This is a genomic window from Hymenobacter sp. YC55 (assembly GCF_029433095.1).
Classification (GTDB): Bacteria; Bacteroidota; Bacteroidia; order Cytophagales; family Hymenobacteraceae; genus Hymenobacter.
On sequence record NZ_JARNTX010000004.1, the window covers coordinates 346,029 to 551,965 of the forward strand.

Below are 205,937 nucleotides of genomic sequence, written 5' to 3' on the forward strand. Positions count from 1 at the left end.
ACGGCTTCGCGCTCAACGTAAATACCGACCTTTCGTACTTCGGACACATTGTACCCTGTGGCATCTCCGACAAAGCGGTTACCTCACTTCAGTTGGAGCTAGGTCGGGCAGTGCCACTAGCTGAAGTGCAAAACCGTTTGCTACCTCATCTTGCGCGTCTGTTCGAGGCAGAACTTACGGAGAAGCTTATGAATACTCTGCCTTAGCTAAGCGGCATCCACCCAACGAAATTAAAAGCGGCATCTAGTACCCCATGAAGGAACATATCAATTTTGAACCGGTAGCAGGCGTTTCGGTGGCGGTAGTACCCGATGAGGCGGCGGCTACCGAACAAGGCAAAGCAGGCTGGCAAGTCTACTTGCTAAACGAAAACGCTTTTCCGATCCGCAACGTCATCGTCAATTCCAACGGCTACGGCTCCCGGCCCGATGGTGAAGCGGTTCGTACATCTACGCTGCGGCACGTCTTTGCTGAAGTAGAGCCGCATACCGCTGTGCCTATCGAGCCCATTGATCCAGATCTGTTTCACCTCAACAACCAATATTGGGTAAGCTATTACCGCGACACGCAGGTTTACGATAAGAAATTCATTTTCGTGCCCGACTCTATTGTTCCTGCTAACCTCACCACTATTCCCTTGCTCGGCCGAGAAGGCGTGTTGCACGGCTAGTACCTGTTCGCAGTAGCTACTCCGTTTATCGGGCATAGCTGCTGTTTCTATCTTAAGTCGTTGCGTGATGAATCCTCTCGGAATCCAGTTGAGTTTGTCGTTTTTATGGGCGTTTCTGGTGGCTCTTTTTGCCGTGCCGTCCATTATCTACATTGCCCACCTCAAAAACATGCTCGACACGCCCAACGTGCGCACCGTGCATGAGTCGCTAACGCCTCGGCTTGGGGGCGTGGCCATTTTTGCGGGCTTTATGTCGGCACTCACCATTTTCGCTGACCTTGCGAATGGCATTCAACAGCTTCTGGCAGGCTGCATCGTGTTGTTCTTCGTAGGGTTAAAAGATGACCTGGTGACTATTTCCGTAATGAAAAAGTTTATCGGTCAACTGCTGGCTACTGGCATTGTCATGATCATGGCCGATGTGCGCCTTACCAGTTTCCAAGGCATCTTAGGCGTGCACGAATTACCGATAGGCATCAGCTACGCATTCACTTTCGTCGTAATTGTCGGCATCACCAACGCCATAAACCTAATTGACGGTCTCGACGGCTTAGCGGGCAGTATTGTAATCATTATTGTTAGCACATTCGGTTATTACTTCGTGCGCTACGGTGGACCTAGCTACAGCAATTATGTATTTGTGTCCGTGTGCCTGATGGGGGGAATTATCGGCTTTTTGCGCTATAACTTTCACCGAGCTAGCATTTTCATGGGCGACACTGGCTCACTGGTGTGCGGCTTTATTGTTTCGGTGCTTACCATTCAATTCGTTGAAATGGGCCTCAAGGTAGGGCAGCCCTTTGCTTCGTCAGCCCCCTCGGTAGCAGCTGGTATTTTGTTTGTTCCGCTATTCGATACATTGCGCGTATTCATCTTGCGCATGATGGAAGGACGTTCGCCTTTCTCCCCCGATAAGAACCACCTACACCATCGAATTTTAGCCATGGGCTTTCAGCAAATCGGTACTGTAACTGTGCTCGGCTTGCTCAATCTGTTGGTGATTTTGTTTGTCATCAACTTCTCTTCTCTGGGCAACACCTGGATCATTGCCATACTGGTAGGATTTTCGTTGCTACTCAGTGTCTTTCTAGGTGTCTATCGCAGCCGCGCCGCCGAAAAGCAGCGAGTAGCATCCTAAGTTTGGTTGAGAAGCTAAACTGTATATGTGCCAGAAACACGAAAAAGGCGAAAGTTGCGCAGCTATTCGGCAGTTCTTGCTCGTGCTGTTTGTAAGCTTGTGGCCGTTGGTTTCTGTATGGGCAGCTGAGTATCGACCTCTACCACCCGCGCAACGCAGCGGCCTTTCCTCTGACTGGCTTATTCACGATGCTGACCGGAACCGCTTGGTTCTCTACCTGCCCGATTATCATACTCCGGCGCATGCGTATTATCAGTGGGTTGCACTACAGCCGATGCATCCACTCCTTATCAGCTTCACAGCTCGGGAAGGCCAGAGCTTGTTTCTAGATAACCGGCTTGTGTTCACGGCGGCTTCCACCGCTCCCTATACTCTAGACCTTAGCAAACTGCTGCCTGCAGGAAGTGTAGCAGGACCCCATTTGCTGTGTGTATGGCATCCGGAGGTAGCACCTAATCTGAGTTCATTCACGAACACGCAACCTACAGTTACGCTCGCAGCAAGTCCAAGCAAGACGACGTCCAATCAAGGATTGGCACAGCCAGTAGCCCGTAGTCATCCTGGCGAAAATGTATTCTTATGTTTCCTGCTACTGATTGGTTTGTTGTACGGTGGAATTCGAGCTACCTACCAACCAGGATTTGCCCGCATCTATCAAATCGAGGGATTATGGAGCCGATCAACAGCTCAACAGGAATTCCTGATTAAGCCCACGGTGACATGGCTGAATATTATGCTAGTCCTCGTTTTTTCTTTGTCATTTGCTTTATTATTGGTCGCTATTCATACCAACGTTCAAAACATCGTTATCCTACGGCGTCTATTCGATGTGCCAGAATCTGCACTTGTTGTGCGGGTATTGCTTTACACCGTACTCATAGCAGGCTTCGTGCTTGGCAAATATCTGTTCCTAGAATTGTTGAGCTACATATTTGATGTGAGTGAACTAGTGCTAGTACAGTACCGAGAATTTATCCGCACCATTCTATTCCTAGGCTTGTTTCTGCCATTAGTCATGTTACTGTATTTAGGGCTTAACCAAACTATTCCCAAGACGGTACTATGGGTTTCTAATGGTGTGGTTTCCTTATTGTTGGTCGGTACAGTTATCCGAGTGGCTCGAACGCTGCACCGCAAGAGTTCACTCTTTAATCTTCATTTGTTTTCTTACCTTTGCACCACTGAAGTAATTCCTTTGGTGATCTTGCTTAAATTAATCGTTTTCACATACTAAGCCTCTCCTTTCCACTGTTGAGGCAGGCCGCCGCCACCATTCTCCTATTGCGTTAGACTTACCCCTTTCCTTTACCCTATGGCCGAGAGCACAGACAAACCGGGGACGGGCCGTCATGCCAAGCGAATCTCCAGCATCCTTGTCACCCAGCCTAAGCCGACCAATGATGTTTCCCCCTATTTTGCTATTGCCGAAAAGTATGGCATCAAAGTAGATTTTCGGGAGTTTATTGAGGTACAGCCGGTTTCCTACAAGGACTTCCGGAAAGAGAAGGTCAATATATCCGAGCATACGGCCGTTATTTTCACTAGCCGGAATGCAGTGGATCACTTCTTTCGTATCTGTCAAGAGGCAAAGCTGGAAATGCCTGCCGAAATGAAGTATTTCTGCATTTCCGAGCAGACCGCTAACTATTTGCAGAAGTACATAGTATTGCGCAAACGCAAGCTATTTGTAGGGCAGCGCACTGCCGCTGATCTTTTTGATGTTATCAAAAAGCACAAGAGCGAGAAGTTTTTGTACCCGTGCTCTGATATCCGCAAGGATGATATACCGGAATTTATGCGGGCAAACAATTTTAGGTTTACTGAGGCCGTTATCTACCGCACAGTGGCCAGCGACCTGTCTGATCTATCAGATGTGAAGTACGATTGTATCGCCTTCTTCAGTCCTTCAGGTATCAGTTCACTGTTCGTCAACTTCCCTGATTTTCAGCAAAACGGCACAAGAATTGCTGCTTTTGGACCAACTACGGCCAAAGCAGTAACTGATGCTGGGCTGGAATTGGATATAGAAGCACCTCAACCTAACGCACCATCAATGACTGGTGCTATTGAAGCCTATATTCGGAACCATCACGGCCCTGATATAGGCAAGGAAAAGAACAAGAATGGAAAACAAAACGTATAAAAAACAAACGGGGGAGCAGACGATCTGCTCCCCCGTTTGTTTTTTACTTAGGGTTTGTTGCACAGGGTTTTTTAGAATACATTTGAAGACGTCTCTCAGCTTGCTGCCTTGGTCGTAAAACGCCATAAATCAGATATTTATATGAAAGTAACTGTACTTTTTGCCTGCCTCTTTACAACCTTTGCAGGCACTGCGTTGGCGCAGCAACAACCGCAGTTTACTCACTATGGCTTCAATGGCATGTACCTTAACCCAGCGTATGCTGGTATCAAAGGCCAAGGCGAAATAACTGCAATCGGGCGTTATCAATATTTTAACTACAGCGCTTCGTTCGACGAGGGGGGAGAGCCTAAAACATATATGCTAACAGGATCATTTCCTGTGCAGGTTCTAGGCGGCGGCATTGGGTTCCATGTATACAGAGATGAGATTGCGCAGTTTAAAATGACCAATGCGCAGTTGTCATACTCAAAGCATATTCAGTTAGGAGAGGGCAAATTAGGTATTGGTATACAAGGTGTATACAATTACCTGGCGAAGGGGGTGTACCGGTATATCGATGCAAATGATCCTAGCGTACCTCTCGACGGATCCGATAATAAATTTGATTTAGGAGCAGGTGTGTGGTACGAGTCGCCAACCCTGTATGCTGGTCTGAGCGTGAATAACTTGCTGCGTTCGGAGTATAAATTCCAAAGTGCTGTTACAGACGAACAGGGAAATATTATCAGCTATCAGAATACAGCAAGATATATCGGTGAGAATCATTCTTATCTCACCGCCGGATACAATATTGAAGCGTCTCCATCCGTTGTCGTAACTCCTTCGGTGCTGATGAAGATGGTACTACCAGGAAAGTTTGGTGATGATGGAAAGTTCACGTTCAAAAATAACTCCTACGAAGCGAACGTTCGTGCCACTTTCAATGATAAGTTCTGGGGTGGTGTAGGCTACCGCTATGATGAGTCGTTCACGGGTATGGCTGGGTTGGCATTGGCAAAAGACAATGCGCTGAGGATAGGGTACGCTTTTGATTTTATTGCATTTAACCAGGACGCTCGAGCTCTTAGCTCACATGAGATTATGCTCTCTTACCGACTGCCTAAGCCTGGTCCGGCTACACGCCCAGCGATTCGTACACCTCGTTATAGCTTCTAAGCTTGCTCAATTACAAGGCATCACCCCGATGCCTTGATTACGTGGACGAAGGATTTCTAGGAACTAGGCACTAATTCTTTGCGTTTCGTCGTTTAGCTGGCAGTTTTGTTAGTTCGCAGACAAATGCAAGGCATTGGGCGTTTGGTTTGCGCACGAACGTAAGTTTCGTTAGATTTGCCAACTCGAAAAATTGTAATCTTCTGGTATCGCCGCCTCAACAGTCATTTTACTTCCTCACATGAATAAGTTTTTCGGATTGCCTCTCTTTGCCATATCGGCATTAATTCTGGGGGGCTGTGGTTTTGGTAAAGGGCCACAAGGCGACCTAGTTGGGGCAGAGGACCGGCCCGAGTTTAACCCGCAAGAGGTGCCTTTCGGGATGGTACCCTGCCCAGGTGGTACGTTCCATATGGGCCAAACAGACCAAGACATTTCGGCTTCTATGGTCAACATGAACAAGCAAGTGACTATCGCTGGCTTCTACATGGATGAAACCGAAATCACCAATAACGAATACCGTCAATTTATGAACGCCATCCGGCAGGATTCGATTGACGTGCTAGGAGAAGAGTACGTAATGACGGAGCTCTATCCAGATACAACAGTATGGGTGCGCGACTTCACCTACCATATGGGTGACCCGCTGATGGAGTACTACTACACTCACCCTGCTTTTGATGATTATCCAGTGGTAGGGGTAGACTGGTTTGCGGCTAAGTATTTCTGCAACTGGCGCACCAAGCATAAAAACGTAGCCAACGAAGAAGTTGGCCTCGCAGCAACTCCTAATTTCCGTCTTCCTTCAGAAGCCGAATGGGAGTATGCAGCACGCGGCGGTCGGGATTTGGCAACCTATCCTTGGGGTGGTCCTTACTTGCGCAATTCAAAAGGCTGTATGCTAGCCAACTTCAAGCCTGGTCGCGGCGACTATGCTTCTGATGGTTATGCCTACACTTCGCCAGTTGGTGCCTTCTTCCCGAACGACTTCGGTTTGTACGACATGTCGGGTAACGTAGCCGAGTGGTGCGATGATGCTTACATGGAAGCTTCTGTGCCTGTAGTTTGGGACATGAACCCTACCAACCCAGATGACAATGAGCCTCGCAAAGTAGTACGTGGCGGCTCTTGGAAGGACATTGCTTACTTCCTGGAAACAGGCACTCGCAATTTCGAATACCAAGATTCTTCTCGTTCGTTCATTGGCTTCCGTACGGCCATGATCCAAATCGGAATGGGTACTAACGGCCGCTTGAATTAATTACGGCTTTCACTCGTTTCGGTCTTCATTTGCTTTTCCGTTTCAATTCAATCACCAACCTCTTCTTTCCAACAATCAAATCACATGGCAGCTAAAGGCGGTAGTTTTCTCTATGATGTGCTGATGCCCAAAGTCTATGGCATCGGGGCCGCAGTCGTAATCATTGGAGCTTTGTTTAAAATTCAGCACTGGAAAGGTGCTGACGTTATGCTAATCGTTGGTCTAGGTACTGAGGCCGTTATCTTCTTCTTAAGTGCTTTCCAGCCCGCAGCTAAAGAACACGACTGGTCACTGGTTTATCCAGAGCTTTCCGAAGGGTATGATCCTTCGACCAACAGCAACAAGTTCGTAGAAGACAGCAACAGCAAAGGCTTAACCCGTAAGCTGGATGATATGCTGAAGGATGCCAATGTAACACCCGAAGCTATTTCTTCTTTAGGTCAGGGTCTAAACCGCTTAAGCACTACCACGCAGCAACTCTCTACTCTCGGTGAAGCTACCAACGCTACCGACGAGTATACCGCCAAAGTACGTTCAGCTGCTACTTCGCTCGAGCGCATCAACGAAGCATATGCTAACACCGCTCAGGCAATGAGCGCTATGTCGGATGCTACCAAAGATGCTAAAGAGTATCATGTACAGGTTCAGACGGTAACCAAGAATCTCGGTGCCTTGAACGCAGTATACGAAATGGAGCTGCAGGATGCCAACACGCACCTCAAATCCATGAACCAGTTCTACGGTACGCTGAGCCAGGCTATGCAAAACATGACTGAGGCCGGCAAAGACACCGAGAAGTTCAAAGATGAAGTAGCCGCCTTAACTGGCAACCTCAACTCGTTGAACCGTGTGTACGGCAACATGCTAAATGCTATGCGGGCTACTAGCTAATAGCTAGACTAGCAGCAACCTTAATTTTCGAGCCCACTATATAATTAGGTAGACGAGATGGCGGGAGGAAAAGAAACTCCAAGGCAGAAGATGATAGGCATGATGTACTTGGTACTGACTGCACTTCTAGCCCTACAAGTGAACTCAGCAATCCTGCTGAAGTTCAAATTTCTAGACGATAGCCTTAGCAGTATCAACGATAAGGTTTCTAAGTCCAACGACGGCACAGTAAAGGGCATTCAAGCACAGGTTGAGAAAAACCGCAACCAGGCTTCTGACGTGGCTGTGCTGAAGCAAAGCGAAGAAATTCGCGAGCGTACCAAGCAGATGATCGAGTATCTGGCCGGTGTACGTGATAAACTCGTAACTGCCACGGAAAACACCAAAGGCAAGAGCGAGTACAAGAACATGAGCGCCGAAGACAAAGTGGCTATCACCATGCTCGGCGGTAAAAAGGATGGTGCTGCTTATGAGATGAAGAACAAGCTGAACGAGTACTCTTCGTACATCAAGACGTTTGTTCCTGGTGCGGCTCCTTTAGCTTTAGACGCCAAAGAAGATCCGATGGTTACGGATCCAGAGCAGCGTTCTAAAAATTTCGCTGAACTCAACTTCGAGAACACGCCACTTGTAGCGGCATTGGCAACTTTGTCGCAAAAAGAAGCAGAGGTTCTGAAATATGAGTCGGATGCTTTGGCAGCACAATCAGCCAAGGTTGGTGGCAACATCATTGTATTCGACAAAGTAGGTGCTTTCGCTAGCGCTGAGTCAAACACTGTGGCTGCAGGTACTAAGTATAAGGCTGAGTTGTTCTTGACTGCTTCAGCTACTGGCCTCAAGCCTACTATGACTTTGAATGGTTCGCCTCTAGCAGTTGATGCAGCTACTGGTAAAGGTAAAGTGGAATTCACCGCTCGTCCTGGTAACTTCGATGCATCTGGCAACGCGAAAGCTCAGTGGACGGGTACTATTCGCTTCAAGCAGAATGGTCGTGACACTACCTTCAAAGTAAACGTGCCTTACACGATTACTAAGCCAGTAATGCAGGTGCAGTCAGCCTCAGTACAGGCACTGTACTTTAAGTGCGGAAACAAGCTTAGTGTACAGGTACCTGCTTTGGGTGCTCAGTATGATCCTAGCTTCTCAGCTTCCGGTGCTTCTACCATCAAAGGTTCAGCTAAAGGCGAAGTAACACTGGTGCCAAATGCAAGAGAAGTAACCTTGAGCGTAAGCAGTGGTGGCAACCCTATCGGTTCGCAGACTTTCCAGGTGCGTCCAATTCCGAAGCCTGACATTCAGTGTGTAGTAGGTGGTCGCCAAGCCAACGAAAAGCAAGGCACTCCTATCGCTGCTGTACGTAACATGCAATTGCGTGCCGTACCAGATGCTGGTTTTGCTACTTTCCTTCCTGAAGATGCTCGCTACCGCGTGGCTCGCTATGAAGTAACACTGGTTCGCGGTAAGCGCCCAGCTATGGCCGCAATTCCTGTCAATGGTCCTACCGCTAACTTGAGTGCTGTAGTAGATGCTGCCCGTGAAGGCGACCGTCTTTATATCGAAGTGAAGCAGGTACAGCGCCAGAACTTCCAGAATCAAGTGGAAGAAGTGAACGTAGGCAACAAGTCGTTCAATATTCCGCTGCTGTAAGCGTTACTTATCTGAACTAACTGCAGCTCTTTTTTGATTACTCCGGTATGAACAAATTCTTTTCTTTATCTGCTTTAACGGCCGCTTTAACGCTCTCCATGACAGCTTCGGCTCAAGAGCAGGCCACTACAGCAAGTAGCAACGGCTCGTACCGTCCGATTCCAAACTCGGACATCATGTTCCGCAAAACTATCTTGCGTGCGATTGACTTGCGTGAGAAGCAGAACAAGCCTATGTTCTCGGAAGGCAAGGAAATAAGCCGGGTTATCATCGATGCTGTAAAGCGTGGTGAACTGCAGGCCTACAAAAATGATTCTCTGACTTCTACATACACTCCGGCTGAAGTTTCAGCTAACATGTCGTATGCAGAGTCTAGTGCTGGCTTGAGTGATGAAGAAAAGGCTGCCGGTTTCTCAGAAGAGGCTGTTGACGATTGGGGTGCTCCGGTGAAGAAAGGTGCAGCAAAGTCGAAAACGCCAGCTGTAGCACCTAGCTATGAGTATCGGCCTAAGGAACTCTATCAAATGGAATTGAAAGAGGATATGATCTTCGACAAGAAACGGTCGCGGATGTATCACGACATCAAAACCCTTACGCTAGTTGTTCCATCTACGCTGTCCTCTAACACATCGGGTATTGAAAAGCCGATTGGCACTTTCAAATACAGCGATTTGGTGAAGGTGTTCCGCAACAATCCGGATAAAGCTATCTGGTTCAACTCGCAGAACGACGCTCAGCACAAGAACTTGGCCGATGCATTCGAACTGTGGTTGTTCAACTCCTACATCGTGAAAGTTTCGAACCCAAGTGATTCTCGTCTCGACGAAATCTACGGTGGTCAGCAGCAAGGTATTCTTGCTTCGCAGCAGGCTGCAGCTGACCTAATCGAGTATGAGTATAACCTCTGGAGCTTCTAAAAGCATCATTAGGCAGATACGCTTGCTGTAGCTGATAGCTAAATGCAAAAGCCCCGACCATCAAATGGTCGGGGCTTTTCTTTTGCTTGCTATGTTCACTTAGTCAGTTGCCTCTTGCTCCTGCTGAGTGAAGTAGTTGAGCAGTACTCGGGCCTTAGCTTTTCCTACTTCTGCTACAAGCTCAGGTTCACTGAGTTCACGTATCTTCTTTACTGATTTGAACTTGCTTAAGAGCTTGTCAGCTGTGATGGGACCAAGGCCTTTTACATCCGTTAGTTCGGTTTTGAGAGTAGCTGCGTCGCGCTGGCTGCGGTGAAAGGTGATACCAAACCGGTGTACTTCGTCGCGCATACGCTGAAACAAGCGCAACGATTCGCTCTTCTTATCGATGTAAAGGGGAAGCGGGTCGTTAGGAACATAGATTTCCTCTAGTCGTTTGGCGATGCCTATAATTGCTATCTGGCCCCATAGGTTAAGATCCTTCAGGGCTTTAACGGCCATGCTGAGCTGTCCTTTACCACCATCGACAATCACCAACTGCGGCAAGGAGGCGCCTTCGTCCACGAGGCGCCGATAACGGCGCGAAACCACTTCATACATAGAGTCGAAGTCGTTGGGACCGATTACTGTCTTGATGTGGTAGTGGCGGTAATCCTTCTTACTTGGCTTCGCATTACGAAAGCAAACCATAGCTGCCACCGGATTGTCGCCTTGGAAGTTGGAGTTGTCGAAGCATTCAATGTGCTTCGGTAGCTCTGTGAGGCGAAGGTCCTTCTTGATGGTTTCCATGATGCGCACCTCGTTGAGGTCTTTGCTGCGCTCGTTCATACTTTCCTTTTCCTTGCGGAGGTAGAGCACATTTTTAATGCTCAGTTCCAAAAGCTTGCGCTTGTCGCCGATTTGTGGCTGGGTGATGGTGACGCCAGGTAAAGGCAAAGCAGGCAACGGCACATTCGTCAGAATTTCCTTCGACTGGCTTTCAAACTCAGTTCGCATTTGCATTACCATAGCAGCCAAGACTTCCTCGTCAGGCTCGTCTAGCTTCTTGTGAACCTCGATAGATTGCGTCAGAATAATAGAGCCATTCATCACTTTTAAGTAGCTGATGAATGCTAGTTTTTCATTCGATGCAATACCGAATACGTCAATGTTGGAGAGTGACGGATTGACAATCGTGCTCTTGGCTTGGAAGGCGTCGAGCCGGTCTAGCTTTTGCTTGTACTGGTGCGCTAGCTCATATTGCAATTCCTGTGCTGCTTGAGTCATCTTCTCGCGGAAGTATTGCTTTGGGATGCTCAGGTTGCCATTCAGGATCTGTCGGATCTGCTGCACATATTGATTGTATGTCTCCTCATCCTGCAAGCCTTCACAAGGGCCTTTGCAGTTACCTAAGTGGTATTCCAGACACACTTTGAACTTGTGGGCTTCTACATTCTGTGGCGACAGGTTATAGGTGCAAGTACGCAACGGGTACAAGGCACGAATAAGCTCTAATACTACATGAAGAGAAGAGCCGTTTGCATAAGGACCGAAGTAGTGACCTTCTCCCGGACGCTTGTTGCGGGTAGGAATAAGGCGTGGAAAACGCTCGTTGGTGAGCAGTAGATAAGGGTAGGTCTTCCCATCCTTCAACAGGATGTTGTACTTGGGCTGATGCTGCTTAATTAAATTATTCTCCAGCAAAAAAGCATCCGACTCGCTGTCCACAATGGTGAATTCGATGCGCTTGATGTTCTTGACCAGCTGCTGCGTTTTCTTATTGTGATCTTGCTTGGTAAAATAGCTGCTTACTCTTTTGCGCAAATCCACAGCCTTCCCCACGTAGATGATGCCCTCATCATCGAAGTATTTGTACACACCGGGGCGGTGCGGTAGCTGACGGATTTGGTCTTGCAGATGGGCTTGGGCGGCCATAGAGCGTGGAACTTAAGCGGATTGATCTAATGATTTACTCTGACGAGCTTATCGTGTTGTTAAAAGCACTAATCAGAGCAGATACGACGCTGAACAAACGTGCGCCATATTAACAACAAAAAACGTGGCTGGTAAATCCCAACCACGTTCTGCAATATGTGTTCGATTTAAAAGTAAGACAGCTTTACAGCTTAGATTTCCTCGTCGTCAAGGTCGTCGAGGTTGGCTTGATTGAGCTTCTGGTCGTAGGGAATAGTATCTCGCTGTGCGCCATTGTAGTAACGAGAGCAATCAATTTCTACACTCAGCGTATCTGGCTTGGGGAAAGGACCTCTCGAAATGTCGATGTTCTTATCGGCGTACATTTTCTTCATGAAAATGCCGTAGAGCGGTAAGGCTAAGCGGGAACCCTGTCCGTATGCGCCGGTACGGAAGTGAATGCTACGGTCTTCGCCGCCTATCCACATGCCGCACACCAAGTCGGGAGTCAGGCCCATAAACCAACCATCAGAGTAGTTGGAAGTAGTGCCGGTTTTGGCACCCATCTCATACGGAAATTTAAAGCCACCCTTCAGGATGATACTAGTGCCGCCTTGCTCTTCAGTAGCGCCCCGCAGCATATAAGTCATTAGGTAAGCGGTTTCCTCGCTAAGAGCTTCGCGGGTTTGGGGCACGAATTCACGAAGCACATTGCCATTCTTGTCTTCTATGCGCGTTACCATAATGGGCGAGGTCCAGACTCCTTTGTTAACGAACGTGCTATAAGCACCCGTTAGCTCATAAATACTAACATCAGATGAGCCGAAGCCAATAGCTGGTACAGGGTCAATGGGCGACGTAATACCTAAGCGCTTGGCATACGCCACTATATCGTTCGGTCCTATCTTCTGGACCAGCCATGCCGTGATAGAGTTCATGGAGCGAGCCAGGGCTTGGCGCAAAGTGAAAGTGCGGCCGGAATAACTACCCTCGAAGTTGCGGGGCGTGTAAGCTGGGCGGCCTCGTTCGGCGGGGAAAGTGGTGGGCACGTCGGGACGCTGATAGCAGGGCGAGTAGCCTTGGTCGATAGCAGCTACGTACACAAATGGCTTGAACGTAGAGCCTGGCTGCCGTTTGCCTTGCTTAACGTGGTCATATTTGATGTACTTATAGTTGATGCCTCCTACCCAAGCCTTGATATGGCCATTAAGTGGGTTCATGGCCATAAAGCCGGCGTGCAACAGCCGCTTGTAGTAAGCCAGCGAGTCCATGGGGGACATAGTCACTTCCTTCTCGCCACCGTTCCAGGTGAACACTTTCATCTTATACTTCTTGTTCAGATAGTACTTGATGGAATCTTGGTTGCCTTCGTAGCGGTTGCTGAGTGAGCGGTAGCGCTCCGTACGCTTGATGGAGGTGTTAAGAAAACCAGGAATCAAACGGCCGTTCTCGTCGCGCCAGGGCTGCTGACCTTTCCAGTGTTGGTCAAACCACCGTTGCTGGAGCTTCATATGCTCGGCCACAGAGGCTTCGGCATACTTCTGCATGCGCGAATCGATGGTTGTATAGATCTTCAGACCATCGGAATACAAATCGTGGTCGGTTTCCTTGGCCCACTCCCGCAACGATTTGCTGAGTTCGGTGCGGAAATAAGGTGCAATACCTTCGTTCTGGTTTTCAACCTTGTAATCAAGCTTGATGGGCTTGGCTACTGCGGCAGCGTAAACTGACTCGGTGATGTAGCCATTCTTGCGCATCTGGCCGAGCACCCAATCACGCCGGCGCTTGGAGCGCTCAGGGTTACGAACCGGGTTAAACCACGACGGCCCATTTACCAAACCCACTAGTAGGGCGGATTGCTCTAAAGTCAGGTTTTGTGGATGCTTATTAAAGAACGTTTTAGCGGCTACGTTGATGCCAAATGCATTTGAGCCAAACTCTGCCGTGTTGAGATACATGCGCAGAATTTCGCGCTTGGTGTAGTTGCGCTCCAGCCGGACAGCCAAAATCCATTCTTTGGTTTTGGTGATCAGCATGCGCAAACCCGGTACGTCGTTGAGACGGCCATTGTTGAGGTCTTCGCGGGTCCGGAACAGCATCTTGGCTAGCTGCTGGCTTAGCGTCGAGCCGCCACCTGTCTTACCGCCGCTGAAAAAGCCGGTTGCTACGCGCATCATAGCCTTCGGATCAATACCAGAATGACTTTCGAAGCGGGCATCTTCTGTAGCAATCAGAGCATCGATGGTCGTTTGCGGTATTTCTTTGTAGCTCACCGGAGTCCGGTTCTCACGGAAGTACTTCCCCATCAACTCCCCATCAGCCGAGTACACCTCCGAAGCCAACTCACTGCGCGGACTTTCCAAGGCCTTCAGATTAGGCATCTGACCGAACAGATTGAGAAAGTTGACGCTAACAGCCAGTATATACACAAGCGACGCCACCAAACCGCCCGCAAACAACAACCACATGGTGCGGGTGAGAGCGGCGAAACGGCTAGGTCGCTGCGGTTTGCGCGAGACAGGTCGAGTTTTGGAAACGGGCATTCTTATTAACTAAAAACTTGATTGCAGGAGTGAGAGAGGTCAAAACTTGATTTCGTGACTCTACCCAAACAGTTCAGAAATACAAAGCAAAGGAGAATTCTTGGCAGCTAGCCCAAAATTGTAGTTCACTCAGCGGTACGACTGCTGATAGAACCGTTGGTATTCTTCCACGTCGCGTCGCTGAAGGAGTAGCGGCAAATTATCAATACCAACAACGAGCGTTTGGTAACCCACGCCCCGCAAGCGGTTTAGCGGCGACTGAGGGCCCCGCAGCTTTAAGGCATACGCTTGAGCTATTTTCGCGCCAGTTAATCCTTGCACGACTACCATTTCCTGAGAATCACTGAGCGGCTGTTGTTGCACCCGGAGGTTGCTGGCCTTGAAGTAGCGGTTGTTATAAGCGCCTAGTTGGTCAGGCAGGGTTTGAAGTGCCGCCGCGCCCTTCGGGAAAACAAGCAATACTGCATGTACAGCCGCAGGATTAGCTGCGTACGGTGAAGCTGCGGCCGCAGGAGGAGCAGTCGGAGGTGTGGTAGCTGGACTTGGGCTCGGCGTAGTTGCCGGAGCAGAAGCTACGGCAGGGGGCGTAGCAGAGGGAGTTGTTGGGGCAGTAGTAGGCGGAGGCGTAGTTGCAGGAACCGCAGCCGAGGAACTAGTAGGCTCTGCGGGTGAAGAAGCAACAGGAGCAGGAGCCGGCGCAGCTTTAACAGGCTTCTTACCTCTTGCTCTTGCCTGAGCTGCTGCCATGCGAGCCGCTTTCACCGGGTCGATGGCAGGGGCTGCAGGCGTAGAAGCCGGGGCGGGAACTGCAGCTGAGTCAGTAGGAGTAACGGCCTTCTTGGTTTCAGCAGGAGCTTCAGGTTGTGCCTGCGCCGTAGGGGCAGAAGTAGGAGCAGCAGTCGGCGTTGATACGGCGGGTGCTGGCGTTACAGCAGGAGCCACTTTTGCCGGTGTTGCGGGGGTAGTATAGATAATACGTACTCGGTTGTTCACCTCTCCTGGCCGAAACATAGAGACAGTCGGTTTTTGCGTAGACGCTAAGGCCCCGACAATGCCTCCCGTTTCATACTTCTTATAAGAACCAAGCAACACCTTCGCTTGATCACCAAGTGGCGACTGTTCATAGTCCTTCAAAAACTTCTCAAGGGAAGCCTTGGCCACCAAAGGCGACTCTGTACGAACCGCAATCAGCGCATTAAGGAACGCTATGCGGTCATTCAAGTCGGTTTCTGGATACTTCTTCGTCGTGCTAGCCAGCAAAGCCGAAGCTTTCTTGAAGTCCTGCCTTTTATACATCGCAAAAGCAGTGTCCACCTGCACAGCTACTTCTTTGTTGACGAGAGAGGTGCGCCGCAAGTACTCGGGGTCAGCTGCAAGTCGGGCGTAGGTTGAGTTTGGAAACTCTTGCCGAAGACGCTGCGCATAGACCTCCGCTTTGGCTAGTTCGTTTTGCCCCTTATAAATTAGGTATAAGCTGTAGTAGGTTTCTGGCGAGTGTGTAGTCTTCGGAAAGCGAGTCAACAGCTTTTCATAGGTCTGCGCAGCTGGTACAGGTTCACGTAGCTGCTGATTGTAAATGCCGCCTAAGGCATACATTGCCTCTTCCACTTGCTTTTCCGACGCCGCCATTTGCGCGCCAGTAAGCGGAAGTGCCTGCCGGTATTGGGCTACCAACGCCTTGCGTTGCGTTTCAGGGTCATTGTTGACTACGGCTTGACCTGTGCCTGTGGTAGCACCGGCTGTTACACTGGTCTGGTTGGCGCCGGCAATACTGACGGGCACATTACCACCCCCCGGCGTAACCGGCGAAGCACTAGCCGTATTTACAGTGCGCCAATTGTCTTGCAGTGGCCGGTCACCCCACCGGCGTATAAAGTCGGCCCGGGCTGTGCTTACGGCAGTCGGGTTGTCGAAATACCACTTGGTGCCGGTGCTGCCGCTAATAAAATCATCAGGATTAATGTCGGTTTGCAGGTCGCGTGAGGTATTGATGCCCGTGGCAAGAGCTTGGCGGTTGTTATCACGTTCCTGCTTGGCAGCCAGCGCTTCCGCTTCTTTGCGCTTGGCTTCCAATTCGGCATCAGCGTACGCCGTGAGGCGAGTGCGCAGGGCCACTGTATCCAACCGAGCCAGTGCCTGTAGGCTGTCCTGCGTTTCGATGATGGTGACTTGCTGAGCAAAGTCTTTCAGAATGCCAGCTCGCTCGGAAATGGCAGCAAAATCGGGTGCCTCCTTAGGGAGGTTCTGCACCGTACTATCGTAGTAAGCGGCGGCCAAGCGGTATTTCTGCAGGTTCTCGTAGTAGATGCGACCTGCCAGCAAATAGGTGTAAGACTTCTGGCTTCTGTTGGTGCCGTTCGCTCTGGCCGACTTTTGCAAAAGCGTCAAGGCCTCGTTGTAATTCTTCTGCCGATAATTGAGCCGCGCCATCTCGTAATAGATTTTGTCGCGGTACTCCTTGTTCTTGTTGTCCTTCAACAACTTGGCGAAGTACTTGTCGAGACGAGCTTTGTCGTCGTTGTTGAGGTCCGATACTTGCCCGAGCATCAGCTTAGAAAAGAAGTCCAGCTCGTAAGGTGGGTTTCTCTTCAGAATCTTATTCAACTCGGCATACGCCTTCTTATCGTCTCCCTGGTTCTGGTAGAGCTGCGCCAGGATATAGCGCGTGCGCGACTGTTCATTCTTCTGCTTGATCAGCGGCACAGCCTTTTCCAGGTTCTCGATGGCTTTTGCCGGATTATCCGTCTTTAGATAATAGTCGGCCCGGGTAAGAAACAGGGCACGGGCGTTTGTTTCGCGGCCTTCCTCCTTATCTAATACGTCGGACACAGCTTTGGCGCTTTCTAGGTCCTTATCGGCCAAGAAAGTTCGCATCAACCAGATCAGCGCTTCGTGCTTGGCATTGGCGTCTTTACTGGTGCTATTAACGTACTTGAAAGTTTTAGCCGCGTCCGCATACTCCATCTTATAGTAGCGGCTCTTCCCAATAAGCAGGTACGCATCGTCGGTCCAGTCGGAGCCTGCGCGGTGCTGAATGGGCAATGAGGCCTTCTTCACCACATCCTCCAAGTCGGTTGCAACCGCAGCAACTGCAGCCTGGTCAAGAGTCGGGAAGAGGGGGAGTACGCGGTTGTAGTCGTTTTGGCGAGCTTGGTAGAGTTTGGCTTCCACACTCCACATTTTCTCTCGGGCCAAGAAGTAACCATTGTCGCGGGCTACTATGTTATCATACGCATGGCCAACTACTCCCCGGCGCTCAGAGGCGCAGCCCCCCACACCAGCAACAAATAACAACGTAACTAGGGGAGTGGCAAGCAGACGAAAAATCGAGTATCGAGTCAAAGCAGAAGGCAAGTCGGGAATACAGATTACCAATACGCCAACGTGCGGAGCTAGCTAGTTTGTTCAGCTCTCGCCGGTGCGTATAAAGTCACAACGTCACTTAGTCAGTAAAATTACGCTTTTTCCTAGCCCTCGACAGACCTTTACGTATCATATACTTGGTGTTTGTCCAAATTCGTCGCCATTTAACCCCATTCTGCCATGGCTGCCTCTCCCACGCCCAAACCCGACTCTTCCGGCCCGCGCGGTGGCAACTTTGCCAAGTATTCCGGGCTTGGCATTCAAATGCTAGCTATTATCGGGCTCGGCACTTGGCTTGGGGTTTGGCTTGATGGACGCTTCGGTATTGGCCCTTGGGGAACGGTGGTGCTGATGTTGCTCTCCGTTTTTATTGCCATGTACCAAGTCATTCGGTCTGTATCGAGCGATTAGGCAATCAAAAATTAAAAAGAAGAGCGAATCATAAGAAAACAGAGGATACTTCTATTTTTTGCATGGTACCTTTGCCTTCTCTTTTCTATTTCCTTTTCTAACAGACTCTTATAGATTTGGTCCGCTTCCTCAGTTATTTAGTTCTGCTTACGCTTCTGCTTTACGGTACATTGTACCTGCTGCATGCCCGTTTCGGCACTGCTGTTGTGCACCCGTTGGCAGCCTATACATTAGGCTATTTTGCTTTACTAACGGCCATCATCTACTGGGTAACCTCGCGCTTGGTGCGCGCCAACCCCGATAACTTCATGGGAGCCTACTTTGGCTCGATGGTCGTGCGCTTGTTGCTTTCGGTTGGATTGGTGCTTCTCTATCTATATAAAGGAGGAGCGCATGAAGGCAACGGCCGGTGGGCGTTTCTGGGGCTGTTCTTTCTGCTGTACTTTATTTACGCCGGGTTTGAAATATGGGCTATCCTGAGTAACTTGCGCCCGTTTTCAAAACCGAGTGTAATCACAGAATGAAGATTCTGTGAATTTTTTTCTAATCCCCACTGAATGAAGCGTTTACTGATAGCTCTCTTCTGCATCCTTTCGCTTCCCGTGTTCGCGCAAGAGCCTACACCCACCATCGAGGAAGCTACCGACAGTGAAGCCTTCAGCCCCGGTGAGATGATTCTGCACCACATCGGCGACGCCCACGAGTGGCACTTCGCTACCATCGGCGACGAAGCTGAGCACGGTACTCACATCACCATTCCACTGCCAATTATTGCGTACCAGCCCGGCAAAGGATTGAGCGTATTCTCGTCTTCTAACTTAGCAGAAGGTAAGGTATACAATGGCCTCAAACTAGAGCATGAGCACCTCGAAGCCGAGGACGGTGGCAAGGTATACGATTTTTCGATTACCAAAAACGTTGCCTCGCTCTTATTAAGTGCTGCTTTGCTGCTAGGGATATTCTTCACGGTGGCGAGTGGCTACAAGAAAAACCACGGTGGAGCACCTCGAGGTGTGCAGTCTTTCTTCGAAGTTCTCATCGTGTTCATTCGTGATGAAGTAGGCAAGAAAGCTATCGGCCCAAAGTATGAGCGGTACATGCCGTATCTGCTCACTATCTTCTTCTTTATCTGGTTCAACAACCTGCTCGGCTTGATGCCCGGCGCGGCCAACCTCACCGGCAACATTGCCGTGACCATGACGCTGGCTTTAATGACTCTGCTCATCACGCTGGCATCATCCAACAAAAACTACTGGGCGCACATCTTCGCTACGCCTGGCGTTCCGAAGGCACTGCTGCCCATCATGATTCCAGTTGAATTGATCGGTGTACTCGTAAAGCCGTTCTCTCTGATGGTTCGTTTGTTCGCCAACATCACGGCCGGACACATTGTAATCCTGAGCTTCATCAGCTTGATCTTCATTTTCAAGAGCGTTTTAATCAGCCCGGTTTCGTTGGCTTTCGGCTTGTTCATCAACGTGCTCGAACTGCTGGTTGCAATTCTGCAGGCTTACATCTTTACGCTGCTCACAGCCATGTACATCGGTGGCGCTGTGGAAGATCACCACGATGCTGATTTGCAGATAGGTGGTGGTCATCAGGCTGACGAAGCCCATGCCCACGGTCACTAGTTTTTCTTAACTCCCTTTTTCGTTTTTCACTTCCCCAAATTTCTGTTTTTATGCTTCTTTCTCTGTTGTTGCAGGTTGCCAATTCGGTTGGCTTGGCCGTAATGGGTGCTGGTATCGGTGCTGGTCTGGTTGCTCTTGGTGTTGGCTTGGGTATCGGCCGTATCGGTGGTAGCGCCATGGAGGCCATTGGCCGTCAGCCCGAAGCTGCTGGCAGAATCCAAACTGCTATGCTGATCGTAGCGGCTCTGATCGAAGGTCTGGGTCTGTTCGCAGTCGTAGTCTGCCTGCTGATTTCCTTCAATCTCTAAGAGGTAGAAGCAACTCCTTGACAGCCCGCTGCGCGTCGCTTCGGCGCACGACGCGGCGGGCTGACTTGGCTTAATTAGTAATGAGTAGTAAGTAGCCCGTAGGGAGACGAAATAGTCTTGGACTTGCTGCCCACTGGTTGATCTACTCAGTACCAAGTACTTTCTACTTACTACTTCTCTATGCCTCCATTAGTAACCCCCGAATTAGGCCTGATCTTCTGGCAGCTGGTGATTTTCCTCATCGTGCTGTTCCTGCTGGCTAAGTTTGCCTGGAAGCCTATTCTAACTTCTTTGAAGCAACGCGAAGACTCTATCGAAGGAGCTTTGCGCATGGCTGACCAAGCCAAGCTGGAAATGCAAGAGCTTCGTGCTGGCAACGAAAAGTTGCTTGCTGATGCTCGCTTGGAGCGTGACCGCATCATCAAGGAAGCCACAACCTTGGCTAATCAGCTCATCGAGCAAGCCAAGAACAAGGCAAACGAAGAAGGTGGCCGCATGATTGTGCAGGCTCGCGAAGCAATCCAGAACGAGAAAAACGCTGCCCTGGCCGAGGTGAAAAACACCGCTGCTCAGTTGTCTATCGATATAGCCGAGCGCATTCTGCGCCGCGAGCTGACTGATACCGACTCGCAAAAGGAGCTCGTCAACTCGTACCTGAAGGATGTGAAGCTTAACTAAGAAGCTAGGAGCTAGGAGTTAGGAATTGGAAGTCGCTTGCCGACAACTGGCTCCTAGCTCCTAACTCCGGCTCCTAACTCCTACAAGAATGTCTGAAATACGAGTTGCCTCCCGCTACGCCAAGTCCCTGCTTGATCTGGCCGAGGAGCGGGGCACGCTAGAGCAAGTGAAAGCCGATATGGACTTGTTTAGCAAGACGCTGAACGAGAACCGGGAGCTGCGCTTGTTGCTGCGCAACCCCATCGTCAAGCACGACAAGAAACTAACCATTCTGCGCGCTGTATTTGGTGGCAAAGTGTCGGAACTAACAGAAAAGTTCTTCACTATTATCACCGAAAAGAACCGCGAAAGTGCCCTGGAATTTATTGGGTCAGAGTTTCTTACCCAATACAATGCCCTGCGCGGCGTGCAGTTAGCTGAAGTTACAACGGCGACACCATTGAGCCCGTACCTACGTGCGGAGCTAACCCAGATGGTGCGCCAGCAAACTGGCCTTCAGCAAGTTACTCTCACTGAGAAAGTAGATGAATCGCTAATTGGAGGCTTTGTGCTCCGCATTGGCGACCGTCTGATTGACGACTCGGTGAGTTTCCGTTTGCGCAAGCTGCGCAACGAATTCTCGAAGAACCCCTACCAACCTTTAGTATAAGATCATGGCAGAAGTACGTCCGGATGAAGTATCCGCCATTCTGCGGGAGCAGTTGTCTAACTTCAAAACCGAAGCCGAACTCGAAGAGGTTGGTACGGTATTGCAGGTTGGCGACGGCGTAGCCCGCATCTACGGCCTGGGCAAAGCTCAGTCGGGGGAATTGCTCGAATTTGAAAGTGGCCTCCAAGCCCTGGTTCTGAACCTGGAAGAAGATAACGTAGGTGCCGTAATGCTCGGCGACTACTCTGACATCCGGGAAGGCGCCACGGTACGCCGTACCAATAAAATTGCGTCTATCAAAGTAGGTGAAGGCATCGTGGGCCGCGTGGTAAACACGCTGGGTCAACCCATTGATGGTCGCGGTCCTATTCAGGGTGAAACCTACGATATGCCTCTGGAGCGTAAGGCTCCTGGCGTTATCTACCGTCAGCCCGTAACCGAGCCCATGCAGACGGGTATCAAGGCTATTGACGCCATGATTCCAATCGGGCGCGGTCAACGTGAATTAATCATTGGCGACCGTCAGACCGGTAAGTCGGCGGTGGCTATTGATACCATCATCAACCAGCGCGAGTTCTATGACCGTGGCGAGCCGGTTTTCTGCATCTACGTAGCCGTAGGCCAGAAAGCATCTACGGTAGCGCAGGTGGTAAACTCCCTGACGAAGGGTGGTGCTATGGACTACACGGTAGTGGTTTCGGCTTCGGCCGCTGACCCAGCACCTATGCAGTTCTTTGCTCCCTTCACGGGTGCCGCTATCGGAGAGTTCTTCCGCGATACGGGTCGTCCAGCGTTGGTAGTGTACGATGACTTGTCAAAGCAGGCTGTGGCGTACCGCGAGGTGTCGCTGCTGTTGCGCCGTCCTCCCGGACGTGAGGCGTATCCTGGTGACGTGTTCTATCTGCACAGCCGCTTGCTGGAGCGCGCCGCGAAGATCAACTCTTCCGACGTTATTGCTCGCGACATGAATGACCTGCCCGACAGCATCAAGCACCTTGTAAAAGGTGGTGGCTCGCTGACGGCTCTGCCGCTCATCGAGACGCAAGCTGGTGACGTATCGGCTTATATTCCGACCAACGTAATTTCGATTACGGACGGGCAGATCTTCCTCGAAACTAACCTGTTCAACTCGGGTATCCGTCCGGCTATCAACGTTGGTATCTCGGTATCCCGCGTAGGTGGTAACGCGCAAATCAAGTCGATGAAAAAAGTGGCTGGTACGCTGAAGCTTGACCAGGCACAGTTCCGCGAGTTAGAGGCTTTCGCCAAGTTCGGCTCTGACCTTGACGCCTCGACCAAGCTTACCATTGAGCGTGGCCGTCGTAACCTCGAAATCCTGAAGCAGCCGCAGTTCTCGCCGCAAAAGGTAGAAGACCAAGTAGCTGTTATCTACGCCGCTACCAACGGTCTGCTCGACCAGGTGCCAGTAAGCCGCGTGCGCGAATTCGAGAAGGAGTTCACGCAAACGATGCAGTCACGTCACCCTGAAGTGCTCCAGAGCCTGAAAGCTGGCAAACTGGATGACACCATCACGGGTGCTATCCGTCAGGTAGCGAAAGACCTGTCGGCGAGTTACGCTTCCAAGTAATCGTTGATTGTTGGTTGTTGATTGTTGGATGGTTCGCCAACGCGCCAATCGTCCAGCAATCAACAATCAGCAACTAACAATCAACTGTCAATAAATGGCTAGCTTAAAAGAAGTCCGCAACCGCATTGTGTCGGTGCAAAGCACGCAGCAAATCACCAAAGCCATGAAAATGGTGGCGGCAGCCAAACTGCGTCGTGCCCAGGATAACATCCTGCGGATGCGCCCCTACGCGCAGCGGCTCAACAGCATCCTGACCAACCTCACGGGGCAATCCGATGGTGAGATGATAAGCGAGTATGCTGCACAGCGCGACGTTCGCCGTGTGCTCATCATTGCTGTTACTTCGGACCGTGGACTGGCTGGCGCTTTCAATAGCAACATCTTCAAAGGTGTCAACTCGTTGATCCGAGAGCGGTACAGCGCGCAAGCTGCTGCTGGCAACGTGACGATGATGGCTATTGGCAAGAAGGCACACGACTACTTCCAGCGGCGCGGCCCGTTGCTCGGCAACTACACGCACGTATTCGGCAAGCTGTCGTTTGATACGGTGCGTGAAGCAGCCGAAGAAGCCATGTTAGGCTTCCGCGAAGGCCGCTTCGATGAGGTGATAATGGTGTACAACGAGTTCAAGAACGTAGCGACGCAAATCGTACGGACCGAGCAATTGTTGCCGCTAGTACCCGCCGAGCCTACTGCCGCTACCGCCCAAGCTTCGAATGTGGAATACATATTCGAACCCTCGAAAGAGGAAATTGTGCAGACCCTGATTCCACAGTCCCTGAAAGTGCAGCTTTACAAGGCCGTACTGGAAAGCAACGCTTCGGAGCATGGTGCCCGCATGACGGCCATGGACAAAGCCACTGAAAACGCTGGTGAGCTGTTGAAGTCGCTGAAGCTAACGTACAACCGTACTCGTCAGGCTGCCATTACCACCGAGATTCTTGAAATCGTGGGTGGAGCTGAAGCTTTGGCTGCTAGTCGGTAACAACTCCTTTCTATTATTTGAAAAACCCGCTCCCTATCATTGGGAGCGGGTTTTTCTGTTATTATGTAGTAAACTTCCCTACACGTGCATGTATTGCCGCTTCGCCATTTCCTTGCTTGGCTTCGGGATAGTGGGGTTTTGCTTCATCAGTTCCAGCACCTTTTCTGGTGTCAGCTTAGTGAAGTCCTTGATAACAGCCATAGGAGATTGAAACTTATCAGGCTTAACGGAGGTGCTGAGACCTATGCAGCGCATCCCGGCTTTATAGGCCGCTTGCTCGCCCACTATGGCATCTTCAAAGACCACGCAGCGCTCGGGTGGTACACCTAGTTCGCGCGCCGTCAGCACATACGTATCAGCGTGAGGCTTGCCTTTGTCTACGTCGTCTTTGGTGATGACTACATCGAAATATTGGCGCAGTTGCAGGTGGTCGATGATGTAGCCGATAGTGTCCAAGCCGGAGCCGGTGCCAAGGCCAATCTTGAAACCAGCAGCGCGGGCAGCTTTCAAGAACTCAGTGAGCCCGTCTACTTCCTTCCGCTTATCCCAATAAATGGTGCGGTACAGAAACTCACGCTGGTCGGCGTAGGTGGAGAGCTTTTTCTTGGGAACGTCACTGGCGAAAACGGTTTCCAGAATTTTGGTGGCAGGCATCCCGTTTTGTCGTTCCAGGAGGCGCCGAGCATTGGTGGTTAAGCCTAAGTCGCGGAAAAGAAGTTGGAAGGCACGGGCCTGATAGGCAGTGTTATCGATGAGTACGCCGTCCATGTCGAAGATGAGGGCGTAAGGAGCTGCGTTCGGCATAATAGAGGTTGAAGCGCGAAAGAAGATTCTCGCGCAAGTGGTTTACGGCTATACTTGGATTTTGCTGCTGTGGAGTTGAATCCTAATGCCGTAACCTATCTTTGTGGCCGCTACTACTGGTTCTTCCTTCGTTGACTGTCTCAACTGATTTTGATTTTGAAAAAGAGCCTGTGTTTCCTGCTAGCCGCCGCACTGGCGGGGCCTGCCTTAGCGCAGAAAAAAGATAAAGCTCTGGCGCGACCCAAGCTTGTAGTTGGTATTGTAGTAGATCAGATGCGCTACGACTACCTCTACCGGTACTGGAATAAGTACGGCAAGGACGGCTTTCGGCGCTTGCTAGGAGAGGGATTTAGCTACGAAAACGCCCATTACAACTACGTGCCCACCTACACTGGGCCCGGGCACGCCAGCATCTACACGGGTACTACACCCTCCATGCACGGTATCGTGGGCAACAACTGGTTTGTGCGCGAGGAGGGAAAAGGCACCTACGTAACCGACGACAAGACCGTGCAGCCCGTAGGCGGCACGGCAGCGGCCGGCCAACAGTCGCCGCGCCATATGCTGACGAGTACCATCACCGACGAGCTGCGGCTGGCTACCAACTTCCAGAGCAAGGTTATTGGGGTGTGCATCAAAGACCGGGGCTCGATTCTGCCAGCCGGTCACGCCGCCAATGCCGCGTATTGGTACGATGGGACCAACGGCGCGTTTATTACGAGCACCTTCTACCAGAATGCGCTGCCCGAATGGGTAACGAAATTCAACGCGGAAAATCGTGCCGCTCAGTACCTAAGCAAGCCCTGGAAAACGCTGCTGCCGATTGCACAGTACACGGAAAGCACCGCCGATGACGTGGCGTGGGAAGGCACTTTCAAAGGTGAAACCAAGCCGGTTTTCCCGCATGATTTGCCAGCGTTGAGCGCAACGCCCATTGCAGCCGTACAAGGCAACCTAAAAGCAGAAAACGAGAAAGTGCCTGTGGCCACCAGCCGCAACCTCGACCTGATTCGGAGCACGCCATTTGGCAACTCACTCACCGCCGATTTTGCGCTGGAAACCATTCGGGCCGAGCAACTCGGGCAGCGTGGACAAACCGATTTTCTGGCTCTAAGCTTCAGCAGCACCGACTATGTGGGCCATCAGTTTGGGGTGAATGCCATTGAAACCGAAGACACGTACCTGCGCCTCGATAAAGACATTGCGCGCGTGCTCGACTACCTCGATAAGACCGTGGGCAAAGGCCAAGCATTAGTGTTTTTGAGTGCAGACCACGGCGCGGCGCACTCGCCCGATTTCTTGCGTAGCCAGCGCATTCCGGCCGGTTCGGTTGGGCCCCGCCTGATGCGCGATTCGTTGCAGCAGGCCTTAGTAAAGCGGCATGGCGCCGGCCAATGGGTACTGAGCTATGAAAACCAACAAGTGTACCTCAACCGTCCGCTTATCGCACAAAAAGGCTTGAACTTGCGCTTACTCCAAGACGAAGTAGCCGACATTATGATCGGGTTTTCGGGGGTTACGCGTGCTATTACGGCCGACGACTTGCAGAAGTCGCACTGGGAAAGTGGCATGTTGATGTATCTCGAGAACGGCTATTTCCCTAAGCGCAGCGGCGACGTGATGGTGGTATTGGAGCCCGGTTGGCTGGAGTCGTACCAGTATCCGGTGAACAAGGGTACTACCCATGGCTCGGCTGGCAACTACGATACGCACATCCCGATGGTGTTCTGGGGCTGGCACGTCAAACAAGGCAGTTCGGTAGTTTCAGCGCGTATTATCGATATTGCACCCACGCTGGCCCAATGGCTGCATATTCAGGAGCCCGATGGCTGTACGGGCACACCGCTACCGGAGGTACTAGGCAAATAAACGCTTAGTAGCCTCGCTGGGGTTGCTTGTTATGATTCTAACAATTTAATTGACTTAGCTTAGGAATCTTTAACCTATGCCGAGCCGTATGCAACCCCACTCCGTCGTGCAGCCCCACACCTTAACAATTTCAGTAACCAGTAACTAGAACCTCAACACAATGGCTCATTTTAATCCTTGGCACGATGTAGAGCGTGGCGAAAACGCCCCGCAAACCATAAACGGCATCATTGAAATTCCGAAAGGCTCGAAAGCCAAGTACGAGCTAGATAAAAGCAGCGGCCTACTCAAACTCGACCGGGTGCTTTTCTCAGCAGTACACTATCCTGCTGCCTACGGCTTTATTCCTAAAACCTACTGCGACGACAACGACCCCCTCGATATATTGGTGTTGTGCTCCGTTGACATTGTGCCCATGTGCTTGGTTGAAGCCAAGGTGATTGGGGTGATGCAGATGATAGACGGCGACGAGGAAGACGACAAAATTATTGCCGTAGCAGCCCATGATATTTCGGTGAATCACTTCAACGATATTTCCGACCTGCCGCCTCACACCCTCAACGAGATGCAGCGCTTCTTCGAAGACTACAAGGCCTTGGAGCATAAGCACGTGACCGTAGAGCGGTTCATGGGCCGCGAAGATGCCTACCGGATCATCGAAGACAGCATCAAGCTCTACGACGAAACTTTCCCGAATGGTGCTGATTCAGAGCCAGTAAAGAAAACCACTGACGTCGAGCTGTAAGCCAACCCCGATTCGGTGAAAAAGCCCTCTACAAACTTCGTGTTTGCAGAGGGCTTTTTCATGATAAAAGCGGCTAGGTATAGTTAACATTGCAGGCACCACCTTTTGTTACGCTCAGCGTATTCGGCACTATGCCAGACAAACCCTCTCCCTCTGCTTTTATTCGATTTTTGTATGAAAACAGCCTGCTGTTGGTAGGAACCACCTTGGTGCTAGCCACCTTGGTTGGACAGACCCTGATGGGCTGGCACGAGAACAACGCTGAGCTTGAGCAAATGAAGATGCTGCCCCTCACCTTGGGGCAGTATTTAGGATCAGGTCATTTCCTGGAAGCCACTTTCGAAAACTGGGAAAGCGAGTTTCTGCAAATGGGGGTCTATGTACTGCTTACTATCTGGCTGCGGCAAAAAGGGTCTTCTGAATCGAAAAAGCTATACGAGAAAGAGGATGTAGACCAAGAGCCCGATCCAAACAAGCCGGATGCTCCTGGACCGGTAAAGCACGGTGGGTGGCAGCTAACGCTCTACAAAAATTCGCTTTCCATTGCGTTCATCCTGCTGTTCTTTGGCTGTGTATGGCTGCACGCCAAAGGCGGGGCTGAGGTGTACAGCATCGAGCAGCGCCATGAAGGCAAGCCCACAGTAACGACGGTGGAGTACATGGGTACCTCACGGTTTTGGTTTGAATCGTTTCAGAACTGGCAGAGCGAGTTTCTAAGCATCATTTCTATTGTAGGCTTGTCTATTTACTTGCGGCAGAAAGGTTCTCCGCAGTCCAAGCCAATCAATGCCAGCAACGATGAAACGGGCAAGTGACCCAAGAAGGCAAATTGGCTGCCGCTACACGAGGCGCGTAAGAGAGGGAAAGGGGCGCGCCTCAACTTCTACTGCTACGCCCGATCTTGCTTCTTTCAGGCTCCTTGCCCATGCCTCTGTTTTCATTTAAACCGTCGGTAGTGCCGCCCGCCACGCCAGAAAATGCAGCCGGAGCTGGGGCGGCCACGCTGCGGCGCTGGACCGATGCTGTGCTCTACAGCAGCACCTGGCTGGCGCTGGCCGCTTTGGCGCTAACCTGGGCTACCTTTCTGTTCTGGCGGGTCGATATTCCGGTCCGGCTTGGGCTGATGATTTTCACGGCCACACTGTTCCTTTACAACATCGACAGCGTGTTACCCTACAAGCACGGGCAGCCCGTGGTACTGTCGGGCCGTAAGCGTTGGATGCTCGAACACCGACGCGAACTGCTAGCCTTGGCCGTAGCCTCGTTGGCAGTGGCAGGACTACTGTTCTTTCTGGATGGCTGGCAACACCTAATCTTGTTTCTGGGGCACCTGGCAGCTATTTCGCTGTTGTATTCGTTGCCCATAGCCAAAGTGCGGGGGCGGTGGCGTGCCCTGCGCGACTTGCCCTTGCTCAAGGTATTTCTGATTGCGTATGTATGGGCCGCCGTTACGGTTTGGGTGCCAGCGCTGTACCTGGCTAAACCTCTGTTCGGACCCGTTGTGCTGGTGCTTTTCGCCCGTCGCTTTTTCTTTATCCTGGCCCTGGCCTTCGTGTTCGATATTCGCGACTATACCAAAGACCGGCTTACCGGCACCCGCACTTTCCCGGGCGTATTTGGTGTGCGCTCCACCAAATGGGTAGCCCTTACCTCGCTGGCCCTAGCGTATCTGCTGTTCCCATTCGATATAGGATACGAGCATCTGCTGGTACTCTCATTGCCTACAGTGGCGGCTGCCGCTACCATCTGGTACGCCGAAGAAACCCGCTCCGACTATTACTTTGCCCTCCTCACCGACGGCATCATGATTTTACAGTTTCTGGCGGTGTATGTAGTGAGTTAGTCGCAAAGTGAGCTTGATCTTCGTCTCGCTTAATTGCCGCAAGCCGAACATCAGATTTTCTAACCCACCAACTGCTGTAATGCGGGTCCAATAAAGCGGACAATGTCGCTGGCTATGAGGCCAGCTTCTCCGGTTTGTTGAGCCGCTAAGTCGCCGGCCAGGCCGTGGGCGAAAACGCCTAGCAACGCAGCATCGAGCGGGGAGAGGCGCTGGTCGGCGCTCAAGGCCAGGAGCAAGCCGGTGAGTGCGTCGCCGCTGCCGCCAGTACCCATGCCGGGGTTGCCAGTGCTGTTGAAGTAAATAGGGCCTTCGGGAGTGCCAAGAGCAGTGTAGGCGCCTTTCAGTACACAGTAGCAGCGGTAGCGTTGGCAGAACGCTCGCAGCAGCTCTAGGCGGTGGTAATCGTCACGGGCAGATTCGGTGAGGCGCTCAAACTCCTTGGGATGTGGCGTAAGCAGCGTGCTAGCAGGTAGTTCGTCGAGTAGCTCGCGGTGCGTGCCTAGCAGATTCAGCGCATCGGCATCCACGACTAAGGGTATGGACGCCTGTTTAGCCTGGTGTAGTAGTTGGCCTAACACTTCTTTAGTGGCGGCTTCTTGTCCTAGACCCGGCCCAATGCCTACCGCAGCGTAGGGCTTCAAGTCAGGTAGCTCGGTAATGAAGTTGGGTTCCGGGTCGGTCAAGGCCATGGCTTCGGGCACGGCAGTTTGCAGAATGGTATACCCGACAGCAGGCGTCCGCACCGTAAGTAGCCCTATCCCACCATGCAGGCAAGCCCGCGCCGCCAGCACGGCCGCGCCTATTTTGCCGTAGCTGCCGGCCAGCAGCAGTGCGTGCCCAAAAGTGCCTTTATGCGCAAACTTCGGCCGCTTAGGTAACCGGCCAGCTAGAAGTTTTGCATCAACAAAGTAGTTATCCACAGTCGTATTGTGGATAAACTCCTGATTCAGCCCGATAGGTAATACCTGCCACACGCCAATAAACCGAGCGTTTTGCGGCAGCAGATACGCTAGCTTCGGTAATTCGAACCCTACCGTGTGGCGGGCTTGCACAATTGCACTGCCAGTAGGCTGTGGAGCATCAGCAAATAAGCCGGAGGGCAGATCAATGGCAAAAACGACTGCCTCTAATTGGTTGAGATAGTTTACCACTGCGGCAGCAATGCCTTCCAGTGGTCGGCTCAAACCCGTACCAAACAGGGCATCCACTATAGTGGCATTGGCTGGGAGCGGCGGTAGCTTTTCCGGGTTCAGTTCAGTGCAAGCTACTTCTGCAGGTAGCCGCTGGCAATTCACGGTGAAATCCGAAGAGTACTTAGTTGCCGGTAACAGCCATACGCGCACCGCGTAGCCCGACAGGTGCAACTGACGAGCTACCACCAGCCCGTCGCCCCCGTTATTGCCGGGGCCGCAAAAGATGTGCACTTCGCCTGCCGCTTCTTGGCCTACTCGGTCCATCAACCATTCACTGAAAGTGGTGGCAGCGCGCTCCATCAACTCGTCGGAGCGGATATTTGCCGCTTCAATAGTGGCTTGATCGGCGGCGTGGGTTTGAGCAGCAGAAAGAATTTTCATAAGACGGCTTGTCGTTTATGTTTTATACTTGAGCACAAGTAAGCGGTACGTGAAATGCACAAAATATTTGGGTTGCTGTTGTGTGGCCTGCATATAACGGCTGGTCAAGCGGTAGGGCAGGGGAAAGCTGCTTCAATCGTTGCGCCCAGCCAGGCTGCTGTTCGTTTCGACCAGACTACTGTGCGCTCTGTACTCAATCAAAAGATTCCGGCGGAAATACAGCTACCAGCAGGGAAGCTAGTAGAAGCCAAAAAGTGGACGGATGCCAACGGTCAGAATTTGCTGTTCGTAGTACGCACTCCTGAGCGGCCAGAGCCACTTTCGGCCGAAGGCATGGAGGCCGGACGGCGCGCAGAATTGTACGTTCGGCAATATACGAGCCGCAATAGCCGCTACCAGGAACTGTGGCGCCTTCAAGACGCCGTAGAAAACTGTATCGTAGACATCACGCTAGCTACTCTGCCAGGCTCCACTACCATTACCGACCTCGACAACGATGGGCATACCGAAACCACTATCCTGTACCGTCTGGCTTGCCGTGGTGATGTAAGTCCGGCGAATCTGAAGCTTATCATGCGCGAAGGCAAAGCCAAGTATGCTCTACGGGGTGAGATGATACAGTTGCTAAACCACGGTACCAAAGAAGAGCAAAAAAGAGCCGCCAACAAGCCACTGTGCTGCGCCGATGGTGTGAAACCAACAGATGATTATTCGCAGCTAGAGGGGCTGTACCAGAACGAAAAGGAATTTGCTACTGCGCCGCCTGCTTTCTTAGCGTACGCTCGGCAGCAGTGGCGTCGGTGGCGAGCCAGTGACCGGTTCGAGTGATACGCTGCCAATTTTTCAAGCCAAAGAGCCGTTATAAACTTCCTACTTGCCTAGCGCGTTTACCAGTAACTAATGTTCTGATTCAACTTCCAAAACCAACAATATGCAAACCTGGAATGACGTAATCCGCCTTGCCAACCATCCGCTGCCCTCGCCGCGCCGCGTCGAGAAAACTGATGCCGAGTGGAAAGCCCAGCTCACCCCCGAGCAATACCACGTCACGCGCCAGCACGGCACTGAGCGCGCTTTCACTGGTGAGTACTGCGAAGCGCACGAAGCTGGCCTCTACGCCTGCATCTGTTGCGGCACTCCACTCTATGATTCGCGCACCAAATTCGAGTCGGGTACTGGCTGGCCGAGCTTCACGCAGCCTGTCGATGAAAGTGCAATTCGGTACAAGAAAGATACCAGCTATGGCATGGTCCGCGTAGAGGTGCTCTGCAACGTTTGCGATGCTCACCAAGGGCACGTCTTCCCCGACGGGCCGGCGCCTAGCGGTCTGCGTTTATGCATCAATTCGGCCAGTATTAAGCTGGTGAGTGAGCCTAAAGAAGCTGCTGCGGCGAAATAGGATAATTGCTTTTCGCACTCTACTTTAGAGGCCACTGAATTGTCGGTAAAGACGCTCAGTGGCCTCTATCTTATTAGTGCATTATGACCCGTGAAGAATTTCTGGCTCGGTTGAGTCAACTGAGTCCCCTGGCAGAAGCTAATCCTGCATCTTACCGCCGGCAAGTGTGGTTTTGGGCCTTGTTGGGTTATGCATTTATTTTGCTCTTATTACTAGGTGCTGTCGGGCTTATAGGCCTTACCCTGGCCCTCGGTTTCTTTACTCGAGCTTTCGGGCTTATCTGGAAAGTGGTAATTGTATTAGGCATATTTGCCTGGAAGGTATTGCGCTCGTTATGGGTGAAGTTTGATCCGCCTCAAGGGTTACCGCTTACCTTTACCGAAGCGGCGCCGCTGCTAGCCTTGCTGCAGCAGCAAACACAAGCGTTGAAAGCGCCGCGGGTACACCAAGTGCTGCTCACTTCCGACTTCAATGCCGCTGCCGTACAAGTACCACGTTTAGGAATCTTTGGGTGGTCCCGCAACTATGTAGTGGTCGGTTTGCCTCTCTTGCAAGCGTTGTCGCCCACGCAGGCCGCCGCCGTTGTTGGACACGAACTTGGGCATTTGCGTGGAGGACATGGTCGTTTTGGGGCATGGGTTTACCGCGTTAGCCAAACGTGGACACAGCTAATAGCGCAGTTGGAGAGGCAAGCAGGTAGAACAATTTTTTCTCGCTTTACGTCGTGGTACGTGCCTCGTTTCAATGCTTGGTCGCATCCTGTGCGACGGACCGATGAATTTGCTGCCGATGCCGCCGCCGCACAGTTAACTAGTCCGCAAGCTATGGCTGAAGCACTGTGTGCCACTATCACGCGTGATGCAGCCCTTGATAAACTGCATTGGGATAAGCTTACTGCTTCCTTAGCCGAAGAGCCAGTACCTCCGGCCGATGTTATTAGTAGGTTGCTACCCCTGGCCAAACAAGGCCGTTTGCCCGAAACCGACGAGCAAAGCCAGCTCACAGCCGCTTTTGAAGCCGATCCTGACTTATTTAGCACACATCCTACTCTCGGTGAGCGGCTGAAAGCGCTAGGCCAAGCGCCCATGGTACCACCTCTCCCTGATACGTCGGCGGCCGAAGCCTGGCTTGGCGAGCACCTTCCTCATTTGGCTGCTTCACTCGATGCCGAGTGGATTGCTACCCATGAATCAGAGTGGCGGGAGCGCCACAAGGTGCTTCGCCAGCAACAGCAGCGTCTTCAGGAATTAGCTGCCCGCCAGGCAGCTTCCGAAACGCTAAGCTCTGATGAGGCTTGGGAGCTAGCTGATTTGACTGAAGACCACGTGGGTGGTCTCGAAGCACTGCCTCTGTTCCAGCAGCTAGTAGAGGATACCAAGTGGGGAACAGCTGCTCGTTTTTCAGTAGGCCGCGTCCTGACCAACCTTGATGACCCTGCTGGTTTGCCTATACTGGCTGAAGTAATGGCACAGGAGCCGAACTATGTGGGGCCTGCTCTTGCTATTCAGGAGGCGTATCACCTACGCCGGGGTAACCGCGAGGAAGTTCGCAAATTGGGAACCGTTCAGCTTCGTCATGCCGACGTGCTCGACGAAGCTGTACAAGAACGTGGAACTTTGCGGCCAACCGATCAAATGCTACCGCACGAGTTATCTGAGAAAGACCTGCAAGATCTTTTGCAAGAGGTAACTACTCCTGAATACGGAATCAGTCGCGCTTGGCTGCTACGCAAGCAAGTGCAGCATTTCGCTCACAAGCCGGTGTATGTGCTACTCGTGGCACCGCATATCAACAGGCGTCTACGGAATCAGGAGACTATTGGGGCGTGGGTACGAGAGTTGGCCGAGAAAATTACGCTTCCCGGTGAAGGATTTGTTGTTGCCACTGGTAATGAGTACGCTTGGTTGGAGCGGAAGGCAAAGCAGACAACTGGTGCAGCATTAATCGAGGCATAAACTGCTTGTGGGGTTTTGCGTAGGTTCGCGTGCTAGAAAGAATACCGCTGCACTTTGCCGCTCTCTTCTTTGTTGGTCTTACAGCAAGTTGCTTCCCTTTCTCTACTGCTCGCCTCTAACTCCACCCCACCATGTCCTTGCTCTTCACTGATTTCGCTTCCTGGCGTGCGCACTGTGCTGCCACCAACGAACCGCTATATCAACCGGTGCTGGCTTATGAAATCGAGCAGAAAGGCCGCACAGAGGAGGAGATATGGACGGGCTTGCAGCGGGCTTACGATGTAATGCGCGACGCCGTGCAAACTGGCCTCACGCAAGACATGACGTCTCGCTCGGGTATGATCAACAACGGCGCGAAGAAGATTGCCGCTTCGCCCGTAACGGTGTTGTCGCCTGAGTTCAAGAATCTGATTATGCGGGCTTTTGGAGCCAAAGAAGTGAATTCTTGTATGGGCCGGGTGGTAGCGGCACCCACAGCGGGTGCTTCCGGTATTTTGCCTGGTGTTCTCGTGACGCTTCAAGAGTTACATAAACTATCCGATCGGACAATTCTGGAGGGTTTGTTGGTAGCCGCAGGCATTGCGCTTATCATCGAGCAGAATGCATCATTGGCGGGCGCCGTGGGGGGCTGCCAAGCGGAAACGGGCTCGGCGGCGGCCATGGGCAGCGGAGCCATTGTGTACTGTTTGGGTGGCTCCGTCGATCAGGCATTTGCAGCGGTGGCCGTCACCATTCAGTGCATGCTCGGGCTGGTTTGCGACCCGGTGGCAGGGTTGGTAGAAGTGCCCTGCGTGGTGCGCAACGCTTCGGCGGCGGCTATAGCCTTCTCGTCGGCGCAGATTGCCATTGCCGGCATCGACCCCGTTATTCCCGTCGATCAGTGCGTAGCGGCGCTCGGCGAAGTGGGCCAGAGCATGGAAACCCGTTACAAGGAAACAGCCCTTGGTGGCCTGGCTAACACTACCCGTGGCCGCGAAATCGAGAAGATGGTGCTGGTGCAGGACGTGCAGATTCTGCCCGACCAAGAACAATAGCAGCAACTGGTGCAATAAGTGCTCAGTAGAAACGGCGTGTTATACCGATTTCACTTCCGGAGCCATCGTCAGCTTCCCCAAAAATTCTAGGGCAGTGGCATAGCGGCCACGCAACTCACGGTATTGTTTCCAGGCCTGGTCAGACGATGGATGCATGGCTAACCCTGCCTCTTGCAAATCTTGGTAGGCCTTGTTGAAGTCGTCGCGGGCGGGGTCTTCCACTGGGTCGTTGTCAGGAATGATGTCGGAAGGCTCGGCATCTAAACCCTCATCGAAAAAACGGTATACTCGGTTAACTGCCAAGCAGCCCGCTTTGAAAGTTATTTCAGCTTGGGGGTCACGCTTGTCGTCAACGGTACTGAACATTAGGGCCGCCGTGTCCAGAATCAGAGCTGCTGCTGTCACCCAGGAGCGGCCTGGCTGCGGCGAGCGGAAAAACGATAGGATGGGCAACGAGGTATGGCTTTCCTCGATTTCCACAAACCATTCTTCCCATTGCTCCCACTGGCTAGCATCGTCGTGAAGGGAGCCACTGCGGTTGAGCCACTGCAGCAACGCACAAGCCGAGGGGGGAGTGCCAGCCCGCAGCTCCAGGCGCGATACTACAATTTCGCGCCGCGAAAAAGCCTGGTAGATAGTGGGCAGGTAGGAGATGAGCAGCGTCATCAGCAACAAGCCCATGGTAGCTTCCGCAAAAGTGAATATCGTGATGATAGGGCCACGTGTCTTGTGTGTACCAAGCGTAAGCAGCGAGCTGCCACTAAGCTGGTAGCATTCCAGCCAAGAGCCTTCATACAGCCCCCAATAAATCAGGGTATAGCCTCCCGAAATAACTGCCAACCACACGATGGGTAACGCTACCAAGGCCACAGGGGCATAATGGGCCTGTACCCGGTCGCGCAAACCGAAAGTGGAACGGGTAGAAGCAGCCCAGTTAAAAATAAGGCGCAAGCCTTGAAACACGTAGCCGTTCAGCCGGACTACTTCGTTGCGGGGCAGTACAAACGAGCGAATCGCCGCAGATAGGGTGATAAGGATTAGGATGATGCCAACAGCGAAAGCCAGTATCCGCGGCGCAAGTTCTAGCATAAACAAACAAAAAGGCAGCCAATTGAAGCTGCCTTTTTACTGTAATTCAAGCTAATAAGTTGGAGTGCCCCGCGTTCTGAAAGCTATTTGCGGGCTTTCCAAAGCTGCTTAAACGACTTCGGGGCTACTTCCAGTGCGTCGCGGCGCTTGCTCCAGCCCACTTGGCTAAGCAAGCGCAACAGTACCCAGTTTTTGCCGCGCGCGGGCAACAGGTCTAGGAGGCGGCGGTTTTTCATGGCTATCAGCCACAACCGAATGGCTGTGCGCTCTTCTTTATCGGTGATGCCTTCCCGCACGGTTTGCTGCCGGTTTTGGAGCAGCAGGTTGTGAATCGGAATTTTTACCGGGCACACCGAAGTGCAGGCGCCGCAGAGCGACGAAGCGTAGCTGAGGTGCTTGTTTTCGGCCATGCCCGCCAAGTGGGGCGAAATAACCGAGCCAATGGGCCCCGAATACGTGGTTTCGTACGTGTGCCCACCGATGTTCTTATACACCGGGCAGATGTTGAGGCAGGCACCGCAACGAATGCAGTTCAACGCCTCGCGCTGCGCTGGTTGCGCCAGCAGATTGGTGCGGCCGTTGTCGAGCAGCACCACAATCATTTCATCGGGGCCGTCTTTTTCCAGGGGTTGGCGCGGACCGGTGTAGATGGTGTTGTACACCGTTACTTGTTGGCCGGTGCCGCTAGTGCTGAGCAGCGGCCAGAACAATGCCAAATCATCCAGCTTCGGAATTACTTTCTCAATGCCGACAATGGCAATGTGGGTGCGCGGAAAAGTAGCCGACAAACGAGCGTTGCCTTCGTTTTCCGTCACGGCCACGGCGCCAGTATCCGCAATCAGAAAGTTGCCGCCCGTAATGCCCACTTCAGCCGAGGTATACTTGCTACGCAACAGGTGGCGCGCCGTTAGCACCAGCTTCTGCGCGTCGTCAGTATACTCGATGCCCAGGTGCTTGACGAAGATGTTAGCAATGTCCAGCTTGCTTAGGTGCATGGCGGGCGTCACGATGTGGTAGGGCCGCTCCCCATTCAGCTGCACGATGAACTCGCCCAGGTCCGTTTCCACCGACTCGATGCCGTTTTTCTCTAGAAAGTGGTTGAGGTGGATTTCCTCGGTGGTCATGCTCTTAGCCTTCACCACCGTTTTGGCTTTGCGCCGGGCCATGATCTTCCCAATTTCGCGCAGGGCCTCGTCGGCATTCTGGGCCCAGATTACCTTGCCGCCCCGCGCCGTGAAGTTGCGCTCAAACTCCAGCAAGTACTCATGCAGGTTGTTGATAACCTTCGACTTCAAGTATGAAGCCCGCTCCCGCGCCAGTTCATGGTCTTGGTAGAAGGCGAGGCCCGTGCTTACCGCTGCATTGTATTTGCCAATATTGAAACGGATTTTACGACGGTGCTCTAAGTCAAACGCCTTCTTTTCGCTATCGAGTTGAAACTGGCTGGATTTCGTGGCTATCATGGCAATGCACTGAATTACTATTCTAATGTACTTACTCTAGTCCGATATGACGTATACCTGCATTCCGGAGTCGCTACCGCCCGAAGGCTTTACCGTCCCGGTAGACGCAATTACCAGTTCCTTTCGGTTATTCGGACTGCTGCCGGGGTATTCCAAAAACGACCTTGGCTGTCGTCTGGTGCTTTACCCGGCAGACTGGACTATAAAGATACTGACCGAGCGGCACTATGCCTATTCTGCCATCCTGCAAGTCGATTTTGTTGCTGAAAGTTTTTGGCGCCGCGAGCAAGTATTGCTGACCGTGGCAGAAGCAAGCACCTGCTACTACATAAAACCCTCGTCCGCGGCCGTCACCCTAGACTTGCTTGGGTTCTGCCACAAACGAGGGTTGGTATTGACGCCCGCTGCTCAACAACGAGTAGCAGCCGGATGAGCAAAGAAAAGGGAGAACGTCGGCCTGAGCAGAACGTTCTCCCTTTTGCTACTTCTTGTTGGAGTCTACTACTATGCGGGAATCACGGTTGGCTACTTCCCAGGCGGCGTAGAATACCAACTGAGCGCGCTTCTCCATTTTCGGAAACTCGATTTTTTCTACTTCGTCTCCGGGGCCGTGGTAGTCGTCGTGGACGCCGTTGAAGAAGAAGGCTACCGGGATTTTATGCTTGGCAAAGTTGTAGTGGTCGGAGCGGTAGTAGAAGCGGTTCGGGTCTTCGGGGTCGTTGAAGCGGAAGTCCAGATCCATCTTCGTGTATTGCGCGTTGGCGTTGAGCACGATTTCGTGTAGTTCCGAAGAAAGCTTGTCGGAGCCGATAACGTAGACGTAGTCGCCTTTGCCTTCGTGGTCTTTGTCGGTGCGGCCCACCATATCGGTGTTCAGGTCGGCTACGGTGGCGGTGAGCGGGAAAATGGGGTGGTCGGTGTAGTACTCCGAACCTAACAGGCCTTTTTCCTCGCCCGTAACGGCCAAAAACAGCAGACTCCGGCGTGGGCCGTGGCCTTCAGCTTTGGCTTTCGTGAAGGCTTGCGCCATTTCTAGCACCGTTACCGTACCCGAGCCGTCGTCGTCGGCACCGTTGTTTACCTCGCCGTTTATCACGCCGATGTGGTCGTAGTGCGCCGACAGAATTACTACTTCGTCTTTCTTGTCGGTGCCTTCCAAGTAGCCCATCACGTTTTCAGTGGTGAAGTCTTCCACCTTCTTCGACGCTTTTACCGCAAATTTTGCGGGCTTAAACGATCCGGCTACGGGTTTACCGGCCTGGCCTACGCTAGCCATGTACTTGGTTACGGCCGCGGCATTCGAGCCAAGCAGTTTGTAGCCTACCTCCGGCGACACGAAGAAAGCCGAGCGCCGAGTGCCTGGCTTGGCATCTTTGAACGCAATGCTCGGCCGGTTCACGTACTGCGACACGCGGCCCAACGACTTGCTGAAGTTGCTGTTGGGGTTGAAATCCACGAAAAACACCGAACGAGCGCCTTTTTCGGCGGCTAACGCAGCCTTGGCCCGGTAGTCGGTGCCCCACTTGCTGTTGGCGCCGTCTTTGCCAAGCAGCGGCTTGCCGTCGGCCGACTTCGGCTCGTCGAGCAAAATCAGCAGGTCTTTGCCTTGCACGTCTTTGCCGGCATAGTCGGAGTAGCCGTCTTGCTCGATGCCGTAGCCCACAAACAAGGGCTGCACCGTGGTTTCTTGCTGGAAGGGCGAGGCCCCGACGGCGTAGAAATCGACTAGCCACTTATAGGTCTGGCCGGCTACTTTCAAGGTACCGCCTTCAGCCCACGTGCTACGCTCCATGGTGAAGTGCTGCACATACGGGTTGTCGGAGCCCTGCACGGGGCCCGTCAGGCCTAGTTCCTTGAACTGCTGGGCAAGGTAGTCGGCCGCCATTTTCTGGCCTTTTTCACCAGTTTCGCGGCCCTCATACGCATCAGAAGCCAGCACCGAGAGGTGTTTGCGCAAATCTTCCTGCGTGATGGTTTGCCCGTATTGGCCAGCCAGATCGATCTGGGCGGCGGGCTGCGCAGCGGGTGCCGGCTCGGCTACGGGCGTGGCCGTTGCCTCGGTCTTGGCTCCGCGCTTTTTCTTGATTTTGATTTTTTCGGGCGCCTGCTGAGCTACGGCCGAAGCCGAAAGCCCCGCCACCAGCAGCCAGGTCAGGAAAGGTGATTTATGCATGTGTATGTGGAAAGTTGGGCACTTGTAAGGGTGTGAAACTCCGAGTTGACGGCCCGGGCAAGTAACCCGGCTGAGCGAAGCGTTGGTTCACAATTTCACAATCTCACAAGTTCACCCTTAAGGTTGCACGATAAGGACGGAAGCGTAGGCGGCTACCCCTTCGCGGCGGCCAACGAAACCTAATTTTTCGGTAGTGGTGGCCTTAATGCTCACGTCGTTTTGTTCGATGTGCATCACTTCGGCCAGCACGCGCTGCATCTCCGGGATGTGCGGATTCACCTTGGGCGCTTCCAGGCAAACAGTGGAGTCGATATTGGAAATGGTGTAGCCCCGCTCATCGAGTAGGCGCACCACTTCGGCCAGTAGCCGCTTGCTGTCAATGCCCTTGTACTGTGGATCGGTGTCGGGGAAGTGGAAACCGATGTCGCGCAGGTTGGCAGCGCCTAGTAGCGCGTCGCAGATAACATGGATGAGCACATCGGCATCGGAGTGGCCGAGGGCGCCATGGGTATGCGGAATCTGGATGCCACCAAGCCAGAAGGGTAGGCCCTCCCGAAGCTGGTGAACGTCGTAGCCGAAGCCGGTACGGATTTTCATTAGGAGCGAAAGTAGCAGGTGAAGCTGCGAAGGTACGCACCCGCCCCGAAGCTGCGCTCAGGTTGCTGCTGCTCGGCTCCGCGGTGGCGTATGGCTCTTCTTTCCGAGGGGTATAGCAGGCTCTTCAGCACTGAATTACTGTGGAGCAACAAAAAAAGATGGTCGCCAGCAAAGTAAAACTCGTGGTCAAACGTCAGTGGCATAAAGGGAACTATCTGACTCCAAGAATTGATAGTAAAAAATTAATGGAAACTTAGGAAACATCGAAAGTTTCCTTTGTACCTTTGGGGCCAGAAGCAACCATGGAAATAAAAGACCGCATCTTATTAGCAGCGCGTGAACTGTTCACCCACCGGGGCATAAAGAGTGTATCGATGGACGACATTGCGACTCACCTCAGCATGTCGAAGAAGACGCTCTACAAATGGTTTGAAAACAAAGACCAGATTGTAGAAGGCGTCATGCGCCATCATCTCGGCCAGACCCAGGGAGAATGTGAAGTGCTGATTGGAAATGCTGGATCGGCTATCGACGAGCTGTTTGGCATGATGGATTGGTTGAAAAGCCAGTTCACGGAAATGCACCCCAGCATCTTTCATGATCTGCAGAAATACTATCCCGCATCCTGGCAGCTCTGGATGGAGCACAAAAACAACTACATCCTTGAACAGATAACCGATAACCTCCGGCGGGGAGTGAACGAAGGCCTCTACCGCGCCGACCTCGATATAGACGTGCTGGCTCGCCTGCGCCTCGCAGAAATCGAAATGGCCTTCAACCCGCTGATCTTCCCGCCCCGCACCTTCGATTTGCAACGGGTTTCGCTTATCACGCTCGAGCACTTTATGCTGGGCGTAGCCACCCTTAAGGGGCACAAACTTATCAACCAATACCGTCAGGTGACGGAAGAAGAATAATGCCGCGCACCTTCTATTTCTCTCTTTACCCAATGAGAACACGCTTCCGCACTCTGCTCCTGGCAGCAGGGGCCGGCTTGCTTAGCCTGCACCCCGCGCTAGCCCAGACGCCTTCTACCGGCCAGCCTGTGGCCAGTAGCGCGCCCATGAACCTGACTTTGCAGCAAGCCATTGAGTACGCCCTGCAAAACAAGTCGACGCTGCAAAGCCAGCGCCTCAACGAGCAAGTGGCTAAGGCCCGCGTTGGCGAAATCAAAGCCACTGGCTTGCCGCAGATCAATGCCAATGCCGCACTAACCGACAACTTCAAGCTGCAGCGCTCACTGGTTGACTTTGGGGCGTTTGCTGGTGGTCCGGGTGCCCTTGAAGGTGCTACGCTCACGCCTCAGAAGCTTGCAACCGTAAATGCTGGACAAACCGTAGTACTGGACCCTAGCTACGTTGAGGTAGAATCGGTGGGACCGCAGCCCATTGCTTTCGGTTTGCGGAACGCGGGCAACGCTTCTGCTTCGCTTTCCCAACAGCTCTTCAACGGCTCGTACCTGTTGGGCTTGAAGGCAGCTAAGGTGTATGAGCAACTTTCAGTGAAGCAAACAACTCAGAGCGAGATTGATGTGGTAGAGCAGGTATCGAAAGCCTACTACAGCAGCCTAGTGGCCCGCGAGCGGCTCAACTTGCTCAACCGCAACGTGCAGCGCCTCGATACGCTCCTTTACCAAACGCAGCAAACCTTTAAGCAAGGCTTTGCCGAAAAGCTGGACGTCGACCGGTTGCAGGTGCAGGTAAACAACCTGCGGATAGAAGCACAGAACGCGCAACGCCTGATTGACTTGAGTGTGGCCCTCCTTAAGTTCCAGATGGGCCTCGACCAGCGCCAAGGCGTAACCTTGACCGATGCGCTGGATGCCGCTGTGCTCGACGCCGAGCGCGACAAGCTGAAGAGCGCTGGCAATGAGTTTGACTACAGCAAGCGCATCGAGTATTCGGTGCTCGAAACGCAGCGCGATTTGGCCGTACTCGATATCCGCAACCGCCGCGCTGGCTACTTGCCAACCCTCAACCTGACAGCTGCCTACGGTTTCTTGGGCTCCGCGCCTAAGCTGGGCGACCTGCTTGAGTTCCGCGGACCTAATTCCACGTACCTGTCGCCAAGCGGCCGGCCTATCCTCAACCAGAACTGGTTTGGGTTCGGCAACGTGGGCTTGGCTCTGAACATTCCCATCTTCGACGGCTTCCGGAAGAAGTATTCTATCCAGCAGGGCCGCTTAGCACTAGAGCAAGTCAATAAGGGCTTCACTACGCTGCAGCAAAGCATCGACCTGGAGCGTCGCCAAGGCGAAACCACCTTGCAAAACACCCTGGATGTGCTGGCCAACCAGAAAGCCAACCTGGATTTGGCTACCGATGTAGCTCGCGTTGCCAAAATCAAATTCCAGGAGGGCGTTGGTTCGAACCTGGAAGTGATTACGGCCGAAACCGACTTGCGCCAAGCGCAAACCAACTACTACTCGTCGCTCTACGACGCGCTGGTAGCCAAGGTCGACTTCAACAAGGCCGCCGGTACGCTCTACACCAAATAACAAGACGCTAGGAAGTAGGAGCTAAGCTGGAACCGACAAAACTCTCAGCTCTTTCTCTCCTACTTCTAGCCCCTGTATCCTCATTCCTAGCATCTACTTACTTCCATGAAATATCTCTCTTCTTCCGCTGTTCTTGCCTTGGCTCTGCTAGCTGCCTGCGGCGGGCAAAAGGAACCGGCTGCCGAACTCGCCGAATTGAAAAAGGAACAGGCTGCCACGCAAGCCAAAATTGCCGCCCTCGAATCGAAAGGTGGCGCCAAGGCCGGCACTGAAGGTGCTGAAGGCGGCGAAGCCGCTGGCGGCCCGGTACAGGCGGTGCCCGTATCGGTGTTGAAAGTGGCGCCCGAAAGCTTCAAGAGCTACCTTGAAGTACAGGGCCGGGCCGATTTCGACCAGAATGCTACCGTAGCCGCTCGCTCGGCCGGTACGCTCACCAACGTGCGGGTGCAGCGCGGCGACCGGGTAGGTAAAGGCCAGGTACTGGCTTCTATCGACGCTTCGGTACTCGATGCCAGCATTGCCGAACTGCGCACCCGGATGGACTTAGCCCGCGTGATTTACGAAAAGCAGGACCGCCTCTGGAAGCAGCAAATCGGTACCGAGATTCAGTATCTGCAAGCCAAGAACAACTACGAAGCTCTGCAGCGCAACCTGACTACCCTCAACCGCCAGCGCGAACTCTATAGCGTGGTAGCGCCCTTCAGCGGCACCGTAGACGATGTACTGCCTAAACTAGGTGAAACAGTGGCACCAGGTGCGCCCGTGGTACGCCTCGTAAGCGGCCAAGGTGCCAAAATCGTGGCCGACGTGTCGGAAGCTTATGCTTCCCGCATCAAGGCTGGCGACAAAGCTCTGGTAACCGTTCCTGATTTAGGTAGCGAAGAACTGCCTGCTACGGTGCGGGTTGTAAGCCAGACTATTAACCCCACCAGCCGCACCTTTATGGTGGAGCTGCGCCTAGCTGGCAACGGCGCTGCCCGCCTGAGCCCCAACATGGTGGCCACTGTGCGTATTCAGAACTACAACCGTCCGAATGCCACCGTTCTGCCCGTTGACTTGGTGCAGCGTGATGAGCAGAACAGCTACGTGCTGGTAGTGCAAGAGAAAAACGGGAAGAAGGTAGCGGCCAAGCGCGTCATCCAAACCGGCAACACCTACAACGGCAAAGTGGAAGTTACTAGCGGCCTGCAAACCAACGACCAAGTTATTTCGGCCGGCTATCAAAATCTCAATGAAGGTCAGGCCGTTAGCATCTAACAACTGGCAGTTCTCAGCTACAAGCTTTGCCTTGCCATCTGTTGCTCGTGACTTCGTGACTTATAGCCCTAAACAAGAAAGCCATTCGTCCATTCAAGCCGGAAGCTTAGCGCTTACCGCTTGTAGCTAAATTAAATATGCAAGACGTAGAAAAAGAATTTGGCCCTACCAGTTGGTCTATTGATAATAAGACCAGCATCTACATTATCACGCTCATCTTGTGCATTGCGGGCATTTTTGCCTACATCAAGTTGGGCAAGGAAAACTTCCCCGACATCGTGATTCCGCGTATCATCGTGGCCACGGTGTATCCGGGCACTTCGCCGGCCGACATCGAGAACTTGGTGACGCGCCAGTTGGAGAAGGAAATCAAGTCGGTAAACGGGGTGAAGAAAATCAACTCCACCTCCAACCAGGACTATTGCATCGTCGACATCGAGTTCAACTCCAACGTGGACGTGCAGTATGCCAAGCAGCTCATCAAGGACGCCGTAGATAAGGCCGCCGATGAGTTGCCCAACGACTTGCCTTCGCCGCCTACCGTGAACGAAGTAAACTTGTCGGAGCTGCCCATCATGCAAATCAACTTGGCCGGCAACTTGCCGAGCAGCCAGTTGAAGAAGTATGCCGACGACTTCCAGGATAAAATCGAAGCTCTGCCCGAAATCACCCGCGTCGATATTGTAGGTGCGCTCGATCAGCAGGTGAACGTGGACGTGGACCTCTACAAGCTTCAGGCTTCGCGCCTAAGCTTCGGCGACATCGAGCGGGCCATTGCCAGCGAAAACATTACCATCTCGGGGGGCTCTATTGATGTAGGCGACCAAACGCGCGCCGTGCGGGTAGCCGGCCAGTACGTGCGGGCTGCCGACATTGCCAACATTCAAGTGAAAAACCTGAATGGCTCGTCGGTACGCCTCGGTGATATTGCCACTGTAGAAGATGCCTTCAAAGACCGGGAAAGCTACGCCCGCCTCGACGGCAAAACGTCGATTAGCCTGAACGTAGTGAAGCGCCAGGGTGAGAACCTGATTGAAGCCTCCGATAAGATCAAGGAGATTATCAAAGACTCCAAGTCTTCGCTGCCTACCGAGCTGGACATCACCATCACCGGTGACACTTCCAATGACACCCGCGTAACCCTCAACGACCTGATCAACACCATCATCATCGGTTTCATCCTCGTAACCGTGATTCTGATGTTCTTCATGGGTACCACCAACGCCCTGTTCGTGGGCTTGTCGGTGCCGATTTCCATGTTCCTGGCTTTCCTGGTGCTGCCCGTCATGGACTTCTCACTGAACATGATTGTGCTCTTCGCCTTCCTGCTGGCCCTCGGTATTGTGGTCGACGACGCCATTGTGGTAATCGAAAACACGCACCGTCTGCTGCACGAGCACCCCAACCTGACGACGGCGCAGGCGGCTAAGTTTGCTGCTGGTGAAGTGTTCATCCCGGTGCTAGCTGGTACGCTCACCACCGTAGCGCCTTTCGTGCCGCTTATGTTCTGGCCGGGCATCGTGGGTAGCTTCATGTTCTACCTGCCCGTTACGCTCATCATCACGCTCATGTCGTCGCTGATTGTGGCCTTCATCATGAACCCGGTGTTTGCCGTGAGCTTCATGCAGCGCGAAGACCACGCTGGCGAACATAAGGTTGAAGGCAAGCCAAGACTGTCCCGCGGCTTCCTAATTGGATTGGGCGTACTGGCCCTGATTGCGCTTATCGGCTACGTGAGCGGCTCGACGTTCGTAGGCAACCTGTTTGTTACCATCCTAGTGCTGTGCTTGCTCAACGAGTTTGTGTTCGTGCACCTGATTGCTGGGTTCCAAACCAAGGTACTGCCCCGCATGCAGCACGGATATGGTCGTCTCGTGAACTGGGCTATCAATTGGCCAAAGCTCATTATGGCGAGCATGGTGGTCTTGTTCGTTGTCTCAATTTTTGCTGTGGCCGCCCGCAAGCCCAAGGTGGACTTCTTCCCCAAAGGTGATCCTAAGTTTATCTACTCCTACCTGAAAATGCCAGTTGGTACGCGGGTAGAAGTAACGGACTCCATAGCGCGGGTGATGGAGAAGCGCATCTACGGTGTAATTGGCCACAACAACCACGATGTGGAGTCGGTGATTACCAACGTGGCCATTGGTGCCGGCGACCCGGGTGAAGCCACGGCTACCGGCGTGTCGCAGTCCAACTTGGCGAAAGTAGCGGTGGCCTTCAAGGAAACCAGTGAGCGCACCGGCGTTCCGACCAGCACCTACATGGACAAGATTCGGGAAGTGGTGAAAGGTATTCCCGGCGCCGAAATTTCTGTTGATCAGGAGTCTAGCGGTCCGCCTACCGGTAAGCCTATTGCCATCGAAGTAGCCGGCGACGATTACCAGCAGCTGGCGGCTCTCTCGAAGAAGGTAGAGCGCTACATTGATTCGCTCCATATTGGCGGTATCGAAGACTTGCGCTCCAACCTGGAAGACCGGAACCCGGAAATTTCGGTCAACATCAACCGCGTACGGGCTAACCGCGAAGGCATCAGCACGGCGCAGATTGGGCAGGAAGTTCGCACGGCCATCTACGGCTTCGAGGCCAGCAAATTCAAAACCTCCGACGACGATTACCCAATTCAGGTGCGCTACGCCCAGCCGTACCGCGACAACGTAGACGCCATCCTGAATGCCCCGCTCTCGTTCCGCGACGCGACCGGCCAGATTCGTCAGGTACCGATTTCGGCAGTGGCTGATGTGAAGTACAGCACCACGTACGGCGGCATCAAGCGCAAAGACGTGAAGCGGGTTATCACTATCTCGTCGAACGTGCTCAACGGCTTCACCGGTCCTGATGTGGTAGCGCAAATCGAGCAGGCGCTTAAGTCGTACCCAACGCCGCCCGGCTATACTATTCGCATGGGTGGTGCGCAGGAAGACCAGCAGGAAACCAGCAACTTCCTCGGGGTTGCCGCCATCGGCGCTATCGGCCTCATCTTCCTGGTGCTCGTGACGCAGTTCAACTCGGTGAGCAAGCCGCTCATCATCCTGACCGAAATTATCTTCTCGGTAATCGGGGTACTGCTTGGTTTGGCCATCACGGGCATGAACGTTAGTATCGTAATGACCGGGGTAGGTATCATTGCCCTGGCAGGTATTGTGGTGAAGAACGGCATTCTGCTGGTTGAATTCACGGATATGCTCCGCTCGCAGGGCATGCCGCTGCGGGAGGCCATCGTATTGGCTGGCCGGACGCGTCTGAACCCTGTAATTCTGACGGCTACTGCGGCTACCCTCGGTCTGATTCCGCTGGCTATCGGCCTCAACATCGACTTCTACGAGCTGTTCAACAGCGGCCATCCGAACTTCTTTATCGGAGGTGAGTCGGTGGTTTTCTGGGGCCCTTTGGCTTGGACCATCATTTTTGGTCTGGTGTTTGCGACCGGTATTACACTGCTAGTAGTACCCGTTATGTACCTGATTACGGAGCGGATCAAAGAGAAGGTTAGCGGCCATTCAGCTGATAACCACCCGCTGCCACCTGCCGGAGCCGACAAAGTGCGGCCGACTACCTCACCGGCAATGGCAGAAGTCTAGATTCTTTTCGGAGCGGCTTGCAACTATTCTGGGAGGCAGTATCCTCTTCTAACCAAACGGTTGAAGAGGCGCTTCCTCCCAGGATGTCTGCCCCTCTTTTTCTATAATACCCCTTGTTCTTTGTCGTTTAACCTCATGATTTCATCAACGACTCCCGCCTCAAAATCCATTCAGCAGCAAGTGCTGCGTATTATCAGCAAGCGCAAGTCCATCAAGCCGCAGCGCCTGCGTATCGGTAGCAACCTCAGCCGCGAGCTGGGCTTCGACACGGTTGATGTCGTTGATATTATCATAGAGCTAGAGCGCAGCTTCCACATCACCATTCCCGACGAAGTGCCCTTGGCTACTGTTGGCGACTTGGTAAGCTACGTAGTCTCGCACGCCCGTGCTGCTTAGCTGAAAGGTAAGTTTTGCATACGAAAAAGGCCCATATCCTGCGATATGGGCCTTTTTCGTATGCGCGAGTTTTAATCAAAAGCTACGTAGCGCTATCTGTGTAGCCGATGGCGTGTGGCCTAACGGTCGTTGCCGCCTGGAACCCCGCCGGTGAAGCCGGTGTCGCTGCCGAAGCGGCTGCTGTCGGTGGTATTGGCAGATCGGTCGGCATGCGGTGTTGCATCAGTGCTAGCAGAGCCAGTGCTGATGGGCTCACTGGACGCTGGCTTGCTGCTTTCCGGCGATCCTAGACCAGAGTCGGTGTTGGAAGTTGTTGGCTGGGAGGTGGACGTTGCGGTGGTAGCCGCAGTGTAGTTGTCGTGCGAAGCGGTATCTCCCGTTACTTCAACTACGCTAGGGCGGGTTTTCTCCCACTCCACAAACTTGTCCATCTCTTCCTTGATAGTAGTGCCGAACCAGGCAACCAACGCCACGTCATCGAGCAAGCCGAGTACCGGAATAAAATCCGGAATCAGGTCGATAGGGCTCATGAAGTAGATGGTAACGGCTACGGCTGCTATTACGGTAGTGGTAGGCAAGCCCGTGTACTCTCCCGCAATGGATGCGCGAATCAGGCGGAAAAGGGTTTGCATCGTTTCCCAAGCTTCTTGGGCAATAGAGCCGATATCCTTCTTCTCGCTGGCCTTCTTATACGCGTCGTTTAGCAGTTGCTTGACGCGGGTAGGACGTTTGAGGTATTCTTCTGCGGTGCCCAAAAACTTCTTGAAGAGAGGCGACGAGGCTATCTGGTCGCCCTGGGGATTTTGCTTAGCCATGGTGCAAGAAAACTAAGAGTGAAAAGGTGAGGCGGTAAAACTAACTCCAACCCCAACCATTGTTGCCTGCCTATACTGTTTCAGAGCAAAATAGTTATTAGGAGCTTTTGCCGCCAGAAGCAAACGAAAAAGCCCCGCTCGTATACGAACAGGGCTTGCAAAGAGGGAGCGTTCGGTGGCCGATTAGTTGGCTTCAACGCGGCCCGCCGCGTAGAAGTTGCGGTGGTAGTACTGCTGATCGAGGGAACTTACCATGACGCCACCGTTGCAGGCAGAATGCGCAAACTTGCCGTCTTTCAGATAGATACCTACATGGTAGATAGGCTGGCCCGGACCCCGACGGAAGAACACTAAGTCGCCGGTTTCCATAGCGTCCTTATCGACGCGCTTCACGCTGCTGAACATGGAGTGCGAGCTACGCTGGAGCGTGATGCCATACACTTCTTTATAAACGCGGGTTACGAAGCCCGAGCAGTCAGTACCTTTTTTGGAATTGCTGCCGTAGCGGTAAGGAGTGCCAATCCAGTCGAGGACGGTGCGGAGCAGGTCCTTGTTTTCGGTGCGCTCGAGGTGGACACCAAGTGCCTGACCGTAATAGTCGTAGGCGGCAGAGTCGCTGGCGGCGGTGTCGCCAGGCTTTTTGTCTTCCTCATCACCGAGGAAGGAGGGGAGCAACGAGGCTTCGGCAACTACAAGGTTTGAAGCGGAAGAGCCGGAGGTGGTGGGTGTGTTTTCGAAGAAGAAGGAGAGGGCCATAGAGGCCGCGGCGAGGCAATACAGGGGGATGTGCTTCATTGTCCGTCGTGGGGTGGCAAAATAGGTGTTCGGGGTAGGCCGAAGGGACCGGGAAGTACTTCTTATTCGATAGAAGCAGGGTGAAAAAAAGGTGGTAACAAAACCAGAAACAAAGCCAAAAAACGGTAGGTCACTGTTTCGGCTTATGGTTAAAGCTAAACCAAAAAGGGATGACTATCCAAGTTTGGGACCTAAAATGGCATAATATTCTTGTTTAAAACCAACTTATTATTGGAAATGGCTTGCAACCAGGTGTAACCAACTCCTTGGTTTTCAACGTATAATCGGCCTTGTTTTTAGCTGCCTTATGAAGTCCCCGGTAATCGTCGAAAATTCCCCTATTGCTCGGCTTGCACGAGTCAAGCTTGGTACTCGGAGTGTAGCTATGGTGCTCGGCAGTAAAATCCACTTAAGCGGAGCAACGCGCGAGGAGTTTCTTAACGATCCGTACTGGGTAGCGCACGAGATGGAACACATTCGGCAGTTCCAGGAGCACGGCAAATTTGGCTTCCTGCGGCGCTACCTGCTCGACTGGCTGCGCCACGGCTATTACAACATCCCCTTCGAAGTAGCCGCCCGCGAAGCCGCTGTACTTAATGCCGCGCTTTACACCCGCGGCCAGCCCCTGCCCGACCCCGCCAAAATGCATCAAGGCGCACGGTGAGTAAGTAACGCTATATGGGCGGAAATTTGGCTTTCCAATGCTGCTCGTGCAGCTTAAACACCAACCTCGCCACTTCCCTAAATCTAAAGCGCCGCTAGCCGGCCGCCGTCCACCACCAAGGTGGTGCCATTGATGAAGTTGGCTTCGGGTGAGGCCATAAAGCAAATGGCCGCCGCTAGCTCGTTGGGAGTGCCTACTTGACCAGTAATTTTCTCTTTGCCGCTTTTTACATTCGGGTTGCTCCAGAGCATGGGCGTATCAACGGCACCGGGCGCTACGGCGTTGATGCGGGCATGGGTATGCGGTATTTCCAAGCTCAAGCCGCGCACGAAGGCCTCAATGGCACCTTTGCTAGCGGCGTAGGGCACTACGTTGGGCGTGGTTTGATGAGCGTGCACCGAGCTAACGGCTACAATAGCGCCGCGCTTCATGTGCGGTAAGCACAGCTGCGAGAGGCGAAAGAGGGCCCGCAGATTCACGTTCATCACTTGGTCCCAATCCTTCGGGTCGAGCTTAAGCAGTGGCTTATAGGTCATGAGGGCTGCATTGCTAACCAGCACATCAATCCGGCCCCAGGTGTCTAGTACTTTCCGCACGGCGGCTTGCAGCGGCGCATCCCGGCCAAGGTCAACGTTGATGAAGATGGCCTCACTACCGGCTGCTTTTATTTCGCGCACCACCTCGCGGCCATCAGCAGCATCCCGGCCTAGTATGGCTACGCAGCCGCCTTCCCGGCCCATCTGTACGGCCACGGCCCGCCCGATACCCGATGTGGCTCCCGTAACGAGGCAAATTTTGTTTTTGAAACGCTGCATAGTCTGTCTGATAGCCAAAAAAATTGCCGCTTCCCCGCGGCAAACGGAAAAGCGGCAACCTCAACAATAAGTTTTAACCTTTATTCGCTAGGTTCCTCAAATACCTTGCGCATACCAGCCGCTATTATACCATCTGGCGTGATGTTGGTCAGCATAGCCTGAATCTTGTTCGTAACGCCGGAAATAACCCGGGTTTCTCCTTTCATAAGGGCTTCGTAGCCATCCTTGGCCACGTCTTTCGGGTCGGCAAGGCCCATGACTCCATGAGCAGCACGAGTATCTTCGGCACCGGCCCGCTCGAAAAAGTCGGTGTCGGTGGCGCCGGGGCACAGGGCAGTTACGGTCACGCCGGTGTCCTTTAGCTCGTTCGATAACGCTTCCGAGAAGCTCAACACAAATGACTTGGTGGCCGAATACACCGCCATGTTGGGCGAGGGAGTGAAGGCCGCAGTGGAAGCCAGCTGTAGAATACGGCCTTTGCCGCGCTTCACCATGTTGTTCCCAAACAGGTACGTCAGCTCGGTCAGAGCAACAATATTGGTATGAATAACGGCGCGGTTACGAGCCACGTCCGATTCCAGATACGGGCCGAATTCCCCGAACCCAGCATCATTTACCAGGATGTCTACGGCTAGGCCTTGAGCCGTTACTTGGTCGTAGATGCGCTGGGCAGCTCCGTCGTGGCTGAGGTCCTGGGTGATAAGCGTGGGTTCGATATTGTGTACGGTGCGCAGGTGCTCGGCAAACTGGTTAAGGCCGCCTGTGTCTTGGTCAACCAGCACCAGCTGGTAGTGGTCTTTGGCAAACAGGTGGGCCAGTTCTTGGCCGATACCGTTGGCGGCACCTGTGATAAGTGCAACAGAAAGATTAGGGTCGTGTGACATGGCTGGCAGGGGTTAAGTGCTTACTGTGTTGTTAAGCTTACTGCCTCAACCATAGCAAGGTTGTAGGAAGCGTCCAGCCGGAAAATCATATTAACAAAACCGTAACCCGAACAGCTCTTTCAACGAATAATGACGCACCCAAACCGCTGACCAGCGGGCATTTTACTTTGTTTTACCTTTTCCCTTTGAATCATGGCTAAGCAAAATCAAGCAAATCTCGACGCTACTTCCCTTTCTGCCAACGATAACCTCACCGATACTGCTGCTTCGTTAGGAACAGCCAACGACGATTCGTTCGAAACCACCACCAGTCAGCCCGAAGCATCAGCTTCGACGGCAGAAAGCAGCCAGCCTGAGAGTGCACCACGCAAATCGTGGCTCAACCAAGAAGAGTTGCTGAAGAACGTAAACCAGCTGCCCCAGTCGTTGTTGGACCTAAGCAATAAAGCAGTAGCCCAACTCAATGGCCTCTCGACTACGCAAAAAGTAGCAGCGGGCGCCCTGCTCGCAGGTGGCATAGGCTGGCTGGCATTGCGCGGCAAGAAAAGCAAGGCTTCGTCTAGCATCTACGCGCCCTACAACCCAAAGAACAGCAAGAGTAAGGGTACCAAGTGGAATTCCAGCAGCGACTCGGTATACCGCGGTGCTACCAACGGCCTGCACGACACCGGTCATGGCGCTGAATATGGCACGTATAGCAGCGGCACCGAGAACGGCTTCTAAGCCAGCACCTACCGTGCAGTTGCTGTGAGGCAACAGGCACTGATACACTAGAAAAGCCCCATCAATCCTAGATTGGTGGGGCTTTTTTGTGGCCTTGCAAGATCTAGGGCGGCATAGCAAGACATCATAAAGAGCCTGATTATATTGTATTAACTAATTTTATTGACATATTACCAGTATAATTAGTAAAAGTTCGTTATTTGCAAGCATCAATCCTTGTAATATGTGCATCGTTGACATTCTTGACATTGCTCGTCACCCAGTTTGGCTCATTGAGTGCGATACGCCCGTGCCCGCCGGCTTTCCAAGCCCGGCCGACAACAACCCGAGCGGCCAGCGAATCGACCTGAACACGATTCTGCTGCCGCACCCCGACTGCACCTACCTGGCGCGCGTCAAAGGCAACAGCATGGACGGGCCACCATCTCACATTCACGATGGGCCCCTAATGGCCGTCGATTGCGCATTAAAGCCGCAACCAGGCAACGTAGTAGTAGCTGCCGTCGACGGCGAATTCACGGTAAAGCGCCTAGAAAAACGAGATGGTTTCTACTGGCTTGTGCCCGACAATCCTCAGTACGAGTCTTTGAAAATTGCCGTGCCGGATCAGGTACAAATCTGGGGGGTGGTTACGCACGTCGTTACCGAGCTCATCAATGGCAAGCTCCACGACCATGTTCGCTCTCGTCGACTGTAATAATTTTTATGTGAGTTGCGAGCGGGTTTTCCAACCTCGTTTGGCCAGCGCGCCCGTGGTCGTACTGTCGAACAACGATGGCTGCGTGGTCTCACGCTCCGCCGAAGCCAAGGCATTGGGAATACGGATGGGCGCACCCTTATTTCAAGTTCGCCCGCTTATTGAGGAGCACAAAGTGCAGGTACTCTCCTCCAACTATGCCCTGTACGGCGACATGAGCTACCGGGTGATGAATTACTTGGCGTCGGTGGTGCCCGAGGTGGAGATATATTCGATTGACGAAGCATTTCTGGGATTGCATGGCATGGAGCGTTATCTGATCCAGCCTGAGAGCTTTGCCCAAGAAGTGCGCAAACAGGTTAAGCGCCGCACGCACATACCTACGTGCGTAGGCATTGCGCCCACCAAAACGTTAGCCAAGCTCGCCAACTACCTAGCCAAGAAGACAGCTACATTCAACGGTGTGGTAGTTCTTGATTCGGTGGAGCGGCAATGGTGGGCCCTGCGGCAGGTACCAGTGGAAGAAGTATGGGGCGTTGGCCGGCAGTACGGCCAGAAGCTGCGCGCTATGGGTCTGGATACCGCCGCCGATTTGGCGGGCTGCTCAGAGGCCTGGGCCCGCAAGTACATGGGTGGAGTGGTAGGGGCGCGTGTGGTACAGGAACTGCAAGGCAAGCCCTGCCACCAACTGCACCCCACCGCCGACGGTGCGCAGGCGCGAAAAAGTATTGCCTGCACTCGCAGTTTCGGCCGCCCCCTATCCAAGTTCGACGATCTGCTTGGGGCAGTGGCCGCTTTCACGTCGCGGGCGGCCCAGAAGCTGCGCGCCCAAGGTTCAACAGCGTATATTATAACGGTATTCATCAGCCAAAACCGCTTTGGTCCGACGCCACCCCCGCACACCCATTCTGCCCAAATTACGCTTCCTGTAGATACTAATAGTACCCCTGATCTGGTGCGCGCTGCCCGTGCGTTGCTGGTCAAGCTCTGGCAACCGGGGGTGGTTTACAAAAAAGCCGGCGTGATTCTCGATGGGTTGGAAGGGCACGGCCAGCCGCAACTCAGTTTATTCGAGCAGTTGCCGGAGGTCCAGCGTCCGCAATCGGCCGCTCTTATGCGCAAGCTCGACCAGCTCAACAGCCGTTTCGGTCCCAACTGTGTGCAAGTAGCCACAGCTGTGGCGAGCGTCCCGAAAGGAGAGCCCGCGCCGTGGTTGGGGCAAAAGCGGCTGTGCAGCCTCGAACGCACTACTTCCTGGCGCGAGCTATGGGAAATAGGGTAGAGGCAAGTTACACTACGGTTGGCCCTCTCTCTGCTGCTATTAACAACATGAGTAACGGGTAGTTATACAAGTGCTTACGCGCATGGCTGCCTGTTTTGCTGTAGGGTTCGAGAGTGCCGTGTACTTTAGACTATAGCCTAGTTTGCATTTTCCACAAGTGCGGCTGTACCTTTGCACCATCAATTCTTTCAAATAAAGGATTGTTTTTATACAGAGGCGTGGAGAGACAGGCTCCGTGAAGCGCCGGCAACCCCCAGAACATCTGGAACGGTGCCAAGTCCTGACCATATAAAAACAAGTTGCTGTGAAACGCTTCATCAACACCGCCGCCATTTCTGCTACCTTCTCTGCTGTACAGCATGGATGTTGTTGCGGCATCTGTTGTTGAATCACTCGCACGTCGATAGCCAGTATGTTGCCTTGATAGCAAAGGAGCACTACTCTGCCTTTCGCTAGCCTCTCACCTCTGATTTGCGCCATGGCTGCGATGCGGCCACGGTCCGAAGAGTTTAGATGCTGCTTGTCTGTTCGCCGAATACTGGCAATGGGCTTTCCGTTGGCTCTGGCAGTACTGTAGACCTTGTTTCTGCACTTGATTCCGTACAAAGCGAAGGTACTTGTCCTGCCAGGTGCAACCCTCTTTCACTTAGTTCTGTTGTTTGCGCGGCTTTGGCTTTACAGCCTCGCGCCATTCCCTCGATTTTCCAATCTCTCATAACCCTCTCTTTCTCATGTCTGCCTCAACCAAGCCAATCGGCATCTACTACGAGCACCCCGAATGGTTCAAGCCGCTGTTTGCCGAGCTGGACCGCCGTGGTCTGCCCTACGAAAAGATTGACGCCGCTCATCACCTTTTCGACCCTTCCGAAACCGAAAGCCGCTACGCGCTGGTGGTAAACCGCATGAGCTCTTCGGCTTACTTGCGCGGCCATGGCCAAGGTATTTTCCACACCGCGGGCTTTGCCACGCACCTGGAGCGGATCGGTACCCGCATTATCAATGGCTCGGTGGCTACTAGCATCGAAACCAACAAGGCTCGTCAGCTCTCTCTGTTTGCTTCTCTAGGCCTGAAATACCCTAAGTCGTTTGTGGTGAACCACGCGTCGCGCATCGCCGATGCAGCACAGCAACTGCAATTCCCGATTGTGGTGAAGGTCAACATTGGCGGCAGCGGAGCCGGTATCATTCGCTTCGATACAATTGAAGGAGTAGAGGCCGCCGTGAAGGCCGGGCAGATTGACTTAGGCATCGACCAGACGGCGCTAGTACAGGAATACGTAACGCCCCGCGGTGGCAACATTCATCGGGTGGAAACGCTGAATGGCAAGTTTCTGTACGCCATGAAGGTGTACACCACCGGCGAAAGCTTCAACCTGTGCCCCGCCGAAATCTGCCAGATTCCGGAAGAGCAGTCAGCCGAGTTCTGCTTGACGGAAGCGCCCAAGAAAGGCATTCAGGTGGAAGCCTTCACGCCCCCAGCCGAGGTGATTGAAGCAGTAGAGCGCATTGTGGCCGCCGCAAAAATCGACGTGGGCGGTATCGAGTATCTCATCGATGACCGCACCGGCGACGTGCTGTTCTACGACATCAATGCGCTGTCCAACTTCGTGGCCGATGCCGTAAACGTAGTAGGTTTCGACCCGTATGCCCGCTTCGTTGACTACCTGGAAACGCAGCTGCCCGCCGGTTCTGTAGCTACTTCCGTTCACGCCGAAACTGCCGCTGCCGTATGAGATATGGATATTGGATGCCCGTTTTTGGCGGGTGGCTGCGCAACGTAGAAGACGAAAACATGCGCGCCGATTGGGACTACGTGAAAACGCTGGCCCAGCGCAGTGAAGACCTCGGCTACGACCTTTCCCTCATTGCCGAGCTAAACCTCAACGACATCAAAGGCGAGGAAGCCCCTTCGCTGGACGCTTGGAGTACGGCCGCCGCGTTGGCTGCCGTCACCAAAAAGATTGAGTTGATGGTGGCCGTGCGGCCTACGTTCCACTCACCGGCCTTGCTGGCCAAGCAAGCAGCCAACATCGACCACATCAGCGGCGGCCGTTTGTCGTTGAACGTAGTTTCGTCATGGTGGCAGGACGAGGCCAAGAAGTACGGCGTGCATTTCGAGCAGCACGACGACCGGTACGCCCGTACCGCCGAGTGGCTGCACGTGGTAGACAACCTCTGGAAGCAGGATCACTTCACCTTCGACGGCAAGTTCTACAAGGTAACCGACTCTATTTTGCAGCCCAAGCCGGTGTCGCGCCCGCGGCCGTTCATCTACGCCGGTGGCGAGTCGGAAGCGGCTAAAAACATGATTGCCGCCCAGTGCGACGGATACGTAATGCACGGCGACGAACCCGCGGCTATCGGCCGCCGCATTCAGGACCTGAGTGAGCGGCGCGAAAAGCTAGGCTTGCCGCGTATGAAGTTTGGCGTGGCCGCTTACTCCATCGTGCGCAACACCGAGCAGGAAGTGAAAAAGGAGCTAGACCGTATCACCAACGTGCAAGGCTCGGCCGCTGGCTACAAAAACTACCAGCAGTGGCTGGCCGGTACACAGCTCGAAAACCAGGTTTCCTTGCAGGATTACTCGGTATCGAACCGCGGCCTGCGCTCCGGCCTCACGGGCACACCCGACCAGGTAGCCGAACGCATTGCGGCCTTCGAAGCAGCAGGCGTAGACTTGTTCTTGCTGCAATGCAGCCCACAGCTCGAAGAAATGGAGCGTTTTTCGGAAGCCGTTATTCAAGTGCTGGCTTCGTAATGCATGAGAAAGGGCGAGGCGGGCGCTGGTCTGCCTCGCACTCTTTCTGAATTTCAAGTAAAAAATAAAACCCCGGAAGATCTGCTAGATGCAAGGACTTCCGGGGGTTTGTATGTGTGAGCCTCTTATTGGACTCGAACCAACGACCTGCTCATTACGAATGAGCTGCTCTACCAACTGAGCTAAAGAGGCATTTCCCGGCAGGCATTTCCGTTAGGGGAAGCAAAGATAGACAGGATTTGAAAAACGACTACGTCTTACAGCAAATTTTTCAGCGCCCTATTCATCGTGTGTTGCCTGCTTTGCCGACGCCAGTTGCCAGGTGTTATACAGCCAAACCACTGTTTTCAAGTCGCGGGCGTGGTACTGTTTGGTGCGGAGCTGAGCCGTTAAGGCAGGATACTCCTTGAAAAACGTAGCGGCATCTTTCGGGAAATTCCACCAATAGGTGTTGACGGGCAGGCCGCGGCCTTTGCGCAGGACGTATTGGCGCAAAGAAAAAGAACCACTCCGGCTGTCGTAGCGCTCATATAGCTGCACTGGGCCAGCCATAACTTGTTTCAGCAGCAGCCAAACAGTGTCATTTGCAGTTGTTTCGGTGAAGGCGCTGCTTTGACCTGCAACTCTGCTGCGGAACACAACCGGATAGCCTAGCTGTACCGGACAGGCAACGTAGCGGACCGTGTCTTCTCCGATTACATAGCCGTAGGCGCGTACTTTGGTTACGGGAAGCTTCAGTACCTGATTAGCTGCTAAGGGTATGAACCTCACTTCCAACTGCTGCTCTATAGGCGAGCTAAGGCGAATAGCTCCTTGCAGGCTTTCCCCGGAAGTTAGGACGACGTAGCCGGGAACCATCCGTTGGGCAATTGCCAAGCTTTCAAACCCTAAGCTAGCCAGTACAACGGTTAGCAAGCGAAACGTTGGGTTAGCGGCCATAACCTGGATTGCAGAAGTGGAAAGGCTACGCCTTACTAGCTACCCATAAGATACTAATAAGCAACGCTAAATGGATGCGTTGAGTTAATGCGAATAAGCGAGCGTAGCTACTTCCAGCCTTCTATAAAACAACTTGGCCCGATGGCAGCTATCGTAGCTGTCATCGGGCCAAGTGCCGTTGTAATACCAGATGCACTGGCTTTCCCCAGTGGTGGACGGAGGGAAAATTAAGCTCCTAGTTCAAGCAAGGCACCTGCCCTAAACAGTGGCCGAGCGGCGGCTACCGCGCAAGCCATACCACATTACGTACAGATAGCACACAATGGGGAGGAGCAAAGCAATGCGCAACCCACTGTTGTCGGCGATAAAGCCGAACAGCATAGGTACCAGCGCGCCACCGACAATGGCAGTACACAGCAAACCCGATGCTTCTTCGGTATGGCGACCCAAACCAGCCACGGCCAGCGTGAAGATGGTGGGATACATCAGCGAGTTCATTAAGCCCACCGCCAGCAAGCTCCACATAGCTACTGCCCCGGTGCTATTAATAGAAATCAGCACCAAAATGACTGCACCGATTGCATTAAATGCCAGTAGTTTGGTTGGAGAAAATTTATTGAGCAAATACGCTCCCGCAAACCGGCCTACCATGGCAGCGCCCCAGTAATAGGTTACCATGTCACCAGCTGCTTTGGGGTCGAGTCCGAGCACGTCGGGCAGCGCTACGTAGCTCACAATGTGCGAACCAATGGCTACTTCAGCGCCTACATAAGCGAAAATTCCTACCACGCCCAACATCAGGTGCCGGTACTGCCAAGCACTACTGTGCTGTTCCTCGGTAGCTTCCGCCTCGTTAGCGGCGTGCTCGATTACTGGCAAATTAATTCGGCTCAGAATCAGGCTAATCAGCAAGAGAGCACCCCCAATAACCAGATACGGAATCTGAACGGCGCTGATGTCGATGCTGGCGGCGGTAGTAGCATTGTCGAGAGCTGGTAGCCGGCTTAAGATGAGGGCGCTACCGAGCAAGGGTGCGAGAGTGGTACCCAAGGAGTTGAAGGCCTGGGTGAGCGTGAGGCGAGCCGAAGCCGACTCGGGCGGCCCCAGAATAGCCACGTACGGATTGGCTGCTACCTGCAAAATGGTAATGCCAGACGCTAACACAAACAGGGCCCCTAGAAACAGCCCATACACCCGCTGAGCCGCCGCCGGATAAAACAGAAACGCTCCTAGAGCTGCTACCGCAAACCCAATGAGCATGCCCCGCTTGTAGCCCACCCTAGAAACCAATTTTCCGGCCGGAATACTCATCAGGAAATAGGCTCCGAAAAAGCATAAGTTGATTAGGTTGGCCTTAGCGAACGAGAGCTGGAAAATAGCCTTCAGGTAAGGAATCAGGATGTCGTTGAGACACGTGATAAAGCCCCATAAAAAGAATAGGGTAGTGACAGCACTCAGCGCAGACGTGTAGCGCTGCGAAGTGGCCGAGGAGGTGCCGGCGGCTGGCCGGTTGCTAAGGGTTGGGGTAGGGGCTGCCATGAATTGAGAAGATGTGGGAATAGAAGCTTGTGCCGTCAGTAAGAAAAGCCACGTTCAGCGGGTGGAAAAAGGCTTTTAAGGTCTGCAGGCTTTGAAAGGTACGATTAGCGTCAAGGATTCTGTGTCAGGTTGATTTCAGTCATTTGTTGGCCAGTGTAATCACCAGCCGAGTTGACAATGAGGAGTATAGATCTACTTTCTCTCTTGGCATCATGTACTTGATCGGGCCTGCCTTATGTGGAGAAATTAGGCCAGGTTAAGCTAAAAGGTTTTAGCCAGATTTGAAAGGATAAATTTGGCTAGGGTAAATCATTGATAGTGGACAACAACCAAAGTAGTGGGAGCAGTAACGAGACTAAGGAGTTAGTCAGCTTCCGCAACCATGTCGGAAATAAGAACCTAAACAGCAGCTGAGAGCTGCGCTAAAATACCAAACGTTTGCGGAAAACGATGAGTATAGAAATTTAAGGTTAAGATTTTGTATTGCTCTAATGGTGATTTCCAAGTTTCCATACCGCGGCTGTTTCATTTAGTGTAACCTAGTGTTTCAGTAGCGTGGCATAACTATAAGGCGGGCTTCCACGAATAGTAAGGAAACTTCACTTGATACCTTATGAAACGCTCTAAATCATCCGTTGTGCCCCAAGCTCTGGTTAGTGGCTTGGCAGGCGCCGTTGTCTTGACGCTGCTTCACGAAACCGTTCGTCACTTACGCCCCCACGATGCACCCCGCATGGACGTACTTGGGATGCGAGCCTTGCGCAAACTTCTAGGCAAAGCCGATGCCCCACAGCCTGACGGCGACACGCTCTTCAACTTAACGATGGCCGGCGACATCATTTCCAACGGGTTATACTACAGCTTGGTAGGGCGGGGTAAAAAGGCGTGGCGGCGTGGTGCGGTCCTAGGACTAGCAGCCGGAGTAGGTGGCGTAGTACTGCCGGGGCCGCTTGGCTTAGGCGAGGCCCCGAGTAATCGAACTTCGGAAACTAAGCTAATGACGGTGGCCTGGTATACAGTGGGTGGCTTAGTGGCGGCTAGTACTTCGCGGCTGCTGAGCAAAGCGCGGAAGCGGTAGCTATAGGCGAATGTTCTGTAACAAGAAAGCTCAGTTGCTCGCGTTGCGTGGCCGCGAAGCAGTGCCGTTGGTAATCAGGTGGCGGCTGGCAGCCTGAATTTCCAGGCTTTCCGGCATCTTTGCGGCCATCATGGTGAAACAACTTCGCAAAATCCTGGTCCAGACGCTTGGCTTCGAGCGGTACATCCGTTTCGTGAGCGACGTGTACTTGCGGCTGGTAGGCGCCGGATGGGGCAAGCGGCAGTACCCGGAGCTGTTTTTCTTGGAAAAAATTATCAAGCCAGGCTATGTATGTCTTGATATTGGGGCCAACCTAGGCTATTACTCGGTAGCGTTGTCGCGCCTGGCGGGGCCGGAAGGGCAGGTGCTGGCCGTAGAGCCGATTCCTATGTTTCAGGCCATTTGGCAAGACAACGTCAAGCGCAGCGGCATCCGCAACCTTACGCTGCTGCCTTACGCCCTCGGTGGCCAGAACACTACCGTGCAGATGGGCACGCCCGAGCGTGACGGCCTGCTGCACCACGGCATGACCAAAGTAGCGGCCAGTAACCCCAATGAGCACTACGCCCGCACCTACGAGGTGCCCATGCGCGTCCCCGACGACCTGCTATCCAACCTGCCGCGCCTCGACTTTGTGAAGTGCGACGTGGAAGGATTCGAGTTCGAGGTGTTTCGGCATATGCAGGCCACGTTGCGCCGTTTTCAGCCCCTCATTCAAACTGAGTTGAACGGGCTGGAAAACCGCCGAGCAGTGGTAAACTTGCTGGCCGAACTCGGCTACAAACCATTTATACTTTCTGAGCGTTCTGAACTTGTACCCTGCATGGAGGCGCAGCTGCAAAGCGCCGTCACGGCTGATTTTTACTTTCAACCCCGTAATACGGCCGCTGGAGCGGCTTGCTGATGGTTAAGTTCCTGCTGATTTTCTTCGTTATTTCTCTGGTTCTCCGCTTTGTCTTACCGGTGCTAATGCGTTGGCTGGTGGTAGGATTCGTGAAAAAGCAAACCCGTCGCTACAGCCAACAGTTTGGCGCCAACCCCTTCGAGGCGCCTGCCGAGCCTCCGCGCAACCACTCTACTAGTGCCGGCCAAGTCCGCGTAGATTATGTGCCCCCGAAGCAACAAGCCAAAGCTGCCAAGCACTTTGAAGGCGGCGACTACGTAGATTTCGAGGAAGTGAAATAAACGCTGCCATTCTGAAGCGTAACGTGAGCTATTATGCAGTGCAAGCTGAAAACTATAGAACGTCATGCTGAGCTTGTCGAAGCATCTCGCTCCGTTGGAATGCTAAATAGACGAAGCGGGCGAGATGCTTCGACAAGCTCAGCATGACGTTCTTATTGGGTAGATTCTCAGAACCCAATGCCTACCCGTAGGCCCGTACCCACGCGGCGACCGGATTGTAGCCCGGTGTAGAAGTCGAGGCGGACGACTTTGAAGATGTGCTCTAAGCCGACCCCGATTTCCACATAATGCCCAACCTCCTTTGTCGTGAGGTAATTAAGTGAAGCCACTTCCTGCCACTTCAGCTTGCGCAACAGCGGGACTTTGTTGAGGAAGAAGCCGTTGAAATGGTGGTTGTAGTGCGCTTCCAAGAAGTTGTTGCGCGTGCTGTAGCGGTAATAGTCGAGGAGTTGGAACTGGCTGAAGTCGGCCGCTAAATAGGTGCGGTTGCCGCTGAAATGGCGGTAATCCATAAACGACAACTGCGGGTCGCCCACGAAGCCACCGCCCGCCACCTTGTAGGAGCTAGTGCCCAGCAGGCCCATTTCAATAGTCTGCCGGATACCTAATTCGAGCAGGGTGTAGCGCGTATCCGAGCCCAACACACCCCCGATGCCTTGCCGCCAGATACCAACAAACGTAGGGTACTTCGAGCCGAGATTGTACTTGCCATCAGGGCGGCTGATGTAGCGCTGGCCGGGACGAAAAGAAGCCACCAACTCGAAGGCTGCCGACTGGTTGCGGCCAAAGCTGGTGCCGGTAGGTGACTCGTCGTTTACGGGCTCGTTAGGCGTGAAGGCTCGGCCCGGCTTGTCTACCAATAAATCGATGGTGTTGTTGAATAGCTCGCGCCGGTCGTAGTAGCTCAGGGTTCCCTGTAGAGTGAGGCCATTGGTGGCTTCGGTCTGGTAGCTAAGCTGCGCCCCGTCGCGGCGGTAAAGTTTGGCGTAGTTGCGGTTCTCGAACAGCGTATAGTAGCTATTGATAAAGGGCGTAAGCTGCGTGTGCGGGTCGAAATTTTCGATGAAGCGGCCGACCCGGAAGCTCACCCTGGCTAGCTTAGCGGGCGCGTATTGCCAGGTAGCCGACAAGCTTGGGCTGACGAGTTCATTGCTGAAGCCGTAGCGCACAGCGGGCGTGATAGAGTAGAAGCGCCGGTCGTCGGTGCGCTGCGTGTAGGTGAATTCGGGATTGATAACCGTGCCCTCTACGGTGTTGTAGTTCAGGATATTGAACACCGGCGCCATGTACCACTGCCGCTTGCGAAAGGTATTGGAGTAGCTGTAACCGCCGAGTAGCAGCGAGGTCGGCTGGAGCTTATTGCGCACCCGGTCCAGCGAGTCCTGGTAGGGGCGCGAGTTGCGGACCACTTCGGTGCTATCCTTTACTTGGTAGTCTTTCTGCTCTTCCTCGGTGAGCGGAATCGGCCGGATACTGTCCCAGTAGCTGGAGTCTCGCTCGTTCACGCCTTTTTCTACCAGCATCACTTCGCCCCGCTTCAGCTTGCCAATGCTCAGGCCGGCGGTGTCGCGTTCGGCCTTCTTGGTTTGGCGGCGCACTTCTCGGTTGAGACCTGCCAGCTTGGGCTTCTGCTTGCGAATATCGGCGGCCGTTTCGCGGGTGACGGGGGCCTCGGCGGGCTCATTAGCGGCCACCGGTGGCGCCACCGTAGTAGGGGCGGGGCGGTTGGGGTACGTGGGCGTCACTTTGTAGTTGGACAGCACCGCAGTGAGGTAGCCATTGCCTTTAAACCCAAAGGCAGTAAAGCCCACTGTAATCTTCTGCGACTGTATCACCCACACATCGGAAGGGCCTGGCGCGGGCGCAAACAACTGCTCGATGTGGAAGCTCTCCACATAGTCGAGTTGCGCGTTTTTGTCGAGGTTGAGCGACACCGAGTGGATGCGCCAGGTACCATCGACGATGTAGATGTAGCCGCTGGAAAACACCGGGTCGGTGCGGCGGCGCGGTAGCACTCTGATTTTGTGCACCGTCACGCCACCTTGCTGCGAGGTGCCTTCCAGCTCGTACTTATAGAAAAGCATAGCTCCATCGGCAATCGGCGAAACGAAGCCCCGCTCCGAAAAGCCGCTTTTCAGCACGTTGTCGTAGAAGTTGAGGCCGGCGCCGCGGCCGGCCCGGTTGAAGCTGATGCCTTTGGTGTCGCCGCTGACGCGCGAGGAAATCATGCGCTCCTGTATCACGTTGGGCTGCCGGAAACTCATATCCGACACCGACTCCGAGAGGTAAAATATGCCGGGTTTGAAGTCGGGCCCCACTTTCACGAGGCCAAGGATTTTGCCGGGTACTTCGAGAAAACGACCTAAAGCTTTGATGTAGGCGCGGGCCCGAAACGCGGCCACCTCCCGCCGGTGGTAGCGTCGCCACTGCTGCGCCTGCTGAATAATGGCGTAGGCGGGGTCCCGGTCGGTGGAGCGCACCACCACTTCGCGCAGCTTATAGGTTTCAGAGGTTAAGGTCACGTCCAGAACGGTGGCCGTGTCGCCGCCCGCTACGCGTACTTGCTCGATGCGCGGCTTGTAGCCGACGTATTGGAAAACCAGCTCGTATTGGCCGGCTGGCAGGCGCAGCTGGTAGCTACCTTGTTCGTTGGTGGCGGTGCTGGTAGTGGTGGAGCGCACGGCTACGTTGGCAAAGGCCAGAGCGGCGCCTCCTTGCGCATCAGTTACGCGGCCCCGCACCACGCCCGCCGAAGCTGCAATGGTAATCAGCAAAAAAGCAAAGAGAAGAAAGTAGCGGGGCATTGGATAGCGGAAACAGATACTGCCAAGATAGATACAACCGGAAGGTAAAGGGTTGGATGGCGCCGAAAAAACTGACGTAATAAACCCTCGTGGAGTAGCTGCCTTCCCTGCCTGCTGTCCGTTAGGGTAACTAGTGCTACCAAGCCTAGGTTACGGACGCGGCTCAACCGTCGGGCGCAACGTAAAGCGTAAAAAACGCACTTCTGCCGTGTATTCGGCGTTATCTTTCCCTATGAATCAGTCCGAAAAAAAGAAGAAAACCTACACGCCCGGCGAAGCCCTTCACAAAATAGCCGCTTTTTGCGCCTACCAGGAGCGCAACCAGAAAGAGGTGGAAAGCAAGCTGCGTGAATATGGCCTGGACGAAGACGAAGCAGGGGAAATTATTATCCGACTAAGCCGGGAAAAGCTGCTCGACGAGGAGCGCTACGCCAAAGCATTTGTGCGCGGCCACTACCGCAACAAGAAATGGGGGCGCCGGCGCATCACGCAGGAACTGAAGCAGAAGGGCATTTCCGAGTTCTGCATTAAGTCGGGGCTCAAGGAAATCGACGGCGACGAGTACTACCAGAACCTGCTGAATGTGTTGGAAAAGAAAGACCGCCAGGAAAAGGAGCGCAACCCCCGCATCCGCCGCCAGAAGATTCAGGTGTACCTCACCGGCAAAGGCTACGAATCGGACCTCATAAAAATGGCGCTCGATGATTTAGGCAAAGCACCCGAAGAAGACGAAGATTAACGGCCAACTTCTGCATCAGCGGCATTTGACTTGGCGGCCAACGATTCAAACACCTGGCAAATGCTGGCTACGTCGGTGAATAGCGCGTCGCCGGCAAACTCGAGGTTGGCAATAGATTGGCGGGCGGCTTCGGCGTGGCCAGCGCCGCAGGCGTCGGTTACTATCACCGGAATATAGCCTAAGTCGGAGGCGTGGCGCACGGTAGGGTCGATGCCTATTTCGGTGGCCACGCCCACAATAGCAAACGCATTGATGCCACAGTCGCGCAACACGATGTTGAGCGGCGTGCCCTCGAAGGCTGACATGGTAATCTTGTCGAAAATTGCCTCGCTCGGCAAGGGTTGCAGCTCAGGCGTCAGCTGAAAAGCGGGGTTACTCGGCAAAAACCAGGGGTTGATGTCGTCCACGGAATTGGTGCGTTGCCAGGCCATGGCCATGCGCAGCTGTGCCACCCCCATCAGCTCCTTAGGCACCGACATGTGCCGCATAAAGATTACGCGAATACCTGCTCGCCGGGCCGCTTCCACTACCTGTAGCACTTTCGCCGTAATTTCCTGCCCGTTCTTGATTTGGCGCAGGATGCCGATTTGCATGTCATACACCACAAGGGCCATGCGGTGCGGGTGGCACACCTCTTCTAGCGTGCGGGGAATGTCGAGGCCGAAAGCATGCTGCATAATCGTGTCGAAAGAAGGTTGTAGACAAGAAACACGCAGGGGTGCCACGACAGAAAACGCGGCTGCTTCCTGGTATCGAGCGTGTTAGCGCTAAGATAGTGCTTTGCGCCAATGCTAAACTACTGCTACGCAGGCAGCTGCAATCACAGCGAGAAATAGAAATGCGGAAAGGCTTCGCTCATGTCGCGGGAGCGCCAGGCCAAGTTGTTTTGCTTGCAGGTAGGGCAGTGTAAATGCCCCACCCATTGTAAGCTGCGCTCATATTTAACGACTTTCATGGCGAAAGAAGATTAGCGTTGGGTAGGTAGCTGCGGCGCGGCGGTTTGGCGGGTGAGCACAACGCGGCGGCCGGTCATAGTTTCGAGCATGGGCCTGAGAATTTGTTGAGCGTTCTGCTCGGTTTGGGCCAGGATACCCGATTGCAGAGCGGAACGCCGCACGTTCGTTTCGGCGTATTTGTAGCCGGCATCAACTAGCTCGGCATCCTGAAGAAAGCCGTTTTCCACGCTATAAACCCGACTAGCGCTATGGTCGATTTTCCAGGTGCATAGCTCGGCGGGTGGTAGTGCTACGCGCACCACTGAGTCGCCTTCAAATACCACGTCCTGCGCACGCACCTTCCGCAGATCCAGGCACCCGACGGCGTCGCCGGCCACGATGAGGGCTACTTTGGCGTCGGGTAGGAAGCGGTAGGTGCTTTTCTTGTACTCCACTACGTCTTTGAATCGGTAGCGTACCAACTCTAGGCGGCCCAAGCTTTCCACTTTTTCCAGTACCGTGTTGTGCGTGACGGTGATGCGTGGTGCCGGGTCTAGTGGGTTTTCTAGGGTGTCCAGCGCCGGGCGGACCTTCGTCCAGAGAAACCAGCCTAGCCCCACTAAAAACAAAAGTGGCACCAGACGGCGCAGTAAAAGGGAAAATGACATAAGAAGAATACGATGAAAACTCCGCTATAGTACGGCAATAGCAGAAGTTTCGCTTGGAAGGCCGCTGCCATTGGTTAGCGCGGAGGGCGCAGTAGCTTTGCCAGATTCCGGTTGATATGCCTCATGCTGTGCTACCTGCTCGTTCTCATCTGGCCGCCGCTGTTTGGCACTGGCTGCGGCGCTGGCATGGCTGGTTGCTGGCGGGGCTGTGGCTGTTGGTGCAACTCTGGTGCTGGCACTCTCACCACGGCATCCAACTCACCACCGACAGCAAGCAATACTTAAAATACGCTGAGCAACTGGCTGCTACGGGCACTTTCGCCGAGGGGCATTACCTGCGGTATGTGGGCTACCCGCTGTTTTTGAGTGTGTTTCTGAAGCTGAAGTTGGGGACTTCAGTTATTGCGCTGGCGCAAATAGCACTGTCGGGGTTGGCGGCGCGGGCGCTGTATGGCACGGCTTGGCGGCTGAGCGGTGGCCATTGGGTTACGGCTGCGCTGGCTGGGCTACTGTTTGTGGCCTGGCCGGATATCCAGCATTTCAACGTGTTTCTGCTAACCGAGTCGTTGTTTACCAGTCTGCTGGTGTTGTCGTTGTGGCTGGTGGCACGGGCGCGGACTGTGGGCGGGGCTGCGTTGGCCCTAGCCGTGCTGGTGGTCACGGCTACCGTCCGCCCGAATGGCTTTGTAGCGGTGGGCGCCGCCGGACTGGCTGCGTTGGTATGGTTGCAGGAACGAAAGCCCCGCTGGCGAAACGCGTTATTGCTGCTAGCTGCTCTGGTTTGTCTGCCACTTGCCTGGGTTGGCCTCAACGGGCTGCTGCGCACGTTTACGCTGATTGAAACCTACCAGCAGGGCATCATCATCTATGGTGACAGCGCAAGCAACATTCACTCGGCTGCGCCCCTTCAATTGCCTGCTTCTACTGCTTCGCCGCTTTGGCGGCTAGGCTTTTTTATCTGGCACAACCCGCAGTATTTCGCACAGCTAGCTAGTCTCAAGCTCGCCTATTTTATGGGTTTCCCGAAGCCTTATTATTCAACCTTGCACTGCGCGCTGCTGGCTTTTGCGCTGCCAGTTCTTTATTGGTTGGCGGTGCGCGGCTTAGCTCGTCAGGTAGTAGCTCGGCCGGTGCGGGTGTATGCCGCCACCGTGATTTTGCTGCAAGCCTTGGTAGTGATGCTGACAGTAGAGGATTGGGATGTTCGGTTTTCCGCGCCGGTACTGTCCCACTGGTTTCTGTTGGCTGCACTCGGAGCTCAGCCCTTGCTGCGTCGGTTGGAGCGTAAGCTCGTAGCGCTCGGAAAGCGCGAGGCTGGTAGCTTCTAGATTCCGGTGGGCCACCAGCTACTGCGGCTCTCGAACCGCTGCTTGAAGCCAGTCCAGCCTTGCAAGCCCCCGGTGTGCACCGCTACCACCGTAGAGCCTGCCTCGAAGTAGTCTTGCCGCAGCAAATCCAAGATGCCATACAACAGCTTGCCCGTATAGATAGGGTCGAGCAGTACACCGTGCCGAGCTTCAAAATCTTCGATAAACCGGAGTAGCTCCGCCGAGAAATGTGCGTACCCGCCGAAATGATACTCGGTGCGCAATTCGTAGCTGCTATGGGTTTGGCCGGTGGCAGCCTGCGTTAGCTGGTCGATGTCAGACCGGAGAAACTCGCCGCCTTTCAGGGCCGATACACCTACTGCTTGGCGCTGACCTAACGCCGTCAGCAAGCCGGCCAAAGTGCCGCCCGTACCGCAGGCCACGCAGAGGTAATCGAAGTTTGTTTCCGCAGCCAGTTCCGTCACCAACTCGGCGCAGCCCGGCAAGGCCAACACGTTGGAACCACCCTCAGGGATGACATAAGCCGGGCCCGTTTCGCGTAGCAGTTCGGCCAGAAAGGCTGGCTCTTGCTTGCGGCGGTAGGTGCTGCGGTCGAGGTAGCGCAGGTGCATACCTTCGGCCACGACGCGGGCTAGCGTGGAGTTGAGCGGTAATGTTTCTTCCCCGCGGATAACGCCAATAGTACGCCAACCCTGCAATCGGCCCGCAGCCGCCACGGCGGCTATGTGGTTGGAAAAAGCGCCCCCGAACGTCAGCAGTGTGTCATAGCCTTGCTGCCGGGCTTCCATCAAGTTGTATTTCAGCTTGCGCCACTTGTTGCCGGGTAGCTCCGGATGGGCCAGATCGTCGCGCAGCAGCAGCAGCCGAATGCCACGACGTTCCGCTTCGGGTTCTGCTAGTTGTTGAATGATCATGCCCATATAGTTTTCACCGCGGCTCAGGGCCTAAAAGGGAGCAGGGTCTGGCAGTGTCATTCAAATGAAACACTGCCAGACCCTGCTCCCTTTTAAGTTGGTCCTTGCCAATCTATACGAAAGATGGCTCCGGAGTGCTTTTACGCCGCACGGCATATACCACCGCGCCCACCAGCGCCAGAATCAGCAGCACCGACGACACCAAGGATACGGTGTTGCCGATGGCGTACTCGGTTGGCTCGAACTTGAACTCGATGGTGTGAGTGCCCGCCGGCAGGGGCATGGCGCGCAGCACGTAGTTGGCGCGCACATACGGCACCTTTTTGCCGTCGAGGTAAGCATTCCAGCCGTCGGCGTAATAGATTTCCGAGAACACCACGAAGGCATCGGCCGTGGCGGTGGCACGGTAGGTTAGCGCATCGGGCTCGTACTTGGTGAGGGCAATGGTAGAGCCGGGCGCGTTGTAGCTGGTTTTGTTTAGCGGGAACTTCGATGCATCGACTACCGCGGTAGTGGCCGTATTGAGATTGGTCAAAGCGTTGATTTCCTGGTCGGGGTTCTGCACTTTCTGCACTTCGTTTACAAACCACGCATTGCCCAGAGCGCCAGGGTTGCGCTGCGCCTGCTCGGGCTGGCCGGGTTGCCCTTCCTGGCTGGCTGGCTGCGCGGGCTGAATGATGTAGCGCGTGTTCAGCATGTTCAGCACCTGCAAGTTGTTGCGCGAAATTTGCCGCTCAATCAGCTCCTGATAGCGCCGCAGTTTGGCGCCGTGATAGCCCCCAATGCTCTTATGGAAGTACGAGGTCTGCGCTTCGTTGAACGGGTTTGCCAAGTTGAGTACTCGGTAGCTGAGGTCCTTGTCTTGCAAAATCTGCTGATCGGCGGCCGAAGGCACAAACTGCTGCGCTACGGTCTCGTTTTGAAAGTTAGCCTCGTTGAGGTAGCGCTTATCAACGCCCCATAAATCTACCAGCGTTAGAACAGCCACTAGCGCGCCCGCTGCGGCCGCCGACAACTTGCGCTGCAAATAGAACCAGAGCGCACCGGCTGCCAACAAGATGAACACGATAGAGCGGAGCACATCGGCGCGCATAAGCGAGGCACGGTCTTGGCGCAAAGCGTCTACCGGGAAACCCTGCTGCTGCAGCTGCGCATCAATCGGCGACGAAAAATCGGCGCCTAATCCAGCCAGGAACGCCAGTACGCAGACGCCTACCGTAACACCGAGCGCCAGCAGAACCTTGCGCTTGAGGTCGGCGGTTTCGGGCGCGTCGGTGGTTTTGGCCGTGAGGGCCGCTAAGCTTGGGTGGGTGCTGGCACCCGCCACTGGCTTGCTAGCTACGCGGTTCCGCAGCACGCGGCCGAGTGCCAGCACGGCCAGCAAGGGCATTGCTAGTTGCGCAATTACGAGAGCCATACTCACTGCCCGGAACTTGTTGTAGCCGGGGAAGTAGTCAAACATCAAGTAGTTGAATGTCTCGAAGTTCTTGCCCCAAGCCAGCATCAACGAAAGCAGCGTGCCGGCCGCCAGCCAAGTGCGCGTCCGTCGATCAGCCACTAGGAGCCCTAGTACAAACAGGAAGCAGACGATGGCGCCTACATACACCGGGCCGCTGGTAATGGGCTGGTCGCCCCAGTATGTGGGCATGTGAGCCAGGTAGTCGCTGAGTTGAACCGGCGGGAGGCCCAGACCACTAAGCGCTTTGCCGGTGGCCGAATTGTCGCTCAGCTTCATTTGGGAAGCACCGCCGTAGAAGTTCGGAATCAGCAGGGTGATGGTTTCACCGATACCGTAGCTGTAGCTGAACGCATATTCCCGGTCCAGACCCGAGCCGCCAGTACCGCCGTCGTCGCCGGCGGGTGGGGCTTGTTCACCGGGAGCTGCTGGAGCGGGTGTTTTCAGTTCCGAACGGCCCCGGATGCTGTACTTACCATATTCAGCAGTGGTGTAGAGACGGCCGAAGCTCACGCCAACAGCCAACAGGGCAGCCACCCCTAGTAGCACCGAACGCCCCAAGAAATCAGCGAGACGCTTCTCGCGCACCGCAAAAATCAATTCTACCACCCCGAATACCAGTACCAGCAGCAGCAGATAATACGTGATTTGCAAGTGGTTGGAGCGCACATTCATGGCCAGCCCCAAAGCAAACAAGACCGTGCCCAACCACTTGTTGCGCCGAAACGCCACCAGCAAACCAGCCAGCACCAGCGGCGCATAGGCCAGCGCTAGGCTCTTAGTATTATGACCAGCGGCCAGAATTACAATGTTGTAGCTCGTGAAACCTAGCGCTATGGCGCCCACGCCACTCACGGTAGGCGAGAGACCCAAGGCCACAAATAAGATATAGCCGCACAGCAGCGCCAAAAACAGGTTGGCTACCACTGCCGGCATGCCCAGCGTGAAGATGGTGTGCAGGTAGTTGCTTAAGTCGCCAGGGAAGCGGGTGCTGATGAGGTAGGTTGGCATCCCCGAAAACATGGAGTTGGTCCAGAGGACTTCGTGGCCGGCTGCCCGTGCCAACTGTAACTCATGCGCGCCCCCGTTGAACTGCACAATGTCGTGCTGGCTTAGCGTTTTGCCTTCGAAAACGATAGGGGAGAAGTAGAGCACAGCCAGCCCCATGAAAATCAGCACGGCCAGCAGGTGGGGCAGTGCCCGCTGCCACAGCGGCGCGGCAACCGGCACAACGGCCGTTGGTGCAGAGGAAACGGTAGTCATTAGCAGGAGAATATGAAATTCAGGTACTGATACATAAGCAGCAAGTAGTTAGGCTAGTGTTTGGCGCATGTTTGTGGAAGCTTGCCTTCTGCCCCACGCCCTCACCCATAAGCCGTACTACTTCAAAAGCGCCCGAAGGTAACAACGATACGCCTCACCCCCTAGCTTCCTGCCCTTGCGAGGAACGCACAAGAGAATCAGGCACTTTACCAAACGTCAAATTCAGGTTGTAGAGTGCCACCGACAGCAAAATCACCCCGTAGGCCACGGCTTGCGTAAGAGAGGCTTCTTCCCCGAAGTACAGAAAAGCCAGCGCAAAGCTTACAATCGGGTTTGTGTACATCAGAATGCCGACCGTGCCGGAGGGTAGTGCATTGAGGGCGTACAAGTTCAGGAACAGCGGAAACACCGTGAATCCCACGCTCAGAATAGCCGCAAACAGCAACAAATGCGCATCGGCAAAGCCAGCGAGAGGTTGCGCTCCTAGCAGCGGTGCCAGAGGGAGCACTACCAACGAAGCCAGCCCTAGCTGCACCGTAAGCAGCACCAGCCGGTCGTAGCCTTGCAGGCGACGCTGCGTAATGAGGTAGAGCGCATATGTAAAGGCCACTACCAAGCTCATCAAGAGCGTCCGCAGCTCACCAACTCCCAACAGAGCGCAGCTTAGGGCACTTAGACCGATGGCTACCCACTGGTTGGGGCGCAGCTTTTCACCTAGCAAAGCAAACCCAAGCAGGGCCGTGAGGATGGGGCAGATCAGGTAGGCAAATGAACCGGCCTGCACGCTTACTTCGTTGACCACATAAATGAACAACAGCCAGTTGGCGGTCAGCAATAAGCCGCCCACTATTGTGCTGGTGGCCACGCGCCGCCGCTCCGCGGTAGCTGCCGTTTGCCACTGCTGTACTACGGCGCGCACCGCCGCCCGTCGGCCCAAACCATGGATCAGCAGGAGTAGCACCAAAGAAAGCAGGATGCGGAAAAACAGGATTTGGCCGCTGGCATAGCCAGTAAGCATCCGCAAGGGAATCGGGAAGAAGCCCCAGACAAGGAAAGCCGCCAGCGCGGCCAAGTGGTGACGAGAAAGTTTCAAGTAGCGGTAGTAATAAGAAGCAAGCCGCAAAGGTACGGGCCTTCCCGCGAAGCGCATACCCCGTGCGACTCTTCGTTCTGCTTTACCTTTGCCTCATCATGCTTGATTTCGCCGACCTCCCTGCCCTCACTCACGGCACCTTGCTTTCCACTCCCGCTGGCCCCGCGCCTCTGCACCACCTGCTGCTTGATAGCCGCCGCGTCGGGCAGGCGGCGGGCAGCTTGTTTTTCGCGCTGCGCGGGCCCCAGCACAACGGCCACTTGTACTTACCCGAGCTCTACCAGCGCGGGGTACGGCTATTTGTAGTTGACAGCCAAGAGGAAATCCCAGGCGGTTTGGCAGCGTATCCCGAAGCAGGGTTTCTACTTGTCGGTGAGGCCTTAACGGCCTTGCAAACTGTAGCCGCCGAGCATCGGCGCCACTTCCGCCTGCCGGTGCTTGGCATCACGGGCTCCAACGGCAAAACCATTGTGAAAGAATGGCTGGCGCAGTTGCTGGCCCCCGATGAGTTGATTTGCAAGAGCCCCCGTTCCTACAACTCGCAAGTAGGCGTGCCGCTGAGCGTATGGGAGCTAAACGCTACGCATACGCTTGGCATCTTTGAAGCGGGTATTTCGGAGCGCGGCGAAATGGCTCGTTTGGCCCGCGTGATACAGCCTACGTTGGGGTTGTTCACCAACATCGGTACCGCTCACGACGCTGGTTTTGCCAATCACTTAGAGAAAGTAGAAGAGAAGATGCAACTCTTCCTCGGCGTAGACACGCTGTTCTACTGCCTCGACCACGAGTTGATTCACGAAGTTGTGCAGCGGCATCTGCCCGAGCACCGCACCTTCACGTGGAGCCGCCAGCAGCTGCACCAGGCGAATGTGGCCATAACGGTAGCCGAAGCCTCCGCCGACCGCACCGTGGTGCGCGTAAACCTAGCCCGCCCGCTGCCGCAAGAGCATACCTTCACACTGCCATTCGCCGACGAGCCTTCGGTGGAAAATGCGCTGCACGCCTTATCGGTGTTACTGTGGCACCAAGTACCGGCTGCCGAAATCCAGCACCGCCTCGACCGACTCCACCCGGTGGCCATGCGCCTGGAAATGAAGCAGGCCCTCAACGACTGCTACGTTCTCGACGACACTTACAACAACGACCTTGCGGGGCTTAACCTCGCCCTCGATGCGCTAGCCCGTCAGCCCCGCCGCGGCCGCCGCACCCTTATCTTAAGCGACGTGCTGGAATCGGGCCTTGCTGGCGCCGACCTCTACGCCCGCGTAGCCGCCCGGCTAGCTACGCACGGCGTCGAGCGGTTGGTAGGTATTGGCTCCGAGATTCAACAGCACCAAGCGGTTTTCCAGACGGTGCACACTGCTTTCTACGATACCACCGACGATTTTCTACGCAGTTTTCAGCCCGACACCTTTCGGCAGGAAACCATCTTGGTGAAGGGCGCGCGCCGGTTTGGGTTCGAGCGGATTGTAGCGGCCTTTCAGCAGAAAATTCACGGCACGGTGCTCGAGGTGAACCTAGAAGCCCTAGTTCAGAACTTGAACTTCTACCGCAGCCGCATAAAGCCAGGTACCAAGCTCATGGTAATGGTGAAGGCCTTCGCCTATGGTAGTGGTTCCTACGAAGTAGCCAACCTGCTGCAGTTTCACCGCGTCGACTACCTCGCGGTGGCCTACACCGACGAGGGCGTGGATTTACGCCAGAACGGTATTAGCCTACCCATCATGGTGATGAATCCCTCGCCCGATGCTTTCCAGGTGCTGCGTCAGTATCATTTGGAGCCCGAAATATATTCTTTCGAGCGACTCCACGACTATTTAGCTGCCGCTCGTCAGCAGCCGTTGCCTGCCATTCACCTCAAGCTCGATACCGGCATGCGCCGCTTAGGCTTTGCAGAGTCTGACTTGCCGGAGCTGTGCAGCTTACTACGCGAAAATGCCACCCACTTGCGCGTCGCCAGTGCCCTTACCCATCTAGCTGGCGCCGATGAAGAGCAACACAACAGCTTTTCGCAGCAGCAGCTAGCCGCTTTCCAGCGCATGACGCCATTGCTTGAAGAAACCCTCGGTTACCCTATACTCAAGCATGCACTCAATTCGGCTGGTATCCTGCGGTTTCCGGAGGCGCAGTTCGATATGGTGCGTTTGGGTATCGGTCTTTATGGGGTGGAAGCCACCGGGCGCGAGCAAGAAGCTTTGCATCCTGTAAGTTCTCTTCGCACTACTATTTCGCAGGTGAAAACGCTACCACCCGGCGAGACTGTCGGCTATGGTCGTCGGGGCCAAGCCGTCGATTACGAGCGGCGCATTGCCACCTTGGCTATCGGTTATGCCGATGGCTACGACCGGCGCTTTAGCAATGGTGCCGGCGAGGTAGTCGTGCGAGGGCAGCGCGCACCCATCATCGGCAATGTGTGCATGGATATGTGCATGGTTGATGTAACCCAAATTGCGGCAGCGCAGGCCGGCGACACAGCGGAAATATTCGGTTCGCAATTGCCGCTGTCGGAACTAGCAGGGCGTATTGGCACCATTCCATACGAGCTATTAACCAACGTGAGTGAACGAGTAAAACGAGTGTTTTTTGCAGAATAACAAGAGGTGTAAAATTCATCAAAACAGTTATTGTTAGAAAAATAGTAAGCGGAGAACAAGATAAACCAAGTATCTTGCGTGAAAGTGAGTGCTTGTCCTATAAAGAGGATTTGCCCTGTTTTTAATTCTTTTTAGATTCTATAGTTGTATTCCACTACTCCGCTTCAATGAGAAAGTTCATTCATTCGTGTCTGTCGCGCTTGTGTCTGTCGCTGCTGCTGTGGACTCTAAGTGCATCGGTAACGATAGCTGCCCCTGCTTTGGATGGCTTGTGGAAAGGTCCACTCAAGATGCCCGGTGGGCAGTTGGAAGTAATATTCCGGCTCGTTAGTCTTACTGGCGGCTCATACTTTGCTACTCTTGATGTGCCCATGCAAAAAGTTAGTCGCATGGCAGTGCAGGTCGAAGTGCGGAACGACACCGTAATCTTCGCGGCCGAAGAAGCTGGTAGTCGTTTTGTGGGTAAGATGGCCGCTGACGGAAAAAAAGTAGTAGGTGTTTGGCGTCAGCCCGGGTACGAATCGCCGCTGACTCTTAACTTCTCCCCGGCAGCCATTGATACGGCGCCTAAGGCGCGGCTTACACCACCTTACCGGGAGGAGGAAGTAGTGTACACGAATACGCCGGTGAACCTGCGCTTGGGAGGGATGCTAACCGTGCCCGCTGGCCCAGGACCATTTCCAGCCGTAGTTTTAGTTTCTGATGCGGGCCCTCAAGACCGAGACGCTACTACGGGTGAGTACCGTCCTATGGGAGCCTTAGCTGATTACCTAACCCGGCGGGGTATTGCCGTACTTCGCTTTGATGATCGGGGAGTTGGGGTATCCGGCGGTGATTTCAACACCACTCCTCCTAGCGAGCTAGTAACTGACGTACAGGCAGGACTCAACTACCTGCGCACCCGCCCCGAAATAGACGGTACTCGGATTGGGGTGATAGGGCACGGCCAGGGTGGTAATGTGGCCCTATTGACAGCTAGCCAACCATTGCCACCTGCTTTTGTAGTGACATTAGCTGCCTATGGTTTACCAGGTAACACTGTTATTTTACAGCAGCAACAAGCTATTCTGCGAGCAATTGGAGTGCAGGAGCCTGATGTAGTTGCCTTCAGCAAGCAGCAGCAGGCTATGCAGGAAGTAGTGCGCATGACGCCAGATATAAAGAAGGCACGTAGCATTTTGGTGCGCATGATGCGGAAAAATGATGCTACTCTCGATAGTGTAACTGCGCAGAACCGTGCCAATGAATTGACGTCTTTCCATTACCGGAATTTCCTAAATTTCAATCCCACGATTCTTCTTGATGAAGTGAAGTGTCCGGTGTTACTACTGAACGGAACGGCCGACTTAAACGTAGCCGCGGATGCCAACCTAACTCCTCTTGCTAAAGCACTGCATAATAGCCGCGACCTGACTAGTAAAAAGTTGTCAGGCGTGAACCATCAATTCCAGGGCGAGCCCACAGAGTGGGCGCTAGTCAACGGTCAGCGACGCGAAACCTTTTCGGCAGCGGCACTTGAATTCATTCGAAGCTGGATAACTGTTCGAGCACAAGTGAAGTAGCCCCTCTACAACAAGCTCTATTTACCTGCCGGGCCCGGTACGTGCACTATGTGGCATGCTACCGGGCCCGGCGCTGTTTGCGCTGTATATAGCCAACCTCTAGTGCTTGCCTGCGTAAGCGCTTCAAATTCTCCTTTTCCCACATAACCACTCAAACGCCTTTTGTTATGAAAAAGACTCTCTTCTCGGCCTTAGCTCTAACGGCCCTATTTGCATCGTCTTGCAACGACTTGAAAAAGCCTCAAGAGAAAGATGAACCTCAAGAAGCTACCACCGACACAGCAGTCGTGTATCGTGAAGGAGCTTCGGTAGCTGACGCTGCTAAGGGTGCCGCCAACAGCGCTGCTAACTCTGTGGATGCTGCCTGGGATATGACCAAAGCCAAGCTGGCGGACGTGAAATACGAGGAAATTGATTTGCCTGAAATTTCGGTCCGCGGTGACGACAAATACAGTGTATACGGCTTGGAAGAGACTGTTTTGTTTGACACCGACAAAGCCACCATCAAGCCGACTGCTACGCGTGCTTTATCTGAAATAGGAGGCTCTATCGGGCGCCGTTACGGTAAAAGCCAAGTTCGCGTTATGGGATTTGCCGATTCTCGCGGTGATAAAAATTACAATAAGGAGCTAAGCGCCCAACGTGCCGAAGCGGTACGAAACTGGCTTACTTCCAACGCTAGCATCAGCGCCGATCGTATCAGCATCGAGCCTATGGGCGAGGCGGCTCCTGTTGCTAGCAATGCTACTCCTGAAGGACGCCAGCAGAACCGGCGTGTAGAAATCGCAGTCATCAAATAATAAAATAAGTCAATAAGTGCTGGCTCGTAAAAAGACGTGCTAGCACAGAACTCTGACGCAAAACAAGAAAGGCCCGCTTCCTAAAGAAACGGGCCTTTCTTGTTTGTTTATAAACTTATTCAGACGATAACTATAAGTATAATTATCTGATAACCAGAAGTGAAGATTAGTCCTTGATCTGGTCTACTTCTGCTTTGATCATGGCGTTGTAGCGCTGACCATTGCTGGCTAGCGTCAGTAGGCTCCATCCTTTGCCCATGGTGTAGCTCCAAGTCCGGCTTTCCTTAAACTCGAAGGTTGGACGCATGATTTGACCATAGGGCGTGTAGGTGTCCATGAAGTTGGTGGTGTAGAACTTGTCGCCGCTTACGATCCACTCCATAGCTACAAAGAAGCCTTCTGTAGGTGCTTCGATGTTGTAGGGCGTCAAGTCAATAGTGTACCAGTCACCACCTTTAGGAGCCGAAACCACTACGTTTTCAGTGAGGATGTCGGTGTTGGGCGAGTTGTAGTTGCCATCGGCTTTGTAAAGGCGCACCCGGAAAGGCTCACGAGGAAAACCGTTTTCCCCAATGTAGAACGAAACGGAGCGCACGTTGCCAAGCTTCTTGTTTTTATCGTTTTTCACAAAGAAGGCATATTGGCTACCTGGCATGCCTTGAATCATACCTTCGCCCGGCGCCGCAGCTTTCGAGCCAAGAGACAGATCTTTAACTTTGCCACCTTTCACGGTTACGTTGGCCAGCTCGATAACGCGCTTAGGCACTTCAATGATAAGGTCGGCAAGGTTGGCATTACCACGTTTTACAAGTACTGCCACGCGCTTGTAACCCAAGGCTAATACGATAAGTGAGTCTTGAGCATTTTTCTCTGGCATCGCCATCTGGAAAAAGCCATACTCGTTGGTAAGAGCACCGGTCTGTTCCTCTTTCAATCCAATGGAGGCAAAAGGGATGGGCTCTTTCGTCTTCTGGTCGACAATGCGACCGGACAGACGATTCTCCTGGGCCATGCCCAGTGCTGGTAACAGCAAAAGAAAGGTGACGAAAGCAAGTACGCGTTGGAGCATATGTTATCAGGCTAGTGTTATATCCCAAAAGTAAAATGATAACACCAATTTTCGGCACGTTTTCTTAAAATATTTATAAAAATGCAATTATGAGAAGGAATATTTATAAGGCTGAGGTACAGTAATTCTGGTAATTGAGTTGACTTGGGCGAAACCTAAATGGGTTGTACCTTTGTTTAAAGTAAGTCTAAATAACTCTGCTGCCGTGTCTGCTCGCTCCACCTCCGCCCAAACTGTTGTTGCTCCTCGGAGCGTAAAAGATCTGCGTTTAGGCGAGAGTGGTACGATCTGCTGTTTGAAAGACCCGGAAATGGCACTCAAGCTGTTGGAAATGGGATGTATTCCGGGCACACAGGTACGGCTCAATAGCCGGGCACCCTTGGGCTGCCCTATTACATTGGTGGTAGGCGAGACAGCCGATTACACCTTATCGCTGCGGGTGAGTGAAGCAGCTACTATCTTATTGAAGGAGTAACCGCGCATGAGTAGTGCCGGAATTCGTATCGCGCCTGCTGGTGCGGCTGCTTCGGCCGCCACATTAGAAGCCACTGGTGCGGCCTCACGTGGCCTTACGCGAATAGCGCTGATTGGCAATCCTAATTCAGGTAAAACGTCGCTTTTCAATCAGCTAACGGGGCTTAATCAAAAAGTCGGCAACTTTCCTGGCGTAACGGTAGACCGTAAAACCGGTGTAAGCCAGCTCACGCCGCACCACCGCGCCGAAATCATCGATTTGCCGGGTACGTATTCGCTCTATCCCAAGAGTTTGGATGAGAAGGTAATTACTGACCTGCTCTACGACCGGGCCTCGGCGCAGTATCCAGACTTTGTGGTTGTGACAGCCGACGCCAGCAATCTGCGTCGCAATTTGCTGCTGTTTACGCAGCTTGCGGATCTGGGCCTGCCTTTAGTGCTTGCGCTAAACATGATGGATGTGGCCGCCCAGCACGGCATCAATATCGATTTGGATGCATTGCAGCAAGAGTTAGGCGTGCCTGTTATTCCTATGAATGCCCGCAAGGGTATTGGGGTAGCGGCACTTAAAATTGTGATGGCGCAACAGCTCGATGCGGGCACCAACCGGTTTTATGAGCCCGACGAAACGCTGCTGCCAATGCTGCGGCAGATTCGGTATTACTTCAATCTGCACAACGACTACTTGGCGCTGCACTATGCGCATCAGTTTCGCCACATCAGTTTCTTGAGCGCTGATGACAAGGCGTATATCGGAGAGCTTGTAGCTAAATATAATTTCGAGCCCACTGCCCGGCAGGCCCAGGAAACCATCGACCGCTACAACCGCATCAATGAGTTGTTGCTGGATGCCGTGTCGGTGACGCGTACCGAAAAAGCCGAGCCGTACAGCAACCGCCTCGACCGAGTGCTAACTCACCGTGTGTGGGGCTACTTGATCTTTCTGCTAATTCTGTTTTTGCTGTTTCAAGCGGTATTCTCCTGGGCCAGCTACCCGATGGAGCTCATTGATCAGGGGGTAGCTTGGATCAACAGCTTGATTCAGTCGAATTTCAACGGGCCTCTTATTAGTTTGCTGACAGAAGGGGTACTCGCCGGCCTAGGTGGGGTGCTGATTTTCATCCCGCAGATTGCCTTGCTATTCGCTTTTATTGCGGTATTGGAAGAAACCGGCTACATGGCGCGCGTTACGTTCATGATGGACCGCATCATGCGTAAGTTCGGGTTGAATGGTAAAAGCGTTGTGCCTCTGATTTCGGGTATGGCGTGCGCGGTGCCGGCCATCATGAGTGCTCGTACTATCGAGAACCGCAAGGACCGGATGATTACCATCTTCGTTACGCCGCTGATGAGCTGCTCCGCGCGTATCCCGGTATACACAGTGCTTATCGGTTTGGTGGTACCCGATCAGCCGGTGCTTGGGGTCTTCAATCTGCGGGGCGTGGCGTTGATGGGGTTGTACCTGCTGGGCTTTGTATCGGCGGTTGGGTCTGCTTGGGTACTGAAGCTGTTCATGAAAACCAAGGAGCGGAGCTACTTCATTATGGAGTTTCCGGTGTACCGTTGGCCGCGTTGGAAAAACGTGGGCTTGACCATCGTGGAGAAGGTGAAGGCCTTTGTGTTCCAGGCCGGTAAGGTTATCGTGGCCATATCGGTAATACTGTGGGTGCTAGCATCATATGGTCCTGGCAACGCCCTGGAGCAAGCCGAGCAACGGGCTCGTACAAGCGCCACTGCACAGCGCATGAGCGAGGCAGAAGTGGAGTCGCACATTGCTTCCGAAAAGTTGGAGTCCTCCTACGCGGGGCAGTTTGGCCACCTGATTGAGCCCGCTATTCGCCCGTTGGGCTTCGACTGGAAAATTGGTATTTCGCTGCTGACTTCCTTTGCAGCGCGGGAAGTGTTTGTAGGCACCATGTCGACCATCTACAGCGTGGGGCAGGACGCCAACGAACTAACAGTACAGCAAAAGCTGGCCGCCGAAAAAGGACCCGATGGGCAGCCGTTCTTCACGCCCGCTCGCGCAGGCTCTCTGCTGGTTTTCTATGTGTTTGCCATGCAGTGCATGAGCACCTTGGCTACCACTTACCGCGAAACCAAAGGCTGGACGTGGCCGCTGCTCCAGCTTTTCTACATGTCGGGGCTGGCTTATCTGGCTTCACTGCTGGTGTATCAGGTATTGAAATAACCTGCTTACAAGCTTCCAACTATCTACCTACCAGGAATACAGCGGGCTGCTTGTGAATCTCAGGCAGCCCGGCTTTTTTCCAGCCGGCTATGGTATTGGTGCGCACATATTCGTTGGGGGCCGTAAGGCTGGCGGCAATGCACAAGCGAGTAGCCGAATGCAGTTGACTTAGCAGATCTTCCAGCAATTGCATGTTGCGGTACGGCGTTTCGATAAAGAGCTGGGTTTGATGTTGGGCCAGTGCCAGCTTTTCCAACTGTTTGATGGCCGCCGCACGCCGGCTCCGGTCAATGGGCAAGTAGCCATGAAAGGTGAAGCTCTGCCCGTTCATACCCGAAGCCATAAGGGCAAGTAGCAAACTACTGGGTCCTACCAGCGGCACCACACGAACACCGAGGGTATGCGCTGCCCGGGCTAACTCGGCACCTGGGTCGGCAATGCCCGGACAGCCGGCTTCCGAAATAACTCCCGCATCCTGCCCGGCTAGTACCGGCTTCAGGGCCGCCTGTATTTGCGCTTCGGTACTGTCTTTGTCGATAACGCTGATACGCAGGTCCTCGATTACCTGAGTAGGTGCTACACTTTTGATGAAGCGCCGGGCTGTACGAGCATTTTCCACTAAGAAATACGACAGCGCGGCTACGTGCACGGCAATCTGGGGCGGTAGCACCTGCGGCGCCGTCTCGTCGGCCAGAATGGTGGGGATGAGGTAAAGGGTGCCGGGCTTCAAGGTGAAAATCAAGAGTTAAGCATGGAACAATAACCACAGGAACACAGCGCATTATTAGCAATGCGTGTGTGTCCAGCAACGGGTATCTAGAAAGCAAGCACCAGCTAGCTCTTGGCAAATGCTTGCACTAGTTCGAACACTTCGTCTGGCTTTTCGGCGTGTACCCAATGACCAGCGTCGACTATGGTTTCCACTTGTGAGTTGGGAAACAAAGCCGGGATACCATAGAGCTTGTCTTCGGTAGTAACGTAGTCGGACTTGCCGCCGCGGATAAAGAGTGCCGGCTTGAGGAAGGGTGCCGGACCACTAATTTCAGCACCGATAGAGCTTATGTTCTGGGTGAGGGCGCTTAAGTTTTGACGCCAGGCAAAAGAATTATCTTCCTGCCGGTAAAGATTTTTGAGCAGGAACTGCCGTACTCCGGGTTGTGGAATATGAACCGCCAAGGCCTCATCGGCTTGTTGGCGACTTTCAAGTACATGAAGATTCACCGCATTCAGCCCTGCCAAAATCTCGTCTTGATGCGCCATATCAGAAAACCGAGGCGCAATGTCTAACACGATCAGTCGGGCTAGTTGTTCAGGGTGGTCGAGGGCGAAGCGCATGGCTACTTTGCCACCCATGCTATGGCCGAGTAGCGTAGCGTCGGGGCCAAGCTGCAGGCTGTCAAATAACGCAAGCACATCGTCGCTCATCAACTCGTAGGTGTGCTCAGGCGTGTGAAAAGAACGGCCGTGATTGCGCAAATCAACACTTATGACTCGATGCCCTGCGTCGGCCCAACGGCGGGCTAGGGTCTGCCAGTTGTCGAGGGTGCCGAAGAGGCCGTGCAGAATTACTAAAGGAGTACCCTGACCTATTTCGCGATGATGAAGGTGCATAGTTGAAGTAGAAGCAGAAGGAGGGGGCAAAGGTCGGGACTAAGCAGCACATCTGCTCGCAGCCAGCAGCTAGTTTGCTTTGTGACTAGGTAGTTCCAACCTCCATCAGCTCGGTTCTACTGGCTGTCCTATTCAAGATTTTGGCAGATTACTATACTACTACACAAAGGCTGCATACTATTCTAATTACCAGGCTTCAATTTAAAATTCATCAGCCTTGTAGCCTTCATCAACGCAGCGACAGAAGGTTACGATTATGAGCGGACAGTGCAGAAAAGGTACTGACGGGATTCTAGATGTGTGTTGCGCAAGAAGTCGGCTAACGGGTTCAGCTTTAGCAGCAGAGATGTTATAGTAAGTATCTGCCCGCTTTGTAGGTGTAGCTGCACATATTCGTAATTGCTCCAGAACAAGCGCCGGGAAGTACAGCGGGCATAAACCACCTTGTTTATATCGGCTCGGGTGAAAGGTATGCGCTGTCCATCCTGGTATACCTCCAACACGTTTTGCTTAGGTTCGAATAGCAGTTCGGTGTTGTGGTTATGCAAATAGTAGTGCAGATGCAGCAATAAAGCTGGGCCAGCAAACCCCAACACCAGCGCCGAAATCAGTAGTAGCAGTACTAACTCGTAAGTGGATAAAGCGCCTGCAAACAGAAACGACACCAGGAAAGGCAGCCCCACACTCAAACAGAGCAGCGGCCAAAACAGCAGGGCAACTTGCCGCTGAAATGAAACCCGGTACATCTTGCGGCGCCCTCCAAAAATGCCCGTAATGAGTCGTAGCCCCACAATTAGGGCTACGACAACGGCTCCGAACTCCAGTAGAGGCCGCAACAGCGAAACAGTCTTCACTGCTTACCGAACCTGAATCCAGGCTTCGTCGGGCTGGTGGGCACGCAGCACGCCAAAAGGCTCTAGCGCCAACCCATGCTGCTTGAAAACAGCTTGTACTTCCTCTCGGCCAGCAGGCTCGACGCAAACGAGTAAGCCACCCGAGGTTTGCGGATCACAAAGCCAGGCACGCTGCTCGTCGGTGATGGTGCCAATCTTGTGGCCGTAAGAATCCCAGTTGCGGACTGTGCCGCCCGGAATAGCTTTTTGCGCTCGGTACAACTCGGCCTCGGGAATAAGTGGGACGGCACTGAATTCCACTTCGGCCGTGAGGTTGCTGCCTTCACAAACCTCGGAAAGGTGGCCCAGCAAGCCGAATCCGGTTACGTCGGTCATGGCGCGCACGGCGGTCAGCTTGCCTAGGTCAGCGCCTATTTTGTTGAGCTGCATCATGCTGCGCGGAGCAATAGCTTCGTCTTCGGGCCGCAGAATGCCGCGCTTTTGTGCCGTGGTCAACATCCCGACGCCTAAAGGCTTGGTGAGGTACAATTCGCAGCCCGCGGTGGCCGTATCGTTTTGCTTGAGGTTTTCTATGGCCAGCATTCCGGTTACTGCTAGCCCGAAAATAGGCTCCGGCGAATCGATGCTGTGGCCGCCGGCCAGCGGAATGCCCGCTTCTTGGCAGATACTACGGCTGCCTTCGATTACGCGGCGCGCCACTTCAGGGGCCAGCTTATCGATAGGCCAACCTAGCACCGCAATAGCCATAACCGGCCGGCCGCCCATGGCATACACGTCAGAAATGGCATTGGCCGAGGCAATGCGCCCGAAATCATAGGCATCATCGACAATGGGCATGAAGAAGTCGGTGGTGCTGATAATGGCCTGTCCGCCCCCAATGTCGTACACGGCGGCATCGTCGCGGGAAGAGTTGCCAACCAGAAGCTTGTCGTCGTGGGGTTGCGGAATGCTGGTATGCAGAATCTGGTCGAGCACCTTGGGCGCAATTTTGCAGCCGCAGCCAGCTCCGTGGCTGTATTGCGTGAGGCGAATCTGGTCGATGGTTTCAGTAATCATGGGTGGTGTACTAATGAAGTGGCAAATAGGCGCAACAGTTACAGTTCCCAAGCTGCGTGCTGCAACACCACGCGGTACCCATCGGGGTCCTCGAATGTGGTGCCGAGCTGGTCCCAATACGGATTGTAGGCCGGTACTGGCTTGAAACCTGCCACCTCCATACGCTGGACGCAAGCTTGCCAATCGGGTAGGTGTGGTAAGTAGAACACCAGCAGATGGTCTGCGGTTGGCGCCCAACCTACATGGTGGCCGGGTTGGTGCGTGAATTCAAGGTGGTAAGGGGCCTGGGGGTGGCCGAGCATCACCCCATCGAAACCGTTGTGCGCCGTGAAAGAAGCGAGTTCTACTAAGCCTAGTCCGTCGCGGTAGAAGCGCAGTAGCTCCGGCAATTGATCGGTGGGGCGGGCAACGCGCAGCTTAGGTACCACTAGTGGGTGTATTGGAGGGAACAGAAGGAAATAAGTTGGCGTGTTGCACGGCTTCCCTGACCAATTGGGCATTCACGGCGGCGTCGCAGGTGGTAGAGGGTACGCGGATGGCCTTACGGCCCGTAAGACCGTGGTTGTAGGTCTTGTCGTAGTAATCCAGCACCAAGCTCACCATTTTCTCCATGTCATCTTCGCCGATGGCCGATAGCGCCTCTTTGGTAGCCAAGCCACCTAGGCGTTTACGAATTCGCAGGATTGATGTGGCCAGGGCGCCTGGGTCCTCGCGGCCGTACTCTTCGGCCAGCTTGCGTACCCGTACGTCCCGCGGTATTTCCAGCACCACCAGCGGCGCCTCACTCATCTGCCGAAACAGGGGCGGCGGCACATGAATGCCGCCAATCGTGCGGCTTTCGTCTTCCACCCAAACAGGAGTTTCGGTTGAAAGCTGTGCAAGAGCCGCAGCAAGGTCATTTTCGAATTGTTCTTGGGTGGGCTGGGGTGGTAAACCGATGCTGCCAAACGCCGAGCCCTTGTGGCTGGCTAGCCCTTCAAGGTCTGCTACTGGCTCACTTAGGCTAGCCAACTCGTGCAGCACATCGGTTTTGCCAGAGCCCGTAAGGCCACCTAGCACCAGTAGCGGTCGAGGCTCGGCGAACTGAGCCAACACCCACTGCCGATAGTCTTTGTAGCCTTTGTTGAGCAGGTGTACTTTGAAGCCGGCTAGTTCTAGCAGCCACTGCACCGCGCCGCTGCGCATGCCGCCACGCCAGCAATGCACCCGCACTTCTTTGCCAGGAGCTAGCTTGCTGGCCACCTTTACCATCTGGCTCATTTTCGGTCCAAACAAGTCTAAGCCAAGCAACACGGCTTTATCTTGGCTGGCTTGCTTGTACGTGGTGCCGATGCGGGCCCGTTCCTCGTCGGTGAAGAGGGGAAAGTTAAGCGCACCGGGTATGTGGCCCTGGCTATACTCAATAGGAGCACGTACGTCCAAGACGGGCGCATTCTCAGGGCCTTGTAGAAATTCGGGGAGGGGCAAACGGGGCATAGGATCAACAACTAGGGAGTATGAGCAGGAGAGAAGCACATCTTGCTCATGCTTTATTAATCCATTACGCTAATTGGCGACGATAAAGTTGAATCGTGTTTTCGAGGCCCAGGTAAAGCGCATCGCAAACCAGGGCGTGCCCGATGCTCACTTCCGCCAGCCCAGGTAAGTTTTGATGCAGATACGCCAGATTGTCGAGGTCGAGGTCGTGACCAGCATTGACGCCGAGTCCAAGCTGATGCGCCAAATCGGCGGCCGTGCGGTAGGGGAGGAGGGCCGCTGCCGGGTCGTGGTGGTACTGGCGAGCGTAGTCTTCGGTGTACAACTCAATCCGGTCGGTACCGGTGCCAACCGCGGCCTTCACCATTTCCAGGTTCGGATCCAGGAAAATGCTGACCCGGCAACCCAAGGCCTTCAATTCCTGCACAATACCCATCAGATAGATTTGATGATTTACGGTGTCCCAGCCGGCGTTCGATGTAATGGCGTCGGGGGCGTCGGGCACCAGGGTCACTTGCTCCGGGCGTACTTCGCGCACTAGGTTCAGGAAATCGGGAGTTGGATTGCCTTCTATGTTTAGTTCGGTGGTAACAATAGCTTTCAAGTCGCGCACATCCTGGTAGCGGATATGGCGCTCATCGGGCCGCGGATGCACCGTAATGCCTTGCGCTCCAAACCGTTCACAGTCGCGCGCTACTTGCAGGAGGTCAGGGCGGTTATGGCCGCGGGCATTCCGCAGGGTAGCTATTTTATTTATGTTTACGCTAAGCTTGGTCATATAAGGGTGTTTCTGACGAAGTGGCCTTGGAAGAAACCAAAGATACAACTCCGAGCTACGCCCCCTGTTTTTGCAGTTGTTCTCATCACGCCTCCAGCTACCATCAACTCTAGTCATCAACCAATGGCCTATAGTTAGGCTACTGCGCTCCGACTCGGTTTACTTCTGATTTCTACTGAGCCCAAACCGCAGCAAGACCGTACAGCTTCTAGTAAACAGTGCAGCGCGTGGCTGAAGTAGTTTGTACTCTATGCCCTGTCGTACCACCCGCAATTCATGCTTGCCTAAGGCTGCCGTTGCATCACTTAAAAACACGTAATCTTGCATCCTCATTTTTCCTGACTTATGGCTTTAAAAGAAACCATCGACGCCGATATCAAGAAGGCCATGCTGGCCAAAGACAAAACGCGTCTTACCACTCTGCGCAGCATCAAGTCCCAGATCATGTTGGCTGAAACGGCCGAAGGGCAGCACGGCGCAGCCCTCACCTCCGACGCTGAAATTAAGCTCTTAACCAAAGCCGCCAAGCAGCGCCGCGAAGCCGCTGAAACCTATAACAAGCAGTTCCGCTCCGACCTCGAAGAAGTGGAGCTAGCAGAGTTGGCTATTATTGAAGAATACCTGCCCAAGCAGCTTAGCGAAGCCGATCTGGTGGAGCAGCTAGTCGGCATCATCCAGCGCGTAGGCGCCACGGGCCCTTCCGATTTAGGCAAAGTAATGGGCGTAGCAGCCCGCGAGCTTGCTGGCAAAGCCGACGGCCGGATGATTTCGCAAGTGGTAAACAACCTGCTCAATAACACGAATGTGTAAGCAGTGAAGGCGCTAGCATCCACGTTGCCGAAGGGGCACTTTACTGCCTCCCTTACTTCTTGGATACTAGCGCCTTCAGGCTAGCTCCTCTATTTATGTCCGCTTTTGATATTCTGCTGCTGATTCCACTGGGGATAGGCGCTGTGAAAGGCTTTCAGCGGGGACTGGTATTAGAAGTAGCGTCGTTGCTGGCGTTCGTCTTGGGGGCCGTGGGCGGATTAGCTCTTCTCAACGATGCTATTCCGCTGGTGCGTCACTACGTAGGAGAGGCTTTTGGACTGCTGCCACTCGTGGCGTTCTTGCTAGTATTTGCTGCCATTGTGTGGGGCGTGCATTTACTGGGCAGCTTCGTAAAAAAAGCAGTGCATCTCACGCCCTTAGGTGTCCTCGACAACTTGGGTGGTGGCGCGGTCGGCGTACTGAAGTGGGTGCTAGGCTTGAGCCTACTGCTGCACGGAATCGGCTTATCAGGTTTGCAACTCATTTCGCCTACTCTTGTTGCTAGCTCACAGGTATTGCCCGTCGTGCGTCAAGCCACGCCCTTGGCGCTGGAAATTGTCGGCTTCGTTATGCCTTTCGCCAGTACGCTGCTAGCCAAGCTACGCACGGTGTTCTAGCGAATTAAGGGGCATTACGCGAAGTACAAGTTTCTGAATAGCTGTGCAGGAACTCTCCGCCGCTTTACCTGCTTATTTCAGCTACTCTCATATTGCCATGACGCGCCTGCTGCTGCTCGACAACTTCGATTCATTCACCTACAATTTGCTGGATTACTTTCAGCAACTAGGGTGCGAGGTGCAGGTTGTGCGCAATGATGCGCCATTGGAGCAGCTAGAGGAGTTGGAATTCGATGCCCTAGTTTTGTCGCCGGGACCTGGTACGCCGGCTACCGCTGGCAACCTAATGGCTGTCATTGCTGCTTGGCATCAGCGCGTCCCGATGCTCGGAGTGTGCCTAGGGCATCAGGCTCTAGCCGAATTTTTCGGAGCCACCGTTACCCGTGCTGCCCGACCCATGCATGGCAAAGTATCGGAGATGGAAGTGGTAACTAACGAGGGGCTGTTTCATGAGTTGCCGCGGCATGTACCCATCACGCGTTACCATTCACTGGTAGTAAATGATTTGCCTGCTGTGCTGCGGCCTTTGGCTTACACTGCCGATGCCGCCTGCGAAATCATGGCGCTGCGTCATACTACCTTGCCGCTGGTGGGCGTTCAGTTCCACCCCGAGGCGCTGCTCACCACCCACGGGCTCTTGATGCTGCGCAATTGGGTTCGGTATTGTATCATTGTAGAAGAGGGTCCGATGGCGAATACCACATTGGCCACCCACTAAAAGATGGAATTGCAAATCAAAGAACGCAACGAATTTCAGTACGTCGACGAAGGTGCCGGTCCGGTACTGCTGCTGTTGCACGGTCTTTTTGGGGCCCTCAGTAATTGGCAGGATGTAGTAGAGCACTTTCGCTCCGACTACCGCGTTATCATTCCGCTGTTACCTATCTACGACATGCCGCTTACGCAGGCGGGCGTGCCGGGCTTGGTGAAGTACGTAGAGGAATTTGTGGCGGCTATCCATCTAACAGAGCCCTGCACGGTGCTAGGTAATTCGCTAGGGGGCCATGTAGGGCTAGAATACACCCTGCGTAACCCGAAGCGGGTTAACCGGCTGGTACTCACCGGTAGCAGTGGCTTGTTCGAGGATACGATGGGCGGTTCTTTTCCTAAACGTGGCAATTATGGCTACGTGCAGGAGCGAGTGGCCTATACTTTCTACGACCCTGCTGTGGCTACCAAGGAACTGGTGGACGAGGTATTCAACGTTACCAACTCCAATGCCAAGTGCCTACGTATTATTTCTATTGCGAGGTCGGCTCAGCGGCACAACCTCGGCAAAGAGCTAGGTGGTATTCGGGTACCAACCTTATTGGTTTGGGGGCTCAATGATACCATCACTCCGCCAGTGGTAGCGCACGAATTTCACCATCTAATTCGCAATTCCGAGTTGCGTTTTCTCGACCATTGTGGCCATGCCCCCATGATGGAGCGCCCTCAGGAATTTAATGTGTTACTAAGTCAGTTTTTGCTTCGTACCGAGAAGGAAACGGTAGCAGCTAGCTGAGAGTAAGCAGCAGTGCAGAGGAATTGTAGAGGTAGCGTAAACAAAAGCAACCTCTACGGTTTAGGTAGTCTCTTTAGATTACTAGCTGCTCGGTGTACGCCGTTGAAAACTTTTTTGTATATCTGCTGCTTCTCAAACTCCAAGTTTGTTGCTGCTTCGTATTTATTGATGTTGTGGCTTGTTGGTCGCAACTAGGTGTTTCAGTTCTTTCGCAACCCTAACCCGCCCGCCTGGTTTCACTTTAGTCGTATCAAATTCCTCATATCCCGCCGATGCATTCGATGATTGCCGAAGACTTGCTCAACCAGATGATTCCGCCCCTGAAGGTGTCGGATACCGTCGGGAAAGCGGCCAAATGGCTGGAGGAATTCCACGTTGGCCAATTGCCCGTACTCGATAACCGTGCCTACCGCGGGCTAGTCACGGGGGCTGATTTGGCTGATGCTGAACAAGCCGAAAAAAACAATCAACTTTTAAGTGACCTTCCCTTGAGCTTCGCCGATGTGCATGTCCAGCACGATCAGCATTTCTACAGCGTCATGGAAGTTGCCATCCAGAATAAGATTCAACTTGTTCCGGTACTCGACGATCAACGGGAGTACATGGGCGTCGTGACGGTTAGTGACACGTTAGCTGCTTTCGGTCAGCCGCCTATCGCTCCCGGACAAGGAGCCGTGATTGTGCTTTCTATGGAAGAGCGTGACTATTCTCTAGGAACTATTAGCCGGTACATAGAAGAAAACAACGCCAAAGTGCTAAGTGCTCACGTAGCCCAAGACGAGCATGATCCTTATCGTATCCGCCTCACCCTGAAGGTGAATACTCCTTCACTTACTCGTATTGCTGCTACTCTGGAGCGCTTTGGCTATGCCATCACGGCGCAGTTCAATGGCGTAGCCGAGGTAGGAGAAAACGAGCAGGAGCGGTACGATGCATTGCTGAAATACCTAAGCCTGTAAGCGGCAACCGAGTGCACACACGAGCTTTTTTGGTTTGGATAGGGCTGCTTTTGGCTACCACTATGGTTCGTGCCGTTCCTGCGTTGGCCGTGGCTACGCCTCTTGCCAGTAACTGCTCATCCTCCGCCGGCACTCTGCAGGCACTCATAGCATGCCCTGGTTACGCAACCCTCCAAGTGGGTGCCATAGTTTTTGTGGGAAACGAAATAACCAAGGAGCGTACCCTACGAGCAGAACTTGATTTCGCTGAGGGCGACACTTTGCAGGCTGCCACGTTGACAACTCGGATTGAAGCAAACCGCCGCCGCCTCTACAATCTACAGTTGTTTCATCAGGTGCTGTGTGAGGTGGCTTGCCACAACGGCAGCATAACGCTTCTCTTTAGCGTAAAAGAGCGTTGGTACACCTTCCCGGTTCCTATTCTTTCTATTGCTGACCGTAATTTCCGCGCCTGGGCCGACCGCTCCGACCGTTGGCGTCGGGTCGACTACGGTGTGCACCTGACGCGCAGAAACTTTCGAGGACGCAACGAAAACTTGCTGGCTAACCTACAGTTGGGCTTCAACCGCAAATACGAATTGTTCTACGAAGCACCAGGCTATGGTCGGCGCCGCCGAGTAGGCGTGGGGGCAGGCTTTTCATACTACCGAGCCCGAGCCTTGGATTATGCCACAGTCCAGGATAGGCTTGTTACTTTTCGTCCTCAAGATGGTTTTCCAATCGAGCGACGCTACGTTACGGCCGGATTGCGCTGGCGCAAAACGGTACGCTTACTAGCTGCCTTTGATGTTAGCTACCATCAAGAAGCAATTTCGGATTCCGTGAATTACCTTAATCCTGATTACTACCTTGGCCGTGCCCGCCGAGAGTATCTGGACTTTAGCTTAAGTGGTGTACTCAACCAGCGCAATACATTTGCTTACCCTCTCAGCGGTCGTTACTTACAAGCCCAAGTGGTGTTTCGTTGCTTTCTTACAGAGGCTCCTACGCAGCTACTAACACGGGTTCGTTATGCCCGCTATGTACCACTCGGTGGGCAGTTCTACTACAGTGGTGCTGTGCAAGGGCAAATGCGCTTTAGCAAGCGCTTCTCCTACGCCGACAATCGAGCGCTTGGCTACGACGCACTAGTGCGTGGCTACGATCCCTACGTAGTAGACGGTCGGCACTACGCGTTGGTGCAGCAAGGTGTCTCCTATCGCCTCTTCGATGCGGGGCAAGTGCAACTAGATGGGATAACCAATCCCAAGGTCAACACTATTCCGCTCGTACTCTATTTGAATACCTTTATCGATGCAGGTTACGTAAGCACGCCTTCGGTTGTGGCTGGCAACCGGCTACCAAAGCGTTTGCTTGCTTCTGCCGGGGTTGCAATGCATCTGGTAACATACTACGACCGAGTCTTTACCTTGGAATACACCCGTACAGTACGCGGCCAAGGAGGATTCTTTTTCCGTTCCCAATTTCCCATTTGATGTAGCACCTGCTATACGCAGGTTAAGATTCTGTTATGAAAATTGCCATTCTAGGGAAGCCCTTCGACGATGCAAGTTTGCCTTTTGTGCAGAATCTACTTAACGATCTAGCTAGTCGGCAGACAGACATTTTAATAGCCAAGTCTTTCCACGATTATCTAACTCAACGGCTCAACTTGCCTGCTGGCGTTTCCATCTTTACTCGTGACGACTCATTGCGGGGTGTACAGTTCGTTCTCAGCATTGGCGGCGATGGTACCCTGCTCGATACTGTCACTTACGTTGGCAGTCTACAGATACCGATACTTGGTATTCACACAGGACGACTCGGCTTTCTGGCCACTGTTACTCCCGATCGTATTGCACAAGCTATGGATGCTCTCTTCAAAGGCCATTTCGTCTTGGAGGACCGTAGCTTAATCCGAGTGGAAACCGATCCTGATGCTTTTGGGGGCATCAATTTCGGACTCAATGAGTTCAGTATCCTGAAACGAGATACCTCTTCAATGATTGTAGTCCACACCTACATTGATGGGGAATACTTGAACTCTTATTGGGCCGATGGCTTGGTTGTAGCTACCCCAACTGGTTCTACCGGTTACTCCTTGAGCTGTGGTGGACCGGTAATGCTACCGCAGACAAACAATTTCATCATTGCTCCCGTATGCCCTCACAATCTCAACGTGCGTCCTATTATCGTATCGGACCGCAGCGTGATTTCGTTTGAGATTGAAGGGAGAAGCAATCAGTTTTTGCTTTCCCTTGATTCACGTTCAGTAGCAGTCGATGCGGGGGTTCAAATTGCAGTTAGACGAGAGAGCTTTTCTGTACGCTTAGTAAAATTCAATCATGTTAATTTCCTAAGTACGCTGCGAAGCAAGTTAAACTGGGGTTTGGATCGGCGAAATCCGGCTGGAATTCCAGTTTGATAGATATACTTTCTCTTCTATTTGTTTTTTTAGTTCCCTATATCTTCTACTTTTGTTGCTGACTGTTACTGTGTTTCCTTCAGATCAGACCCTCCGGTTCGCTATTACTAACTTTCGCTCCAATATGAAGCAGTTTTTCAATTACACTCTTACGTTATTGTTAGCTTCGCTGCTAGCGGCACCTGCGGCGGATGCGCAACAGTTCACGAAGCGGAAGCAGTACAATTCAGTCGGCGTAACGCTGACAGCTATGAACTATTTTGGTGATATTACCCCTAAGCCTAGCATTCCAAGCTTACGTTTTGGCGCTACTCGCCCCAACCTTGGCGTTACATTCACTCACCGCTTTACCCCTCGTATCTCTGGTCGCGGAGGTCTAAGCTACGGCCGTATTACGGGCAGTGATGTCAAGGCTGCTGACCAGAGTGATTCTGATGCTAAATATCGGTATAACCGCAATATGAATTTCCGAAACGATATTGCTGAACTCTCCGCAGTAGCTATTTTTGATCTGATTCCTAATCGGAATAATTACATCAAACGTCCGGACTTTGTACCTTATATATTTGCTGGATTAGCAGGATATGCTGGTAATCCCAAAGGCGAAGTGACTGATGACAATTCTCAGAATTTGGAGAAAGGCAGCTACATTGCGTTACAGCCTCTTAAAACAGAAGGAGTATCTTATAATAGAGCTGGTATTGCAATACCATTTGGTATTGGAGCACGTTATAAGCTCAATAAGAGTTTTGACCTAGGGTTTGAAATTGGTTTCCGGAAGACCTTTAATGATTACCTTGACGACGTAAGTACAAAATATGTGGTTAGTAAAAGTGCCCTCAACGCTGGCGCTGCTCAATACTTTGGTTGGGACATCACAGGTGGTGGTACAGCTGGATTAGACGGCACTTGGTTGGAAACAAATCAATCTGGTTATCAACGTGGAAAAGACGACGAGGATGATTGGTATGTTCAAGCTGGATTTACGCTCAACTACATTCTCGCTCCGCGCGTTAAAAGCCCCAAATTCCGCTAACCAGTCCGTGCTGGTTGGCATTCATTCACAACCAGTATAATGACGAAAGCGAATCTCTCCAAAACACTCCTTGTTTGCTTGGCGCAAACAGGGAGTGTTTTTTTTGCTCATTCAGTGTCAGCCCAATACACCAGCGAAATTGGAGTGGGCTTGGGTGGACTTGTCTATAAAGGCGAATTATCGCCGAGCTATCAATTCAAGAATAATCGTCCGGCTATTACAGCCTTTTATCGCAGAGATATTTCTGCTCCTATTACGCTGCGGGGGGCGCTGGTAGCAGGACTACTACGGGCTGATGACGGAAACGTAAAAGGAGACAATGGGAACGTGCCTCCGCTGCAAGCATATCGCCAAGCCAATATGAAGGGTAGCCTGTATGAGGCGTCAGCGGTGTTGGAGTACAACTTCTTTGACTATCATTACCGCAAGGCGAAAATACACTTCACCCCATATGTCTTTTTTGGATTAGCTGGTTTTCTGGCTAGCACCACGACGGCCACTGATAATGCTGCATTGCCTTCTCTCAATCAGAAAGGAAATATGCTTGGAATTGCTGTGCCCGCAGGCTTCGGTTTCAAGTACGCCTTATCTAACCGCTGGAACTTAGGGCTGGAGGCTGGCGCTCGTAAAGCCTTTACCGATAAGCTCGATCATATTGATGGAAAGAGCAACGGGCAGACCGATGTGGTAGGTAATCCGCATGACCAAGACTGGTATTTTTTTAACGGATTTACTATATCCTATACCTTTTACAAGATAAACTGCCCACCTCAATACAAGGAGAATCCTAAGCTCCTTCGGTAGATAGCCGGATTGGACAGGTTGGAATGCAACCATTTGCGTAACTTGCAGCCTCTTTACGCAAAAAGTATCCATGGCCATCCGGTCCGAAATTGACCCAAAGAATATTCCTGCTCACGTTGCCGTGATTATGGATGGTAATGGCCGTTGGGCCAAGCAGAAGGGCGGGCTCCGCATCTTCGGGCACCAGAGCGCCATTACCGCCGTACGCGAAACCGTAGAAGTTGCCGCCGAAATGGGGGTACGCTACCTCACGCTCTATGCTTTCTCCACTGAAAACTGGTCGAGGCCAGCGCATGAGGTGACAGCACTGATGCAATTGCTGGTACACACTATTCGGAAGGAGACGCCTACACTATTAAAGAATAGTATTCGTTTACAAGCTATAGGTCAAATCGAAAGCTTGCCAAATTCTTGTCAGCGTGAATTGGCGGAAGCAATAGAGCTAACCAAAGCAGGTTCCCGAATGACGCTAGTGCTGGCGCTTAGCTATAGCGGCCGTTGGGATTTAGCGCAGGCTGCCCGGCGTATGGCTACGGATGTGGCAGCTGGTCAACTACGTGCTGAGGACGTTCAGGAGAGCACTGTTGCGAAGTATTTGGCTACGGCAGGTATGCCTGATCCAGAGTTGCTAATTCGTACCAGTGGGGAACAGCGCATTAGCAACTTCTTGCTGTGGCAGCTAGCATATACTGAACTGTATATAACTGATCTATTGTGGCCTGATTTCCGCCGGGCTCATTTTGAAGAGGCCGTGCAGGCGTACCAACGCCGAGAGCGGCGTTTTGGGAAAACGAGTGAGCAGCTAACCGTTTCGTAAGGTTTCAACAGCAGAATGAATTTATCTTTGAACACACTGGGTCGAGTAGCGGCCATAGTTCTAACCCTAGGTGTAGTAGCGCCCTTGACAGGAGTGGCTCAAACGGCCGCTCCTGCAGCGACTGGCGACGAGCCTAAGCGCTACGAATTGGGAGGTATCACGGTTAGTGGTGCCCGCTACCTAGATACTAATACCCTGATTGGCTTAACTGGTTTGCGGGTAGGCGACCCTATTTCGGTGCCTGGCGAAGAAATAGGTAAGGCTATCCGCAAAGTATGGGAACAAGGTATCCTGGGTGATGTGAGCGTTTCTATCACACGCATCGATGGGAACCGTATTTTTCTGGATTTTAACCTAAAAGAGCGTCCTCGGCTGTCAAAGTTCGAGTTTACGGGCATTGGTAAAAGCCAGGCAGATGACCTCAAAAACAAGATTAAGCTGATTCGGGGCAAGGTAGTAACGGACGCGCTGCTGAGTAATACGAGTACTCAGGTTCGGAAGTTCTACACCAATAAGGGTTTCCTGGATGCTAAAGTAAACATCACGCAAGTACCCGACTCTAGCTTGTCGAACAGCGTAGTGCTGAAGATCAATGTAGATAAAGGAGGGAAAAGCAAGATTCGGGAAATTGCCTTTGAAGGCAACGAAGCTTTCAAGGACAGCAAGCTGAAAGGCAAATTCAAGAAGACTAAGGAAAAGAAATTTCCTAAATTCTTGAACTCCGGAAAATTCCAGCGGGTGGAGTTTGAGGAGGATAAGAACAAGCTTATCGAGTTCTACAACTCGCAAGGTTACCGAGATGCGGTGGTGGTATCGGATTCACTTATTCGCAATGGGGAAAACTTAGCCTTGCGCATTCGGGTGGATGAAGGTCCTAAGTACTACTTCCGCAATATCACGTGGGCCGGTAACTACTTGTACGACGACAAAACGCTGGCATCGGTACTTGGTATCAAGGAGGGGAGCGTGTACAGCAAGGAAACGCTGGACAAGCGCCTCAATTATAACCCAACAGGCCAGGATATTACTTCGCTCTACATGAACGACGGATACCTGTTCTTCTCGATTGACCCAGTAGAAACTAAGGTAGAAGGCGACTCTATCGATATCGAGATGCGCCTCACCGAAGGAGTGCAGGCTCGGATCAAGGAAGTGAATATTGCAGGTAACACTAAAACTACCGACCACGTGTTGCGCCGGGAGTTGCGGACGCTACCAGGCGACAAATTCAACCGCGAACTACTCATCCGTTCGCAGCGCGAGATATCTACCTTGGGTTACTTTGACCCCGAGAAAGTAGGTATCAACCCAGTGCCTAACCAGGCAGACGGTACAGTTGATATCAATTACACTGTAGTAGAGAAACCGTCCGACCAAATTACTCTTTCGGGTGGCTGGGGCGGTTATGCAGGCTTTATTGGAACGGTTGGTCTGGTGTTTAACAACTTCTCGTTGCGCAAAGCCAAGGACTTTCGTAACTGGACGCCGGTACCAGCTGGCGACGGGCAGCGTATCTCATTGAACGTGCAAGCCAATGGTCTTCAGTACCAAGCGTACTCGTTCTCCTTCACCGAGCCATGGCTTGGCGGTCGTAAGCCCAATTCGTTTTCCTTTAGCTTAAATCGAACTATTAGCCGTGGTTATGGTACTAGTAGATTCGATATCAGTAATAGCGGTTACCTCAAAAGCAATAGTGCTTCTATTAGCTTAGGAAGACGTTTACGTTGGCCAGATGATTACTTCACGCTGAGCAATTCATTATCAGCGACGCAGTATATAGTAAAGGATTATCCTTATTTTCAAAACTTTCAGAACGGAACTGCCACTAACATCACGCTGAATACTACGCTGTCTCGCAACAGTATTGATAATCCTACATTCACAAGAAGAGGATCTTCACTATCGTTGAGCGTAAACCTTACGCCGCCTTATTCAGTGTTTAAAACTGGCGCGCCTTTAAATACAAGCCAGTGGGTTGAATTTCATAAATGGATGTTTGACGCATCCTGGTTTACGCCTGTTGTAGGTAAGTTGGTACTTAACACAAGGGCTCACTTCGGATTTATTGGCACTTATAAGAGCAGCAACCAAATCGGGCCTTTTGAAAGGTTTAAGCTCGGAGGATCCGGGTTAGGGGCTGGTGGCAGCCAGAATTTCTTGGTTGGAACTGAGTACATAGGTTTACGTGGTTATGCCGACCCTGGAGACCAAAACTCTATACCTACAGCGCGAACAGAACAAAACGGTGGTGCCGTCTATAATAAGTATGTGATGGAACTGCGTTATCCTGTGTCGCTGAACCCTGCAGCAACGGTTTATGTTCTTAGTTTCGCAGAGGCTGGCAATGCTTTCGATAGCTACACGGACTATAGCCCTTATAAGCTATATCGCTCAGCCGGGGTTGGAGCTCGTATTTTCATGTCGGCATTTGGTTTGCTAGGGTTTGACTTCGGTCGCGCCTTTGATGTGATTCCTCGCAACGCAGGCAATGCGAACACTCCTCAGGACCGCAACCAATTCCACTTCATCATCGGCCAGCAAATCCGCTAAGTGCGAGAGGCGCCGGTCGGCTTTATCACTTGCTGCTATGAAGAAAACGTTCGCTGCCCTGGCCTCTTTGCTAGTGCTTTTGATTACTTCCGGCTCGGCTACCGCCCAGAAATTTGGGTACATAGATTCCGAGTTCATTATGACCAAGATGCCAGAGTATGCGCAGGCGCAAACTGAGATAAATAACTTGTCGCAGAACTGGCAGAAGGATATCGAGGCGCAAAAGAAGGACCTCGATAAGCTATACCGCACTTACCAGGCCGAGGAAGTTTTATTGACGGAGCCGATGAAAAAGAAGCGGCAAGATGAAATCCTGAAAAAAGAGCAGGATGTAAAAGCCTACCAAAACAAAATCTTCGGTTACGAGGGCCAACTGTTCAAAAAGCGCCAAGAACTAACTAAACCGGTACAGGATCGGGTGTTTGAGGCTGTCGAGAAAGTAGCTAAGAAAAAGCAATTGGCTATCATATTCGACAAGTCGGGCGACCTAACTATGCTTTATACCAACCCAGTACATGACTATACGGAATTTGTATTGGAAGAATTGGGTTTAGCATCTGAGGACAGAAACCAAACCGCACAAAAGGGCAGCGTAAAGTCGGTGTCCGTGCCCAAAACGCCGGCTGGGGATGAGCCTCAGGCGGATGAAGACAAGGCTGGTAGCACTGCGCCAGCTACTCGGAAACCTGCCACACGCCCGGCAAGCCGAAAGAATTAACTTTGCAACATAAACCTTCTCAGACGTTTCCCTTTTCAATAACCATTATGAACATGTTCCGCGTTGTATTGGCTGCGGCCGCCCTCACTCTCACGTCGGCTTCAGTTGCGTTAGCGCAGGCTCCTACTGTTGCAGCAGCAACCCCAGCTCCCTCCACGGCAACTGCACCAGCTGGTCCGCTGAAAATTGGCTACACGAGCGTGGAATACGTGCTGAGCCAGATGCCCGAAAGCCGGCAGATTGAAACTGATTTGAAAGCTTATAGCACGCAGCTGGAAAATCAGTTGAAGAGCAAATACGCCGAGTACCAAACGAAAGCTGAAGCCTATCAGAAAGGTGCCGCTACAATGACTGATGTAGTGAAAGCCGACAAGGAAAAGGAGCTGACTACCATGCAGCAGTCCATCCAAGAGTTCCAGCGCTCAGCAGACCAAAACCTACAGCAGAAGCAGCAAACCTTGCTGAAGCCTGCACTAGACAAACTCCAGAAGACAATTGACGCTGTATCGGTTGAGAATGGCTACACATACGTTCTGAACTCTGATGGTGCTAGCCCAGTACTGCTACACGGTCCAAAAGAAGGCGACATTTCCGACCTGATTTTAAAGAAAATGGGTGTTACTCCAGGTGCTGCTGCGGCTGCACCTAAGGCTACTACTCCTGCTACGCCAGTATCTTCTCCCGCTTCAAGCACCAACAAAACAGCCAAGGCTACCAAAAAGAAGTAAGGCGCTTTTGCTTACCATTGTTAGAAAAGCCGGAGCTTTACGCTTCGGCTTTTCTGTTTTTAGCTACTCTACCTGAGATTTTACATGACTCAGATCGACTCATCAGACGACGAACTGCTGCCCCTTACTCCATCTGAAGAAGACGACGCGGAAGTAGGGGATGAGCTTTACGAGCACCACCGCATTGTAGTAAGCCGCAAGCAGGATTTGCTGCGGCTCGATAAATATCTATTGCGCCAACTGCCGCATACTTCACGCACCAAAATTCAGAATGCTATTCTGGCCGAGGCTGTGCAAGTAAACGAACGGCCAGCAAAGTCTAGCTACCGCATTAAGCCAGGCGACACCATCACCATTACGTTGCCCGAGCCGCCCATTGATTATCGGGTGCTGCCCGAACCCATGGACCTCGATATTCGCTACGAAGACGAGGCCTTTTTGATGGTGAATAAGCCCGCTGGTATGGTAGTGCACCCAGCATATGGCAATTGGCACGGTACGCTGGTAAACGGCCTGACGCATCACCTCAACAATCTGCCTACAGGTCGTAATGGCGAAATCCGGCCCGGTCTCGTGCACCGCATTGACAAGGACACGTCGGGATTACTGGTTATTGGCAAAACTGAATTTGCTATGACGCACCTTTCCCAGCAGTTCTTCTACCATACCATCGAGCGGACGTACTTGGCTTTGGTTTGGGGCATACCCAAGGAGACGCAAGGCACCATCCGCAGCAATATCGGGCGCAGTGTAAAGGACAGGAAGGTGCAGGCCGTGTATCCTCTGGATAGTGACCAAGGCAAATCAGCAGTAACGCATTATAAGGTACTGCACACATTTGGCCACGTGGCCTTAGTGCAATGCAACCTCGAAACGGGCCGTACACACCAAATCAGGGTGCATATGAAGCACATTGGGCACCCGTTGTTCTCAGATGCCACTTATGGCGGAAACAAGGTACTCTATGGGCAACGTACCGGCGCCTACAAGGCCTTTGTAGATAAAGCATTCGAGCTCATGCCTCGGCAAGCCCTACACGCGAAATCTTTAGGCTTTGTACACCCCGTAACAGGTGCCCAAATGCAATTTGAGGTAGAGCTACCCGCTGACTTTGCAGCCGTGTTAGCTCACTGGGAGCAGTACGCTCCTTAAAGCAATTATCCTTTTACTCTAATCAAATAAGTTTGGCAACGAAAAAGGGCCCGCAACAATAGTTGCGGGCCCTTTTTATATAGCGCGGAGAAGGTTACTTCTTCTTCGGCGCTGCTTTAGCAGGCCTCATAGAATCGATTACCTTCTTAGCATTCGAGTTGCCTGGATCCAGGGCGAGTACTTGCTCATAATAAGGAGCAGCAGTGGTCTTCTCGCCTTTAGCGTAGTAGTAGTAGCCCAAGTACTCGTTGGCTTCTGCCAAACCTGCTTTGTTCTTCTCAGGATCAGCTTTAGCAATTTCTACGTATTTCTCGTAGTAAGGCTTTGCAAGGCCTTGCTTGGAATCCGGATCTAAACCAACGTTGGCTTGAGCACGCATCAGGTAGGCAGGGGCGTAAGTAGGGCGAGCAGTGCTGATGATGTTGTAAAGGCTATCGGCTTGCTTGTACTGCTTATTGCCTTGGAAGGCCGTAGCCAAGCGGAACTGGTCCGTCAAAGCAGGGGTAGGAGTGGCTTTCATGATTTCCTTGAAAGCAGCAATAGCGGCAGGGTAGTTCTTGGCTAGCATGTAGCTCTGTGCCAACTCTCCTTGCAGTTCAGCAGCTTTCTTGGGGTCTTTAGCTATAGCGTTCTTGATAGCTGTTTCACCTTCTTGAGCACGGCCGTTCTTCGACAGCATCTTACCGTAGTATACATAGTCTTCGGTGATGAGCTTATCAGCTGGCTGGATCTTCATGTAGTTCTCCATAGCCGCTAAAGACTCTGGATACTTGCCGTTTTCGAACAACGAATAAGCCAACAGACGGTTCATAGTCACGTTCTGAGGGTCACGGGCTAGTACCTTTTCCACTTCGGCTTGTGCTTCTGGGTACTTTTTAGTTAGGAACAAGAACGATGCATACTTAGCATCAGTACCAGGCGACTTCTCAGCTACACCTTGGTACTTCTGGAAAGTTGCCAAAGCATCATCGTATTTGCCAGCGTAGAAGTAGGTCTCTGCTAATGCGTTGTAAGCAGGAGCATAGTTCGGGTCTAGCTGAATTGCCTTTTCAAAAGAAGCTTTAGCGTCGTTATAGTTACGAGCCCGAACGTTCAATGCACCTTTCCGGTAATTAGCAAGTGCGCTGTTTGGATCAGCTAGAAGAGCACGCTCGTAGCTGTTCATAGCCTCACCACCGCCTTGCTCCGATTGGGCATAAATGTCACCACGAGCAATCATCAGCTCAGGGTTGTCTTTGCCTTTGCTTAGCTTCTCAGCTTCTTGCACATATGCTACAGCTTTGGCATTGTCAGCTTTGACGTTAGACTCGCCATAAGCTTGCGCAATCATCGTATAAACCTTCAGGTCCTTCTTTTTGCTAGCCTTCAGAGCGTTGTCGAACTGAATTTGAGCATCAGCTGGTTTGCCTTGCGCTAATGCAGCTCGTCCAGCTGCCACCATGGTCATGGGGTTTTTAGGATCGAGCGGAACTTTGCTGAAGTAATAAGCAGCAGAGTCAGACATCTCACGCTTCTGATAGAGGCGACCTAATTCATACAAAGCTTCAGGAGACTGACCTTGCTTTAAGAGCGCGGCCCGGGCTTCGCTGTAACGCTCTAATTCAATAGCTTTCTGAGGAGTCTGAGCGAAAGCGGCAGAGCCGGAAACCGACAAGGCAACGAGGAACGAGATATTCCAGGGCTTGAAGTTCATGGGTAATGGGTTTAGTGGAAAAGAGGTGTGTTCAAGTGAAAAGACCAGACTTACTTCTTCGATGTATTCACGATTCGGGTTTGTCCGGTAGCAGGCATCAGACCTGATTTCAAAACAATCAGTTGTCCCTTAGTTCCTGCTATGAAGGATGCAAAACCGGTGCCAAGCCCCGCTCTGCCTTCCCGACTGATGATATACACTTCGCGGCGCAAAGGGTACTTCTTCAAGGCTAAATATGCCTGAAAAGGTTGATAATAGTCATCAACCGACTTTGGATTCGCTTCGGAGCTAATACTAGCTACTCGTATGCGCTTTAAAAAACGTTGTACTGCGGCATCGTCCCGGTCGCTAATCCAGTTGGCTCCAACTATGCCAATAGCGTTCGGATGAGTTGCAACGTAATCTAGCAGCGCAGGGTTCGATTTTGCTGCAAACACACGTTTCGACAAGGGCTTTCCATGCGTAATAGAGTCTTGTACGTAGCGAGTGGTACTAGACCGGTTGGCATCAAAAACCACGTCAATAGGCCCCAATTTAGTTTTACCACTGACTTGCTTCCAGTCGGCCTGTTGCCCCGAAAAAATAGCGCTGAGCTGCGTCATTGTCAGCAGGGAGTCAGGGTTGGAAGGGTGCAGAATAATGGCCAGACCATCAGTAGCAATGTGCGTGGTGCGTGGAATGAGCTTCTGCTTTTCCAATACACTCTTCTCATTAGCGTTGAGCTGACGAGCTAGCACTACAGCCCGCACCTTATCAGTTAAGATATCCTGTGCAACGTAGTCCTCAGGTTTGTAAGCAGCTGTCACGTGAGCATACACATACAGTTGCTGAAATGTATCGATATGCGACTTCAGAATAGGGGCAAACGTTTCGTCGACACTGATATTGATACGACCAGTTGTAGAAGTATCATCGTCGGGACCCGCGTTGTCTGGATTCCGGTTGCAAGCCGTCATTAGGAGCAAGCCGCAGAGAGTTGCGCCAAGTGAAAAGAGACGTGAGAGCACAGAAAGTTTAGTCATGTTGAGAAGCAGAGCTGCGGAAGTACTGCTGGTAAGTACGGACAAATCTAATAATTCCGTAGAATACCAATATGCCTCCTAAGATACGCCGGTTTGACAGAGATAGGTTCAATGCCGGAAGCGGCGACAGCCAAAAATATATTCCTAAGCCAATATACGTGAGTGTCATGACCAGAAAGAAATAGCGCATCAGGCTTTTCGGACTGGTTTGGGAGCTCAAGCGTTCTTCGGTGGTGGGGCGGTTTATCATGGGTTAGGGACAGCAACTAAAGAAAAGTGTGTACAGCCTATTAACACAAAGTTCTTCGCCTCAGGTTCGCCAAAACGCAACGAAGACAATGTTATTGCTACAAGAAAGGCGGAAAAGCACTTGATTTCATAAAAGTCAAGTGCTTTTCCGCCTTTTTCAACGTAGATAATTACTTAAGCAGCTACTTGCTAGTCACTTATGAAAGAGTGCAAGCTATTTATTCGTAGCGGAAAGTAATAGGCATTGTGTACCGCACGGATACAGCATGCTTATTTTGCTGGCCTGGTTTCCAGGCGGGCATATTTTTTACCACGCGTGCGGCTTCCTCATCAGTACCGTACCCCAAGCCTTTCAGCACCTGTACATCTGCAACGGAGCCGTCAGCCATTACAGTGAAAGAAATATACACCTTCCCTTCTATGTTATTGCGCAAAGCCAAGGAGGGGTACCGCAGGTTCTTTTGCATATAGCGTTGTAGAGCCTCTTGGCCTCCCAAAAACTCAGGCATTACTTCTGCTGTCAGGAAGATGGTAGGAGCTGGGGGAGCCTTCGTCGTACTCCCAGCTGTGTCATTACCAACCGGACCAGCAGTTGTCGAGGTTCCGCCTTCATTGCCAATCACTCCAGGATCGGCATCAATATTAAGTTCAGGTGTTGTTACTGTGGGCTCAACAGGTTTAACATCAGGTTTTACAAGTTTGTCATCTACCACTTTGGGTGCAGTAGCAGCTGGTGGACGAACAATAGGGGCTACAGGCTTCACTCGACCTCCTGCTGGTTCTGGTTTAGCAATAGTAGGGGGGGGTAATATGTCAATGATTTGAGTTAGATCAGGTGTAGGAGCTACTGCTTCTACAAGCGTAGGAAACATCCACTCCTTTATCAATGGCGAAGCTACCAACAGCAAAGTCAGTGAAATAGCAATAGCTAATGCTCTGGCTAGGTGGCGCTCATACAGTTGGCGGAGCACATAGGCTCCGTACAATTTGTTTCGTCCCTCAAAGACAATGTCATTGAGTGTTGCGGTGCTTAGGTTGGGCATGGTCATCAGATATATAGGTTAAGGTGAAAGGATACATGTTTCGTACTACCCAAACCTGGCTATCTCTACTCAACCCGCATGCACTACCGCCTGGCTTTCAAATCTCTAACGATGCTATTATTAAGTATAGTATGCATGCAGTTAAATATTTTTATAACAGTTTTTAACCCATTTAGAGCTGACGAAGCATTCCTACCGCGAGGTATTGTCTTCTGCTAATAGGTAGAAACAAATGAGATTTAATAACGCAGTCAGTTTCGTGCTTAACAGAATAGCACAAATAAAAACCCGCTTCCAGCCAAAGCTGAAAGCGGGTTTTTATTTGTGCACCAGATTTAACTGATAGCTTCAGAACTTACTTGATAGCGAAAGTTACAGGCACAGTGTAGGATACACTTACAGCCCGACCGTTTTGCTTACCAGGAGAGAACTTAGGAAGCTTTTTAACCGAAGCAACTGCCGATTCGTCGCAGCCACCGCCAATGCCTTTCTGAACTTTTACATCTGTCACTGCACCGTCTGGGCCTACTACGAACGAGATGAAGACTTTGCCTTCAATCTGGTTGCGAAGAGCCAGGGCTGGGTAAGTAGCGCCTTTCTGGATGGCGGCTAGCAAAGCTTCTTGTCCACCAGGGAATACGGGCATCTGCTCCACGTACTGATAAACCTTCTGCTCTACTACTTCTTCTACCACCTTGTTGCCTTCACCTTCCAAACCGTTTAGGTCCATCGGGTTGTCGGTATTGCCTTCCACAGTTTTGGCGGCTACCACTTTATCCTCCAGTTCCTTTTGATCTGGAATCTCTTCTACCTTCTTTACTTCCTCATCCTTCTTTACGACGGGAGGAGTGAATTTGATAGTAGAGAGTTTCGGCGGTGGTGGTGGCGGCGCCTCAGGTGGCGGCGGTGGTGGTGGTGGTTTGGTTTCGTCCAATGGAGGGGCATCCATCAGAACGTTTTCCTTCAGCATCTTGTCGTCTTCAACTACTGTTTCGTCTTTGAACAACCGCGCAATCAGCGGGAAGCTCACTAACAGGGCGAAAACGGCAATAGCGATGAGAAGGGCGCGCGTGACGTGCTTGGAGTACAAGCGCCGCAACACATAGGCTCCGTAGGCTTTGTTACGGCCTTCGAAAACGATATCGTTGAGGCTAGCCCGCGCTATTTGGGTGTTATCCATCATAGCCCAGAAGTTTTAATTAAGTCTAAATCTGCTTTTGAGGCAGGCACTAAGGCGTATTTAGTCTGATTGGTGATATTCATCTCATCCAAGATGTCCACCATATTCTTGTACTTCGACTTTTCATCCGGCTTAATCAGAATCACCGTTTTGGGGTTCTGCCGCTGCCGTGCTAGCAAGACTTTACGAATGCCATCAGCCGAATAATTGGAAAGCTTTAGTTCAGGCTTTACGTCGTTATCCAGCAAGCCTTCATAATAGTACAGCTTGTCGTTCTCACTCATTACAATAGTGAAAGCGTCGGAAGCTTTCAATACTGTCTGCTCATCAGGATTCTTTTCTTTTACCGGCAGTGTGAGCTGCATCACATTCGGCTTGTTGAACGAAGCCGTCAGGATGAAAAAGGTTAAAAGCAAGAATGCCAAGTCCACCATGGGTGTCATGTCGATACGAGTCGACATTTTTTTGGCCCGCTTCTTTCCTCCTTTTCCACCCCCGCCGGAGTTCTGTTGTATTTCTGCCATGGCTTAAGCGAGGATTAGCGTGACACCACCGGCTTGTTCTCCAAGTCAGTGATAAGATTAAAACGGTTGATGTTCTTATCCTGTAACATCTTAGTCACTTTTATCACTGTTGCTACATCAGCGTCATTGTCGCCTTTGATAGCAATGAACGTTGGCTTACCAATAGCTTCTTGGTTAGCTTTCCGTGCCTCCATCACCCAATCAATTAACTGATTGTTGAGTGAATCAGCTGGGATACCAGTCTGGGTAACCTTTTTACGCTGCTCGGTGCTCATGCTAAGCAGAGAGCCTAGCTGTTGCACTGGTACACCAAAAGAATTCAGGTTGCCGAAGTTCTTCTTCTGCCGCTCGTTGAAAGAGACACCGTACTTAGCAGCGATTTTGTCGAGCAACAAGCCTTTTGCTTTGTCACTTTCGAAACCGAAAAAAACACGCTTGTCTTTGTCAACCAGCAAACGGATGATGTTGCTTTCTGGCAGTTTGATGTCCGAGGTAGAAGAGGGGGTATCAACTACCACCACTTCCTCGGCAGCAAACTTGGTGGTGAGCATGAAAAACGTCACCAGCAGGAAGGCCAAATCCACCATTGGAGTCATGTCCAGCGAAGGATTGGTTCTATGGGGCTTTACTTTAGGCATGTGCTGGATAGTTTAAGAATATTCAGAAAACGAAACTCGAAGCTTCTTATTGCGTGAACCGCAACTTAGGCCGTGTAAGTTTCCTTTTCGCCGTGCTGCGAGGCGAAAGTCTGAATAATGCTGAAGCCAGCTTCGTCGATGCTGTAGGTCAGCTCGTCAATTTTGCTGGTGAAGAAGTTGTAGGCGATGATAGCCAGAGCCGAACCGGCAATACCGATAGCCGTGTTGATCAGAGCTTCCGAGATACCTTCTGCCAGTGCTACAGCGTCAGGGCTACCAGCTTGTGCAAGTGCCGAGAAGGCCTTGATCATACCGAATACAGTACCGAGCAGACCTACCAGCGTAGATACCGAGGCGATAGTCGAGATGATAACCAGGTTCTTTTCCAGCATAGGCAGTTCCAGAGCAGTCGATTCTTCGATTTCTTTCTGGATAGCCAACACTTTTTGGTCTTTGTCTAGGCCACGCTCACGAGCCATTTCCTGGTACTTCAGCAAGCCCGACTTCACTACGTTAGCTACTGAACCTTTCTGCTGGTCGCAGGTAGCAATAGCGCCCGTGATGTCGTTCACGTTCAGCTTCTGACGGATGTTGCGCACGAAGCTTTCGATGCTTTTGCTGCCTTTAGCCTTGCTGATGGTCAAGAAACGCTCGATCGAGAACGTAATTACCAACAGGAAGAGCGACATCAGAATAGGTACGATAGGGCCGCCTTTGTATACAATGCCCAGGTAGTTGCCGGGCAGTGCAGCGTTAGCATTATTACCACCTACGAAGTTGCCTCCGTTGCCCAATACAAAAATGTAGATGACGATGCTAACAATGATTGCCAGCGGAATAACGATGGCGGCAAACGCGGAACCGCCTTTAGCCTCACCTGGTGCGGCGGCAGGAGCGGCAGGCCGCACGTTCTTGTTTGTGGCATTCTTTTGTTCCATTGTTCCGGAGTGTTAAGGGAGTTGGTGGTGAAAGGTAAACTGGTGTTGAAAGGGGTAAATGAACGAAAGGAAGACGTTAAGACGGCAGCGGCCCCGCTCACCTGCATGTTATGCAAAAAGCATTAAACATGGGTCTAATTGTGTGCGGAGCCCCTCCATGAATCAGTCGATCCTTGGCAAACCTAAGTAAAAACCTCAGTGCCGCCAAATGAAATCAGGGTTTAAACGCTCTAAAACCAATCAAGACTTAAAAAAAGCTACTTTTTGTTCGCCGGTGAAGTAGAAATCAAGTTAGATTTTTTTGCCTGTTCCCAATATACATCCATCTGGGCTAAACTCAGATCTTGAAGTTGGTGCCCATCCCGGGCAGCCTCTGACTCAAGGTATTGGAATCTATAAATAAATTTTTGATTGGTGCGTTCGAGGGCTTCTTCAGGGTTGATGCCAGCATGGCGGGCAAAGTTGATGAGCGAAAATAATAAGTCGCCAAATTCAGCGGTTGCCCGCTCCTGATTGATTGAAGATGGATCGGTATGAGCGAATTCAGCTTCAAACTCTCCTAGTTCCTCTTGCACTTTGTTCCAGACTTGATCAGATTTTTCCCAATCAAATCCAGCACCACGGGCTTTCTCTTGAATGCGCATGGCTTTCACGAGAGCGGGTAGCGAAGTAGGTACGCCGCCAAGTACTGACGTGTTGCCTTTTTCCTTGAGTTTTAATTGTTCCCAATTACGCTTTACATCTTCCTCGGTATCAGCCTGCGCGTCGCCGTAGATATGAGGATGGCGGAAGATCAGCTTTTCGCACTGCGCGTTTAGCACGTCTGCCACATCAAAATGGCCAGTTTCCGAGGCAATCTTGGCGTAGAAAACTAAATGCAAGAACACGTCGCCGAGTTCTTTTTTTATATCGTTTAGGTCGTCGCGGATGATGGCATCGCTCAACTCGTAGGTTTCCTCGATAGTAAGGTGGCGCAACGTCTGTAGCGTTTGTTTGCGGTCCCAAGGGCACTCAGCGCGCAAGCGCTCCAGGACGTCGAGCAAGCGGCCAAAAGCGGCTAACTGAGCCGGGCGGCGGTCGGGGGAGTTATATTCCATATAATCAAAGATACAATTCTGCCTTGCATGGCGCTACATTGTTGTAGCAACCTGAATAGTGAATATGTAGCATTTAGCTCTGCATAGAAGCGGGATTAGTAGCTCTACGGTAGCGAAAGCAGGGGCGTTTGTCTACTTTTGCGCACCTATTTTAAAGAATCAGCCTGTGGCACTCATAAAATCAATTTCGGGTATTCGAGGTACTATCGGGGGGGCAGCAGGCGAAGGCCTTACTCCCCTCGACGTGGTAAAATATGCTGCGGCCTTTGGAACGTGGGTACTCGACAAAACGCAGAACAACACCATCGTTATCGGGCGCGATGCTCGTATTTCGGGTGAGATGGTAAGCAAATTGGTAGCCGCCACTCTGCAGGGATTAGGTATCAATGTAATTGACTTAGGCCTGAGCACGACGCCGACCGTGGAGATGGCTGTTCCTGCAAAAAGAGCCGGTGGAGGTATCATTCTGACAGCATCGCACAATCCCAAGCAGTGGAATGCGCTCAAATTGCTGAACAGTGTGGGCGAATTTATTTCGGATGCCGATGGGCAGCAAGTGCTGGCACTCGGCGACAGTGAGGCTTTCACGTTTGCGCCCGTTATGAAACTCGGGCAGTATAGCATCGACGAAACTTTCTTGCAGGAACACATTGATGCCATTTTGCAACTGCCGCTGGTAGATGCCGAGGCCATCAAGGCGAAGAATTTTCGGGTAGTAGTTGATGCGGTAAATTCGACAGGAGGCGTTGCGGTGCCTATGCTGCTGAATGCGTTAGGCGTAGAAATTATCGAGAAATTATTCTGTGAACCTACCGGTGATTTTGCGCACAACCCCGAGCCACTGCCGGAAAATCTGCGTGAAATTGCTAGGAAGATAGAGAAAGGCTCTTTTGACCTCGGTATTGTAGTGGACCCAGACGTGGACCGGTTGGCCTTGGTAAACGAGGACGGTACTATGTTCGGTGAGGAATATACGCTGGTAGCCGTGGCCGATTATGTGCTGCAGCAAAATGGTGGTGGCAATACGGTAAGCAACCTGAGCAGCACCCGTGCCCTGCGTGACGTAGCCGAAAAACACGGCGGTAGCTATGCTGCTGCTGCGGTAGGAGAGGTGAACGTGGTAAGTAAGATGAAAGAAACCAATGCCGTCATTGGGGGAGAAGGCAATGGGGGCATTATCTACCCCGAACTGCACTACGGCCGTGACTCTTTGGTTGGTATTGCATTGTTTCTGAGCCATCTGGCTAAGAGCGGCCTCACAATGACTCGCTTACGAGCTAGTTATCCTAACTACTATATCTCGAAAAATAAGATCGAGCTAACGCCGGAAATCAACACCGATAAGGTGCTTGAACTGATGGAGAAGCGCTATGCTAAGCAGCCCGTCAATACCATCGATGGGGTAAAAATCGAATTCGATAAGGAGTGGGTGCACTTACGCAAGTCGAACACTGAGCCTATTATTCGGATTTATGCTGAGTCGGAGTCCAATGCCACCGCCGACCATCTAGCAAATAAGATTATTGCCGACATAAAAGAAATTATCAATCAGTAAGGCAAAAGGCGGCTTCGATGCAGTGTTTGTACTGATTGAGACTGAATGTTGCGTGAATAGCAAAAACGCCCTTTTGTAAAATCTGGCTTTTCAATAGGATTCCGGCTACCCCGCTGGAATCCTTTATTTTTGCAGTTAATACTCACTTTTCATCAAGCTGTTGAATCGCATGACTGTGTATTTCGATAATGCCGCCACGACCCCTCTGGACCCTGAAGTGCTGGATGCCATGATCCCTTTTATGCGGGAGCATTTCGGTAATCCGAGCAGCATCCATGGTCACGGACGACAGGTACGCGCCGCTATTGAAAATGCCCGGAAGACCATTGCGCACCTCATCAATGCTGCCCCGGCCGAAATTAGCTTCACCTCGGGCGGTACAGAGGCCGACAACTACGCTGCCTTCGGCAGTGTTCGGGCACTTGATCTTACGCATGCTATTACGTCGCCGCTGGAGCACCATGCGGTGCTGCACACTTTGCAGGCTTTAGAGAAGTCCGGCGACATCAAGCTGAGCTACGTCCGGCACGACGAACAAGGTCGCTACGATTTGGCGCACCTAGAAGAGCTTTTGGCTACACACCCGCGCACGTTTGTAAGCTTGATGCATGCCAACAATGAAATTGGCAACCTGAACGATATTGAAGCCATTGGGGATATTTGCGCTCAGCACGATGCAGTATTCCATACCGATACCGTGCAGACCATGGGCCACTATCGGCATGATGTGCAGAAATTGAAAAATCATTTTCTGGTTGGTTCAGCGCACAAGTTTCACGGGCCAAAAGGAGTTGGTTTCCTATACCGCCGCTCGGGGCTACTGATTGATGCCTTAATTCATGGCGGTTCGCAAGAGCGGAACCAACGGGCGGGCACCGAAAATGTGTACGGGATTGTTGGTCTGGCCAAGGCGCTAGAAATTGCCTATCGGGACATGGCCGAGCATCAACAGCACATTCAGGGCCTAAAAGACCAATTCATAGCTAAGCTACAGCGCGAGATTGAAGGGGTAGAATTTAACGGCACTTCAGCAGAAGCCGACCAGAGTTTATACACGGTGCTAAATGTTAGCTTGCCGCCTTCTGATATAAACGAGATGCTGCTCTTCAACCTGGACATCAACCGTGTTTCGGTATCGGGTGGTTCAGCGTGTACTAGCGGAGCCAATGCGGGTTCTCACGTACTGACGGCTTTGGGGTGTGACCCAAACCGGGGTGCCATTCGCTTTTCTATGAGCAAGTACAATACCGCGGAAGAGGTGGACTACGCGGTAGAGCAGTTGGCAAAAATGTATCGTAAAGTACCTGCGTAAAACAGGTAGCTATAGCCTTGGCCGAAAAGGCCAAATCCGGCACTATCGATTCTAAAAGCAAGCCCTTAGCCTCCGGTAGGTTAAGGGCTTCTATCGTTTCATAGCGTGTTGGCGAAGTGAAACAAACTAGGGCTAGTAATTGCTCTCGGCTCCTCCGCCACCAGAACTGCCACCTCCAAACTCAAAACCTACCTCTGCGGGTTGGGGCACGTTGGCCGTCTGAGCGACAATCAGGGATTCGAGGTTGAACTTGCGCGTGTCATCCTCGTCGTCGGCAGCGGTGGTGAGGCCGTGGCGTGATGGACGCAAGTAGCGGGTCACCCATATCATGGCGGCAATAAGCACCGCACCGACTATGGTAGCTGCTATTTCAGCAGGTAATACTGAGTGGTAGCGCCGGAGCGTAAACACCGAAAACGCTATGAGCAGCAACCCAACCAGCAGCCAAATTCGGTCGTGCCGCCGCAAGCCAACCACTATGTATGCTATGGGGATGCCGCCCGTAAAAAAGTAGAACAGCCACGCAAACGGCACCTGAGTTGACACCATACTGTCGCTTAGCAAGGCATTGCCTTCGCGCACCACCAAATAGTTGCCTCCTAAGTAAAAGGTTACCAACGACAGCACTTTCAGCAGTTGAAGGCAGGACTTGTAGTACAAATAGTCGGGGCGTTGGGCTAGCTTTTTAATGAAAAAGTAAGCTGCTACCGAAGCCAGCATCACAGCAAACGGCAGAACTAAGCGGCCAATAGAAAACTGTAGCAAGATGCTAGCCAGCAACAGCAAGTACGTAGCATAAGCTGCGGCTGCTACCAATCGTTCGGCGTAGCGGATAGTGGCTGCTACGAGCAGAAGCAGCACGAGCAGCAGGACAATTGCAGCAGCCGGGCTGGTGAGCGAGCTACTTGCGCGGTAGCCAATGGGTGTGACTTCGTAGATAAAGTACACGATCAGGAACACAGCCCAGCCAAGTGTGTAGTAGAGGATAGCATTGTCGATACCCGAGTGGTACAGACGGGAAGTCTTAATACTAAATTCCAGCAGCGCCAACCCTCCTGCAATGGTCAGGGCCGCAATAGTAACTAATAGCACCTCCTCATTACCAGAATGAAAGCCACCAGAAAAAAGCAAGGCCATGAAGCTGGAAGCCGCCGATAGCCCGATGATGGTGAAGATGAAGAGGATGATGCGCAGAAAAATATTGGGCCTATAATAGTCAAGAGGATGAGCGGCTACTATAGCTGCGAGTTGCAGGCTGGAAAGCAACCCCCGCTTCTGCCAGTGGGTGGCAGCGGCCCGCATAGCCTCATGATGCGCCCACAGCGGGTTATAAGCTTTCAGGTTCATGAGCGATGCGCAAGATGCGCTTGATGTTGACAAAGAGCATAATGGCTCCGAAGCCTGATAGCAGGAAGTAAAGCAGTACAAGTAGTAGCACGGCATCTGAGCCCTTCAAGTCTTTTACTACCTGAAAGAAAAGGTAGGTGACGACGATATAGCTGTACACGGTGCTCATAAGAATGAATAGGTAGGAGTGCGTGCGCCGCGCATACCAAACCAGGAAGCCACTCAGCACCAAAATCAAAGCAGCGGCAGCAAAGGGAGAAAGCCAGCTAGTAGAATAAAAATCCAGTAGCGAAGCCGTAGCAGCTAGCAGCGCCAAGTTGCTGCCCAACGAGACATACGTAAAGCTGAAATGCCGCTTTCTATCCTGGTATTCCGACCACAAACCAATCCCTACTAGCGCTACCCCCAAGCCGATTGCCGCGCCGCTCAGGCTACGAAAGTCGTTATCGGTGAAGGCGGACAGCGGCGCCACCGTCAATCCTAGCCAAGAAGCCAGCGCCGTAATAGCCATAGACAGTACGCCCCGGTGGTCGAAGAGGTAAGCCAACCACAAGAACAGCACCGCTGGGAGAAAAACCGCCAGCCCGTATCGAGTTCCGAAAATGCCGTATTGGTACTGCACATAGCTTTCCAAAATCAGAAATAGGAGGCAGGCTAGCAGCAACACGTAGTCGGGCAGGAAGCCCTTGCGCGGTACCTTGGCCCAGGTGAAGGGGGCGCGGTGCCGGTCGGCGTAGCCAAAGCACGCCGCCGTGAGCAGCGTCATGCCAGCTACCACCACACCGTGTCCGATTTCGTTGATGTGTTGGTAGAGCAACACGCCGAGGCCACCAGTCAGCAATACAATACCTAAGTACAACAACGTGCGTACTTCGTAATGCACGGAGAAAGGCCGGGTCTGCTCGTCTTGCCTAATAAGAGCGACTTGCTCGGGTGGAACTAGGCCTTGGGCTTGCAACTCGTCGAGGAGCTGGGTGGGCAGCATGAAGTCTAAGTATATAGAGGCGTTAATATAAAAGGAAACATACCAACTTCTCTGGATTGCGTATTATGCCACTGCCCCGGAGGCACTCGCAGCCGCCAGACTCATAGTACAAGCGTATATGGCCGACATCAATATTCAGCGTAAAAAGTCTTCCCCTAGCCCTTGGTTGCTTATTCTGCTGGCACTGCTGGTGCTAGGAGCTATAGCGTGGTTTCTGCTGCGCAAGGATGCAAGTGAACAAACACCAGGTGCGCCGCCCGAAACCACTGCCTCAACTACCAGTGCTGTCGACCCCGCCGCGGGCCTATCCGCCGCCGATAGCATGATGCTGGAAGCTCCCACCGCCACGCCGGAGGCACTAGCTGCTGCCACCCAGCGCGACCCCGCTAATCCCGATTACGCTCGCAACGGCTTGCGAATACTCAGCGGAGTTCTAGTGGATCTGGCAGACCGCGCCGACCTGCGCGATGCCGATGTGAGCGAGAAGCGCGACGTGCTAACCAGTGCCACTGCACGCCTCGACGATTCTACGGCCAGCCTACGTCCCGGCTTTGTGGCCGCCACGGGCCTGATGCAAGCCATGCAGCAAAAGGCTTATCCTGCACTGGAACCTGCCGTAGGTGATTTACTGGACCGTGCCGCGCAACTGTCAGGGCGCAGCAGCACGCCCGAGGACCAGCAACAGTTGCGCGAGTTTTTCAGCCGGGCTACCGACGTGGTGCGTACGCTAAATGAGCCCAGTAAGTAGTTCTTGATTGTTAGTTATCAAAAGCAAATTCCGTGGAACCTACTCCTATTCCTTCGGCCCAAGGCATGCACCTACGCCGCCTGCGCGACTTAACTGAGTTTGAAGTAGCCGATGGCAGCCCAGACATCCGCGGCTGGTCGGTGCGTGGCGGCGACGGCAAGAAATTTGGTGACGTAGCAGAGCTCATCGTGGAAGAAGCCGCACTAAAGGTTCGTTACCTGGATGTAGAGCTTGATACCAACCTCCAAATCAATGAACACGAGCGTCACATCCTGATTCCGGTAGGGGTAGCGGCGCTTGACGAGGAAGGCGACAACGTGTTCGTGCCTTCCCTCACATTGGAATCGGTGCTGGACTATCCGTTCTACCAGGAGTTTCATATCTCCCGCGAATATGAAGAAGCCATGCTCCGCGCCCTAAAGCTGCCCTTACCCGAGCACGATACCAGCAGCTTCTACGAACAACCTTCTTTTGATGAGCAGACCTTCTACCAGAACCGCCGTTCGCCGAAGCTGCTAGACAGCTTCCGTCGCCGCGACCGGCAGGAGTAGGAAATAAAAAACGACGAGTCCCCGATTCTGGCCGCACGTAGCGCTACAGAACCGGGGACTCGTCGTTTTACTTTGTTTTGATAGCCTAGTTCTGGTGAATCATGTCGACTACAGCCTTCACCCATGTGGGGTGCGTATTCAGAGAAGGCACCAGTTGCCAATGGTCTCCACCGGCTTCCTCGAACATCTCTTTGAACTCTTCTCCTACTTCGATAGTGGTTTCCAAGCAATCGGCTACGAAAGCGGGGCTGAAAGCCAGCACGTTCTTAATGCCTTTGGAGGGGAACGGCTTAAGGATTTCGTCTGTGTAGGGCTGAAGCCACGGGTCGCGCAGACGGCTTTGTAAGCGGCTCTGGAAGGATACCGTATACTGGTCCGGCGTGATGCCGAGGCCTTGGGCCACAAGGCGCGAGGTTTCGAAGCACTGCGCCCGGTAGCAGTAGCGGTTGTTTTTGTTGTAGCTGTTGCAGCAGTTGCCCAGTTTGCAGTAGCCGTTGTGGCTTCCTTTCAATACGTGGCGCTCCGGAATGCCGTGGTAGCTAAATACGATGTGGTCGTAGTTGCGCTTGGCCATTTCCTGCTTGCCGAGGTCTACAATGGTGGCAATAAAGCCCGGGTCGTTGGCAAACGTGCTGATAAACGAAATGCTAGGCACCACCCACCATTTGCTTACCAACTCCATTACCTTCTCCTGCACCGAGCCTGTACTAGCTGCGGCATACTGCGGAAACAAAGGCAGCACAATGATGCGCTCCACAGCTGCTTCGCGCAGCTCGTTTAGCGCCTTCTCGATGCTCGGGTTTTGGTAGCGCATGCCAAAGGCCACCAAGTAATCCTTGCCCAGCTCTTCTTGCACCAGCTTCTGCAGGTCAAGGCCGTGGAAGAGGAGGGGAGAGCCCCGGTCGGTCCAGAGCTGCTGATAGATCTTGGCCGACTTGGGCGCGCGCAGGGGTACTACCAAGCCCTGAAAGAGCGGATAACGAATAGCCGCCGGCATATCTACTACGCGGCCATCCGTCAGAAATTCGTTGAGGTAACGCCGTACATCACCGGTCTGGGGCGAGTCGGGAGTACCAAGATTTACAAGCAGGACGCCAATGCGGCCTTTAGTGGAAGCGGGCATAAAAAACGATAAGTCGTTGACTGTAGCACGAAGCTTTTGCTTTACATCCAGTTAAGCCTTGCAAAGTTCGTATAACCAAAGGTGTAGTACTAGCCCCGTGCTATAGCGTACGACAAATATCCTTCACGCAATGTTTCATCGGCCGCTGGCTGACCCACCGGAAAGTCGTACCTTTGCAGGCCAATTTCCAGATTCTGAAGTGAATACCGAACCTACTCCCCACCGCGCTGGCTTTGTGAGCATTATCGGCAAGCCCAACGTCGGCAAGTCCACGCTCATGAACGCCCTGATGGGCGAACGGCTTAGCATTGTCACGAGCAAAGCGCAAACCACGCGCCACCGCATCTTGGGCATCCTCAACGGGGAGGATTTTCAATTGGTGTATTCCGACACGCCGGGCATCATCCAACCCAAATACGAACTGCACAACGCTATGATGTCGTTTGTGTATTCGTCCCTGGAGGATGCCGACGTTATCCTGTTCGTTACCGATATCTACGAGAAACACGACGAGGAACCCGTGGTAGAACGGCTGCGCAAGATGCAGGACACGCCTATTCTGCTCCTCGTCAACAAAATCGACCAGGCCGACCAGGCTGAAGTGGAAGCCAAGGTGGAGTATTGGCAGCAACAACTCCCCAACGCCACGCGAGTATTGCCCATATCGGCGCTGGAAAAGTTTGGTACCGGTGAATTGTTGGACTTGATTTTGGGTTATCTACCAATCCATCCCCCGTACTACCCTAAAGACGAGCTGACCGACAAACCCGAGCGGTTTTTCGCAGCCGAGATGATTCGGGAGAAAATCTTTAAGCTCTACAAAAAAGAGGTGCCTTACAGCTGCGAAGTAGGCATCGAAGAGTTTAAGGAAGACGATGATATCATCCGGATGCGCTCCATTATCTATGTAGAGCGGGCCAGCCAAAAAGGTATCATCATCGGGCAGGGCGGTGCCGCTTTGAAAAAAGTTGGTACCTGGGCCCGCGAGGAAATGGAGAAATTCTTCCAGAAAAAGGTGTTCCTCGAAATTCACGTCAAAGTAGACGAGAACTGGCGCACTGACCCCAAAGCTCTCAGCCGTTTTGGGTATCAATAAAGTATAACTGACTAAGCATGCTTTGAAAAGCTTAGCATGACCGTCAGTTCGATATAGAGTATTCCGACCTTCTTCAACTTAACTACTCCGGGCACTGCCGAACATGGTCGGGCCGGCGGCTGGAGTCAGACCCAATGAAAAACACAATTGCCATTGTGGGTCGCCCCAATGTGGGCAAATCCACTCTTTTTAACCGCCTCGTCGGCCAGCGCAAAGCCATTATGGACGACGAAAGCGGCGTTACCCGTGACCGACACTACGGCTACGGCGAATGGATTGGGAAGTACTACACCGTTATCGATACGGGTGGTTACGTCCACAACTCCGACGACATCTTCGAAGGTGAAATCAACAAGCAAGTAAAGCTGGCTATCGACGAGGCTGATGTGGTGCTGTTTATGGTAGATGCCATGGCCGGTGTGCACAGTCTTGACGAAGAATTTGCCAACGTACTGCGCCGCTATCAAGGTAAAAAGCCCATCTACATTGTCGCCAACAAAGCTGATACCAACGCGCGCATTCACTCTTCGGGTGAATTCTATGCGTTAGGTGTTGGAGACGGCGAAATATTCCCGATTTCCTCGGCTAGCGGCTCCGGTACCGGTGATTTGCTGGATGCGGTGGTAAGTCATTTCCAGGAAGAAGGCGTAGAAGACCCCGACCTCGGCATTCCGAAAATTGCGGTGGTTGGCCGCCCCAACGTGGGCAAGTCTAGCTTCGTGAACCTGTTGCTCGGCACCGACCGCAGCATCGTAACCGATATTGCAGGTACCACGCGTGACTCCATTCAGGCGCGCTACAATGCCTTTGGTAACGAGTTTATCTTGGTGGACACCGCTGGTTTGCGTCGTAAATCCAAGGTACACGAAGACGTGGAGTTCTACTCGGTGCTACGCTCTATCCGGGCGCTGGAAGAAGCCGATGTGTGCGTGGTGATGCTCGATGCCACTCGGGGTATTGAGGCGCAGGACGTGAACATCATTGGCCTAGCTGATAAAAACCGCAAAGGCATCGTGATTCTGGTAAACAAGTGGGACCTGATTGAAAACAAGGAAACGAATACGGCCAAGGAGTTCGAAGAGAAGATCTACGAGAAAATAGCGCCTATTTCTTATCCGCCCATCATTTTCACTTCGGTGCTCACCAAGCAGCGTGTGCACAAAGCCATAGAAACGGCCATCGACGTGTACGAGAATAAGCGGCGTAAAATCCCGACTTCACAGCTCAACGAAGTGATGCTGAAGGAAATCGAGAACTATCCGCCACCGGCCACCAAAGGCAAGATGGTACGCATCAAGTACGTCACGCAGTTGCCCACGCACAATCCGGTGTTTGCTTTCTTCTGCAACCTGCCGCAGTACGTGCGCGAGAGCTATACCCGCTACCTCGAAAACCGCCTGCGGGAGCACTTCAACTTCACTGGCGTGCCCATTGGTATCATCTTCCGGAAGAAATAAACGAGTAGAAATAAATTTTTTCAACTGTCGGGTTACCTATTGAAAGCTCGTGTATAAAGCCCTGTAATTCGTCGTGGCTCTCACTAAAAACCGATGAATTACACTCTAAACCGACTTTCAATTTCCAAACAACCCCTTACCATGAAAAAAGTATTGTTCCTCGCTCTGGCTGCTGCTTCCTTCACTTTCGCTTCTTGCGACAGCAAGACTGAAAATGCTGCCGAAGGTGCTGCTGAGAACGTAGAAGCTACTGGCGAAGCCAAAGCTGACGCTATGGAAGAGCAGGCTGATGCCGTTCGTGACTCGGCTGATGCTACTGCCGACAAAATGGAAGACGGCGCTGACGCTGCCGATGCTCCTGCTACCACGGCTCCCGCTACTACCGCTCCTGCTACGACTCCAGCTCAGTAATTGCTGTCGGTCTTAGACCCGAAAAGGGCTCCTCATTATGAGGAGCCCTTTTTGTTTTTGTGCCTAGAAGAAAGCTTGAGCATCAACCCAAGCGACGTTGCAGCAAGCCGTCTACTACATCAAACAGCTTGCGCGGTGGGTAAGTCCGCCAAGGCATTTCGTCGAGTTGACCACCGAAGTTCACGTAGTTGTCGATGTTGTACTGGCGCATCTCGCGGATTACGTGCTCCTGAAAATTAATAGCCGCAATCCAGCCGTCTTCCACGTCCTCAAACCACTCCTCGTAGTAATCATCGTCGGAGCCGTGGAAGTTGAACACGTTTTCGCCGATGAGGATAAATTTGCGGATGCCCTCGTGCGTCATCAAATCCACGATGTTGCGCTTGAGCAGCATGATGTCGTTTTCAATGGCATCGTTCCATTCCCCGATAAATTCGATGATGGCAATGCCTAGCTCGTAATCAACGAACAGGATTTTCAGGAACAGCGTATCCGAATCGAGGCTATCCCACTGTGGGTGGATGTAATAGCCATAAATCGTGTTGACGTAGCTATCTAAGCTGTTCTCTGCCTCGAACAGCGGAGAACGGGGGTCTTCGGAGGCAGAATACTGCTCCATCCAAGCGTAGTGTGGTTCGATGGTGTGCATGGGAGTCAGAATGTAGCACAAGCGTCAGCTTCTGCCGTATCGAGAGGCCTTTTGCTGCTGTAACTGCACTCAAACCATCAGGGTTTCCAATGAGGCCACAAAACGCATGGCCCCGCAGGAAACAAGCAGATACTCACGCTACTTCGTTTGCTTGGCAGCCAGGGCGGCCCGCACCGAACCATGTTGCTGTAGTAACGCTGCTGCAACTTCCTGCTCGATGCCTAGCTCATCCATTAGCATCCGCTCGCCCCGGTCAACTAGCTTGGCATTGGTAAGCTGCATGTCTACCATCTTATTGCCCTTCACACGCCCTAGCCGAATGAAAGTAGCGGTGGTCAACATATTGAGCGCCAGCTTCTGCGCCGTTCCGGCCTTCAACCGAGTGCTACCCGTTACGAACTCCGGGCCCGTTACAATCTCCACCGGAAATTCAGCCGCCGCGGCTACTTTCGAGCCGGCATTGCACACAATACAACCCGTTGCTAAACCGTGCTGACGTGCTTGTTCGAGGCCGCCAATAACGTAAGGGGTCCGGCCAGAAGCCGCAATGCCCACCACTATATCCTGGTCGTTGATGTTGTAGGCTTCTAGGTCGCGCCAGGCTTGCTGCGCGTCGTCTTCCGCGTTTTCCACGGCCTTGCGGATGGCCGTGTCGCCGCCCGCAATGATACCCACTACTACTCCATGCGGCACCCCGAATGTAGGTGGGCACTCCGAGGCATCAAGTACTCCAAGCCGCCCACTAGTACCAGCCCCGATGTAAAATAGCCGTCCGCCTTTGCTTAAGCAGGCTATGGTGGCCTCTACCAGCATCTCCAGCTGCGGCAGCGCTTTGGCTACTGCCTGCGGTACTGTCTGGTCCAGGCTGTTCATGCCAGTTAGCAGGGCCTGGGTGGAAAGCGTTTCGAGGTGGTCGAAATAGGAGGGGCTTTCAGTGGACATCGTAGGAGCGAAAGAAGTAGGAGAAAAGTAGCAGCCAATAAAGGCGAGAAAGATGGAAAAGCAAGACAACAACGTATTGCCTTCCCGCTAGCCCAACCGCCCGATTACAGAGAATTTATCGAACACGTTGGCGTTGTGCGGAGCATCCTCATCCAATTCGCGGGTTAAATCTTGGCCGGCCCAGTGCTCGTAGTGGTTGCCGCGCTGCCAGAGCCGAGAACGACTAACATCGTAGATCAATCCTTGATACGCCACCCAAATTTCGTCTCGGTCCTGCCCGTTACGCAGCGCCAGCTGAGATTTTGTATACGTAGGCAGCTGCTCGGTACTAGAGCCAGGTTGCGTTTGCAACGGGCCCTTCGCTGCTGCGGCTTGCTCTGCGGCTGTGACGTTGCTAGGGTGAGGCGAAACCGGCTTTTCCATAATCTAAACTAGAGGCTAACGGCAACCAACTTACCCAAGCAAAGCCTGAGTTAGGAACCAGCGGTTAGGCATGTCGCCCTGCGCAGCGTGAATGTAGTCTTCGTAGCTGCACGGAATAATGCGCTTCACATTGCTATTGGCCAAGCTTTCCACTTCCAGCCACCACTTCTCAGTGAATTTTGACTTGTAGAAAACCAGCTTCCCGGGTGTTTCAGGCGTGTCGGGCAAGCCCACTGCATAACGGATAAAGCGCTTGCTCTGGAAATCAGGCTCGGGGCAGCGGTGGTAAAAGCCTTCTACAAAGTACCAAAGCATGGTAGCTAGGGTAGCGGCTGCTAAGCCATGCACATCGTGGTCGGGGCGGTAGCCGTAGAGGCCGAATGAGGTAAGTTGGTCGTTGGTGCCAGCATACCACGCCAGCTTAGCTGCTTCCTCATTGGTCAGCCCAAAAGGGTTGGCTGGGTAATAGCCGGGTGCGTCATTCCAGCGAATAGCAGCTATATCAAAGCTTACAAAATCGGCGTGGCGCAACAGCGGCTCGGCCTGACGAATATCATCACGAATTTGGCCTAGCCGGAGCCGCTCGAAATGCATTTTCTCCAGTGCGGCCAGCACGTCGGGCGCCACCAAATATTGCTGGTGCCCTAGTTGAGCGAAGCTGAACAGAAAATTGGGCTCGTGCATGAGCATGCGCCGCAAATGACTGTCTTCGGCCCGCGAGCCTGCTTCCTGTGCCATGTCCACGCGGGCATCGATGGTGGCAAAGCTTACGGTGCGGTCCAGGGTTTCGTAAGCCAGAAACTGCCCGTAGTCAAGGTCATGGGAGCCTCCGAGCAGAATAGGTACAGTACCGTGCTCGAGAAGGGCCGCGATTATTTCACGCAACCTATGGTAGGTATCATCAAGCGTAAGGCCCGGCCGCAAGTTGCCTAAGTCAGCCAGCCGGATAACACCAGTGCCTCTTTGCAATTGGTAGAAGCGCTGCCGCACCTCGTCGGCTCCTTGCACAGGAGGCGTTCCAGCGGCGCTACCCCGCCATTCATTGAGGCCAATAAGTGCTATATCGGCCGTTCGCCAGTCTGGAAATACATCCAAAAACGGCGAAACGCAACCGGCCAGCGTACTAGAGGAGGAAACAGAAGAAACTAGCTCTTCGGGGAGCGGGTTGAAAAAGATGGCCAGATTCATCGAGCGCGAACAGTGCGGACTAGGGCAAAGCTACACCAAATGCTGCCACGGCCCATACTTACCGCATCCGGTCCAGCTTCCAGACTAGGCTTTGCGTGAAAAAAAGTTGTTATTTATGGCAGCGGTTCCAGGCCAAAATTTGCCGATACGCAATTAAGAACTACCTCTCTTTTCTGCCTCACCCACCTCCCGCCCTCATCCCATGGACATTCGTCGCACCTTCGATATTCTTCCTCATCTTCAACAGGAGTACAACAAGCCGGATTGCTTTGCCTCCAAAATCAACGGCGAGTGGACGCCCATGAGCACCGATGAGGTTGCTGCCCAAGTAAACCTAGTAAGCCTGGGCTTGCTGCAACTTGGAATCGGCAAAAATGATAAAGTAGCCATCATTGCGATGAACCGGCCCGAGTGGATGCTTGCTGATTTTGCTATTTCGCAGCTTGGTGCTACCAGTGTGCCGATGTACCCGAGCATTACGGTGGAAGACTACAAATATATCTTCACGGATGCGGGAGTAAAGGCCATTTTTGTATCCGACCAAAAGCTGCTCGACAAAGTGCGCGAAGCAACGCAAGGCCTGAACATTCCGGCTGAAAACGTTTTTAGTTTCGACAAACTGCCCGGTGCCCGGCACTTTTCCGAGTTGCTGGAATTAGGCAAGAAAGGCAACCCCGCCGATTTAGAGCCCATTAAAGCGGCCGTAGAGCCCGACGATTTGCTGACGCTCATCTACACGAGCGGCACGACGGGCCAGCCGAAAGGGGTGATGCTAACCCACAACAACATCCTTAGCAACTGCCGCAATGTGAAGCGTTTCGTGCCCGTCACGTCCGCCGACAGAGCCCTGAGCTTCCTGCCGCTCTGCCACATCTTCGAGCGGATGGTTACGCACCTCTACCTTATCTACGGAGTAAGCATCTACTACGCGGAGAGCATGGAGGTCATTGCCGACAACCTGCGAGAGGTAAAACCGCAGATTTTCACTACGGTGCCCCGCCTATTAGAGAAGGTGTATGATAAGATTGTAGCCAAAGGCCATCAACTGGATGGCTTGAAGAAAAACCTGTTTTTCTGGGCGCTTGATTTGGGTTTGAAATACGACACGCAGAAAGACCAAGGCTTCTTTTACAACACGCAGTTAGCATTAGCCAACAAACTCATCTTCAACAAATGGCGTGAGGCGCTAGGCGGCAACCTCCGGTGCATCGTAAGTGGCGGTGGAGCATTGCAGCCACGGCTAGCGCGAGTCTTCTGGGCAGCGGGCATCCGAGTCATGGAAGGCTATGGCCTCACTGAAACCTCGCCAGTTATTGCCGTTGGTGGATATGAGCCCGAAAATAACATGATTGGTACCGTCGGCCCCATCATCGACAACACCGAGGTGAAAATTGCCCAAGACGGCGAGATTTTGACCAAGTCGGAGTCGGTGATGAAAGGCTACTACAACAAGCCCGATTTGACGGCCAAGGAATTCGACGAGGAAGGCTGGTTCCATACCGGCGACATCGGCGAGCTTGTAAACGGCCGGTTCCTAAAGATTACTGACCGTAAGAAGGAAATGTTCAAGACCTCCGGCGGTAAGTATATTGCCCCACAAGTAATTGAAAGCAAGCTAAAAGAGTCGCCGCTAGTGGAGCAGTGTATGGTCGTCGGCGACGGTCAGAAATTTCCGTCAGCCCTGGTTATACCTTCTTTTGATGACCTCAAGGCATGGTGCAAGCGCAACAGTATAAATTGTGATTGTACTAATGAGGAGTTGGTTAAAAACGAGAAAGTGGTAAAGATGTACGAAGACCTCGTGCACAAATACAACAATGGATTTGCACAGTGGGAGCAAGTCAAAAAAATTGTGTTGCTGCCAAAGCTTTGGTCAGTAGAAACTGGTGAAATGACCCCAACGCTCAAAGTAAAGCGTAAAGTCATCTCTAACAATAATAAGGAGTTGATAGAGAGTTTGTATTATCACCCGGAACATCATTAAGACTTATCAAACAGAAAAGCCCCGCCTCTTGATTTAAGAGGCGGGGCTTTTCTGTTTGATTCGTTTGTACTTTTTTGTAAAAATGAATCTTACAATAAACAGAACATAGTAGCTTTGTTCGTTTGTCTTCTAACCATATTACATGAAACACTTTACTAATCTTGTTTTATCATCAGTTTGCGCGGTAGCATTATTATCTGGTTGCAGTGGTAAAGACGGTGATCCAGGACCAGCAGGCGCAACCGGTGCCACTGGGGCTACAGGTCCTGCCGGAACTTCTGGCCAGAATTTAACTGGAGCAATGTTTGGCTTTGTAAACCCAGTAGATGAGTTTGGAAGCCCTGTGGCTAAAAATGGTGTAACTGTCACACTTGAAGGAGTGACTCCGGCCGCAACGGCTACCACTAATAGCGACGGACGGTATGAGTTTACTAATCTGCGCAACGGCACTTATAATATTGCATTCAGTCGGACGGGTCTTTCCACTTACCGCCGCATTAGCGTTGCCCACGTTGGTGGCGACCAGCCCACTTTTTTAGGCACGAGTTCGCTTACTGCTCCTTCTACTACCACATTCGGTACAGTCGTGGTAAATAGTATCGTTGGCGGTAGCGTTAACATCAATATTCCCTATTCTAACTTAGCTGCTCCTAGCAACTATTTTCTTCGTACTGCTATCTATGTGAGTGCCACTACCGGGGTAAACTCCACAAATGGTACCTTCTTAATGTATGCCTATCCCAACTCAAGTTTGAATTCGAATTCAGGTACTATCAGCACTACTATTTCCAGGAGTACATTGAATAATGCTGGCTTTGCAACCGGAACAGCAGTGTACATAGTAGCATATGGCGTACCTTCTTTGTTGACTGGTCAAACAGATGCTACTACAGGCAAGACTATTTACAATGGACTTAGCGCTACTTCGTCTAACCAGGTAGCTTTTATTGTGCCTTAATAAAAGGATAAGCGCAAGGGCATAGAAATCGAGGGGCACCATGCGGTACCCCTCGATTTTTTATAGTGGTTTAGTATGCAAGCATAACATATTTTCGTATGTTTACCGGACTTGCTCTCTACTGATGAAACCCGAAGAAACCGTCGATTATAACATAAAGGTTGCCTGGCACGCTATTTCGCGCATGTACAATACGCAGGCGGCTAAGCACGACATTACCACCAGCATTGGTTTCGTCCTGCTGAATATCGACCAAGAAAACGGCACACCAGCAACTAAAATTGCGCCGCTGCTAGGTCTGGAAACCCGCTCCCTCACGCGCATTCTGCGTTCTATGGAAGAGAAAGGGCTCATCTATAAACAGGCTGATACACAAGACAAGCGCTCGGTCCGCATTTTCCTGACGGAGGAAGGATTGCGCGGCAAGGAGATTTCACGTCAAACGGTGCGTCACTTTAATTTAAAAGTACGCGAGAAAATCCCCCAAAATCAACTAGACATCATGTTCAAGGTGATAGGACAAATTACCAGCATGATTGAGGGCAAAACGCTTTTCGACGATTTTCAACTGAAGCAACTTCGTTCCGAGTCCTCCTCAACTGAATCACGGCCGCTTTAAACTCTGGGTTTACAACACAGGCAGAGTCGTTATGCGTATATATACTCTGCATGACGAATAGTTTAGATACGCTTTTCTTTCCGAATCCTTTATTTCTCACCCACTCATTCTCCCCACGAATGAATCGTACCATCAAAAAAGTAGCTGTATTAGGCTCCGGTGTGATGGGCTCGCGCATTGCCTGCCACTTCGCCAACATCGGGGTGCAGGTGCTGCTGCTCGATATTGCCCCCAAAGAGTTGCTGCCCGCCGAAGAAGCGAAAGGCCTGAAGCTGGATAACCCCGCTGTGCGCAACCGCATTGTGAATGCAGCGCTACAAGCGGCCATTGCTAGCAACCCCGCGCCGCTGTACCGCAAAGGTGACGCTAGCCGTATCAAAACCGGCAACTTCGACGACAACCTCAAAGGCATTGCAAGCTGCGACTGGACCATTGAAGTGGTAGTAGAGCGCCTCGATATCAAAAAGAGCATCTTCGAGCGGGTAGAGCAGTTCCGTAAGCCTGGTACGCTTATCACGTCTAACACCAGCGGCATCCCGATTCACATGATGACGGAAGGCCGCTCCGACGATTTCAAGAAACACTTCTGCGGCACTCACTTTTTCAACCCGCCGCGCTACCTCAAATTGCTCGAAATCATTCCGACGCCGGACACCGATCCGGCCATCGTTGATTTCCTGATGCATTACGGCGACCTGTACTTGGGCAAAACCACAGTACTAGCCAAGGACACGCCCGCCTTCATTGCCAACCGCGTCGGCGTATTCGCCATCATGGACGTGGTGCAAGTGATGAGCCAACTCGGCTTGACGGTGGAAGAGGTAGACAAGCTTACTGGTCCGGTTATCGGCCACGCCAAGTCAGCTACCTTCCGCACCTCGGATGTGGTGGGCCTAGATACGATGATCAACGTGGCCAACGGCTTGGCGCAAAACCTGCCTAACGACGAAGCCAAGGCCGTGTTCCAAGTACCCGACTTCATCAAGAAGATGGCCGAGAACAAGTGGCTCGGGGACAAAACCGGCCAGGGCTTCTACAAGAAAGTACGCGGCGAGGGCGGCAAGTCCGAGATTCTAGCCCTTGACCTGAATACGCTCGAATACAAGCCGAGCGCCAAGGTGAAGTTTGCCACGCTGGAAACTACCAAGCCTATCGAGAAGCTGGCGGACCGCTTTAAGGTGCTGGTAGCTGGCAAAGACAAGGCGGCTGATTTCTACCGCAAGACCTTCGCAGGCCTATTCGCCTACGTGTCCAACCGGATTCCAGAAATTACCGATTCGCTCTACAAAATTGACGATGCCCTGCGTGCTGGTTTCGGCTGGGAAATGGGTCCGTTTGAGACCTGGGATGCTCTCGGCGTGCAGAAAGGTCTGGAGCTAGCCCAAGCCGAAGGCAAGACCGTAGCGCCGTGGGTAGAGGAAATGCTAGCCGCCGGCAACACCACCTTTTACAAGGTGAACGAGCAAGGCGTAAAGCAGTTCTACGATATAGCCTCGAAAGCGTACAAGGCTATTCCGGGCCTCGAAAACTTCATCATTCTCGATAACCTACGCGCCACGGGTAAAGTGGTGTGGAAGAACTCAGGCGCGTCGGTAATTGACCTCGGCGACGGTATCCTGAACGTGGAATTCCACTCCAAGATGAACGCATTAGGTTCTGATGTTATTCAGGGCCTGATGAAAGGCGTGGAAATAGCTGAAAAAGACTTCCGCGGCTTAGTGGTTGGCAACGACGCAACCAACTTCTCGGCGGGTGCTAACTTGGGCCTCGTGTACATGTTTGCGCTGGATCAAGACTTCGACGAGCTGAACCTGATGATTGCGCAGTTTCAGCAAGCCATGATGCGGATGCGTTACAGCAGCATTCCGGTGGTGGGTGCCCCCCATGGCCTCGCTTTAGGCGGCGGCTGCGAGCTGAACCTGCACTGCGACCGAGTGGTAGCGGCGGCCGAAACCTATATGGGCCTCGTGGAATTCGGTGTAGGCCTAATTCCTGGCGGTGGTGGCACCAAGGAAATGACCTTGCGCACCGCGGCCAAGTATGAGGAAGGTGAGCCGGAGTACAACTTGCTGCGCAATACCTTCATGACCATTAGCACGGCCAAAGTATCGACTTCCGCTGCCGAGGCCTTCGACTTGGGTTTCCTTCGCCGCGGTGATGAGGTAGTAGTAAACGGCAACCGTGTCATTGCGCAAGCTAAAGCCGCTGCTATCGAGCTAGCCGAAGATGGCTACACGCAACCCACGCAGAAAACCAATATCAAGGTGCAAGGCAAAGGTGCCTTGGGCATGTTCCTAACGGGTGTCCACGCCATGAAAGAAGGCCGCTATATCTCCGACCACGACGTGAAGATTGCCAACAAACTGGCTTACATCATGTGCGGCGGCGACCTAAGCAGCCCCACCGAAGTATCGGAGCAGTACCTGCTGGATCTGGAGCGCGAAGCCTTCCTAAGTCTCTGCGGTGAGCGCAAGACGCTGGAGCGTATTCAGAGCATTTTGACTACCGGTAAACCCTTGAGAAACTAGAGTCAAGAGTCTATTTCCACTCGACTTGGATGGGCTAGGAGGAGGCAAACAAGTAGAACGAAAGCCATATGCAGTATTGTTCTACAGATAAAGGAACTCTCCCTTGCTCGTTATTCAGAATGAGAGGAACTAGAGCCAACTAGCTCTAATCCCACTATTTTCTTCAAGACTAAAAATATGAATGCATATATCGTAGCCGGTTACCGCACCGCAGTAGGCAAAGCTAACCGCGGCGGTTTCCGCTTCACCCGGCCCGATGACCTCGCGGCTGACGTTATTAAGCACTTGGTAGCCTCCGTTCCTGCTCTCGATCCGAGTCGCATTGACGATGTGATGGTAGGCAACGCAGTGCCCGAAGCCGAGCAAGGGCTGCAAATGGGCCGCCTGATTTCGTTGCTAGCTCTGCCTACTAACGTTTCCGGCCTCATCGTGAACCGCTACTGCGGCTCCGGCGTGGAAACTATTGCTATGGCTGCCAGCAAAATCTCCGCCGGTATGGCCGATTGTATTGTGGCCGGAGGCACGGAGAGCATGAGCATGGTGCCTACCGTTGGTTGGAAAACAGTACCTAACTACAAGCTGGCACAGCAGCACCCCGACTACTACCTCGGCATGGGTTTAACCGCCGAAGCTGTAGCGCAGGACTATAAAATCAGCCGCGAAGACCAAGACCAGTTTTCCTACAACTCTCACCAGAAGGCTATCAAGGCTATTCAGGAAGGTAAGTTCAAGGAACAGATTGTGCCCATCACGGTAGAGGAAACCTACCTCGACCAAGCTACCAACAAAAAGAAAACCCGCTCTTACGTAGTCGATACCGACGAGGGTCCACGCGCCGATACGTCGGTGGAAGCTCTAGGCAAACTGAAGCCGGTATTCGCGGCTAATGGTACCGTAACGGCTGGTAACTCTTCGCAAACTTCCGACGGCGCCGCCTTCGTGCTGGTGATGTCGGAGCGAATGGTGAAGGAGTTGAACCTGGAGCCTATTGCCCGCATGATCACCTACGCCACGGAAGGCATCGACCCACGCATCATGGGCATGGGCCCTATCAAGGCGGTTCCGAAGGCGCTCAAGCAAGCGGGCATGAAACTCGACGATATCGACTTGATTGAGTTGAACGAGGCATTTGCTTCGCAGTCCATTGCGGTAGTGCGCGAGCTAGGTATTGACGAGAGCAAGCTGAACGTGAACGGCGGTGCTATTGCGCTTGGTCATCCGCTCGGTTGCTCCGGCGCCAAGCTCAGTATTCAGCTGTTCCATGAATTGCGCCAGCGCGGCCAGAAGTACGGTATGGTAACTGCCTGCGTAGGTGGTGGCCAAGGCGTAGCTGGTATCTACGAGTTGCTGAAGTAATTGAACTGATTAGCTTTTATTGTTAAGCTTAGATAAGCTAGTACAATAGACAGCTAGATTTTTACAGCAAAGAAAACCCCAAATAAACGGGGTTTTCTTTTCGTTAAGTAGTCGGCAAGCATAACATATTTTCGTATATTTCGGTAACTCAGCCTTAAGGATACTTTAGGCAAAAAATACTCGGCAAGCCGAACATCTTGCCTCTTCTCTAGACTTCAATAAAACCTCTCACAACAATTCTCACCTTAGTCATGGAAGTAACCAACAAGCTTGTGAAAGGCGGCGAGTTCATTATCAAAGAGACCGACGCCCAGGACATATTCACGCCCGCCGATTTCTCGGAAGAGCAAAACATGATGCACCAGACGGCTCTGGACTTCGTGGAAAAAGAAGTTCAGCCGCTGCTTGAGCGTCTCGACAACCACGAGGAGGGCCTGATGCGTGGCCTAATGGAAAAAGCTGGTCAGCTTGGCTTGTTTGGGGTAAGTATTCCGGAGCAGTACGGCGGCCTGGATATGGACTTCACTACTTCCCTGCGCGTGACCGAAGGTGTAGGTGGTGGCCACTCGTTCCCAGTTGCCTTCGCGGCTCACACGGGTATTGCTATGCTGCCTATTCTGTACTTCGGCAACGAAGAGCAGAAGAATAAGTACCTGCCCGGCCTAACCAACGGCGAATTGATGGGGGCTTACTGCCTCACCGAGCCTGGCTCGGGCTCCGACGCTCTGGGTGCCAAAACCAAAGCAATTCCCACCGAGGATGGTGAGCATTATGTGCTCAATGGCCAGAAGATGTGGATTACGAACGGTGGTTTTGCCGACGTATTCATCGTGTTTGCTCAGGTGGACGGCGACAAGTTTACCGGCTTCATTGTAGAGCGCAATACGCCGGGCTTGAGCCTCGGCAACGAGGAGCACAAGATGGGTATCAAGGGTTCCTCGACCCGGCAGGTGTTCCTTTCTGATGTAAAAGTGCCAAAGTCGGCTGTGCTTGGTGAGATTGGCAAAGGCCACCTTATTGCCTTCAATATCCTAAACATTGGCCGCATCAAGCTGGCGGCTGCTTGCTTAGGGGCTACCAAAATGGCGTCTACGCTGAGCATCAAGTATGCCAACGAGCGGGTGCAGTTCAAGCTGCCCATCGCCAAGTTCGGCGCTATCAAGCACAAGCTGGCGCAGCAAGCGATTCGTATCTACGCCGTTGAGTCGGCCATCTATCGCGCGGGTATGGACATTGCGCGCATGGAGCAAGAACTGCTCAGCAAAGGCCAAAGCCATAACGAGGCTCTACTTGGTGCGGCCCGTGAGTTTGCCGTGGAGTGCGCCATGCTGAAAGTAGAAGGCTCGGAAGTGCTTGACTATGTAGTGGACGAAGGTGTGCAGGTGTATGGCGGCTATGGCTTCTCGGCCGATTATCCCATGGACCGCGCTTACCGGGATTCACGCATCAACCGCATCTTCGAAGGCACCAACGAAATCAACCGCATGCTGGCCGTCGACATGATCCTGAAGAAGGCTCTGAAAGGCGAGCTTGACCTAATGGGCCCTGCTCAGGCTGTGCAGCAGGAACTGATGGCTATTCCAGACTTTAACTTGGAAGAGGAAACTGGTCTGTTTGCTACCGAGAAGAAGACTATTGCCAAGCTGAAGAAAGCTATCCTGATGATTGCTGGCACGGCGGTGCAGAAGTACATGAACTCGCTGGCGAAAGAGCAGGAGGTACTGATGAACATTGCCGACATGGCTATCAAGGTTTACACTGCCGAAAGCACCCTGCTTCGGGTAGAGAAAGAAGCCGGTGTTAAAGGCGAAGAAGCATTGTCGACGCAGATCGACATTGCCCGCGTTTACCTCTATGACACGGTAGACCAGGTAACCAAGTTTGGTAAGGACGCTATTGCCACTATGACTGAAGGCGACGAGCAGCGCCTGCTGGCTATGGGCCTCAAGCGCTTCACCAAAGCCGACCTATATAATGCCAAAGAAGCACGCCGCCGCATCGCCGACGTGCTGATTGCGGCCAACGAGTATGCCTACTAAAACACGGTTGCAGACGAGTTTTTAGGATTGCGCAGCTTACGTTGCGAATCACGGCAGATCAAGCCGCTCCTGATTACAGGAGCGGCTTTTTGTTTCTGGGTGCAACGGATTGTTGTGCTATGCGTTTGCCAAGCACACGTCCACTCCAAACTCCCACAAACTATGGCCAACGAACAGGTGCAGGGCAAAGACTTTTATGAGAGCGTGCTGCGGTTCTACGACCACGCCGCTAGTTTCTCGAAGCTAGACCCTGGTATCATTGCCCAAATACGGGCCTGCAACAGTATCTACAAGATTAATTTCCCGGTGGAAGTTGACGGGCACGTGCAGGTATTTGAAGGAATCCGGGTGCAGCACAGTCACCACAAATTGCCTAGCAAAGGTGGTATCCGCTATAGCGTGTATGTGGATGAAGAAGAGGTAATGGCTTTGGCCACGCTCATGACCTTCAAGTGTGCTTTAGTAGATGTCCCGTTTGGTGGGGCTAAAGGGGGCGTGAAAATCAATCCGCGTACTAGTTCAGAGCAGCTATTAGAACGCGTAACGCGCCGCTACGCTAGCGAGCTAATCAAGAAAAACCTAATCGGACCAGGCATGGATGTGCCCGCTCCTGACTACGGTACCGGCAGCCGGGAAATGGCTTGGATTGCGGATACCTACTTAACCTTCAAATATGGCGACACGAATGCCTTGGGCTGCGTGACTGGCAAGCCAGTGGGGCAGGGGGGCATCCGGGGCCGTACGGAGGCTACTGGGCTCGGCGTGTTCTATGGCTTACGCGAGTTACTAATGGACCAGCCAATGCTGGACAAAATAGGGATGAGCAGCGGCATTGCGGGCAAGCGCATTATCGTGCAAGGATTGGGCAATGTGGGCTACTACGCCGCACATTTTTGCCAAGCAGCCGGCGCTATTATCACGGGTATTGCCGAGCGGGAAGGCGGTATCTACAACCCAAAGGGCCTCGATGTAGCTGCTGTGCTTAAGCACCGCCAGGACACCGGCGTTGTTTGTGGTTTCGAGGGCGCAGAAGATGTAGCAGACTCTTTAGACCTACTCGAATATGAGTGCGACGTGCTCTTGCCGGCTGCTTTGGAAAACCAAATCCATGAGGGCAACGCCGCCAATATCAAAGCTAAAATTATTGCCGAAGGCGCCAACGGCCCTACTACGCAAGCCGCCGAGAAAATCTTGCTGGAGCGCGGTATTGTCATTCTGCCTGACCTCTATCTCAATGCCGGTGGCGTAACAGTATCTTACTTCGAGTGGCTGAAAAACTTGTCCAATGTGCGATTTGGGCGCATGGGCAAACGGGCCGAAGAAGCAGCTATGAAGCGGCTTGTGGAAACAATCGAGCGAACCACTGGCAAAACCATCACGCCCCAAGAACGAGAGCTGATTGTGCATGGAGCCGACGAAATCGACCTCGTTCATTCGGGCTTGGAAGACACCATGATTACCGCTTACCACGCCATTCGGCGGGTAATGGACGAAGTGGAAGGTATTACTGATTTGCGTACGGCAGCCTTTTACAATGCCATCGAGAAAATAGGCGTGAGTTATCAGTCGTTGGGCATCTTCCCATGAGGCGTCTACTGTCTTGAAGCTTGCGCACAAAAAAGCCACCTCGGATGTACGAGGTGGCTTTTTTGCGTTCCTGTAAACCTACCGTAGCCTATTGTTTCACTACGATCTTGTTGAGCATCAGTGCTGCCGATTTCTTGCTGGGTCGGCTGACGCCAATAAGCGTTTTGGCATCAAGCCAAGCTGTGAAATCCTTTACGTAAGAGGGGTTTTGATCGGCTGCTACATTCAGGCCTAAGCCTTTGGGTGCTTGCACCACGCCGGTCTGCAAATTCACGCGCCGTAGATAGAGGTCCGATTTGCCTTTTAGCTTCTCCCAAGTCATAAGCTGCAGGTCAGAACCAAATACAGCAGCTCGGTAGCCGATGCTGCTAAAGCCCTCTGCGGCCGGTGCTACCTGATCCTTCGCAACAATGCTGTGCCAGGCTGGCGACAGAAACTCGTTGTAGCCAAACAGGTGCAACTCACGGGTATGGCCGGGCGAATCGTCGCCGCCTTCCTCGTATTTCTTTTCGCCCACCACAACTAACTGCTTCTCGTCGGTGAGCAATAAGTCGGTTAGGTAAACGTCCTCTATGCGTTTCGCTGTACCAGCAGTGGCCTTGTTAGTTTCTGCTAAGTATTCTGGCGTAAAGCTGAATTCGGGGGCGAATTTCATGTCGCCTTCGCCCGAGAAATCAAACTTTACCACCTTCAAGCTATGGTAAAGGCCACTTTCCCGCTCGTTGCAGATAGCAGCAGCATACAGCACATTGTCGGGTTGTAGCGCAAACCGGGAGTCGAAAACGTTGACCACCTTACCCCCAAACGTGCCTCCCACCGACACCGACATTACCTTAATATCGTTGTTGTCGTTGCGGTAGCGCCGAACAGTGAGCTTCTTCATTTCGTCGCTCACCAGCGTCACGTACTGCGCACCGTCGTTGCCGATGTGGACAGTAGTGGAAAAGAATGCGCCCTGGTCGCTAAAGTCGTATGTGCGGTCTTTTAGCTTGGTTAGCTTTTCGTCGAATACGCTGGCGCTGATAGATTTAATTTGGTTGTTGCGAGCAACATAGCGCCAAGCTACCATCTTGCTACCATCTGGCGAAAAGGCCACACTGGGACGCCGGTCGCGCAAGCCAGTTTCGGTTAGCTTCTTCAGCGGTGATTTTTGGCCATTACTTAAGTCAATGGCTTGTGCCGAAATGCTTTGGGTGGCGCCACTCTTATCATAAATAGCTACTAAAGCTTGTCCACTACTGCTAGTAAAGCCTTCTATGGCTTGCTCAGCAGTCAAAGGCAAAGCGGTGCTCCACTGACGCTTCAATTCCGCGTCGTAACGCTCTATAGCGTACTCAGTAGCGGATTTATGAGCGAGAATTATAAACGCGCCACCAGGTAGCGGCAATGTTTTGCGAGAAACACGCTGGTTATATCGGTCAACAGAGCGTTCGGGCAAATAACTGAAAGGGGCTGACTTGACCTTTTGAGCTGATACCACAGTTGGGCTGAGCAGCAAGGTAAAGGCGACAGTGCCAGCAGCTAGCAGGTAGTTGAAGCGCACAAGCAAAGTGGGTTAAATGAAAAATCAGTAGAAAAGAGAAACAGGATTCTCCAAAGGTATCTAAGTCTGGGTTTATACTGTTAAAACACACTCATTTGTCTAAGGAGTCGCTTAAACGTAACCGTTTATTTACGCATTGATAACGCAATGGACAATGACTTCAAAGTATGTATGTGTTTAATTTGCAGGTGCTTTTGATTGTGAAAGCGATAGTCGCGGAAGCGTAAATATGATTTATATCTTGCTAATAAAAATTTATATAAAGCTAAGTATTTGTTTATGCTATACCCGCTTATCTCATTGGAAATTGCGTTTTACTAGTTTTTCTAAATATTCAAAAAACTGTTTTCTCCTAAAATTTGCTTGAAAGGTGAGAATTGGCCTTAACTTTGTTCCGCAACGATAGTATAGGCTGCACTGTTATATCTCTTATGAAGTCTTTAGTACGATTCACTCTTCTTTTCGCTCTTATTGTTGTTGGTAAGTTGGCAAAACAGTCTGATGCTATACTTGGTACAACGAAAGTGGAACCAGCAGTAAATCCAATAATAGCCAAGCCAGTTTCCTTTCAGCAGGCTGCTACTAACGCTAACAACAGCCGGCTATGGCACGCAATAGGCCCGGTTGCCAGTGCATCTGAAGGCATAGAATAGCTTTGTGTAAGCGACTCATACGAGTCGCTTTTTTTATGCTTGCTACCGGTCGTTGGCATTAACTGATCCTGCTCCAGTTTACGGCCGTAGCAGGAAGGCTTTCGATATGGCGCCGGATATTCGCGTTGTCGGGGTGGTTGAGGCCGGGGTCTTCGTTGATCAGCTGCTGGGCGGCGGCTCTCGATTCCGTTAGGATCCGTCCATCCTTCGCCAGATCAGCTATTAATAGATCGAGCACGCCGCTTTGCTGTGTGCCCATCAGGTCTCCAGGGCCGCGCAATTTCAAGTCGATGTCGGCAATTTCGAAGCCGTTGTTGGTGCGCACCATTGTTTCGATGCGAGTGCGAGAATCTTTGCTCAGCTTGTAGCCCGACATAAGGATGCAGTAGCTCTGGTCGGCGCCCCGGCCCACCCGGCCCCGAAGCTGGTGTAGCTGCGAAAGCCCAAACCGCTCGGTACTCTCTATCACCATAACAGAAGCGTTAGGCACGTTTACGCCCACCTCAATTACGGTAGTAGCCACCATGATTTGCGTTTCGCGCTTTACGAAACGCTGCATTTCGCTGTCTTTTTCGGCAGCACTCATGCGACCGTGCACAATGCTGATCTGAAACTCTGGAAACGCCCGGGCTATGCTCTCGTAGCCGTCCATAAGGTCCTTGTAGTCGGCCATGGCCTCACTTTCCTCGATCAGCGGGTACACGATGTATACCTGCCGGCCGAGGTTAATTTGGTCGCGTAGAAAGCCGAATACCTTAAGGCGATTGGAATCGAAGCGGTGCACGGTGACGATAGGCTTACGACCCGCCGGCAACTCATCAATCACCGATACATCTAAGTCGCCGTAGAGCGTCATGGCCAACGTGCGCGGAATGGGAGTGGCCGTCATCACCAACACATGTGGAATGACGTGCGGGTTCTTCTGCCATAGTTTCGAACGTTGCGCCACCCCAAAACGGTGCTGCTCGTCCATAATGGTCAAACCCAAGTTCCGAAATTGTACTACGTCTTCAAGCAGGGCGTGAGTGCCCACCAACATGTGCATCTCTCCGGAGCGCAGCTGCTCGTGCAATACGCGGCGGTCGGCGGTGCGGGTGCTGCCGGTTAGTTTCCCGATCTTGATGCCGAGCAGGTCAGCAAACTGCTTGAGGCCGATGTAGTGTTGGTCGGCCAGGATTTCGGTAGGAGCCATGAGGCAGCTCTGCGCACCGTTGTCGGCAGCCATGAGCATGCTAATAAAGGCCACAATCGTCTTGCCCGAGCCCACGTCGCCCTGAAGCAAGCGGTTCATTTGCTTGCCGGTACAGAAATCCTTGTAGATGTCGTGGATAACCCGCTTTTGGGCGCCGGTGAGGTCGAAGGGTAGTACGTTCTTATAGAAATGCACCAGCGTGGGCACTTCCTTGAAGATTTGCCCGGCTAGCTCTACTTTGCGTTGGTCGCGCTGGCGGAGTAGTTTGAGCTGCACATAAAACAACTCCTCGAATTTGAGCCGAAACCGCGCAGCCTGTAATAGCTCGGTGCTCTGCGGAAAGTGAATCTGCTGGATAGCCGTAGCCTTATCCATCAGCCCATACTGACGGATCAGATCTGCCGAGAGCGTTTCGTAGATATGAGGCAGCGCCAGCTTCAGCAAGTCGGCCACCATCCGGGCAATAGCCTTGCTGTCAACGCGGTGGTAGTTTTTAAGCTTCTCCGACGTGTTGTAGACCGGTTGCAGGTAGCTTTGGCCAGCTTTGGCTTCCGTAACCTCCTCCATCTCCGGGTGGGCCATCTGCGGCCGCCCGTTGAACATGGTGGGTTTGCCAAACACGATGTACTCCTGGTGGTTTTTGATGACTTTCTCCAGGTAGTTCACGCCCTTGAACCACACCAAGTCAAGCTCACCACTGGCATCAGCAACTTTGGCCACCATGCGTTTTTTGGGGCCTTCACCAACCACCTCCCGGTTGCGCAGAATACCTTTCACCTGCACGAAAGGCAGATCGTCGTGTAGGTCGCAGATGTTGTAGAACTGCGTGCGGTCGAGGTAGCGGAACGGGTAGCGCTGAATCAGGTCACCATACGTGAACAGGTTCAGCTCCTTTTGCAGGAGCTGCGCCCGTTGCAGCCCTACGCCGCGCAAATATTCAATCTTGGTTTGAAAGAAATTACTCAAGGGTAAATGGCAGAATGGCTCACTGGCTAAAAGATTGGTTGTTCAGACGATAATGCCAACAAACAACCCTTTAACCATTCAACAATTTGACCTTCTACTGAAACTTCAGCGTGTTAAGCAGTTGAACAATGTCCTTCTTGACATAATCAATCACCGGGGCCAACGAATCGTTGGCAGTTGCCGTGCGAAAGTACAAGGCGCCACGGAAGAAATGCTTGGTGCTGTCGGTGGTGTAAAACTGCATCTGGCTAGGAACCTCTCCTTGAAGCTCAAATACTGCTACGCGCAGTCCAGCAGGTGTCTTCAGGATGTTCTCATCAATAGCAGTGGCCTTCACCTCATGCTTGCTCGTAAGCTTGCGAGCATCCTCCAGCATTTTGTTGTACAGCTTCCGGTTGCCTTTCAGGTCAGAGTAGGTGATTTGTATACTAGCCTTCATGGCTGGGTAATACACATTAATCCAATGAGGCTGTGCCAGATACGAAGAGTCGCGCAGCACTTTCGCGTAGTGCGAATACTGAAACGTGTAGGGGTGGCCCGGCGCTAGCTGCTGATAGCGGTGAGGCGGCAAGTCGATACGGTTGTAGCCCTTGGGTTTAGGAGTATAATCGTCGGAGCCTGGCGAGGAACAAGCAGGCACCACCAACGTCAAGGTCAACAAGGCAAGTAGAATACGAAAAGCAGGCATTGGCAGCAATGCAAATATGTGTCTCAAAGGTAACGCGAAACCCTGGCCCTACAGCAATAACTCCACGTACAGATATCTTGGCAAGGCAAAGCTCCTATCAATAGCCTTTTAGACAAAGAACAGAAGCTTGATAAGCTAAGCGAGTAAGCAGGATTCTTCTAGAGTCTGCTACAAGGTTAGGCAACACTATTAGAACGAAAAAAGCTCTGGCAAAATGCCAGAGCTTGAAAACTGCTATTAAAAAATGGAGCTTAGAAGGGCAACTGATCCAGCTCTGGCTCCTGGCGGAACGTTTGTGGTGCGTCCACTACAGCCGTGGTGCCGTTGGCCTGAGTTTGCCCGTCGCCCGCTTGCTGACGACCACCAAGCATGGTGATTTCATCGGCAATGATTTCGGTGATGTAGCGGGTCTGGTTGTCTTTGTCTTGGTATTGACGCGTACGAATCTTACCCTCAAGGTACACCTGTTGGCCCTTTTTAAGGAATTTCTCGGCCATTTCGGCTAGACCTCGCCAAGCAGCAATGTTGTGCCATTCGGTGCGCTCAACGCGGGTGCCTTGCTTGTCTTTGTAGTACTCATTAGTGGCCAGCGTAAAGTTGGCTACGCTGACTCCACCTTCTAGGTGACGCACCTCAGGATCCTTGCCTAAGTTGCCTACCAAAATTACTTTATTAATACCTGCCATTGCTGGTTTATGAGAGAGTTAAGTGCCTGTATTTAGATTTAAAGATATAAAAATCCAGTATCATTACCAAATATTTTAGTAATCATTTCCAGCTTTTGTTAAGATAATTAGCAATTATAATAGGCTTCGGCAACCGCTCCGTTTGCTCTAGTGTAAAGGCTGCCAATCCTGATGAATGCAAGGCTGCGGCTGGCAATGGTTCGCGTAGCCACACTGGGTGAAATTTCGCTTCTACCTTCTGGTGACTTAGCACATGACGCATAGCTTGAACAGGTTCTTCAGCTTGGTCGGTAACCACTTGACCACCGAGCGCCTCTACGGTGTCTAGAAGCTCTAAGGCTGGTAATTCAGCAACCGTTTTCTCTGTTAGCGCAAAGTCATACAAACCCTCCCAAATATCCTTCGGACCGCGCTTACGCATATATACTGTGTTCCCGTGCCGTAGAACGAGGTAGTGGAAATGGCGTGTCCGGCCTGCTTTCGCTTTGCTTTTAATTGGTAATTCATTCACCATGCCATGCTGGAAAGCGTAGCACTGGTTCTGCAACGGGCAAAACAGGCAATCTGGATTAACGGGCGTACACTGAATGGCCCCAAACTCCATAATGGCCTGATTGAATTCGGCAGGAGCAGACGCTGGAATTAGCTGGTCAGCCAATACTTGGAAAACTCGTCGACTGGCAGGAGCCGCAATGTCTTGCGTGAGGCCAAACACTCGGGCCAATACCCGGAACACATTGCCATCGAGTACCGCTACCTTCTCACCGAAAGCAAAGGAAGCTATAGCCGCTGCCGTGTACTGACCTACTCCCCGCAGTTTTAAGAGCTCGGCGTAGGTCTCCGGGAAGCGGCCTCCATACTCGTTTACTACTTGCTGCGCCGTGTGGTGCATGTTGCGGGCGCGGCTATAGTAGCCGAGGCCCTGCCAGTGGCGCAGCACCTCATCTTCGGGAGCGGCGGCCAAGTCTTGAACTGTTGGATACGTGCTGATGTATGTGAGGTAGTAAGGAAGGCCTTGCTTGACACGGGTTTGCTGAAGGATTACTTCGGACAACCAGATGGCATACGGGTCGCGGGTGTGGCGCCAAGGCAGGTCGCGACGGTGCCGCGGGTACCATTCCAAGAGGGCAGCCGAAAAGTAGGGATGAGCAACAGCAGCAGAAGTGGAAGTCAATGTTTTGAGAAAGAATTAGTTGGACGTAAGTAAGGAGATAAATTTCATAGCGGGTACTACTATTGCAAAACCAAAAAAGGGAACTACCTTTGTGGCCCCAATTCGCAAGCAAACAGCCTACCAGGCAAGGGCTTACGTTTGGGATTGGGTAGCAGACCCAGCACATATTTTTCACACCATAGTACACTTACCAGCGTGACTAAAGCAGAAGTAATCGCCGAAATTGCCGACAAGACTGGCATTGAGAAAGCTGACGTTTCGGCTACCGTAGAAGCCTTCTTTAAAGTTGTGAAGGACTCGATGGCTGAGGGCAACAACATCTACGTACGCGGCTTCGGCAGCTTCGTAAACAAGAAACGTGCGAAGAAAGTCGCCCGCAACATCTCAAAAAATACGTCGATCATCATCGACGAACACTTCATCCCGAGCTTTAAGCCGTCGAAGACCTTCATTGGGAAGATCAAAAACAGCAAGAAGATTAAAGCGCTAGCCAACGCTTAAGCGTCATTGTCGTAATATTGCCGGCTGCGCCGCTGGGTATCCTGTTCCGGAGACCCGGCGGCCTGCTTTTTCCACATGGCCCAACGTACCTTTTCGCATCAGCTTATTCTTCTGGCCGTAGCCGCTGCGCTAATAGCCGGCTTGTTTCTGTTGCCAAAAGTGATTGTCAAGCCTAAGGAAGGTAAGGGGGAGTTGGCACAGGACGCTGCTAAAACCGCGACGCGCGACGGAGGTGGCCCAAACACCAATGGCTCGAAAGCTGTAGCTTCTTCTGGCGAACAGGATGGAACTGCAAATGGGCCATCGCTAGAGCAGCCGCACATGACGGTAGCACCTGCGCAACGCCGCGAAATCAGTACGCTTACTGCCCAATATACTGCCGAGCGGGACCCTATTGCTAAGCTTCGAATAGCTGGTAACTTGGCCGACAAGTACAAAGCGGCCGAGAAGTTTGATAGTGCCGGTTACTTCTTGGAGCAAGTGGCGCAAGCCCGGCCGGGAGAGCAAACGTGGAAGCGCGCTGCTGATGCTTACTTCGAGGCATTCAGCTTCGCAACCACGCAGGAGCGCCAAAAAACCTTAGGGGCTAAGTGTCAGGAACTCTACGGGAAAGTTTTGAAAAACAACCCCGAGAATCTGGATGCTAAAACCAACTTAGGTATGGCGTTCATGGCCAGTGAGAACCCGGTCCAAGGAGTGGTACTGTTACGCGAAGTGTTGGTGGCCGACCCGCGCAACGAGAAGGCCATCTACAATCTGGGTTTGCTTTCGATGCAAAGCAACCAGTATGATAAAGCCGTAGAGCGTTTCCGGGAGTTGACTAAGGTCAATCCGGAAAATGTGAACGGACAGTTTTACCTCGGCGTTGCTCTAGCTCAAACCGGAGCCAACGATGCCGCCAAGGTTGCCTTTCAAAAGGCAAAAAGTCTGAGCACGGACCCGGGCCTCACAGCCGCGGTGGACGAGCAGCTTCAGAAGCTTCAGTAAAACGCTGATGGCTGATAGTAGTGTGCTACGGATTGATGAAAGAGCTTTTTGCCTCTAATTCAGTCTCTAACATGCTACCATCAGCCATCGGCAAATAATCATCATTCAACCATTTAACCCATCACAACATGCCCTGCGGTAAGAAAAGAAAGCGTCATAAGATTGCCACTCACAAGCGGAAGAAGCGTCTGCGCAAGAACCGTCACAAGAAGAAGTAAGCCTTCGGGGTTTGCTGGCGGGTTTTCGTGCTAGAAAACATCGTCTATCTCTCATTTTGTATCCCCGAGAGTGGCTGTTTATTCGCTTTCCCCGAGGCTTGCAAGGGAAGCCGGTGCTACGTGCACCGGCTTCCCTTTGCCGGTTTGGGGCCCGCGGGCCATCGATCAGGAGTACCTAACAACCTAATCCATTGAGTAACGAATTAATAATTAATTCTACTCAGGAAGGAGAACGGATTGCCCTGCTCCAGGACAAGCGGCTCATCGAATATCATTTCGACCGCAACGACACCAATTATTCGGTGGGCGACATCTTCCTGGGCACGGTCAAGAAAGTTATGCCCGGTCTGAACGCTGCGTTCATTGACATCGGGTACGAAAAGGATGCGTTTCTGCACTACGGCGACCTAGGCGAGCAATTTCCTTCGCTTAGTAAGTGGGTGCGGGGCGTACAGTCGCAGAAAATTACGGTTGGCGCACTGAAAACTTTTGGTCTGGAAGGGCCATTAGACAAGGTAGGTAAGGCTGCCGATATACTTAAGAAGGGCCAACAGATTGTGGTCCAGATTGTAAAAGAGCCGATATCAACCAAAGGGCCACGCCTCTCCACGGATATTTCCATGGCAGGGCGCTACTTGGTGTTGGTGCCGTTTTCGAATACCATCAGCGTCTCGAAGAAAATCGTGAGCAAGACGGAGCGGGAACGGCTAAAGCGGCTGATTGCCTCCATCAAGCCCGATAACTTCGGTGTCATTATCCGAACCGTAGCCGAAGGACGGGAAGTGGCTGAACTGGACCGCGACATGCAAAGCATGACCAGCAAATGGGACCAGTTATTCACTGCTTTGCGCACGGCCAAACCGAACGACAAAGTACTGGGCGAACTAGGCCGGACCAGTTCCATGCTGCGCGACATGCTCAACGAGTCGTTTGATGCCATTACGGTGGATACGCCGGCTCGCTACGAAGAAATGCGTGGGTACTTAGAGCAGATTGCCCCAGATAAGATCGGGCTGCTCAAACACTACACCGGAAAAGTGAAGGTGTTTGAGCACCTCGGGATTGAAAAACAGCTTAAAACACTGTTTGGCAAAACTGTGACGGTACCAGGCGGTGGCTACCTCGTAATCGAGCACACAGAAGCGCTGCACGTTATCGACGTAAACTCGGGCAATAAAAGCAACCAGGAAAGTGACCAGGAAGCTACGGCTTTGATGGTGAACATGCTGGCTGCCAAAGAGGTAGCGCGTCAGTTGCGTCTGCGCGACATGGGTGGCATTATCGTCGTCGACTTTATTGATATGAAGTCGGCGGAGAGTCGCAAAAAGGTGGAAGATGCCGTGCATAGCATCATGAAGCTTGATAAAGCGCGCTACACCATCTTGCCTATCACCAAGTTTGGTTTGTTGCAAATCACACGGCAACGTGTGCGCCCAGCCGAGAATATCGTCACGGGTGAAGCTTGCCCAACTTGTGGTGGCACTGGTAAGATTTCCGCTTCAATTCAAGTGACCGACGAAATCGACAATAGCATCGAAGATTTGTTGGTGACGCAGAATCAAGCGGGTATTACGTTGTACGTGCATCCCTTCCTGCACGCATATTATACCAAAGGATTGGTGTCGAAGCAGATGAAATGGTATCTGAAGTACTACAAGTGGATCAAAGTAGTGAAGGATACGAGCCTCGGCCTAACTGATTACCGTATTGAGGACGAGCAAGGGGAGGAAATTGAGTTGCACTCTGCTGCTGCTGCAATGGCCCGTTTGCAAGACCGCGAAATTGAAATAACTGACTAACGGAACGTTCTGCGACGACTCCTCCTGACAGAAGAAAAGCCCGCGTTGCTCGAAGCAATGCGGGCTTTTTCCCGTTTTCAAAGCAACACTTTCTTAAAACTTGAGACCCAAGTCCAGTGCAAATTCGCTGTTTTTGAGAGTCACATCAGAAAAGTTGCGCTCGTCTTCGAAGTAGTTGTCAATGTTTAGTAGGCCCCGGTGGTAGCTAAGACCAGCAAAAACTTTCGTGCTTTGTCCTAGCTGATATTCGGCACCGAAACCTAGTAGCACGGCAGCATCGGGGAGGATAACGTAATCAAGGGCTTTATTTTCATTGCCAGTAACCGGGTCGGTAAAGCGCTTGTTGCCGTCAATTTTTCCCGCAATAGCGCCCCCGAAAGAGCCACCTAATTGAAAGTAGAGCTTGGTGTCCGTAGCAACGTCGTTCGTGAAGAGCTTCACCGTAACGGGTACTTCCAGATACTGAACACCAATTTTTTGCTCGTAGCGGGCTCCTTGATCGAAATAGCTTATCGTGCCACCTTTGCCAACGAGTTGTAAACCAGTGCTGAAAGCATAGTTTTGCCCGAAAAAGTAATCAACTACGAGGCCCCCACCAATAGCTACCTTACTGCTTTCGTTTTGAAAGCTTGACGACGAGGGAGACTCAGCGCGCAGGTTCGTGATGGAAGGCGAGAGTTTCAGGCCGATTTCAACCTGTGCTGAAGCAGCACCAGCCGAAGCTGCCACAGTTAGTAGTGCTAAAAGTAATTTTTTCATGGACAATCCGAATAAACAGTATGGCTTACTAAAGCCAGGCCGCCTGGCGTTTGGTTTTAGGCTATTTTCGCCTCAAAGATAGAAGCGTGTTCTACAATCCTACTTATATGCGTCCCACTCTTGCTGCTCTATTAGGGTTTATTGTTGCGATGCTCACGGCGTGTAGCCGGGACCAGAGCACCTGTGAAATCAACCCTGAGGTAGCTAACGTAAGCGCCCCGGTAGAGTTGGAGCGGTTAGAAAAACCGTTTTTTCAAATCAAGAATACAACCGACGCCAAACGCTTTATTACGCAGCATCCTTTGTTTGCCAACCAGTTTTTGCAGCGGCGGCAATTTCCCACCGACGATGTGCTAGCTAGTACGCTTACGAAGTTGGCGACTAATGCGGGCCTGCAACAACTCGGTCTCCAGACCGATAGTACCTTCAAAGATTCTGAGAAATTGAAAGGCGAGCTGCAGCGCATGTTTCAGCATGTTCGCTACAACTTCAAGGATTTCCAGGTGCCCCCCGTCAAGACCTTCGTGACAGGGCTAAGCCAAGACATGTTTGTCAATGACAGCCTGATGGTGCTAGGCTTAGACTTCTTTGTAGGACCTGAAGCACGGTACCGTCCCAACGTCCCAGATTACATCTTGCGTCGGTACCGGCCTGAGTATGTACTGCCTACTGCGGCGCTAGCTATTAGCAGCAAATACAACAAGAAGGAGCTGACTGATCAGACCATGCTTTCGGACATGATTCAGTTCGGTAAGTCGCTCTATTTTGCGGAGCAGGTGCTGCCTTGCACCCCCGATTCCATACTCATTGGCTATACCAACAAAGAGCTAGCCGGCGTGCACTTCAACGAAAGCAAGGTGTGGGCGCATTTCCTAGATAAGAAGCTGCTTTACACCACAACACCTTTCGTGGTACAGAAGTACGTGGGGGAGCGGCCTAATATTCCTGAAATCGATAAAACGTGTCCGGGCCGGGTTGGCGCTTGGTTAGGCTGGCAAATTGTGCGGAAGTACATGACCAACAATCCGAACGTGACATTAGCGCAATTGATGGCCGACAAAAACGCGCAGCATATTCTCACTGATTCACGTTATCGGCCCAAGCCACGCCGGGCCGAACGGTAGAGGACAAGTACGTGGCTGAATAAGGTAGCCTGTGTTCAGAAGAGAACATGCTACTGGATTCCGCTGCCCTCATAACACATAACTGCCATTGCGTGCATATTGCCGTTTTCAGTCAGTATCACACCAACCCCGACTGTCCGGCGACAAGTCGGCATTATGCCTTGCTAGCGCATATTGCCCGCACGCACCGCGTTACGCTCATTACTACCCGTACCTGGGAGCAGCAACGCTTAACGCAGGAGTTTCCGTGGCTGCCCGAAGGGGTTGAAATGCGGGCCGCTGAAGTGCCGTATCATAATAAGATGGGTGTGCCGCGCCGAGCGTTGGCTTTCGGGCAGTACGCAGCATATGCTCTGCGCGAGGGGTTGCGCATTGACAAGCCCGATGTTATTTGGGGAATCAGCACACCTCTGACGGCGGCTTGGGCCGCCGCCCAGGTGGCTCGTTGGCGCCGCGTACCGTGGGTATTTGAGGTGCAGGATTTATGGCCTTCGTTTCCGGTGGCTATGGGAGCTGTGCCTAGTGTATGGGCCCAGAAGCAGCTGTTTGCTTTAGAAAAGAGCTTGTACCAGTCGGCTCGTCACATCCTGCCCTTGTCGCCGGGTATGGCTAATTACATAAGCAGTCTAGGTATTTCAGGGGAAAAGCTAACCACTGTGCTTAATGGTACTGACTTTGACTTGGCGGCTCGTGCCACCGATGTCACCGTAGCCGATTTGCGTCACGAGCTTCAACTAGAAGGCCGGCGCGTAGTCCTATATGCAGGCACTTTCGGGCGGGCTAACAACATTCCTATGCTGATTGCCGCTGCGGTAGCCTTAGCCGCCACTTGCCCGGAAGTAGTGTGGTTGTTTATGGGACATGGCTACGACGAACCTCTGCTAAGAGAGGCTGCTAGCCAGCACCCGTTTATTCGGCTGGTGCCTCCGCAACCGCGCCATGCAGTATTCGCATGGTTTAAGCTAGCGGATGTGTCGGTCGTATCGTTCCTGGGCCTGCCTGTGCTCGATGCGAATTCACCTGCTAAACTCTACGATAGTTTGGCTGTGGGAACTCCTGTAATTGTGACCAATAGCGGCTGGACGCGTGACTTCGTCGAAGCCAATAGATGTGGGTGGTACTCCCCAGCTGATAACGCACAGGCGTTAGCAACCCAGTTAAGTAGGTTATTCAAGCATCCCGAGCTACTACAAGCCGCCGGTAAAGCCGGGCAAGAAACAGCAGCCAATACCTTTGACCGTCAGAAAATTGCGGTTATTATGCAGAACAGTTTAGAGCAGGCAGCTATACAAAAAAGACAATAAAAAGGTGTTGTACTGCCAAGAGCTACTTTTATACTAGGTTGTACTAGTTGGCGTGCCATTTCTCTTTATTTCGGGCAGTGAGGCAGGTTTAGCTGCCACAGCTACATTCGTTGCGTAGTACTTACACCAGCTAGTAAGAGGGCAAATAGCGCATTTAGGTTGACGAGCTACGCATATGTAGCGGCCATGTAGAATCAGCCAGTGGTGTGCCTTAGGAATCAGTATTTCGGGGGTGTGCTTTACTAATGCTTTCTCCACAGCAAGGGGTGTAGTAGCAGTGCGAGGAACTAGGCCTAAACGGTGCGATACCCGAAACACGTGCGTATCCACAGCCATAGCAGGCTGGTTGTAAATCACGGATACCACTACATTGGCCGTTTTGCGGCCCACACCAGGTAGCCGCTGCAACTCATCAATACTGCTAGGTACCTCGCCACCGAACTCTTCGGTCAGCATCCTGCCAAGCCCCGCTAAGTGCTTCGCCTTGTTATTCGGATAGGAGACACTTCGTATAAAGGGAAATATGTCTTCAGCAGTAGCGGCAGCTAGATGAGCAGGGGTTGGGAACTGCTCAACCAAAGCGGGCATCACCTGATTTACGCGCTTATCGGTGCATTGCGCGCTTAGTACCACAGCTACAATCAACTCGTATGGGTTAGCGTAGTGCAGCTCCGTTTTGGGCTCCGGAAAATTGGTAGTGAAGTAGTCTATGAAATGGCGAAAACGCTCAGTAGTGCGCATGGTAAAGTAGCTAAGCCAAGGAAGTAACTGAAGCAATAGGCAGCCTGCCAAAGGAGGCGTCATTCAGCTAAGTATCCAGAATAAAAAACGGAACACTGCGAAGTTACCGCATGGTAAGCTTCGTGGTGTTCCGTTTACTGTTTGCCCGGCTAATTAAGTGCCCTAGTATTCGCTAAGCCGAGCGTAAAAAAGTACGCGAGTACTGTAGAATAGCGTCGGTGCTGCGTTGGCGCGGCGCACAGGCTAGAGCATCTAGCGTGCGTTGGGCCAAAAGCAGATCGGCACAGGCGACGGCCAACTCCGGGTCGTGCGCCAAAGCTTGTTCTACTTCCTGCTGCTCATCAGCTGGCAATTCGTTGTACACGTACCGGAGCAGCTTCTCGTTGGGTAAGGTTTTGATCATAGAGAGTTGGTTGTACGGCCATCTTCTTCCGAAGGTTGATCAGCGCATAACGCATCCTTCCCAGCGCAGTGTTGATACTAACCCCCGTTGCATCGGCAATTTCCTGGAAGCTCATGTCGCCGTAGTGACGCATTACGAGTACTTCCTTCTGGGCCGCTGGCAGGTCCTGTATCAGTTCACGGAGTCGGGCGTAGGTCTCTTCCCGGGTCAGAGCAGATTCCACTCCCTCTTCGGCATGCGAGAGGGTATTGAAAGCATGGCTCGTTGTGTCGAGGTTGAGCAGCGGGCTGCGCTTCTCGCGACGGAAAAAATCGATGGCCAGGTTGTGGGCAATGCGGCAGATCCAAGAAGAGAACTTTCCCTCTTCGTTGTATCGACCACTTTTCATGGTGTGAATAGCCTTGATAAAGGTATCCTGCAGCAAGTCATCGGCCACATCCTCATCACGCACAATCAACATGATGGTGGTGAAAACGCGGGCTTTATGACGTTCGAGCAATTGCGCGAAGGCTTCTTCTTTGCCGGCAATATATAGTGAAATCAGAGCGGAGTCGCTCGGCTGCATGGTTTCCATAAAGGCTACGAATAAGGGAACGTAGAGCTTCAAACCATATTGCGTGATTACCGGTGAATTTTCTTAGATGAGCAAAAGATGAAGATTTCCTTCTGTACCAAATGTAGAGAACTGCCGGGGCAAACACAATGCCTAACCAGCGTTAGTTGAAAATATTTTTTCACATTGTGAAACCTTTTTATATAGAATATAAAATCAACTATGTTCTGTTGCACCAGATTAATTCTTTTCAATTATAGGTGCAGGCCACAACAGGAGGTAATATTGTATTAACTTAATTAATATACCCAAGCCCTTAGTAGTTCGTCTAGGAAAGCATATATACCTATTGGCGTGCGTTATATGCAATATTTAATACACGGCGGTACTAAAGTACTAGGCGAGCAAGCAGTGTTTAGTGGTAGAAATCTCATTCTGCTACATGATGTAGGCAGGTGGCCATATGCCGGAAGATTCGCATTCAAATAGTGTGTTGTTAATGCCCTGAAAAGCATGTAAGCAACAGGCTAATAATACGGCAAAAGCCTATTTAGCTTGTTTTCAAAAGAAGTTGCTTTGCTACTAAATGTCTGAATAGTTTTCTCTTTACAGTCTAATAGCTGAAGTCAAATTTGATGGCACTTTTCTAGAAGAGCTGCCAAGACTTGAACTCGGAAGTACGGACCTCGTTTTAGAAGCTAGCCTTACTTTTAGGTTTACAGTCGCTGTTTCTATTCCATGCCCACTGCTACTCCGCGCCATGACCCCTATGCGGCCTTGCGCTTACCAGAATTTCGCCGCTTTGTTTCAGCCCGGGCGTGTATGACGCTAGCCACTCAAGTGCAAGGAGTGGCAGTGAGTTGGCAATTATTCAAACTTACCGGTGATCCACTAGCCTTGGGCTTGATTGGGTTGGCCGAGGCTATTCCTAGCATCGTTGTGTCGCTTTATGCTGGCCACCTTGCCGATTCGGTACGTCGGAAGAATATTATTGTGGCAATGGTAGCTGTACTGGTGCTATGCTCGGTGGCTTTGTGGCTGCTGGCGAGCCCAACAGGTTTACCGATCTTGACAGCCGGAATTAGTTTCGGAGTGCCGTTGGCTGGACTCGTTGTAGTAAAAGCATTGCCGCTCTACGCCGTGATATTTGTGAGTGGTGTGGCAAGAGGTTTTCTAGGACCCGCTGTGTTTTCATTTATGCCACAGCTTATGCCAGCGCGTGAACACCTTGCCAACGCTATTACCTGGAACAGCACCACATGGCAAACGGCAGCAGTAGTAGGACCGGCTATTGGCGGCTTGTTGTTTGCCCACTTTGGTATGTCGGTTGCCTATGGCGTCGATGTTGCTTTGATGGCTCTTTCGCTTCTGTTGTTTATCAGCATTGCTGGGCGGCCATTACCTGTCACGGAAGGGGAAAAGCTCAATCTAAAAGAGAGTGTCCTGAGCGGGATGCAGTTTATTTTCCAAAACCAATTGGTATTGGCTGCTCTTTCGCTCGATCTTTTTGCGGTGTTATTTGGCGGGGCAGTAGCCCTACTGCCTGTCTTCGCCGATAAAGTGCTGATGGTAGGTGCCGAAGGACTAGGCTACTTGCGGGCTGCTCCGGCAGTAGGTTCGGTGCTGATGGCGGTGTCGTTGACGTATTTTCCGTTGCGACGCAAGGCGGGTCTTAAGTTGCTGTGGGCAGTGGCAGGGTTTGGGGTGGCTACTATACTATTCGCTTTGTCAAGTAGCTTCTGGCTTTCGCTGTTCCTTCTATTTATGACAGGGGTCTTCGATTCAGTATCTGTTATTGTCCGCTCCACCCTCATTCATACCTACACACCAGAGTATATGAAGGGACGGGTGTCGGCAGTCAATAACATCTTTATTGGTTCATCCAACGAAATTGGCGCTTTCGAGTCGGGGGTGGCCGCGCGGCTCTTAGGTGTGGTGCAGTCGGTAGTATTCGGTGGAGCTATGACGCTGTTGGTGGTAGGAATTACAGCTTGGCGGGCTGATAAGCTGCGACATCTTGATTTGACCCCAGAGCCAGTGAAAGCATAAACTTGTTTGCTGCAATTAACCGCGCAGAATCAGGCGTAGCGTCTCAATGCCATTACCGAAGAAGCCCCAACTGCCAGCGCTTAACGCGGCAATTGGGGCTTCTTCGGTAAGAATGACTCGGATTAAAGCCTAACGACTGGCTTGCGGCTTAGCTGCTTGTGCCTCACGACTCATTTTGCTGGCTTTGGTGGGGGAAGTCCGTTTCACTGTAACGGGCACGGCACCTGGTTGTGTGGTGCGGGCAGCTATCCACTCGCGCATCATTTCTAGCGCTTTGGGCGAAAAAGTGGGCTGTTGCTCGCCATTTACTATGGCCCATTCTTCCTGTATGGGTTGTAGCCAATGGTTGACGCCCGGAATCTTTTGCGTTTTTACGTCCCGGCTATTGCGCAAGCCCCGGCGGAGCATAGCCAAGTTGCCGCTGGCTTCCACTTGCAAGTCGTTGGAGCCATTGAGGGCGAGTACTGGGCATTTTACGTCTGCCAGCTTGCGAGCGGGCTCGAAGTCGATAAAGTAGCGGGACCAGGGCGAAGTGAGCTGGATAGCGCGAGCACGCGCCATATGTGGATCGAGGTCGGTGTTGCTGTTGCGCAGCGTCGAGGCTACTTTGCTGCGAGCTAGGGCGTCGTTTGGCGTCTGCCGAATGATGTCAATCATCTCTACGTGCAGTGCCAGTGCTGCTTTCACTTGTGCGGGATTGGCGCCAATAAGCCGCATGATTTCTAACTGCTGCTGCACTAGCACGTGGCGTCCTGGTAGGCCATAGCCTGCCAACGATACTACAAAAGCTGGTTTGCCTGCATTAGCGTCAGCGGCCGCTAGCAGGGCTACGTTGGCCCCTTCGCCATGACCAATGAAGCCAACTTGCTCTGGATTAATGAGATTCTGACTGCGCAAGAAGCTCATGGCCGCCTGCGCATCGCCCACCATATCGATGGTAGTGGTATTGAAATAGCTGCCTTGCGACTTGCCTACACCACGGTCGTCGAAGCGTAGTACGGCGATGCCGCGGCGCGTTAGATAGTCAGCCAGAATGCTGAACATGCGATATTCCTGCTCACCGGCGTCGCGGTCTTGTGGGCCCGAGTCGGAAAGGAGTACAACTGCCGGAAAAGGGCCTGGACCGGCGGGAACGGTTAGTGTGCCTGCGAGACGCAGCTTAGCGGCGGCATTCGTGAAATTGATGTCATCTTCGCGGTACGGGGGCGTTAGGCGAACTTTGCCCGATGCTGCAGTGGCCGAGCCTGCGCGCTGCATCTCCAACGTCCCTGACAAACCGGGTTGCTTCCAGGCTCCAGCCAGTATGGCTCCGTCCTTCAAAACCTTGCCTTTAAAGCTACTACCTGCTTGCTCGATTTGTAAGCTAAGGTCATTGCCTTTCAATACTACTTCGACCGGCATGCGGTAGATGCGCTGCTGCGGTACGTCGAGCGCAGCGTAGTAGGTCCCGTTGGTCAGAGGAACTATGGTAACGATAAGTTCGAGCGTACCGCCAGGTACTTTTAATGGACCGCGCCATTGCCCGTTCAATACTATGGGGCCGCCTGCTATAGCTGGTAGGGTTACTACCATGAGGCAGAAGAGAAAGAAAGCTTGTAATCTTTTCTTCATAAAGTTTTATAATACAATACTTAGATCGTCAACCAGAGCGATATAAAGCCGAAAATTACCAAATTATCAGCACTATACAGGTACTGGCTATGGCGAAATAATTCAATATTATTAAATAAGTGCAGTAATGCCCTGAAACAGCATCCGTTGACTTTATAAAAACTTAACAGCTACCTTGACGCCCGTCAAAACGCGCCCTTATTGATATGCTGAATTTAAGATTTCAACGGTGTGGCTTTCTCTGTTTGCTACTAGTGCTATCGGTGCTTAGCAGCTTTGGCCAAGCAACTATTGAACCAATCAATCCGGAGCAGTGGAAGGCTGAATTGCAGAATTTCAGCCGGCAGGATAGTTTACAGAAGCCACCAGCAGCGCCTTTGCTATTTTACGGCAGCTCGTCCGTCAGAATGTGGGAAACACTTGCCACAGACTTCAAAGGCCGCCCAGTGCTAAACCGCGCGTTTGGAGGCTCGCGCTTTCCTGATGCTATTCACTTCTTCGATAAGCTTGTAGTGCGTTATCGGCCGCGGCAGGTAATACTGTATGAAGGCGACAACGATATTGGGGCCGGCGCAACGCCTGCTCAGGTATATGACTCGTTTTTGCAATTCGAAAAGCTAATGCGAGAGAAACTGCCTGAAACAGAATTAGTATTTCTGTCTATCAAGCCAAGCATAGCACGCTGGGCATTGTATCCTAAGATGCAGGAAGCTAATTCTCTGATCAAGCAATACATTGAGGCGCACCCGCAGCGGTTGCGTTTTGCAGATGTGGGCACGCCTATGCTCGGGCCCAATGGCCAGCCACGCCCCGAGCTATATGTGAAGGATGGCTTACACATGACCCTGGCCGGCTACAAAATCTGGACACGGGTGCTGCGGCCATACTTGAAAAAATAATTGAGTGTGAAGCTACGCGGCATTGGAGTGTTAGAAGGGCTTCTGTCAAGAATGTGCGCAACCTCCCGCTTGTCGCGCGTACCTTCGTTGTAGCAAACCACACCCACTGGAAACCAAACCCCCGGTTGTGGCTGTTACCCCGTCTATGGCCGAAAATTCTGCTTTGCAAATGGCTGCCCCAGCGGCCGACCCGATTGACCAACTCGACCCGCGCGAGTTCATCCTGATAAAAAATGCCCGGGTTCATAACCTGAAGAACCTGAGCGTAGCGCTACCGCGCAATAAATTCATTGTGGTTACGGGCCTATCGGGCTCGGGCAAGTCGTCGTTGGCGTTCGACACGCTGTACGCCGAAGGGCAGCGGATGTACGTGGAAAGCTTAAGCAGCTACGCCCGTCAGTTTCTGGGTCGTATGGACAAGCCCGATGTTGATTATATCCGGGGTATTTCGCCGGCTATTGCCATCGAGCAAAAGGTCAGCATCAAAAACAACCGCTCGACCGTCGGCACCAGCACCGAAATCTACGACTACCTAAAGCTGCTGTTTGCGCGGGTGGGCCGCACCTATTCACCGGTTAGCGGGGAGCAGGTGCGCAAAGACAACGTAGCCGATGTAGTGGACTACCTTATGCAGCTACCCGCCGACACGCGCGTGATGCTGCTGGCTCCTCTGCTACGCGCCGACGACAACCGGCCCATGAGCAAGGAGCTGGATTTGCTGCTGCAGAAAGGATATTCGCGGGTGGTAGCCAACGGTGCTACCGCCTTCATAGAAGAACTGATTGCTGCTGGCCAGCCCGAAGTAGAAGGCGACGTATTCATCATGATAGACCGGGCGGTAATCCATCCGGGCGATGAGGACTTGATGTTCCGGTTATCGGACTCGGTGCAAACGGCGTTTTTCGAGGGCCACGGCACGTGCATTGTGAAGCTCGACGACGAAACCCGCACCTTCTCCGACCGGTTCGAGCTGGACGGCATGGTGTTCGAGGAGCCGAGCGTCAACTTCTTCTCGTTCAATAACCCGTACGGTGCCTGCCAAACCTGCGAAGGGTTTGGTTCGGTGCTTGGTATTGACGAAGACCTGGTGATTCCCGACAAGAGCCTGACTGTGTACGAAGGCGCCATTGCTCCTTGGCGCACCGACAAGCAGAGTGAGTGGCTGAAGCCGTTGCTGAAGAATGGGATTCGCTTCGATTTTCCAATTCACCGACCTTATAACGAGTTGAGTGAGGCCGAGCGGACCTTGCTCTGGAAAGGCAACAAGTACTTCGACGGCCTCGACGACTACTTTAAATGGGTGGCTACCCAGACGCACAAAATCCAGTATAGAGTGCTGCAAAGCCGCTACCGTGGCCGTACCACCTGCCCAGACTGCCGCGGTACCCGTCTGCGCAAAGACGCGCAATACGTGAAGATTTCCGGGCAGAGTATTACAGATTTGGTGCTGCTGCCGGTGAGCCGGGCTCTGGAGTTTTTCCAGAACCTGAACCTCGAAGAACACGACGCCAAAGTGGCCGAGCGCCTGGTAACTGAAATCACCAACCGCTTGGAATATCTGAACCGCGTTGGGCTAGGCTACCTCACCTTGAACCGACTCAGCAGCACGCTGTCGGGTGGGGAAAGTCAGCGCATTTCGTTGGCTACCTCGCTTGGGTCGGCGCTGGTGGGTTCGATGTATATTCTTGATGAGCCAAGCATTGGCTTGCACCCTAAGGACGCCGAGCAGTTGATTGGCGTATTGCGCTCCTTGCAGCAACTCGGCAACACCGTGATTGTGGTGGAGCACGAAGAAAAGATGATGGAGGTGGCCGACCAGATTCTCGACATCGGCCCCGAAGCGGGCAGTGGCGGCGGCAACCTAATGTTCCAAGGTACCTACGATGATCTGCTAAAGGATACCGACACGTATACGGGCCAGTACCTGAGTGGCCGCCTAGAGGTGCCGGTGCCAAAAGTGCGTCGTACTTGGCGCAATGTGCTGGAACTAACTGGTGCCCGCGAAAACAACCTGAAGAACGTATCGGTGAAGTTCCCGCTGAACGTAATGACGGTGGTAACGGGCGTATCGGGTTCCGGCAAGTCCACACTGATTCGGCGGATATTGGCGCCGGCGCTGCTCAAGCAGCTTGGCGGTGGCGCGGGCGAATCGACTGGTAAGTTTGACCGGCTGACTGGGGTGAACGGGCAGGTGACCCACGTAGAGTTTGTGGACCAAAACCCGATTGGTAAAAGCAGCCGCTCCAACCCTGTAACCTACGTGAAGGCGTACGATACCATCCGGGCGCTATTTGCCGACCAACCCTTGGCCAAAGCTCGCGGTTTTAAACCTTCTCACTTCAGCTTCAACATCGACGGTGGCCGCTGTGAGGTATGCCAGGGCGAAGGCCAGGTGAAGATTGAAATGCAGTTCATGGCCGACATCTTCCTGACGTGCGAAAGCTGTGGCGGCCGCAAGTTCAAGCAAGACATCTTGGACGTGAAATACCAGGATAAAGGCATCGACGAGGTGCTGGACATGACCATTGCCGACAGCATCACCTTCTTCCAAGGCCAGCCGAAGCTAGTAGAGCGCCTCAAGCCACTCGATGATGTAGGATTGGGCTATATCCGGTTAGGCCAGTCGGCGAGCACGCTGAGCGGTGGGGAAGCCCAGCGCGTGAAGTTGGCGTCCTTCCTAACCAAAGGCGCCACGCTGCAGCAAGACAAGATTCTGTTCATCTTCGACGAGCCAAGCACGGGCCTACATTTCCACGACATCAACAAGCTGATGACGGCTATGAACGCGCTGGTGGAGCAAGGCAACTCGGTGCTCATCATCGAGCACAACATGGACATCATCAAGTGTGCTGACTGGGTAATTGACCTCGGCCCCGAAGGCGGTATTAACGGTGGCCACTTGCTGTTCGAGGGCACGCCCGAAGACATGATAAAGCTCAAGGATACCAACCATACTGCACGGTTCCTGGCGGAAAAGCTGTAAGCCTACAGTACACCAAAGCAAATGGCCTGACTACATAAACGTTGTCAGGCCATTTGCTTTTTACTGGACGGTAAACGTTATGCTGTTACTACCTGCGCTGCGGGCTGTTTGGCGCGTTTTGCTTTATTGCGGCGGCCCCACCAGATAATCGTGCCCGTAACGGGTAAACTAGCGGAAATCAGGCTACCTAGAAAGGCGACAATCTTACCCCCAAATCCCAGGATCTGCCCGGTGTGAAGGTCGTAATTCATGTCGGAGAACTTGGTGCCGGCGCTTTTGGTAGCGTGAAAACGGGACTCCAGTAGCTGGCCGGAAATGGGGTGAAAAGCGTATTCGTCGCGGTAGTAGTAATGGAGTGCCTTTTGGTAGGTCCAGCAATACGCGGGAGTTTTGCCCGTGCCAGTTGGCCCAATGAGTATCATTTCGTTGGTGGGCGAAAGGCGGCGTACGTTACGATACACGATGTCGGATAGCGGCTGGCGGGCGGGCGTAACAGTTTGCAAGGTGTCAAGCTTGGTGGTCATTATCTCCGGGGGAGCCGCCTTGCCACCATCCACCGCAAACCTAATTGTCTCCAGCATCCAGGGGAAAATCATGAACAGGCCAGAGAGGGCCAGCACCAGCCCAATGCTGGCCGCGTAGAAGCCCAATACGTTGTGCAAATCGTAGTTGACGCGGCGCCAGCGGGCTCCCCACTTGATGGTGAAGCGTTGCTTGCGTTCCTGCTTGCGCTTCGGCCACCATAGCACCAAGCCCGTGAGCAGCATTACCACGAAAATGGAAATGCTGATGCCCACCACCCATTTAGCCACTGCTTCGGGCAGCAGCAAGTGCATGTGTATCTCCTGAATGATGGTGAAGAAATGCGTGCGTAGGTTTTGCTCCTTTAGTACCTGGCCCGTGTAGGGGTTCAAATAGATCTGAATGGGCAGGCCGGCTTTATCAATGAAAAACACAGTCGCCGAACGGTCGGGAGCGAAATAGGTGACCCACGCATCGTTCATACTAGCACCCGGATGATACGCCAGCGCGGCTGCTTTTAGCTGCGAAGGCAGTACCGGCGCTGCCTGCTGCACGTCCACCTTACGCCACGGCTCCGTCAGGTCTCGGATATCATCCTGGAAGGTGAAAATGGCTCCCGTGATGCTCACAATAAACACCACAAGCCCGGACGCTAGTCCGAGCCAGAGGTGCACTTTACCGACGGCTTTCTTGAAGGTCATAAGAGAAGAACGTGGAAGGTGATAAAACCGTGCAAGCGTCAGGAGCGGCGTACCGTAGTGCTAGCAACTCCTGACGCTTGGTTGGTCAACGGGCTTGTGGCCGCTTAGAACTTGTAGGCTACGCTTCCTACGAAGCTGCGCAGCTTTTGCGGGCTCATCGTGGTATAGCCAATCCAGTAATGCTCGTTGGTGAGGTTGTCTAGCTTAGCCGACACGCGGAACTTAGGCTGGTCATAGAAGATGCTAGCGTTGAGCACCGTGTAGGAGGGCAGGGTAAAAACGCTGGCCGTTGTATTCACAATCTTGTTGTCGCTGGCGTAGTTGCCGCCCGCGCCCAACCCTAAGCCTTGCAGCGTACCTTCCGACAACCGGTAGCTCAGCCACAAGTTGGCCAGGTAAGGCGACGAAGCCGTGCCCGGACGCCGACCGTTTACGTCTTCGCTGGTGCGCGTGAGCTTGGAATCGTTGTAGCTAAAGCCAGCCACTACGTTGAAGCCCGGCAGCGGATTGGCAATCATGCTTAGCTCTACACCCTTGCTCAGTTGGGTGCCGTTCTGCGTCTGGGCTTGCGGATTGGTCAGGGTAGGAGTGGCGCGCAGGATGTTCTTCACCCGAATGTCGTAGTAGCTCACGGTAGCGCTGATTTTGCCGTTGGCTGCATCCAGCTTCACCCCACCTTCCACTTGGTTGGCTTGTTCGGGCTTGGCAATACGGGCCGCATCAGACGGAACCTGGTCAACTCCCAAGTAGGCACCGCGGTTGATAAAACTGTTCTGGTAGTTAGCAAACAGCGACACCTGGTCTAGCACCGGCTGAAACACCACGCCAAACTTCGGCGAAAGGGTAGTTTGCGAGTAAGCCTTCACGGGCACATACAGAATACCACCTTTGTTGTCGTAATGGTCGAAGCGCAGGGCCGCCAGCACGCTGAGCTTTTCGGTTAGGTTGAGCACATCGGAGACAAAGGCGCTGTAGGTGTTCGACTTGGTAGTGACGGGGTAGGTCGACTTGGTGGCTTGGCTGTTGTAGAACGCCGTTAGAGAGTCGCCGTTGAATCGGCTGCCGTAGTTGTAACCTGGCACATTAAGCGGCACTACGTCGCCGGCACCCCCGAAAAATTGGATGTCGGAGTCAACGCGCAGAAAGTCCAGGCCCAGCACCACGCGGTTGCGCAGGTTGCCTACTTTGAAGTCACCGTTGAACAGCTGCTGCGCTTCAAATACTTGATTGCTGCTGTTGTTGGTCGACTGATCGGCGCGCGCTAGGTTGCGCGTACCAGGGCCAGCCGTGGAATCGAGGGCCACATCGGGTAAGAAGTAGAAGTACGGGCCGAAGCCGTTGGAGTAGCTGTGGCTGGAAGTCAGGTTGGTGGAAGACGTGAAGCCCGGCGCAATCTGATAGTTCACCTGTCCAAAGAAGTTCGCGCTACGCGACTTCTGCGTGAGCCCGTTGCCCATGTAGGAGTTGCGGTAGTCAATAGGGGCTTCATCGGCCCGGTCGAAGCCTAGCTGGGCTGCGGGATAATAAAAGAAAATCAACTGCTTACCAACGTTGCGGCTCTGGTATAGCTCGGCATCCAGGTTGATAGTCAGGCGGTCGGTGGGGCGGAACGTCAAGCTGGGAGCCACGGCCAAGTTCTTGCCGAAGCCTTCATTCTGGAAGTTGTCTTCGTAGTTGTAAGCCGTGTTTAGACGGAAAGCAAGTGCCTTGGGCTTGTTGTTAGCAGCCGTAGGGTCTACTAGGTTCACGTCGGCGCTGATGCGGTGGAAGCCGTAGCTGCCGCCCGCTACGCTCACCTCGCCCCCAAACGAATCGGTGGGGCGTTTGGTCACGCGGTTGAGCAAGCCGCCGTACGACGTGAGCGAGCTGCCGTAGAGCGTAGCCGATGGGCCTTTAATTACCTCTAGCCTTTCCAGGTTCACGGCATCAATGTCGCTGGTAACGTTGCCGGCAATGCCGTTGCGTAGTTGGCTCGATACCACGAAGCCGCGGCTGTTGTAGAAGCTGCCCCCGTCGCCGGCGCGGCCTGTGGCTTCCCACATGCGTTGCACACCCGGCGCATTGCGAATAGCATCATCCACGGTGAAAACCAACTGCTCCTTCAGCAGTTCCTTGCCCACCGTGGCATACACCTGCGGATTCTCCAGGTTTTTCAACGGCATTTTCGATACGTACTCCGACTCCTTGCGCGCAAACTTGTTGATGGCATCCCCCTCAACTACTACCTCATTTAGCTGCTCGGTATTCTCGGTGAGCTGAAAGTCTTGCGTGCTCGTTTGGCCCGCTACTACCTGCACGGGCCGCTCCTGCGTCGTGTAACCTACGAGGCGCACACCAAGCGTATAAGTGCCCGGCTGCAAGCCAGTTATGCGGTAATTGCCACTGTTGTCGGTATTGGCGCCTTTGCTTGTGCCTTTGAGGCCAATGGAAACTCCCACTATAGGTAGTCCTCCAACGGTGGTGATATGGCCTTGCACAACTCCTCTTTGTGCATGGGCCGCTAACGAAAGAGTGGAAAGTAACAAGACAAGCAGAAAAGCTAGCTGCTGACTTGTTGTACGTGAGGTAAAAGATTTCATGCGTGTTGCAGTAGGTTATCGACTGCAAAACTCGGGAGTAAATCCGACTATTTAGAACATTTATAAATAATATTTAGATGAAATTTAAATAAGAAGTTGAATGCAGACGCCTATGTAACTTTGAAAGAAGAACTTGTATTATATAGATTATGCGTTGAGAAGCGCATTGCTATTTAACAACCTTGCATCGTATGTCGTCTACTTTTACTTCTCCCTACGCCATAGATGAGTTTGCGCCGAACCGTTTGTGGCGGTGGTTGGCGGCCCTTGCTGTGCTTGGCAATATTGGCCTCAACTACTATTCCAACGCCTTCCCATTCAATGGGCAAAGTATGGGTACAGTTTCGGGCAAGTATCCTACTCTGCTAACCCCTGCCGGCTATGCTTTCTCTATTTGGGGGCTGATTTTCCTGTCCTTAACGGTGTACGTGGTTTGGCAATTGCTGCCTGCTCAGCGTTCCAACCCCTTGCCCGACGCCGTAGCACAACCACTTACGCTGGCTAGCATCGTTACCGCGCTATGGGTGGTGTTGTTTGCCTACGAGCGAATTTTGCCCTGCTGGCTGGCCATGATGATTATCCTCGGTGCGCTTGTTATGGCCTATGGTCGGGCACGGCGGCTGGTGCTAGCCGATATTGCTCCCCGTTGGGTTAGTGTGCCGTTTGCCTTGTACTTGGGCTGGATTTCGGTGGCCTTTACTATTAACAGCATCATCGGACTGCGGCAGCTAGGCTGGGAGCCCGATTTAAACCTAGCTATGCTACTGGGACTGGTGCTACTAACAATAGTGGTTGGGCTTGGGCTACTCATTAGCCGCGAGTTCAAGGAAGTAGCGTTTCCACTGGTGGTAGCCTGGGCCCTGATTGCCATATGGGTAGCACAACGCCATACGTATCCTGAACTCAGCTGGGCCGCTCTGATAGGGGCGGGCATTGTGGCCTTGGGCGGCTTAGTGCTGGCTTCGAGCTGGGGACGACGCATGGTAGAGGTTTAATGCCGTTGGTTTGAAAAACACCGGTTAGGTTGGGCAGACCCGCTAACTTGCGTCAATCTTCTTTCACCTCAATTCGCCCTCCATGCGTAAGAATATTGTTGCCGGCAACTGGAAAATGAATACCACCTATCAGGACGGTCTTGCCCTGGTATCGGAAATCACCAATATGGTGCAAGACGAAGTTACCGGCCCCAACGGGGTCGAAGTGGTAATCTGCCCGCCATTTCCATTCCTGTTTGCTATTGGCAAGCAACTGCCTGCCAGCAGCCGCTTCCACTTAGGCGCGCAAAACTGCAGTGAAAAAGAAAGCGGCGCCTACACCGGCGAAGTATCGGCTAAAATGCTACAGTCGGTAGGGTGCGAGTACGTGATTCTCGGCCACTCCGAGCGGCGACAGTATTTCCGCGAAGACGACGAACTCCTGAGCCAGAAGCTGAAAGCCGCCTTGGCTGCCGGGCTGAAGCCCATCTTTTGCGTAGGCGAGTCGCTGGAAACCCGCGAAGCCGATGACACCTTCAACTTCATCAGCAAGCAGTTGAAAGACGGACTGTTCCATCTTTCCAACGAGGAGTTCGATCAAGTGGTCATTGCCTACGAACCCATTTGGGCCATCGGGACGGGCAAAACCGCTACGAGCGCCCAAGCGCAGGAAGTACACGCTTTCATTCGCGAGCAGATAGCCCGCGCCTATGATGCCGAAGCAGCTTTGAACACTACCATCCTCTACGGTGGCTCGGCCAATGCGCAGAATGCCCGCGAGTTGTTCAGCCAGCCCGACGTAGATGGCGGCCTAATTGGCGGCGCTTCTCTAAAGTCACGCGACTTCACTGAAATTATTAAGTCCTTCTAACCAGAGTGTGAAATACCCGCTGTTATGCACATGCGTAGCAGCGGGTATTTCGTGTTTAGGTTAGACTATTTTCGGCCAGATAATTGTCAGACAGTATATCTCTTCCTTGCTACTATGCTTGCTGAATTCCTCGTATCTGGCCTGTTGGCTCTAAATCCGTTTGCAACACCAGCACCTCGCGTGCCTTTCGTAACTGCGGCGCCCGTGGGCTCCATCGAGCCGTGTCGTATCTACGGTACAGTGTACTTAGAGCGCGACCCGCGGCGGCGCAGTGCCTGCTTCGGAGTGGTATACGAGGAGCCGGATGAGGCTTTTGCTGATGTACTGGTATTTGCAGAAGACAACAAGCTTTTCGCCGATAAAGCGGGCCTATGGTATTTCACCGAAGCCCGCGACTTTGCCGATTACGTGCTGTTTGTATCCAACAAGCGCGAGCTAGCTGATTTCAGTGTGCACTACACCAAAGTGCGTTCCTTTGCCGGCTGCCGCAAGCAGTAGCCTGTTGTTGAATTCGTGCAAAAGCCCTTTCCCGACTAGTGAGGGAAAGGGCTTTTGCATGAGCTACAGTAGCACTATCCGTTCGACGGGGTTTTTCCACGAACTTTGTCGCCCGGCCCAGCCGGTTTTATTCAGTTTCTCCTCTGTTCTTGACTTATGGATTTTGTAGAAGTGCGTGTAGTGGCCCCGCGCGAACTGGCCGACATATTGGTAGCAGAATTAGCCGAAGTAGGCTATAATACCTTCGAGGACAACGACGAAGGCTTCTGTGCCTACATTGACGAAGACCAGTTTACGGCCGATGCCGTGGCCGAAATCATGAGCCGCTATGAGGGGCAAGGGGAATTAGGCTATGAACACCGCGTGATTACGCGTCAGAACTGGAATGCCGAGTGGGAAAAAAACTTCAAGCCCTTGGTTATTGCCGATAAAGTGTCGGTACGGGCGCCTTTCCACGAAGCTCGCCCCGACCTAGCCTACGAAATCGTGATTATGCCGCGCATGTCTTTCGGTACCGGCCACCACGACACCACAGCACTTATGATTACCAACCAGCTCGACATCGACCACCAAAACAAGCGGGTGTTGGATATGGGCTGTGGCACGGGGATTCTGGCCATCATGGCTGTTCACTTAGGCGCCAGCTACGTGCTGGCCGTGGACGTAGAGCCCTGGACTGCCGAAAACGCCGCCGATAACGCCCAGGAAAATAACGTGCAGGACAAGGTAGAAGCTCGTCTCGGCGACATCACGGCGTTGGAAGGGGAGGAGCCCTTCGATATTATTCTGGCCAACATCAACCGCAATGTACTTCTAGAGGATATGGGCGCGTATGGGCAGTACCTAAAGCCCAACAGTCCAATTTTATTCTCGGGTTTCTACGAAGAAGATCTGCCCCTTATTCGCGAAGCTGCTGAAAAGCACGGCCTACGCTACGAAAGCCACCGCACGCAGAATGATTGGGTGTCGGCGGTGTTTTATAAGTGAGGAATCAGCAGACCGGAGCTAGGAGCTGTACGGATTGATTGCTCCACACTTTTAACTTCTAGCACCGGTTTGCTAGCTTCCTATTAAAGGCAAAGTGCCAGCCATTCTTCATCAGAAAGGCCATAGTCAATGGGGTTCTCATGAACCAACGACCGATTATCAAGTTTGGGAAGGACATTCTGGGGAGGAACCAAGTAGTGGCTAGCCAGACGGTCGAGAGCGGCACGGCCCCGGCGCACGATAACTGTGCCGCATTCGGGCCGCTCTTGCACCACCGGATCAACGAGCAGCAGCAGGTCGCGCCACTCGGCCACGGTAGCTGACGACTTTCCTAAGCGTTGGGTAATGTCGTCACGTAGGTTTTGTACTACGCGCAGCAGCGCGTTCGGGGCAAGGGCGGAAAGCCGGGAAGCAGCGTTATGCATAGCAGTTAGGAAAGAAGGTACACTACAAGGTACGCGGATGACGTTTGGAAAGATACCGTGAAGTAAGACGACAACCGACAAGTAGCAGAGAAATAATGTAACTCTTGCTGAGCTTTTTTCAGATGCCCCTTGTTGGCGGTCTACAGCTGTTTTTGATGCCCAATTGCATCGGACTCAGCAGTTTTGTAGGATGGTAGGCGGTTGGAATAGTGCAAAACCACAAAAATCATCGTTGCCTGCAACCCAACCCAAATAGTATGGCGACTATTACCGAAATTGTAGACGACTAATCAGGTTCCGACGGAATTTTCTATGAAGCAAGCTATTCTCAGATGGCTTTGCTTGGTGCTGTTAGGGGTGAGTGCCCCGGTCCTGGCCCAGCAAAATAAGCCGCAACCATCCAAAACGCAGCCAGCCACTCCGGCTGCCGCGGCCGCTTCGGCGGTGCCTAAATTTTCCGGTAAATTTTCAGCCGATCCTGCTCAATTTATACAGGACGTGCAGCTAATGATGGCCACCACCAAAAACGCTGCGGCCATCGGTTCGGGAGTCCGGCTGCAACAGCTTTGGGCCAGCAATAAGCTAACTGCCACTCAGCAAGGTAAGATTGTGGCATTGTCGCAGCAAATGCTGGCTTTGGGTTACAAGCCCAAGCCACACTTCGAGACAATGTTTAATGGCTTGATTGCCGGAGCCACGGTGCAAAACATGTCCGATCAGCAGATGGACGGGCTGTTGGATGTGCTAACCAAAACGGTAGTTAATATTCCGGGGCCAGAAGCCGCCAAGTTCATTGCTTCCACTACGCAATTTCTGCAAACCAAGATCCTGTACAGTTCCCGCTACAACAAGCTGCGAGTAGGTACGGGCTCTTTCTCGTTTGCCTACAACGAACAGGACATGCCAAGCATGGCGCCCGCACCAGCGCCCGTAGCAGCGCCGGCCCCCACGCCGGAGCCTGCACCTGCCAAACCTGGGGCCAAGCCAGCCGCCAAACCCAAAGCCGCTCCCAAGAAAAGGAGCAGCGACGGCTGGGACACCGCCGACCTGTGGAGCAGCGGTGGCAGCAGCGGCTGGGGCGACAGCAACGATGGTTGGAGCACGCCCGCCAAGAAGACGCCTACCCCTACTCCTAAAGCCGGCACTGCCGCCAAGCCTGCCGCCGCACCAGAACCAGTTTTTACGCCGGCTCCCTACTTCGATAACTACATGGCGCCGCCTACGCGCGGGCCGGTACTGGTGCTGAAAGATGCCGACTTGATTATCTCGGCTAATGGCGACTCCGTTACTATCCGCAAAACGAGCGGCGCTGTGGTGCCTCTTACCAATCAGTTTGTGGGTTACGGTGGGCAATACGTTTGGCAGGTGAACAACAATCCCGCTACTGCCGACCTCAACAGCTACGATTTCGACATTACCCACGCCGAGTTCAAGGCTGAGCCAGTTAGCCTAACCTATCCGGCCGTGCTAGAGACACCCATAAAAGGCGCGTTATCCTATAAAAGCATAAAGAAAAAGCCAGGCTCTACCGACACGGGTTATCCACGCTTTATCTCACTCACCAACGATGCCCGCGTCAAAAACATCGGCAACAATATTCGGTACTACGGAGGCTTCTCTCTATCGGGAGGGCGTGCGTTGTCGGCTTCACTCGATGGCTCGTTGTCGCGCATTTTCGTTGACTTAGATGGCAAACCTAAGTTCCGGGCATCCAGTCGGGCCTATGTGCTCGGCGACTCGGTTATTACGGCTGAGCGTGCGGCGGTAACCATCTTCGAAGACAAAGTAGACTCACTCACGCACCCTGGCGTGAAGCTTAAGTTTTCCAAGAAAAGCCAAGTGTTGCAGTTGGCTCGTGAAAACGGCCTCTACAAATCCACGCCCTACTTTGACTCTTACCACCAGATGGAAATCACGTCGGAGCTGCTGACGTGGCCGATTACCACGCCCAACATCGAATTTGCTATTCTCACCGCCAAAAACCAGGTGACGGCTAGCTTCGAAAGCAAGGAGTTTTATACCAACACCCGCTACCAGCAAATCAAGGCCATCAATAAGCTGCACCCCCTGCAAATGATAGTGGGCTACAGCTTAGAGAACAACAATGTGCGGCGCTTCACGGTGCAAGAAGTGGCCACCTTCCGTAAGCTGCAGCCAGCCAACGTCCGCTCGGCAGTGGCGGGCCTAGCCCGCGACGGCTACGTCGATTGGAATCCGCAGACGCAGCAAATAACGCTGCGCCCGAAGGCGCTGCACTACGTCAATTCGTCGAGAGGCAAGAAAGACTACGACCACATTGCTATCAAGAGCTTGTCGCCGGCCGGCAAAAACGCCACGCTGAACCTCACTACCAACGACCTGCTGGTGCGGGGCGTGGACCGCTTCAACTTCTCCGATGATTCGGTGACGGTGTTCGTGAAGCCGGATTCCAGCATCATTCACATTCAGAAAAACCGGGGCATCCTTTTCAATGGTACGGTAGTGGCCTCAGCCTTCGTATTCAAGGGTAAGGAGTTTAAGTTCGACTACGACGGCTTCTTCATCGACCTTGCGAAGATTGACTCTATCATCGTTAAGGGCAGGAACTCGAAGGGTTCGGTGATGAAGGCGCGTAAGGAAACCGACTTCACCTTGACCAACAAGAAAAAAGAATCGGCCGGTAAGCTCTACATCAACCACCCCAACAACAAGTCGGGCCGCAAGAAGCTCGGGGCTTATCCGTCGTTCGACGCTAGCACCGGGGCATATGTGTTCTTCGACAAGCCTGAAGTGTTAGGCGGCGCATACGACACGACTGTTTACTTTGACATTCCGCCGTTCAAACTCGACTCGCTCAACAACAAAAACCGCTCGGCAGTAGGCTTTAAAGGAACATTCGTGTCGGGTGGGATCTTGCCTGACATCAAAACCAAGCTGACGTTGCAGGAAGACGGTTCGCTGGGCTTTAACTACGATCTGCCGAAGGAAGGCGTGCCCGTGTATGGTGGCAAGGCCCGGCTCTTCAACAAAGTGCGGATGAGCAACCAGGGTATCCAGGGCATAGGTGACATAAAATACCTAACCAGTACTCTGCAAAGTGACCAGTTCGTTTTCTACCGAGACTCGGTGGTGACGGTGGGTAAGTCGGGGGTAATACAGCCAGGGCCGCTCAACGGGGTGGAGTTTGCGAAAGTAAACCTGCCCCTTGGTTACCAAATGAAGTGGGCGGTGAAGTCGGATTCTATGTACCTGACCAGCCAACCCAACGGTCAGCCCATGAAGATGTATGGCGACCAGTACGGCTTTAAAGGCACTGCCACGCTTACGCCGGGTGGCCTCTACGGCGACGGCCGCATGGACGGGCCGCAGTCGTTTATTCGCTCGCCCAAGATTGTGTTTAAGCCTACCAGCTATACCGGCAATAAGTCAACGTTGAGCATCAAGTCGGCAGAAGTGAACAAGCCTGCTCTGACGGCGAACAACGTGGCGTTTGCCTTTGATGTAAAGGGCGCCAACGCTGTCTTCTCCCGCGAAGAAGGCGACAACAAGTCCAGCATCGACCTGCCGTATTCCGACTATAAGACCACACTTTCGGGTGGTAAGTGGGACTTCAAGAAAAAGAACGTGCAGCTGAAAGTGGCGCCTGGTGCCGACTCCACCCGCTCGTACTTCTATTCCACGAAGCCCGAGCAGAACGGCTTGAAATTCCGGGCTGCTACCGGCGAATACGACTTGTCGCGCTACCGCTTGGTGGCTGGTGGCGTACCCCGTATTGCATCTGCTGACGCCTGGATTGAGCCTGATTCCAGCAAAGTATACATCTTGGCTAACGCTCAGATGCGCGGTTTCAAGAATGCGAACATCGTGATGGACACCTTGACCAAGTTCCATCAGCTCTACAAAGGGGATGTGCAAGTGGTGTCGCGCAATGCTTTCACCGGCAATGCCCTCCATAGCTACAAAAATGCTGCTGCCGATTCGTTTGCCATCAAGTTCGCCAACTTCCAGGTTGACTCGACGGGTACCGGATTGTTGGCGGGCAAGGTGGCGAAAGGTGGCAAGAGCCTGCTCAAGAAGAGGCAAACTGATGAACCAGTGGCGCCGGCTACCTTGGCAGTAGCCAATATTCAGGCCGCCGACAAGTTTCATCTGGCGCCTCGAATTGCCTATCGGGGCGGCATCAATATGAATTCCAAGAAGCGCGGCTTCACCTTCGATGGTCAGGCGCGGCTGGAGTTTAGCAATAAGCCCAGCTCGGCAGAGTGGTTTGCGGTGCAAGATACCATTGACCCCAAAGGGGTACGCATTAAACTGCTAGAGCCTAAAACGGAAGAAGGGCTGCCCATGCTGACTGGACTATTCATGTCGGATCAAAGCAGCAAAGTGTATCCGCTGTTCGTGGCTGGTAAGCCTACCGCCACCGATATGAACTTGTTCACCACGAATGGCTATCTCACCTTCGATCAGAAGAAACGGGTCTTCACAATTGCCAACCACGACCTCTCCGACCCCAATATCTACGAAGGCTCTGTGCTGACCTTCAACGATTCCACGGCCGCTATGAAGTTCCGGGGTAAGTTCAATCTTATCAATTCCAACAAAGACTACGGCATCACGGCGTCGGGCGTCGGAACGGCCAAGCCGGATAGCAACAAGTATGCACTGGATGCCTTCATGGCCTTCGACATCAACCTGCCCGAAAAAGCTGTGGAAGCCATGGGTATCGACATGGCCACCAACACCAAAGGCGCGCCGGAAGCGCTTAATGGCTCGCAGGAAGAACTGTACAAGCTCGGCGAGTTTGTAGGCAGCAAGGCAGTACAGAGCTACGCCGAGCGGCGCGGTAAGTACGAGCCTTTGCAGAAAATATCGCCTAAGTTCCTGCACACTGTGGTGCTTAACAAAGTAGATCTGCGCTGGAACGACAAGCTGAACGCCTGGTATTCGGTGGGTAAAATCGGGTTGGTGAGCGTGGGCAAGAAGGATATCAATGCCTTGATTGATGGCCACATCGAGATTCGCAAGGAAGCCGGGGCTGACTTGGTAGAGCTTTATTTAGAAGCTGAGCCTCAAACGTGGTACTACCTCAAGTACTCAGGATCGGCTTTGCTGGCGAAGGCGCAACACGGTTCGTTCGACGAAATCATCGGTTACAAAGCCAAGGGCGACTACAACACGGCCACCCAATACGGCTTCTATCTGGGCGACGACCAAGAGGTGCAGCAGTTCCTGACGCACTTCCGCAAAGACTACCTGAAAGAAGACCCGAAAAAGAAAAAAGTCGTTGTTTCTTCCGCGCCACAGGAAGTAGGCGAAGTCGAAGAGGATACCAGCAAAAAGAAAAAGAAGAAAGGCAACGAGCCTACTTTCGATGCCGATGGTATGCCGATTGACGAAGCCCCGGTTGACGCCAAGAAAAAGAAAAACAAAAAAGAGGAGGCCGCTGCTGCTGATCCTTTCGGCAGTGGCGACGCGGCTCCGGCCGCTGACACCAGCAAAAAGAAGAAAAAAGAGGAAGCCGCTGCCACTGAGCCTGTTGCTGACAAAGCGGCTCCGGTAGAAGAAACCAGCAAGAAGAAAAAAGACAAAAAAGCGGATGCTGCCGAACCAGCCCCTGACCCAGATGCTGATGCTCCCGTAGACAAGGACGCTGGCAAGAAAAAGAAAAAGAAGAAAGACGCCGACGACCCCTTCGGTGATTCGTAAGAAGTATACTAGCTCCGGCTACGGATGCCACCTTGAAAAGCCCCAACTACTAGTTGGGGCTTTTTGTATGCTGGTTTTTCGCGAGTTTCGCGCAGCTCTGCCGTATTTTCTCCTGAATAGCAGCAGAGCGCCTAACCGAGCCCGTAGAACTACCAACCCCACCAACTGCAAATGAACATTCCCATCATCCTCGGCCTCCTGTTTGGGGCTTATTTGCTCGGCTCAATCCCAACTGCTTTGTGGGTAGGTCAGCGTTTTTTCGGCCTCGATATTCGGGAACATGGCTCTGGCAACGCGGGTGCTACCAACACGTTTCGGGTGCTGGGCAAAAAGCCGGGTTCTTTTGTTATGGCCGTCGATGTGCTCAAAGGTTGGGCTGCTACTTCTTTGGCTACCGTTATGCTGCGGCAGGGGGCCATTCAGTCGGATCAACTGCTATACTTCCAATTGGCGTGTGGTGTGCTGGCCATTGTGGGGCATATCTACCCAATCTTCGCAGGCTTTCGAGGGGGGAAGGGAGTAGCCACGGTACTCGGTATGATGCTGGCTATTGCGCCGGCCACGGTTGGCGTCTGCATCCTAGTGTTTCTGGCGGTACTGGCAGTTTCGCAGTACGTGTCCTTGTCATCGATGACAGCGGGCGTCACGTTTGCCTTGTTGCAGCTGCTGCCTCCGTTCCGTCCTCAGAATCCGTTGCTGCTGTGGTTCGGGTTTATCCTGGCGGCGCTACTGATCTACACGCACCGAGCCAACATTGGCCGCCTCCGCGTCGGTACCGAAAGCCGGGTGCCGCTGCCTTGGAAACGGAAGTAGCGCTTTATCTGAGAAATGACTAGCTTCTTTTGTGCCTGCTGCGGGGAAACGCATGATTCTTTACCTGATATAGGCTTCGCTAAACCAGAGCCCTACTTTGATATCCCTGAGGCAGAGCGAGAGGCCAGGGTTCAACTCACTTCGGACACCTGTATTATTGATGAAGAACATTACTTCATCCGGGGTGTACTGGAAATACCCGTGCATCAACATGAACAAAGCTTTGGGCTCGGTGTGTGGATAAGTCAGAAGAAAGAACACTTTTACACCTATTTAGAAAACCCCGACACCGCTGAAATAGGGCCTTACTTTGGCTGGTTATGTTCCCGTGTTCCAGCTTTCGGTGACACGTACTTGCTGAAAACAAAGGCGCATTTTCAAGGCAGTACTATGCGCCCGTCGATAGAGCTTGAACCCACAGATGAACCCTTCGCAATAGCGCAACGTGAGGGCATTAGCCTAGAAAGAGCGTGGGATATTGTCCATGAATACCTTCCTCCAATTACTAAGAGTTAGTAGCCGTTTACCACTACAAACCAGTAAGAGCCTACCGTTTCGTTGGCTACTTTTACCCCGCATTCCCAACTAATCCAATTGCCCGCATGGCTTCTTACCTAGCAAGCAACCAAGAACGTTTCCTGACCGAGCTAATTGACTGGCTCCGTATTCCCTCCGTTTCTGCCGATCCTAAGTTTCAGGCCGATGTGCGCAAAGCCGCTGATTATTTGGCTGACCGCCTGCGGGAAGTGGGCCTAGAAAACGTGGAGCTGTGCGAAACTGCCGGCAACCCCATCGTGTACGCCGAAAAAATCATCGACCCTAGTCTGCCTACCATACTCGTATATGGCCACTACGACGTGCAGCCCGCCGACCCCTACGAGCTGTGGGATTCGCCGCCGTTCGAGCCTGTTATTAAGGATGGCAACATCTACGCCCGTGGCGCTTGCGACGACAAAGGGCAGGTATACATGCACGTCAAGGCGTTCGAAGTGATGATGCAGGAAGACGGTGGTGTGCCCTGCAACGTGAAGGTGATGTTTGAAGGCGAAGAAGAAGTTGGGTCCAATAACCTCGGCATCTTCGTGAAAGCCAACAAAGAGAAGCTAGCCGCTGATGTTATCCTGATTTCGGACACCGGCATCCTGGCCAACGACACGCCGAGCATCGAAGTAGGGTTGCGTGGCTTGAGCTACCACGAAGTGGAAGTAACCGGCCCCAACCGCGACCTGCACTCCGGCCTCTACGGCGGGGCGGTGCCCAATCCCATCAACGTGCTCTGCAAGATGATTGCCAGCCTGCACGACGAGAACAACCACATCACCATCCCCGGCTTCTACGACAACGTAGCCGAACTCAGTTCCGAGGAGCGTGCTGAAATGGCCAAAGCCCCGCACTCCGACGAAGAGTTCAAGCAAAGTATTGGCTTGAAGGATATCTACGGCGAGAAAGGGTATACCACCATGGAGCGCACCAGCATCCGGCCTACGCTCGATGTGAACGGTATTTGGGGTGGTTACACCGGTGAGGGAGCCAAAACCGTTATTGCATCGAAGGCCTACGCTAAGATTTCGATGCGCTTGGTGCCCCATCAAACCTCCGACGAAATCACGGCCCTATTTCAGCAGCATTTCGAAAGCATAGCTCCAAGTGGCGTAACAGTAGTGGTAAAACCGCACCACGGCGGTGAACCCGTAGTGACGCCAACCGACTCTATAGCCTACCAAGCGGCCGCCGATGCCATGGAAACCACCTTCGGCAAGCGCCCCATCCCGACGCGTGGCGGCGGTTCTATTCCTATCGTGGCCATGTTCAAAACCGAGCTAGGCCTCGACACGGTGCTACTCGGTTTCGGGCTCGATTCCGATGCAATTCACTCTCCAAACGAGCACTACGGCGTATTCAACTTCCTAAAAGGCATCGAGACTATTCCGCATTTCTACCACAACTACGCGGCAGCTATGAAGAAGTAAAGCTGCCGCCTTCAATACAAAAGACCAGTCTATATCTAAATATAGACTGGTCTTTTGTATTGAAGGCGGCAGGTCTTTAACGCATTAAACAGACACTTACGCTAGTAGAACGAGTACGTCAGGTAAAGCTGGAAGGCACTGTTGCGAATATTGTCTTGTACTGTCACGCTGCCAGTAGTAACTGCTTTCGGAATGTTGGTGAATCCACCATTGTAACGCAGCCCAATGCCTAAGCCGCTTTTCCGTTGGTAGCCTAACCCAAATAAATAGCCGAAGTCAACGGTATTTAAAAGAGACTTTACATCCGTACTTGTGTTGCCAGTTTTATTTTGAGCCGCTAGCAGGAACCCAACTTGCGGGCCTGCTTCAAAGAACAGTCCATCGGCATTGACGTGAAAGGCTAAGGGAACGTCCAAATAGCTTAGTCGGGTCGTCAGATCGGAGGAGGATGATTTCGCGCCTTTCTGTGAATAGATTATTTCCGGCTGAAATGCGAAAAGATCTGTTAATCCGATGTTGGCGAAACCACCGCCATGAAAACCGACAAGGCTTTTATCGTTTGTGGCCTGTTTACCTGCGTACGACGAGAGGGTTCCACCCACCTTTAAGCCAAGTGAAACGTCGCTTTGTGCTTGTACCGCACTAACTGAGCCGACCAACAATGAAAGGGAGAAAAGCAGTTTCTTCATAAGATGTGCCAAGGAAAAGCAGTGCAACAAACGCACGAAGCTATAACGAAAACCCGTGATGCTTCCTTATAAGTAAGGAAAGAGCCCCTTTCCATGATTGAAAAGAGGCTCTTTGGTAGCAAGTTAGACGAGTTTGCTATTTGCTTGGAATCAGGTAGCCGAGCGAGAGTTGGAAGGCGGAGTGACGAGCATTTTTCAGGTCGCCGTTGAAGTAGGTGCCATTGTCGCTCTTCACAAAGTCGCTGAAGGCACCGGTATAACGCAGGTTCAAGCTCACGCCGTTGTCGGCTTGGTAGCCAATGCCCGCCACGTACCCTAACTCGCTCCGCTTGAAGCCACTCAAATCTTTTTTATCCTGAGCTTCCACTACGGTAGGCGTGCCGTTGGGCTCACGAGTCCGGGTGATTTTAGTTTCGTCGTTGGCGCTGAGCAGATACGAATACTGCGGTCCGGCTTCTACTACAAAGCCACCCGCATTGATCTTAAGAAGGACGGGCACATCCAGGTAGTTGTAGTTGACTTTGCCTTCGCGCTTTTCGGTGTAGCCGACGCCTAACAGTGTGTTGGTGTAGGCAGTAGGCTTGTTTTCGAAGCCTTTTTGCGAGTAAAGAATTTCGGGTTGGATAGAGAAGAAACCGTCACCGGTGATGTCGGCGTTCAGCATTACGCCACCCAAGAAACCTGCTTTATTGTTGTAGGTGGTTTCGTGCTGGATGTTGCCAGCCAAATTAGAATAATTGGCGCCAGCCCGCAGGCCCAACCGTACGCCTTGTGCCCGTGCGGCCGAAACAGAAGCTAAAGTCAAGAAAGTGGCTAGTACAAAGGAGGTCTTTTTCATGAGTGCGAAGAGAACTAAGTGGGAAACTAGATGCACATGACCCGCCAAAATCTAAAAGTGTGCCAAGCGTGTTGTTGAGCTTACGTACAGACATGAAAAAAAGCCTCATCTGGTCTACAGATGAGGCTTTTAAGATTTGAATTAGTTGCTATTTGCTTGGCAGCAAGAAGCCAACAGAAGCTTGGAACACCGAGTTACGTGCATTGCGCGTATCAGCATCCTGGTAGCCATCCTTGCCGAAATCCGTGAAAGAACCGTTGTAGCGCAAACCCAACATCAAACCTCCTTCTGACTGGTAACCCAACCCGGCGGCATAACCGATTTCGTTGCGGTTCACGTCGTCGAGGTTGGCTGTACCAGAAGTTTGTGTTACCGGATTGCCGTTGGAAGTGACGCTGAAATCGTTTTTGACCTTCAGCAAGTAGCTGTACTGCGGGCCAGCTTCAAAGTATACACTGCCCGCCTTGACTTTCAGCAGTACCGGAACATCAATGTAATTGTACGTAACGTCGCCGTCATACTTTATTCTGTTGCCACCAATAGTAAACTCGTCGTCGGCGTAGCTAAAGCCTTTTTGAGAAAACAATACTTCTGGCTGCACGGAGAGGAAGCCATCGTCGACTAAGCCAATGTTGAGCATGAGGCCACCGTGGAAACCAAACTTGTTCTGATAACGATCTTCGTTGGTAAGATCACCGGAAAGGTTGGAAAGGTTGGCGCCGCCCTTAACGCCAATGCGGATACCTTGTGCGTGTACACTAGGAGCCGCCGCCACAGCAGCAACGAATGTGGCGAGGATGGCAATCTGTTTTTTCATGGTAACTAGAATAAAATGGGCAAAGACTATTGCCTTGTTAAACAGCTACTCTTACGTAAACGGAAAATTTTAGGCTAGCTAAGCTGAAGAGTAATGCAACAACAAAAAAGCCGGCTGCCCCTGTAAAAGAGACAGCCGGCTTTCTAAAGAAAACAATACCAGTTACTTGGTAGGAATCAAATAACCTACTTGCAGCGTGTAGGCGTTGTTGAATGCTTTTGGTTCGTTGTCGGTGTCCTTGGAATCAATCAATGAGTTGAAGCCACGGGCATAGCGCAAGCCAATGCTGATGCCACCTTCCGACATATACCCTACACCAGCCACGCCGCTGATGTCAACGTTCGATAGGTCGCCTTTGTACTTCTCTTTGCGAATACCGCCCAAGTAGTCAACGAACTCCGACCGATCTTCAACTTTGTCTTTGGTGCCGTCGGTGTATTTGGTAGTCGTCTGGTTTTTCACGCGTGAGCCAAACAGGTAGCTTACTTGTGGGCCTAACTCGAAGAACAAGCCACCAGCATTGATTTTAGCCAAAATAGGCAGGTCGATGTAGTGCAGAACCCGTTGCTGCTCACTTTCGATCTTGGAGACGTTGGCAGGCAGGCCAGTCTTTTGGTCGGATTTGATTTCGTATCCCTTGCGGTTGTACAGCAATTCGGGTGCTACCGAGAAAAAGCCGTCGCTGCTCAATGGAATAGTGAGCGAGATACCTGCGTTGTAGCCTAGCTTGTAATCACCGATGGAAGTGCTATAGCCAGTGCCAGTAAATTGCGACACGTCGTCGCCGGAAACGTTGGAATAAGTAGCGCCAGCCTTAACACCAATCCGGAAACCACCCGCGTCTTGGGCTTGAGCAAACGAGGCAGAAGCAACCGCTGCCACGGTGAGTAAGAGAAACTTTTTCATAAAAAAATTAGGGTGAGGTGGCAAACACAAATCAGCAGCACGAGCCTGAGCCAAAAGGCCCCGGTGGGCCGCTTTCAAGCAGTCATACCGCAAAACCTCCTTGTTATGTTACATATAATTGAAAAAATAATCTTATGTTGAGCTACGTCGCAGACTGTTAGAGCAATCCGTATTTTTGTGCTCTTCCATAGTGTTATCATGCGGGGTTCCGGGCTTTCTAGATTTATACTCGTTGGCATAGCTTTTCTGCTTGTATTTCCATGCTGGGCGCAGCAGCCCGCGGCAAAAGCACCCGCCGGACCGCTTATAATTGGCGCGTATGCGCAAGGCAGTTTTATTATTGCCCACACCCCGGCAGTTAAACACCTAGCCGTATCGCACCCTAGCGGGGTGGAACTGAATCTGCAACGGCAAACCAACGGTTCCGAGCCCTGGCACGCATGGTACCGCTATCCGCGTATTGGCTTGGCCTTGGTGTACTATAATTATCACAATCCGGTGCTGGACCGCTCGTATGCCGCCACCGCTTACATCAGCAAGAGCTTATTTCGGACGCCTCGGCAAGAGCTGAACTTTAGATTAGGCACGGGAGTGGCCTATTTCACTAATCCTTTCGACCTCGAAACCAACCACAAAAACTCTATTGTCAGCTCCCGTTTGAATGCTACCATGCAGATGCGGTTCGAGTACGATGTATCTGTAGCCGAGCAGTTGGGGTTGCTGGTTGGGTTGGGGCTAAATCATTACTCCAATGGAGCTACCACCAAGCCAAACTTCGGCATCAATCTACCCACGGTGTACTTGGGGGTAAACTATCATCAGCAGCGGCCTTTCGTGCCCGCCGTGGACGCTTCCAATGCTATGCCCACCGACATTGGCCGCGACTTTTTCAACGTAAGCACCAGCGTTGGTTTTAAGCAGCGTAGTCCGGTTGATCTGCGCAAGTATTTGGTGCAATCTGTGTCAGTGCTAGGAGGACGGCGCGTAAGCCGTAAAAGCAACGTGCTGGTGGGGTTAGAAGGCTTCTACGACCGCAGCCTCATCCCACAGCTTCGCGATACTGCCCGTACCACCGACAACCTGCCCGACGTAAAAAAAGCCGGCGTTGTGTTAGGGCACGAACTGCTGTTTGGCCGGCTGGCCTTCGTTACTCACTTGGGCTTCTATTTCTACAATCCCTACAAGTCCAATACCTTTTATTACGAGCGGCTAGGACTGAAATACCATTTCACCGACCGGATTTTCGGCGCGGTTGATTTGAAGGTTCACCGCGGTGCCGCCGACGTATTGGAGTTCAAAGCCGGCATGAAGTTCAACCGATAGGGTAGTTGGTGCTAAAGTGCGTTCAGTTAACCAAGCTCTGATTGATGCGCTTCACCAAACCCGGGCCTTCATAAATAAACCCGCTATACAGCTGTACTAGCGTCGCGCCGGCCGCCAGCTTTTCGCGCGCATCCTCAGCCGAGTGGATACCGCCCACCCCGATAATAGGCAGAGTGCCTCTCGAGTGCTGGTGCAAATACCGAATTACCTCTGTTGCTCGCCGGCGCAGCGGTTGGCCACTAAGGCCGCCTGCTCCGAGTGCCGTTACGTGGTTAGCATCGGTACGCAGCCCCGCACGACTGATGGTGGTGTTGGTAGCTACAAGTCCGCTAAGCTGCGTTTCGCGCGCAATCAATAGGATGTCGTCGAGTTGCGTATCCGTCAGGTCGGGGGCTATTTTGAGTAGCAGCGGCCGGGGCGTTGGCAGCGTGGCATTGCGTTCCTGGATTTCCTGCAGCAATTGAATGAGTGGCTCCCGTTCTTGCAACTGGCGCAAATTGGGCGTATTCGGCGACGACACGTTGACGACAAAATAGTCAACTACCTCATGCAGCGCCTCCACGCACGCCACGTAATCTTGGGCTGCCAATTCGTTGGGCGTGTCCTTGTTCTTGCCAATGTTGCCCCCAATAATAAGCTGTGAGTTGCGGCGTAAGCGCAAGCGGGCCGCTGCCGCAGTGGCGCCTATATTATTGAAGCCCATTCGGTTCACCAAGGCCTCGTCTTGCGGCAAGCGGAACAAGCGCGGCTGTGGGTTACCTGGTTGTGGCCGCGGCGTCACGGTGCCTATCTCCACGAAGCCAAACCCAAGTGCCGCTAGCTCGTCGGTTAGGTCGGCGTTCTTATCGAAGCCTGCCGCTAGTCCTACCGGGTTCTGGAACCGCAACCCGAATACCTCCCGCTCCAGCGACGGGTGCTTGAAGTCGTAGAGCTGGCGCAGCAGCGCGGCCGTGCCAGGCAGCCGATGGGCCCGCTTGAGGTTGTCGAAAACCAAATGGTGGGCCCGCTCGGCATCAAGCTGAAAGAACAGAGGTTTGAGAAAGGCTTTGTACATAACAGGCTGCAAATTATCTGGAGTACAAAGCTCCAACTTATTTAGTAGTGAAGCATAACAGAACTAGCAGCACTTAATAATGTAAAAAAATTGCTGTGGTAGACAATTGATATTGAGCGTTATCAGTTGCGAAGTACACATTTAGTGTGCTTAATAAGTTGTTAGAGTTTGGAGATTAGAAAGTGGTTCCGTACTTTTGCCATCCCATCCAGAAAATAGCTGTCTGGCATGTGGAAACCGATTCTGTAGCTCAGCTGGTAGAGCAATACACTTTTAATGTATGGGTCCTGGGTTCGAATCCCAGCGGGATCACCAAAACCCTTCTTGCAAGCTGCAGGGAGGGTTTTTTGTTGTTGGTTGAATACGAAAAGCGCCTAGATGAAGCTGCTTATATAGCTTTATCTAGGCGCTTTTCTTCTCGATGGGTATTAGCCTGCCCAGCCTTCCCGGTCGAGGCTGCGGTATTGAATAGCTTCGGCCAAATGCTCGATGCGTATTTCTGCGGTGCCCGCTAAGTCGGCTATAGTGCGCGCAACTTTCAGAATACGGTCGTAGGCGCGGGCTGAGAGGCCAAGACGCTCCATTGCCGTTTTGAGCAGCGTTCGGCCAGCCGCGTCAATTTCGCAGATGTCCTTTACCATTTGCGGAGGCATCATGGCGTTGGAAAATATGTCGGGAAACTTTTCGAAGCGTGCCGCCTGCACGGCCCGGGCCTTCTCCACTCGCAACTGAATGTCATGGCTTGTCTCTGACTTGCGCGTTTCCGTCATTTGGTCGAACGTAACGGGAGTTACTTCCACATGCAAGTCAATACGGTCGAGGAGGGGGCCGCTTACTTTGTTAAGGTAGCGCTGCACTACGCCCGGACCGCACACGCACTCCTTCTCGGGGTGATTATAATACCCACAAGGACAGGGGTTCATGCTGGCAATCAACATGAAGTTTGCAGGAAAGTCGATGCTGACCTTGGCTCGCGAAATAGAAACGCGTCGCTCTTCCAGCGGCTGCCGCATCACCTCTAACACGGTGCGCTTGAACTCTGGCAACTCATCTAGAAACAGCACGCCATTGTGCGCCAGCGAGATTTCACCCGGTTGCGGATTACTACCTCCACCTACTAGTGCCACGTCTGAAATAGTGTGGTGCGGTGCCCGAAACGGCCGTGTGCCAAGCAAAGAAGCATTGGTACCAAGCTTGCCTGCCACTGAATGAATCTTAGTGGTTTCCAGCGCTTCTAACATAGTTAGCGCGGGCAGAATGGTCGGTAGGCGTTTGGCCAGCATGGTTTTGCCTGCGCCGGGCGGCCCGATCATGATGACGTTGTGCCCGCCGGCAGCGGCTATTTCTAGGGCGCGCTTGATATTTTCCTGCCCTTGCACATCGGCAAAATCGGCTGCGTACTGGTTGGCCTCTTGCTGAAATATGTCGCGCGTATCCAGCACCAATGGCTCGATGTTAAGGCGCCCTTCAAAAAAGTCGATGGCTTCCTGCATGGTTTTGACCGGAATAACGTCGAGGTTGTTGACTATAGCCGCTTCTCGGGCATTCTCCTTGGGCAGAACGAAGCCTTTGAAACCTTCCTTACGGGCCTGAATAGCAATTGGCAACACGCCTTTGATGGGTCGCAACGCGCCGTCGAGTGCCAGTTCGCCCATGATGATGTACTCGGGTAGCCGCTCGGTGCTCAGCTGCTGAGAGCCATGTAAAATACCTAACGCAATAGGCAAGTCGTAGCTGGAGCCTTCCTTGCGAATGTCGGCCGGAGCCATATTCACAACCACCTTGGTGCGGGGCATCCGGTAGCCCCGAAACTTCAGTGCCGCTTCAATGCGTTGCTGACTTTCCTTGATAGCATTATCTGGTAGTCCTACTACGTAGAAATTGGTGCCTTGCGAAACGACTACTTCAATGGTAATTGTGTAAGCATTAACGCCCTGTACGGCCGAGCCGAAGGTCTTGGTAAGCATATAATCGATAAAAGAAAATAGAATGAATCCAACGAAGATAAAAGAAATACAAGACGAGCTATAAACGCAGTAATCGTTAACTGAAAAACTGATGCAATAAAATGGATGGGCTAGTAGCTAGCCGCCAATCAGTGCCCATACAAAAAGCCACGGCTGCCGCGAATTGAATAGGCGGCAGCCGTGGCTAGAAGTGTAAATTAAGCTGTTTAATTACTTGGCAACCAACTGCTCGATCAGCATAATGAGGATGTGGATGGCCTTGATATGGATTTCTTGTATGCGGTCGGCGTAACCGGTATGAGGTGCACGAATTTCAATATCACACAGGGCTGCCAACTTCCCCCCGTCTTTACCGGTGAGGCCTACTACTTGCATGCCAGTAGCTTTTGCCGCTTCTGCAGCACGTAAAATGTTAGGCGAGTTGCCGCTGGTGCTAATGGCAAGAAGCACGTCGCCGGGGCGGCCGAGCGCTTCCACGTAGCGGCTGAATATGTAGTCGTAGCCGTAATCGTTGGCAACGCAGCTCATGTGCGACGCTTCGGTGAGGGCAATGGCCCCGAGCGCCGGCCGGTCGTGGCGGTAGCGGCCGCTGAGCTCTTCGGCAAAGTGCTGAGCGTCGCAGAGGCTGCCCCCGTTGCCGCAACTCAGGAGCTTGCCTTTCTGCTGTAAACTAGTAGCCATAAGGCGAGCAGCTTGCTCGATGGCTATGAGGTTGGCCGGATCAGCTACGAAGCGGTCAAGTACAGTTTGGGCTTCAGTAAGCTCAGCCCGGATAAGGTCGGTTAGGGGAGTTGCATCGGTCACGACGCGAAGATACACGAGCTACGCTAGTGGACCGCCGTCACGGTCGGAGGTAAACGGCCGTGCTGGTGGAATGGGGGTGGGCGCCGTATACCCTTCGGGGTGCACTGTAGTGCCAGGGCGGGCGGCACCTACGTTGGCGCTCGTGCTGCGCTGCTCCAATTGCTGATCGTATAAGCGGGCTTTTAGTTCGTTGATTTTGCCTTCGCGCGAGGCTACATCTCGCCGTAGGATTACGCTGTCCAGGTTTTCAGTAATCAGCTGCAAGGTTAGCAGAACTGCCCCAACCAAGAACATGGCGTAATAAAACGCAGAAGCATCGTTGCCTGCTGTCACAGCCATTAAGCCGTCGCGCGAACCAGGACTCAGCAGTAGCAGCAGTACCAGCAGCAGATACACCATGACGAGAACGGTAACTAAACGTTTTAAAGCGAGCATAAGAAAACGATGCTAAAGTGGAGATCTAATGGCCCGTCGTACGCAAAAACGCAGCGGTCGGGTTAAATATAGGTTTTCGTTGATTGGAATTCCTTGCTACGGTCGAGCTTTTGCTTCCAGCCGATGTCCAATCAACGCGGCGTGGTAGCTCTTATGTTTTGCAAGGAATCTAGCCGCTTCCGAACAACCTTTAGCTTTTGCAACTCGATTTGAAATAACGCGCTGGTTGGTTGTTGTTCGAGCGAGTCGAGCAAGCGTCGGGCGGTTGTGGTGTCTTGTTGGTTGAGCAGGGTGTTTGCCCTCAGCAAGGCATTATCGTAGGCATGACTAGCAGCTATTTTCTGTTGCAGAGCGGTAGCTGCCTGTTGTTGAGGAGAATTCTGCGCATGACGATAGGTGCGCCACAGCCATCGGCCAGCCTGCAAAATCAATAGCAGCACAATAATAGTGGCTACGTGGCGGCGCACTGAGCTGGTGGAAGCTGCCATAGTTTGGTGCTAGCAGTCTGGTATGAAGGGGCTGTTGAGTCAGCTAGATAAGAGTAGAGCCGGCTACAACTACGAGCGCAGAGCATGCTGCCTCTGAGGCTCGTAGTTGCTCTTATAATTTTTAGTTACGGTCTTCCAGCATTGGTTCGGAAGTAGAATGAATATGCTACTTCGGACACAATGCCTAGGCACAAGACAAGAACTCAATGCAACCTTAAGCGGATTTCATAAAGCAGTCAATATTGCTTGCGCCATACTACTTTATAAATAACTATGCTACACTACACTAGCGCGGCGTTAGTAGCCTGGAGTTGGCTTAGGCGCTGATACAAGCCACCGGGCTGGCGCAGCAATTCGTCGTGGGTGCCGCGCTCGGCAATGCGGCCCTGGTGTAGCACAATAATTTCGTCGGCGTGCTGCACGGTGCTGAGTCGGTGGGCAATTACCAGTGAGGTGCGGTGCTGCATCAACCGAGTCAACGCTTCTTGGACCAGTTTTTCGCTTTCGGTGTCGAGGGCTGAAGTGGCTTCGTCGAGAATAAGAATAGGCGGGTTGCGCAGAATAGCTCGCGCAATGCTCAGGCGTTGCCGCTGCCCACCCGAGAGCCGCCCACCCCGGTCGCCGATGATGGTTTGGTAGCCATCAGGGGTAGCTGTGATGAAGTCGTGGGCGTTGGCAATGCGGGCGGCCTCTAGTACTTCCGCCTCCGTGGCGTTGGTATTGAAGCAAATGTTGTTGTAGATGGTATCGTTGAAGAGGATGCTTTCCTGCGTTACAATACCCATCTGCTCGCGCACCGAATGAATGGTGCAGTCACGCACATCATAGCCGTCGATGAGGATTTGGCCGCCGGTGGCATCATAAAAGCGCGGCAGCAGGTCGGCCAGGGTGCTCTTGCCCGAACCTGAGGGGCCCACCAGTGCTACTGTTTTGCCTTTCTGAATAACCAAATTGATGTCTTGCAATACGGGCGTATCGCCGTACGCAAATTGCAGGTTGCGCAGTTCTATTTGGTGCTTGAAAGGGGGCAGTACCTGCGCATCCGGCTTGTCGCGAATGGCGGGCTCGGTATCGATAATGCGCAGTACCCGCTCGCCGGCTACCAACCCGCGCTGAATATTGCCGAACGAGGAAGACAGCGCTTTGGCCGGCGTGAGGACCTGTGAGAACAGAATTACGTAGCCAATAAACGTTTCACCCGTTAGGCTTGACTGCCCACCCAAAATCAACAGACCCCCGAAGTAAAGCAGACCCGCTACCACCGTGACGCCCGCAAACTCGGAAAAGGGTGAGGCTAGGTCGCGCGTGTTGTCGATGGCGCGGGAAGTGCGGGCGTACAGGTCATTTTGCTGCGCAAACTTGTCCTTGATGTAGTCTTGGGCGTTGAATGCTTTAATAACCCGAACGCCGCCTAAGGTTTCATCAATCACAGAGAGCATAGAGCCGAGCGTGCTCTGGCTTTGTTGCGCTTGGCGCCGCAGCTTTTTGGAAATACCGGCTATCAGCCCGCCCGATATGGGCAACAACACCAGCGTGAAAAGCGTGAGCGGCACCGAGATATAAAATAGCAGCGCGAAATACGCAATGATGTTCAGCGGCTCACGAATAACGGCCGTCATGGTGTTCACCACCGACGTTTCTACTTCTTGTACATCCGACGTGAAGTGCGACATCAAATCACCTTTCCGCTCGTTGCCAAAAAAGCTAAGTGGCAAGCCAATAATGCGCTGATACAGGTCGTGCCGCAGGTTGTGGATAACCCGGGCCCGCACTTTGGCTAGTAGCCGAAAACTTAGGTATCGGAACACGTTGCTCAACAACACCGATACCACCACCACAGCACATACGAATGCCAACGCACCCATCTTGCCCTGGGTAGCTAGCACGTCGGCAAAAAAGAAGTTGAAGCTATCCTTCACCCAATCGAAGCTCGGGCGAAAAGCAGGCAGGTGGTCGGGTGCCTGTAAAGGAATCTTGTCGGTCTTGTCGAAAAGCACACTCAACAGGGGAATGATGAGCGTGAAATTGGCTAGCCCAAAAAAAATGTTCAGCAGCGTGTACAGTAAGTATTGCGGCAGAAAATTGGCCAGCGGCCGGGCGTAATGCAGAATGCGCAGGTAGGTCTTCATCGGAAGCAGCAAAGGTAAGGCATCTGCTAAGCTTAGTAACGGAGCGGCACCAAGCTGGTAAGCCGACTACTCTGCTTCGAAGACGGCCACTACTTCAATTTGCCCTAAAATGTGGCGGTTGAATTCAGCGAGTTCTTCGGCTGGCACCCACAATTCTTCGTGCTCCCGGTTGCCTACATTCTGCACCGGAAACGAGGCGGCGTAATCGGCATCGACGGCAAAGCGCAACACATAGCCTACGCCATAATAGGGTACGTTCCAGTCGCGCGCTATTTGAGCGGCGTATTCCTCGTTCAGCACTGGGTAGAAAATAGGCTGCTCCGGCAGGCGCGGCGGAAACTCCAGCCACCCCGAAGCGGCTATCAGATCTAGTTCCTGCTGATTAACTGGTCGATAGAGTAGTGTAGCAGCAGGCTCGTGGCGCATGTAGTACTTGTTAAAAGCTGAGTATTGAGTGCAGACAACCCGAAATTTGTTCTAGCAGCTAACATATTGCGACTGTCAGATACCCCAACCCCTGTCCCCTCTCTCAGAGGGGATGGGGTACCTGCAGGGAAGCAAAGTACTTCACCGGTTGCTGAAGCAATGATCTACAACGCACTTATTAAAACTCATGTAGCCGTTGCGCGATGTTCCAGCGCAAAGCAACTGATGGGAATACCGTGTTTTGAGTGGCAGCATCGGTGTATGACTGGCGGCGCACAATCAGCTTGGCATCCAGCCACAGGTTGTGCCGCGGCTGGTAAGTGGCCGTAAAATCGGCGTGAACTAAACGAGTACGGTTGCCTTGCCCTACGGTGTTGCCATATTCTTGCACCCTAGAATTGTAGGACAGCAGTGGGTTACCACCGTAATTGATGTTGGTGCCTACAGTATCTACCCGATCCAAGCCTTGCACCGTGTAAAACAGCTTGCCTACCAACTGCAAACGCGGAATCGGTTGGTAGCTCACTATGCCAAGCAATTCGTACAGATTGGCGCCCATGGGGTGAGCGAGAGGCTGCTGATAGTTCTGGTAATCCGTATAGCTGTCCTCGTGCTGATACGTGAACGGCCGGATGTAATTGAACTCTCCCTGTACATCAAGCGTGCGAATACCCGCCACATCTACGTACTTGGCACCCAGCTGGAATGCTTGCTTGTTGGCCCACCATCCGTTGCCGGCTCGAACCTCGCTCAGCTTGAATTCATCCAGCATCAACTGGCCGTAAAGCTGCGCTGTGTTTTTGATATTCCATTTAAAATCAAGCCCCACCACCGTATTGTCGGGCGAGCCAACTTGCTGCTCAACCGCCCGATAGAAAATGATGGGGTTGAGGTATTGCAGCTCAAACCCGCGGCGCTGGCTGCCCGGAATAGGCTGTCCTAAACTATCCCTTCTGAGGTTGCGGCCGCCTAGGATAGTACTTTCGAATACACCTACATTGAAAGTAGGCGTCACATCGAAGCTGAGGTGATGCAGCGCCATGTATTTCTTTTTATAGATGGTGTCTATCGGGCTGCCATTCCTATCGTAGGTGCGGTCGGCAATCATTTCCGTGAACAGATTCTGGTAGTTGAGCTTCCAGATGCGCGTGTTCAGCTTTAGAAAGAAATAGGGAGCACTGTAGTCGGAGAGGATGAGGGAGCGGTAGCCGTTGCCGATAAAATTTCGGTCGTGGCCCAGCTGTACGCCGATGTGTTTGGTAGCGGTATACGTGACGTAGCCACGGGCCGTAAAGAAGTCGTATTGATTGCCGCCAGTAACTTTGAAGTCTTTCCAGTAACCCTCGTGTGGTACTGCTCTGTCGCGCCGGATACGCTGCTGCACGTAGGCCGGCACGCCTTGCTGATTGTCGGCGAGGAACGTGTAGAAGCCTAGGCGCTCGTCGATGGTGCCTTCCACCTGCACACCGCGGGTATTGACGTAGCGCAGCCCATCCGTTTCCGAATCTTTGCCCGCCGACAGCCCAAGCACCGGGTTCACGCGCAGCGTGAAATCGGGAATAGATACACTGTAGAGGTCGGATTGGCGCTGATAGAAGTGCTTAAGCACCGGCCGGCGGCTTTGGTTAGGGGCGTCAGCTTGCGCGGAGTAGTTCCAGTTGTCGCGCAGCAAATACTCGGCGTTAAAACGGTCCTGTGCCGACAAATTAACGCTATCGGCCAGCATCCGCTGGGCTAGGCGTACTACGGCCGTGCGGGTGTACGGGCGCACCGATGTATGCAAGTTGTTGCCTATTGAGTCGCCGCCGTACTTGATAGCATATCGGTCGATGAGCCGGTACACGTCCACATCGAGCGGTACAGTATTCGGTGCCGTTGGAACGTCGGCTGTTGGAACTTGCGGCGGTGGGATAGGGCCGTCAAACTGCACCGACATGCTTTGGCCGGCGACTTGGCTAGCGAATAGGGCTTGAGAAGCTAAAAAGAGAAGATATTTTTTCATAAAACGAAGTCTGCTCTCTGAAAACGAGTGCGCAATGCAACAAACCTACGCACTTGCCACAAGAGTAAGATGCAGCAACGTGACTAAGTGGCTGTTCCGTATATCTGGCAAGCTCGAGTTGGGGCTGGTATAGTGCCTCTAGGTGCGCGGCTGGCTACCTTTACTGCGTGCCACCTCGTCTGCTCCGCTATTCTGAACTTGACCTTGCCGCGTGGGATGCCTGTGTAGCAGCCGCCCGCGAAGTAGTGCCTTATGCTTGCTCGTGGTGGCTACACGCAACAGCTGGTCGGTGGGAAGCTTCGGTGGAAGTAGAGGAGGGCACGGGCCGGTACCTATCGGTGCTGCCGCTGCCCATCAAGTGGCGCCTCCAGGGGAAGGAGGTGTATCAGCCGGCCTTCACCCAGCAGTTGGGCTTGCTGACGCTGCCGGAAAGCCAATTCGCTGATCTGCTGCAACACCTGCGCCTTTTACCAAAGCGCTACGCCCGCCTCTATACCCAGCTCAACGACCAGACGCCGATACCGCCGCCATTGACGCCTTTCACCAGCCAAGCTCGTGTCACGTATCATTTGCCACTGCAACCTGAGTACGCTACGCTGCACGCCGGTTATGCGGCCGATTATCGTCGTCGGCTGCGTCTGAGCAACCAATTGTTTACACCGCTTACTGTTAAGGCGGCCGCTTCCGTAGACGAAATGCTAGCGCTGTTCAAGCAGCACAGCGGAAAAGCTGCTGGCCTGAAAAGCAAGCATTACCAGCAACTTCAAACTTTATATGCGGCGCTGCAACAGCACAACCAAGCCTTACTGCTGGAAGTGCGGGGGCCCGAAACCGGTGAACTGCTAGCGGCGGCGCTATTTGTGAAATTTCGCACGCGGCTTATCTATTTATTTGCGGCTGCCTCACCGGCCGGTAAGAAAGCCGCCGCCCCACTGCTGCTGCTCGATTACGTGATTCAGCGCTATGCAGGCACTCCCGAACTCGTCCTCGATTTCGAGGGAGGAATGATAGAATCAATTGCCCGTTTTTTCGCCAACTTCGGGGCCACGCCCGTACCCTATGTGGCCCTTTCTTTCACCCAACGTCCCTGGTACCTGCAATGGATCCGCTAACCCCCGCCACTTCCGACCTGACTGCCACTGAGCCGGCCCCCCGCGTGCATGTAGTGTGCGCCGAGCCCTCAATTGCCAATCATTTTCTTGCCGAGCTGCGCGATGTGGAAGTGCAACGCGACTCCCTGCGCTTCCGGCGCAACTTGCAGCGCCTGGGCGAAATAATAGCCTACCGCATCAGCTCCCAGCTTAGCTATACTGACAAGACCGTGCGAACTCCGCTCGGTGAGTCTCGCAGCAAGCAACTCCACGATTTTCCTATTCTGGCTACTGTGCTCCGCGCTGGGTTGCCGTTTCACCAGGGTTTCCTCAACTATTTCGACCAGTCGCCTAGCGCATTTGTGGCGGCTTACCGCATCGAGGGTACCGCTCAGGTGCAGGTACAGGTTGATTATCTGTCGGCGCCGCGGCTCGATGAGCGGGTCTTGATTCTAGCTGATCCTATGCTGGCTTCTGGCAAGTCGTTGGTGCAAACCTACCGGGCCATGCTGCGTTTTGGTACGCCCCGTCAGGTACACATTGCTGCCGTTATTGCCAGCCCTGAAGGTGTTGCTCACGTTACTCGCGAAATTCCCGAAGCCACACTCTGGGTAGCCGCTATCGATGAAAAGCTAAATGACCAAGCCTACATCGTGCCTGGCCTCGGTGATGCCGGCGACTTATCGTATGGTACCAAGCTGTAAACGGTAGGAGTGGGGGCTGCCGTAGTTCGCATTAAAAGCATCACAGACTGAAAGTTTCACGTTACATGTTCTCGCTGTTACGTTTTTAGTTTGAACCAACAGAGTGCCTTAGTTCTTTGTAATTTCGAGTTCAACCACGGCGCCTTTTTCTTCTTTATCATCTGCTGCTCACCTCGTGTTACCTCACCTCTTCAAATACGCTTCCGTTTTCTTGCTGGGGATGGTCAAATTTGTGGCCGCCCCGGTAGCAGGCATTGCGGCCGGACTATCGTTTCCTCTTATTTGGGGACTCTCTGTGGCGGGTATGATGACTACGGTGGTGCTTGTTTCGGGAGTTGGGAAGATGTGGGCGCTGCACCTGCGCCGCAAGCGTGAGGAAAAGGGTAAGCCGCTGTTTAGCCGCAAGAGCCGCCGCATCGTGAGCATCTTTCGGCGCTTTGGTATGGGAGGCATTGCCTTTCTAACGCCTATTCTGTTTAGCCCTATTGGCGGCACCGTCATTGCCACGCAACTGCACGTGCCTCGTTGGCGCATTTTGGTTCACATGCTTTGGAGCGCCGTGCTGTGGGGAGGCGCCTTCACAATGCTAGCCATCCGCTTCAGTCACTTAGCCATATTTCATCACTGACCTACAGTGTAGATTGATGCCAGATAGTAGAAACCGAAAGCGGCGGGCCACATGGCCCACCGCTTTCGGTTTCACTTCATTTTGAGTTCAGTAAATCATGCTACTGCGGCTTTACTTTCGTTTGCCTTTCGAGCGAGCAATGGCAGCCTTCACTGCTTTCACCGCAGGTTTAGAAGCAGTGCCTTTCGAGGGGCGAGCCTTATTGCCTTTCTGGCTGCGGTTAGGCCCTTCCACGTAGGTTCGGCCGGTGCGCTTGTCAATCGTCACGCCGGGCTTCACGTACTCTTTCCGCTCGTGGAAAGCCCCTTTAAAGTTAGGGTCTTCGCGCCGCCGCCGCTCATCCTGCTCGCGGTTCATGCTTTGCTGCTCTTCGAAGGGCGTTTCGGCCACTTCCACCTCCGCTGGGAAAGGCACCAGCGGAATAGGCTGCTTAATCAGCTCTTCAATGCGGGCTATGTGGTGCATCTCGGCTTCGTTGGCGAAGGTGATGGCCGCCCCCGTGTGCTGTGCCCGCCCGGTGCGCCCAATGCGGTGCACATAGTCGTCGTAGATCAGGGGCACATCAAAATTGATAACGTGGCTCACTTCCGGTACGTCGATGCCCCGGGCTGCTACATCCGTGGCTACCAGAAAACGCACATTACCCGCTTTAAACTCCTCCATGGCGTTGATGCGCGAGTTCTGGCCCTTGTTGCCATGAATGGCGCGCACCTCCCCCGCAATTCTACGGCCCAGAAAGTGTGCTACATTTTCGGCGTGCACCTTGCTACGCGTGAAAATCATCACCCGGTTGAAGGTAGCTTGGTCGCGGAGCAGATACCCGAGCAAGTTAATTTTGGTCACCAGGTTGGGCACTTCATACAAGCTCTGCGTTACGTTCTGAGCCGAGGTAGCCGAAGGCGTTACCTCAACACGCATCGGAAATTCCAGAAACTCCTCACTCAGCATCGTTACTTTCTCGGCCATGGTGGCTGAGAACAGCGCATTCTGCCGCTTGCTCGGAATAACTTCCAAGATCTTCCGGATCTGGGGCATGAAGCCCATATCCATCATCTTGTCGGCCTCATCGAGAACCAGCGTTTTCAACTCCTTCAGCACCAAGTCGCCCCGTAGGTATAGCTCCAACAATCGGCCAGGCGTGGCAATTAGTATGTCTACCCCTTTCGCAATGGTTTCAATTTGCGTTTTAGGTCCTAAGCCACCGTAAATGGCAAAAATGCGAAGGTCGGTGTAGGTGGCGAGGCGCTTAAGGTGCGTCTCAATCTGCATGGCTAGCTCGCGCGTGGGAGCTAGAATTAGAGCCCGTGGGTTTTGGCCTTGGGCGTATTTTACTTTCATCAAGAGCGGCAGCCCGAAAGCCGCCGTCTTGCCGGTGCCAGTCTGGGCAATACCTAGCACGTCGTGGCCAGCCAGCAGCAACGGAATAGTTTGCATCTGCACAGGGGTGGGCTCGGTAAAACCGGCTTCGGCCACGGCCGTGAGTAATTGCTTGTTGAGCTTGAAATCGGCGAAAGAAACCGCCTGCGGCGTATCGGACATGACAAAGAAAAAAGTACGAGGCGCAAAGGTACGGAACCCTATCCCAACCCGCAGGTGAAAGCTAAAGAGCAACTTACAAGCAAGCGGGAAGGGAAGTTGCGCTCTTATTTGATGATCAAGAACACCATCAGCATAAAAAAGTGCTTGTTAAACTTGCGAATTCGTCGGTATCCGCTACTTTTGTTGCTCCATTACCCAACACGGTAGGTATAGCTCAGCTGGTTAGAGCGTCGGATTGTGATTCCGAAGGTCGTGGGTTCGAGCCCCATTACTTACCCACCACGAAAGCCTCAAGCGCCCTGCTTGAGGCTTTTTATTTTAATATATAGCTGCTCTTTATCAAGTGTTTAGCTGCAACGGTATGCTGCTGTGGAGCAGCTAATTCAACAAAATCGGGCGTAGTGCGGAAGGATTTGGATATTTGTAGCGTTGCAAAACAAATTATCTGCTTGAATCACTCTTACTTCTTTTAATATGAGCTTGGTCGTAATCGGCTCCGTAGCCTTCGATGCTTTAGAAACGCCCTTCGGCAAAACCGACAAAATTATCGGTGGCGCTGCTACGTACATCTCCCTTTCGGCTAGCTACTCGCTGAAGCCGGTGAAACTGGTAGCCGTAGTAGGCGACGATTTTCCGCAATCCGACATCCTGCTTCTCGAAGAGCACGGCGTGAACACGGAAGGTTTGCAAATCAAAGAAGGTGAAAAGTCGTTTTTCTGGTCGGGAAAGTATTCCAATGACCTGAACTCGCGCGAAACGCTGGTTACCGAACTCAACGTGCTAGCCAATTTCGACCCCATTCTGCCCGACAGCTACCAAGACTGCAAGTACTTGATGCTTGGCAACTTGGCACCTCAGGTGCAGCGTCTGGTGATTCAGCGCCTTGTCAATCGTCCCAAGCTCATCGTTATGGACACGATGAACTTCTGGATGGACGTGGCGCTGGACGAGCTAAAGACAACCATCGAAATGGTGGACGTACTCAGCATCAATGATGAAGAAGCTCGCCAGCTTTCGGGCCAGCACTCCTTAGTGAAAGCCGCTAAGATTATCATGGGCATGGGCCCTAAGACGGTAATTATTAAGAAGGGCGAACATGGCGCGCTGCTGTTCTGCAAAAACAAAGTGTTTTATGCGCCAGCGCTGCCCCTAGAAGAAGTGTTTGACCCAACTGGCGCTGGCGACACCTTCGCAGGTGGCTTCATCGGTTACCTCGCCGCTACCGACGACATCAGCTTCGAGAACATGAAGCGTGCTGTAGTACACGGATCGGCCATGGCTTCTTTCTGCGTAGAGAAGTTCGGTACGGAGCGTTTGCTGAACCTAACGCCAGAAGAAGTGGAAGCCCGGGAGCAGAAATTTGCTGACCTAGTAGCTGTAGTGCCAGCCACGGCTACGCAGAACGCGTAGCTCCTATAAGCTGAAGCACAACTTGAAAGAAGCCGCCCGAAACTGAAGCTACATATGCTTCAGCTTCCGGCGGCTTCTTCAATAAACTCTCATTCGTTTTGACAACCCTATGACAAGCAAGGTGGTAAAAGAGAGAAGAATCCTTCACCCTCTAGCTTCTACTGCCATGTCTAAGCATAAAAAAGAAAACCCCACGTCGAATCAGAAAATCAATTCGCCCATGGGCCCCGATGCTCTGAATGGGATGCCTGCTTCCATTGATCCTAGCATGGAGGCGAATGCCGACGGCGTGCAAAACCTGAATCAGAACTACATCACCGAAACCGGTAACCAAATCAAGAACAACACACCGGGTGGCAATTTCAACGAAGTGCGTCACTCCCGCATCAACAAGCCTCGCAACAACCCAAATCCAAGCCAGCAAAATCAGAAGTAGAAATACTTCTTTATATTCATAAAAAGCCCCTGTTGAAGCTCAACAGGGGCTTTTTGTTTTAAAGTATTGTTTTCAGGCTGTTCGCGTGGTGCTAGGGCACCACAGTCAGGCGCACCACGCGAGTATCCACGTCGTCTTTGTCGAAGAAATCTTGCTCGAAGAGGATGGTTTTGTTGTCGAGCCAGCGCGGCTGCGTACAGCCCCATTCGGTCTGCCGCTCCCACAAAAGGTGAAGGTTGCCATCTTCCACGGCCCATACCTGAAGCCCATTAGGTTCGTAGCGAGCTAGCACATCGGAGTTGCCGCACACAAAGTGGCGAGCGTCAGGCGAAACCGCCGGCGGACTCCAAACGCGGGTACGGCGGCCCGTGTGCTGGTTTACTAACAGGTAATAACCGCCCTCATAAAGCCGCACGGCCACCAGCCACTGTTTTATAGCGGGCATCGAGGCTATGTATTCGTAGGCGACGTTAGTGGCTTCATCTTCGGAGGCATTATTGATGAACCGAAGGGGTTTGGTACGAGTCGGGCGCAGCCACAGGGTAGTATTCTTGCGCTGTACCATTGGGCCAGCGGTGCGTAACCGAAGGCGTTCTTCGGCTGCAAAGTCGAACGTTGCTTCTTCCTCCGCAGAACTAGGCACGGGAGGAAGCTTCAGTGTTTGGGGCAATTTCTCGTACACGCCCCGAGAGGCCTGATGGATGGTTAGTACCCGGCCTGGCAGTTGTACCAAGGTGTCGAGGTGGCCGAGGCGGTAGATGCGCGGCGGATTCGGGCGTGGTAACGGCGCAACTGGGGATGTGGTAGGCACACCCGGTTGCGCCCGCTCAGCGGGGCCTCGGAAAGAACAAGATAATAGGAGTATCGCCAGAGGCAGCACTACTATCACCGCACGAAGCCGGAACATGGAAGTAATTGAAAACTAAACGCCGCGCTTAAAACTCCTGCTTCAACCAACTCCGGAAGCTAGCCTGCTGCTCGGGCGTAGCGTCGGGCAGCTTTTCAATGGTAATCTTTTGCCAAAAACGCTGCCCATCTTGCCCGATCAGGGGCACTGTGAGCAGCCGATTTTGTCGAAACACGCTGACTTCGTATTGCTGATCTTCTCGGGTGGAAAGCAAACTATGCAAGTTCATTTCCACCCGCCGACCATTCACAGCCACTATTTCATCGTCGACGGTAAGTGCCGCCGCCGCTGGTGAGCCCGGCAGAATATCGGTTACTTCCGTACGCTCGTTTTTTAGCACCGTGCGAAAGCCGAATACACCTTCCGATGGGGCTGCATTTTCTTGGATACGGAGCGTGCAGCCCACAAAGCTCAGGGCTTTGTCGAGCGGTTCTTCTAGCGGCGCGGTGCCGTAAATAAATTTGTCGAAATACGCTTGCATATCGCGCCCTGCTACCTCGTTCACAATCCGTATGTAATCCTGCTCAGTGTACCCAATGCCAGTCTGGCCAAACTCTTCCCATAGCCGGCGCATCACCTGATCGAGGCTGCGGGCGTGGTTGGAGAGGCGGCGTAGCGTAATATCAAGCAATAGCGCCACTAGGGCTCCTTTGTGGTACACCGATACTTTTCGGTCGGGTATGCCGGCCTTATAGCCGTCTAGCCACAGGTCCATGCTGGCATCGGCTAGGGAAAGGTTGTAGCGCCCGTAGTCGTCGTAGTGCTTGCGCAAAACCGTGTTCAGTTCCGCGAAATATTGTGCAGCAGTACGCACTCCGGCGCGGGCCAATAGGTACTCTCCATAGTACGTAGTGACACCCTCCGCAATGAAGCAGGTACGGAAGTAGTTTTCCTTGGAGTAATCGTAGGGCTGCATTTCAGCCGGCCGGATGCTTTTGATGTTCCAGGCGTGAAATAATTCGTGGCAGCTAACGCCTAGTAATTCCTTGTACAGGCCTTCCGTCATTAGCAGTTCGGCTGGCCCTAGCGTAATTACGGTGGAATTGAGGTGCTCTACGCCGTGGTAGTGCTTGTAAGGCAAGATCTGGTTCAGGAAATGATAATCCTGCGCCGGAAACGAGCCGAACAATGCAAGCTGCTCTGCGCTAAACGCCCGGAAGTCCGCAACCAGTCGCGCCCAATCCACGGAGCACTCTCCCTGAATCCAGATGTAGAAGGGTAAGCTCTCTACCTCGTAGTTGCGATATTGTAAGGTAGGACTAGCAATAAGAGGCGAATCGGCCAGATGATCGAAATTCTGCGCCTGTAGTGTGTTAGGACCACTTTGTGGCAGGCCACACGCCAATTGCCAACCATCAGGAAGTTGTAGCTGCACCTGACAAGGCTCTTGTTGCCGGCCTTCTATGTACATAAACCCTTGCACGGGGTTTAAATAGAGCTGCGTTTCATCTAGCCACGAGCCGCCGGCATCCATTTGATGGGCGTAAAAGTTGTAGTGCACCTGTACCGTCCGGCCCAATGCACCCGTTACTTCCCAACGGTCTTTCGTGAGCTTGCGCGATGGTAATACTTCCTGCGAAGCGGCATCAATTATCTCTACGCGTTGAATCTTCTGGGCGAAATTCTGTAGCTCGTAGCGTCCGGGCCGCCAGGCAGGCAATTGCAATTCCAGCGTTTCGGGGCCCTCTTTCGGGACCTCGAAAGTCATTTGCATCTGCACGAAAAAAGTAAGCGGGTTCTCGAACGAAACGTAATAGTGAATCATAGAAACGCGGAGCGGGTAGGCAGAAAACCTGGTGTAAAGCTACGGCTATCCGGTTGAAAAACGCGGATAAAACGTGTGCTTTGATACGGGCAAAGCTGGAGTTGCGACTAGGGTAAGCAACCGAAAATCTTATGATTGCTAGCAACAACTGACAGAAAAAAGGTGGCAACAGCTTTGTCTTTTTAAACTCAAGCTCGTACCTTTGCCGGCCTTACTTGTCACTGAGCCATTTAACTATATCATGAAACGTACCTTCCAGCCTTCGCAGCGCAAACGCCGCAACAAGCATGGCTTCCGCTCACGCATGGAAACCGCCAACGGCCGCAACGTGCTAGCCCGCCGCCGTGCCAAAGGCCGCAAGCGCCTGACTGTATCCGACGAAGGCCGCCACAAGCGCTAAGCGCCTGTGAGTAACCTCTTGCCGTCTGGCGTTTCACCTGTAGGAGAGAAGCCAGAGGATAGGGTTCGTTCCTACTCGTTTTCGAAAGAAGAACACCTGTGCCGTAAAAAGCTCATCGATGAGCTTTTCGGTCGGGGTTCTTCTTTTGGTTTATACCCCCTCCGATTGGTGTGGCTGCCTACCGAGGCCCCCACTGCCGCGCCCCCACAGGTGCTGGTTAGCGTGAGCAAGCGCAATTTTAAGCGTGCCGTCGACCGGAATAATTTAAAGCGTCTTATGCGCGAGGCCTACCGCCTCAACAAGCACCGCCTCACCGAAGTGGATGGTGGTCATCCCATTAGGCTACTCGCAATTATCTACACCGGCAAAGAAAAAAAGCCTTTCGCGCTGGTTGAAAAAAAATTAATTTCAGGGCTGGAGCGTTTATTAACCGAACCCTTCGTTGCACCCGCAACAAAGGACCGAAAAAAGCGTCCTTGAATTAGTCGTAGCTTCACTGACTGCCGCGGCACCATTTGTTCTTGCCAATAGGCTTCTTGTTGTGAAGCAGCTAGTGGTAAGGGTTATACCAGCCTTCATTTATGCGTAAAAAGTCTATTGTGGCCGGGTTGCTTCTGGGGGGAGCCACACTGCTATCTGTTGCCGCCTCTTCGGCCGACAACGAGCGATATTTCGAAATTGCTAAGAACCTCGACATATTCGCTACTCTCTTCAAGGAAGTAAATACCTATTACGTGGACGAGGTGCCACCCGCTAAACTGGTAAAGACGGGTATCGACGCCATGCTGAAGTCGCTCGATCCGTATACCAACTATATCCCGGAAGATGATATCGAGGATTTCCGCACGTTAACCACCGGCCAGTATGGCGGTATCGGAGCGGTAGTAATCAAGCGTGGTGGCAAAACAGTTGTGCAGGCAGCTTACGAAGGCTATCCGGCTCAGAAAGCTGGCTTGCTACCTGGCGACGAAATCATGACTATCAACGGCGTCAACGTTGAGAAAAAGAACAACAACGACATCAGTAAACTGCTGAAAGGGCAGGCCAACTCCTTGGTAAAGCTGATGGTGACCCGCTACGGCCAAGACGCACCAGTTGAAATTAACATCACTCGCGACAAAATTCAGGTGGACAATGTGCCGTACTACGGCATGCTGACCAACGACATCGGCTACTTCCAGCTCGCCGGCTTCACAGTAGATGCAGGTAAGGAAGTGCGTATGGCCCTCACCAAGCTCAAAGAGCAGGGGGCCAAGAAAATAGTGTTTGACATCCGCGACAATCCCGGCGGCCTGCTTAATGAATCGGTTAATATCTCCAACCTGTTTGTGGATAAAGGTCTCGACATTGTAAGTACCAAGGGCAAGGTGACGGAGTGGAATAAAACTTACAAAGCCCTCGACGTACCCTTCGATACGCAGATTCCAGTCGCCATCATTACTTCCAACCGCTCGGCTTCCGCTTCTGAAATCGTGTCGGGTGTGTTGCAGGATTACGACCGGGCCGTGGTGATAGGAGAGAGGACCTTCGGCAAAGGCTTGGTACAGGCCACCCGACCACTCAGCTACAACTCGCAGCTAAAAGTAACGACTGCCAAATACTACATCCCAAGCGGCCGTTGCATCCAGGAAATCGACTACGCCCACCGTGCTGATGACGGTACGCTAGGTAAGGTGCCAGATTCTTTGCGCACGGCCTTCAAAACCCAAGCTGGCCGTACCGTGTACGATGGTGGCGGTGTAGCACCCGACGTGGAGGTGCAGGACCGCGAAATTGCCGACATCACCCGTGTGTTATTGCAGAAGAGCTACCTCTTCGATTACGCTACCCGCTACCGCGCCGAACACTCTACCATTGCGCCGGCTCGGCAGTTTAAGCTTGCTGATGCCGAGTACCAGAAATTCGTGGACTTCCTAAAAGGCAAAGACATCAGCTACAGCACCGACGCTGAAAAGTCATTGGCTGACCTCACAAAGAAGGTGAAGGAAGAAAAGCACTACGATGACGTGAAAACCGAGTTGGAAGCTATGCGCCGCAAGGTGAGCACCAACAAGAGCAACGATTTGATTCGCTTCAAACCAGAAATCAAAGACTTGCTGGAGCAGGAAATCGTGTCGCGTTACTACTTCCAGAAAGGCCAGATTGAAGCCACCTTCGACGACGACCCCAACATTCTGATGGCTATGAGCGTGCTCAACGACCCCAACCGTTATGCTGCCTTATTGCGCCCAAGCGGCAGAGCCGCTAGTAGCACGAAGGGAACTGGCTCGAACAAATAATAACTGATACTTCTAATTACAGAAAGCAGACTCAGCCCCGAGCCTGCTTTTTTGTTGCGCTTTATTTGACGTGAATTCATAAGTAGCTATTCATAAGCTTGGCTCTGAAATGGCAGAAGGTGAAGCCGTATCTTTGCCCTATGCCCAACCTCATCCTTTCCCTCGAAACCTCGTCACCCGTTTGCTCCGTTGCCTTACACCAATTAAGTGATGGCAACTTACTGGGACAGACGGAGCTACGATTGGAAAAGTCGCACTCCTCTCACTTAAGCGTACTGGTGAGCCAACTGCTGGAAAACAGCCAGCATACCTTGCAAGATGTAGCAGCCGTAGCTGTTTCCGACGGGCCGGGTTCCTATACAGGGCTGCGGATTGGAGCTGCTGCCGCCAAGGGCTTGTGTTATGCACTCAACATTCCGTTGGTAGCCGTGAGTACCTTGCAAGCACTGGCCCAGCAGGTGGCAGCCGTGACTGCTTCCGCTGAAGATATTTTATTCTGTCCTATGCTTGATGCGCGGCGGATGGAGGTGTACTCAGCCGTTTACACGCACGATGGACAAGAAATAGTAGCTCCTACGCCGCTAGTGCTCGATTCTGATACGCTGGCCGAACAATTAGCCCACCATCGTTTGTTATGCTTTGGTAACGGCGCAACGAAGTTTCAGCCGCTGGTTGCCAACAATCCTAACGCTAGCTTCTTAACTGGTATCGAGCCTTCGGCTATGGCCGTGGGGGCATTAGCAGTGGAAGCGTATCGGCGTGGTGAATTTCGGGACGTAGCTTATTACGAGCCATTCTATTTGAAAGAAGTATACACTACGACACCCAAAGTGAAATAGCAGCAAAAAGGGCCTGCTCAGTTCGTTGTCATCAGTTGCCCTATTTATCCGACATCGTCAATCGATTCGCCAAGTTGGAGCTTGGCGTTACAACTTGCCATGGAAGACATCATTGTTAACCGCGTAGCGCAAAGCGCCCTTACTTCTCTCAATCTGGAAGAATTCATTCATCCCGGTGAGCGAGTTGTGTATGATATTAAAGAGAACCTTTTCCATGGGCTGATGCTGCGCGAAAAGGATTTTCGGGAGTTTATCAAAACTCATGACTGGAGCCAGTATGATGGTAAGAATGTAGCCATCATTTGCTCGACCGATGCCATTGTGCCTACCTGGGCCTATATGCTGCTAGCCAGTAAGCTCCAAGGCCACGCGCATCGTTACGTGTTTGGTAATCTGGAAGCGCTTGAGCAGGAGTTGTTCCATGAAGCTATTGCCAGCATCGATGCCGAAGAGTACCGCGACGCGAAAGTGGTGGTGAAGGGTTGTGGTGAAAAGCCCGTACCTACGTATGCCTACGTGGCCATCATGCAGAAACTGCTGCCCGTGACGTCAAGCATTATGTACGGGGAGCCTTGCAGCACAGTGCCACTGTACAAGCGCCCTAAGGTAGTGTAAGCTCACCAGCCGGACCTTTCTTCGGGTAGATATTTGATTAAGCAACAAGCCCCTGCGCCCTTACAAGCGCCAGGGGCTTGTTGCTTTATGTAGTATTCTGCGAGAAGTAAATGAAACGGTCGGTGAACACAGTCACTGCAACTTTGCATCTTTAGCTCCGCAATTACCTCCCCATGCCGCAGCCGTCTACTGACACCTATAAAATCAGTCGCACAACTGGTGTTGCCATCGTTGTTGCCAATATGGTCGGCACGGGAGTATTTACTAGTCTCGGCTTTCAGGTTATCGATATTCAAAGTGGTTTCGCACTGCTGATGCTCTGGGCAGTAGGAGGGCTGATTGCCCTGTGCGGTGCATTGAGCTACGGAGAGCTTGCCGCGGCCATGCCGCGTTCAGGTGGCGAGTACCATTTCCTATCCCGCATTTATCATCCAGCCGTTGGTTTCCTGTCGGGGTGGGTGTCCGCCACGGTGGGCTTTGCTGCTCCTACGGCGTTGGCTGCCATGGCGCTCGGCAAATACGCCAAAAGTGTTTGGCCTGCCCTTCAGCCTGAATGGCTGTCAGTGGGGGTAGTTTTAGCTTTCACGGCTGTTCATGCCATGAGCCGCCAACTCGGCAGCCGGTTACAAGTGGCAGTTACCGCAATTAAAGTGTTGGTGCTAGTCGCTTTTATTGGGGCCGGACTACTGGCTGCTACTCCCCAATCGATACCCTTTATACCTACTGTCATAAGCTGGCGAGAGGTATTGAGTCCTGCCTTCGCTATTTCGCTGGTATATGTGTCCTATGCTTATTCAGGCTGGAATGCAGCCGTATATCTCACCGGCGAAGTAACAGAACCACAACGCAACCTGCCCCGCATCTTGCTCATTGGTACGGCCGCCGTACTCCTATTATATATAGGACTGAATTTCGTGTTTCTGTATTCCACTCCGCTAGACAAGTTAAAGGGGCAGGTGGAAGTGGGCTTTGTGGCCGCCACGCAAATTTTCGGCGCCATAGGTGGGCGGCTAATGGGAGGCATCATTGCTGTATTGCTGTTGTCTACCATCAGCTCCATGATTTTTGCCGGACCTCGCGTTGTGCAGGTGATGGGTGAAGATCTTCCAACTCTTGGTGGTCTTGCCAAGCTCAGTGCCACCGGCATACCCGTACGAGCCACACTGTTCCAGACAGCGCTGACGCTTCTCTTTATTATCACCTCCACATTCGAGCAAGTACTGCTCTACGCTGGGTTTGTGCTAAGCCTGTTTACGTTCCTGACAGTACTGGGCTTATTTGTCTTGCGGGTGCGCCAGCCAGAGCTACCGCGGCCCTATCGGGCCTGGGGCTACCCACTCACCCCGTTACTGTTCCTATTACTCAATGGCTGGACACTCTGGTTCATCGTCCACGATAAGCCCAAAGAGTCACTGTATGGGTTGGCAACCGTATTTGTTGGTTTGCTTATCTACTTTGTAAGTCTACGTCGTCAATCTGCTGAGTAGGCTTTAGCTATGCGGTTTCGTGCGCTAATAGCAAGTCACAAGTAGAAGAAAAGCTGTTCCTCGTGCATCTACTGTTTTGTAGAAAGGCAAAGTTACCAACGAGCACTAGGGCCAGCAAAGCCAGCTCACATCATATGGTAGTAGGTTGCGCGTTAGTAGTTGGCGTCACCTCAACCAGTATTCAGTAACTTTCGCTCCTCATCAACATCGTGCCTGATGCGTTTTCCGGTTTGCCGATTCACCTTTTCGGCCGCTTTACTACTTCTTGCGGCTTGTACCGAACAAAAGAAACCCCAAACCAAACAGCCTGAGTCCGCAAGACCTGCCCCAACGGTCGATACTGTTGCTGCCATTTCCGCTCCTGAGCCCACTCGCCCGGATACAGCTGACGTGCAAGATGTAGCAGCGTATCTGGCCGGGCAGCCGGTTAGTAGCCAGAGTGCATTGCGTCCTCTCACGGCACAACCTGCTTGGCAAAGTTTTGCAGCCGATGCCGACAAAAGCTGGACGCAATACCATGCCACCCGCACCAACAAGATCGAGGGCTGGGCAGCAACCGAACTTGATTCTGTACGCGCCAACAGTCCCACTGTGTTCTATCCCTTCAGTGGCCCCGATCTGCTGAATGCCGTGACCATGTTTCCCGATAGCAAAACCTACGTGCTACTTGGTCTGGAGCCAGTAGGTTCAGTACCACGGCGTAGTACGCTCGAAAATCCCAAGCTTTTCCCGGCTCTCAAAGCTGCACTCTGGTCGGTGCTAAATTTCAGCTTCTTCCGCACCAACGACATGGCAGTTGAGCTAAACTCCAGCAAAGCGAATAGTTCACCTAAGCCAGGGGTACAGTCGAAAGCAACAGGATCGAAGGATACTCTCTCCAATACCACTGCAAATGCAACCGTGAAGGCTCCTAAGCCCGTGATGTTGAATGGCGTTTTACCAGTAATGCTGCTTTTCGCTACCCGCACCGGGCATCAAGTGCAGAACGTGCGTTATGTGCAACTCAACACAAAGGGTGAACTCACGGATGCAGACAGCACGGTAATTCAGAGGCCCGGTCCGAAAATTATTCCCGGAGTTGAGCTAACAATGTTCAACAAAGCGGGTGCGGAGCAAAAAGTCTATTACTTCTCCGCTGATATCAGCGACTGGAAAATGGGCTCCAACAAGGATGCTGTTATTCAGTATGCTAAGAGTCTGGGTGAACTAACCACTTATGTGAAGTCAGCCACTTACCTCATGCACAAGCCTTATTTCAGTAAAGTCCGCAATCTTATTTTAGAGCGTAGCAACTACGTTTTGCAGGACGATTCTGGCATTGCCTTAAAGTATTTTAGCCCCGCAAGTTGGCAGTTGACGTACTACGGCACTTACAAACGGCCCATCAACCTTTTCGCCAAGCACTATCAGCCTGCCATGACTGTGGCCTATGCCGACACCGTTAACCGGCCGCGCCCTCTCCCTTTTGGTACTGGCTACAACTGGCGGCAAAACGATTCCAACTTGTTGCTCGCACGTCGGCAGAAACCTATCTAGCTTCTGGTTTCAGCGTATCTCGATTCTAACGCAACAGAAAGCCGTAGCTAACAGCTACGGCTTTCTGTTGCGTTACTCGTAGTAGAAGTCGTGTTGTTGTAATTAGTCCGCACTCTTGGAGCGTCTGATTGATGGTTAACCTCCTTTATAAAGTAGGAGGTAAGCGGCTGAGTTTTGATTTAAATACACAACTGTAGAATGCTACTCCGATACTTTTCTGGCTCCTTTCTCAGCGTTGTTGTTCTGTCTGTCCAGCTAGTTTTTCGGATAGATAGTTTCGGCCAGAATGCTGCGTCTCCTGGTTATAGTCAGACTGTACGCATCCCCAGCAGTCCTCTGCTCGACAGCCTCCTTCGTTCCGACACTCATCTAGCACCTGTTATCAACCGCGCGGCAGACTATGAATTGCAAATAATCTACACGCAAATCAACCGCGACGCGCAAAACCAGCCGCATTTCGTCCAGCACGACTTCCGACTAGATTCCAAGCAGTACTTCAATCCGGCTAGCTTAGTGAAGCTGCCAGTTGCAGCCTTAGCTCTCGAAAAGTTGAATGAGCTGAATCAAGCTGGTCTTACTAGGCGGAGCCCTATGGTTACTCGCACAGCGTTTCGTTGCCAAACTGCCGCCCCGTATAATCCCGCTGCCGACTCCGACAGAGTTAATACGGTTGGCAACTACGTCAAGCGGATGCTCTTAGTTAGTGACAACAACGCCTACAACCGCTTGTATGAATTTCTGAGCCAGCGTCCGCTCAACGAACGGCTTGCTCAGTTAGGCTACCCCGATGTCCGCATCACACGCCGCTTTGCTCCCTGCGACACTACTGCTAATCGCCATACAAACCCAATAGATTTTCTAGGAATTTCTGGTCAGCCTGTATATCAACAACCAGCAGCTTTCAATCCAGTCCCATTCAAGTCTCCCCTTGGTCATGTAGCAAAAGGTCGAGCCTATCAAGCCGGTGGCCACATCGTTCCTCGTCCGTATGATTTCACTACCGCCAATTACCTTCCGCTCCAAGATGTCACAGATATTCTGAAGTCCTTGCTGTTTCCAGAGGTCGCTTCTATCACACAACGCTTCAAGCTAACTCCCAACGACTACGCATTTCTCCGTTACTATCTTCATCATACTCCCCATAGCTCCGGTTATCAGCCTTATACTGGCAATCAATATTTTGATGCCTACAAGAAGTACCTCTATTATGGTCGCTCTCGCCAAGCATCTCTTGATTCCGCCTTTCGCATCTATAATGTAGTAGGCATGTCTCACGGCTATCTCGCCGATGTAGCTTATTTTATTAGCCCTACTCAGCACTATGAATTTCTACTGAGCGCAGTCCTCTACGTGAATCGAGACGGAGTTATCAATGACGGTGTTTATGAGTACGACAGTGTAGGCCTTCCCTTCCTTGCTCGATTAGGGCAACTTATTCAGCAATATGAAGCAAACCGTGAGCAATCGGACCCAGCAGAATCAGTCAAAGCATTTCCACAGGAAGTAAGGTAAAAAAGTTACGCTGCCCATGAACTTATCTATGCATGTAAGTGGTTTGTCAACAGCGCACTGACTAGGGAAGAGTAGAGGTGCGTTAAGAGAAGGTTGATGTTGAGCGGAAATTATTTCAGTTCCTCTCTTGCATACGACAACAAAGCCTGATACTTTTGCACTCCCAATCTGAAAAGCGGATTGCGAACAGCTTATTGTAAAGCGTAGCTGCGGTTTCTGTAAGAGCTCCTTTTGAAGATCGTCTTATATTCATTTACTAAGATGAACTAAAATATTTCGGAAGCTTGTTTAACTAGAAATAATCATGCTACCTTTGCACTCCCAACCCAAACGGGGTTGCGGTTCACATAAAGAAAAAGTTTTGTTGAGAGCTTGCAATCAATAATAAATGCATGTTACCTTTGCAATCTCATTTAAAAAGCGAAAAAGTTGATCATGTAAAAGTGAAAAGCTTTTCTTCTTTTGAGATGAAACTTTACAGTTCTAGATTTTGTATTTAACGTACACTTCTAGAATGAGACAAGAAAAAATAATTTCAGTTTTTTCTTGTTTTGTGTGAAGCGACTAGTATCTTTGCACCCCGCTTCGGTTTGAGCGGCGCAACACAGACGACAACCGGTCGTTACTTGGAACTTTCAACTGGAGAGTTCATACGTTCTTTGAATGGATGGAAAGACAAAAGGAAGGACATTGCTTCCACGCTGCTTCGGCAGCCCAAGCAATGGACTCCGC

The 205,937-nt window shown here is 52.6% G+C and carries 178 protein-coding genes, 3 tRNA genes, 1 pseudogene and 1 riboswitch (1 of these 183 only partly in view); of the genes and pseudogenes, 108 read left to right on the top strand and 74 right to left on the bottom strand.

The annotated features are described in order from the left end of the window. From lipB to gldN, 10 genes are all read left to right on the top strand, one after another. Window positions 1–206 carry the 3' end of a lipoyl(octanoyl) transferase LipB gene (lipB, locus tag P1X16_RS24055; protein ID WP_277234581.1) on the top strand. It extends 607 nt beyond the left edge of the window, so only the last 206 of its 813 coding nucleotides appear in the window; the start codon falls outside the window, past its left edge; it ends in the stop codon at window positions 204–206. Window positions 207–253: 47 nt separating this feature from the next. After that, window positions 254–670, top strand: coding sequence for a hypothetical protein (locus P1X16_RS24060; protein ID WP_277234583.1), 417 nt, complete (start codon window positions 254–256; stop codon window positions 668–670). Between the two features lie 67 nt (window positions 671–737). Continuing rightward, complete coding sequence (locus P1X16_RS24065) at window positions 738–1,808, top strand: MraY family glycosyltransferase (RefSeq protein WP_277234585.1); 1,071 nt, start codon at window positions 738–740, stop codon at window positions 1,806–1,808. A gap of 25 nt (window positions 1,809–1,833) precedes the next feature. Beyond that, entirely contained in the window at window positions 1,834–3,042 is a 1,209-nt protein-coding gene (locus P1X16_RS24070; RefSeq protein ID WP_277234587.1) for a DUF4271 domain-containing protein, read from the top strand. 78 nt (window positions 3,043–3,120) lie between these two features. Next, on the top strand, window positions 3,121–3,951 hold the full coding sequence (locus P1X16_RS24075) for a uroporphyrinogen-III synthase (RefSeq protein WP_277234588.1): 831 nt from the start codon (window positions 3,121–3,123) through the stop codon (window positions 3,949–3,951). Window positions 3,952–4,092: 141 nt separating this feature from the next. After that, window positions 4,093–5,109, top strand: a complete 1,017-nt coding sequence (locus tag P1X16_RS24080) for a type IX secretion system membrane protein PorP/SprF (RefSeq protein WP_277234590.1) — start codon at window positions 4,093–4,095, stop codon at window positions 5,107–5,109. A gap of 238 nt (window positions 5,110–5,347) precedes the next feature. After that, on the top strand, window positions 5,348–6,367 hold the full coding sequence (locus tag P1X16_RS24085) for an SUMF1/EgtB/PvdO family nonheme iron enzyme (protein ID WP_277234592.1): 1,020 nt from the start codon (window positions 5,348–5,350) through the stop codon (window positions 6,365–6,367). A gap of 84 nt (window positions 6,368–6,451) precedes the next feature. After that, window positions 6,452–7,258, top strand: a complete 807-nt coding sequence (gldL, locus tag P1X16_RS24090) for a gliding motility protein GldL (protein WP_277234594.1) — start codon at window positions 6,452–6,454, stop codon at window positions 7,256–7,258. A 57-nt stretch (window positions 7,259–7,315) separates the two neighbouring features. After that, window positions 7,316–8,905, top strand: a complete 1,590-nt coding sequence (gldM, locus tag P1X16_RS24095; RefSeq protein ID WP_277234596.1) for a gliding motility protein GldM — start codon at window positions 7,316–7,318, stop codon at window positions 8,903–8,905. Between the two features lie 47 nt (window positions 8,906–8,952). After that, a complete protein-coding gene (gldN, locus tag P1X16_RS24100) occupies window positions 8,953–9,822 on the top strand; it encodes a gliding motility protein GldN (protein ID WP_277234597.1) in 870 nt (289 codons plus the stop codon). 99 nt (window positions 9,823–9,921) lie between these two features. On the opposite strand, the gene uvrC is transcribed toward gldN, so the two are convergent. The 3 genes from uvrC to P1X16_RS24115 all read right to left on the bottom strand — a co-directional run bounded on the left by uvrC (window position 9,922) and on the right by P1X16_RS24115 (window position 17,600). Continuing rightward, window positions 9,922–11,736, bottom strand: a complete 1,815-nt coding sequence (uvrC, locus tag P1X16_RS24105) for an excinuclease ABC subunit UvrC (RefSeq protein ID WP_277234599.1) — start codon at window positions 11,734–11,736, stop codon at window positions 9,922–9,924. Window positions 11,737–11,927: 191 nt separating this feature from the next. Next, window positions 11,928–14,258, bottom strand: a complete 2,331-nt coding sequence (locus tag P1X16_RS24110; RefSeq protein ID WP_346771263.1) for a transglycosylase domain-containing protein — start codon at window positions 14,256–14,258, stop codon at window positions 11,928–11,930. 129 nt (window positions 14,259–14,387) lie between these two features. Beyond that, on the bottom strand, window positions 14,388–17,600 hold the full coding sequence (locus P1X16_RS24115; RefSeq protein WP_277234601.1) for a tetratricopeptide repeat protein: 3,213 nt from the start codon (window positions 17,598–17,600) through the stop codon (window positions 14,388–14,390). Between the two features lie 201 nt (window positions 17,601–17,801). Between P1X16_RS24115 and P1X16_RS24120 the strand changes: the two genes are divergently transcribed. The 8 genes from P1X16_RS24120 to atpG all read left to right on the top strand — a co-directional run bounded on the left by P1X16_RS24120 (window position 17,802) and on the right by atpG (window position 23,871). Further along, window positions 17,802–18,032, top strand: coding sequence for an AtpZ/AtpI family protein (locus P1X16_RS24120; protein ID WP_277234603.1), 231 nt, complete (start codon window positions 17,802–17,804; stop codon window positions 18,030–18,032). 170 nt (window positions 18,033–18,202) lie between these two features. Then, on the top strand, window positions 18,203–18,556 hold the full coding sequence (locus P1X16_RS24125) for a hypothetical protein (protein WP_277234605.1): 354 nt from the start codon (window positions 18,203–18,205) through the stop codon (window positions 18,554–18,556). Window positions 18,557–18,589: 33 nt separating this feature from the next. Further along, entirely contained in the window at window positions 18,590–19,663 is a 1,074-nt protein-coding gene (atpB, locus tag P1X16_RS24130; RefSeq protein WP_277234607.1) for a F0F1 ATP synthase subunit A, read from the top strand. A 50-nt stretch (window positions 19,664–19,713) separates the two neighbouring features. Continuing rightward, window positions 19,714–19,971 carry an ATP synthase F0 subunit C gene (gene atpE / locus P1X16_RS24135; RefSeq protein WP_139514977.1) on the top strand — a complete coding sequence of 86 codons (258 nt, stop codon included), beginning with the start codon at window positions 19,714–19,716 and terminating at the stop codon, window positions 19,969–19,971. Between the two features lie 180 nt (window positions 19,972–20,151). Beyond that, complete coding sequence (locus P1X16_RS24140) at window positions 20,152–20,649, top strand: F0F1 ATP synthase subunit B (RefSeq protein ID WP_277234610.1); 498 nt, start codon at window positions 20,152–20,154, stop codon at window positions 20,647–20,649. A gap of 88 nt (window positions 20,650–20,737) precedes the next feature. Beyond that, window positions 20,738–21,298, top strand: coding sequence for an ATP synthase F1 subunit delta (atpH, locus tag P1X16_RS24145; RefSeq protein WP_277234611.1), 561 nt, complete (start codon window positions 20,738–20,740; stop codon window positions 21,296–21,298). A gap of 4 nt (window positions 21,299–21,302) precedes the next feature. After that, on the top strand, window positions 21,303–22,886 hold the full coding sequence (gene atpA / locus P1X16_RS24150) for a F0F1 ATP synthase subunit alpha (RefSeq protein WP_277234613.1): 1,584 nt from the start codon (window positions 21,303–21,305) through the stop codon (window positions 22,884–22,886). A gap of 94 nt (window positions 22,887–22,980) precedes the next feature. Beyond that, window positions 22,981–23,871 carry an ATP synthase F1 subunit gamma gene (gene atpG / locus P1X16_RS24155; RefSeq protein ID WP_277234615.1) on the top strand — a complete coding sequence of 297 codons (891 nt, stop codon included), beginning with the start codon at window positions 22,981–22,983 and terminating at the stop codon, window positions 23,869–23,871. A 78-nt stretch (window positions 23,872–23,949) separates the two neighbouring features. Here atpG and P1X16_RS24160 read toward each other — a convergent pair whose 3' ends face one another. Continuing rightward, window positions 23,950–24,675, bottom strand: coding sequence for an HAD family phosphatase (locus P1X16_RS24160; RefSeq protein WP_277234617.1), 726 nt, complete (start codon window positions 24,673–24,675; stop codon window positions 23,950–23,952). 156 nt (window positions 24,676–24,831) lie between these two features. Here P1X16_RS24160 and pafA point away from each other — a divergent pair, with 156 nt between their 5' ends. The 4 genes from pafA (at window position 24,832) to P1X16_RS24180 (ending at window position 29,132) form a co-directional block, all read left to right on the top strand. Beyond that, window positions 24,832–26,544 carry an alkaline phosphatase PafA gene (pafA, locus tag P1X16_RS24165; protein ID WP_277234618.1) on the top strand — a complete coding sequence of 571 codons (1,713 nt, stop codon included), beginning with the start codon at window positions 24,832–24,834 and terminating at the stop codon, window positions 26,542–26,544. Between the two features lie 160 nt (window positions 26,545–26,704). After that, complete coding sequence (locus P1X16_RS24170) at window positions 26,705–27,289, top strand: inorganic diphosphatase (protein ID WP_277234620.1); 585 nt, start codon at window positions 26,705–26,707, stop codon at window positions 27,287–27,289. A 131-nt stretch (window positions 27,290–27,420) separates the two neighbouring features. Continuing rightward, window positions 27,421–28,104 carry a DUF6766 family protein gene (locus tag P1X16_RS24175; RefSeq protein ID WP_277234622.1) on the top strand — a complete coding sequence of 228 codons (684 nt, stop codon included), beginning with the start codon at window positions 27,421–27,423 and terminating at the stop codon, window positions 28,102–28,104. 110 nt (window positions 28,105–28,214) lie between these two features. After that, a complete protein-coding gene (locus tag P1X16_RS24180; protein ID WP_277234624.1) occupies window positions 28,215–29,132 on the top strand; it encodes a UbiA family prenyltransferase in 918 nt (305 codons plus the stop codon). Window positions 29,133–29,191: 59 nt separating this feature from the next. On the opposite strand, the gene P1X16_RS24185 is transcribed toward P1X16_RS24180, so the two are convergent. Continuing rightward, a complete protein-coding gene (locus P1X16_RS24185) occupies window positions 29,192–30,706 on the bottom strand; it encodes an NAD(P)H-hydrate dehydratase (protein ID WP_277234626.1) in 1,515 nt (504 codons plus the stop codon). Window positions 30,707–30,760: 54 nt separating this feature from the next. Between P1X16_RS24185 and P1X16_RS24190 the strand changes: the two genes are divergently transcribed. From P1X16_RS24190 to sdaAA, 4 genes are all read left to right on the top strand, one after another. After that, window positions 30,761–31,534: a hypothetical protein gene (locus tag P1X16_RS24190; RefSeq protein ID WP_277234627.1), complete on the top strand. Its 774-nt coding sequence runs from the start codon at window positions 30,761–30,763 to the stop codon at window positions 31,532–31,534. Between the two features lie 103 nt (window positions 31,535–31,637). After that, window positions 31,638–32,105, top strand: coding sequence for a peptide-methionine (R)-S-oxide reductase MsrB (gene msrB / locus P1X16_RS24195; RefSeq protein WP_277234629.1), 468 nt, complete (start codon window positions 31,638–31,640; stop codon window positions 32,103–32,105). 83 nt (window positions 32,106–32,188) lie between these two features. Next, entirely contained in the window at window positions 32,189–34,060 is a 1,872-nt protein-coding gene (locus P1X16_RS24200; RefSeq protein ID WP_277234630.1) for a M48 family metallopeptidase, read from the top strand. A gap of 131 nt (window positions 34,061–34,191) precedes the next feature. After that, complete coding sequence (gene sdaAA, locus P1X16_RS24205) at window positions 34,192–35,094, top strand: L-serine ammonia-lyase, iron-sulfur-dependent, subunit alpha (RefSeq protein ID WP_277234632.1); 903 nt, start codon at window positions 34,192–34,194, stop codon at window positions 35,092–35,094. Between the two features lie 39 nt (window positions 35,095–35,133). Here the strand turns inward: sdaAA and P1X16_RS24210 are convergent, their stop codons facing one another. Both P1X16_RS24210 and P1X16_RS24215 read right to left on the bottom strand, forming a co-directional pair. Next, window positions 35,134–36,183, bottom strand: a complete 1,050-nt coding sequence (locus P1X16_RS24210) for a hypothetical protein (protein ID WP_277234633.1) — start codon at window positions 36,181–36,183, stop codon at window positions 35,134–35,136. An 83-nt stretch (window positions 36,184–36,266) separates the two neighbouring features. After that, the gene (locus tag P1X16_RS24215; RefSeq protein ID WP_277234634.1) at window positions 36,267–37,646 is read right to left on the bottom strand and encodes a LutB/LldF family L-lactate oxidation iron-sulfur protein; all 1,380 of its coding nucleotides are present in this window, start codon (window positions 37,644–37,646) and stop codon (window positions 36,267–36,269) included. A gap of 46 nt (window positions 37,647–37,692) precedes the next feature. Here P1X16_RS24215 and P1X16_RS24220 point away from each other — a divergent pair, with 46 nt between their 5' ends. After that, window positions 37,693–38,079: a hypothetical protein gene (locus tag P1X16_RS24220; RefSeq protein ID WP_277234635.1), complete on the top strand. Its 387-nt coding sequence runs from the start codon at window positions 37,693–37,695 to the stop codon at window positions 38,077–38,079. 48 nt (window positions 38,080–38,127) lie between these two features. Here the strand turns inward: P1X16_RS24220 and P1X16_RS24225 are convergent, their stop codons facing one another. Beyond that, entirely contained in the window at window positions 38,128–39,819 is a 1,692-nt protein-coding gene (locus P1X16_RS24225; protein ID WP_277234637.1) for a M28 family peptidase, read from the bottom strand. 117 nt (window positions 39,820–39,936) lie between these two features. Then, window positions 39,937–40,416 carry a 2-C-methyl-D-erythritol 2,4-cyclodiphosphate synthase gene (gene ispF / locus P1X16_RS24230; RefSeq protein WP_277234638.1) on the bottom strand — a complete coding sequence of 160 codons (480 nt, stop codon included), beginning with the start codon at window positions 40,414–40,416 and terminating at the stop codon, window positions 39,937–39,939. 302 nt (window positions 40,417–40,718) lie between these two features. Between ispF and P1X16_RS24235 the strand changes: the two genes are divergently transcribed. From P1X16_RS24235 to P1X16_RS24255, 5 genes are all read left to right on the top strand, one after another. After that, window positions 40,719–41,333 carry a TetR/AcrR family transcriptional regulator gene (locus P1X16_RS24235; protein WP_277234640.1) on the top strand — a complete coding sequence of 205 codons (615 nt, stop codon included), beginning with the start codon at window positions 40,719–40,721 and terminating at the stop codon, window positions 41,331–41,333. 32 nt (window positions 41,334–41,365) lie between these two features. Continuing rightward, window positions 41,366–42,913 carry a TolC family protein gene (locus P1X16_RS24240; protein ID WP_277234642.1) on the top strand — a complete coding sequence of 516 codons (1,548 nt, stop codon included), beginning with the start codon at window positions 41,366–41,368 and terminating at the stop codon, window positions 42,911–42,913. A gap of 105 nt (window positions 42,914–43,018) precedes the next feature. After that, entirely contained in the window at window positions 43,019–44,170 is a 1,152-nt protein-coding gene (locus P1X16_RS24245; protein ID WP_277234644.1) for an efflux RND transporter periplasmic adaptor subunit, read from the top strand. 137 nt (window positions 44,171–44,307) lie between these two features. Then, window positions 44,308–47,748 carry an efflux RND transporter permease subunit gene (locus tag P1X16_RS24250; RefSeq protein ID WP_277234646.1) on the top strand — a complete coding sequence of 1,147 codons (3,441 nt, stop codon included), beginning with the start codon at window positions 44,308–44,310 and terminating at the stop codon, window positions 47,746–47,748. Between the two features lie 135 nt (window positions 47,749–47,883). Then, on the top strand, window positions 47,884–48,144 hold the full coding sequence (locus P1X16_RS24255) for a phosphopantetheine-binding protein (protein WP_277234648.1): 261 nt from the start codon (window positions 47,884–47,886) through the stop codon (window positions 48,142–48,144). A 461-nt stretch (window positions 48,145–48,605) separates the two neighbouring features. Here P1X16_RS24255 and P1X16_RS31340 read toward each other — a convergent pair. Then, a pseudogene (locus P1X16_RS31340) lies at window positions 48,606–48,959 on the bottom strand (YkvA family protein); the annotation flags it as partial. A gap of 183 nt (window positions 48,960–49,142) precedes the next feature. Beyond that, complete coding sequence (locus P1X16_RS24265) at window positions 49,143–49,754, bottom strand: NlpC/P60 family protein (protein WP_277234650.1); 612 nt, start codon at window positions 49,752–49,754, stop codon at window positions 49,143–49,145. Window positions 49,755–50,061: 307 nt separating this feature from the next. Here P1X16_RS24265 and P1X16_RS24270 point away from each other — a divergent pair, with 307 nt between their 5' ends. After that, on the top strand, window positions 50,062–50,418 hold the full coding sequence (locus P1X16_RS24270; protein WP_277234651.1) for a hypothetical protein: 357 nt from the start codon (window positions 50,062–50,064) through the stop codon (window positions 50,416–50,418). A gap of 83 nt (window positions 50,419–50,501) precedes the next feature. Here the strand turns inward: P1X16_RS24270 and P1X16_RS24275 are convergent, their stop codons facing one another. After that, a complete protein-coding gene (locus P1X16_RS24275; RefSeq protein WP_277234652.1) occupies window positions 50,502–51,233 on the bottom strand; it encodes an SDR family oxidoreductase in 732 nt (243 codons plus the stop codon). A gap of 80 nt (window positions 51,234–51,313) precedes the next feature. Further along, window positions 51,314–52,117, bottom strand: coding sequence for an SDR family oxidoreductase (locus P1X16_RS24280; protein ID WP_277234655.1), 804 nt, complete (start codon window positions 52,115–52,117; stop codon window positions 51,314–51,316). A gap of 192 nt (window positions 52,118–52,309) precedes the next feature. On the opposite strand from P1X16_RS24280, the gene P1X16_RS24285 reads away from it, so the two are divergent. The 5 genes from P1X16_RS24285 (at window position 52,310) to P1X16_RS24305 (ending at window position 57,577) form a co-directional block, all read left to right on the top strand. Beyond that, window positions 52,310–52,840: a hypothetical protein gene (locus tag P1X16_RS24285; protein WP_277234657.1), complete on the top strand. Its 531-nt coding sequence runs from the start codon at window positions 52,310–52,312 to the stop codon at window positions 52,838–52,840. Window positions 52,841–53,063: 223 nt separating this feature from the next. Then, a complete protein-coding gene (gene umuD / locus P1X16_RS24290; protein ID WP_277234658.1) occupies window positions 53,064–53,537 on the top strand; it encodes a translesion error-prone DNA polymerase V autoproteolytic subunit in 474 nt (157 codons plus the stop codon). Continuing rightward, a complete protein-coding gene (locus P1X16_RS24295) occupies window positions 53,515–54,819 on the top strand; it encodes a Y-family DNA polymerase (protein ID WP_277234660.1) in 1,305 nt (434 codons plus the stop codon). Before umuD ends, P1X16_RS24295 begins: the two co-directional genes overlap by 23 nt. A 203-nt stretch (window positions 54,820–55,022) precedes the next feature. Then, window positions 55,023–55,114, top strand: a riboswitch (SAM riboswitch). 436 nt (window positions 55,115–55,550) lie between these two features. Beyond that, window positions 55,551–56,552, top strand: coding sequence for a hypothetical protein (locus P1X16_RS24300; RefSeq protein ID WP_277234661.1), 1,002 nt, complete (start codon window positions 55,551–55,553; stop codon window positions 56,550–56,552). Further along, window positions 56,549–57,577 (top strand): LLM class flavin-dependent oxidoreductase, encoded by a 1,029-nt coding sequence (locus P1X16_RS24305; RefSeq protein ID WP_277234663.1) that lies wholly within the window; start codon window positions 56,549–56,551, stop codon window positions 57,575–57,577. The genes P1X16_RS24300 and P1X16_RS24305 overlap by 4 nt, the downstream gene beginning before the upstream one ends. 119 nt (window positions 57,578–57,696) lie before the next feature. On the opposite strand, the gene P1X16_RS24310 is transcribed toward P1X16_RS24305, so the two are convergent. From P1X16_RS24310 to P1X16_RS24320, 3 genes are all read right to left on the bottom strand, one after another. After that, window positions 57,697–57,769: transfer RNA gene (locus tag P1X16_RS24310), tRNA-Thr, on the bottom strand. 87 nt (window positions 57,770–57,856) lie between these two features. Beyond that, the gene (locus P1X16_RS24315; protein WP_277234664.1) at window positions 57,857–58,516 is read right to left on the bottom strand and encodes a hypothetical protein; all 660 of its coding nucleotides are present in this window, start codon (window positions 58,514–58,516) and stop codon (window positions 57,857–57,859) included. A 258-nt stretch (window positions 58,517–58,774) separates the two neighbouring features. After that, complete coding sequence (locus P1X16_RS24320) at window positions 58,775–60,055, bottom strand: sugar MFS transporter (RefSeq protein WP_277234666.1); 1,281 nt, start codon at window positions 60,053–60,055, stop codon at window positions 58,775–58,777. A gap of 613 nt (window positions 60,056–60,668) precedes the next feature. Between P1X16_RS24320 and P1X16_RS24325 the strand changes: the two genes are divergently transcribed. The 3 genes from P1X16_RS24325 to P1X16_RS24335 all read left to right on the top strand — a co-directional run bounded on the left by P1X16_RS24325 (window position 60,669) and on the right by P1X16_RS24335 (window position 62,318). Then, window positions 60,669–61,133 (top strand): hypothetical protein, encoded by a 465-nt coding sequence (locus tag P1X16_RS24325; RefSeq protein WP_277234668.1) that lies wholly within the window; start codon window positions 60,669–60,671, stop codon window positions 61,131–61,133. 130 nt (window positions 61,134–61,263) lie between these two features. Continuing rightward, window positions 61,264–62,037: an FkbM family methyltransferase gene (locus tag P1X16_RS24330; RefSeq protein ID WP_277234670.1), complete on the top strand. Its 774-nt coding sequence runs from the start codon at window positions 61,264–61,266 to the stop codon at window positions 62,035–62,037. Next, window positions 62,037–62,318 (top strand): DUF4834 family protein, encoded by a 282-nt coding sequence (locus tag P1X16_RS24335; protein WP_277234671.1) that lies wholly within the window; start codon window positions 62,037–62,039, stop codon window positions 62,316–62,318. The genes P1X16_RS24330 and P1X16_RS24335 overlap by 1 nt, the downstream gene beginning before the upstream one ends. 167 nt (window positions 62,319–62,485) lie before the next feature. On the opposite strand, the gene P1X16_RS24340 is transcribed toward P1X16_RS24335, so the two are convergent. Then, complete coding sequence (locus tag P1X16_RS24340) at window positions 62,486–65,122, bottom strand: DUF5686 and carboxypeptidase regulatory-like domain-containing protein (RefSeq protein WP_277234673.1); 2,637 nt, start codon at window positions 65,120–65,122, stop codon at window positions 62,486–62,488. A gap of 232 nt (window positions 65,123–65,354) precedes the next feature. Here P1X16_RS24340 and P1X16_RS24345 point away from each other — a divergent pair, with 232 nt between their 5' ends. Beyond that, window positions 65,355–65,861: a regulatory protein RecX gene (locus P1X16_RS24345; RefSeq protein WP_277234675.1), complete on the top strand. Its 507-nt coding sequence runs from the start codon at window positions 65,355–65,357 to the stop codon at window positions 65,859–65,861. Here the strand turns inward: P1X16_RS24345 and P1X16_RS24350 are convergent. The 3 genes from P1X16_RS24350 to P1X16_RS24360 form a co-directional block, all read right to left on the bottom strand. Continuing rightward, the gene (locus P1X16_RS24350) at window positions 65,858–66,538 is read right to left on the bottom strand and encodes a cysteine hydrolase (protein WP_277234677.1); all 681 of its coding nucleotides are present in this window, start codon (window positions 66,536–66,538) and stop codon (window positions 65,858–65,860) included. The genes P1X16_RS24345 and P1X16_RS24350 overlap by 4 nt on opposite strands. Before the next feature lie 143 nt (window positions 66,539–66,681). After that, entirely contained in the window at window positions 66,682–66,816 is a 135-nt protein-coding gene (locus P1X16_RS24355; protein ID WP_277234679.1) for a hypothetical protein, read from the bottom strand. A gap of 12 nt (window positions 66,817–66,828) precedes the next feature. Then, window positions 66,829–67,464: a DUF4230 domain-containing protein gene (locus tag P1X16_RS24360; RefSeq protein ID WP_277234681.1), complete on the bottom strand. Its 636-nt coding sequence runs from the start codon at window positions 67,462–67,464 to the stop codon at window positions 66,829–66,831. Between the two features lie 116 nt (window positions 67,465–67,580). Here P1X16_RS24360 and P1X16_RS24365 point away from each other — a divergent pair, with 116 nt between their 5' ends. After that, window positions 67,581–68,792, top strand: coding sequence for a hypothetical protein (locus tag P1X16_RS24365; protein WP_277234683.1), 1,212 nt, complete (start codon window positions 67,581–67,583; stop codon window positions 68,790–68,792). On the opposite strand, the gene P1X16_RS24370 is transcribed toward P1X16_RS24365, so the two are convergent. From P1X16_RS24370 to P1X16_RS24380, 3 genes are all read right to left on the bottom strand, one after another. Beyond that, complete coding sequence (locus P1X16_RS24370) at window positions 68,789–69,706, bottom strand: pyridoxal-phosphate dependent enzyme (protein WP_277234684.1); 918 nt, start codon at window positions 69,704–69,706, stop codon at window positions 68,789–68,791. The two genes, P1X16_RS24365 and P1X16_RS24370, sit on opposite strands and share 4 nt — an antisense overlap. Before the next feature lie 112 nt (window positions 69,707–69,818). Further along, complete coding sequence (locus tag P1X16_RS24375; protein WP_277234686.1) at window positions 69,819–72,425, bottom strand: YfhO family protein; 2,607 nt, start codon at window positions 72,423–72,425, stop codon at window positions 69,819–69,821. Between the two features lie 154 nt (window positions 72,426–72,579). Beyond that, window positions 72,580–73,518: an EamA family transporter gene (locus tag P1X16_RS24380; RefSeq protein ID WP_277234688.1), complete on the bottom strand. Its 939-nt coding sequence runs from the start codon at window positions 73,516–73,518 to the stop codon at window positions 72,580–72,582. Between the two features lie 98 nt (window positions 73,519–73,616). Between P1X16_RS24380 and P1X16_RS24385 the strand changes: the two genes are divergently transcribed. The 3 genes from P1X16_RS24385 (at window position 73,617) to P1X16_RS24395 (ending at window position 78,474) form a co-directional block, all read left to right on the top strand. Next, window positions 73,617–76,112: a bifunctional UDP-N-acetylmuramoyl-tripeptide:D-alanyl-D-alanine ligase/alanine racemase gene (locus tag P1X16_RS24385; RefSeq protein WP_277234689.1), complete on the top strand. Its 2,496-nt coding sequence runs from the start codon at window positions 73,617–73,619 to the stop codon at window positions 76,110–76,112. Between the two features lie 167 nt (window positions 76,113–76,279). Then, window positions 76,280–77,674, top strand: a complete 1,395-nt coding sequence (locus tag P1X16_RS24390; protein ID WP_277234692.1) for an alpha/beta hydrolase — start codon at window positions 76,280–76,282, stop codon at window positions 77,672–77,674. Window positions 77,675–77,841: 167 nt separating this feature from the next. Further along, entirely contained in the window at window positions 77,842–78,474 is a 633-nt protein-coding gene (locus tag P1X16_RS24395; RefSeq protein ID WP_277234694.1) for an OmpA family protein, read from the top strand. 166 nt (window positions 78,475–78,640) lie between these two features. Here the strand turns inward: P1X16_RS24395 and P1X16_RS24400 are convergent, their stop codons facing one another. Next, on the bottom strand, window positions 78,641–79,543 hold the full coding sequence (locus P1X16_RS24400; RefSeq protein ID WP_277234696.1) for a carboxypeptidase-like regulatory domain-containing protein: 903 nt from the start codon (window positions 79,541–79,543) through the stop codon (window positions 78,641–78,643). 205 nt (window positions 79,544–79,748) lie between these two features. Between P1X16_RS24400 and P1X16_RS24405 the strand changes: the two genes are divergently transcribed. Both P1X16_RS24405 and feoB read left to right on the top strand, forming a co-directional pair. Beyond that, window positions 79,749–80,018 carry a FeoA family protein gene (locus P1X16_RS24405; protein WP_277234698.1) on the top strand — a complete coding sequence of 90 codons (270 nt, stop codon included), beginning with the start codon at window positions 79,749–79,751 and terminating at the stop codon, window positions 80,016–80,018. 6 nt (window positions 80,019–80,024) lie between these two features. Then, entirely contained in the window at window positions 80,025–82,205 is a 2,181-nt protein-coding gene (gene feoB, locus P1X16_RS24410) for a ferrous iron transport protein B (protein WP_277234700.1), read from the top strand. 19 nt (window positions 82,206–82,224) lie between these two features. Here feoB and P1X16_RS24415 read toward each other — a convergent pair whose 3' ends face one another. From P1X16_RS24415 to P1X16_RS24445, 7 genes are all read right to left on the bottom strand, one after another. After that, window positions 82,225–82,947 (bottom strand): SAM-dependent methyltransferase, encoded by a 723-nt coding sequence (locus P1X16_RS24415; RefSeq protein ID WP_277234702.1) that lies wholly within the window; start codon window positions 82,945–82,947, stop codon window positions 82,225–82,227. Between the two features lie 92 nt (window positions 82,948–83,039). Then, entirely contained in the window at window positions 83,040–83,816 is a 777-nt protein-coding gene (locus P1X16_RS24420; protein ID WP_277234704.1) for an alpha/beta fold hydrolase, read from the bottom strand. Window positions 83,817–84,070: 254 nt separating this feature from the next. Beyond that, window positions 84,071–84,670, bottom strand: a complete 600-nt coding sequence (locus tag P1X16_RS24425; protein WP_277234706.1) for a hypothetical protein — start codon at window positions 84,668–84,670, stop codon at window positions 84,071–84,073. 3 nt (window positions 84,671–84,673) lie between these two features. Then, window positions 84,674–85,726 (bottom strand): selenide, water dikinase SelD, encoded by a 1,053-nt coding sequence (selD, locus tag P1X16_RS24430; RefSeq protein WP_277234708.1) that lies wholly within the window; start codon window positions 85,724–85,726, stop codon window positions 84,674–84,676. Window positions 85,727–85,764: 38 nt separating this feature from the next. Beyond that, window positions 85,765–86,154, bottom strand: a complete 390-nt coding sequence (locus P1X16_RS24435; RefSeq protein ID WP_277234710.1) for a VOC family protein — start codon at window positions 86,152–86,154, stop codon at window positions 85,765–85,767. Beyond that, window positions 86,144–87,202 (bottom strand): tRNA 2-selenouridine(34) synthase MnmH, encoded by a 1,059-nt coding sequence (gene mnmH / locus P1X16_RS24440; RefSeq protein WP_277234712.1) that lies wholly within the window; start codon window positions 87,200–87,202, stop codon window positions 86,144–86,146. Before mnmH ends, P1X16_RS24435 begins: the two co-directional genes overlap by 11 nt. Window positions 87,203–87,266: 64 nt before the next feature. Beyond that, complete coding sequence (locus P1X16_RS24445; protein WP_277234714.1) at window positions 87,267–87,980, bottom strand: pyridoxine 5'-phosphate synthase; 714 nt, start codon at window positions 87,978–87,980, stop codon at window positions 87,267–87,269. A 345-nt stretch (window positions 87,981–88,325) separates the two neighbouring features. Between P1X16_RS24445 and P1X16_RS24450 the strand changes: the two genes are divergently transcribed. The 14 genes from P1X16_RS24450 to P1X16_RS24515 all read left to right on the top strand — a co-directional run bounded on the left by P1X16_RS24450 (window position 88,326) and on the right by P1X16_RS24515 (window position 102,079). After that, the gene (locus P1X16_RS24450) at window positions 88,326–88,790 is read left to right on the top strand and encodes a GatB/YqeY domain-containing protein (protein WP_277234716.1); all 465 of its coding nucleotides are present in this window, start codon (window positions 88,326–88,328) and stop codon (window positions 88,788–88,790) included. 95 nt (window positions 88,791–88,885) lie between these two features. Then, entirely contained in the window at window positions 88,886–89,407 is a 522-nt protein-coding gene (locus tag P1X16_RS24455; RefSeq protein ID WP_277234718.1) for a CvpA family protein, read from the top strand. A 43-nt stretch (window positions 89,408–89,450) separates the two neighbouring features. Next, window positions 89,451–90,125 carry an aminodeoxychorismate/anthranilate synthase component II gene (locus P1X16_RS24460; protein ID WP_346771264.1) on the top strand — a complete coding sequence of 225 codons (675 nt, stop codon included), beginning with the start codon at window positions 89,451–89,453 and terminating at the stop codon, window positions 90,123–90,125. Window positions 90,126–90,128: 3 nt separating this feature from the next. After that, window positions 90,129–90,911 (top strand): alpha/beta hydrolase, encoded by a 783-nt coding sequence (locus P1X16_RS24465; protein ID WP_277234720.1) that lies wholly within the window; start codon window positions 90,129–90,131, stop codon window positions 90,909–90,911. Window positions 90,912–91,183: 272 nt separating this feature from the next. Beyond that, complete coding sequence (locus P1X16_RS24470; RefSeq protein WP_277234723.1) at window positions 91,184–91,870, top strand: CBS domain-containing protein; 687 nt, start codon at window positions 91,184–91,186, stop codon at window positions 91,868–91,870. 62 nt (window positions 91,871–91,932) lie between these two features. Next, window positions 91,933–93,345, top strand: coding sequence for a POTRA domain-containing protein (locus P1X16_RS24475; RefSeq protein ID WP_277234725.1), 1,413 nt, complete (start codon window positions 91,933–91,935; stop codon window positions 93,343–93,345). Between the two features lie 35 nt (window positions 93,346–93,380). Continuing rightward, window positions 93,381–94,274: an NAD kinase gene (locus P1X16_RS24480; protein ID WP_277234727.1), complete on the top strand. Its 894-nt coding sequence runs from the start codon at window positions 93,381–93,383 to the stop codon at window positions 94,272–94,274. Window positions 94,275–94,398: 124 nt separating this feature from the next. Next, a complete protein-coding gene (locus P1X16_RS24485; protein WP_277234729.1) occupies window positions 94,399–95,310 on the top strand; it encodes a DUF6089 family protein in 912 nt (303 codons plus the stop codon). A gap of 39 nt (window positions 95,311–95,349) precedes the next feature. Beyond that, a complete protein-coding gene (locus P1X16_RS24490; RefSeq protein WP_277234731.1) occupies window positions 95,350–96,114 on the top strand; it encodes a DUF6089 family protein in 765 nt (254 codons plus the stop codon). Between the two features lie 70 nt (window positions 96,115–96,184). Then, window positions 96,185–96,931, top strand: coding sequence for an isoprenyl transferase (locus tag P1X16_RS24495; protein ID WP_277234733.1), 747 nt, complete (start codon window positions 96,185–96,187; stop codon window positions 96,929–96,931). Between the two features lie 15 nt (window positions 96,932–96,946). Further along, the gene (gene bamA, locus P1X16_RS24500; RefSeq protein ID WP_277234735.1) at window positions 96,947–99,481 is read left to right on the top strand and encodes an outer membrane protein assembly factor BamA; all 2,535 of its coding nucleotides are present in this window, start codon (window positions 96,947–96,949) and stop codon (window positions 99,479–99,481) included. A 37-nt stretch (window positions 99,482–99,518) separates the two neighbouring features. Further along, a complete protein-coding gene (locus tag P1X16_RS24505) occupies window positions 99,519–100,199 on the top strand; it encodes an OmpH family outer membrane protein (RefSeq protein ID WP_277234737.1) in 681 nt (226 codons plus the stop codon). Window positions 100,200–100,252: 53 nt separating this feature from the next. After that, the gene (locus tag P1X16_RS24510) at window positions 100,253–100,927 is read left to right on the top strand and encodes an OmpH family outer membrane protein (RefSeq protein WP_277234739.1); all 675 of its coding nucleotides are present in this window, start codon (window positions 100,253–100,255) and stop codon (window positions 100,925–100,927) included. A gap of 84 nt (window positions 100,928–101,011) precedes the next feature. After that, complete coding sequence (locus tag P1X16_RS24515) at window positions 101,012–102,079, top strand: RluA family pseudouridine synthase (RefSeq protein WP_277234742.1); 1,068 nt, start codon at window positions 101,012–101,014, stop codon at window positions 102,077–102,079. A gap of 94 nt (window positions 102,080–102,173) precedes the next feature. On the opposite strand, the gene P1X16_RS24520 is transcribed toward P1X16_RS24515, so the two are convergent. The 8 genes from P1X16_RS24520 to mazG all read right to left on the bottom strand — a co-directional run bounded on the left by P1X16_RS24520 (window position 102,174) and on the right by mazG (window position 110,463). Further along, window positions 102,174–103,772, bottom strand: a complete 1,599-nt coding sequence (locus P1X16_RS24520; RefSeq protein WP_277234744.1) for a tetratricopeptide repeat protein — start codon at window positions 103,770–103,772, stop codon at window positions 102,174–102,176. A gap of 50 nt (window positions 103,773–103,822) precedes the next feature. Continuing rightward, on the bottom strand, window positions 103,823–104,794 hold the full coding sequence (locus tag P1X16_RS24525) for a substrate-binding domain-containing protein (protein ID WP_277234746.1): 972 nt from the start codon (window positions 104,792–104,794) through the stop codon (window positions 103,823–103,825). Window positions 104,795–105,261: 467 nt separating this feature from the next. Then, entirely contained in the window at window positions 105,262–106,092 is an 831-nt protein-coding gene (locus P1X16_RS24530; RefSeq protein WP_277234748.1) for an energy transducer TonB, read from the bottom strand. A gap of 349 nt (window positions 106,093–106,441) precedes the next feature. Next, the gene (locus P1X16_RS24535) at window positions 106,442–107,269 is read right to left on the bottom strand and encodes an energy transducer TonB (protein ID WP_277234750.1); all 828 of its coding nucleotides are present in this window, start codon (window positions 107,267–107,269) and stop codon (window positions 106,442–106,444) included. After that, window positions 107,266–107,790, bottom strand: coding sequence for a biopolymer transporter ExbD (locus tag P1X16_RS24540; protein ID WP_277234752.1), 525 nt, complete (start codon window positions 107,788–107,790; stop codon window positions 107,266–107,268). The genes P1X16_RS24535 and P1X16_RS24540 overlap by 4 nt, the downstream gene beginning before the upstream one ends. Before the next feature lie 14 nt (window positions 107,791–107,804). Next, window positions 107,805–108,428, bottom strand: a complete 624-nt coding sequence (locus P1X16_RS24545; protein ID WP_277234754.1) for a biopolymer transporter ExbD — start codon at window positions 108,426–108,428, stop codon at window positions 107,805–107,807. A gap of 65 nt (window positions 108,429–108,493) precedes the next feature. Continuing rightward, the gene (locus tag P1X16_RS24550) at window positions 108,494–109,366 is read right to left on the bottom strand and encodes a MotA/TolQ/ExbB proton channel family protein (protein ID WP_277234757.1); all 873 of its coding nucleotides are present in this window, start codon (window positions 109,364–109,366) and stop codon (window positions 108,494–108,496) included. 257 nt (window positions 109,367–109,623) lie between these two features. Continuing rightward, complete coding sequence (gene mazG / locus P1X16_RS24555) at window positions 109,624–110,463, bottom strand: nucleoside triphosphate pyrophosphohydrolase (protein ID WP_277234759.1); 840 nt, start codon at window positions 110,461–110,463, stop codon at window positions 109,624–109,626. A gap of 166 nt (window positions 110,464–110,629) precedes the next feature. On the opposite strand from mazG, the gene glmM reads away from it, so the two are divergent. Both glmM and P1X16_RS24565 read left to right on the top strand, forming a co-directional pair. Next, window positions 110,630–112,018 (top strand): phosphoglucosamine mutase, encoded by a 1,389-nt coding sequence (gene glmM, locus P1X16_RS24560; protein ID WP_277234761.1) that lies wholly within the window; start codon window positions 110,630–110,632, stop codon window positions 112,016–112,018. Window positions 112,019–112,187: 169 nt separating this feature from the next. Continuing rightward, window positions 112,188–113,330, top strand: coding sequence for a cysteine desulfurase family protein (locus tag P1X16_RS24565; RefSeq protein ID WP_277234764.1), 1,143 nt, complete (start codon window positions 112,188–112,190; stop codon window positions 113,328–113,330). Window positions 113,331–113,462: 132 nt separating this feature from the next. Here P1X16_RS24565 and P1X16_RS24570 read toward each other — a convergent pair whose 3' ends face one another. Then, entirely contained in the window at window positions 113,463–114,677 is a 1,215-nt protein-coding gene (locus P1X16_RS24570; protein ID WP_277234765.1) for a hypothetical protein, read from the bottom strand. Then, window positions 114,658–115,662, bottom strand: a complete 1,005-nt coding sequence (locus P1X16_RS24575; protein WP_277234767.1) for a DUF2157 domain-containing protein — start codon at window positions 115,660–115,662, stop codon at window positions 114,658–114,660. The genes P1X16_RS24570 and P1X16_RS24575 overlap by 20 nt, the downstream gene beginning before the upstream one ends. A gap of 118 nt (window positions 115,663–115,780) precedes the next feature. On the opposite strand from P1X16_RS24575, the gene P1X16_RS24580 reads away from it, so the two are divergent. Both P1X16_RS24580 and P1X16_RS24585 read left to right on the top strand, forming a co-directional pair. Then, window positions 115,781–116,410, top strand: coding sequence for a hypothetical protein (locus tag P1X16_RS24580; protein WP_277234769.1), 630 nt, complete (start codon window positions 115,781–115,783; stop codon window positions 116,408–116,410). A 32-nt stretch (window positions 116,411–116,442) separates the two neighbouring features. Next, window positions 116,443–116,961, top strand: coding sequence for a PRC-barrel domain-containing protein (locus P1X16_RS24585; RefSeq protein ID WP_277234771.1), 519 nt, complete (start codon window positions 116,443–116,445; stop codon window positions 116,959–116,961). An 85-nt stretch (window positions 116,962–117,046) separates the two neighbouring features. Here P1X16_RS24585 and hemH read toward each other — a convergent pair whose 3' ends face one another. Next, window positions 117,047–118,084: a ferrochelatase gene (hemH, locus tag P1X16_RS24590; RefSeq protein WP_277234773.1), complete on the bottom strand. Its 1,038-nt coding sequence runs from the start codon at window positions 118,082–118,084 to the stop codon at window positions 117,047–117,049. A 199-nt stretch (window positions 118,085–118,283) separates the two neighbouring features. Between hemH and era the strand changes: the two genes are divergently transcribed. From era to P1X16_RS24605, 3 genes are all read left to right on the top strand, one after another. Further along, on the top strand, window positions 118,284–119,180 hold the full coding sequence (gene era / locus P1X16_RS24595) for a GTPase Era (protein WP_277234774.1): 897 nt from the start codon (window positions 118,284–118,286) through the stop codon (window positions 119,178–119,180). Window positions 119,181–119,314: 134 nt separating this feature from the next. Continuing rightward, window positions 119,315–120,637 carry a ribosome biogenesis GTPase Der gene (gene der, locus P1X16_RS24600; protein WP_277234776.1) on the top strand — a complete coding sequence of 441 codons (1,323 nt, stop codon included), beginning with the start codon at window positions 119,315–119,317 and terminating at the stop codon, window positions 120,635–120,637. A 141-nt stretch (window positions 120,638–120,778) separates the two neighbouring features. Beyond that, window positions 120,779–121,048, top strand: a complete 270-nt coding sequence (locus P1X16_RS24605) for a hypothetical protein (RefSeq protein ID WP_277234778.1) — start codon at window positions 120,779–120,781, stop codon at window positions 121,046–121,048. Window positions 121,049–121,130: 82 nt separating this feature from the next. Here P1X16_RS24605 and P1X16_RS24610 read toward each other — a convergent pair whose 3' ends face one another. From P1X16_RS24610 to P1X16_RS24625, 4 genes are all read right to left on the bottom strand, one after another. Further along, window positions 121,131–121,697, bottom strand: a complete 567-nt coding sequence (locus tag P1X16_RS24610; RefSeq protein WP_245121155.1) for a hypothetical protein — start codon at window positions 121,695–121,697, stop codon at window positions 121,131–121,133. Window positions 121,698–121,835: 138 nt separating this feature from the next. After that, on the bottom strand, window positions 121,836–122,639 hold the full coding sequence (gene murQ / locus P1X16_RS24615) for an N-acetylmuramic acid 6-phosphate etherase (protein WP_277234782.1): 804 nt from the start codon (window positions 122,637–122,639) through the stop codon (window positions 121,836–121,838). Window positions 122,640–122,726: 87 nt separating this feature from the next. Beyond that, window positions 122,727–122,990 carry a cytochrome b5 domain-containing protein gene (locus P1X16_RS24620; RefSeq protein ID WP_277234901.1) on the bottom strand — a complete coding sequence of 88 codons (264 nt, stop codon included), beginning with the start codon at window positions 122,988–122,990 and terminating at the stop codon, window positions 122,727–122,729. Between the two features lie 102 nt (window positions 122,991–123,092). Then, window positions 123,093–124,250, bottom strand: coding sequence for a formimidoylglutamase (locus P1X16_RS24625; RefSeq protein ID WP_277234784.1), 1,158 nt, complete (start codon window positions 124,248–124,250; stop codon window positions 123,093–123,095). Between the two features lie 202 nt (window positions 124,251–124,452). Here P1X16_RS24625 and P1X16_RS24630 point away from each other — a divergent pair, with 202 nt between their 5' ends. The 7 genes from P1X16_RS24630 to P1X16_RS24660 all read left to right on the top strand — a co-directional run bounded on the left by P1X16_RS24630 (window position 124,453) and on the right by P1X16_RS24660 (window position 135,321). Continuing rightward, window positions 124,453–126,234: a long-chain fatty acid--CoA ligase gene (locus tag P1X16_RS24630; protein WP_277234786.1), complete on the top strand. Its 1,782-nt coding sequence runs from the start codon at window positions 124,453–124,455 to the stop codon at window positions 126,232–126,234. A gap of 142 nt (window positions 126,235–126,376) precedes the next feature. After that, window positions 126,377–127,192, top strand: a complete 816-nt coding sequence (locus tag P1X16_RS24635) for a carboxypeptidase-like regulatory domain-containing protein (protein WP_277234788.1) — start codon at window positions 126,377–126,379, stop codon at window positions 127,190–127,192. A gap of 124 nt (window positions 127,193–127,316) precedes the next feature. After that, entirely contained in the window at window positions 127,317–127,811 is a 495-nt protein-coding gene (locus tag P1X16_RS24640) for a MarR family transcriptional regulator (RefSeq protein WP_277234790.1), read from the top strand. 119 nt (window positions 127,812–127,930) lie between these two features. Further along, the gene (locus tag P1X16_RS24645) at window positions 127,931–130,339 is read left to right on the top strand and encodes a 3-hydroxyacyl-CoA dehydrogenase/enoyl-CoA hydratase family protein (protein ID WP_277234792.1); all 2,409 of its coding nucleotides are present in this window, start codon (window positions 127,931–127,933) and stop codon (window positions 130,337–130,339) included. A 177-nt stretch (window positions 130,340–130,516) separates the two neighbouring features. Further along, window positions 130,517–131,695 carry an acetyl-CoA C-acyltransferase gene (locus P1X16_RS24650; protein ID WP_277234793.1) on the top strand — a complete coding sequence of 393 codons (1,179 nt, stop codon included), beginning with the start codon at window positions 130,517–130,519 and terminating at the stop codon, window positions 131,693–131,695. A 251-nt stretch (window positions 131,696–131,946) separates the two neighbouring features. Next, complete coding sequence (locus P1X16_RS24655; protein WP_277234795.1) at window positions 131,947–133,734, top strand: acyl-CoA dehydrogenase family protein; 1,788 nt, start codon at window positions 131,947–131,949, stop codon at window positions 133,732–133,734. A 162-nt stretch (window positions 133,735–133,896) separates the two neighbouring features. Beyond that, on the top strand, window positions 133,897–135,321 hold the full coding sequence (locus P1X16_RS24660) for a Glu/Leu/Phe/Val dehydrogenase (RefSeq protein WP_277234797.1): 1,425 nt from the start codon (window positions 133,897–133,899) through the stop codon (window positions 135,319–135,321). An 88-nt stretch (window positions 135,322–135,409) separates the two neighbouring features. On the opposite strand, the gene P1X16_RS24665 is transcribed toward P1X16_RS24660, so the two are convergent. From P1X16_RS24665 to mutY, 5 genes are all read right to left on the bottom strand, one after another. Further along, window positions 135,410–136,864, bottom strand: coding sequence for a hypothetical protein (locus P1X16_RS24665; protein WP_277234798.1), 1,455 nt, complete (start codon window positions 136,862–136,864; stop codon window positions 135,410–135,412). Window positions 136,865–137,575: 711 nt separating this feature from the next. Continuing rightward, the gene (gene recG, locus P1X16_RS24670; RefSeq protein WP_277234800.1) at window positions 137,576–139,675 is read right to left on the bottom strand and encodes an ATP-dependent DNA helicase RecG; all 2,100 of its coding nucleotides are present in this window, start codon (window positions 139,673–139,675) and stop codon (window positions 137,576–137,578) included. A gap of 94 nt (window positions 139,676–139,769) precedes the next feature. Beyond that, entirely contained in the window at window positions 139,770–140,363 is a 594-nt protein-coding gene (gldD, locus tag P1X16_RS24675; RefSeq protein ID WP_277234802.1) for a gliding motility lipoprotein GldD, read from the bottom strand. A 251-nt stretch (window positions 140,364–140,614) separates the two neighbouring features. Continuing rightward, window positions 140,615–141,049, bottom strand: a complete 435-nt coding sequence (locus tag P1X16_RS24680) for a single-stranded DNA-binding protein (RefSeq protein WP_277234804.1) — start codon at window positions 141,047–141,049, stop codon at window positions 140,615–140,617. Window positions 141,050–141,131: 82 nt separating this feature from the next. Next, window positions 141,132–142,223 carry an A/G-specific adenine glycosylase gene (mutY, locus tag P1X16_RS24685; RefSeq protein ID WP_277234806.1) on the bottom strand — a complete coding sequence of 364 codons (1,092 nt, stop codon included), beginning with the start codon at window positions 142,221–142,223 and terminating at the stop codon, window positions 141,132–141,134. A gap of 144 nt (window positions 142,224–142,367) precedes the next feature. Here mutY and P1X16_RS24690 point away from each other — a divergent pair, with 144 nt between their 5' ends. The 3 genes from P1X16_RS24690 to P1X16_RS24700 all read left to right on the top strand — a co-directional run bounded on the left by P1X16_RS24690 (window position 142,368) and on the right by P1X16_RS24700 (window position 145,728). Then, the gene (locus tag P1X16_RS24690) at window positions 142,368–142,724 is read left to right on the top strand and encodes an HU family DNA-binding protein (protein ID WP_277234808.1); all 357 of its coding nucleotides are present in this window, start codon (window positions 142,368–142,370) and stop codon (window positions 142,722–142,724) included. A gap of 75 nt (window positions 142,725–142,799) precedes the next feature. After that, entirely contained in the window at window positions 142,800–143,711 is a 912-nt protein-coding gene (locus tag P1X16_RS24695; protein WP_277234810.1) for a tetratricopeptide repeat protein, read from the top strand. A gap of 409 nt (window positions 143,712–144,120) precedes the next feature. Further along, window positions 144,121–145,728, top strand: coding sequence for an Rne/Rng family ribonuclease (locus P1X16_RS24700; protein WP_245121187.1), 1,608 nt, complete (start codon window positions 144,121–144,123; stop codon window positions 145,726–145,728). 93 nt (window positions 145,729–145,821) lie between these two features. Here the strand turns inward: P1X16_RS24700 and P1X16_RS24705 are convergent, their stop codons facing one another. Continuing rightward, window positions 145,822–146,487: a porin family protein gene (locus P1X16_RS24705; protein ID WP_277234813.1), complete on the bottom strand. Its 666-nt coding sequence runs from the start codon at window positions 146,485–146,487 to the stop codon at window positions 145,822–145,824. A gap of 107 nt (window positions 146,488–146,594) precedes the next feature. On the opposite strand from P1X16_RS24705, the gene gldB reads away from it, so the two are divergent. Further along, window positions 146,595–147,611, top strand: coding sequence for a gliding motility lipoprotein GldB (gldB, locus tag P1X16_RS24710; protein WP_277234814.1), 1,017 nt, complete (start codon window positions 146,595–146,597; stop codon window positions 147,609–147,611). A 92-nt stretch (window positions 147,612–147,703) separates the two neighbouring features. Beyond that, window positions 147,704–148,915 (top strand): glycosyltransferase family 4 protein, encoded by a 1,212-nt coding sequence (locus P1X16_RS24715; RefSeq protein WP_277234815.1) that lies wholly within the window; start codon window positions 147,704–147,706, stop codon window positions 148,913–148,915. Window positions 148,916–148,948: 33 nt separating this feature from the next. Here P1X16_RS24715 and nth read toward each other — a convergent pair whose 3' ends face one another. From nth to P1X16_RS24730, 3 genes are all read right to left on the bottom strand, one after another. Further along, window positions 148,949–149,656, bottom strand: coding sequence for an endonuclease III (gene nth, locus P1X16_RS24720; RefSeq protein WP_277234817.1), 708 nt, complete (start codon window positions 149,654–149,656; stop codon window positions 148,949–148,951). A 172-nt stretch (window positions 149,657–149,828) separates the two neighbouring features. Beyond that, entirely contained in the window at window positions 149,829–150,059 is a 231-nt protein-coding gene (locus P1X16_RS24725; protein WP_245121197.1) for a hypothetical protein, read from the bottom strand. Further along, complete coding sequence (locus P1X16_RS24730; protein ID WP_245121199.1) at window positions 149,998–150,633, bottom strand: sigma-70 family RNA polymerase sigma factor; 636 nt, start codon at window positions 150,631–150,633, stop codon at window positions 149,998–150,000. Before P1X16_RS24730 ends, P1X16_RS24725 begins: the two co-directional genes overlap by 62 nt. A 717-nt stretch (window positions 150,634–151,350) precedes the next feature. Here P1X16_RS24730 and P1X16_RS24735 point away from each other — a divergent pair. Then, window positions 151,351–152,661: an MFS transporter gene (locus P1X16_RS24735; protein WP_277234820.1), complete on the top strand. Its 1,311-nt coding sequence runs from the start codon at window positions 151,351–151,353 to the stop codon at window positions 152,659–152,661. 129 nt (window positions 152,662–152,790) lie between these two features. On the opposite strand, the gene P1X16_RS24740 is transcribed toward P1X16_RS24735, so the two are convergent. Next, window positions 152,791–154,272, bottom strand: a complete 1,482-nt coding sequence (locus P1X16_RS24740; protein ID WP_277234821.1) for an alpha/beta hydrolase — start codon at window positions 154,270–154,272, stop codon at window positions 152,791–152,793. Between the two features lie 407 nt (window positions 154,273–154,679). Here P1X16_RS24740 and P1X16_RS24745 point away from each other — a divergent pair, with 407 nt between their 5' ends. Beyond that, window positions 154,680–155,171: a GDSL-type esterase/lipase family protein gene (locus tag P1X16_RS24745; RefSeq protein ID WP_277234823.1), complete on the top strand. Its 492-nt coding sequence runs from the start codon at window positions 154,680–154,682 to the stop codon at window positions 155,169–155,171. Window positions 155,172–155,316: 145 nt separating this feature from the next. Then, entirely contained in the window at window positions 155,317–158,154 is a 2,838-nt protein-coding gene (uvrA, locus tag P1X16_RS24750) for an excinuclease ABC subunit UvrA (RefSeq protein ID WP_277234825.1), read from the top strand. A gap of 77 nt (window positions 158,155–158,231) precedes the next feature. Here the strand turns inward: uvrA and P1X16_RS24755 are convergent, their stop codons facing one another. Next, window positions 158,232–159,377, bottom strand: coding sequence for a PepSY-associated TM helix domain-containing protein (locus P1X16_RS24755; protein ID WP_277234827.1), 1,146 nt, complete (start codon window positions 159,375–159,377; stop codon window positions 158,232–158,234). Window positions 159,378–159,481: 104 nt separating this feature from the next. Beyond that, window positions 159,482–161,956, bottom strand: a complete 2,475-nt coding sequence (locus P1X16_RS24760; RefSeq protein ID WP_277234829.1) for a TonB-dependent receptor — start codon at window positions 161,954–161,956, stop codon at window positions 159,482–159,484. Between the two features lie 191 nt (window positions 161,957–162,147). Between P1X16_RS24760 and P1X16_RS24765 the strand changes: the two genes are divergently transcribed. The 4 genes from P1X16_RS24765 (at window position 162,148) to prmA (ending at window position 165,286) form a co-directional block, all read left to right on the top strand. Next, complete coding sequence (locus tag P1X16_RS24765) at window positions 162,148–162,951, top strand: hypothetical protein (RefSeq protein ID WP_277234831.1); 804 nt, start codon at window positions 162,148–162,150, stop codon at window positions 162,949–162,951. Window positions 162,952–163,033: 82 nt separating this feature from the next. Further along, window positions 163,034–163,801 (top strand): triose-phosphate isomerase, encoded by a 768-nt coding sequence (gene tpiA, locus P1X16_RS24770; protein ID WP_277234833.1) that lies wholly within the window; start codon window positions 163,034–163,036, stop codon window positions 163,799–163,801. Between the two features lie 114 nt (window positions 163,802–163,915). Further along, entirely contained in the window at window positions 163,916–164,299 is a 384-nt protein-coding gene (locus tag P1X16_RS24775; protein WP_277234834.1) for a DUF6150 family protein, read from the top strand. Window positions 164,300–164,455: 156 nt separating this feature from the next. Further along, on the top strand, window positions 164,456–165,286 hold the full coding sequence (gene prmA, locus P1X16_RS24780; protein ID WP_277234836.1) for a 50S ribosomal protein L11 methyltransferase: 831 nt from the start codon (window positions 164,456–164,458) through the stop codon (window positions 165,284–165,286). Between the two features lie 83 nt (window positions 165,287–165,369). On the opposite strand, the gene P1X16_RS24785 is transcribed toward prmA, so the two are convergent. Continuing rightward, window positions 165,370–165,711, bottom strand: coding sequence for a hypothetical protein (locus tag P1X16_RS24785; RefSeq protein WP_277234838.1), 342 nt, complete (start codon window positions 165,709–165,711; stop codon window positions 165,370–165,372). A 312-nt stretch (window positions 165,712–166,023) separates the two neighbouring features. On the opposite strand from P1X16_RS24785, the gene P1X16_RS24790 reads away from it, so the two are divergent. The 4 genes from P1X16_RS24790 (at window position 166,024) to P1X16_RS24805 (ending at window position 174,179) form a co-directional block, all read left to right on the top strand. Next, the gene (locus P1X16_RS24790; protein WP_277234840.1) at window positions 166,024–171,396 is read left to right on the top strand and encodes a hypothetical protein; all 5,373 of its coding nucleotides are present in this window, start codon (window positions 166,024–166,026) and stop codon (window positions 171,394–171,396) included. A gap of 171 nt (window positions 171,397–171,567) precedes the next feature. Beyond that, window positions 171,568–172,209: a glycerol-3-phosphate 1-O-acyltransferase PlsY gene (plsY, locus tag P1X16_RS24795; RefSeq protein WP_277234842.1), complete on the top strand. Its 642-nt coding sequence runs from the start codon at window positions 171,568–171,570 to the stop codon at window positions 172,207–172,209. 15 nt (window positions 172,210–172,224) lie between these two features. After that, window positions 172,225–172,725 (top strand): DUF2199 domain-containing protein, encoded by a 501-nt coding sequence (locus P1X16_RS24800; RefSeq protein ID WP_277234844.1) that lies wholly within the window; start codon window positions 172,225–172,227, stop codon window positions 172,723–172,725. 86 nt (window positions 172,726–172,811) lie between these two features. Next, window positions 172,812–174,179 carry a dipeptidase gene (locus tag P1X16_RS24805; RefSeq protein WP_277234846.1) on the top strand — a complete coding sequence of 456 codons (1,368 nt, stop codon included), beginning with the start codon at window positions 172,812–172,814 and terminating at the stop codon, window positions 174,177–174,179. A gap of 101 nt (window positions 174,180–174,280) precedes the next feature. Here the strand turns inward: P1X16_RS24805 and P1X16_RS24810 are convergent, their stop codons facing one another. The 4 genes from P1X16_RS24810 to P1X16_RS24825 all read right to left on the bottom strand — a co-directional run bounded on the left by P1X16_RS24810 (window position 174,281) and on the right by P1X16_RS24825 (window position 177,429). Further along, window positions 174,281–174,868, bottom strand: a complete 588-nt coding sequence (locus P1X16_RS24810) for a porin family protein (protein ID WP_277234849.1) — start codon at window positions 174,866–174,868, stop codon at window positions 174,281–174,283. Between the two features lie 136 nt (window positions 174,869–175,004). Next, on the bottom strand, window positions 175,005–175,706 hold the full coding sequence (locus tag P1X16_RS24815; RefSeq protein WP_277234851.1) for a porin family protein: 702 nt from the start codon (window positions 175,704–175,706) through the stop codon (window positions 175,005–175,007). A gap of 148 nt (window positions 175,707–175,854) precedes the next feature. Then, window positions 175,855–176,523 (bottom strand): porin family protein, encoded by a 669-nt coding sequence (locus P1X16_RS24820; RefSeq protein WP_277234853.1) that lies wholly within the window; start codon window positions 176,521–176,523, stop codon window positions 175,855–175,857. Between the two features lie 162 nt (window positions 176,524–176,685). Then, window positions 176,686–177,429: a porin family protein gene (locus P1X16_RS24825; RefSeq protein ID WP_277234855.1), complete on the bottom strand. Its 744-nt coding sequence runs from the start codon at window positions 177,427–177,429 to the stop codon at window positions 176,686–176,688. Between the two features lie 390 nt (window positions 177,430–177,819). On the opposite strand from P1X16_RS24825, the gene P1X16_RS24830 reads away from it, so the two are divergent. After that, window positions 177,820–178,752, top strand: coding sequence for an acyloxyacyl hydrolase (locus tag P1X16_RS24830; protein ID WP_277234856.1), 933 nt, complete (start codon window positions 177,820–177,822; stop codon window positions 178,750–178,752). Between the two features lie 22 nt (window positions 178,753–178,774). Here P1X16_RS24830 and P1X16_RS24835 read toward each other — a convergent pair whose 3' ends face one another. Then, entirely contained in the window at window positions 178,775–179,806 is a 1,032-nt protein-coding gene (locus tag P1X16_RS24835) for a quinone-dependent dihydroorotate dehydrogenase (protein WP_277234858.1), read from the bottom strand. A 239-nt stretch (window positions 179,807–180,045) separates the two neighbouring features. Here P1X16_RS24835 and P1X16_RS24840 point away from each other — a divergent pair. After that, window positions 180,046–180,121, top strand: a tRNA-Lys gene (locus P1X16_RS24840). A 113-nt stretch (window positions 180,122–180,234) separates the two neighbouring features. On the opposite strand, the gene P1X16_RS24845 is transcribed toward P1X16_RS24840, so the two are convergent. The 7 genes from P1X16_RS24845 to P1X16_RS24875 form a co-directional block, all read right to left on the bottom strand. Continuing rightward, entirely contained in the window at window positions 180,235–181,773 is a 1,539-nt protein-coding gene (locus tag P1X16_RS24845) for a YifB family Mg chelatase-like AAA ATPase (protein ID WP_277234860.1), read from the bottom strand. 210 nt (window positions 181,774–181,983) lie between these two features. Further along, window positions 181,984–182,592, bottom strand: a complete 609-nt coding sequence (gene lpcA / locus P1X16_RS24850; RefSeq protein ID WP_277234862.1) for a D-sedoheptulose 7-phosphate isomerase — start codon at window positions 182,590–182,592, stop codon at window positions 181,984–181,986. A 3-nt stretch (window positions 182,593–182,595) separates the two neighbouring features. After that, a complete protein-coding gene (locus P1X16_RS24855) occupies window positions 182,596–183,012 on the bottom strand; it encodes a hypothetical protein (RefSeq protein WP_277234864.1) in 417 nt (138 codons plus the stop codon). Window positions 183,013–183,143: 131 nt separating this feature from the next. Further along, window positions 183,144–183,500, bottom strand: a complete 357-nt coding sequence (locus P1X16_RS24860) for a hypothetical protein (protein ID WP_277234867.1) — start codon at window positions 183,498–183,500, stop codon at window positions 183,144–183,146. 281 nt (window positions 183,501–183,781) lie between these two features. Further along, window positions 183,782–185,629, bottom strand: coding sequence for an ABC transporter ATP-binding protein (locus tag P1X16_RS24865; protein WP_277234869.1), 1,848 nt, complete (start codon window positions 185,627–185,629; stop codon window positions 183,782–183,784). Window positions 185,630–185,695: 66 nt separating this feature from the next. Then, window positions 185,696–186,055, bottom strand: coding sequence for a hypothetical protein (locus P1X16_RS24870; protein WP_277234871.1), 360 nt, complete (start codon window positions 186,053–186,055; stop codon window positions 185,696–185,698). Between the two features lie 178 nt (window positions 186,056–186,233). Beyond that, on the bottom strand, window positions 186,234–188,057 hold the full coding sequence (locus P1X16_RS24875) for a hypothetical protein (RefSeq protein WP_277234873.1): 1,824 nt from the start codon (window positions 188,055–188,057) through the stop codon (window positions 186,234–186,236). Window positions 188,058–188,224: 167 nt separating this feature from the next. Here P1X16_RS24875 and P1X16_RS24880 point away from each other — a divergent pair, with 167 nt between their 5' ends. The 3 genes from P1X16_RS24880 (at window position 188,225) to P1X16_RS24890 (ending at window position 190,480) form a co-directional block, all read left to right on the top strand. Next, entirely contained in the window at window positions 188,225–189,169 is a 945-nt protein-coding gene (locus P1X16_RS24880; RefSeq protein ID WP_277234875.1) for a GNAT family N-acetyltransferase, read from the top strand. Then, window positions 189,157–189,852, top strand: a complete 696-nt coding sequence (gene upp / locus P1X16_RS24885) for a uracil phosphoribosyltransferase (RefSeq protein WP_277234877.1) — start codon at window positions 189,157–189,159, stop codon at window positions 189,850–189,852. Before P1X16_RS24880 ends, upp begins: the two co-directional genes overlap by 13 nt. A 175-nt stretch (window positions 189,853–190,027) precedes the next feature. Continuing rightward, complete coding sequence (locus P1X16_RS24890; RefSeq protein ID WP_277234878.1) at window positions 190,028–190,480, top strand: hypothetical protein; 453 nt, start codon at window positions 190,028–190,030, stop codon at window positions 190,478–190,480. Window positions 190,481–190,591: 111 nt separating this feature from the next. On the opposite strand, the gene P1X16_RS24895 is transcribed toward P1X16_RS24890, so the two are convergent. Continuing rightward, a complete protein-coding gene (locus tag P1X16_RS24895; RefSeq protein WP_277234880.1) occupies window positions 190,592–192,019 on the bottom strand; it encodes a DEAD/DEAH box helicase in 1,428 nt (475 codons plus the stop codon). Between the two features lie 202 nt (window positions 192,020–192,221). Here P1X16_RS24895 and P1X16_RS24900 point away from each other — a divergent pair. The 3 genes from P1X16_RS24900 to P1X16_RS24910 all read left to right on the top strand — a co-directional run bounded on the left by P1X16_RS24900 (window position 192,222) and on the right by P1X16_RS24910 (window position 193,865). Continuing rightward, window positions 192,222–192,297 (top strand) — tRNA-His (locus P1X16_RS24900). 196 nt (window positions 192,298–192,493) lie between these two features. Beyond that, the gene (locus P1X16_RS24905; RefSeq protein WP_277234881.1) at window positions 192,494–193,429 is read left to right on the top strand and encodes a PfkB family carbohydrate kinase; all 936 of its coding nucleotides are present in this window, start codon (window positions 192,494–192,496) and stop codon (window positions 193,427–193,429) included. 166 nt (window positions 193,430–193,595) lie between these two features. Further along, window positions 193,596–193,865, top strand: a complete 270-nt coding sequence (locus P1X16_RS24910; RefSeq protein WP_277234882.1) for a hypothetical protein — start codon at window positions 193,596–193,598, stop codon at window positions 193,863–193,865. 91 nt (window positions 193,866–193,956) lie between these two features. Here the strand turns inward: P1X16_RS24910 and P1X16_RS24915 are convergent, their stop codons facing one another. Both P1X16_RS24915 and P1X16_RS24920 read right to left on the bottom strand, forming a co-directional pair. Beyond that, a complete protein-coding gene (locus P1X16_RS24915) occupies window positions 193,957–194,676 on the bottom strand; it encodes a hypothetical protein (protein ID WP_277234884.1) in 720 nt (239 codons plus the stop codon). Window positions 194,677–194,800: 124 nt separating this feature from the next. Then, window positions 194,801–196,537: a PDZ domain-containing protein gene (locus P1X16_RS24920; protein ID WP_277234885.1), complete on the bottom strand. Its 1,737-nt coding sequence runs from the start codon at window positions 196,535–196,537 to the stop codon at window positions 194,801–194,803. Window positions 196,538–196,778: 241 nt separating this feature from the next. Between P1X16_RS24920 and rpmH the strand changes: the two genes are divergently transcribed. The 8 genes from rpmH to P1X16_RS24960 all read left to right on the top strand — a co-directional run bounded on the left by rpmH (window position 196,779) and on the right by P1X16_RS24960 (window position 205,205). Further along, a complete protein-coding gene (rpmH, locus tag P1X16_RS24925) occupies window positions 196,779–196,937 on the top strand; it encodes a 50S ribosomal protein L34 (protein WP_086596110.1) in 159 nt (52 codons plus the stop codon). 18 nt (window positions 196,938–196,955) lie between these two features. Beyond that, window positions 196,956–197,417: a ribonuclease P protein component gene (locus P1X16_RS24930; RefSeq protein WP_277234886.1), complete on the top strand. Its 462-nt coding sequence runs from the start codon at window positions 196,956–196,958 to the stop codon at window positions 197,415–197,417. Between the two features lie 101 nt (window positions 197,418–197,518). Further along, window positions 197,519–199,216 carry a S41 family peptidase gene (locus tag P1X16_RS24935; RefSeq protein WP_277234887.1) on the top strand — a complete coding sequence of 566 codons (1,698 nt, stop codon included), beginning with the start codon at window positions 197,519–197,521 and terminating at the stop codon, window positions 199,214–199,216. 140 nt (window positions 199,217–199,356) lie between these two features. Then, window positions 199,357–200,055 (top strand): tRNA (adenosine(37)-N6)-threonylcarbamoyltransferase complex dimerization subunit type 1 TsaB, encoded by a 699-nt coding sequence (tsaB, locus tag P1X16_RS24940; RefSeq protein WP_277234888.1) that lies wholly within the window; start codon window positions 199,357–199,359, stop codon window positions 200,053–200,055. Window positions 200,056–200,154: 99 nt separating this feature from the next. Beyond that, window positions 200,155–200,670, top strand: coding sequence for a DUF2480 family protein (locus P1X16_RS24945; RefSeq protein WP_277234889.1), 516 nt, complete (start codon window positions 200,155–200,157; stop codon window positions 200,668–200,670). A gap of 173 nt (window positions 200,671–200,843) precedes the next feature. After that, on the top strand, window positions 200,844–202,157 hold the full coding sequence (locus tag P1X16_RS24950) for an amino acid permease (protein WP_277234890.1): 1,314 nt from the start codon (window positions 200,844–200,846) through the stop codon (window positions 202,155–202,157). A gap of 216 nt (window positions 202,158–202,373) precedes the next feature. Next, window positions 202,374–203,693: a hypothetical protein gene (locus tag P1X16_RS24955; protein ID WP_277234891.1), complete on the top strand. Its 1,320-nt coding sequence runs from the start codon at window positions 202,374–202,376 to the stop codon at window positions 203,691–203,693. 198 nt (window positions 203,694–203,891) lie between these two features. Beyond that, window positions 203,892–205,205: a serine hydrolase gene (locus tag P1X16_RS24960; RefSeq protein WP_277234892.1), complete on the top strand. Its 1,314-nt coding sequence runs from the start codon at window positions 203,892–203,894 to the stop codon at window positions 205,203–205,205. Window positions 205,206–205,937 lie beyond the last annotated feature (732 nt).

Coding starts and splice junctions, on each gene's coding strand:
- P1X16_RS24060 (WP_277234583.1), top strand. CDS start 254: ATGAAGGAACATATCAATTTTGAACCGGTAGCAGGCGTTTCGGTGGCG.
- P1X16_RS24065 (WP_277234585.1), top strand. CDS start 738: ATGAATCCTCTCGGAATCCAGTTGAGTTTGTCGTTTTTATGGGCGTTT.
- P1X16_RS24070 (WP_277234587.1), top strand. CDS start 1,834: ATGTGCCAGAAACACGAAAAAGGCGAAAGTTGCGCAGCTATTCGGCAG.
- P1X16_RS24075 (WP_277234588.1), top strand. CDS start 3,121: ATGGCCGAGAGCACAGACAAACCGGGGACGGGCCGTCATGCCAAGCGA.
- P1X16_RS24080 (WP_277234590.1), top strand. CDS start 4,093: ATGAAAGTAACTGTACTTTTTGCCTGCCTCTTTACAACCTTTGCAGGC.
- P1X16_RS24085 (WP_277234592.1), top strand. CDS start 5,348: ATGAATAAGTTTTTCGGATTGCCTCTCTTTGCCATATCGGCATTAATT.
- gldL (WP_277234594.1), top strand. CDS start 6,452: ATGGCAGCTAAAGGCGGTAGTTTTCTCTATGATGTGCTGATGCCCAAA.
- gldM (WP_277234596.1), top strand. CDS start 7,316: ATGGCGGGAGGAAAAGAAACTCCAAGGCAGAAGATGATAGGCATGATG.
- gldN (WP_277234597.1), top strand. CDS start 8,953: ATGAACAAATTCTTTTCTTTATCTGCTTTAACGGCCGCTTTAACGCTC.
- uvrC (WP_277234599.1), bottom strand. CDS start 11,736: ATGGCCGCCCAAGCCCATCTGCAAGACCAAATCCGTCAGCTACCGCAC.
- P1X16_RS24110 (WP_346771263.1), bottom strand. CDS start 14,258: ATGCCCGTTTCCAAAACTCGACCTGTCTCGCGCAAACCGCAGCGACCT.
- P1X16_RS24120 (WP_277234603.1), top strand. CDS start 17,802: ATGGCTGCCTCTCCCACGCCCAAACCCGACTCTTCCGGCCCGCGCGGT.
- atpB (WP_277234607.1), top strand. CDS start 18,590: ATGAAGCGTTTACTGATAGCTCTCTTCTGCATCCTTTCGCTTCCCGTG.
- atpE (WP_139514977.1), top strand. CDS start 19,714: ATGCTTCTTTCTCTGTTGTTGCAGGTTGCCAATTCGGTTGGCTTGGCC.
- P1X16_RS24140 (WP_277234610.1), top strand. CDS start 20,152: ATGCCTCCATTAGTAACCCCCGAATTAGGCCTGATCTTCTGGCAGCTG.
- atpH (WP_277234611.1), top strand. CDS start 20,738: ATGTCTGAAATACGAGTTGCCTCCCGCTACGCCAAGTCCCTGCTTGAT.
- atpA (WP_277234613.1), top strand. CDS start 21,303: ATGGCAGAAGTACGTCCGGATGAAGTATCCGCCATTCTGCGGGAGCAG.
- atpG (WP_277234615.1), top strand. CDS start 22,981: ATGGCTAGCTTAAAAGAAGTCCGCAACCGCATTGTGTCGGTGCAAAGC.
- P1X16_RS24160 (WP_277234617.1), bottom strand. CDS start 24,675: ATGCCGAACGCAGCTCCTTACGCCCTCATCTTCGACATGGACGGCGTA.
- P1X16_RS24170 (WP_277234620.1), top strand. CDS start 26,705: ATGGCTCATTTTAATCCTTGGCACGATGTAGAGCGTGGCGAAAACGCC.
- P1X16_RS24175 (WP_277234622.1), top strand. CDS start 27,421: ATGCCAGACAAACCCTCTCCCTCTGCTTTTATTCGATTTTTGTATGAA.
- P1X16_RS24180 (WP_277234624.1), top strand. CDS start 28,215: ATGCCTCTGTTTTCATTTAAACCGTCGGTAGTGCCGCCCGCCACGCCA.
- P1X16_RS24185 (WP_277234626.1), bottom strand. CDS start 30,706: ATGAAAATTCTTTCTGCTGCTCAAACCCACGCCGCCGATCAAGCCACT.
- P1X16_RS24190 (WP_277234627.1), top strand. CDS start 30,761: ATGCACAAAATATTTGGGTTGCTGTTGTGTGGCCTGCATATAACGGCT.
- msrB (WP_277234629.1), top strand. CDS start 31,638: ATGCAAACCTGGAATGACGTAATCCGCCTTGCCAACCATCCGCTGCCC.
- P1X16_RS24200 (WP_277234630.1), top strand. CDS start 32,189: ATGACCCGTGAAGAATTTCTGGCTCGGTTGAGTCAACTGAGTCCCCTG.
- sdaAA (WP_277234632.1), top strand. CDS start 34,192: ATGTCCTTGCTCTTCACTGATTTCGCTTCCTGGCGTGCGCACTGTGCT.
- P1X16_RS24210 (WP_277234633.1), bottom strand. CDS start 36,183: ATGCTAGAACTTGCGCCGCGGATACTGGCTTTCGCTGTTGGCATCATC.
- P1X16_RS24215 (WP_277234634.1), bottom strand. CDS start 37,646: ATGATAGCCACGAAATCCAGCCAGTTTCAACTCGATAGCGAAAAGAAG.
- P1X16_RS24220 (WP_277234635.1), top strand. CDS start 37,693: ATGACGTATACCTGCATTCCGGAGTCGCTACCGCCCGAAGGCTTTACC.
- P1X16_RS24225 (WP_277234637.1), bottom strand. CDS start 39,819: ATGCATAAATCACCTTTCCTGACCTGGCTGCTGGTGGCGGGGCTTTCG.
- ispF (WP_277234638.1), bottom strand. CDS start 40,416: ATGAAAATCCGTACCGGCTTCGGCTACGACGTTCACCAGCTTCGGGAG.
- P1X16_RS24235 (WP_277234640.1), top strand. CDS start 40,719: ATGGAAATAAAAGACCGCATCTTATTAGCAGCGCGTGAACTGTTCACC.
- P1X16_RS24240 (WP_277234642.1), top strand. CDS start 41,366: ATGAGAACACGCTTCCGCACTCTGCTCCTGGCAGCAGGGGCCGGCTTG.
- P1X16_RS24245 (WP_277234644.1), top strand. CDS start 43,019: ATGAAATATCTCTCTTCTTCCGCTGTTCTTGCCTTGGCTCTGCTAGCT.
- P1X16_RS24250 (WP_277234646.1), top strand. CDS start 44,308: ATGCAAGACGTAGAAAAAGAATTTGGCCCTACCAGTTGGTCTATTGAT.
- P1X16_RS24255 (WP_277234648.1), top strand. CDS start 47,884: ATGATTTCATCAACGACTCCCGCCTCAAAATCCATTCAGCAGCAAGTG.
- P1X16_RS24265 (WP_277234650.1), bottom strand. CDS start 49,754: ATGAAGCACATCCCCCTGTATTGCCTCGCCGCGGCCTCTATGGCCCTC.
- P1X16_RS24270 (WP_277234651.1), top strand. CDS start 50,062: ATGAAGTCCCCGGTAATCGTCGAAAATTCCCCTATTGCTCGGCTTGCA.
- P1X16_RS24275 (WP_277234652.1), bottom strand. CDS start 51,233: ATGCAGCGTTTCAAAAACAAAATTTGCCTCGTTACGGGAGCCACATCG.
- P1X16_RS24280 (WP_277234655.1), bottom strand. CDS start 52,117: ATGTCACACGACCCTAATCTTTCTGTTGCACTTATCACAGGTGCCGCC.
- P1X16_RS24285 (WP_277234657.1), top strand. CDS start 52,310: ATGGCTAAGCAAAATCAAGCAAATCTCGACGCTACTTCCCTTTCTGCC.
- umuD (WP_277234658.1), top strand. CDS start 53,064: ATGTGCATCGTTGACATTCTTGACATTGCTCGTCACCCAGTTTGGCTC.
- P1X16_RS24295 (WP_277234660.1), top strand. CDS start 53,515: ATGTTCGCTCTCGTCGACTGTAATAATTTTTATGTGAGTTGCGAGCGG.
- P1X16_RS24300 (WP_277234661.1), top strand. CDS start 55,551: ATGTCTGCCTCAACCAAGCCAATCGGCATCTACTACGAGCACCCCGAA.
- P1X16_RS24305 (WP_277234663.1), top strand. CDS start 56,549: ATGAGATATGGATATTGGATGCCCGTTTTTGGCGGGTGGCTGCGCAAC.
- P1X16_RS24315 (WP_277234664.1), bottom strand. CDS start 58,516: ATGGCCGCTAACCCAACGTTTCGCTTGCTAACCGTTGTACTGGCTAGC.
- P1X16_RS24320 (WP_277234666.1), bottom strand. CDS start 60,055: ATGGCAGCCCCTACCCCAACCCTTAGCAACCGGCCAGCCGCCGGCACC.
- P1X16_RS24325 (WP_277234668.1), top strand. CDS start 60,669: ATGAAACGCTCTAAATCATCCGTTGTGCCCCAAGCTCTGGTTAGTGGC.
- P1X16_RS24330 (WP_277234670.1), top strand. CDS start 61,264: ATGGTGAAACAACTTCGCAAAATCCTGGTCCAGACGCTTGGCTTCGAG.
- P1X16_RS24335 (WP_277234671.1), top strand. CDS start 62,037: ATGGTTAAGTTCCTGCTGATTTTCTTCGTTATTTCTCTGGTTCTCCGC.
- P1X16_RS24340 (WP_277234673.1), bottom strand. CDS start 65,122: ATGCCCCGCTACTTTCTTCTCTTTGCTTTTTTGCTGATTACCATTGCA.
- P1X16_RS24345 (WP_277234675.1), top strand. CDS start 65,355: ATGAATCAGTCCGAAAAAAAGAAGAAAACCTACACGCCCGGCGAAGCC.
- P1X16_RS24350 (WP_277234677.1), bottom strand. CDS start 66,538: ATGCAGCATGCTTTCGGCCTCGACATTCCCCGCACGCTAGAAGAGGTG.
- P1X16_RS24355 (WP_277234679.1), bottom strand. CDS start 66,816: ATGAAAGTCGTTAAATATGAGCGCAGCTTACAATGGGTGGGGCATTTA.
- P1X16_RS24360 (WP_277234681.1), bottom strand. CDS start 67,464: ATGTCATTTTCCCTTTTACTGCGCCGTCTGGTGCCACTTTTGTTTTTA.
- P1X16_RS24365 (WP_277234683.1), top strand. CDS start 67,581: ATGCCTCATGCTGTGCTACCTGCTCGTTCTCATCTGGCCGCCGCTGTT.
- P1X16_RS24370 (WP_277234684.1), bottom strand. CDS start 69,706: ATGATCATTCAACAACTAGCAGAACCCGAAGCGGAACGTCGTGGCATT.
- P1X16_RS24375 (WP_277234686.1), bottom strand. CDS start 72,425: ATGACTACCGTTTCCTCTGCACCAACGGCCGTTGTGCCGGTTGCCGCG.
- P1X16_RS24385 (WP_277234689.1), top strand. CDS start 73,617: ATGCTTGATTTCGCCGACCTCCCTGCCCTCACTCACGGCACCTTGCTT.
- P1X16_RS24390 (WP_277234692.1), top strand. CDS start 76,280: ATGAGAAAGTTCATTCATTCGTGTCTGTCGCGCTTGTGTCTGTCGCTG.
- P1X16_RS24395 (WP_277234694.1), top strand. CDS start 77,842: ATGAAAAAGACTCTCTTCTCGGCCTTAGCTCTAACGGCCCTATTTGCA.
- P1X16_RS24400 (WP_277234696.1), bottom strand. CDS start 79,543: ATGCTCCAACGCGTACTTGCTTTCGTCACCTTTCTTTTGCTGTTACCA.
- feoB (WP_277234700.1), top strand. CDS start 80,025: ATGAGTAGTGCCGGAATTCGTATCGCGCCTGCTGGTGCGGCTGCTTCG.
- P1X16_RS24420 (WP_277234704.1), bottom strand. CDS start 83,816: ATGCACCTTCATCATCGCGAAATAGGTCAGGGTACTCCTTTAGTAATT.
- selD (WP_277234708.1), bottom strand. CDS start 85,726: ATGATTACTGAAACCATCGACCAGATTCGCCTCACGCAATACAGCCAC.
- mnmH (WP_277234712.1), bottom strand. CDS start 87,202: ATGCCCCGTTTGCCCCTCCCCGAATTTCTACAAGGCCCTGAGAATGCG.
- P1X16_RS24445 (WP_277234714.1), bottom strand. CDS start 87,980: ATGACCAAGCTTAGCGTAAACATAAATAAAATAGCTACCCTGCGGAAT.
- P1X16_RS24450 (WP_277234716.1), top strand. CDS start 88,326: ATGGCTTTAAAAGAAACCATCGACGCCGATATCAAGAAGGCCATGCTG.
- P1X16_RS24455 (WP_277234718.1), top strand. CDS start 88,886: ATGTCCGCTTTTGATATTCTGCTGCTGATTCCACTGGGGATAGGCGCT.
- P1X16_RS24465 (WP_277234720.1), top strand. CDS start 90,129: ATGGAATTGCAAATCAAAGAACGCAACGAATTTCAGTACGTCGACGAA.
- P1X16_RS24470 (WP_277234723.1), top strand. CDS start 91,184: ATGCATTCGATGATTGCCGAAGACTTGCTCAACCAGATGATTCCGCCC.
- P1X16_RS24475 (WP_277234725.1), top strand. CDS start 91,933: ATGGTTCGTGCCGTTCCTGCGTTGGCCGTGGCTACGCCTCTTGCCAGT.
- P1X16_RS24480 (WP_277234727.1), top strand. CDS start 93,381: ATGAAAATTGCCATTCTAGGGAAGCCCTTCGACGATGCAAGTTTGCCT.
- P1X16_RS24485 (WP_277234729.1), top strand. CDS start 94,399: ATGAAGCAGTTTTTCAATTACACTCTTACGTTATTGTTAGCTTCGCTG.
- P1X16_RS24490 (WP_277234731.1), top strand. CDS start 95,350: ATGACGAAAGCGAATCTCTCCAAAACACTCCTTGTTTGCTTGGCGCAA.
- P1X16_RS24495 (WP_277234733.1), top strand. CDS start 96,185: ATGGCCATCCGGTCCGAAATTGACCCAAAGAATATTCCTGCTCACGTT.
- bamA (WP_277234735.1), top strand. CDS start 96,947: ATGAATTTATCTTTGAACACACTGGGTCGAGTAGCGGCCATAGTTCTA.
- P1X16_RS24505 (WP_277234737.1), top strand. CDS start 99,519: ATGAAGAAAACGTTCGCTGCCCTGGCCTCTTTGCTAGTGCTTTTGATT.
- P1X16_RS24510 (WP_277234739.1), top strand. CDS start 100,253: ATGTTCCGCGTTGTATTGGCTGCGGCCGCCCTCACTCTCACGTCGGCT.
- P1X16_RS24515 (WP_277234742.1), top strand. CDS start 101,012: ATGACTCAGATCGACTCATCAGACGACGAACTGCTGCCCCTTACTCCA.
- P1X16_RS24520 (WP_277234744.1), bottom strand. CDS start 103,772: ATGAACTTCAAGCCCTGGAATATCTCGTTCCTCGTTGCCTTGTCGGTT.
- P1X16_RS24525 (WP_277234746.1), bottom strand. CDS start 104,794: ATGACTAAACTTTCTGTGCTCTCACGTCTCTTTTCACTTGGCGCAACT.
- P1X16_RS24530 (WP_277234748.1), bottom strand. CDS start 106,092: ATGACCATGCCCAACCTAAGCACCGCAACACTCAATGACATTGTCTTT.
- P1X16_RS24535 (WP_277234750.1), bottom strand. CDS start 107,269: ATGATGGATAACACCCAAATAGCGCGGGCTAGCCTCAACGATATCGTT.
- P1X16_RS24540 (WP_277234752.1), bottom strand. CDS start 107,790: ATGGCAGAAATACAACAGAACTCCGGCGGGGGTGGAAAAGGAGGAAAG.
- P1X16_RS24545 (WP_277234754.1), bottom strand. CDS start 108,428: ATGCCTAAAGTAAAGCCCCATAGAACCAATCCTTCGCTGGACATGACT.
- P1X16_RS24550 (WP_277234757.1), bottom strand. CDS start 109,366: ATGGAACAAAAGAATGCCACAAACAAGAACGTGCGGCCTGCCGCTCCT.
- mazG (WP_277234759.1), bottom strand. CDS start 110,463: ATGGAATATAACTCCCCCGACCGCCGCCCGGCTCAGTTAGCCGCTTTT.
- P1X16_RS24565 (WP_277234764.1), top strand. CDS start 112,188: ATGACTGTGTATTTCGATAATGCCGCCACGACCCCTCTGGACCCTGAA.
- P1X16_RS24570 (WP_277234765.1), bottom strand. CDS start 114,677: ATGAACCTGAAAGCTTATAACCCGCTGTGGGCGCATCATGAGGCTATG.
- P1X16_RS24575 (WP_277234767.1), bottom strand. CDS start 115,662: ATGCTGCCCACCCAGCTCCTCGACGAGTTGCAAGCCCAAGGCCTAGTT.
- P1X16_RS24580 (WP_277234769.1), top strand. CDS start 115,781: ATGGCCGACATCAATATTCAGCGTAAAAAGTCTTCCCCTAGCCCTTGG.
- hemH (WP_277234773.1), bottom strand. CDS start 118,084: ATGCCCGCTTCCACTAAAGGCCGCATTGGCGTCCTGCTTGTAAATCTT.
- der (WP_277234776.1), top strand. CDS start 119,315: ATGAAAAACACAATTGCCATTGTGGGTCGCCCCAATGTGGGCAAATCC.
- P1X16_RS24605 (WP_277234778.1), top strand. CDS start 120,779: ATGAAAAAAGTATTGTTCCTCGCTCTGGCTGCTGCTTCCTTCACTTTC.
- P1X16_RS24610 (WP_245121155.1), bottom strand. CDS start 121,697: ATGCACACCATCGAACCACACTACGCTTGGATGGAGCAGTATTCTGCC.
- murQ (WP_277234782.1), bottom strand. CDS start 122,639: ATGTCCACTGAAAGCCCCTCCTATTTCGACCACCTCGAAACGCTTTCC.
- P1X16_RS24625 (WP_277234784.1), bottom strand. CDS start 124,250: ATGAATCTGGCCATCTTTTTCAACCCGCTCCCCGAAGAGCTAGTTTCT.
- P1X16_RS24630 (WP_277234786.1), top strand. CDS start 124,453: ATGGACATTCGTCGCACCTTCGATATTCTTCCTCATCTTCAACAGGAG.
- P1X16_RS24635 (WP_277234788.1), top strand. CDS start 126,377: ATGAAACACTTTACTAATCTTGTTTTATCATCAGTTTGCGCGGTAGCA.
- P1X16_RS24640 (WP_277234790.1), top strand. CDS start 127,317: ATGAAACCCGAAGAAACCGTCGATTATAACATAAAGGTTGCCTGGCAC.
- P1X16_RS24645 (WP_277234792.1), top strand. CDS start 127,931: ATGAATCGTACCATCAAAAAAGTAGCTGTATTAGGCTCCGGTGTGATG.
- P1X16_RS24650 (WP_277234793.1), top strand. CDS start 130,517: ATGAATGCATATATCGTAGCCGGTTACCGCACCGCAGTAGGCAAAGCT.
- P1X16_RS24655 (WP_277234795.1), top strand. CDS start 131,947: ATGGAAGTAACCAACAAGCTTGTGAAAGGCGGCGAGTTCATTATCAAA.
- P1X16_RS24660 (WP_277234797.1), top strand. CDS start 133,897: ATGGCCAACGAACAGGTGCAGGGCAAAGACTTTTATGAGAGCGTGCTG.
- gldD (WP_277234802.1), bottom strand. CDS start 140,363: ATGCCTGCTTTTCGTATTCTACTTGCCTTGTTGACCTTGACGTTGGTG.
- P1X16_RS24680 (WP_277234804.1), bottom strand. CDS start 141,049: ATGGCAGGTATTAATAAAGTAATTTTGGTAGGCAACTTAGGCAAGGAT.
- P1X16_RS24695 (WP_277234810.1), top strand. CDS start 142,800: ATGGCCCAACGTACCTTTTCGCATCAGCTTATTCTTCTGGCCGTAGCC.
- P1X16_RS24705 (WP_277234813.1), bottom strand. CDS start 146,487: ATGAAAAAATTACTTTTAGCACTACTAACTGTGGCAGCTTCGGCTGGT.
- gldB (WP_277234814.1), top strand. CDS start 146,595: ATGCGTCCCACTCTTGCTGCTCTATTAGGGTTTATTGTTGCGATGCTC.
- nth (WP_277234817.1), bottom strand. CDS start 149,656: ATGCGCACTACTGAGCGTTTTCGCCATTTCATAGACTACTTCACTACC.
- P1X16_RS24725 (WP_245121197.1), bottom strand. CDS start 150,059: ATGATCAAAACCTTACCCAACGAGAAGCTGCTCCGGTACGTGTACAAC.
- P1X16_RS24730 (WP_245121199.1), bottom strand. CDS start 150,633: ATGGAAACCATGCAGCCGAGCGACTCCGCTCTGATTTCACTATATATT.
- P1X16_RS24735 (WP_277234820.1), top strand. CDS start 151,351: ATGCCCACTGCTACTCCGCGCCATGACCCCTATGCGGCCTTGCGCTTA.
- P1X16_RS24740 (WP_277234821.1), bottom strand. CDS start 154,272: ATGAAGAAAAGATTACAAGCTTTCTTTCTCTTCTGCCTCATGGTAGTA.
- P1X16_RS24745 (WP_277234823.1), top strand. CDS start 154,680: ATGTGGGAAACACTTGCCACAGACTTCAAAGGCCGCCCAGTGCTAAAC.
- uvrA (WP_277234825.1), top strand. CDS start 155,317: ATGGCCGAAAATTCTGCTTTGCAAATGGCTGCCCCAGCGGCCGACCCG.
- P1X16_RS24755 (WP_277234827.1), bottom strand. CDS start 159,377: ATGACCTTCAAGAAAGCCGTCGGTAAAGTGCACCTCTGGCTCGGACTA.
- P1X16_RS24760 (WP_277234829.1), bottom strand. CDS start 161,956: ATGAAATCTTTTACCTCACGTACAACAAGTCAGCAGCTAGCTTTTCTG.
- P1X16_RS24765 (WP_277234831.1), top strand. CDS start 162,148: ATGTCGTCTACTTTTACTTCTCCCTACGCCATAGATGAGTTTGCGCCG.
- tpiA (WP_277234833.1), top strand. CDS start 163,034: ATGCGTAAGAATATTGTTGCCGGCAACTGGAAAATGAATACCACCTAT.
- P1X16_RS24775 (WP_277234834.1), top strand. CDS start 163,916: ATGCTTGCTGAATTCCTCGTATCTGGCCTGTTGGCTCTAAATCCGTTT.
- prmA (WP_277234836.1), top strand. CDS start 164,456: ATGGATTTTGTAGAAGTGCGTGTAGTGGCCCCGCGCGAACTGGCCGAC.
- P1X16_RS24785 (WP_277234838.1), bottom strand. CDS start 165,711: ATGCATAACGCTGCTTCCCGGCTTTCCGCCCTTGCCCCGAACGCGCTG.
- P1X16_RS24790 (WP_277234840.1), top strand. CDS start 166,024: ATGAAGCAAGCTATTCTCAGATGGCTTTGCTTGGTGCTGTTAGGGGTG.
- plsY (WP_277234842.1), top strand. CDS start 171,568: ATGAACATTCCCATCATCCTCGGCCTCCTGTTTGGGGCTTATTTGCTC.
- P1X16_RS24800 (WP_277234844.1), top strand. CDS start 172,225: ATGACTAGCTTCTTTTGTGCCTGCTGCGGGGAAACGCATGATTCTTTA.
- P1X16_RS24805 (WP_277234846.1), top strand. CDS start 172,812: ATGGCTTCTTACCTAGCAAGCAACCAAGAACGTTTCCTGACCGAGCTA.
- P1X16_RS24810 (WP_277234849.1), bottom strand. CDS start 174,868: ATGAAGAAACTGCTTTTCTCCCTTTCATTGTTGGTCGGCTCAGTTAGT.
- P1X16_RS24815 (WP_277234851.1), bottom strand. CDS start 175,706: ATGAAAAAGACCTCCTTTGTACTAGCCACTTTCTTGACTTTAGCTTCT.
- P1X16_RS24820 (WP_277234853.1), bottom strand. CDS start 176,523: ATGAAAAAACAGATTGCCATCCTCGCCACATTCGTTGCTGCTGTGGCG.
- P1X16_RS24825 (WP_277234855.1), bottom strand. CDS start 177,429: ATGAAAAAGTTTCTCTTACTCACCGTGGCAGCGGTTGCTTCTGCCTCG.
- P1X16_RS24835 (WP_277234858.1), bottom strand. CDS start 179,806: ATGTACAAAGCCTTTCTCAAACCTCTGTTCTTTCAGCTTGATGCCGAG.
- P1X16_RS24845 (WP_277234860.1), bottom strand. CDS start 181,773: ATGCTTACCAAGACCTTCGGCTCGGCCGTACAGGGCGTTAATGCTTAC.
- P1X16_RS24855 (WP_277234864.1), bottom strand. CDS start 183,012: ATGCTCGCTTTAAAACGTTTAGTTACCGTTCTCGTCATGGTGTATCTG.
- P1X16_RS24860 (WP_277234867.1), bottom strand. CDS start 183,500: ATGGCAGCTTCCACCAGCTCAGTGCGCCGCCACGTAGCCACTATTATT.
- P1X16_RS24865 (WP_277234869.1), bottom strand. CDS start 185,629: ATGAAGACCTACCTGCGCATTCTGCATTACGCCCGGCCGCTGGCCAAT.
- P1X16_RS24870 (WP_277234871.1), bottom strand. CDS start 186,055: ATGCGCCACGAGCCTGCTGCTACACTACTCTATCGACCAGTTAATCAG.
- P1X16_RS24875 (WP_277234873.1), bottom strand. CDS start 188,057: ATGAAAAAATATCTTCTCTTTTTAGCTTCTCAAGCCCTATTCGCTAGC.
- upp (WP_277234877.1), top strand. CDS start 189,157: ATGGATCCGCTAACCCCCGCCACTTCCGACCTGACTGCCACTGAGCCG.
- P1X16_RS24895 (WP_277234880.1), bottom strand. CDS start 192,019: ATGTCCGATACGCCGCAGGCGGTTTCTTTCGCCGATTTCAAGCTCAAC.
- P1X16_RS24905 (WP_277234881.1), top strand. CDS start 192,494: ATGAGCTTGGTCGTAATCGGCTCCGTAGCCTTCGATGCTTTAGAAACG.
- P1X16_RS24910 (WP_277234882.1), top strand. CDS start 193,596: ATGTCTAAGCATAAAAAAGAAAACCCCACGTCGAATCAGAAAATCAAT.
- P1X16_RS24920 (WP_277234885.1), bottom strand. CDS start 196,537: ATGATTCACTATTACGTTTCGTTCGAGAACCCGCTTACTTTTTTCGTG.
- rpmH (WP_086596110.1), top strand. CDS start 196,779: ATGAAACGTACCTTCCAGCCTTCGCAGCGCAAACGCCGCAACAAGCAT.
- P1X16_RS24935 (WP_277234887.1), top strand. CDS start 197,519: ATGCGTAAAAAGTCTATTGTGGCCGGGTTGCTTCTGGGGGGAGCCACA.
- tsaB (WP_277234888.1), top strand. CDS start 199,357: ATGCCCAACCTCATCCTTTCCCTCGAAACCTCGTCACCCGTTTGCTCC.
- P1X16_RS24945 (WP_277234889.1), top strand. CDS start 200,155: ATGGAAGACATCATTGTTAACCGCGTAGCGCAAAGCGCCCTTACTTCT.
- P1X16_RS24950 (WP_277234890.1), top strand. CDS start 200,844: ATGCCGCAGCCGTCTACTGACACCTATAAAATCAGTCGCACAACTGGT.
- P1X16_RS24955 (WP_277234891.1), top strand. CDS start 202,374: ATGCGTTTTCCGGTTTGCCGATTCACCTTTTCGGCCGCTTTACTACTT.
- P1X16_RS24960 (WP_277234892.1), top strand. CDS start 203,892: ATGCTACTCCGATACTTTTCTGGCTCCTTTCTCAGCGTTGTTGTTCTG.